The sequence below is a fragment of the Halomonas sp. SSL-5 genome, assembly GCF_030708455.1.
Classification (GTDB): Bacteria; Pseudomonadota; Gammaproteobacteria; order Pseudomonadales; family Halomonadaceae; genus Halomonas.
This window is the reverse complement of record NZ_JAUYWF010000001.1, coordinates 1-226939: the sequence shown is the minus strand read 5'-3', so window position 1 is coordinate 226939 and position 226939 is coordinate 1. Positions and strand designations below refer to the sequence as shown.

The following is a 226939-nucleotide window of genomic DNA, read 5'->3' as shown; positions in this document are numbered from 1 at the left end:
ACGCCGCGGACCACAACCGCTGGGTGCCGATCCGCCCGGGCACCGACAGCGCCCTGGCCATGGGCATGATCCAGTGGCTGCTCGACCACGAGGGCTACGCCAAGGCGTTTCTGGAACTTCCCGGCCAGCCCGCCGCCGAGGCCGCCGGCGAGGCGACCCACACCAACGCCAGCCACCTGGTGATCACGGACGATGCGCACCCGCGCCGTGGCCGCTTCCTGCGCACCAGCGACCTGGGCCTGGCCGAGGCCGGCAGCGACGCCGACGTACCCATGGTGGTGGCCGACGGCGAGCTGGCGAAGAGCACCGATGCCGTGGCTGCCGAGCTGTTCGTCGACCGCGAGGTCGAGCTCGCCGACGGTTCTGCCGTGCGCGTGAAGAGCAGCATGGTGCTGCTGCGCGAGTCCGCCAACGAGCACACCCTGGCCACCTATGCCGAGCACTGCGGCATCCCCGAGGCCACCATCGTCGACCTGGCCAGCCGCTTCGCCCACCACGGCCGCCGCGCGGTGACCAACTCCCATGGCGGCATGATGTCGGGCAACGGCTTCTACGCCGCCTTCGGCATGCAGATGCTCAACGTGCTGGCCGGCAACCACAACCGCAAGGGGGGCAGCGCCGTGGGCGGCGGCCAGTTCAACGGCGTGGGTGAGGGCCCCCGCTACGACCTGGCCAACTTCCCGGGCAAGCGCGGTCCCCAGGGCGTGTTCCTGTCCCGCTCGCGCTTCCCCTACGAGAAGTCCTCCGAGTACCAGCGCAAGGTAGCCGCCGGCGAGCCCCCCTACCCCGCCCGCGCCCCCTGGCGCTCGCTGGCCCCGCCGACGCTGACCGAGCACCTGCCCTCGGCGCTGGACGGCTACCCCTACCCGATCAAGGCGCTGATCGGCTGCATGGCCAACCCCATCTATGGCCAGGCGGGTCTCGAGACGCTGATCGCCGAGAAGATCAAGGACCCCAAGCGCCTGGGGCTGTTCGTCGCCATCGACGGCTTCCTCAACGAGACCAACCGCTACGCCGACTACATCGTGCCGGACTCGGTGATGTATGAGGTGTGGGGCTTCACCGGCGCCTGGAAGGGCAACCTGGGCAAGATGACCACCGCCTGCTGGCCGGTGGTGGAACCGCGCCAGCAGAAGACCGCGGAAGACGAGCCGGTCTCCATGGAGAGCTTCTTCATCGCCACCGCCAAGCGGCTGGGCCTGGCCGGCTTCGGCGAGGGCGCGATCCCCGACGCCGACGGCAACCTGCACCCGCTCAACCGTGCCGAGGACTTCTTCCTGCGCGCCGCCGCCAACGTGGCCATGCAGGGCGAGCCGCTGCCCGCGGCCGACGAGAGCGACATCGCCCACGCCGGCCTGGCCCCGCTGATGCCCAGGCTTGCGCGCACCCTCAAGCCCGAGGAGCGCGGCCCGGTGGCCTACCTCTACGCCCGCGGCGGGCGCTTCGAGGACTTCAAGGACCACTTCAAGGGCGAGAACCTCACCAGCGCCTGGAAGCGCACCCTGTGCGTCTACAACGAGCAGGTGGGCACCAGCATCAACACCCAGAGTGGCCAGCCCAACCGCGGCGTGCCCTGCCACGGCCTGCCGCCGCTGGCCGACGGCCGCGCCATGCGCGAGGTGTTCGACGAGGAGGAGTGGCCGCTGCTGGCGTTCTCGTTCAAGTCCAACCTGATGAACTCCTACGCCATCGGCCTCGAGCGGCTGCGCATGATCAAGCCCTACAACCCGGTGATGATGCACCGCCAGGATGCCGAGCGCTTCGGCATCAGCCACGGCGACACCATCCGCATCGAGAGCCCCGGCGGCAGCGTGGTGGCCCTGGCGCTGGTCGGCGAGGGCGTGATGCCCGGCGCACTGGGCATCGAGCACGGCTACGGCCACCGCGACCTGGGGGCCACTCCCCACGTGATCGACGGCGAGTCCCAGCCCGACCTCGAGTGGCTGCGCGCCGGCATCAACATCAATGACCTGGGCTTCAAGGACCCGACCCGCCGCGTGGACGGCACCTGGCTCGAGCCCATCAGCGGCGCCGCCGTGCGCCAGGGCCTGCCGATCCGCGTGATCCGCATGGAGGCCTGAACGGCGCCTCGTCACTGCACCAGAGAGAGCGTGAGAGGGCGCGTGCCGGGAAACCGGCACGCGCTTTTGCTTTAGACTATGCCGCTAGACTATGCCGCCGCCACTCCCCCACCCACCGAGAGCGAACCCGACCATGCAGCCACCGCAGCAACCGGTCTTGCGCGATATCGTCCTCATCGGCGGCGGCCACACCCACGTGGGGGTGCTGAAGCGTTTCGCCATGAAGCCCGAGCCGGGCGTCAGGCTCACCCTGATCTGCCGCGACACCCACACCCCCTACTCGGGCATGCTGCCGGGCTACGTCGCCGGGCACTACGGCTACGACGAGGTGCATATCGACCTGCGCCGGCTGGCCGAATACGCCGGGGCCCGCTTCTTCGCCGACGAGGCCGTGGGCATCGACCACGACGCGCGCAAGGTGCTCTGCCGCTCGCGCCCCCCGGTGCCCTACGACTGGCTGTCGATCAATATCGGCTCGACACCGCGCGTGGATGCGCTCGGCGGCGCCGCCGGGCACGCCGTCCCGGTCAAGCCGATCCACCAGTTCAACGACCGCTGGCAGACGCTGCTCCGGCGCATCGAGGCGCACCCGGGCCGGACCCGTGTGGCGGTGGTCGGCGGCGGCGCCGGCGGCGTCGAGCTGCTGCTGGCCATGCAGGTCCGGCTGGGCAGTGAGCTGGCCGCCCGCGGTCGCGACCCGGAGGATCTCACCTTCGCGCTCTTCACCCGCGGCGAGACCCTCCTGCCCACCCACAACGCCCGGGTGCGCGCCCACTTCGAGGCCACGCTGCGGCGCCGGGGCATCGAGGTGCATGCCGGCACCGAGGTCGTCGCCGTCGAGGCGGGCCGGCTCCAGGCCGCCGACGGCACCTGGCACGCCGCCGACGAGATCGTCTGGGTGACCAGCGCCGGCGGTGCCGGCTGGCTCAAGGAGACCCGGCTCGCGCTGGATGACGACGGCTTCATCCAGGTCGACGACACCCTGCGCTCGACCTCTGACCCGCGCATCTTCGCCGCCGGCGATATCGCCAGCCAGGTCAACCATCCCCGCGAGAAGGCCGGGGTCTTCGCCGTGCGCCAGGGCCGCCCGCTGGCCGACAACCTGCGCGCCGCCGTGACCGGCCGCCCCCTCTCGTCCTACCGCCCCCAGGCGAGATGGCTGGCCCTGATCAGCACCGGCGACCGCCACGCCGTGGCCTCCCGGGGGCGCCTGTGCCTGGCAGGCGACTGGGTATGGCGCTGGAAGGACCGCATCGACCGCCGGTTCATGGCCCGCTTCAACGACCTGCCCCCATGGAAGCGCCCTCGAGCTGGGTCCCGAAGGCCAGCCGGGTAGCACTGGATGAAGAGGAAAATGCCCAGGCGATCTCGGCCATCGCCATGCGCTGCGGCGGCTGCGGGGCCAAGGTGGGCGCCTCGGTGCTCTCCCGGGCTCTGTCGACCCTCGCGCCGGTCGCGCGCGAGGAGGTGCGGGTCGGCCTGCATGCCCCGGACGATGCCGCCGTGATGCGGGTGCCGGCCTGGCGACTGATCCACACCCGGGCGAACCGGGATCGGAAGCCCGGGCGTTTTTTCGGTATCATGCCAGGCCAATATCACCTGCAAGGATCCTCCCATGCTTCGTCTCCTGTCTCGCGCGTTGGCGACTGCCCTGCCGCTGCTGTTCGCCTCCTCGCTCGCCGCCGCCGACCCCTTCGTCTTCACCGCGATCCCCGACGAGGACGAGACACGCCTGCAGGAGCGCTTCCAGAAGGTCGCCGACTACCTCGCGGAGGAGCTCGAGGTCGAGGTGCGCTTCGTGCCGGTGAAGTCCTATGCCGCGGCGGTCACCGCCTTCCGCAATGACCAGGTGCAGCTGGCCTGGTTCGGCGGCCTCTCCGGCGTGCAGGCCCGCGAGCGCGTGCCCGGCTCCCGGGCCCTGGCCCAGGGGGTCGAAGACGCCGAGTTCCGGACCTACTTCATCGCCCACGAGAGCACCGGCCTGGAAGAGGGCGCGGGGCTGGTCGAGGCCATGCGTGACATGACCTTCACCTTCGGTTCCAAGGGCTCCACCTCGGGACGCCTGATGCCCGAGCACTACCTGCGCGAGGCCTTCGGTGAGGCACCGGAAGAGGTCTTCTCCCGCGTCGGCTTCAGCGGCAACCACAGCCGCACCGCCTCGCTGGTCGCCTCCGGGGCCTACCAGCTCGGGGCCCTCAACTACACCGTGTGGGAGAACGAGTTCGAGGCCGGCAATATCGACGCCGACAGCGTCAAGGTGGTATGGAAGACCCCGACCTACCCCGATTACCAGTGGACGATCCGCGGCGACGTCGACGGACGCTTCGGCGAGGGCTTCGCCGATCGCGTCCAGCAGGCGCTGCTCGAGATGGATGATCCCGCCCTGCTCGAGAGCTTCCCGCGCTCCGGCTTCATTCCGGTGGATAACGCCGACTACGAGGTCATCCGCCAGGTCGGCCAGCAGCTCGATATCCTCGAGTGATGACAGCCCTCGCCCTCACCGAGGTGGTGGCCGATTACGGCGGGGAGCGCGTGATCGGCCCGCTGGACCTGACGCTGGCACGCGGCGAGCGAGTGGCCCTGGTGGGCAAGAGCGGCGCCGGCAAGTCGACGCTGCTCGGCGTCATGCAGCAACGCTGGCGGCACCACGGCGCCGCCCTGATGCCCCAGCAGCTGGGCCTGGTGCCCTCGCTGAGCGTCTTCCACAACGTCTACATGGGCGGGCTCGCCAGGCGCCCCACCTGGTACAACCTGGTCAGCCTGGCGCGCCCCTTCCGCCGCGATCTCGACGCCATCCTGCCGCTGCTCGAGCGCTTCGATATCGCCGACAAGTGCTGGTCCGCGGTCGGCGAGCTGTCCGGTGGCCAGAGCCAGCGCGTCGCGGCGGCTCGCGCGATTCACCAGCGGGGCGACCTGCTGCTCGCCGACGAGCCGATCTCGGCCCTCGACGGGCCGCTGGCCGAGCGGGTGCTGGTCGCGCTGGGCGAGGCCTACCCCACGTCGGTGCTGGCCATGCACGACGTGGAGCTGGCCCTGCGCTTCACCGACCGTGTGGTGGGCATCGCCGACGGCAGGATCGCCCTGGACGAGGCCAGCCACAGGCTGAATGCCCGGGACCTGCTGGTGCTGTACTGACATGTGGCACTCGGCAACCGTGCGCACCAGCCTGGGCTTCGTGGCGCTGGCCATCGCCTGCCTGCTCGTGGCCGACTTCCAGATCAGCGCCCATGACCCCTGGGCGGAGCTGGGCCGCCTGTTCCTGGGGCTGGCACAGCCGAACTTCTCGGCCGTGGACTATCTCGGCGAGGCGATCGTGCGCACCCTGGCCTTCGCCTTCGTCGGCGTGGGCCTGGGGGCCGCGGCGGGCCTGCTGCTGGCACTGGTGTTTCACCATCGCGCGGTACGTACCACCTGCGCCTTCATCCGCGCCATCCACGAGCTGTTCTGGGCGCTGATCTTCCTGCAGTTCTTCGGCCTGCACCCGCTGACCGGCGTGCTCGCCATCGCCATTCCCTATGCCGGCATCTTCGCCAAGGTCTATGCCGAGATCCTCGACGAGAGCGACCCGCAGCCGGCGCAGGTGATCCCCCATGGCACCGGCGTGGTCTCGGCCCTCGCCTACACCCGCTTCAGCCAGGCCTGGCCACACCTGGCCACCTACACCGCCTACCGGCTCGAGTGCGGCCTGCGCTCCAGCGCCGTACTGGGCTTCGTGGGCATGCCCACCCTGGGCTTCTACCTGGAGTCCTCGTTCGCCCAGGGCCAGTACACCACGGTGGGTGCGCTGCTGCTGCTGTTCTATGCACTGATCGCCACCCTCAGGCTGTGGGCCCGCCCGCGCCTGCTGCCCTTCTACCTGCTGGCCGCCCCCTTCCTGCTCGGCGAGGGCCTGCCGATTCGCTGGCAGAGCGTCTCGCGCTTCTTCACCGAGGATATCGTCCCCGAGCCGCTGCGCCAGGGCGAGGGGCTGGCCGGGCTCATGCCCTGGCTGGGCGACCTGCTCGCCAACGAGGCGCTGCCGGGCATCTGGAACACCCTGCTGCTGACCCAGATCGCCCTGGTGGCGACCGGCCTGCTGACGCTCATGCTGTATCCGCTGGTATCGCAGCATTTCACCGGGCGTCACGCCGCCGGCCGGGTGCGTGGCGCGCTGGGCCACGGCGTGCTGGTGATCCTGCGCTCGACCCCCGAATACCTGCTCGCCTTCATCCTGCTGCAGCTCTGGGGCCCCTCGATGCTGCCGGCGGTGGTGGCGCTGGCCATCCACAATGGCGGCATCATCGGCCATCTGGTGGGACAGCGCAGCAACGCGATCACGCTGCGTGCCGATGCGCCCCGTGGCATCGAACGCTACGCCTTCGAGCTGACCCCGCGGCTCTACGGTCCCTTCCTGGCCCTGCTCTTCTACCGCTGGGAGATCATCATGCGCGAGACCGCCATCCTCGGCATCCTCGGCATCGCCACCCTGGGCTTCTATGTCGACAGCGCCATCCAGGAGATCCGCTTCGACCGAGCGATGGTGCTGATCGTGATCACCGCCCTGCTCAATATTGGCGTGGACATCCTGGCTCGCCACCTGCGCAATCGCCTGCGCCTGCGGCATACCGCCAGCTGCGAGCCCTGATATCCCCCGGCGATACACTCGGCGCGACAATGCCGCCGGCGCTGGCGGACGGCATTGTCGGTCGCATCGGCGGGTGGTGGTCGTTCAGGCCGGCTGCCGCTCCGGCGGAATGTTCTGGTTCATCCGGAACAGGTTGGTCGGGTCGTAGCGGGTCTTGAGCTCCACCAGCCGCTGGAAGGTAGCGCCATAGGCGAACTCGATACGGTCCGCCTCTTCTTCGGTAAGAAAGTTGATGTAGGCGCCGCCACTGGCGAACGGCTGCGTCCTGACGAAGAATTCCCGCGCCCAGCCGATGCACTGTTCATCCTCCGCAGGCGTTTCCCAGCGGGCATGAACGTTCAATACTTAGTTGGCATCGCGGCTCGAGTAGGCCATCGCCTCGGGTAACGGCCGGGTCGTCTGGCCACCGATGGTACCGACGAATATCTCGCAGTGGGGCGAGGGCAGCCTTTCGGCATAGTCGATGATGGCCTCGATGGCACCGCCCTCGAGGTGCGTGAAGTTATGCGACTTCCAGTAGTTGCGTGCACCGGGCGCCAGCAGCGGGTCGAAGGCCTGCTGCCAGGCAATGTAGGGCTGCACGCCGACATGTTCACCGAGTACCGTACCGAAACCACGCAGCGGCTCGATCAGCCGTGCGCCGGTGTCGGGGTCGCCGACATAACACAGGGCGAGGACGACGATCGGGGTGCCGTGCACCTCCACGGGCAGGAAGGGCAACGGCGGCGCCTGACGCGTCACCATCCAGATATTGAGTTCCTCGGGCATGGCCTGGGTGAAATCGGCGAATTGTCGTATCACTGCGCCGGCCTGCTCGAACGGGAAGACGATAAGCCCGCTGAGCACCTCCGGCCCGACCGGATGCAGCTGGAACTCGAAGCGGGTCACGATGCCGAAGTTGCCTCCGCCTCCACGCAGCCCCCAGAAGAGATCCGCGTTTTCGGCTTCGCTGGCGTGCACCTGCCGGCTGTCGGCCGTGACGACATCCGCGCCCAGCAGGTTATCGACGGTCATGCCGTACTTGCGGCTCAGCCAGCCGAAGCCGCCACCGAGCGTCAGCCCGGCCACGCCGGTGGTCGAGTTGATCCCCAGGGGTGTCGCCAGGCCGTGTTCCTGAGCGGCCGCATCGAAGTCGGCCAGGGTACACCCCGGCTCGACGCTGGCACGCCGGGCGACCGGATCGATGCGTACCTGCTTCATCAAGGAGAGATCGATCAACAGCCCATCGTCGCATACTGCGTTGCCGGCGATATTGTGGCCGCCGCCGCGAACGGACGCGATCAGGTCGTGCTCCCGGGTGAAATCGACCGCGCGCCTCACATCGTCGGCCGAGCGGCAGCGCGCAATGAGTGCGGGTCGGCGATCGATCATGGCGTTCCAGATCTGGCGTATCTCATCGTAGTTGGCGTCATCGGGCGTCAACACCTCACCCGCGAAGTGTGCTCTGAACTCGTCGATGGCGGTTGGGGGGAGTGTTTTCATGGCTGCCTCCGTGGCTCGTGCCCCCATGCACCAGGCCGAAGCATGGAAGCCGCCGGCCAGTGAGGCGGGCAAGAAGGTCGAGTGGGCCGGCGATATCCACCAGCCAAACCGTGGGTTCCAAGCACGCGAAAGCGAGCTTGGAACCATCAGTGTAGGGATGGATTGTCAACACACAGATATACCGAATTCGCCTAGGCTTAGGCGACAGCCAGGCGCTCCCCTATCGCCCCGCCGGAAGCCGACGGGGCGGTGTTACGGCGGGCTTGCGGCCTCCGGCCGTACCGAGCGACCTACTCCTGTGAGTCGGTCACCGCCCCGGTGCTGGCCGAGCTGACCAGCCGCGCGTACTTGGCCAGCACGCCGCGGGTATAGCGCGGCGCCGGCTGCTGCCAGGCGGCGCGGCGGCGCATCAGCTCCTCGTCGGAGAGGTCGACCTCGATGGTATCGGCCTCGGCGTCGATGGTGATGCGGTCGCCATCCTCCACCAGCGCCAGGGGGCCGCCGTCGAAGGCCTCCGGCGTCACATGGCCCACCACGAAGCCGTGGCTGCCGCCGGAGAAACGCCCGTCGGTGATCAGCGCCACCTCGCTGCCCAGCCCACGGCCCATGATCGCCGAGGTGGGGGTGAGCATCTCGCGCATGCCGGGCCCGCCCCGCGGGCCCTCGTAGCGAATCACCACCACGTCGCCGGCCACCACGGTGCCGTCGTTGATGCGTGCCTGGGCCTCCTCCTCGGAGCCGAACACCCTGGCGGTGCCGGAGAAGCGCGTGCCCTCCTTGCCGGTGATCTTGGCCACCGCGCCCTCGGGCGCCAGGTTACCGTGCAGGATGCGCAGGTGGCTCTCGGCCTTGATGGGCGCATCCAGGGCCGCGATGATCCGCTGGTCGTCGGGATAGGGGGCGACGCTCGCCAGGTTCTCGGCAAGCGTCTTCCCGGTCACGGTCAGACAGTCGCCGTGCAAGAGGCCGGCGTCGAGCAGGATCTTCATCAACGGCTGGATGCCGCCGATCGCCACCAGCTCGCTCATCATGTAGTGGCCGCTGGGGCGCAGGTCGGCCACCACCGGCACGCGCCGGCCGATGCGGGTGAAGTCCTCGAGGCTCAGCTCCACCCCGATGGTGCGGGCCATGCCGATCAGGTGCAGTACCGCATTGGTGGAGCCACCCAGGGCGATCACCACGCTGATGGCATTCTCGAAGGCCTCCCGGGTCATGATGTCCGAGGGCTTGAGGTCGCGCTCGAGCAGCTCGAGCACCGCGGCACCGGCCGCCTCGCAGTCCTCGCGCTTGTCGTTGGAGACGGCGTTCTGGGCGGAGCTTCCCGGCAGGCTCATGCCCAGCGCCTCGATGGCCGAGGCCATGGTGTTGGCGGTGTACATGCCGCCGCAGGAGCCCGGGCCGGGGATCGCCGTCTCCTCGATCTGCTTGAGCTCGATCAGGTCGATGTCGCCGCGGCTGTGGGCGCCCATGGCCTCGAACACCGAGACGATGTCGGTGTGGCCCTTGCCGGGCAGGATGGTGCCGCCGTAGACGAACACGCTGGGGCGGTCGAGGCGTGCCAGCCCCATCAGGCAGCCCGGCATGTTCTTGTCGCAGCCGCCGATGGCCACCAGGCCGTCGAAGCCCTCGCAGCCAGCCACCGTCTCGATGGAATCGGCGATCACCTCCCGCGACACCAGCGAGTACTTCATGCCCTCGGTGCCGTTGGCGATGCCGTCGGAGATGGTGATGGTGTTGAAGATCACCCCCTTGCCGCCGGCGGCATCGGCGCCGTCGCTGGCGTGGCGGGCCAGCTCGTCGATATGGCTGTTGCAGGGGGTGAGGTTGCTCCAGGTGGAGGCGATGCCCACCTGGGGCTTCCTGAAGTCTTCATCGGTGAAGCCCACCGCACGCAGCATGGCGCGGCTGGCCGCCTTGCCGGGACCATCCACCACCGTGGCGGAGTGGCGGCGGCGGGAATCCTTCGGGGTATCGCTCATGGCAGGGCTCCTGTGAAGATGGCGTGACCCTAGAGGGTGGCCCTCATTCCCGGGCCTGACAACCGCTCAGGCCCGGGATCGCTTCAACCCATGCGAACCTTCATGCTCAGCGTGGCATCACCGCATCGTGGAAGGCGCGCTCCTTCGCCACCGTCGCGCGGAAGCACTCGACCATGCGGGCGAAGGCAGCCTCGTCGAGCGCCTCCGCCTCTTCGTCCAGGCGGCGGCGCAGCCAGGCCACGAACTCCTGGAAGGCGGGGTTGTCGTGCAGGTCGATCCACTCCCCCATCAGCGGGTGCAGGTCGCCTGCACGGGTCACCCGCAGCGCCCACTCCAGGTAGACCCACTCGGTGACCACCAGCACCGCCAGGATCTCAGCATAGCCGCCGCCATCCCCGGCCTCGCGCAGCAGCGCCTGGAAGGCCCGGGTCTCGGGCAGCCAGGCCGGCGCCTCGCGCGTCGAGGCCGGCACCCCGAAGGCCTCGAAGGTGCGCTGGAAGGTGCTGTTCTCGTCGCTGGTCAGCATGCCCATGAACTGCCCCAGCACCACGCGGTCCGCCATGCCCGGCGCCCGGCCGATGGCATGGCCGATCAGCGCGGTGAAGGGATCCACGAAGCCGTAGTCCTGCACCATGTAGGCGGCGAAGTCGGCACCGGCGAGGCGCCCCTCGGCCAGGGCGTCGAACAGCGGATGGTTCACGGTGGCGGACCAGTCGGGTTCGCTGATCTCGCGCAGCCAGTCGGTGAGGCGCGGCGCATCCTGCTGTGCGGCCCAGGCGTTGAAGTCGGCGCGGGTGTTCATCGGGGGTCTCCTTCGCGGCTGAGTTGGAACCTCGCACCCGGACGCCACCAGGCGATCAGCAGGCTGACCAGGGTGGAGGCGACCAGCGCCCCCAGGAAGGGCGGCAGGGTCGGGATGCTGCCGGGGAAGGTGGCCGCCAGCATGCCGGCGGCGAGGCTGCCCTGACTGAGCCAGCCCGGCACGATGGCGCCCGCCATGCCCGCGAGCCCGCCGGTCACGGCGGCCAGCGGCGACATGCGTCGCCACAGCCCCAGCAGCACCGGCACCACGATGGCCGCACACAGGAGATCCGCGATCAGGAAGAGACGCAGCACCGAGAAGCCCTGCAGGGCCACCCAGACCACCGGCACCATCAGCGCCACCGTCACCAGGCGCGCGGCGCGCACCGAGAGCCCGCGCCGGCCGCTGCTGGCCACCGCCATGGAGGCGATGGCGTTCTGCAGGGTATCGACACTCGAGGCCACCAGGGTCACCGCCAGCACCAGCGCCGGCAGGCCCAGCCAGGCAGGCGCCGCGGAGAGCAGCGCGAAGAAGGGCATCGGCGGCTCGCCCAGCGGCAGCGCGTGCATCGCCGCCAGCATGCCGAGCCCGCCGATCGCCATCACCACCAGCAGGCTGCTGGCGCCGCCCAGCAGCGCCCCGCGGCTCAGGGCGCGATCATCCTCGGCGGCCCAGATGCGCTGCCAGTAGCCCTGGTGGAAGAGGTTGGCCGCGGTGACCGCGATCACCAGGGTCAGCGCCACGGAGAGCGCGCTGCCGGCGGGAATGGCAGGCATCGTCGCCTCGGCGGGCATCGGCGGCAGCCACCACCAGGCCACGCCGCCCACCAGCACCAGCAGGGCCAGCAGCAGCCAGGCCTGCCAGCGATCGGTGGCGAGGCTCGCCCGCAGCCCGCCCAGCGAGGTGTAGACCAGGGTGACCACCGCCACCCCCAGGATCACCAGGGAGGGCGGCACATCCGAGAGGATGGCGGCGATGCCGCCGATGGCGGTGAGCTCGGCGGCCAGGAAGAGCGCCATGTAGGCCACCGAGACGAAGGCCACCCAGCGGCGCACCCCGGCGCCATAGCAGGCCTCGGCGAACTCGCCGATGCTGCGGCCTTGCGGCAGGTGGCGGCGGATCGCGGGGCCGTAGAGCCCCAGCACGATGAAGGGCAGCGAGGAGCCGATGGCGTAGCCGGCCAGCGCCACCGGCCCCACGAAGGCGCCGATCTCCGGCGGCGCGAAGAGGATCCAGGCGCCCATACCGGAGGCCAGGAACGACAGGCCGATGGCCTGGGCGCCCTGGGAGTTGCGGGCGGTCACGTAGTCATCGAGGGGGCCATCGGCCCGGCGGGCCCGCAGGCCCAGGAAAGCAAAGCACAGCAGCGCCGCGCCGAGCACGGCAGACGTCAGGTAGGGCATGTCGCGCTTCCTCCGCCGGTATTAACCGGATCAGGTTCCAGGGTCGGCGCATGGCCCTCTCAGCCCCCGCAGATGCGGCGGGACTCCCCTGGCGACAAGTGAATGAATTGTGAGGTCACGCCTCGCACAGCGGCAAAACGTGATCGGAGGCATCATAGCGAGACAGAGTCCAGCCTGCCAGTGGACCGGCGAGACACGCTCAACTACTCGTCGGCGCAGAGGATCTTCACAGCGCTCAATACGCGCAACGGTGTACAAGCCACCCCTCTTGATTAGTATGAGTGGATACTATCGGCATAGAGCGGGGAGCCAGCTTTGCTGAATATTGATACTCGTCTTCGCCAAGCAGCATTTCAGCGCCTTGAAGCCATCGCACAACAATACTCGAATGATGTGCCCTGGGAGGCCATTGCCCAGCCGGTCCCCTTGGATGGGGAGTCTTTCTTCATCGCCAGCAGAGCAATCGGCATCTTCAAACCCAAGCAAATGCCAGATGGCATCCTGAGTATCAAAACCGTGGTCCCCAAGCAGGGCAGGATCAATATCTATTCCGATAGTGCCAGCGACGAGGGTGGCTTCTGGTATTCGCTTGAGGCAGGAGGAACAGCCAAGCCCGCGAATCGCCAGCTCTTAATCAGCTACGAGCGACAGGATCCGATCATCTACCTAGTGGGCGTCGCTCCAGGCCGCTACCTTCCTTTATGGCCCTGCTACATCGACAACATGGACCTGGCCAGGGAGTTATGCCACGTCAGCATGAACGACCGAATTGGCCAGATGCGCCATGTCGCAGAAAACCATGGCGCCTACAAGACGGATGAGATAGAGAAGCGCTACGTGATCCGTGAAGCCAAAACGCGGGTTCATCAGGCTGAATTCCGTGCGCGAGTGATGCTGGCATATTCCAATCGCTGCGCCATGACGGGGCTGCCCGTGCCACAACTACTGGAGGCGGCACATATTATTCCCGACATCGTTCAGGACAGCACCGCCGAAGTGAGCAATGGTATATCCCTCAGTCGGCTGCATCATAGGGCTTACGATGCTGACTTGATCGGCATTGACCCCGACTACCGCATCCACCTGAATGATGAGCTGCTCTCGACTCAGGATGGGCCTCTGCTTGAGAGCATGAAGCAACTCGACGGCCAGCGAATATTTACCCCCAAACACGCCAGGGATAAGCCGAGCCAGGAGGCACTGGAGCTGCGTTATCAGCGATTCATGTCTCGCTAAAGCCTATTTCTTCTCCCGCGGCACCCGCCCCATCAGATAGAACTCCTCGTTGGGCGGGGTACCGGTCAGGGTGACCAGGCGATTGGAAAGGCCGAAGAAGGCGGCGATGGCGCCGATGTCCCAGATGTCATCGCGGGTGAAGCCGGCGTCCGCCAGGCGGGCCTCCCATTCGTCGGTGAGCTCCCCCACGTCCAGGCCGCAGTGCATGGCGAAGTCGATCATGGTGCGGTGGCGCTCGCTGATCGGCGCGGTGCGGTGGTTGACGGCCACCTGGTCGGCCAATAGCGGATCCTTGCTGTAGATGCGTACCAGGGCGCCGTGGGCCACCACACAGTAGAGGCAGCGGTTGCGGGCGCTGGTGGCCACCACGATCATCTCCTTCTCTGCCTTGGTCAGCGTATCGGACTCCCGCTCCATCAGGGCGTCGTGATAGGCGAAGAAGGCGCGGAACTCGGCCGGGCGGTGGGCCAGCATGAGGAAGACGTTGGGCACGAAGCCTGCCTTCTCCTGCACCGCCAGCATGGCGTCGCGGATGTCCTCGGGCAGGTCCTGGATCGATTCGGGAACGGGAAAGCGGCTGATGGGCGCGGTCATGGTGACTCCTGGATTGTGCCTGGGTTGTGCTTGTTATAAGACCATTCCAGTTAACGTCAACGTCATCAGTCTGTCTATACACCCTGCGTCGCAGCAGATTCCATAAGATACGGCGGTCAGCCAGACCATCGGTGGGCTCCGCCGGGAGGCCTGCGGCCTCCCTTCGCCCGGCGGAGCCGGCCTCCCACAAGATGGGCCGTGCCTTCCGCAAAGCGACGAGCCGCCGGCAGAGCCAGCCTCCCACAAGGTGGGCCGGCGCCATTCGCCCAGGCGGCGAGCTGTCGGACCCTCCTGCAAAAAGCGCGGCCCCGCCTCTCTCGAGGCGGGGCCGTGTTGTCACCGAGCGGGTATGATCAGCCCAGCGAGATGGTGCTGTTGATGCCGCTGGAGACGTTCTCCGGCTCGAACCAGCGGGCGGTGACGGTCTTGGTCTGGGTCCAGAAGGCGATGGCCTGCTTGCCGTTGGGGCCCAGGTCACCGAGCTTGGAGCCACGCGAGCCGGTAAAGCTGAAGTAGGCGACCGGCACCGGGATCGGCACGTTGATGCCGATCTGGCCGACATCGATATCGGTCTCGAAGCGGCGCGCCACCCAGCCGGAATTGGTGAAGATGGATGTGCCGTTGCCATTGGGGTTGGCGTTGACGAAATCGATCGCCTCGTCGAGGGTCTCGACGCTCACCACACACAGCACCGGGCCGAAGATCTCCTCGCGGTAGATGGTCATCTCCGGGGTCACATCGGCGAACAGGGTCGGGCCGACGAAGTTGCCGTCCGGGTAGCCCTCCACCTGGTAGCCGCGACCGTCCACCAGCAGCTTGGCACCCTCCTTCTCGCCGGCGGTGATCAGGCGCTCGACGCGCTCCTTGGCCTGGGGCGAGACCAGCGGACCGAGGTCCGCGTCGGTCTGGGTGCCGGGGCCCACCTTCATGCCGCGGGTGCCCTCGACGATGTCCTCGAGCCACTCGCGGGCCTCGCCCACCAGCACCACCACGGAGTTGGCCATGCAGCGCTGGCCGGCGGCGCCATAGGCGGAGCCGAGCAGGTTGTTGATGGCCTGACTGCGGTTGGCGTCGGGCATCACCACACAGTGGTTCTTGGCGCCCATCATCGACTGCATGCGCTTGCCGGCGGCGGCGGCGCGGTTGTAGAGCAGCGAGCCCACGTGGGAGGAGCCGATGAAGGAGAGCGCCTTGATGTCGCTATGATCGGCGATCTGGTTGGCGACGTCGGGGCCGCCATGCACCACGTTGAGCACGCCGGCCGGGATGCCCGCCTCGTGGGCCAGTTCGACCAGGCGCATGGTGGAGCTGGGGTCCTGCTCGGAGGGCTTGAGCACGAAGGTGTTACCGGTGGCGATGGCCAGCGGAAACATGAAGCAGGGCAGCATGATGGGGAAGTTGAAGGCGGTGATGCCGGCACCCACGCCCAGGGGCTGGTGCATGGTGTAGACGTCCACCTCGTTGGCGGCGTTCTCGGCCAGCTCGCCCAGCTGCAGGGAGGTGATCGAGCAGGCATGCTCTACCACCTCGAGACCACGACCCACCTCGCCGGCGGCGTCGGGCAGGGTCTTGCCGTGCTCCTCGGTGATCAGCGCGGCCAGCTCGTCGGTGTGCTCGCGAATCAGCGCCTGGAGCTTGAGCATGATGCGCATTCGCTTGCCCAGCGGCACCTTGCGCCAGGTCTTGAAGGCCTCCTTGGCGCTGGCTACGGCGCGCTCGACCTCCTCGGCGGTGCAGAACGGTACCCGGGCGACGACTTCCTGGGTGGCCGGATTGACCACGTCGCGCCACTCCTGGCTCTGGGACCGGACGGTCTGACCGTCGATGACCATGGGGATTTCGCGGACTGACATGGGCGTGCTCCTCTGGATGCTGTCGCTGCCGGGGTGCTGGCTTGTCGTTGTGGAGCAAGGCACGCTCGCTGCCGTCACCCGACATTAGACTTTGTGTGTATAAAAACACGGATGATAATGAAGTCGAGTCTATCCAGAGGTCGCATGGCGTGACAACGGGCACTCGGGCACATTGCTTGTGCATTGATGCACAACCATCGTCACTCCGGAAAACCCAGCATGCTCGACTGGCACGACATCCAGATCTTCCTCGAAGTGGCGCGCAGCCAGCGGCTCACCGACGCCGCCCGGCGCCTGGGACTGGACCACTCCACCCTGTCACGGCGCACCCGGCGCTTCGAGCAGAAGCTCAACACCCAACTGTTCGAGCGCAGTACCCATGGCTACCACCTCACCGAGGCGGGCCAGCAGCTGCTCGCCCACGCCGAGGAGATGGCCCGCCACGCCTTCGAGGCCGGCGAGAGCCTAACCGACAAGAACCACCAGATCAGTGGGCAGATCCGCCTGGGGGTGACCGAGGGCTTCGGCACCTGGGTGATCGCGCCACTGTTGTCGGCCTTCTGCGCGCGCCATCCAGGGGTCACCCTGGACCTGCTCGCCCTGCCCCGGGTGGTCAACCTTAGCCGCCACGAAGCGGATCTCGCCATCACCGTGGAGCGCCCGGTGAGCCCGGGCCTGGTGATCTCGCGGCTCTGCGACTACCGGTTGCGGCTCTACGCCAGCGAGGGCTACCTGGCCCGCCACGGCACGCCCCGGCGCCTGCACGAACTGGGGGCTCACCGCCTGATCGGCTACGTCGACGACCTGATCTTCAGCGAGCAGCTCAGCTACCTGGAGCCGCTGCTCGACCCCGGGGTGGTCGGCCACCCCGGGCCCCACTTCGCCATGCGCAGCACCAGCGTGACCACCCAGCACGCCGCCTGCCTGCACGGCGCGGGACTCGCCGTGCTGCCCTGCTTCATGGCCAGCGCCTCGCAGGCACTGGTAAACGTGCTGGAAGACGACGTGGCGATCGACCGCCAGTTCTGGATCACCGCCCGCCAGGAGCAGCGCCAGCTGGCCCGGGTGCGCCTGCTGTGGGACTTCCTGCGTGAGGCGCTGGAGGCCAATCACGCCTTCCTGATGGGCGAGGAGAAGGCGCTGGTGATCCCCGCGATCGGCGCCGACTGACGGCGCGGGACGAAGCGCATCGGCCCGGCAGGAACTATAGTGACAGATGCCGGTGGGGCTTCCTTTCAGGGACTCGACTGGCGCGCCCGGCCGAGGCACCCCACGCGGCAATCCCGAATCCGACTCCCACCCCAAGGGTGGAAGGAAGGACGTCATGAATCCACAACACACTCCCAAGGGTGCCGCTTCAGCGCTTGTCGCTGTTCTGGCCTGTGTCCCCCTGCTCGCCGCCGGCGAGACGACCCAGATCCTGCAATCGACACTCGAGGGTCAGGAGGGGATGGAGGCCAACATCGTGCGTTTCGATGTGGGCAAGGACTGGGTCACTGACCGCCATATTCACCCGGGACACGTCTTCGTCTACGTGACCGAGGGCCGTATCGAGGTGGATGTCGAGGGAGAAGAGCCCATCAGCGTATCCGCCGGTGAAGCCTTCTACGAGCTGCCCGACCGCCCGATGATCGCCAGAACCCTGAGCAGCGATGGTGCCAGCTTCATCGTCTTCCAGGTGGGACCCGAGGGCGAACCCATCATGGTGAGCGAAACCGAATGAGCTGACACCCTGACACCCGATGACGACAGAGGGATCGACCGGGGCTTGTTCCGGTCGGTCCCTTTTTAAGGTTCATCGCAAACTGGCGTGAACCAGTTCGGCAGTGAGTATCGGAAGGCCGGGGTTGATTGTGGGAGGCCGGGGTTCCCGGCGGTTCGACGTCTCGACGAATGGAGGCCGCAGGCCTCCCGGCGGTAATGGCCAAACTCAGCAGGCAGCACCAGGGCGCCTTCGGCGCCATTCGCGCGGCAGAGTCGGAGCGCCGAACCGCGCCCTCCCACCAGCCAGCTTCACGCTGATCTGCGAAGAACCCTTTTAAAGCCGTTGGCTCCGTGCCGGGCGTAGCAGCCCTGGCGCCGAACTACCATAGAGATTTGCTATCGCCAGGGTCGGCAATCTCGCATTGTCCTAATGGATCCACAGGGAGTAGCTTGGAGATGAATACAGGGGAATGAGCCCGGCCACAGCAGGCTTGTGGCCGAGAGTTGACCAGTCTCATTGCCCCGCCGGAGTGGCATCGTCTATACAGAGGTGGCAGCTCCTCAACGCAGACAAGAGGGATGAGTGACATGGGTGATCAGCAGAACGCAGGCAAGTGTCCGGTCATGCACGGCGGCATGACGGCCAGCGGCCATTCGAACACCGACTGGTGGCCGGAGTCCCTGAACCTGGACATCCTGCACCAGCATGACCGCAAGACCGACCCGATGGGCGAGGACTTCGACTATCGCCAGGAGGTCCGCAAGCTCGACTTCGAGGCGCTCAAGAAGGACATGCATGCCCTGATGACCGAGAGCCAGGAGTGGTGGCCGGCCGATTGGGGTCACTACGGGGGTCTGATGATCCGCATGGCCTGGCACGCGGCGGGCACCTACCGCCTGGCCGATGGCCGAGGCGGCGGCGGCACCGGCAACCAGCGCTTCGCGCCGCTCAACAGCTGGCCGGACAACGGCAACCTCGACAAGGCACGCCGCCTGCTGTGGCCGATCAAGAAGAAGTACGGCAACCAGATCAGCTGGGCCGACCTGATCATCCTGGCCGGCAACGTTGCCTACGAATCCATGGGCTTCAAGACCTTCGGCTTCTCCTTCGGCCGCGAGGATATCTGGCACCCCGAGAAGGATATCTACTGGGGCGCCGAGAAGGAGTGGCTGGAGCCGTCAGACAGCCGCTACGAGAACGTCGACAAGCCTGACACCATGGAAAACCCGCTGGCCGCGGTGCAGATGGGCCTCATCTATGTGAACCCGGAGGGTGTCAACGGCCAACCGGACCCGATCAAGACCGGTGATCAGGTGCTGGAAACCTTCGCTCGCATGGCCATGAATGCGGAAGAAACCGCGGCGCTGACCGCCGGCGGCCACACCGTGGGCAAGACTCACGGTAACGGCGATGCCGATGCACTCGGACCGGAGCCGGAGGGTGAGGACGTCGAGGCCCAAGGCTTCGGCTGGCTGAATCCCAACCTGCAGGGGAAGGCCACCAACGCCGTCACGTCGGGACTCGAGGGTGCCTGGACCAAGAATCCCCTCGAGTTCGACATGGGCTACTTCGACATGCTGTTCGGCTACGAGTGGGAACTGACCAAGAGCCCCGCCGGTGCCAACCAGTGGGAGCCGGTCGACATCAAGGAGGAAGACAAGCCTGTAGACACCAGCGACCCGTCCGTGCGTCGTAATCCGATGATGACCGATGCGGACATGGCCATGAAGATGCACCCGGCATTCCGGCCGATCTGCGAAAAGTTCATGGCTGACCCGGACTACTTCAAGGACTGCTTCGCCCGCGCCTGGTTCAAGCTCACTCACCGCGACATGGGGCCGAAGTCTCGCTATATCGGCCCCGAAGTGCCGGACGAGGAGCTGATCTGGCAGGACCCGGTGCCGGCCGGCAACACCGATTACTCCGTCGAGGCGGTCAAGCAGCAGATCGCCGAGAGCGGACTCTCCATCGGTGAGATGGTGAGCACCGCCTGGGACAGCGCCCGCACCTTCCGCGGCTCCGACATGCGCGGTGGCGCCAACGGTGCGCGCATCCGCCTGGCCCCGCAGAAGGACTGGGAAGGCAACGAGCCGGAGCGCCTGACCAAGGTGCTCAAGGCCTACGAGAAGATCGCCGCCGACTCGGGTGCCAGCCTCGCCGACGTGATCGTGCTGGGTGGCAGCGTGGGCATCGAGCAGGCCGCCAGGGCCGCCGGTCACGACATCCTGGTGCCGTTCATGCCGGGCCGTGGCGACGCCAGCGAGGCGATGACCGACGCCGAGTCCTTCGAGCCGCTGGAGCCGCTTGCCGATGGCTTCCGCAACTGGCAGAAGAAGGAGTACGTGGTCAAGCCGGAGGAGATGCTGCTCGACCGCGCCCAGCTGATGGGCCTGACCGCCCCGGAGATGACCGTGCTGATCGGCGGCATGCGCATGCTGGGTACCAACCACGGCGGCAGCAAGCACGGCGTGTTCACCGATCGCGAGGGTCAGCTGACCAACGACTTCTTCGTCAACCTGACCGACATGAACAACGCCTGGAAGCCGGCGGGCAAGGGCGTCTACGAGATCCGTGACCGCAAGAGCGATCAGGTGAAGTGGACCGCCAGCCGCATCGACCTGGTGTTCGGCTCCAACTCCATCCTGCGCTCCTACGCCGAGGTGTACGCCCAGGACGACAACCAGGCGAAGTTCGTGAAGGACTTCGTCAAGGCCTGGACCAAGGTGATGAACGCCGACCGCTTCGACGTCGAGAAGCTGCAGAAGTAACGCCGCCTGCGCCGGGCCAACGCCCGGCCAGCAGTCCGACCGCAAGACCCATACAGAGACGCCCGGGAAACCCGGGCGTCTTTTTTGTTTACCGCGGTGGCTCAGGTGCCGCAGAAGGTACGCAATACCCGCTCGGTAGCCGGCGCCGGTTCGGCGTACGCCTCGCATCCGGACTGCTCGGTGAAGGGCTCGGCCAGCACCTCGCGTAACGCCTCGAAGGGGCCGAAGTCGTCATGCTCGGCGGCCGCGGCGATCACCCGCTCCACCTGGTGGTTGCGTGGGATGTAGAGCGGGTTGACCGCGTTCATCCGCACGGCGACCGCCTCGGGCGAGGCCGCCTCCCGGGCCAGGCGCTCGCGCCAGCGCGGCAGCCAGGCGCGCAGGGCCGCATCGTTCTCGAAGAGCGCGAGCAGCGCGGGGGCGTCCGCCTCCACCGCCTCGGCGAGGCGCCGGAAGGCCAGGGTGAAGTCGGCACGGCCGGCCGCCAGCGCTTCAAGGAAGGCCTCCGCCAGGGCGCGGTCGCCCTCCTCCCCCCGGGCCAGGCCGAGCTTCTCGCGGAAGACGGCCAGCCACTCGGCCTCGTAGCACGGCTCGTAGGCCTCGATCACCCGGGTGGCCCTGGCGATCGCCGCCTCCTGGTCGTCGTCGATCAGCGGGATCAGCGTCTCGGCGAGGCGTGCCAGGTTCCACTGGGCGATCCACGGCTGGTTGCGATAGGCGTAGCGCCCCTGCTCGTCGATGGAGCTGAACACCATGGTTGGCGAATAGGCCTCCATGAAGGCACAGGGGCCATAGTCGATGGTCTCGCCGGAGATCGTGCAGTTGTCGGTGTTCATCACGCCATGGATGAAGCCCAGGCCCATCCACTGCGCCACCAGCGCCGCCTGGCGCTCGGCCACCGCCTCCAGGAAGGCCAGGTAGCGTTCGCCCTCCTCCCGCTCGGCAAGGGCCGCTTCCCGCAGGTGGGGATAGTGCCGCTCGATGGCCATGTCAACGAGGGTGCGCACCGCCTCGATATCATCCCGGGCCGCGAAGTACTGGAAGGTGCCGACCCGCAGGTGGCTCGACGCCACCCGGGTCAGCACCGCCCCCGGCTCCGGTACCCGGCGGAACACCCGCTCGCCGGTGGTCACCGCGGCCAGCGCCCGGGTGCTGGGCACGCCGAGGCGGTGCATCGCCTCGCTGACCAGGTACTCGCGCAGCACCGGGCCGAGCGGCGCGCGGCCGTCGGCGCCCCGGGAGAAGGGCGTCATGCCGGCGCCCTTGAGCTGGATGTCGCGCAGCCGCCCCTCGCGGTCGACCACCTCGCCGAGCAGCACCGCCCGGCCATCGCCGAGGCGCGGGTTGAAGTGGCCGAACTGGTGGCCGGCATAGGCCTGGGCGACGGGCTCGGCGCCCGGCGGCACGACGTTGCCGGCGAACCACTGGGCGGCGCGCTGCTCGTCGAAGGCCTCCAGATCGAAGCCCAACTGCTCGGCCAGCGCCTGGTTGAAGGCCACCAGCCGCGGTTCGGGTACCGGCAGCGGGTCGAAGTGCAGATAGAAGCGCTCGGGCAGGCGGGCGTAGCGCAGGCTGAACTCGGGAAACATGGCGGCTCCGGTAGCGGCGATCACGGCCGATGGATGAATACCCGAGTATAACGCTCAGGCTTGTGCCTTTCGAGGCGTCTCCTCCAACCGCCAGGGCTATCGTAGTGATCTATGCTGCAACCGCGAAAGGCGCCGGGGAAGCCTTGAGCGGTGCCGCCATCTGCGATAGCCCTGCTTCAATCGGATGCCTCCACGGGCGCCAGCGCCTCGCGGATCAGCTCGGCCAGGCGCCGGGCCGGTTCGGTGGGGCGCCTGGCGGCGCGGTGCAGGGCCAGTTCCACCGCCGGCAGCGCCGGCAGGCCACTGGACTCGTCCAGGGCGCGCAGCTGAGGGCCGAGCATGCTGCGGGTGACCACCACGATGGCCAGCCCCGCCTGCACCAGGGGCGCCAGCCCGGCCATGGACTGGCTGGTGTAGGCCACTCGCCAGTCGCGGCCGGCGGCGGCCAGCGCGCCCTCCGCCACCTCGCGGAAGAGGTCGGCCCCGGGGGAGTAGAGGGCCAGCGGCAGGGGGTCGGAGAGCGGCGGCTGACGCTCCAGCCCCACCGCCCAGGCCAACGGCTCGCGGCGAATCACCTCGCCACCCGGCGAACGACGCTGGCGGGTCACCAGCGCCAGGTCCAGCTCGTCGGCGCGCACCCGCTCCACCAGATCGGTGCTGGTGCCGCAGGTGACCTGCAGCCCCACGTCCGGATAGAGCTGGTGGAACCAGGAGAACACCGCGGTGAGCAGCGGGGCATAGTCCTCGGGAATCCCCAGGTTGAGCTCCCCGGTGACGCGCCGTGCCCGCATGTCGGCCAGCGCCTCATCGTTGAGCGCCAACAGCCGTCGCGCGTGCCCCAGCAGCCGCTCGCCCTCGGCGGTGAAACGGATGCGCCGCCCCTGCCGCTCATGAAGCGACACGCCGAGCGCCGTCTCCAGGCGGGAGAGCTGCATGCTCACCGTGGACTGGGTATAGGCCAGGCGCCGCGCCGCGGCGGTGACGCTGCCGGTATCGTCTACCGCCACCAGGGTGCGCAGCAGGCTCAGGTCGAGGGTCGGGGCACGCATCGATCCATCAAGCTCCTTGATGAATGACTTCAATAATGATCGTTATCTTGATGAGTATGACACGGCTAGCATGGCGGCAGCATCCCACTGCCCACGACCACGCCACCAGGAGGCATGACCATGCAGCTTCAGCGCCTACATCTCACCCACTCACCCTGGCTCGGCGGTGGCGCCGCGGCGCTGGCGGTGGTGTTGTGGGCGCTGGTACCGCTGCTGGCCGCCCAGGCAGGCGAGCTGCCGCCGCTGCGCCTCTCGGCCCTGGCACTGCTCGCCGGCGCGCTGGGCACCCTGCCCATGGCGCGCCGTCGGCGCCATCGGGATGCCCCGCTTCGTGGCCTGGCTGGCGTGCTCGTCTATCTGGGCGTGCCGCTGCTGATCGCCGGGGCGGTGGGGGCCTGCTTCGCGGCCTTTACCCTGGCCCCCGCCGAGGAAGCGGCGCTGATCCTCTACACCTGGCCGGTGCTGTTCCTGCTGGCCAGTCAGTGGCTGGTGCTGGGGCGGCTGTCGGCGAGCAGCCTGATCGGTGCCAGCCTGGCATTCTCCGGCGCGGCCCTGCTGGTGGCGCCCCAGGCGCTGGCCGGCGGCGTTTCCGGCGCCTGGAGTGGCTACCTGCTGGCGGCACTCGGGGCACTGTGCTGGGCGCTCTACTCCCTGGCGAGCCGGGTCGCGGCCTGGCGCCTGGGAGAGCGCATGCCGCACCTGCTGCTGATCGCCAGCGTGCTGACCGGCGGCGCCAGCCTGGCCCTGGAGGGCACCATCGCGCTGCCCTCCCTGGAGGTACTGATGGTCGCCGTCGGCCTGGGGCTGGGCCCCTACGGGCTGGCGATGCTGGCCTGGGACCGTGCCATGCGCGACCCCCTCGCGCACCGCCTCGGCAACCTGGCCCACGGCGTGCCGGTGCTGGCCACGCTCTTCCTGGTGCTCGCCGGCGTGACCACGCCGGACTGGCGGCTGCCGATGGCGGCGGTGCTGGTCGTGGCGGGCAGCATGACAGCCGCCGGGGAGGCAGCGGTCACGGGACGCCATGACACGCGGTGGGATTTTCGCCGCAGCTGAGGACATTTACCCTCCGATTCGGGGGCGATTGGACATTCGACCTTTGGGTGGGTAGGGTATGCAGCCCCTGGATCAGACAATAACGACCACAACGGATCCCTGACGGGCCGCGGCCCCTGCGCCCTGGCCACCCTGGTCTTGCCTCATCGCAGACTGGATCGCCGTACCTTCGACTGACCGTCGACGACGCCATCGAAAGAGAAGGAATCCATGTCGCTACACTACGCCGACAGGGGCCGGTGCATGCCGCGCCGCCCGCCACCTGCCTCCCCCGCGCTGGGGTAAGCCTTTTCCACGGCCCTTTCGCCGTGCCTTGCCGATAGCCCCGCCGCCGCGCCGTTACCACGTGCGCTGGCCCTTGCCTGGGCGCTCGATACCTCGCCCGGCCATTCGGCAATCAGCCCCATCTCCACCACTGCGTCCGACGTGCGGCCTGGGCCGTCATGCGCGGGACGTGTCCGTTCCATCAACCGAGGGATTGCCCTTGAACAGCGAAACGCTCTACCAGTTCTCGACCCTGACCGTCATCCTGCTGCTGCTCGCCTTCTATGGCGGCACCTACCTGATGACCCTCGGCATCCGCAAGAAGAACGAGGATGCCGACGCCTACATGGTCTCCAACCACCGAATCGGCTTCGGCATCGGGGCCGCCAGCATGACCGCCACCTGGATCTGGGCGGCCTCCTTCTACGCCGCGGCCACCTCCGGCTACACCTATGGCGTCTCGGGCCCCATCCACTATGGCCTGTGGGGGGCGCTGATGATCCTCTTCATCTACCCCTTCGGCCGGCGCTTCCGCAAGCTCGCCCCCAACGCCCACACCCTGGGTGAGCTGATCCACGCCCGCCACGGCTCCTCCAGCCAGCTGATCCTGGCGCTCTCCAACGTGCTGGGCAGCGTGATCAGCCTGATGGTCAACTTCACCGCCGCCGGCGCCCTGGTCTCGGTACTCTCGCCGCTCTCCTTCCAGGCCGGGGTGATCATCGCCGGCGTCGGCGTGCTGCTCTACACCCTGTGGTCCGGCTTCCGTGCCTCGGTGCTGACCGACTTCGCCCAGCTGGTGGCGCTCATGGCCATTGCCATCGTGATCATTCCCGCGGTGTTCTTCGCCATGGGCGGCCCCAGCGAGCTGGTCGCCGGCCTCGACAACCTGACGCCGGAGCAGGCCAATTTCTTCTCCAGCGAGGCGATCCTGCAGCAGGGGGCGCCCTTCTTCGTCGCCGTGCTGGCCTACGCCATCGGCAACCAGACCATCTCCCAGCGCCTGTTCGCGGTGAACGAGGACCACATCAAGCCCACCTTCCTGACCGCTACCGTGGGCTACGGTGCCATCGTCATCGGCCTGGGCATGATCGGCCTGATGGCGCTGACCCTGGGCGTGCAGCCCCTCGACGGCAACATGAACAACCTGATCCCGCAGATGGTCTCCGGCTACCTGCCGCCGGTATTCATCGCGCTGTTCTTCATCCTGGTGATCGGCTCGCTCTCCTCCACCGCCGACTCCGACCTCTCGGCGCTGTCGGCGATCATGATGGCCGACGTCTACGGCAAGAACATCGCCAAGGGCAAGGCCGACCCCAAGCGCATGCTGCTGGTGGGCCGCCTGACCATGATCATCGCCACCATGGTGGGCATCGTGTTTGCCAGCTTCTCGCTGGATATCCTGGTGATGCTGGTGTTCGTGGGCGCGCTGTGGGGCGCCATCGTCTTCCCGGTGATCGCCAGCTGCTTCTGGAACCGGGTCACCAACCAGGCCTTCACCACCTCGGTGCTGGTGGCCATGGTGCTGTTCTGCGTCGCACGCTTCGAGCTGGTCGACCTGGCCGGCCCCGGCGGCCTGTTCTTCGAGCTGCTGGCCAGCATCGGCGGCGGCGTGATCATCGGCCTGATGGTGTTCGGCTTCCTCGGCCGCACCGCCGGCTTCGTCGCCGGCATCCTGGCGCTGGTGGCCATGCTGGTGTTCGCCACCGGCTTCCTGCGTGACTACACCGTGCTGCTCGCCTCGCTGACCGCCTACGGCACCAGCACCCTGGTGTGCGTGGTGATGAGCCTGACCAGCCGCCAGCCGAACTTCAACTTCGCCACCATCGGCGAGCGGGTGGGTGACTACGACGAGACCCCCGCCACCGTCGAAGAGCCGGCGTCTGACGACATGCCGGATGGCCTGGCCGCCCAGCGCTAAGCCCGAGCGGTGCCGCCCATCGGCACCGCCCCACCCTTTTTCCAGAGGAGACGTCGCCATGACGACACTGTTCGCCTTCTATGTGCTGGTCTGGCCCGCCCTGACCCTCGGGGTGCTGGCCCTCATCTGCCGCGCCGTGTGGCGCGACCACCGCAAGGCAAGGGAGGAGCACCGCGAGCTGGTCTGACGAGCACTCGCGGCAGCCCCATCGGCCCCGCTGGCACTGCCAGCGGGGCCGGTCTCGTTCTGGCCATGGGGTTCTGGCCATGAGGTTCTGGCCATGGGGTTCTGGTGATACCGGCCAGACGCGGTAGACTCGGGAGAGGACCCGCGACGCCGATCGCCCGGCAGGAGCAAGCCATGAACCACGACACCCTCGACTACTACCGCCCCCCGCAGGCCGACGCCCTGGGGCTTATCCTGGTGCGCGCCAACCACGCCGGCCTCACCGAGATCGACTTCGTCAGTGAGCAGCAGGAGCCGCCGCGCCCGGGCCCACTGACCGAGCAGGCATGCGAGCAACTGGCCGAGTACTTCGCCGGCACCCGCCGCGACTTCGACCTGCCGCTGGCCCCCGGGGGTACCGACTTCCAGCGTCGGGTGTGGGCCGCGCTGGAAGCCATTCCCTACGGCGAGACCCGCAACTACGCCGAGCTCGCCGAGCAGCTCGGCAGCAGGGGCGGCCAGCGCGCCGTGGGCGCGGCCAACGGCAGGAACCCCCTGGCCATCGTGGTGCCCTGCCACCGGGTGATCGGCAGCGACGGGCGCATGACCGGCTACGCCGGCGGCATCGGCCGCAAGCGCTGGCTGCTTGCCTTCGAGGCGGGCGAGGTACCCATGCTGCTGGCGTGATCCCGCAGGAGGCTAGCGGGCGGCGGCGCCGTCTGGCGCCGCCTCGCGATAGACGCCGAAACGCCTGACGCTTGCGACGAAGTCGCTGAAGCGCTCGCCCTGGATCAGCACGTGGTCACGCAGGGCCTGCTCGGCGCGTCCGGCCTCCCCCGCCTCGATCGCCGCGACGATCTCGCGATGCTCCGCCAGGGATGAGGGAAGTCGTTGGCGCACCTGCAGCTGCAGGCGCCGGTAGGGCTTGAGGCGCTGCTTGAGCTGGCGCGCCTCGCCGGCCAGGAAACCGTTGTGGCTGGCGCGGTAGATGCAGTCGTGGAACGCCTCGTTCTCGTAATAGTAGTCATCCGAGTCGCCGGCCCTGGCGGCGGCCTCGCAGCGCTCATGGGCCTGGCGCAGCGCCTCCAGCTCGGCCTCGCCGATGCGCCGGGCGGCCAGACGGCCGCACATTCCCTCCAGCTCGGCCATCACCTCGAACATCTCGATCAGCTCGTCGATACCCACCCGGGCCACGAAGGTGCCCTTCTTGGGCGACACCGTCACCAGACCGCTGGCCACCAGCTGCTGCACGGCCTCGCGCACCGGCGTGCGCGACACCCCGAACTCGCGGCACAGCGTATCGGGATCCAGCCGCTCCCCCGGGGTGCGCCGACCGTTGATGATGTCGTCCTCGAGGGCGTCCCTGAGGCGCTGAGCGTTCGAGCGTTTCATGGCACGACTTCCTCCATTCCCTTAGGGGATCCACCTTGGTCTAACTCCACAACATTGACACTGGCATGCCGAGAGGTCTATTGAAGTATACATCAGCGCCGCTGATAAACACTTCATACAAGAACAACCCTAGTGGGAGACGCCATGAAACGCTCAATCAGCCCCCTGGTGGCGGGCCTCGCCATCGCCACCCTCGCCGCCAGCGCCACCGCCTCCGCCCAGACCGTGCTGCGCGCCTCGCACCAGTTCCCCGGCGGCCAGGGCGACGTCCGCGACGAGATGGTGCAGATGATGGCCGACAAGGTCGCCGAGGCCGACGTCGGCCTGGAGATCGAGGTCTACCCCGGCCAGTCGCTGTTCAAGGCACGCGAGCAGTGGGCCGCCCTCTCCCGCGGCCGGCTGGACATCACCGCCCTGCCCCTGGACTACGCCAGCGGCCGCCACCCCGAGTTCTCCGCCACCCTGATGCCCGGCCTGGTGCGCAACCACGAGCACGCCCAGCGCCTCAACGACTCCGAGTTCATGGGCATGATCAAGGAAGTCATCAACGAGGGCGGCGCCCGGGTGCTGGCAGACGCCTGGCTGGCCGGCGGCTTCGCCTCGAGCCAGAACTGCATCACCGCGCCGGAGACCGTCGACGGCCAGACCTTCCGCGCCGCCGGCCCCGCCTTCGAACAGATGCTGGAGGGCGCCGGGGCCTCGATCGCCTCCATGCCCTCCTCGGAGATCTACACCGCGCTGCAGACCGGCGTGCTGGACGCCGCCAACACCTCGTCCATGTCCTTCGTCTCCTACCGCATCTACGAGCAGGTGGAGTGCCTCACCGAGCCCGGCGAGCACGCCCTGTGGTTCATGTACGAGCCGATCCTGATCTCCGAGCAGAGCTGGGAGAAGCTCAACGAGGAGCAGCAGCAGGCGCTGACCGCCGCCGCCGACGAGGCCGAGGCCTTCTTCGCCGCCGAGGCCGCCGGCCTGGATCAGCAGATGGTCGACGTGTTCGAGGAGAACGGCGTCGAGGTGGTCAGCATGAGCGAGGAGGACTACAACGCCTGGCTGGAGATCGCCAAGGAGACCTCCTACAGGAACTTCGCCGAGAACGTCCCCAACGGACAGGCCCTGATCGACGCCGCCCTGGCCGTCGAGTAAGCCGGTTCGCTTCAGCCATCGGCACCGGCCCCCACGGCCGGTGCCCCTGACTCAGGAAGGACGACATGGCCATGGCCACTTCCTCGCCAAGTTCCCGACGAATCCCGCTGGTAAGCGGCTACATCCGCCTGATGGACATCATCGCCCGAGCCTCGGCCTACCTCGCCGCCGTCATGTTCGTGGCGGGAGTGCTGGCCATCTGCCACATGGTCTTCGTGCGCTATGTGCTGGGCATGAGCACCAGCTGGCAGACCGAATTCACCATCTTCTCGGTCACCGGCGCCATGCTGATGGGCAGCGCCTACGTGCTGATGACCGGCGGCCACGTCGCCATCACCCTGCTCCCCGACCTGGTCGGCGGCATCGCCCGCAAGGTCATGTACTGGGTCTCCTCGCTGTTCGGCTTCGCCTTCTGTGCGGCCCTCACCTACGGCAGCTGGATCTACGTGGCCGAGGCCTTCCACGGCCAGTGGACCACCGGCACGGTGTGGAACCCCATCCTGTGGCCGGCGCTGCTGCCGGTCGCCGTGGGCGCCACCCTGCTGACGCTGCAGTACATCGCCGAAATGCTGCGCGGGGAGGCGTGACATGGACCCGATCACCCTGGGCATCATCGTCGCCCTCGCCCTCCTCGCATTGATGGCCATCGGCACCCCCATCGCCTTCGCCCTGGGCGGCGTATCGCTGATGGCGCTGCTCTACGACCGCGGCCTGCCCGAGCTCACCTACTTCGGCGAGACCTTCTTCGAGCGGCTGGCCGAGTTCGGCTTCGTCGCCATCCCGATGTTCATCCTGATGGGCGCCGCGGTGGCCTCCTCGCCCACCGGGCGCGACCTCTACCGCTCGCTGGACCTGTGGATGGGCCGCCTGCCCGCCGGGCTTGCGGTATCCAACATCGGCGCCTGCTCGATCTTCGCCGCCCTCTCCGGCTCCTCGCCCGCCACCTGCGCGGCCATCGGCAAGATGGGCATCCCCGAGATGCGCAGCCGCGGCTACCCGGACGGCGTCGCCGCCGGCTGTATCGCCGCCGGCGGCACCCTGGGCATCCTGATCCCGCCCTCGGTGACCATGATCATCTACGGCATCGCCAGCGAGACCTCCATCGGTCGCCTGTTCATCGCCGGGGTGGTGCCGGGCTTCATGCTGGCCGGCCTGTTCATGATCTGGACGGTGATCGCCTGCAAGCTGGCCGGCGGCTACAACAATCCCCTGGGCCAGGCCGCCGGGCAGATGAAGGAGACCATCAAGGCCAACGTCGATACCAACCTCAAGGCGCTGGTGCGGGTGCTGCCCTTCCTCGCCGTGGTGGTGGGCATCCTCTTCGCGCTCTACGGCGGGGTGGCCACGCCCTCCGAGGCGGCCGGCGTGGGCGCCTTCCTGTGCCTGGCCCTGGCCATCATCATCTACCGCATGTGGCAGCTCGGGCCGATCAAGCTGATCATGCGTGACTCGCTGCGCGAGAGCGTGATGATCATGCTGGTGATCGCCTGTGCCGAGGTGTTCGCCTATGCGCTCTCCTCGCTGTTCATCACCCAGACCGTGGCCGGCGCCATCGCCGACCTGGAGGTCAACCGCTGGGTACTGATGGCGGTAATCAACCTCTTCCTGCTGGTCGCCGGCTTCTTCCTGCCGCCGGTGGCGGTGATCGTGATGACCGCGCCGATCCTGCTGCCGATCATCCTCGCCGCCGACTTCGACCCCTACTGGTTCGCGGTGGTCCTCACCATCAACCTGGAGATCGGCCTGATCACCCCGCCGGTGGGCCTCAACCTGTTCATCATCAAGGGCATCGCGCCGGATATCTCGCTGCGCGACATCCTGATGGGCAGCCTGCCCTACGCCCTGTGCATGGTGCTGGCGATCATCCTGCTGTGCTTCTTCCCGGGTATCGCCCTGTGGCTGCCCGACCTGATGATGGGCTGATGGAGTCGACGCCATGAACATGACCTTCCTGCAGGAGCTGTTCAACAACATCACCCAGCGCGAGGCCCTGCTGCGGCGTCGGCGCGGGGGTGACGCGTCGCCGGACCACGAGGACCTGGTAGCCGCCTGCCACGCCCTGCTGGCGAGCGACGGTGAAGCCTCGAGCATCGCCCTGGCCAGCCGTGCGCTGGACATGTACGAATGCCTCGCCGAGGAGCAGCGCCTGGCCTTCTTCGTGCGCCTGGGCGAGGAGTTCGCCGCCGAGCCGGCGACGATCGATGCCGCCTACGCGGCCTACCGCGAGAGCCGCGACAATGCCGCCCTGGAGGCGCTGTTCGAGGCCTGCGAGCCGCGCCGCCAGGAGCTCTTCCGGCGTCTCAACCTGGCCCGCGACGGCACCTACTCGCTGGTACGCATGCGCCAGGACCTGCTCGGCCTGCTGCGCGAGCACCCCGAGCTCACCGCCATCGACGCCGACTTCGCCCACCTGTTCGGCTCCTGGTTCAACCGCGGCTTCCTGATGCTCAAGCGCATGGACTGGAACACCCCGGCCTCGATCCTCGAGAAGATCATCCGCTACGAGGCGGTGCACGAGATCCGCGACTGGGACGACCTGCGCCGCCGCCTGGACGCCCGCGACCGACGCTGCTTCGCCTTCTTCCACCCGGCGATCGGCGACGAGCCGCTGATCTTCGTGGAGGTGGCGCTGTGCAAGGGGCTGCCGGCGCGCATCCAGCCGATCCTGGCCGGCGAGGAGAGCGGCGTGGAGGAGCCCGAGGAGGCCGACACTGCCGCCTTCTTCGGCATCAGCAACTGCCAGACCGGGCTGCGCGGCATCTCCTTCGGCAACTTCCTGATCAAGCAGGTGGTGCAGGAGCTCAAGCAGGAGCTGCCCCAGCTCAAGCATTTCGTGACCCTCTCGCCGGTACCGGGCTTCGCCCAGTGGCTGGTCGAGCGGCGCGACGACGAGAGCCTGCCGACGACCACCCGCGAGGCACTGGCGTCGCTGGCGGCGCCCGACTGGCACGCCGATGCCGAGCGCGCCGAGGGGCTCAAGGCCCGGCTGCGCCCGCTGGCGGCGCGCTACCTCGCCGAGGAGAAGAACACCCGCGGCCTGCCGCTCAACCCGGTGGCCCGCTTCCACCTGGGCAACGGCGCCGAGCTGCACCGCATCAACTGGCTCGGCGACGTCTCGACCAAGGGGCTCGAGCAGGGCGCCGGCCTGATGGTCAACTACCTCTACGTGCTCAACGATATCGAGCGTAACCACGAGAACTACACGGCCCATGGAACCGTGGCCTGTTCGAGCGAGGTCAAGGACCTCGTGCGCAAGGCCAGGAAGCAGGCCAAGGGAGAGACAAGCAAATGAGCCACAACCTGTTCGAGACCTTCGCCCGCCGCATGCACGAACGCGGCGATGCCGACTTCATCACCACCCGCGAGGGGCGCCGCTACTCCCATGCCGACGCCCTGATCGCGAGTGCAAGCCTGGCCGGCGCCCTGGCCGAGCTGGGCGTGGCACCGGGCGACCGGGTGGCGGTGCAGGTCGACAAGAGCCCCGAGGCGATCCTGCTCTACCTGGCCACCCTGCGTGTCGGCGCCGTCTACCTGCCACTCAACACCGGTTATACCGGCGACGAGATCCGCTATTTCCTGGGCGATGCCGAGCCGGCGCTGTTCGTCTGTCGCCCCGCCGCGGTGGAGGAGGCACGGAACATCGCCGCCGAGACCGGTTGTCCCGCGGTACAGACCCTGGGCACCGCGGCCGACGGCAGCCTGATGGAAACGGCCGCCGCGGCCACCCCACGCGAGGCGGTGGAGCCCCGCGAGGAGAACGACCTGGCCGCCATCCTCTACACCTCGGGCACCACCGGACGCTCCAAGGGCGCCATGCTCACCCACCGCAACCTGGGCTCCAACGCCGCCACCCTGAGGGAGGCATGGCACTTCAGCGAGAACGACCGGCTGATCCACGCCCTGCCGATCTTCCACACCCACGGCCTCTTCGTGGCATGCAACGTCACCCTGATGGCCGGCGCCAGCATGCTCTTCCTGCCGAAGTTCGACGCCGAGGTCATCTTCGAGGAGATGCCCCGCGGCACGGTGCTGATGGGCGTTCCCACCTTTTATACCCGCCTGGTGGCCGACGACCGCCTCACCCCCGAGGTCACCGCCAGCATGCGCCTGTTCGTCTCCGGTTCGGCGCCGCTCACCGCCGAGACCCACCAGGCCTTCGAGGAGAAGACCGGTCACGCCATCCTCGAGCGCTACGGCATGACCGAGACCAACATGAACCTCTCCAACCCCTACGACGGGGCGCGCCGGGCCGGCACCGTGGGCAAGCCGCTGCCCGGGGTGGAGATCCGCATCACCGACCGCGAGAGCGGCGAGGAGGTGCCAGCCGGCGAGATCGGCATGCTCCAGGTGCGCGGCCCCAACGTCTTCATCGGCTACTGGCGCATGCCCGAGAAGACCCGCGAGGAGCTGCTCGAGGACGGCTTCTTCATCACCGGCGACCTGGCCCTGGTGGACGAGCACGGCTATGTGCAGATCGTCGGCCGCGACAAGGACCTGGTGATCTCCGGCGGCTTCAATGTCTACCCCAAGGAGGTGGAGCAGGTGATCGACGAGCTCGAGGGCGTGGTGGAGTCGGCGGTGATCGGCCTGCCCCACCCCGACCTCGGCGAGGGGGTCACCGCCGTGGTGGTGCCCGAGGCCGGCGCCGAGCTCACCGAGGGCGAGGTGCTCGCGCACCTGCAGGGCCGCCTGGCCAGGTACAAGCAGCCCAAGCGGGTCGTCTTCGTCGACGGCCTGCCCCGCAACACCATGGGCAAGGTGCAGAAGAACGAGCTACGCAAGCGCTTCGACGCCACCTACCGCTGAGCCTTCCCGTTCATTGCGGGTTGACGCGTAGGCCGCGCCGGCGACCTCGGGCCGGCGCGGACAGCGTCAGTCTCACCGCTCGCCCCGGCCGAGGGAGCTCCCCGAGGCGGGGCGTTCCACCTCGAAGAGGTCGCTGCAGCGGGCATAATCATTGCCGGCCATGCGCCCGATGGGCCTGAGCCCCTCGGCGCTGACGTGGCGCCCATCCCAGAGGGCGTCGTCGATGTGGATCGAGACCACCTCGGCGAGCACCAGGTTGCCGGCCAGCGGCTGATCGCCGAAGCGGATGATCTCGCGCAGCCGACAGCCGAAGGCCACCGGGGCGCCGGCCACCCGCGGCACCGAGACGCCCGGCATGGCGACCTTCTCCAGACCGGCGTGGACAAACTCGTCGTCGCCGTGCTCGAGCCCCGCGCTGGTGGCATTCATCTCCTGCACCAGCCCCTCGCCGCTGATATGCACCACGCACTCGCCCACCGCGTCGAGGTTGCGGATGGTGTCCTTGGGATTGGCATCACCGTCGAGCAGCGGCGAGAAGCCCAGCACTGGCGGGTTGACGCTGACCACGTTGAAGAACGAGAAGGGCGCCAGGTTGGCGTTGCCCGCAGCGTCCAGGGTCGAGACCCAGGCGATGGGGCGCGGGCAGATGCTGCCCGACAGCAGGCGGTAGATCTTGCCCGGGCTCAGGGCGTGTTCCTCCAGCAGGTAGTCGCTCATGGTGTGGTCTCGCGTCAGGGGTCGGGCCCGAGAGTGTCGCCCCCTCGGGGCTCGGTTGTCCAAGGGAGCGACGGCGCGGACTACTCTACTCGAAGCTGGTGCAGACGGGCGCCTGCTGGGCGGGGGCGTGGGCCACCTCGAGACTGACCGACTCGCTGACGTTCGTGAGGGCAACGCGCCACTGGTGGTCGACATTCACCGGGTCGCAGCTGCCCTCGCTGCCGCCGCCGAAGTTGGAATCGATCCAGTAGTGGACGTCGTAGAGCCGGCCCTCCTCCAGCGCGCTGGGGAAGGTGAAGGAGAAGGCCGGCCCCTCCTCCGCTGCCACGGCGCCCTGTTCGGTGGCCACGACCTCGCCGGCCGCCACGTCGTAGAGCGCCACCCGGATGGCCTGGCCGCCGTGCGGTCCGATGAAGGTGCCATCGCCGCTGAAGGTGAGGTCATGGCCCTCATTGGCCAGGGCGGGCGCCGCGGCGAGCAGCAGCGCAACGGCCAATGGGTGCGAGACTGCCTTGGCGAGGGGAGTGAAGAGAGACGTGAAGCCTGTCATGAGATGCCTCCTTTCGAGACGTCTGGGTTCGACCGGCGCCATACGCCGGCCCTCTTTCCAGCATAGTCCACGGCGCCACGGCCACGGCAGGCGTCGCCAGCCGCCAGGCGCTCATGAAGGGGTATCGTCCTGCCATGTCAGGAAGGTGCGATAGTCGTGGCGCACGCAGTCGGCATAGCTGACCGCCAGGGTGGTCACCATGTCCACGCAGCGCTCGAGCCGGCCCTCGACGCAGGCACCGACGGCACGCGCGAAACAGCCGGGATCGTCGGGGCTCAGGGCATGGGCGCCGCGCAGGTGTTCGCGGGCCAGGATGCGGCCCCACTGCTTGACCAGCTGGCGGTAGGGCTTGGCGCCGTCGAGCTTGTGGGTCGGGAAGTCCTCCTTGTAGGGCGAGCGCTCGCGCACCGAGAACACCGTGTCACCCAGGTGCAGCCAGCCCAGGTAGGGGTCGGGGTGCTCGGCGATGGCGGTGAAGGCGGCCGCATGGCGCAACCCCTCGTGGGGAAAGGCCCGGCGCCAGGCACGCTTCTCGACGCCGTCCATCAGCCGCCAGCCCTCTGGCGGGGTCTGCTGCTTGATGTCGAGGATGACGTCGTCGTGCTCGTGGTCCTGCCCGCCCTCGATCAGCACATAGAAGCGCTCGAGGCCCAGCGAGCCGGTGCCGGCATCGAGGCGCCGGGCCATGTCCTTGACGCGGAAGTGCCCCTCCTCGGCCTCACTTCTGGCAGCGACCAGGGTCTGGCGGTACTCCTGCTCGACAGCCTTGCGCAGCTGGCTGGCCAGGTGCGCCGGCAGGGTCGCCAGCTTCTCGGGGCGCTCGGCGAAGTGCCGCCCGTCGTCGCTCAGCACGGTCCACTTCTCGAGCATCTTCGCCCGGCTTTTCTTCCTGCCCACCTTCTTCATGAAGGGCCCGAGCGGCCCCCGGGCGGTGGCCAGGGTCACCGCGCCGGGCACCTCGCCCTCAACGTGGCCAGCCAGCTCGTCGTGGTAGCTGGTGACCAGCGCCTTGAGCGCCTTGCGAATGGCCTTGCCGGACAGGCCCGTATTCTCGCGGGCATCCAGCACCAGGCTGATGGCCAGACGCCACAGGTCGTACTGATAGTCGCCGATCATGGCGTCGTCGAAGTCGTCCATGCCGTAGCGCACGGCGTCGTCGTGGTGGCCGTAGGCGCCGAAGTTGTAGGCATGGGCGTCGCCCTGCAACCAGGTCTGGGTCTCCGGCAGGCCGCCGAACAGCGCGAAGCGCCAGTCGTGCCAGACGTCCCGCCAGTAGAGATGGTTGGTACCGCGGAAGAAGCGATAGGGCGACTCGGCGAGCTTGGCGTACTTCGCGGCCCGGTCCTGGTCGGTGAGCGGGGCATTGGTCGCACGGATCTCGTCGAGGACCTGGCGGGCGCGATGGTGGCGAGTCAGCGGTTGGTTCATGTCGGGATTCCCTTCGTCGGCGGGCGCAAGGGCCAGTCAAGCAGGCCCCCGGGAAAGTGACAAGAACACAGGGCAACCCGCGCCTCGCGAATATGGCACCATTGTGGAAACCGCTCCGGCACCCAGCGAAGGAACCGCGCCATGCCACTCGCTCTACAGGGCCCCGAACTCGAACCCGGCTTCATGGTGATCCACGGCAACCGCCTGGAGGCGCTGCGCGACCTGGCGGTGGAGTGGCTGCGCCAGCACCCGCTGGGGCCGCTGGAGGATGAGGTGATCCTGGTGCAGAGCAACGGCATCAGCCAGTGGCTGAAGCTGGCGCTGGCCGCCGACCCGCCCGTGGGCGCCGGCATCGCCGCGGCCATGGACGTCACCCTGCCGGCGCGCTACCTGTGGCAGGCCTATCGCGCGGTGCTGACCCAGCAGGACGGCCCCGACGCCGTGCCCCCGGCCTCCCCGCTCGACAAGCCGCGGCTGGTCTGGCGGCTGATGCGCCTGCTGCCCGAGCTCACGGACGACGCCACCTTCGCTCCCCTGGCACGCTTCCTGGCAGACGACGAGGACCTCCGCAAGCGCCACCAGCTCGCCGAGCGCCTCGCCGACCTCTTCGACCAGTACCAGGTCTATCGCGCCGACTGGCTCGCCGCCTGGGCCGAGGGCCGCGACGAACTGATCGACGCCCGCGGCCAGGCGCGCCCGCTCGCCGAGGACCAGCGCTGGCAGCCGGCCCTGTGGCGGCGGCTCCGCGACGACATCGGCGACGAAGGCCTCGCCACCAGCCGCGCCTGGGTGCACACCCGCTTCCTCGAGGCGTGCCGCGAGCTCACCCCCGAGACGAGACCCAATGGCTTGCCGCGCCGGGTGGTGGTGTTCGGCATCTCCTCGCTGCCCCGCCAGACCCTGGAGGCCCTGGCCGCGGTCTCGAGGGTCACCCAGGTGCTGCTCTGCGTGCACAACCCCTGCCGCCACTACTGGGCGGACATCATCGAGCACAAGGACCTGCTGCGGGCCGCCCGCCGGCGCCAGCGCCACCGCCCCGGCATGCCGCTGGAGCTCGACGACACCGAACTGCACCTCCACGCCCAGCCACTGCTCGCCGCCTGGGGCAAGCAGGGCCGCGACTACCTGCGCCTGCTCGACGAGTTCGACGACCAGGACGCCTACCGGGCGCTGTTCGACGCCGAGGCGCTGCGCATCGATCTGTTCGACTCCCCCGCCGAGGTCGAGGCGCCAGGGCTGCTCCAGCAGCTGCAGGACGACATCCTCGAGCTGCGCCCGCCCCAGGAGACCCGCGACACCTGGCCGGCCGTCGACCCGGGGCGCGATCGCAGCCTGCGCTTCCACGTCGCCCACAGCGCCCTGCGCGAGGTGGAGATCCTCCACGATCAGCTGCTCGCCGCCTTCGACGCCGACCCCACGCTGCGCCCGCGGGACGTGCTGGTGATGGTGCCGGACATCGACACCTACGCCGCCGCCGTGCAGGCGGTGTTCGGCCGCCTGGCGCCGGACGACCCGCGCCACATCCCCTTCACGCTCTCCGACCAGACCAGCCGCCACCGCCAGCCGCTGCTGGTGGCGCTGGAGGCGCTGCTGCACCTGCCGGAGGCGCGGCTCACGGTAAGCGACCTCCTGGACCTCCTGGAGGTACCGGCCCTGCGCGGGCGCTTCGGGCTGGACGCCGACGCCCTGCCGGTGCTGCGCCGCTGGATCGAGGGCGCCGGCATCCGCTGGGGACTTAACGCCGAGCAACGCGCCCGGCTCGACCTGCCCGGCGGGCTCACCGCCAACACCTGGGCCTTCGGCCTGCGTCGGCTGATGCTGGGCTACGCGGTGGGCCGCAGTACAGAAAACGAGAGCGCCGTCGGCCCCTGGCACGACATCGAACCCTATGGCGACATCGGCGGCCTGGAGGCGGCCCTGGCCGGCCCATTGATGGACCTGCTCGACGTGCTCGAGGCCCAGTGGCGCGGGCTCTCCGAGCCCGCCGACGTGGCGACCTGGTGCCGCCGCCTGCGCGCCCTCATGGCCGCCTGCTTCGCCGCCGAGGACGAGGCCGACCTCACCACCCTCAGCCGCCTGGACGAGTTGCTGGAGGAGTGGCAGGAGACCAGCGAGGACGCCAGGCTCACCGAGGCGCTGCCGCTCTCGGTGGTGCGCGAGCACTGGCTCGGTCAGCTCGACGAGGCCAATCTCTCCCAGCGCTTCCTGGCCGGCGCGGTGAACGTCGCCACCCTGATGCCGATGCGCGCCATCCCCTTCCGCCACGTCTGCCTGCTGGGCATGAACGACGGCGAGTACCCCCGGGTGCAGCGGCCGCTGGACATCGACCTGATGGGCCACGACTACCGCCCCGGCGACCGCTCGCGCCGCGAGGACGACCGCTACCTCTTCCTCGAGGCGCTGCTCTCGGCCCGCGACAGCCTGATGATCAGCTGGGTGGGCCGCAGCATCCACGACAACGAGCCCCGGCCGCCCTCGGTGCTGCTCGGCCAGCTCCGCGACCACCTGGCCGCCGGCTGGCGCTTGGCAGGCGCAGAAGAAGACGACGCCGGTCAGGCCCTGCTCGACGCCCTGACCACCGAGCACCCGCTGCAGCCGTTCAGCCGGAAGTACTTCCGTGCGGCTTCGGGCACGGTAGAAAGCCGCGCGGGGTCGGGCGCGGTAGAGAGCTTTGCAGAAGATCCGGCGCTGTTTACCTACGCCCGGGAGTGGCGGGCGGTGCACGCCGGCCAGCCGACGCCGGATGTGACGGACGGCGAGCTGCCGCCCATGACGCTCGACAGCGCCCTGCCCCTGGCGCGTCTCGCCGGCTTCCTCAAGGACCCGGTGAAGGCCTTCTTCACCACTCGGCTCGGCGTCTACCTCGAGCGCGAGGCGCTGGAGAGCCCCGACCACGAGCCCTTCGCCCTGGACGGCCTCGACCACTGGCAGCTTCAGCAGGCGCTGATCGAGGCCGGGCGCCGCGCCGTGGACGAGGGGGCATCGCCCATTCCCGCGGTCCACGACACCCTGGCGCGCCTGGAGCGCGAGGGGCGCCTGGCCATGGGCGGCTTCGCCGAGCTGATGCGCGCGCACCTCGTCGAGCCCCTGGACGACCTCTTCGAGGCCTACGCCGAGAAGCTCGAGGCCTGGCCCCACGCCTGGGAGACGCCGGCCTCCGTGTCGCTGGAACTCGCCACCGCAGACGGCCCGCTGCAGATCGAGGACTGGCTGGACGGCCTGCGCGAGAACGACGCCGGCGAGCGCTGCCGGCTGGTGCTGATGACCAGCAGCCTGGTCAACAAGGGCAAATATAACTGGAAGCACTGGCTAGCCCCCTGGGTCGCCCATCTCGCCGGCCAGCTCGCCCTCGGCCCCATGACCACGGTGCTGCTCTCCCGGGCCGGCGGTGGCACCCTGGCGCCGCTGGACGCGGCCGACGCCCGCAAGCACCTGGAGGCCATCGCTCACGCCTGGCGCGCCGGCATGACCGCCCCGCTGCCGCTGGCCCGGGACACCGCCTTCGCCTGGCACGAGAAGGGCGGCGACCAGAGCGCCCTGGCCCGGGTCTTCGGCAGCGAGGAGAAGGCGGAAGAGGCCGACCTCAAGGCCTGGAAGGCCGCCGCGCGCGTCTTCGAGGGCGACGACTACACCGCCGGCGAGCGCGACCGCGATCCCTACCTCGCCCGCCAGTGGCGCGACCTCGAGAGCCTGGTGCGCCAAGCGGCCGTCGGCCGGCGCTTCACCGAGCTGACCGAGGCGCTCTACGCCCCGCTGCACGATGCGGTGAAAACCAAGAAGAACGGTGGCAAGGGCCAGGGAGGCAAAGCATCATGAACTCGCCCGAATCCGCTCGAAACACCGCGGAAACCCTGCAGGCGGCCGAGACCCCGCGCCTCGATCCGGTGGCGCTGCCGCTCACCGGCAGCCGGCTTATCGAGGCCAGCGCCGGCACCGGCAAGACCTTCACCATCGCCCTGCTCTACCTGCGCCTGGTGCTCGGCCCCCGGAACGAGGAGGACGCGGCCAGCTTCCCGCGGCCGCTGACGCCGCCGGAGATCCTGGTGGTGACCTTCACCAACGCCGCCACCCAGGAGCTGCGCGACCGCATCCGCGCCCGCCTCGTCGAGGCGGCAGAGGCCTTCCAGTCGGCGGAATGGGGGACAGACCCTGATTCTGAGGCAATCAGCGATAGCCTCGAAGGGGCGCCTGGGGCAGACCGTAGCGGAGGTCCTATGCCAGGGACGGCATCGGTAGCGCCCAGGGATGGGTTCACAGCGCCTCCGCAAAGGTCTGCCCCAAGGAAAGCCCCGTCCATGACTGGGGACCTCTTCGACGAACCACCGGTGGATAACTCAGCGCCCGAAGACGAGACGCCCAGAGCCGACCCGCTGCTCGCCCTTCGCGACAGCTATCCCCGCGAAAGCTGGCCGACCTGCGCCCGCCGCCTGCGGCTGGCCGCCGAGTGGATGGACGAGGCCGCGGTCTCCACCATCCACTCCTGGTGCCACCGCATGCTGCGCGAGCACGCCTTCGACAGCGGCAGCCTGTTCGCCCTGGAGATGTCGCTGGACCAGTCCGAGATGGATCTGGAGATCGCCCGGGACTACTGGCGCAGCTTCTACTACGACCTCGCCCCCGAGGCGCTAGCGATCGTCGCCCGCTACTGGACCACGCCGGACGCCCTCAACGACACCGCCGCCCGGCTGCGCAGCCACGCCGCCGCCCTGCCCGTGGCGCCGCCGCCCTTTGATGCGCTCACGAACTACCGCGAGCAGCGCGCCGCGGCGCTGGCCGAACTCAAGGCGCCCTGGCCGGCCTGGCTCGACGAGTTGGAGGAGTTGCTCGAGGCCGCCGCCCAGCGCAAGGCGTTCAACGGCCAGAAGCTCAATGCCCGAAGCCGCGCCAATTGGCTCGCCGCCCTGCGCGACTGGGCCAATGACGCCGAGCTCGCGACCCCCGATCTCACCCCCGCCGCCTGGAAGCGCCTGACGCCCGAGGGCCTCGCCGAGATCTGGAAGGAAGATCCCGTACCCAACCTGCCGGCGCTGGAGGCCCTGGAAGCGTTGCCGGAGAAGCTCGCCGCGCTGCCCGATCCCTTCGCCGACCTGCTCGCCCATGCCGTGCACTGGATGGCCGCGCGCCGCGAGACCGTGCAGCGCCGCCGCGCCGAGCTCGGCCCCGACGATCTGCTGCACCGGCTCGACGCCGCCTTCGCGGGCGAGGCCGGCGAGACGCTGGCCGCACGCATCCGCGAGCAGTTCCCGGTGGCGCTGGTCGACGAGTTCCAGGACACCGACCCGGTGCAGTACCGGCTCTTCGACCGTGTCTACGAGCTAGAAAAGAATCGCGACGACAGCGCGGTAATGCTGATCGGCGACCCCAAGCAGGCGATCTACGCCTTCCGCGGAGCCGATATCCACACCTACCTCCAGGCCCGGCGCGACACCGCCGGCCGCCACGTCACGCTCGGCACCAACTTCCGCTCCGCCACGCCCATGGTCGAGGCGGTCAACCGGGTGTTCGAACATGCCGAGGCCAGCGACGCCGGCGCCTTCCTGTTCCGCCGCGGCGACGACAATCCCGTGCCCTTCGCGCCGGTCGACGCGAACGGCCGCAATGACTCGCTGACCCGACACGGCGCGCCCCAGCCGGCACTGACTCTCTGGCACCTGGCCGCCGACGAGACGCTATCCAAGGGCGCTTACCTCAAGGAGCTGGCCGGGCGCTGCGCCACCGAGATGGCCAGCCTACTGCGCGAGGGCCAGGCCGGGCAGACGGGCTTTACCAAAGATGGCGAGCTGCGCCCGCTGGCGCCGTCGGACCTCGCCGTGCTGGTCAACAACGCCGGCGAGGCTCGCGCCATCCGCGCCGCCCTGCTGGCCCGCGGCATCCGCAGCGTCTACCTCTCCGACAAGGAGGGCGTGTTCGAGACCGAGGCCGCCGCCGAGCTGGAGGGGTGGCTCGCCGCCTGCGCCGCGCCGGACGACGAGCGCTGCCTGCGCGCCGCGCTCGCCACGCCGAGCCTGGGGCTTAGCCTGGCCGAGCTCGACGCCCTGAACGGCGGCCCCCAGCAGGACGAGCTGGCCTGGGAGGCGCGGGTGATGCAGTTCCGCGACTACCATCGCCAGTGGCAGCGCCGCGGCGTGCTGCCCATGTTGCACCGGCTGCTGGCCGACTTCGCCGTGCCCGGCCGGCTGCTGGCGGTGCCCGAGGGGGAGCGGCGGCTCACCGACCTCCTGCACCTCGGCGAGCTCTTGCAGGAGGCCAGCACCGAGATCGACGGCGAGCACGCCCTGCTGCGCTTTCTCGCCGAGTCCCGCGCGCATCCCCACTCCCAGTCCGACACCCACCGCCTGCGCCTGGAGAGCGACGCCGACCTGGTGCAGGTGGTGACCATCCACAAGTCCAAGGGCCTGGAGTACCCGCTGGTGTTCCTGCCCTTCATCGCCGCCTTCCGACCGGTGAAGCAGGGTGACCTGCCGCTGCGCTGGCACGATGACGACGGCCACCTGCGCCTGACGCTCTCCGCCGACGAGGCGACCCTCGCCCGCGCCGACCGCGAGCGACTGGGGGAGGACCTGCGCAAGCTCTACGTCGCCCTGACCCGCGCCCGCCACGCCACCTGGCTCGGCCTGGCGCCGCTGGAGGCCATGGAGCGCAGCGCCGTCGGCCACCTGCTCTCCGGGGGCGAGGCGCTCTCGCCCGAGGCCCTGCGCCCGGCCCTCGAGGCGCTGGCCGACGCGGATGGTCACGAGAGAGGTCGGGTGACGGTGATCGACGCCCCCGAGGCCGAGGCCACGCCGGTCGAACTCGCCACCGACGACACGCCGCTCGGCCAGGCCCGCGCGCCCAGCCGGACGATCCGCGAGCACTGGTGGATCGCCAGCTACTCGGCGCTGCGCACCGGCGCCACCCCGGATGAGGAAGCCGAATCCGCCGTCCAGGCCGAGCCGGCGCCCGAGCCCGCTACCGCCATTGAAGCCACGGCGATGGAGGTGATCGACGAGCCCTTCGACGCGGCGGCCGCCACGGTGAGCGAGGGCTCGCTTCACCGCTTCCCCCGCGGCCCCTCGGCGGGCACCTTCCTGCACGGCCTGCTGGAGTGGGCCGGCGAGGAGGGCTTCGCCCGGGTGGCCGAGGACGCCGAGCTGCGCGGCGACACCGTGGCCCGGCGCGCCAACCGTCGCGGCTGGGAGGGGCAGATCGCCGCCCTCGAGCAGTGGCTGCCGGAGCTCTTGACCACGCCACTGCCGGTGCCGAAGCCGGGCGATGGCGAGGCCGCACCTCTGCGCCTCGATGCGCTTTCCGGCTACCGGGTCGAGCTGGAGTTCTGGTTCGCCGCCCACAAGGTGAACACCCGCCGGCTGGACGCCCTCGTAAGCGCTCACACACTCGGCGGCCGGCCGCGGCCGGCGCTCGAGCCCGACACCCTCAACGGCATGCTCAAGGGCTTCATCGACCTGGTGGTGGAGCACGAGGGGCGCTTCTACGTGCTCGACTGGAAGTCCAATCACCTGGGCGCGGACGACGCCGCCTACACCGAGGCGGCGATGGCGGAGGCCGTGCTCGAGAAGCGCTACGACGTGCAGTACTGCCTCTACCTGCTGGCCCTGCACCGGCTGCTCGAGGCCCGGCTGCCGGACTACGACATCGACCGCCACCTGGGCGGGGCGCTCTATGTCTTCCTGCGCGGCACCCGCGCGCCCTCCCGCGGCGTGCACGCCGAACGCCCGCCGAGCGAGCTGATCCTCGCGCTCGATGCCCTGTTTCGCGCCGCCGAGGAGGCCGTCGCATGATGCCGGACAACCCTATCCATACCCCCGATCTCGCCCCCGAGCAGGCGCTGGCCGATCACGCGACGCTGTTCGCCCTGCTCGACCGCTGGGTGGCGCGCGGCTGGCTGCGCTCGCTGGACCGCGCCTTCGCCGCCTTCCTGCATCGCGAGGCGAGCAGGGAAAATAAGGTGAGTGAGGCCTCACCCCTGTTGTTGCTGGCGGCCGCACTCGCCAGCCACCAGCTCGGCCGCGGCCACGTCTGCCTGGACCTGGCCCAGACGCTCGCCACCCCGGACCTCGCCCTCTCGCTGCCGCCGGAGGGCGACAGCTTGGAGGACCCGCCGCCGCTACCCAGCCGGGTGATGGCCGCGCTCGAGCTCGACGCCTGGCGCGCCGCGCTGGCCCAGCCGGAGCTGGTCGCCACCGGCCCCGGCAGCACCCCGCTGGTGCTCGCCGGCACCGGCGCCCGCCTCCGGCTCTACCTGCGCCGCTACTGGCAGCACGAGCAGGATATCCACACCCGGATTGCCGATCGGCTCGGCGATGCCAAAAGCGACGACGAGGTCCCGAACGCGGCCCGCCTGCGCCCGATCCTCGACGCGCTTTTTCCCAATCGGGGTGCTGCCCCGCACGCGATCGACTGGCAGAAGGCCGCCTGCGCCCTGGCCGGCCGCTCGCGCTTCGCGGTGATCACCGGCGGCCCTGGCACCGGCAAGACCACCACCGTGGTGCGCCTGCTCGCTCTGCTCCAGGCCCAGGCGCTCGGTGAAGGCGAGGGTCAAGGAGAGCAGGCCCTGCGCATCCGCCTGGCCGCCCCCACCGGCAAGGCCGCCGCCCGGCTCAACGAGTCCATCGCCGGCCAGGTGGCGAAGCTCGACCTCGACGACCTGGCCGACGATCCCGAGCGGCTGCGCGAGGTGATCCCCAAGGACGTCTCGACGCTGCACCGGCTGCTCGGCTCGCGCCCCGACACCCGCCGCTTCCGCCACGACCGCCACAACCCCCTGCCGCTGGACGTGCTGGTGGTGGACGAGGCCTCGATGGTGGACGTGGGCATGATGGCCGCGATGCTCGAGGCGCTGCCGCCCCGGGCGCGTCTGGTGCTGCTCGGCGACAAGGACCAGCTCGCCTCGGTGGAGGCCGGCTCGGTGCTCGGCGACCTGTGCGCCCGGGCCGAGGGCGGCCACTACACCCCGGCCACCGCCGAGTGGCTGGGTGAGGCCACCGGCCAGCCGCTGCGCGCGGAGATGCTGGACGCCGACGGCCAGCCGCTCGACCAGGCCATCGCCATGCTGCGCGTCAGCCACCGCTTCACCGCCGACAGCGGCATCGGTCGGCTGGCTGCGGCGATCAACCTGGAAGCCGAGCCCGCCGCCAAGCGCCGCGCCATCACCACGGCGCTTACCCACGGCTTCGCGGACCTCTCGCACCTGAAACTAGGCGCCGACGACGAGCGCGGCCTGGCCCGCCTGGCGGTGACCGGCTGCCCCGAGCGCTTTCCCGGAACCAATACCGCCGACCGGCCGCCGGTGGGCTATCGCCACTTCCTGAGCGTGATGGCCGAGCGGCGCCCGGCCGACGACGCGGATCAGGCGGCCTTCGATGACTGGGCAAGAGAGGTGCTGGCGGCCCACGGCGACTTCCAGCTGCTCTGCGCACTGCGCCGCGGCCCCTGGGGCGTGGAGGGTCTGAACGAGCGGGTGCGCCAGGCACTGGAGCGGGAAAAGCTGATCGACAGCCAGGACGGCCGCCAGCGCTGGTACCCCGGCCGCCCGGTGCTGGTCACCAAGAACGACTACGGCTTGGGGCTGATGAACGGCGATATCGGCATCACCCTGGACATGCCGCGCCCGGGCTCTTCACCCGGCGACGGCAACCGCCGCCTGCTGCGGGTGGCCTTCCCCGCCACTGATGGCACCGGTCGCATCAAGTGGGTGCTGCCCTCGCGCCTGCAGGCGGTGGAGACGGTATTTGCGATGACGGTGCACAAGTCCCAGGGCTCGGAGTTCACCCACGCCGCCCTGGTGCTGCCAGACGCGCCGAACCCCATCCTCACCCGGGAGCTGGTCTACACCGGTATCACCCGCGCCCGCCACTGGCTGACGCTGGTGGAAACCGGCCGTGGCCAGCTGATGGACGCGGCACAGAGGCGAGTGATGCGAGTAAGTGGGCTGGGAAGTTGATTAGCTCTCTTGTCCATCGATGACTGAGTGCCATTTTCGGCCAGAACCGGACGTTCAGCCAGATCAGATGTAACGGCCAGCTCACGTGCCGGTTTTAATCCGCGAAGCACCGGAAAAACGGTGTGTATAAGGCCAATAGTTATGCCCTGCCACAACTCCCTTTTTGGGCCGAACTTAAGTTTTCATGTGGATATTTTCCAGATGCGCCTGAATAAAATTAATTATTCAAAGACTAATCGATTTTCTATACTCAGGTCATTAAAGATACGAAACCTGATCTTTTTCGAAGAGACCACGACCAATCAACTCTTCTCCAGCCGAAGCCGCATCACTGGAGAATAAAAGAATTCTCAAATTCACTTCAGCTCTTGAGAAACACACATAAGCTAGCTTCTCAGTGAGTTCCCTTTGCCGTTCAGTTGGTTCTCCTGCGACGCCCGGCGTTAGCACCTTAGAAAAACTGTAAGCATTCCATGACGCTTCAACGTCGTCGATAGTGACTAGCACATCTTCATACTCTTCACCTTTGACACCATGCTGAGTGCTAAATGGGGAGCTTTCGTCCAGAAAATAGATATACTTCTCTAATTCTTCTGTCCCAAATTTGAAAAGCTCATCGGCTAGCCAATCGCCTTTTTCATGCTGATGCTCATCATTGCTCGCGTCAAACTCTTCCCGAGGACCACGATCCAACTGATAGGCTAGCCGCTCCGACACCGGACAAAGAGCATTTTCACGGCAGTATTCGAGAATTTCCCTCAAGGTGCTATTTCTCCACATACCTTCCAATTCTTCGGAGTACTGTGAAGCGCGATCAAGCATATCTCTTAATGATTTCTCTTTGTTTTCCCCGTCATCTGCATATGCCGGACTTGTCTTTCGTAGCGTTTCAATAGTCTTTTTTGAATTTCCAGATCTAAAGGCCTCTACAAGATGAAAAATCCCGTTGACAAAAGGCTTAAGCAGGTAGTGAGTACCATCCTCGTAATCCGACTGTGAGCGCGAAGATGAGTATAAACCGGTGAAAAGCTCATGGAGTTTGATAAAACCTAATCTGCGCGCAATCATTCTTCGAGCGAGGAACAGGTTTTTCACAGACGGGTTATTTTCCCATCCCCAAAGTTCAACGGCTTGTGAAAATTTAGCCGTAACATCATCGAGTTGCCCAGCTGTGTAGGTGTTTCTTGGCCCATCGGGAATCGGAGCCTGAACGATGGTTATCAGAACACTTCCTTTAACATCCGCGTTCACCTCACCGGGAACTTGCTGCAAATCCGCTCTAAAGTTATTCAGAAGATTAATCACAGAGGTAGAACAACGAAAATTCTCCTCCTTAGGTATCACTGCTGCACCTTCTGGTCCGGTAAACCCCCCGGCACGTTTATCGTAGATCTGCTGCATCGGATCACCGAAATATCCAATAATAGGCAACCCTTTATATGCACAGATAGCGTTCAAGGCATCCATCACCTGGGGAAAAGTATCCTGTGCTTCATCAACGAACATATAAGGATATTTAAAGCCAAGCCCCTTTCTCAAGACAGGCTTGTTAGATATCAAATAAGATGCAACATCGATCACATCGTCATGATTCAGCACACATTTGGAGTAGTCACTTACCGTGCTTTCTTCATATTTAACTAGCGGCTTTTCTTTAAGTGCATCCTTTTCACGCGCCAGCCTCTCTAGCTTCGCCCTCGCCTTTTTTGCTCTCTGGGAGTCTCCACCGTTGTCTTCTTTCTTCGCCTTTGCGACTTGAGTCGGTATAATTGCCTCACAAAGCGCCTCTCGTATAGCATCCTGAAATCGAACAATCTCGCCCCAGAGAAACCCATGAAGTGTTGAAACGAAAAACAACTCATCAAAACCAAGCCGAAAAGATATCACATCAACCGCACGATTCGTGTAGGTGATGCACACAACGCGCTGTCCGTGTCTTCGAAGTTCTTTCCCGTGCTTTTCTCTTATCCTCTTAAGCGCTTCGACGAGGGATGTGGTTTTACCGGAACCTGCGCCAGCAATAACGGAAAAAGATTTTTCAGAATCTATGCAAGCAGCAATATTCTTGTCTGCTTCAGTTGGTTTTAGCTTAGCATTCATTTCGCTTCTCCCTGATTCTGTGAGAGATGCCCATCAAGCCATTGCAGACCTTCCGCGATATAGCATGGCACTTTCCAATAGTATGTCGCACCATTTTTGAGGCCGCTTCCGTCCTTATGTTGCTGGGCTGAGGACTCAAAACCCAAAACATCCATTGCAAATTCAGTTTTCTTGAATGTAGAGCTTTTTATGCGCGCCCATACAGCTTTATGCAGTTCAGCCGGTTCTTCGGGAAGAGCAATGCCAACACTCAACTCATCCCTTTTAAATAAATCAAGGTTTTCATAGACGAAAGCCTCTTCAAGCGTCCTCCCATGAAAGGTATGCCGTTGACCTTCAATATCTACTGAAACAGGCTTCTGATAGGAGACAAACCGTTTCCCTCCAGCCTGGAGACAATCATCGTACGTTTTATTGGAGAGCTTCTGCACTCCATTTTCTTCAAAAAAGTAACTAAGAGTTGCATTAGCTGAGACTGCGTTTTCCTCAGTGGCAATGCAGTTTTTACGATTATTTTCGGGATCAACGGAATCGATATCCGTGATAACCAGATAGGGGACCTCCAAGAACTCCAACAATCCAGCAAAGCGCATTCCGTATGCCCCACCAACCTCCAAAACGGTTAGGTATTTCTTGTTGAGGTTTTCGGCTACGATATCGATCATCCTTGGGAGAAGTAGCTTTTCCACAGACCCTTCCACAAGAATTGCGGCATCAGAAAAAAACAAGTCGCAATGGGTGAGTCGCAGATACTTCTTGAGGAATGACAAAGCTTCCTCAGGAGAAATAGCTTTACTGTCTATATTTATAGAATCCGGTCGAAACTGTCTAAGGCTGTGCACCGTTGTACCATGAAAACCTTTCCCTTCCTGTGCTTCGTCAACGAGCTCTCGGCGAAAATATCGGATCTTAGAGAAATCGACAGTATCCAATATATGTGAAGAATGCGTCGTGATGGCGATCTGTGGTTTATCTTCTTCTTCTGGTGTGCCAGCAGTCAGAACATCCCACATCTGGCGAATGAAAGCTTGTTGGACTTGAGCATGCAGGTGAACCTCTGGCTCTTCAATAAAGATAATCTGGCACAGTGGACGATTCTCCTCCGTTGCCATCCATTGCCTGTAGAAATGATCAACCTGAATCGCCATAAATACAAGATTTTTGAACCCGAGTCCATTGTATGCTTCGGGGAGCTCATGATTGGTATTGGTGTCAACATAAAAAAGTTCGGTGTTTCCACGCAGCGCGGCCTCCGAGCTGAGCGTTGAAACAACTCTCATCGCGCGATCGTTGTCTGAAGGAAGCCCTAGCCCCCCGATCATATTCATCAACGGCTCAAAGTGTTGGCCATAATGTTTCGTCAGGTTTTCATTGTTTTCTTCAATAACAGCGACGGCCTTCTCAGCAAGTTCCGCCTGCTCAAGATTTCGCCTGTAATAGGTTGCAAAAGCTTCTGATAGCCTGTTGCTTCTTGTAGCGTTCTCGTCGTCGATATTTCGCTGAGCGTCAACGAAATCGACACGAAGTAGCGAATTTAGGATTTTCTTCCCAATCTTGGGATCAATTGGCGTCGCCAAGATCTCGTGCTGGTTTTTTTCAAGCGAAAAAATATGGAGACTAAAGTATTTTCTCAGATTATCTTCCAACTCAAGGAAGTGACTTAAAGACCGCTTTCTCTTTCCGTCTTCCCCTTGGGGGAAGGCGTTGTCGTACTGCTCCCAAAGCTCCGTAGCGTCATCTGCTGCTAATGCGCAGCGCATACCGATCTCAGAAAAATCTGCAGAAAGATTTGTTGCAAGGTCGAATACACGCCCGAAGGCAATGGACCCTGGGTCAACTTGGAACCAGAGATCAAGCTCTATGGACGGAAGGCTAACACCTTGACTAGGATCATATTTATCAATGCTTAAAATGCAGCTCATTGAAAAGTCATGAACCTTGAAATCACGATTCCCCAAAAAACTCCGTACGGCGGCCGTGGCAGAAGTTTTTCCACTATTATTTGGACCGACAAACACAGTTTCCTTATCTTCAAAATCAATTTCCACACTCCTAAGACGGCGGAAATTTCTTATCGAAATACTATTCAAATTTCTTATCGAAATACTATTCAACTGCATGTATAACCTCAGCTTTTTTTCATTTCACTACCATCCCAGGTAGTGTTGTAGAGGGTGCTTTTCTGGATCGATTAATGCCATGAATAATTTTGGGGACGGCGGTGAGACTGGCCATCGGCAGCTCCATTGCTAATAGCTAATCCATCAGCGTAGAGCGATGGAAATAGAATGTCAGCGCTTGAGGACAATTTTTCTTAGGTCAATTCGTCTAGGCCTGCCCTCTCCTGACAACGGCCCGCTCGGGACCAACCCGCCCTTCGCACGCTTGGCGCCTGCGCCCCTACCCGCCATGATGATGGCTTTATTGGGCTGCGGGAGACTCTCGAGATGGGCAAGACACCACACGCGCCGGCGCCGCTGACGGAGTTGGGCGGCCGGTCGATCCTCTTCGTGATGGCGGCTGAGCCCGAATACGGCCCGCATTTGAGGCAGCGCTTCACGCCCTTCATGACCGGCGTGGGGCCCGTCGAGGCGGCGGTGGAGCTCACCGCGGCGCTGGCGGGGCTCGAGGCTCGCGGGCGGCTGCCGGACCTGGTGGTGTCGCTGGGCTCGGCGGGCAGCCGGGCGCTGGAGCAGACCGAGATCTACCAGGCGACCTCGGTCGCCTACCGCGACATGGACGCCACCCCGCTCGGCTTCGCGACGGGCGTCACGCCCTTCCTCGACCTGCCGGCCACCCTGCCCCTGCCGCTGCGCATTCCCGGGATTCTCGAGGCGACGCTCTCGACCGGCGCCGATATCGTCTCGGGCGCGGCCTACGACGTCATCAAAGCCGACATGGTGGACATGGAGAGCTATGCCGGCCTGCGCGCCTGCACGCGCTTTGCGGTGCCGCTGGTCGTGCTGCGCGGCATCTCCGACGGCAAGGCGGAGCTGAACCATATCGACGACTGGACGGAGTACCTGCACGTCATCGACGAAAAGCTGGCCGGTGCCGTGGACCGTCTCGATTCGGCGATCAGGGCGGGGCTGCTGACGCGCTGAGACGACGGGCCCGGGGTGCCGTTCAGTGCCGACCGGGCGCCGAGCTTCTAGGCTGGGGAGGAGGTGTCGCACCGCACCTTTCTCACCACACGTTTTGCAGCGCCCATGGAGAGCCAAGATGCCCGCCACCCGCACGACCTCCCCCGCCCTGGAGCGAGTCCACCTGGTCTGGGACCTGCTCATCATCGTGCTGGTGATCGCCAACCTCGCCCTGCTGCTGTTCGACAGCCTCTACCTGCTGCCGCCGCTCAACGCCGCCTTCGAGGCCGTGGCCCCCGGGCTGCACGCCGCCTACGAGCGGCACATCCATGCGAATTTCCTCACCATCGACCTGGCGTTCGTGTCGATCTTCCTGCTCGACGTGCTTCTGGGCTGGGCGGTGGCCATCGCCGAGCGCCACTACCACCGCTGGTTCTTCTACCCCTTCGTGCACTGGTACGACGTGCTCGGCTGCATCCCGCTGGGCGGCTTCCGGCTGCTGCGCATCCTGCGCGTCATCTCGCTGCTGCACCGCCTGCAGCGCATGGGGCTGATCGACGTGCGCCGCTGGTACCTCTATGGCGTGGTCGCCAAGTACTACGACATCCTGCTGGAGGAGCTCACCGACCGCATCGCGCTGCGCATGCTCGACAACGTGCAGCGGGAGATCCGTCAGAGCGACGGGCTCTCCACCCCGCTGATGGAGCGGGTGGTGCGACCCCGCAAGCAGGCGCTGATCCACGAGATCGGCCAGCGGCTGGAGGCCATGGCGGGCGACGCCTATGCCCACAACCGCGACGACACCCTGCGCTACGTGCGCGGGCTGGTCGGCCGCACCCTGGCCGAGAGCCCGGAGCTCCAGCGGCTCGGGCGTCTGCCGCTGGGCGGCCAGCTGACCCGGGGGCTCGAGGCCTCGCTCTCGGACCTCGCCTGCCGCCTGGTCGACGAGGCCCTGAAAGGCCTGAAGTCGGCGGAATTCTCCGCCCTGGTGGAGCACCTGGCCGAGAGCGGCTTCGATGCCTGGCTGCGCAGCGACCCGCAGACCGAGCGGATCACCGAGCAGGTGCTGGGGGACATGCTGGAGCTGCTCAAGGAGCAGATCGCGGTGAAGGGCTGGCAGCACCGCTATCAGTAGGCCAATAGGTGCCCTCAGCTGCGGCGGGCGGCTCGCCGAGGTCGAACTTTTTTCTACTCCAATAAGCGCTTATATTCCTCAGGGCTGGCAGGGTAAATCGCCTCGACCACCATCACGATCATGCCATCGATCACCAATGAACCGGGAGAACGGCCCTTGTCATCACCCACCCCACGCTATCCGCTGCACCGGCTCACCGGCCAGTTCCGGGAGCCGGCCAGGGAGGTGAGCTATCGTCGCGAGATCGCGCCCCGGGTGCGCCTCGAGTCTGGCGTGGCGATCTGTGTGGCGGCGCTGGTCTTCGGGATGTTCGCCATCTCCGACTACCACTACCTCGACGCCGGCATCGAGCTCACCCTGCTTCTCGCCATGCGCCTGGTAGTGGTAGTCGCCTGCCTGGCGCTGGCGGTCGCGATCGGGCGCCTCGGCGACTTCAGCCGCCGGCTGTGGCTGCACGCCCTGCCCCTGTGGATACTGGCGACGGGCATCATCCTGATCGCGCTCCTGCGCCCCGAGAGCCTCGCCACCCAGGTCACCGCGCTGGTGGTGGCCACCATCGCCTTCTACCTGCTGATACCCAACCTGCTGCCGGTGGTGGCCTTCGCCAGCCTCTACCTCAACCTGGGGTTCCTGGCCGCGGCGGTGGTGATGACCGACATCCCGGCCGTGGTGGTGCTGCGCATCGGGCTGCTGCTGGTGATGACCAACGCCGTGGGCTTCTTCGCCCTGCTGCGCCTGGAACGACTGCAGCGGACGCAGTTCGCCCTCCTGGAGGAAGAGCGTGTCCAGAACCGGCAGATGGCCGAGGAAATCGCTCACCGCAAGTCGCTGGAGGCCCAGCTGCGCCAGGTCGCCGAGCAGGATGCGCTGACCGGCCTGGACTCGCGCCGCCACTTCATGGCCCGCGCCGAGGCGCTGCTGCGCCGCGCGCGGCACGAGAAAGCCCCCTTCAGCCTGTTCATGATCGACGTGGACCACTTCAAGGCCATCAACGACACCTGGGGGCACAGCCAGGGCGACCGGGTGCTGGCGGCGATCGCGAAGACCTGCAAGCACTCGCTACGACCCCAGGACGTGGTCGGCCGGTTCGGCGGCGAGGAGTTCATCGTCGCCCTGCCGGACACCCACCCCAAGGACGCGCTGATGGTGGCGGAACGCCTGCAGCAGAAGGTCAGCGAGCTTGAGGTGATGGAATCGATGCCCGACCATCGCCTCACCGTCACCGTCGGCATCGCCGGAGGCGTCGACGAGGACGCCGACCTCGACGCCCTGATTCAGCAAGCCGATCGCGCCCTCTACGCCGGCAAGCACGCCGGCAGGAACCGGGTGGTGATGAGCCAGGATGGGAGTGGTGAGTAATGCGGGTGACTGGATTGGGAGAAACCAAAATCATACAATTATAAATAAATAAACAATTTTTATGCTTTTTTTAATTCCTCCTTTCAAGGTGACGCTTGAGTGCTTTCATCTGCCTATCATGATTTGTCATTCCGTCAATCATGACATTGGCTTCCCTTATATTATCCAAGCCATCCCCACTTACATAGGAGCACTCTACGACATTAGAAACTGGGGTTCCATAAACATTGGCATGCTCATACCTGATAAACCCAGAATAGATCATTGGACTTACCTTGCCTTTCTCCAAAGCTGACTCTAATGCATAACCAACAGGAATGCTAAATGTATCTTTGTATTCTTCCGATGACAAAGGTTTTGACATGTAATGCCTAAATCCAACCTTGCTATATGTAGAAGGGGATGAAAGAACTTCTTTTAGAGAGTTTTCGCATGCGGAAAAGAACTTCCTTTCATCGGTTGGCCAATAAAAAAACGCAGAAAAACCCACCGCCAAAAGAAAAAAAGCACTGGACATGCTAGCAATTTTTTTCATTTAAACCTTCCCTCCATGAAAATCCTATAGCTTCAATTACAAAAAAATATAGCCACCTCTTTTCTCCAAAGTTCAGGCAACTTATACAACCCATTTTCAATATATCAATTACTTTACACTCTATCTATACAACAAGAAAATCCCCCTAACTTCTCATGCCTACTTTGGGGTAAAAAGAGGTCACTCGCTGACTCTCCGGTAAAACACCACCCTCCCCTCAATCGCCTCTACACCCTCCCGGGACTGCTCATAACTCCATGCCACATCCTTGTGTTCGCCAAAGGAGAAGTAAGAGGCATCGCCCTTGAAGGGGCAGTGGGTGACGGTGTCGGAGGGTCGCAGCAGGTCCATGCGCACATCCTCGCGGGGGAGGTACTGCCGTGGCGGGTAGCTACGTTCGCGCAGTTCGATGGCGCGGGTGGTGTCGGCCAGCAGGGTGCCATCGATGACGACCCGCACCCGGCGGGAATGCGGGTGCAGCGTGATGCGCGGCTCAAAGGCCTCAATCATGGCGGTTCCCTGTGTGTTCTTTTCGTTTTCTGTTTACGGAGCGTAACAGTCAGGGAAGCCTCCGCCGACGGCAGATCGCTTACAACTAACGTCGAACCAGACACTTCATGGCCGGGCGAGCGCCCGGACATCGGGGCCGCTCATGATGACGCGGCGGCCTGCTCTTCCTCCTCCTCGAGGGGGTCCTCCAGGGGTTCGCCCTCCTCGTCCAGGAGTTGGCTGTCGTAGGCCGCCTGGAGGCCGGTGTCCTCCTCTGCGGCTTCCTCCTCTTCGGCCTGGGCGATGGCGCCCGGGTAGAAGGGCGAGAGCACGGCCACCAGGATGCCCAGCGCGGCGAACATGGCGAAGGCGTCGGCGTAGCCGAAGCCCTGCACCAGGGCGCCGACCACCGGCGAGCCGGTGGCCTGGCCCAGGGAGACCGCCATGAAGGGCAGCACCGGGCCGACGGAGAGGCGGCCGGGCAGCAGGCGGATGCCGGTCATCAGGTAGAGGCCGGTCAGGCTCATATAGGCCAGGCCGAAGACCAAGGCGGAGAAGGCCGTCAGCAGCGGCTGGTCGGGGCTCGCGGCGAGCAGCGCCAGGCTCGCGGAGAGCATCATCAGCATCAGCGCCTGGGTGATCGGCGGGTTGTTGCGATCGGCCAGGTCGGCCACCACGGCGCCGCCGAGGCCGGCGACGCCCACCGCCAGCCACAGCCAGGCGGTGGCGGTGGCCGGCAGGCCGCCCAGGGTCACCACCAGATCGGGGGCGAAGATCCAGTAGGCGGCGGAGACGAAGCCCATCACGAAGGCGAACAACGTGAGCCGGATCAGGCGTGACCAGGGCAGTTCGTTGAGCGGCGGCGGGTCCGCCGCATCCGACGGCACGATGCGCGTGACCGAGGGCAGTAAGAGCCAGGCGGCGATCACCCCGAGCACGGCCAGCACGGCGAAGGAGAGGTAGGCGATTCGCCAGGCGCCGACCATGAACAGCACCGTGGGCACCGCCACGATCACGCCGATGCTGGTGCCCGCGTTCATCACCGAGCTGACCCGCCCGTGCAGCGAGCGCCGCACCACCGCCTGCATGGCGGCGGTGAGCGCGGGCATCATCAGGCCGGTGCAGATGCCACAAGCGAACACCCCCGACGCGAGCATCATCGGGCCCGTGGCCCGGCTGATCAGCATGAGCCCGGCGACGCCGAAACCGCCGGAGAGTATCGCCGCGTAACGGGCGCCGAGGACGCGGGTGACGAGCGGCGCCACCGCGGTGGCCAACAGGAAGCTAATCAGCGGCAGCGAGCCGATGATGCCGATAACGTAGGAGGAGAGGCCCAGCTCGTCTCGGATCGGAGGGACGAAGAGACCGAAGGCGAAACGGGCGAGACCGTAGCTGATCGCGATCAGCCCGGCCCCGAGTATCGCGAACCCCGTGCTGGATAGCCTCATCATGCATCCTCCGCAAGAGCGCGTCGAAGTGGTGGGTCGTTGCCGGTGCCCGGTCGCCGACGTCGGGCAGAAAAGAGCGAGTCGGCACTCCCCCAGCGTGACGCAGCATGGCGATATCGACAAGGATGGCGGACGCTCCGGCGGCCTTGTCCCGCCGGTGGGGAGCTGTCATCGTCGAGAAGACCTTTCACCCCCAACAGGAGATGCCCGTGTACATCGCCATGAACCGCTTCCGGGTCAATCCCGAACGCACGGAGGAGTTCGAGCAGATCTGGCTGGAGCGCGAGACCCGCCTGCAGGGGCTGCCCGGCTTCGAGACCTTCCACATGCTGCGCGGACCGGAGCGCGAGGATCATGTGCTCTATGCTTCCCATACCGTGTGGCGCTCACGGGAGGACTTCGAGGCCTGGACCCACTCCGAGGCCTTCCGCAAGGCCCACGCCAGCGCCGGCCAGAGCAAGCGCGAGGGGCTCTACCTGGGCCCGCCGAGCTTCGAGGGATTCGAGGTCATCCAGACCGTCGACAACGAGGAGAGTGACGCATGAGCAATCGAGAAGCCTATGAGCAGAAGCTGCGCGCCAAGCTGGACGAGTGGCAGGCGGAGATCGACAAGCTGAAGGCCCAGGCCCGCGGCGCCGACGCCGATGCCCGCATCGAGCGGGAGAAGGAGGCCGAGCGCCTGGAGGAGAGGCGTGAGGAGGTGCGCCGGAAGCTGGAGGAGCTGCGCGAGTCCGGCGACGATGCCTGGGATGACATCCGCGCCGGGGCGGAGCGCGCCTGGGAGTCGATGAGCGACGCCTTCGAGAAGGCCCGCTCGCGCTTCAAGTGACTGCCCCGCCACCAAGTGACGTCACGGTTCACCCACGCGACGCCATGACGCGCCCCAGCTCCTGCCGATAGGCGGCCTCATGCTCGGCCGGGTCGGCGGGGAAGCGGCCGAGCGCCACCGCCAGGTCGAAGAAACCCTGCCGGGGCAGGTCGCCGCGGCGGCTGACCACCAGGGCGGCGATCATCGGTCGATCTGCGGCGACGTCCTCGCGCATCAGCGTCTCCAGGGCCTGGGCGACGCGCTGGATGGTGCGAGGCGGCGAAAGCCCCAGTGCCTCGGCGGCCTGCCGGTAGGTGATCGGCAGCGCCGCGTCTGGCAGCCCCATCAGCAGGTCCCGCAGGCGCGTGGCAATTCCCGCCTCGACCTGGCTCTCCATGCAAGACTCCTCCTCGAAATGGCTGCCATTCTCCGGCAGGTGGACCGGATGCGCTGTACCGAGTCTCCGCCGTGGCATACTCCCGAGCAAGTCCACCAGCGGATTTCCGAACCAGGAGACAGCCCATGCTCACCGGCCTGAGTGCCTTTCCATTGACGCCCATGAACGAGGATGCCATCGACGAGGCGGCATTCGTCCACCTGGTCGAGAGGCTGGTGGCTGCGGGTGTCGACTCCATCGGGGCGCTCGGCTCCACGGGCAGCTATGCCTACCTCGGCCACGCCGAACGCGCACGCATCGCCAGGCTGGCCGTGCAGAGTGCCGGCAATGTGCCGGTGATCGTGGGCATCAGTGCCCTGCGTACCCGCGATGTGCTGGCCCTGGCCGAGGACGCCGAAGCGGCGGGCGCCAGCGCGGTGCTGCTGGCACCGATGTCCTATCAGCCGCTGACCGACGCGGAGGTCTTCGGCCTCTATGAGGCCGTCACCACCCGGCTCTCGGTGCCGCTGTGCGTCTACGACAACCCCGGCACCACCCACTTCACCTTCAGCGACGAGCTGCATGGGCGCATCGCGGCACTGCCCAATGTCGCCTCCATCAAGATTCCGGGTGTACCCGCCGAGCCCGCGGCCGCTCGCGAGCGGGTCGAGCGGCTGCGCGCCCTGGTGCCGCCCGAGGTGACGATCGGCGTCAGTGGCGACGCCTTTGCCGCCACCGGGCTGAATGCCGGCTGCGAGGCCTGGTACTCGGTGATCGGCGGCCTCTTCCCCGAGGCCGCCCTGGCCATCACCCGCGCCGCCCGGGCCGGCGATGCCGAGGAGGCCCAACGCTTGTCGACTCGGCTCGAGCCACTGTGGGCACTGTTCCGACGGCACGGCGGCAGCCTGCGGGTGGTCGCCACCGCGGCTGAGCTGCTGGGGCTCGTCGGGTCGCCAACCCTGCCGCTGCCCCTGAAGACGCTTGAGGGAGAGAGCCGGCAGGCGCTGGCCGCCGTGCTGGAGGAGCTCGAGCTGGCGTAACCGGGCAGAGCGTGATCGGCGGTGATGGTCGGCATCGGTCCTTGATATGTCGGCTGGAGGCGTGTCTGCATGACGTCGCTTCCTTCGCATCAGCCTGAGCTGTACCTTGGGGGTCTTCTCTTCACATCGACTCACATCGACAGGATGACTGCCCCCATGCCGACGAGACACTCCACGCTACCCGACCCTCGCGTCTGGCGGTTCGCCCTTGTGCTGATCATGGCGGTGCTGCTGACGGGTTGCGGCGTCAACAACATCCCCACCTATGACGAACAGGTGAAGTCCACCTGGGCCCAGGTGGAGAACCAGTACCAGCGGCGCGCGGACCTGGTGCCCAACCTGGTCGAGACGGTCAAGGGGTTTGCCCGCCAGGAGCAGGAGACCCTGACCGCCGTGGTGGAGGCAAGGGCCAAGGCCACCTCGATCCAGATCGACGCCGAGTCGCTGGACGACCCGCAGAAGATGCGCCAGTTCGAGCAGGCCCAGCAGCAGCTGACCGGCGCGCTGAGCCGGCTGATGGCGGTATCGGAGCGCTATCCCGAGCTTAAATCGAACCAGAACTTCCTGGCCCTGCAGTCGCAACTGGAGGGCACCGAGAACCGCATCGCCGTGGCGCGGCGCGATTACATCACCGCGGTCGAGCGATACAACACCGAGATCCGCACCTTCCCCGGTCGCCTGTGGCACACCATCCTCTACAGCGACATGGCGCTGCGCGAGAGTTTCGAAGCCACGACCGAGAACGCGGACCAGGCCCCCCAGGTGGAGTTTGAATGAGCGATCTTCTGCGCATTCCGCTGCTGGCGCTGCTGCTGACGACGGCCGTCGGGCTTCAGGCCCAGGACGTTCAAGCCCAGGAGCTCGACTTTCCCGACCTGACCGGCCGCGTGGTAGACCAGGCCGAACTGCTGGACCCCACCACCGAGTCTCGCCTGAGCGCGCAGCTCGCGGCCCACGAGGAGGCCACCACCGAGCAGCTGGTGGTGGCCACCCTGTCCGAGCTTCAGGGCGTCCCCATCGAGGAGTATGGCTATCAGCTGGGGCGCCACTGGGGCATCGGCCAGGCCGAGGAGGACAACGGCGCCCTGCTGATCGTCGCGCCCAACGAGCGCAAGGTGCGCATCGAGGTCGGCTATGGCCTCGAGGGGCGCCTGACCGACGCCCAGTCCTCGGCGATCATCAACCAGACCCTGACGCCGGCCTTCCGCGAGGGTGACTATGCCCGCGGCATCAGCGAGGGCGTGGCGGCGATGATCCGGGTGCTGGGCGGCGAGCCCATGGATACCACCGCCACCGCCACCGCCAACGCCCCGCCCGGCGAGCAGGGCCCCAAGGGACCGGCATCGATCCTCTTCTTCGTGATGTTCGTGATCGTCATGAGCCTGGTGCGCGGTGGTCGCGGCGGCCTGCTGGCCGGCATGCTGCTGGGCGGTGCACTGGGCGGCGGCTCCCGCGGTGGCGGCGGCTTCGGCGGCGGGGGTGGTTTCGGCGGCGGTGGCGGCGGCTTCGGTGGCGGCGGTGCATCCGGCGGCTGGTAAGCAGCGCCCTACCGAGCCGCCCCCTTCCGGTGGCGACACCGACATGACATTCAGGATTCGGAGATCACGACCCCCATGGCCTTATTGAGCGAAGACGAGCAGCGCCAGGTAGCCGAGGCGATCAATCGGGTCGAGCGCGATACCGATGCCGAGCTGGTCACCGTGCTGGCACCGCGGGCGGACAACTACGCCTATATCCCGCTGCTCTGGGCGGGCCTGCTGGCCCTGGTGGTGCCCGGTGCGATCAACTACTTTCCCGGCTGGTTCTCGGCCTGGGAACTGACGCTGGTGCAATGGGCGACCTTCATCGTGCTGGGCCTGGTGTTCCGCCGCCCCGCCATCACCACCCGGCTGATCCCGCGAGGGGTGCGCCACTGGCGAGCGGCCAACCTGGCCCGGCGGCAGTTCCTGGAACAGGAGCTTCACCATACCGAAGGGGGAACGGGGATGCTGATCTTCGTCTCCGAGGCCGAGCGCTATGTGGAGATCCTGGTCGACCGGGGCATCTCGGCGCGCATCGGCGACGAGACCTGGCAGTCCATCGTTGAGGCCTTCACCCAGCGGGTGAAGGAAGGCGAGACCCTGCAGGGCTTCCTCGAGTGCATCGACGCCTGCGGCGAGCATCTCAAGGAGCAGGTGCCGGCCACCCACGAGCGCAACGAGCTGCCCAACCACCTGATCGTGCTGGACTGACCGATGCGAGGAACCGGCATGACACCAGACCACATGAGATCGGGACATCGCGGCGCGGGACTGGCCTTCAAGGTGGCACTGGTCGGGGGCATCCTGGCCCTGCTGGCGGCGCTGTCCATGGCCGGGGCGGGGCCGGCCTATCGCACCGGGCTGCTCACCCTGGGGGATGCCTTCAGCCTGCTACGCTACGGTGCCTTCGTCGCCCTCGGCGCCGCCGGTCTGGGCCTGGTGGGGTTGATCATCGCCGCCTTCACCCGCCGCGCCCGGCCGGCGCTGCTCGGCGGCCTGGTGATCCTGGCGGGGCTGGGGCTGGTCGCGATGCCCTGGATGCAGCTGCAGCAGGCCCGGGCGGTGCCCCCCATCCACGACATCACCACCGACATGCAGGACCCGCCCGCCTTCGAGGCCCTGGTCGCGCCCCGGGAGGCCGCGCCCAATGCCGTGGACTACCCCGGCGAGGCGACCGCCCGCCAGCAGCGCGAGGCCTACCCGGACATCCAGCCGCTGGTACTCGCTGAGCCCCTCGACGTAGTGATGGCCGCCGCCGCGGCCGAGGCGCGCGAAGCCGGCTGGGAGATCGCCGTGGCGGGCGACGCCAGGCTGGAGGCCACCGCTACAACCCTCTGGTTCGGCTTCAAGGACGATGTGGTGATCCGCCTGACCGAGATGCCGGACGGCATTCGGGTCGACATGCGCTCTGCCTCGCGGCTCGGCGCCAGCGACGTGGGCACCAACGCCGCGCGTATCCGGGCCTTCATGGAGGCCCTGGCGCAGCGGCTGGAATAGGGCTCGGCGACTCCCCCCGACGGAGATCAGCGTGTGGCGCAGAGCCCCTTCCAGTCCTCGAGGTCGAGCTCGGGCTTCTCGGCGCGGAAGCGGGCGTAGAGCTCGATGCCGCGCGGATCCTCGAGGATATCCACGCGCACGCCCCTGGCCTTGAGCAGCGGCTCGGTGCCCGAGGCGTTGGTGACATCGCCCACCACCACCCGGGAGAAGCCGCGCATGGTCAGCAGCGTGGCGCAGATCTCGCAGGGGCTCAGCGAGGTGAACAGCGTGGTGCGGCTGAAGTCGATGCGCCCGGCATCGCGGATAGCCGAGGTCTCGCCGTGGTGGTAGGGGTGATTCTCCTGCACCAGGGTGTTATGGCCCTTGCCGACGATGCGCCGGGTGGCGTTGTCGATGATCAGCGCGCCGATGGGGCAGCCGCCCTCATCGAAGCTCTTCTGCGCCAGCAGCACGGCGATGCGCATGAAGTCGGCATCGGTGAGCCGGCGGGCGAAGTCATCATCCATCAGCACCGGCAGGCTGGCGGTGGGCATATGGGCGATGGCGGCCAGCGCCGCCTGGGTCACATCCGAGCGTGCATCGAGCAGCGTTTCCATGAGGGCTCCAGCGATTGGTGACGCTGCCAAGATGCGCGGCCCGGGTACCTTGCGTCAACCACGCCCCGGCCGGCTATGCTGGGCGCCCGACCATACATTAGAGAGAGATCACGATGTTGGAAGGCACCACCGTCATGGCGGGCCAGTTCTTCGGCCTGGTCGCCCTGCTGCTGTGCCTCCTGGCCTTCGCCAGCAAGCGCGACGAGCGCCTGCTGGTGTTGCTGATCTCGGCCAACGTGGCCTTCGCCCTGCAGTTCCTGTTCCTGGAGAGCTGGACCGCGGCGGCGCTGAGCCTGCTGGTGATCGTGCGCATCGCCCTGGCTCGCCGCTACCCGGGCAGCACCAGGGTGATGGCCGGGGTGCTGGTCGCCAGCGGCGTGGCGGCGCTGGCGACCTGGCAGGGCTGGGCGGATCTGCCCGCGCTGGTGGCCATGGTGCTGGGCACGGTGGGCATGTTCCTGCTGCGCGGCATCCCCATGCGCGTGATGCTGGGCCTGGCGGCGGTGGCCTGGCTGCTCAGCCACCTGCTGGCGGGCGCCGTGGGCGGCTCGCTGGCCGAGGCGCTGGTGGTGGTCACCAACGCCATCACCATCTGGCGCCTGTGGCGGGCCAGGCGGCGCTACCCCGAGGCGTTCGAGGGCAGCGACGCCTGAACCGGGGCGCCAGCCTCACACTGCCGGATCACTTCATCTCGAAGCCACGCTTGACCAGGAACTCGCGCATGTGGGGGCGCAGCTTGGTGTCGAACAGCGGGGTCAGGTTCTGCGACCAGGTGGTGTCCTTGGGGCCACCCTTCCGGGACTGGTAGTAGGCGTGCATGGCGTCGTCATAGGCCGCCACCAGCTCGCTGTCGTCGTGGTAGCTGTCCTCCTTGAGGATCGCCTCCACCGGCAGGCGCGGCTTCACGTCGGGGTCGTGGGCCGGATAGCCCAGGCACATGCCGAACACCGGGTAGACGTGATCCGGCAGGCCCAGCAGATCGCTGATCTGCTGGGGGTTGTTGCGAATGCCGCCGATGTAGCAGATGCCCAGCCCTTCCGATTCGGCGGCAACGGCCACGTTCTGGGCCATCAGCGCGGTATCCACGCTGGCCACCAGCAGCTGCTCGGTCATGCCGCGCACCACCCGCGCACCGGTGCGCTCGGCCGCCTCGGTGGGGCGCTTCATGTCGGCACAGAACACCAGGAAGGCGCCGCAGGTGGCGATATAGCGCTGACCGCCGGCCAGTTCGGCGATCGCCTCGCGGTTCTCGGGCTTCTTCACATGGATGATGCTGTAGGCCTGCACATGGCTGGAGGTGGCGGCGGCCTGGCCGGCGCTGACCAGCTCCTCCAGCAGCGCCCGGGAGACCGGCTGGTCGGTGAACTTGCGCACGGAGCGGTGGGACTTGAGCAGTTCGATGGTGGGATTCATGGGACCTCGCTCGGTTGGTGTCACATCGACTCGGGTGTAGCCCTTAACAGGCTCATTGTTCCATGTCGCGCCCTCCCCTTGCACCGCCTTTTGCCACGCGGCTCCTGGTTCATGGCACTTTTCAGCACCGCCGTCGCTGGGTAGTGTGGAGAGCCGCCCGGCCATGCCACCCCCTGCCCCACCCTCCGAGGCCTTACATGAAACGCATCCTGCTCGTCGACAACGGCTCCCTGCGCCCCCAGGCCACGCTCAACCTGCGCCGCCTGGCCAGGGCCCTGGCCCAGGCCACCGGGGAGCCGGTGGAGGCCGCCTCGCTGCTCCACTCCCACAAGATCCCCGCCGAGCAGCTGGAAGGCGAGAAGGCGGTGACGCTGGGCCCGCTGGCCGAGCGCCTGGCGGCACAGGGCGTGACCGAGCTGCTCATCGTGCCCTTCTTCTTCGGCCCCAGCCAGGCGCTGACCGGCTACTTGCCGGAGCGCCTGGCGGAGGTACAGGCGAAGCACCCGCGGCTCGCCATCAGGGTGGCGGCGCCGCTGGTGGACTCCCTCGCGGGGCTCGACCTGCGCCTGGCGCGGCTGCTGGCCGACAATGTCCGCGCGGCCATGGCGCGCGGGGACAGGAGCGAGAGGCACAGGCCGACGGTAGTGCTGGTCGACCATGGCAGCCCGATCCCCGAGGTCGCCGCGGTGCGCAACTATGTGACCGGGCAGCTCGGGGCGTTGCTGAGTGAAGAGGCCGGTTGCGTCACCTTCGCCTCCATGGAGCGGCGCGATGGCGACCAGTATCGCTTCAACGAGCCGCTGCTGGCCGACCTGCTGGCCTCGCGGGCGCTGGCCGGGCGCGAGGTGATCCTGGCCATGCTGTTCCTCTCCCCCGGCCGCCACGCCGGCGAGGGCGGCGACATCGCCGAGATCTGCGAGCAGGCCATGGCGGCGTCACCGGGGCTCACCGTCACCACCACGCGACTGGTGGGCGAGCACGAGGGCATCCTTGCAATTCTCGCCAGCCGCGTGGCCCAGGGGCTGGCAGGCGAGTCGCTGCTGCTGACGCTGCCGGCGCGAGGCTGACCGCTTGAGACCGAGCGCCGGACGATGCCGGATAAAAGCCTGTATCCTGAGGCCAGCCATCACAACGACAAAAAATCCGTCATCGGGGTGCCCAGGGGCCACCCCGACGAGAGTATCCATCGCAGACAGAACCCCGGAGGACCCATGGGCTGCGCGAGAGTTGCCGGACATTGCCAACGCTGCGAGGGGGAGCTGCCCTTCGATATCACCATGGCCTTTCAGCCTATCGTGGATCTGGACCGGCGCGAGATCCACGCCTACGAGGCGCTGGTACGCGGGCCCCGGGGCGAATCCGCCTACGAGGTGCTGTCCAAGGTGACCGATGACCTGCTGTATCGCTTCGACCAGGCCTGTCGCGTCAAGGCCATCGAGCAGGCCAGCCGGCTGGGGATGCAGGAGTCGCTCTCCATCAACTTCCTGCCCAATGCCGTGTATGAGCCCGAAGCGTGCATCCAGGCCACGCTGGAGGCCTCGCGGCGCGTGGGTTGGCCGCCGGAGAAGCTGGTCTTCGAAGTGGTCGAGTCGGAGCAGATCACCGACCGGGAGCATCTCCACGATATCGTCACCGCCTACCGGCGCATGGGCTTCCGGGTCGCCCTGGATGACTTCGGCACCGGGTACGCCAACCTCGACCTGCTCACCGAGCTTACCCCGGACAAGCTGAAGCTGGACCGGCAGCTGATCCAGGGCTGCCATCACGACCCGCGCCGCCAGGCGCTGATCGATGGCATGGTGGCGATGGCCCGCCGACTCGGCATCCTCCTGATCGCCGAGGGCGTAGAGGAAGCCGGCGAAGCCCGCTGGCTCCACCGGGCCGGCATTCCCCTGCAGCAGGGCTACTTCTTCGCCCGCCCGGCCGTCGATGCCCTGAGTGCCGACCTGGCGCCGGCCTTCGCCGCCGTCCTCGATGTTTCCCCCTCCAGGAGAGCCCACTCATGACGCTGCCACCGGAGCGTTTCGACAACATGGCGCGGGTGATCCACGCCGCGCCCATCGGCATCTGCGTGACCGACGCGGAAGGCCGCTTCGAGATGGTCAATCCGGCCTACTGCGAGTTCTACGGCTACCGCGAGGAGGAGCTACTCGGCCGCCACTTCACGCTGATGGTGCCCGAGGCGAACCGGACGATCCTCCACGAGCTCCACGAACGCTTCATCGCCGGCGAGGACGACGAGGAGTTGGCCCAGGAGTGGGAGGTACACGGCAAGGATGGCGAGTTGCGCAATATCCTGGCCCGGGCGGCGCGCATCATCGACGCCGATGGGGCAGTGAAGAAGGTAACCTTCGTGGTCGACATCACTGAGCGCAAGGGGATGGAGCAGCGCCTCGAGTTCCTGGCCCGCCACGACGAGCTTACCGGGCTGCTCAACCGCCGTGCCGGCCTGGCGCTGCTGGAGGAGGAGATCGCGCGCAGCCAGCGCTACGCCACCCCGCTCTGCGTGGCGACCTGCGACCTGGACCACTTCAAGCGCGTCAACGACCGTCACGGCCACGCCGCCGGTGACGCCGTGCTGCGCGAGGCGGCCTCGCGCATGCGCTCGACCCTGCGCCAGCACGACCATCTGGTGCGCATGGGCGGCGAGGAGTTCATGGTGGTCCTGCCCGGCATCGCCAGGTACGAGGGGTGGCGAGCCATGGAGCGGCTGCGGCTGCGGCTCGCCGCCACGCCCCTGGAAGAGCCCCCGCTGACACTGACCCTCTCGGCGGGAGTGACCGAGTTCACCGCCGGCGAGAGTGCCGATGCGGTGATGGAGCGCGCCGACCAGGCCCTCTATCGCGCCAAGCGCGAGGGGCGCAATCGGGTACTGGAGGACGAACTCCCGGCCATGGGCAAGGCGACCTGATCCCGGTAGCATGGCCTCCCGCCCACTCCATCACCCGCGAGGATGCAACGTGAAGCCCGAGGACCTCCTGACGCTGGTGAGGATGCGCATGCCCTTCGGCAAGTACCAGGGCCGGCTGCTCGCCGACCTGCCGGGCCCCTACCTGGCGTGGTTCGCCCGCGAGGGCTTTCCCGACAGCGAGCTGGGCCGCCTGCTCGCACTGATGCACGAGATCGACCACAACGGCCTGGGCGACCTGCTCGAGCCGTTGCGGCGTTCCTGACTTCCGGAATACCTGATGCTGAAAATTTCCAACAGCGTGGAGCTAGGCGACTGGGAGATCGAGCTGAACCCGATCCGCGCCCAGGGCGCCGGCGGCCAGAACGTCAACAAGGTGGCCAGCGCCATCCACCTGCGCTTCGATATCCAGCGCTCCAGCCTGCCGCCCTTCTACAAGGAGCGGCTGCTGAGCCTTGGCGACCAGCGCATCACCCAGGACGGCGTGGTGATCATCAAGGCCCAGCGCTTTCGCACCCAGGAACAGAACCGCGAGGATGCCCTGACGCGGCTGCGCGAACTGATCCGCGAGGCGGTGAAACAGCGCAAGGTACGCAAGCCCACCCGGCCGACCCGAGGTTCCCAGCGCCGTCGGGTCGATTCCAAGACCCGCAAGGGCAAGACCAAGGCCCTTCGCGGCAAGGTGACCCCATGAGGGATATGCGCAGCGAACGCCCGGCCTCGCCCTGCGTCCGGGTATGCCGCGTGCTCCCCGCGGACAGCCTCTGCGAGGGGTGCGGGCGCACCCTCGACGAGATCGCCACCTGGGCGCGCCTGGACGAGGACGGCCGCGAGGCCATATGGCAACGCCTGGAGGCCGAGGGCTGGCCGGTCACCGGCGACGCCCCCGCCTGAACCGCCGGCCCCCTCAGTGCCGCTTGACGCGTTGGATCCGCCAGGCCAGCACGCCGATGATTCCCAGTCCCAGCGGGGCCAGCACCGCCGCGGCCAACGCCGGCACGATGGTTACCCCCAGCGCCGCCAGGCTCTGCAGGCCGAGCTTGAAGAGGCTGAACAAGTAGTAGCTGATCACGATGATCGACAGCCCCTCTACCGCCTTCTGGATCTTCAGCTGGCTGCTGGTGCGCTCGTTGAGGCTCGCCAGCATCTCGGCGCTCTGCTCCTCGATCTCCACCTGGGCCCGGGTCCGCAGCAGGTCGTTGAGCCGGGCCACGCTCTCGGCGAGGTCCTGCTGGCGACGGTGGATCGAGGCGCAGAAATGCACCGTGGGCCGGAAGCGGCGCAGGATGAAAGTGCCCAGCCGCGGGCTCTCGCCGACCCGGCTCTCGCGCAGCTCCTCGATGCGGGTGAAGACGATTCGCGCATACGCCTCGGTGGCGCTGAAGCGCCGGCGCGAGCGCGCCCCGCTGCGTTCCAGCCGCGCCGAGAGCTCGGAGATCGCCCCCAGCAACGGCCGCGAGCTATCCGCCTGACGCTCGGCGTTGCGCTCGGAGAGCTCGCCGAGCTCGAGCTCATGCGCCAGCAGCTCGCGCTCCAGCTCCTTGGCCAGCGGCAGCGCCAGGCTGGCCATCATGCGGTAGGTCTCTATCTCCAGCAGGCGGCGTGTCATGCGGCCCAGCCGGAAGGCATCCAGCCCCTGGTTGATCAACAGCAGGCGGTTGACGCCATCGGCGCTCAGCCGGAAATCGCTCCACACGATGGCATCGCCATCCCCCACCCGCGAGCCGGAAGGGTCGCGAAAGCCGTAGTCGGCCGGCCTGCCGGCCCAGCGATGGGCGGACTCCACCAGGACCTGGGTGGCACTGATCAGTTGGGTACGATGTGGGCCCACCAGCGCGTCGAGCAGCGCCGGAGGCGCCGGCCAGGCCTCTTCTTCCGGCGTCCGCGGTACCAGCAGCGTGAGGGTCAGGAACTCTGTGTGACGCTCCCACTTCAGGGTCAGGCCCTCGACCTCGAGGATCTGCTGGACCGCCTCACGGTCCAGCGGCGTGCCGCTCAGCTCACCCAGCCGCGCCAGCACGGCCTCGCAGGCGCCGGCCTCGTCGAGCAGGGCATAGTGGTGAAGGGTGGCTGGCTCATCGAAGTAGATCGAGGGCCGGGCGTGCAGCTCGTTGTGCAGTCGCTCGCGCTGTGGGTGCATGGTCGTGTCTCGAAAGGGGAAGCCCTCGAGACTAAGACCGCGGGCGGCTGCCGCCAAGTGCCTGCGTCAACTCGCCCCGTCCGGACTCAGAGCCAGCGAATGCGTCGGAACAGCCAGATCAGCCCGACGGAAATCGCCAGCATCACACCGAGCAGCACGAAGTAGCCGTAGCGATAGCCGAGCTCGGGCATATGCGCGAAGTTCATCCCGTAGATGCCGGCCAGGAAGGTCAGCGGCACGAAGATGGCGGTGATCACCGTGAGCAGGCGCATGGTGATATTGAGCTGGTGCGAGGAGAGCGAGATATAGCCGTCGATCAGGTCGCCACAGATGTCGTAATACATCTGGGTCAGGCTGTGCAGGCGCTCGAAGCGCTCGTGGACGTCATTGATGGCATGCAGAGTCTCGTCGACGTCCCGCGGCAGGTGGGCGTAGTCGTAGGCGGTGAGCTCCTGGGTGATGCCCACGTGGTAGTTGAACACCCGGCGCATCTTGACCAGCCGCGAGCGATAGCCGATGAGCAGGCGCATCAGGGCGTCGTCGCCGCCCTCGATCAGGCCATCCTCGAGGTCGCTCAGCTGATTCTCGAACTGCAGCAGGCTGTCCAGGTAGAAGCCGGCCGAGAGATACATGGCCCTGAGTGCCACATGCTCCGGCGAGCGTCGCAGCAAGCGCTCGCCCTCGGCGCCGTAGAGGCGGTCGAGGCTCAGCGCCGTATCGGGATGCAGGCTGATCAGGAAGCGCTCGCCGACGAAGAAGGCGACCCGCTGGGGCACAAAGTTCAGCTCGGCATCGAAGGAGCCGATCCCCCGGTAGATGATCAGCGTATGGCCCTCGAACTCCTCGATCTTGGGCGGGTGGCGGTCGCGATGAGCATCGTCGATGGCCAGCGGGTGGCAGGCGAAGGCCTCCAGCAGCTCGCGTTCGCGAGCCTGTGGCTCAGCTTGCAGGTCCAGCCACAGGTAGCTGTCCTGACTCTCCTGCCAGCGCTCGACCAGTGAGGCATCGCCATGGATGGCGCTGCCGTCGTCCTCAACCAGTATCGCTCGAATCATTGCCCTGGCCCCATGCCGATCGCAGTTCGACTCAGATTGACAGGCTCAGGCCTCGTAGGCGGCCTTGAGGCGATAGAACTCGGTGACGATCTCGTCCATGGCTTCGGGGTCATAATCGCACAGGCCACTGACCACCAGCTTCTTGGAGCCGGTGCCCACCGGCTTGCCACCCGACTGGATGCGGAACTCGAGCAGGGTATCACCGCGCTTGCCGTTGACCTCCAGGGAGGAATCGAGCAGTTCCAGCTCGGGGGAGAGGCCCTCGAGACGCTCCAGGCAGAACCCCATGCTGTCGTAGATCACCAGCGGCCTGCGGGGGTTGAACATCACGCCCTTCTCTTCCATCAGGGGCTTGAGGTAGTGCGGAAAGTTCTTGCCCGAGAAGGAGACATAGCAACGCGTGAAGGCCTCCACCACCCCCTCGTCGCGAGTCGCCTCGCCACCGCGAGAGACCTCCAGGTAGCACTTGCCGGCATCGTCGCAGACGCGAATCAGCCCGTCGGCATGCTCCTGGAACCACAGCGGGGTGCCATCACCCACCATGCTGAGAAAGCGAAACTCCATGCGCTGGGAGAGACCGAAGCGCGCCAGCACCAGGGCGAACAGCAGGTCACCGGGCACGCAGAAACGCCGCGCATCGGGATTGTGGATAGGGTTGTAGTCGCCGGCGACTCCCTTGGCGAAACGGCTGGCCTGCTCCGCGGAGATGATGATGCGATCCCCTGCCAGCGTATGAAATTCATCGAGAAACATGCGTGACTTGCCTGCGTCGTTGGCGATCCGAAAACGGCCGGCGTCTGCCGGAGCGCTGATGATGCCACAAAACGTCCTTCGGGGGAGCCGGGGGGCCCCTGCCCGCCTTGCTACTCCTTTGGTGGTAAGGCTTTGCGCCTATATTGCGGTGCACTAGCGGTGGTAGAATAGGCGCGCTTTCGCACCCTTCCCATGAACCCTGTTTTCGGGACTCAACGCCATGCCATCCTTCGGATACCCAACCCTACGGCCCCGGCACACCGCCTGGTGGTCGGGATGCCTCGTGCTTGTCTGCCTGCTGTTCAGCCCCACGGCCTTCGCCGTGACGGGCGAGCTGAATCTTACCAACTCCGTGGTCGGCCTTTTCGCCGTGAGTATCTTCGTCCTCGCCTATGCGCTCGTCATGGGCGAGGAGAAGCTGCACATGCGCAAGTCCAAGCCGGTGCTGGTCGCCGCCGGCATCATCTGGGCGCTGATCGGCTGGGTCTATGTGCAGGCCGGTATGCCCAACGAGGCCGAGCACGCCTTCCGCGAGACCCTGCTCGAGTTTACCGAGCTGATGCTCTTCCTGCTGGTAGCGATGACCTACATCAACGCCCTGGAGGAGCGCCGCGCCTTCGATGTGTTGCGCAGCTGGATGGTGCGCAAGGGCTTCACCTACCGCCAGCTGTTCTGGATCACCGGCGGTCTGGCCTTCGTGATCTCGCCCATCGCCGACAACCTGACCACCGCGCTGCTGATGTGCGCGGTAGTGACCAAGGTCGCCGAGGGCGACAAGCGTTTCATCAACCTGGCCTGCGTCAACATCGTGGTGGCGGCCAACGCCGGCGGTGCCTTCAGTCCCTTCGGTGATATCACCACCCTGATGGTGTGGCAGGCCGGCATGATCCAGTTCCAGGAGTTCTTCGTGCTGCTGGGGCCGTCGCTGGTCAACTTCCTGATCCCGGCGGTGGCGATGACCTTCTTCATCAAGAACCGCAAGCCGGACAGCATGGAAGAAGAGGTGTGGCTCAAGCGTGGTGCACGACGCATCATCTTCCTCTTCCTGCTCACCGTGGCCACCGCCGTGGCCTGCCATACCTTCCTGCACCTGCCGCCGGTTCTGGGCATGATGACGGGTCTGGGCTACCTGCAGTTCTTCGGCTACTACCTGCGCCGCACCCTGCCGCGCTCGCTGGAGAAGAAGCGCACCCGCTACGCCCGTCGCGGCGACGACAAGAAGCTGGCCCAGCTGGGTAGCGTGGTGCCCTTCGACGTATTCAACCGTGTGGCACGGGCCGAGTGGGACACCCTGCTGTTCTTCTACGGGGTGGTAATGTGTGTGGGCGGCCTGGGCTACATGGGCTACCTGGCGATGCTCTCCGAGGCGCTCTACACCGGCTGGGGAGCCACCTATGCCAACATCGCCCTGGGCCTGATCTCGGCGGTGGTCGACAACATCCCGGTGATGTTCGCGGTGCTGACCATGGAGCCCGACATGTCCCACGGCCATTGGTTGCTGATCACCCTCACCGCCGGTGTCGGCGGCAGCCTGCTCTCCATCGGCTCCGCCGCCGGCGTCGCACTGATGGGCCAGGCCCGTGGCAACTATACCTTCATGGGCCACCTGCGCTGGGCCCCGGTGATCGCCCTGGGCTACGTCGCCAGTATCGTCACTCACCTGTGGCTCAATGCCGGGACGTTCCAGGTCTTCGGCTGAGTCGACTCGTCCGGCGGCAACGCCGCCGGGCAGTCCCCGTTGAAGCGGCAGCTTTACATTCCCTTCCCTTCATGTAGCTTATGAGCAGATGCCCGTCACGGCACACCGCTGCGTGTCGGCGCAAGGCCTGCACCCGTGACACCACCCAGGGAAGCCGATACGCCATGACGACACGCCGCCACCCCGCCTCGCTGCCATCGCGCGACATATCTCTGCTCGAGGTCGAGACATGGCGTGGCTGAGAGCCGCCCTGCTGCTCTGGCTGCTACCCCTGTTGGGTGGCCATGCCGCTGCCGAGGAGCGGGCCGTGCTGTTGGTGGCTCATGCCGACGTCACCACCCAACGCCTCACGCGAGACACCACTCGGGCCATCTTCGCCATGCGCCAGCGTACCTGGCCGGATGGCCAGGCCGCCCGGGTATTCGTGCTGCCCAACGACCACCCGGTGCATGAGCGCTTCGTCAAGGAGCGCCTGACCGTCTATCCCCATCAACTGCAGCTGGCATGGGACCGCATGGTCTTCTCCGGCACCGGCCAGGCGCCGGACCGCGTGAGACACCAGGCCGAGATGCTCGAGCGCATCGCCACCACCCCCGGCGCAATGGGCTATCTGGAAAGGGAGTACCTGGATGACCGTATCCAAGTCATTTCAATGGATTGAAGGGCACCGCCCCCTGATCCTGACGACCATGCTGGCGAGCCTGCTGTCGGGACCGGCACTCGCCAGCGAGAAGGTGCTGGATACGCTGCAGATGCACGGCTTCCTCAGCCAGGCGCTGGTGATCACCGATGACAACAACTTCTTCGGCCCCAGCAGCGAGGACGGTGGCAGCCTGAAGTACACCGAGATCGGGGCCAATGTGTCCCTTCGCCCCCACGAGAACGTGCTGGTGGCAGCCCAGGTGCTCAGCCGACGGGCTGGCGGAGATGGCGACGATGCGAAACCAGTTCTGGATTATGGGGTTATCGACTATCAGATGGTATCCAACCAGGACAGAACCTTCGGCATTCAATTGGGGCGCAGTAAAAACCCTTTCGGCTTTTACAACCAGACCCGTGATGTTGCCTTCACGCGACCCAGCATCCTGCTGCCCCAGTCGATCTATTTTGACAGAACGCGCTCGCTGGCACTCTCGGGAGACGGTATTGCCGCCTACATGGAAGAACGCATCCCTTCCGGCACCTTGAGGGCCCAGCTTGGCTTTGGTGTGCCACAAGCGGGAGATGATCTGAGCAGCACCCTGAGGCTCGACACGGTTCCCGGCTCACTGGATCCACGCGCCTCTGCCATCGGCCAGATCAAGTATGAACATCAGGGAGGCCGCTTCGTCGCAGCGGTCAGTGCAGCCGACGCCAATGCACGTTTCGAGTCAGGCTCGCCGCTCTTGAGCAATGGCGACTTCTATTTTCGCCCCTGGATAGTATCGTTGCAGTACAACGAAGAGAACTGGAGCCTTACGGCCGAGTACGCTTGGCGCAACTCCGGGTTGGAAAACTTCGATAATGACAACGTCAACTTCGATGTTACCGGTGAAAGCTGGTATGTGCAGTATGCCCGGCGCTTCAATGAAAGCTGGCAATGGCTGCTGCGCTACGACAGCCTGACCAGCAACCGTGACGATCGCGACGGCAAGGCCTTCGAGGCCAGCGGCGCCGGCCCCGCCCACAGCCAGTACGCCGATGACATCACACTGGGCCTGCAGTGGAACGCGAATCCCCGACTGATGCTGGCGGCCGAGTATCACCATGTCGACGGGACAGGGTGGCTGCCGATCCAGGACAACCCCGATCCCTCTGAGACCCAGCGACGCTGGAACATGCTCCTCTTTCAACTCTCCTTGCGTTTCTGATAGCCCTGAATTGAAAGGGAAATAATGACTCAATGAGCCCTTCCAGCCGATCCGCACCCCGCCAACGCCTCAGCCTGACCTGGCGCGTCATCGCCCTGAGCAGCCTGTTGGTACTGGGCCTGGTGCTGGCCTTCTCCTGGGTCGGCCACGCCAACTTGACCCGCCAGTTCGAGGAGAGCCGCAACGAGAGCGCACTCCGTCAGGCCGGCGAGATGCATCTGGCCCTTCAACGCTCAGAGGAGAGCGTTCGCCAGCTCGCTTCACTGGTGGCCTCGACCCAGGGCCTGGGCGCGGCCCTGCCGGACCACGAGGGTGAAGCGCTACTGGAGACCCTCGGGCCACAGTGGCCCACGCTACAGCTGGAGTCCGGGGTCGAGGAGATCCTGATCTTCAATGCCAGCGGTGAACAGGTTGCCGAATGGGGGGCACCCCAGTCAGGGAATGGACGCCCGGTACAGCGCTGGGTTCGCCAGGTCATCGAATCCGAGACACCGCTCACCGCCCTGCGCTGCTCCAGCGACTGCCGGCAGTATGCCGCCGTACCGGTGCTGGTCGAGGGTCGAAGCACCGGGGTGGTGATCCTGTCGCGCTCGCTGGCCGATGTCATGCGCCAGGCACATCAGATGGCCAAGGGTGACGTAGGGCTCCTGGTAACCGGAGAAATGCAGAGCAGCGAGCTTCTTGTAGAGCGGAGACTCTCCGACTGGTACGGGCAACTGATCGCCCTGACCGGGCAAAACGAGAGCCTGCCGGCACTGCACCAGGCATCCCGCGAGACCAGCCTCAGCGCCCTCACCGAGCGCCCCTACCGCTTTCGCCACGCGGCTCGCGATATCGAAGTGAGTGCGGTACGCATGGACGAGGACGGCGACCGGCGCAGCACCGGTTATGTGCTCTTCACCAACGATATCACCGACCAGATACATGCTATCCGCCAGGATACCCGCACCCTGGTGATGATCGGCATCGGCGGCTGGGTAGCCGCGGAGCTGCTTCTGCTGGCCATCCTGCTCAGTCCCATGGCCCGGTTGCGGCGCATCTCGGGGATACTGCCTAGCCTGGCCCAGGGGGAATTCGACAGGGCTCGGGCGGCCATCCCACATCCCAATAACCGACTATCGGATGAGATCGATATCCTGGAAGGATCGACCCTGCGCCTGGCCAACCAGCTGGAAACCCTGGAAGGCGAAGTCAGGTCGCGAGGGGAGCAGCTGGCCCAGCGAGTGGATGAGCTGGCACACGAGCGCGACTTCATCGGCAGCCTGCTGGATACGGCGCGCGTGTTCATCGTGACCCAGGATCCGGATGGCCGGATCACGCTGGTCAACGACTATGCGCTATCGGTGATGGGGGTGAGCGAGACCTTGCTGCTCAAACGCCTCTTCGACGACGTCTTCGGCGGCCAACGCCAGTCGCTGGCCGGCAGCGATGGCAGGGGGCAAGAGGAGCGCCAGCTGGCGACCGCCGACGGCAAGCGGCACACCATCGCCTGGTACCACGCCTCGCTTCCCGGGAACCCCGGGGAGCCCAATGGCCGCATCTCCGTCGGCCTGGACATCACCGAGCGCAAGGCCGCCGAGGCGCGCCTGACATGGCTCGCCGAGTGTGACCCCCTGACAGGGCTCTACAACCGCCGCTATCTCAAGGAGGCCCTCGATGGTGCCATGGAGCAGGGGCACTCCGGCGCCCTGCTGCTGCTGGACCTGGACCAGTTCAAGGACGTCAACGAGCTCAGCGGGCACCAGGCCGGGGACCAGCTGCTGCGCAAGGTGGCCGCTGTGCTGGGCGAGGAGCTGGGGCACCGCGGCACCCTGGCACGCCTGGGCGGCGACGAGTTCGCCCTGCTGCTGCATAGCGCCAGCGAGACCCTGGCGACCCGCATCGCCCAGCAGGTCAACCAGATCCTTGCATCGGTAGTCCTCGACGTCGGAGATCGCCGACACCGAGCAGGCGCCAGCATCGGTATCGCACTCTTTCCGATCCACGGTGACAACGCCATCGACCTGATGGCCAGCGCCGATATGGCGATGTACAAGGCCAAGGCCTCGAGCAGCCAGCGCTGGCACCTGCTCTCGACGCTGGAAGCAGCCCGTGGGGAGTTGCAGGAGCGCGTCTACTGGGAGGAGCGCATCCACCATGCGCTTGAGGAAGACAGCTTCGAGCTGATGGTGCAGCCCATCGTGCGTCTGGAGGACCGTGATATCCGCCACTATGAGGTGCTGCTCAGAATGCAGGACGAGGCCGGTCAGCTGATCTCTCCCGGCGCCTTCATCCCGGTGGCGGAGCGCAGCGGCCAGATCCTGGAGATCGACCGCTGGGTCATCCGCCAGTCCCTCGAAGTATTGGCTCAATTGAAAGACCGCAGTATCAGCCTGGCCATCAACCTGTCGGGACAGTCACTCCACGATGACGGCCTGAGGCAGTACCTGGCCGAGGAGCTAACTAGCAGCGGCGCCGACCCTCAGTACCTTATCCTGGAAGTCACCGAGACCGCCGCGGTCACCGACTTCTCGACCGCACGTGGAGTACTACAGTCACTGCGCGATCTGGGCTGCCGCACCGCCCTGGATGACTTCGGCGTCGGCTTCAGCAGCTTCCACTATCTGAGCCAGCTGCCGGTGGACTACATCAAGATCGACGGCAGCTTCATTCGCAACCTGCCAATCAATGCCGATAGCCGCGTTATCGTCAAGGCCATCGCCGATATTGCCAATGGTTTCGGCAAACAAGCCATCGCAGAATTCGTCGATCAGGAATCGCTTGTGCCCATACTCAGCTCCTATGGCATTGCATTCGGGCAAGGCTTTCATCTCGGAAAGCCGATACGCGTATCGGACGCCTTTGGATACCTTTCACGACCCAAGGAGAATGAAAATGCCAAACCCTCCGGCAACTAATCACCTGACAAGGAAGAGGTGGAATGCATACTTCCAGTGTTTCTGAGGGGAAGATGTTGGACCTGCAACCTCTACTGACTCGATTCATGAACGAATTCAAGTTCGTGATTGCTTCTGACGATAGCCAGAAGCGACGAGTCTATCGATTGCGGCACGATATCTATTGTGCAGAGCTGAACTACGAACCCCCGAAGGACCCGGTCAACAGGCTGGAATACGACGGTTACGACGAAAGGGCGATCCACTGCCTGATCGAGCACCGTCGCACCGGAGTAACCGCCGCCTGCACGAGGCTCGTGCTGCCACAGCCGGAGGCGGAGCCACCCTTCGACCGGCTGCCGATGGAGAGCTACGGAGGCAGGAGCCTGACTCACGCTGAGCTCCACCCGCAAAGGCTACCGCTTGCCGACTATTACGAGATTTCCCGCCTGGCGATCGCCAGAGCGTTTCGAACCAGACTTCATGGCAAGGAGGTTCCCGGGATCTGCGATACCCCACTCGAGTTCACCGACCATGAGCGAGAAACCTTCTCCTTGCTGGTCAGCGGGCTCTTCATTTCCGGCTATGCGTTAGGCAGGCTGCTGGACAAGAGCATCGCCTTCGCCATGATGGAGCCACGGCTACCCAGGCTGCTCTCGATGTCCGGCTTCCACTTCACCAAGGTCGGCGACACCATCGACTTTCATGGCCGTCGCAGCGCCTACTGCATCACGCGCGAGCAGGCCGAATCGGGGATGAATCGACAGCTGGTGCCCCTTTACGAGCACATAAGAGACCAGCTGGCGGAACAGCTCACCTCCCCGAGCTGGCACTCGCCAAGGGCCGCGATGAAACTCTAACTGATCAGGCTGATGGCGCTGAGCACGACGCCCCTGGCGCTCGAATGATCAGCGAGCGGTGGCCGACATTTTCGAAGCAAGGCCCAGGGTGGAGCCGCCCCTGCCACCCCAGCACCATGATCGCGAGCACATTGCGGTGCTCGCCCCTTTCCAGGTCGGTGCTGCCGCCCGGTGAGGGAATCATGCCGCTCTCGCGATCCAGCGCCGCGACCAGGGCATCGCGAATCCTACCGACGAGGGGATGCCCCTCGCGGCCGGCAAGCAGGAAGCTCAGCGCCACCTCTGCCTGGATATCCTCGGTGGCGTCGCGCATGATCCGCTCGGACTCTCCCTCGAACGCTTCAAGCACCCAGGCATACGCCTCGGCATCCACTTCCTGCTGGTAGTAATGGCTGGCGGCAATCACGAAGTGGGTCAGTCCGTAGAGCCAGTTGCGGTACTCCGCGGTCGACAGGGTCGCCAGACTGTCGGGGGGATAGCGCCTTCGAAAGGCGGCCTCCACCTCCCGACGCAGGTCCATCACCCCGAGCTGGTGAAGGAAGTGCACCTGATTGGCGACCTGGGCGGCATAGACGCCCAGCACCTCGGGGTCGGTCAGGAACGCCGCCCAGGGCAGGTCGCCGAGATAGCCCAGTGCCTGCTCATGGCCCGGAATCTCGTCCAGCATGCCGTGGTAGTGGGCCTGCACCAGACGAAACAGCAGGCCCTTGGCATAGGCGAGTTCGCCCCATGGGGCAAACATCTCGGCCCGGGCCCGCTGCTTCTCGGTGCGCCGGGGGTACCCCTCGACGACCTGCCTGGCGAGACGTTCGACCTGCCCCGGCACGGCCAGCTCGGCAATCTCGGCCTCGAGGCGACCCGCCAGGTGCATCATGTACTCGCGGTTGGCCGGCAGATAGCGCGCCTCGCCGGTCACCCGGTAGAGGCGCTGGGCGTAGTGGCGACGCTTGCCGGTGGAGAGCTCGGGGAGCACCGCCTCATAGGTTGCCCGGATTCGCTCCGCCGCCAGCCGGTGGTGTTCGGCCGGGCCGGCAGCGGGGGGCTGCACGGCACAAGCCGAGAGCTGCAGCGCCAGCACACACAGGGCGAGCCATGACAGCAGCCGTACATGGATGCCGGGGCGGCTCATGAACGCTTCCTGCGCCGTGACTGCTCGGGGCGGATCATGCGCACCCGCACCTTGGGACGGGGCGTCTCGGCGGGCGGTGGTGGCGGCGTCACCTCCTCATCGACCGGTGGAGAGGCCTCGGATGATGACGGGATCACCACCCACGCGAAGGTAGGCAGCGCCAGATGCCAGTGGATGGCGGCCAGGCGAAGTCCGAGGGTGGTCATCAACGAGAAGGCGATGGCCAGGGGGCCGGGGGCTCCCAGGGCATACAGGCCGACATAGGCGATGCCGCCGGCGATGGCCGCGGTCGCGTAGATCTCCTCGCGCAGTACCATGGGCACACGGCGCGCCAGCATATCGCGCACCATGCCGCCAGCCACCCCCGTCATCATGCCCATCAGCACCGCCACCAGGCCGGGCATCTGGAGCTGCAACGTCTTGTGGGCGCCGATCACCACGAACAGCGCCAGCCCGAAGGCGTCGGCCACGGGCAGGAAGCCCCGCGACAGGCGGTGAATATAGTGGAACCCCAGGATGGCCAGCCCCACCGTCACCAGGATGACCCACAGGTAGGTCGGGTCGGTGACCCAGAACACCGGCCCCACGCCGAGCACCATGTCGCGCAGGGTGCCGCCGCCGATGCCTGTGACCGCGGCCAACACCAGCATGCCGAAGGGATCCATGCGCGTGCGGCAGGCCAGCACCACCCCCGACAGCGCGAAGACGATCACCCCCGCCATGTCCAACCAGTAGATCAGAGCGTTCAACGTCGTTTTCCTCCCGCCAACCGGCTTCGAATGGCCGCACAGCATAGACCAATTTCCGGCTTATGGAAGCGAGGCCTCAGCCAGTTTCCGCCCCCCTTGCCGAACCATCGCCCTCGCCCGTGGGCTGCCGCGGCAGTTCGGCGTCATGCGTGCAGCATATCGCGGTTTTTCCTCGCTGACCCGGCAGAGAGCTCGGTATGCCCTGCCGTGCCACCCGACAGGCGTAGCCCACTATCCGATAACCAGATACCCTCGATGGACACCGCAATCGGCTGTGCGCACCCTCACCAGCCTCGAACCACGGAACGCCCCATGGACTGGAACCCCGCCGTCATCTGGCTGATTATCGCCCTGCTGCTGGGCCTTGCCGAGCTCACCACCGGCGGCCTGGTGCTGCTCGCGCTGGCTGCCGCGGCGGCCCTGACCGCCGCCCTCGCCGGCCTGGGGCTGTCACTTCCCTGGCAGCTGCTGGGTATGGGCGTCTTCTCCGGCGTGCTGGTACCGCTGGCGGTGTGGGTGATCCGCCCCCGGTTCTCGCCCCGCGGGGTGGCCTATGGCACCACCGGTACCGGGGTGGAGAAGGGCCACACCTATACGACCCTCAAGCGCGATTTCGACGGCGCCAGCGGCATCAAGATCAACGGCGACTTCTATCGCCTGCGCGTCGCCGACTCGGCGGAAGGAAGCGGCGAGACCGAGCTGCCGGCGGGCACTCCCGTCATCTTCGAGTCCTTCGATGGCACCACCGCCATCGTGCACCTTGCCCATCCGGCGCCGGATTCGCGCGCCACCCACGACACGGAGTAATTCCGCATGGACCTTCCCGTCAGCCCGGGGCTGATCATCGCCCTGATCATCGTCATTACCGGCATCCTGATCATCGCCAAGGGGCTGGTCGTCGTCCGCCAGTCCGAGGTGATGGTCATCGAGCGACTGGGGTCGTTCAACCGCCTGCTGGAGAGCGGCATCAACATCATCGTCCCCTTCATCGAGCAGCCGCGTGCCATCACCATGCTCCGTTACCGCAAGATGGGCGACGACTACCAGGCCATCACCAGCAACGAGACTCGCATTGACCGCCGCGAAACGGTGATGGACTTCCCGGGGCAGCCGGTGGTGACCACCGACAACGTCACGGTGAAGATCAACGGCGCCCTCTACTACCAGATCATCGACCCCAAGCGCGCCGTTTACGAAGTCGAGAACATGAGTCAGGCGGTGGAGGTGCTGGCCAAGACCACCCTGCGCTCGGTGGTCGGCAAGATGGAGCTCGACAAGCTGTTCGAGTCCCGCGCCGAGGTCAACAACGAGATCCAGGCCGCCATGGAAGAGGCCGCCTCCAAGTGGGGGGTGAAGATCGCCCGGGTCGAGGTGCAGGACATTGCCATGCCCGAGGAGGTGGAGTCCGCCATGCGCCTGCAGATGGCGGCCGAGCGCAAGCGCCGCGCCACCGTCACCGAGGCCGAGGGCGAGAAGTCCGCCGCCATCGCCATGGCCCAGGGCCAGCGCGAGTCGTCCATCCTCAACGCCCAGGGCGACAAGGAGTCGGCCATCCTGCGCGCCCAGGGCGAGCAGGAGTCGATCAAGCTGGTGCTGGGCGCCATCGGCGACAGCGAGGAGAACAAGCGTACCGTGGTCGGCTACCTGCTCGGCCAAAGCTATATCAAGGTGCTTCCGACCATGGCCAAGGACGGCGAACGCGTCTTCGTGCCCTACGAATCCTCCGCCCTGCTGGGCTCCATGGGCATGTTCCGCGAGATGGCCGGCTCACCGGAAGACGCCGTGGCCAACCACCTGAAGGCCAGCGGCAACCAGAGCGGCCTGCGCGGCGGCGTGGTGGGGGGTGCGGCCAGCGGCGGCTGAGGCGGTCAGTCGGCGCCGAAGCGCGCCAGCTGCATCTCGCGCAGGCGGCTCAGGGTGCGCCGGAAGGGGAAGGCAAGGTGGCCATGGGGATAGAGCTGTTCCATGGCCACCTCGGCCTCCAGATACAGCGGCGTGCGCCTGTCGTAGCACTCGTCGACCAGCGCGATGAAGCGTCTCACGCCGTCATCGCGCCGGGAAAGTGGCGGCAACTCCCGATCCCCCGCCTCGACCCGGCTGACCCCATCCTCGGTTCCCCGGGCGATGCCGCGTGCCAGGCGGGCATCGCTCAGGCAGGGCACCCCCTCCAGCAGGATATGCTCGAAACGGTCGACCAGCTCGATGAAATCCAGCGCCGCCAGGGGCTGCTCGCAGAGCGCCGCATAACCGCACCACACGACCGACTCGCTGCGCGCGCGCACCACGATGTCGCGATGGCCCAGCTCGAAGGGCGTCGCCGCCCTCTCCTGCCCCTCGCTCAGCTCCGCGAAGAGCCCCGACAGGACGCCCGCCTGGCCGGGCTCGACCACCCAGTAGCGCTGCTTGGGCCGTCCGGGATGCAGGCGATGATCCTCGCCGCCATCAAGCTCGACCTCGCGCATCTGCCGCTCGATGGACTCGATGGCCGGCAGGAAGCGTTCGCGGTTGAAGCCGTCGGCATACAGCTGGCGAGGCGCCTGGTTGGAGGTGCAGACCAGCACCACCCCCTGGTCGAAGAGCGCCGTCAACAGGCCGCCGAGCAGTATGGCATCGGCGATGTCGCTGACGAACAGCTCGTCGAGGCATAGCACCCGCACCTCGGCCGCCAGCTCCCGGGCCAGGGCCAGCAGGGGGTCCGGCGTGCCGCCGAGCTGGAACTGGCGACGATGCACCCAGCGCATGAAGTGGTGGAAGTGCTGACGGCGGGCGGGCACGCGAAGGCCGTGATGAAAGGCGTCCATCAGCCAGGTCTTGCCGCGCCCCACCGGCCCCCACAGATAGACCCCGGCGGCCTGGGCGGCCGGCCCCACGCCATGCACGGCGTCGAAGCACGCCTCCAGGGCCTCGGCCGCCGCCTGCTGTGACGCGTCCGGGACGAAGCCCTTTTCCGCCAGGGCCTGACGGTAGGCGGCCAGGGGGGAGAGCCGCGCCGCCTCCCGCCGAGGAGAAGCGACCCGCCCATGAGCCAGCTCTGCAGTATCCGGTGGCGTCACGCCCCCTCCAGCTGGAAGGGATAGACGCTGCCGATGCCGAGCACCTGGCTCAGCTCGTCCAGGGCCGTCAAAGACTCCCTGGCCAGCGCCGGGTCGGCGAGATCCTCGGGGCTGAGGCGGTCGCGGTAATGGCGCTTCACCCAGGCGGCAAGCTCCCCATAGAGGGCGTCGTCGAGCAGCACCCGGCCGGAGAGCGCGGCGCGCTCGGCGTCGGAGAGCACCACTCGCAGGCGCAGGCAGGCGGGGCCACCGCCGTTGCGCATGCTCTGCTTGACGTCCTTCACCACCACCTCGCCGATGGGGTTGGCCCCGGCCAGCAGGTGGTCCTGCAGGGTGCGCCAGACCGCCTCGTTCTCCTGGCATTCCCCGGGCACCACCAGGGTCATGCTGCCATCCGGATTGGAGAGCAGCTGGGAATTGAAGAGGTAGGAGGCGACGGCATCCGCCAGGCTCACCGCCTCGCTGGGGATGCGCAGCGGAACCAGCGGGTCGCTCATGCGCTCGCGCAGCGCCTCCAGGGTGGCCGCCTCGTCGAGGAAGGCCATCTCGTGGTAGAGCAGCACCGGGCCGTTGCCCACGCTGATGACGTCGTTGTGGAAGACGCCGGCGTCGATGGCGTCGGGGTGCTGCTGAGCGAACACCAGTTGCGACTCGGAGAGGCCGTGCTGACGGGCCACCGCCTGGCTGGCCTCGAGGGTCTGGCGCGCAGGGAAGCGCCGCGGCGCCGGGCTCTCCTCGGTGCCCCAGCCGAACGCCTCGCGGCCGTAGACATACAGGTGCACCCCCGGGGCGCCGTGGCCGCCGGCCAGCCGGGTATGGTTGGCTGCGCCCTCGTCGGAGAAGGACGGGGTGGCGGGCAACGCCGGGTGATGGGCGAAGCGCGCCGGGTCGCGGAAGATCGCCGCCAGCACCCGCCCGGTGGTAGCGGGTTCCAGGAAACGGTGGAAACTCGACTGCAGGTTGGCCGGGGTGAAGTGCACCCGGCCGTCGGGGGCATCGAGGCTCGGGGTCACGGTGGCGGCGTTGGCGGTCCACATGCTCGAGGCGGAACACACGGCGCGCAGGATCTGCGGCGCATCGCCGGCGGCCCGGGCCAGCACCCGCTCGTCGCTTCCGGAGAAGCCCAGGTCGCGCAGGGCACCGAGGTCCGGCCGCTGCTGGGGCGGCAGCACCCCCTGGGCGTAGCCGGCATCCATCAGCGCCTTCATCTTGGCCAGCCCCTGCAGGGCCGCCTCCCGGGGGTTGGCCTCCAGGCCGCCGTGGCGCATGGAGGCGACGTTGCCCATCGCCAGGCCGGCATAGTTGTGGGTCGGCCCCACCAGGCCGTCGAAGTTGACCTCGCGGACGTCGCCGCCGGCGTGCTGGCTCACAGGCTCACCCCCGGCGGCAGCTGGTCGGGCAGGTGGAGGTCCTCGCTCTCCATGGAGGCCACCGGGTAGGCGCAGTAGTCCGCCGCATACCAGGCACTCGGCCGGTGGTTGCCGCTCTCGCCTACCCCGCCGAAGGGAGCATCGCCGGAGGCGCCGGTGGTCTGGCGGTTCCAGTTGACGATGCCGGCGCGGATGCGCAGCAGGAAGTCGTCCCAGTCGCCCGGCTCCCCGCCGATCAGCCCGGCGGAAAGGCCATAGCGGGTGGCGTTGGCGAGCGCGATCGCCTCGTCCCAGGTGCGGTAGCGGTGCACCTTGAGCAGCGGGCCGAAGTGCTCCTCGTCGGGCACCTCCAGGCCGGTGACGTCGATCAACGCCGGGCTGAGCAGGCTGGTGCCCGCCTCGAGGCGCTCCATGCGCGCAAGCACCGTGCCGCCCGAGGCCTCCAGGGCCTCCTGGGCGGCCAGCAACCCATCGGCGGCGGCCACGCTGACCAGGCCACCGTAGAAGGGGGCAGGCTCGCTGAAGGGCGCGGCCACCCGCAGGCGCGAGATGGCATCCGTCAGGGCATCGATGAGGTGATCCCCCACCTGACCCTCGGGCACGATCAGGCGGCGCGCGCAAGTACAGCGCTGGCCGCCGGAGAGGAAAGCCGACTGCAGGATGGTCAGCACCGCGGCGTCCTGGTCGGGCACGTCCTTCACCACCAGCGGATTGTTGCCGCCCAGCTCCAGGGCCAGGATCTTGCCCGGCTGGCCGGCGAACTGGCGGTGCAGGATGCCCCCCACCTTGGCGCTGCCGGTGAACAGCAGGCCGTCGATGCCGGGATCGGCGGCCAGCGCCTGGCCCGTCTCGGCGCCGCCCTGCACCAGGTTGATCACCCCGGCCGGCAGGCCCGCCTCCTGCCAGCACTGCAGGGTCAGGTCGGCGCTGAGCGGCGACTGCTCGCTGGGCTTGAACACCACGGCATTGCCGGCCAGCAGCGCCGGCACCATATGGCCGTTGGGCAGGTGGCCGGGGAAGTTGTAGGGGCCGAACACCGCCATCACCCCGTGGGGACGATGGCGCAGCACGGCGCGCGACTCGCCCAGATCACGCTCGCGCTGGCCGGTGCGCTCCTGGTAGGCACGCAGCGAGATCGCCACCTTGCCGATCATGGCGCCCACCTCGGTGCGCGCCTCCCAGAGGGGCTTGCCGGTCTCGTGGGCGATGGCGGCGGCGAGGTCCTCGCGATGTCCCTCGAGCACCTCGCGGAAGCGCTCCACCAGTGCCTGGCGCTCGGCGAATGGTGTCTTCGCCCAGGCGGGGAACGCCTCGCGGGCCGCGGCCACCGCGGCGGCGACGTCCTCGGCACTGGCCCCGGCCCCCTGCCACAGCCGCTCGCCGGAGACGCCATCGTGCTTGGCGAAGCGCTCGCCAGCGCCGTCGCGCCAGTGCCCACCGATCAGCAGGCAGTGTGTCGGCTTCATCAGGCTTCCTCCTCGGTATCCAGAATGCGCAGGCTGGCGCCCGCCTCGACCTCCAGGCGCGCCGCCTCCGCGGGACTCAGGCGCAGGTGACCCTCGGCATCGGGGCCGCGACCCACCCAGGCGGCACGGAAGCTCGCCATGTCGGTGGTGGCGGCCAGCCAGTGCGGTCGCTCTTGCGACTCGGCCAGGCTGGGGTCGATGGTGATCCGACAGCGCCGCGACTGGCGAACGCCGCGCACATCGTCGATGTAGGCCTCCACGCTGGGGCCGCCGTCGAAGATGTCGATGTAGCCTTCCCAGCGCAGCCCCTCCTTCTTGAGCATGGCAAGGGCCGGGCGGGTCTGCTCGTGCACCTGGCCGATGCAGGCCCGCGCCTCGGCGGAAAGGAAGGGAGTATAGATGGGGTACTTGGGCATCAGTTCGCCGATGAAGCTCTTCTGGCCCAGCCCGGTCAGCTGGTCGGCCTCGGCGAAGTCCAGCGGGAAGAAGTGGCTGCCCAGGCACTGCCAGAAGGGGCTCTTGCCCTCGCCGTCGAAGACCCCGCGCATCTCCGCCAGCACCTTCTCCGGGAAGCGATCACGGAACTCGGCCATGAACAGCCAGCGCACCATGGAGAGCAGCGCGCCGTTGCGCTGGTGGCGACGGTCACCACCACGATAGGCCGGGCGCAGGAACAGCGAGGCCACCTCGGCATTGCCGGTATGATCCGAGCTCAGGAAAAGGGTGTCGATGGTGCGATGCAGGTCGAGCTGTACCGAGGAGTGGGCCAGGGTACCGAGCCGGTAGTGGTAGAAGGGGGTCTCGCGGCCCACCTCACCCTCGATGGCGCAGCAGCCGGCCAGTTGCCCGCTGGCCTCGTTTTCAAGCACGAAGAAGTAGTTGCGCCGCCCGGGTGGCGTGCGCTCCAGGAAGGCGTCCTCGGTGGCGGCGATCTTGGCGGCCAGGAAGTCGCGGTTGTCGGGCAGTGAGGTGAACCCCACGCCGGCCTCCCGGGCCAGGGCCTGCAGCTCCTCCAGGTCGCCCTCGGCGATGGGTCGGATACGCATCACAGCTCCCCCTCGTCGTAGCCCGGGTCGTGTGCCTCGGCACTGCCATCCTCCGCACCGGGCAAGGTCAGCGGCGCGGCGAGAACCGCGCGGCCCTCCTCCACGCCGAGCACCGCCGCATGCTCCTCCGACAGCATCAGCTGGCCGGTGGGCGACAGCGCATAGCGCGCCACCACGCAGCGGAAGTCGGCCAGGCGCTGGTTGGCGACCATCGCCGGCTCGGCATCGGGCAGGGCGTGGGACGGGCGGATGCGCACCGGGTGCCAGGCCGCGCGGCGGAAGCTCTGCAGCCGCTCGCGCTCGGCCTTGATCACCGGGCCGGCGTCGAAGATGTCGACGTGGCGCGAGCGCTGGAAGCCCTCGGCCAGCATCTCCGTCAGAGCGGGCTCATGGTCCGGGTGCTCACGCCCGATGGCGGCCCGCGCCTGGGGAGTGAGCAGCGGCAGGTAGAGCGGAAACTGCGGCATCACCTCGGCGATGAAGCTCTTCGAGCGCACCCCGGCCAGGTAGTTGATCTCCTCATAGTCGCGCGCGAAGAAATGGCGCCCGACGCTGTTCCAGAACGGCGACTCCCCGGCATCGTCCAGGAAGCCCGGGAAGGCCATCGCCAGCAGCGCGGCGAAACGCTCGGGGTACTGGGCGATCAGCATCAGCCGCGCCCGGCGCAGCAGGCTCTCGGCGCTGGTGCCCCGATAGCGCGGCGCCAGCGAGTAGGCGCACAGCAGGCTCGCCTCGGAGACCTCGTGGGAAAGCGCCAGAGTCTGCACCTCGCGGCGTACGTTGAGCTGCTGTGAGGCGTGGATCAGCGTCTCCTGGCGATAGGTGTAGTAGGCGTCCAGGGCACCGGCCTGGGCACGCACCGTGGCGGTGCCCGCCACCTCGCCGCGAGCCAGGTCCTCGAGCACGAAGGTGTAGTGCTCGTCGCCGGGACGCTCCACCGCCGCGGCGAAGGCCTGGCGCGAGCGGGCGATACGCTCCTCGAGGCGGTCGCGATGGGCCGGCAGGTTGGTGAGCCGCGGCACGGCCTCCCCCGCCAGCCGCTCCAGAGCGGGCAGGTCGGCCGGCGCGATGGGGCGCACGACAAGCATGGCGGCGTCCCCCCTGGCGTTCACGATGCGGCGACCAGGCGTGCCACAGCGCGCTCCAGACGCGCCATGCCCTCGGCGATATCGGCCTCGGGGATCACCAGCGAGGGCGCCAGGCGCAACACGTTGGGGCCGGCGATCAGCGCCATCAGCCCCTCATCGATGGCCAGCGGCAGGATGTCCTTGGCGCGGTCACGCCACGCCTCGCTCATCTCGGCACCGATCAGCAGACCCATGCCGCGGACCTCCTTGAACACCCCGTGGCGGGCATTGATCGCCTCCAGGTGCTCGCGGAAAAGGTCGTGACGGCGCTGGACGCCCTCCAACACCTCGGGGGTATCGATATACTCCACCGCCGCCAGGGCCACCGCCGAGGCCAGCGGGTTGCCGCCGTAGGTGGAGCCGTGGGTGCCCATGGAGAAGGCCGGCGCGACGCGGTCGGTGGTCAGCATGGCGCCCACCGGGAAACCGCCGCCCAGGGCCTTGGCGCTGGTCAGGATATCCGGGGTCACGCCGAGTTGCTGGTAGGCATAGAGCGAGCCGGTGCGGCCCACGCCGGTCTGCACCTCGTCGAAGATCAGCAGCGCATCATGGGCATCGCACAGGTCGCGCAGCCCCTGCAGGAACTCCCGCTGACCGGGCAGCACGCCTCCCTCGCCCTGCATCGGCTCCACCATCACCGCACAGGTGTCGTCATCGATCAGGTCGCGCACGCTGTCGAGATTGTTGTATTCGCCGTGAACGATGCCGCCGGGCACCGGGCCGAAGCCCTGGGCATACTTGGGCTGGCCGCCCACGCTGACGGTGAAGAAGGTACGGCCGTGGAAGGCCTGGCCGAAGGAGACGATGCGGTGCTTGTGCTCGCCGCCCTGGTCGAAGGCCCAGCGCCGCGCCAGCTTGAGCGCCGCCTCGTTGGCCTCGCCGCCGGAGGAGCACAGGAACACCTTGTCGGCGAAGGTGCGTTCCACCAGGGTCCGGGCCAGGGCCAGGGCCGGCTCGTTGGTGTAGACGTTGGAGAGATGCCAGACCCGATCTGCCTGCTCCTTCAGGGCCTCGACCAGCACCGGGTGGCAGTGCCCCAGGCCGTTGACGGCGATGCCGCCGGCGAAGTCGATATATTCGCGGCCCTGCTGGTCCCACAGGCGGCTGCCCTCGCCGCGCACCGGAATCACCTGCTGGGGGGCATAGTTCGGCACCATGTAGCGATCGAAGTCGGCGCGGGTCGGGGTCTGGCTCATGACGTCCTCCTGTGAAGTCGGGAAGGCGCATCCGGGATGCGCCGACCTTCGAGTATAGGGAGGCAAGCGCCGCGCCGCTTTCACCGATGGGACGACAACTTGTGAAAAAGCCCCCGGGGTCGGCAGGCTGCGCTAGGCTGGAGGCGTCCCCCCGCAAGGAGCCTGGCATGTTCAACACCACCGGCTGGAATCGCCGCCGCTACAGCCTCTACGCCCCGGTCTACGACGCCGTGGCCGAGCGTGCCTTCCGCCGCGCGCGGCGCAACGCCCTCTCCCAGGTGCTCTGGCAGCCCGGCATGCGCGTGCTGCTGGTGGGCGCCGGCACCGGGCTCGACCTGCCCTTCCTGCCTCGCGACGTCGAGCTGCACGCCACCGACCTGTCACCGGCCATGGTGCGGCGCCTGGAGCGCCGCGCCGAGGCGCTGGGCATGGACGTACAGGCCGAGGAGATGGATGCCGAGCGCCTGACCTATCCCGACGACCACTTCGATGTGGTGGTGATGCACCTGATCCTGGCGGTGATGCCCGACCCCGACAGGGGCCTGGCCGAGGCTCGGCGGGTGATGAAGCCCGACGGCCAGCTCTGCGTCATGGACAAGTTCCAGGCCGATGACCACCCGGCGGGCCTCGGCCGCCGGGCGCTCAACGTCCTGACCTCGGCCATCGCCACCGATATCACCCGCCAGGCCCGGCCGTTGCTCGAGGCCGGCGGCTTCGCCATCGAGCAGGACACCGCGGTGATGATGGGCTCGCTGTTCCGGGCGCTGCTGGCCCGCCCGGCCTGACACCGGGCACCACTCAGCCCAGACGCTCCTCGCGGGGTGTCACGCCGAAGTGGTTGCGGTAGGCGGTGGAGAAGTGGGCCGCCGAGGAGAAGCCGGTGAGCAGGGCGATATCGCCGGCCGGCTGCTCGCTCTCGCGCAGCAGCCGCCGGGCACGCTGCAGGCGCAGGCCCATGTAGTAGCGGCTGGGTACCGCCCGAAGGTGCTTCTTGAACAGCCGCTCCAGCTGCCGCCGGGAGACCCCCAGGTGCTCGGCCAGCTCATGGGTCGTCAGCGGCTCCTCGATATTGGCCTCCATCAGGGACACGGCCTCGACCAGGCTCTGGGGGGCACCGGCCAACGGCGAGGCCGGCTGGGGCTCGTCGGCCATGCGCACGCGCTCCAGCACGAAGTGGGCCGAGACCTTCTCGGCGAGCCCGCTGCCGTGATGGCTGGCGATCAGGGTCATCATCATGTCCATGGCGGCGGTGCCGCCGCCGCAGGTCAGGCGATCACGGTCGATCTCGAAGAGCTGGCGCGAGAGGCAGATACCCGGGTGGGCGTCGGCCACCGCCTCGAAGCGCGGCCAGGGCACCGTGGCGCGGTAGCCATCGAGCAGGCCCGCGCCGGCCAGCAGTTCGGCACCGCCACCGACTCCCCCCAGGCTTCGCCCCTGGACGGCAAGCCGGCGCAGCCAGGCCACCAGCGCCGGCGTGGGCGACTCGCCCCAGGGGGCACAGACCAGCAGCAGATCGAAGGCATCGTCGTCGGCGATGGCACGGTCGGGATTGAGCACCTGCAGGGAGCCGCTTTGGACCGGACGACCGTCCAGCCCGAGGGTAACCAGCGAATAGAGCGGGCCACCGGCCAGCCGGTTGGCCACCGCCAGCGGCTCGGTGGCACAGGCCTCGGCCAGCAGCGAGAACCCCGGCAGCAGCACCACGCCGACCCGTCGCCGGGGGGACGCGGGGAAGGTGGGGGGAAGGTCGGGCATGCGGGGCTCTCGCGACGATGGGAGTGCCCATTGTAGCCAAAGCCCCTGTCCGGGGCAGCCTCGACGGCCGCAACGGCGGGGCTATCGCCTCAGTCGGAGAGGCCGGTCAGCAGCATGAAGCCCACCACGGCGATTGCCAGCACGATCACCAGCGGCAGCACCCAGGGCAGGCCCCGGGATGGCGCACGCGCCTCGGGCTGGGTCTCGTCGGGCTCGGGATGCTCGTAGTCCTCTGGCTGGTTCACTTCCTTGAGATGCTCCAGTTCCTCTTCGGGGGTCTGGCTCTCGCGGGTATCCATGGCGCCCTCCGGGTCTGCGGGAAAATCGGCAGGGCACCGGGGGCGCCCTGCCCTCACAGGGTTACGACATCGAATTCCGCCACGGGATCCACGTCGGCATCGTAGTCGACGTCATCCCGCTCGAAGCCGAACAGCTTCAGGAACTCATGCTTGTACCCAGCATAGTCGGTTATCTCGAAAAGGTTCTCGGTGGTCACCTGGGGCCACAGGTCCTGGCAGGCCTGCTGGACGTCATCGCGCAGCTCCCAGTCATCCAGCCGCAGGCGGCCGGCCTCGTCGGTCTCGGCGCGGCCCTGCCCTTCACCGAGATAGAGGCGCTCGCCGAACAGGCGGTTGAGCTGGTCGATGGTGCCCTCGTGCAGCCCCTTCTCCTTCATCACCTTGTAGACCATGGCGATATAGAGCGGCATCACCGGGATGGCCGCACTGGCCTGGGTCACCACCGACTTGAGCACCGCCACGTTGGCGCCGCCGCCGCTGGCCGAGAGGCGCTTGTCGATCTCGCCGGCAGCGCGATCCAGATCCTCCTTGGCCTTGCCCAGGGCACCGTGCCAGTAGATCGGCCAGGTGATCTCGGTACCGATGTAACTGAAGGCCACGCTGCGCGCGCCCTCGGCCAGCACGCCGGCGCGATCCAGGGCATCGATCCACAGCTCCCAGTCCTCGCCGCCCATCACCGCGCGGGTATCCTCGATCTCCTGCTCGGTGGCGGGCTCCACCTCGGCCTCGATGATGGTGTCCTTGTTGGTGTCGATGGCGGTGGCGCGGTAGGTCTCGCCGATCGGCTTGAGGCTGGAGCGCTTGAGCTCGCCGGAGTCCGGCAGCTTGCGCACCGGCGAGGCCAGCGAGTAGACCACCAGGTCGACCTGGCCCATGTCCTGCTTGATCAGCTCGATGGCCTTCTCGCGGGCCTCGTGGGAGAAGGCGTCGCCGTTGATCGACTTGCTGTAGAGGCCTTCCTGCTTGGCGAATCGATCGAAGGCGGCACTGTTGTACCAGCCGGCGGTGCCCGGCTTCTTCTCGCTGCCGGGCTTCTCGAAGAACACGCCCAGGGTGTCGGCGCCATAGCCGAAGGCCGCGGTGATGCGCGCCGCCAGGCCGTAGCCGCTGGAGGCCCCGATCACCAGCACCTTCTTCGGCCCGTTCGACTTGTCGAGCGTGCGGGCGCGGGTCGCCTCGATCTGCTCGAGCACGTTCTTCTCGCAGCCGGCGGGATGGGTGGTGGTGCAGATGAAACCGCGTACCTTGGGCTTGATGATCACGTCAGACCTCGCTGTTGATGTCGTGAGCGGACGCCGCCGCCCTGTCATGGAGTGGTAATCGACCTATTCTAGCCGCCACGTCCGCCGCTGTCCGCCCTTGAGCCCGGCCGGCGCCTGGGGCAGGATGCCTGCCTACGGCGATAACCCTATCCACGACACCCGGGAGCGAACGATGGATGCCCAGACCCTGGTCGACGAACGCGGCGAGCTGTGGCTGGCGCTGGCACCGCTGTGGCTGGAGCGCGAACCGGGCGAGCGTGATTACGCGCAGATGCTCACGGTCATCGAACGCCACGCGCTCACGGTGGACGAGCTGGAGTGGGTGTTCCGCCTCGAGCTGGCGCCGGTGCTGGCACGCTACCAGATGTCGATGGTCGGCGAATGGCGGTCGTTCGACGACTACAAGCTGATGAAGCAGCTGGTGGCCCACAACCTGCGGCTCAAGGGCTGGCGACGCAAGAGCTGGGCGCTGTTCTCGGGGCTGACCACCATGATGACCCGGCATCGCTGGAACGAGCTGATCGCACGGCTGATGGTGGAGCGTGGCGAGACACCCCCATGATGACCCGACTCACGCAACATCAGGCTGGAACGAACTGATCGCCCGCCAACCTCAAGCCTCGTCCAGCGCCAGCTCCAGCGCGATGCGCAGCTCGTCCTCCCCGGTGCGAGGCGAGAAGCGGCGGATCACCCGGCCATCGCGGCCCACCAGGAACTTGGTGAAGTTCCACTTGATCAGGCCGGTGCCCAGCAGCCCCGGTGCCTCGCGCTTGAGCTCGACGAACAGAGGATGGACGCCGCTGCCGTTGACCTTCACCTTCTCCATCAGCGGAAAACTGACCTGGTAGTCGCGGGCGCTCAAGGCGCAGAACTCCTGGGCCGACTCCGGCGACTGGCGGCCGAACTGGTTGCAGGGGAAGCCGATCACCATGAAGCCACGCTGGCGATAGCGACGATAGAGGCGCTCCAGCTCGCGCAGCTGGGGCGTGAAGCCGCAGCGGCTGGCGACGTTGACGATAAGCAGCACCTGGCCACGCAGCGCGCCGAAGTTGAAGGGCTCGCCCTGGGCGGTGCGGCACTGTTGGTCGTGGATAGACATGCGCGGGCCTTGATGGTCGATGACCCTCACGATGCCACGCCACCCGCGGCGGCGCTACCCCGCGACGCCCTGCCTGGCCAGCCGGCGGCGCACCTCGGCGACGCGGCGCCCGAGGGCCTGGCGCCGGGTGCGACGCTCCTCCGCTCCCAGGGGGGCATAGCGCAACCGCTCGAGCTGGTGGGCGCAGTCGCGCAGGGCGGGCCCGGCGGCACCCGCTGAGTCGGCCAGGCGACGCAGGTGGGCGGCCGGCGACTCGCCGTCGCGGGGCGGCATCCCGCGCCGCCCAAGCCAGGCCTGTAGCCGGCGGATACGCAGCGCCTCGTCGCGCCCCTCCCGATGGCGGCGCCAGGCGAGGCGCAGCCCGCTCGCCAGCCCACCCAGCGCGGCGAGTGAAAGCGCCAGGCCCACCAGCCACGCCAGGGGCCCGCGCCCGGGAAGCAGGCCCAGCATTGCGCCCCACAAGGCGTGCAACCGCTCGACCATCCGGGCCAGCAGCGCGCTGCGCGATTCGTCGCGGTAGCCGATCACCCCGCGCTGCCAGCGATATTCCAGGCGCTCCCAGTCCAGGCGCAGGCGATTGACCCAGCCCAGCTCGCGCATGCGCAGCGGCGAGAAGGGGGAGTCGGCCAGGAAGGTCTCGCCGCCATCCTCCACCGCCTGGGCCCCCTGTTCGATGCGCTCCGGCGCGATGGCGGCGGTGGGGTCGAGGCGCTGCCAGGCGCCGTCCAGCCATACCTCCACCCAGGCGTGGGCGTCATAGTCGCGCACCGTATAGTGGCCGTCCGGATGACGCTCGCCGCCCAGGAAGCCGGCGACGATGCGCGCCGGCAGCCCCACCGACCGGGCCAGCACCGCCATGGCCGAGGCGTAGTGGGTGCAGTAGCCGGCGCGGCTCTCGAACAGGAACTCGTCGACCCGGTCGCGGGAGGTCAGCCGCGGCGGCGTCAGGGTGTAGCGGAACGGCGCCTCGCCGAAGCGCGCCATCAGTGCCGCCAGGAAGGCACGCGGCTCGCCCCCGGCCTCCTGCCACAGCCGCTCGGCCAGCGCGCGGCTGCGCGGGTTGGCATCGGCGGGAAGGCGCGTGTGCCAGCGCGCCCCCAGGGGCTCGGGCCAGCCCGGTGCCAGGCCGCTGCTCGAAAGGCGCAGCAGGCTGCGCGAGGCGAGCGGCGTGAGCCCCTCCACGGTGCCGTCGGCCAGCCAGCGCAGGCGCTCGCCGCTGGCCAGGGGAGCCCCCAGCGAGGGTCGCCAGGGCCGACTGTCGGGCTCCAGCAGCAGTTCCGCCGTGAAGCGTGGCGCGGCGCCGTCCGACCAGGGCGAGCGCCGGCCCTCGGCCAGCAGGTCGCGCAGGTCCCGCCCGAGGCCGGCGGCGAGGCGCTCCGGCGAGACCCGGCGCCAGCGCTCGCCATCGAATTCCGAGAGGGTATAGACCCGCCAGTAGCGCTCATCGGGGGCCGGCTCGGCGCCCTCGAAGCGCACCCGGAAGGCACGCCGGTCGCTGCGCGACAGCTCGGCGATGTCCCCCGGGGCGATCTCGTCGCTGAGCCCGGTGGCGGCACGCTCCGCCTGGGGCAGGTTCCACAGCGGCCCGATCCGCGGGAAGACCACAAACAGCATCACCATCAGCGGTGCCGAGAGCCCCAGCAGCCAGGCGCTCTCGCGCCACGCCTGGCGGGCGCCGGCGGCGCCGGCCAGCCACACCAGCGAGTGCATCAGCCAGGCCACCGCCACCAGGGCGCCGGCGGCCATGGGGATGCCCTGGTCATGGAGGAAGGCCACGGTGGTGGCGACCATGCCGATCAGCACCACCACCCGGGCGTCGCGGCGGGTGTGGGTCTCGAGCAGCTTGAGCAGGTAGACCCCCAGCAACAGGCCGATCATCGACTCCATGCGTCCCAGGGTACCGTAGTGCAACCACAGGCCGCCGGTCAGCGCCGCCACGCCGGCCAGGCGCAGCACCACCCCGGCGCGCGGCAGGCGGCGGCGCAGCTGAAGGTAGCGGTAGCCGGCCACCAGGGCGGCGAGGCCGCCCAGCCAGGCGGGCATGAAGGCCAGGTGCAGGGCCAGCACCAGGCACTGGCCGACGAACAGCCGACGCAGCATGGCCGCGCTCAGCGCCCGGCCATCGGCGAGTACCGCCGACCGCGGATCGCGCGAACTCATGATGCACCTCCCGACGTACCGGGAGGACGAAACCGCGCCAGCGCCGTCAGCGCCTGGCGGCGCTGGGCGGCGCCCTCGCCCTGGGCCAGGGTCACCCCCGGCAGGCGCAGCCCGTAACGATCGCCGGCCTGGTGATGGGCCAGCACCCGCCCACAGAGGATCGACAGGCGGGTCTCGGGGTCGCCGCGACAGGCATCGTAGTCCAGCCACAGCTGCTGACGGGGCGGCACGCTGAACGCCTTGGCCGCCAGCACGCCGGTGCGGCTCCACTGCTTCCAGGCCAGCTGGGCCGGGCTGTCCCCGGGCTCGGCACGCCGCAGACCGGCGAAGTCGGTGGCCTCCAGGCCCGCCCCGGCCTGGCGGTGCTCGGGGATCTCCTCGACCAGCGGCCGAGGATAGACCAGCAGCCTCTCGTCACTCGCCAGCCAGGCCACGGCGCGCACCAGGCCCAGCGGCCAGGCGCTCTCCAGGCGCAGCAGCGGCAATGGCGATTCGCCACGCGTGGGGGCCGGCAGGGCCAGGTCCGCCTGGCCATGGCCCTCCGGCAGGTCGAGGGTCGCCCTCGCCCCCTCGGCGTGCAGCGCGATGGCGTGGCGCGGACGCCCACCGTCCAGCACCAGCCCCAGGCGCGCCTCGCCCCCGGCGAAGGTCTCGGCGGGCAGGCGCAGGGTGGTACGTACGCCGAGCAGGTTGCGCCAGGTGCGCAGCAGGGCCACGGCCGCCACCGCAAACAGCCAGAAGGCCAGTCCGTAGGCGAGGCTGTTCTGGTAGTTGATGCCGAACAGCAGCAGCAGCAGGACCAGCACCCCCCAACCCAGGCCGAAGCGGGTGGGCAACAGGAAGAGCCGGCGCTGGGGCAGAGGCGTGCCGGGCGCGATCGCCGCCCGACGCCACCAGCGCTGGCGAGACGCCCGCGCCAGCACGGCTAGCCCATCACCGGCACACGGGACAGCAGGTGGCGGGCCAGGGCCTCGCCCTCCTCGCGCCGGCCGCTGCTCAGGCGATGCCCCACCACCGGCACCCACACCGCCTGGACGTCCTCGGGCAGCACGTGGTCGCGGCCCTCAAGCAGTGCCCAGCCACGCGCCGCCTGGAGCAGGGCCAGGGCACCACGGGTGGAGAGCCCCCAGGCCAGCTCCGGGTGCTCGCGGCTGGCGGTGACCAGCGCCTGCACATAGTCGAGCAGCGCCTCGGCGACGTGGATAGCGGCCAGCCGCGCCTGCCAGGCACGCAGCCGTTCGGCGTCGAGCAGTGCCGGCAACTCGGCCAGGCGCTCGCGACCGGCACGCCCGCGCAGGATCTCGCGCTCGGCGCGGGCGTCGGGGTAACCCAGCGAGAGGCGCATCAGGAAGCGGTCGAGCTGGGACTCCGGCAGCGCGAAGGTGCCGGCCTGCTCCTGGGGGTTCTGGGTGGCGATGACGAAGAAGGGATCCGGCAACGAGCGGGTCTCGCCCTCCACGGTCACCCGCCCCTCCTCCATGGCCTCGAGCAGGGCGCTCTGGGTCTTGGGGGTGGCGCGGTTGATCTCGTCGGCCAGCACCACGCCATGGAAGATCGGCCCGGGATGGAAGGTGAAGCGCGCCTCGCGCGGGTCGAACACCGAGACGCCGAGCACGTCGGCGGGCAGCAGGTCGCTGGTGAACTGCAGGCGCTGCATGTCCAGGCCGGTGACCCGGGACAACGACTGGGCCAGGGTGGTCTTGCCCAGCCCCGGCAGGTCCTCGATCAGCAGGTGGCCTCGGCACAGCAGGCAACAGAGCGCCAGTCGCACCTCCCGGGACTTGCCCAGCACCACACCCTCGAGGGCCGCCAACACGGCATCCAGTTCATTGAGGCTGACCGGTCGGTTCATGACGCCGCCTCCAGCAGCCCGGCATCACGCAGCACCTCCACCGCCTGGCGGGTATCCGGGGTCACCTCGGCGAGGGCCAGGGCCTCGGCGGGCGGCAGCCAGAACGCCTCGGCCACCTCCTCGGCCTGGAGTGTCAGCGGCCCGTCGTGCTCGACCAGGTAGAGGCTGCCGAAGATATGGTTGCCGCCCCGGGCATGCACGAAGCCCCCCGCCGGCACCAGCGTCGCACCGCGGATGCCCAGCTCCTCCTCGAGTTCGCGACGGGCCGCCAGATGCACCGCCTCGCCGGCCCCCACCACGCCGCCGGCGGCCAGGTCGAGGCCGCCGGGGAAGACCTCCTTGGTCAGGGTGCGGCGCTGCACGCAGAGCTCGCCGCGGGCATTGCGCACCACCACGTAGGTGGCGCGGTGCCAGAACCGGAAACGGCGCATCTCTGACCGCCAGGCGCTGCCGCAGGGGCGATTGCGGGCGTCCACCAGCTGGATGCGCTCGCGGGCAACATGCGGCGCCGGCAGGCACGCATCGCGCGGATCTTCGATCATGGGCGTCTCCCCGGGAAATGCCCCAAGCCTAACCAGTCGGCGGCGTGGCGTCACGTTGACCGCGGGCGCCGCGACTTCCATGCTCAGGCAAGGCCGCCACTGCGGAGACCCACCATGCCCGACCACGCCCCCCGTCACCGCCTGGCCACCCATGAGGTGGCCAACCAGCCGCCTCCGGCCGGCGATCGCGACCTGCTCGCCGAGGACCTTCCGCTGCGCGAGGCCCTGGCCCGGGAGGCCCCGGCGTGGGTCGCCAAGAGGCTCGCCGCGCTGGGCCGCGAGGCCGGCAGCGAGCGCGTCCAGGCGCTGGGCGAGGCGGCCAACCGCCACCCACCGGAGCTGCGCCTCTTCGACCGCCATGGCAGGCGCCTGGACGAGGTGGCCTACCACCCCGCCTATCACCAGCTGATGAGCCTGGCCATGGAGGGCGGCTGGCACTCCGTGGCCTGGCAGGCGGAGGGCAACGGCGGCCACCAGGCCCATGTCGCCGCCCTCTATCTGCTGACCCAGGCCGAACCGGGGTTCTGCTGCCCGGTGACCATGACCCACGCCGCCATGCCGGTGCTGCGCCACTCCCCCGGCGTGGAGACCCACTGGGCGCCCGGCCTGCTGGCCCACCTCTACGACCCGCGCGTGCTGCCGGCGACGCACAAGCGGGGCCTCACCTTCGGCATGGCCATGACCGAGAAGCAGGGCGGCAGCGACTTGCGTAGCAATACCACGCGAGCCGAACCCCTCGCTGCCACGCAAACCGACCCCCTCGCCACGACACGGGCGGCGCCGACCGACGACGGCTGGCGACTGACCGGCCACAAGTGGTTCTGCAGCGCGCCCATGTCCGACGCCTTCCTGACCCTGGCGCAGACCGAGGCGGGGCTGGGATGCTTCCTGGTCCCGCGCTTCACCCCCGACGGCGAGCGCAACGCCATCGAACTGCAGCGGCTCAAGGAGAAGTGCGGCAACCGGGCCAATGCCTCGGCGGAAATCGAGTACCGCAGCGCCTGGGCGGAACCCATCGGCCCAAGCGACCGAGGCATCGCGACCATTCTCGAGATGGTGCAGCAGACGCGCCTGGACGCCGCCAGCGCCCCGGTGGGCATGATGCGCCAGGCCCTCGGCGAGGCGTGGCGCCACGCCCGGGGCCGCCATGCCTTCGGCCGGCCGCTGGCCGAGCAGCCGCTGATGCGGGCGGTGATCGCCGACATGGCGCTGGAGGTAGAGGCCGGGGTGGCACTGACACTGCGCACCGCCCGGGCCTTCGACGCCGCGGCTCGGGGCGACGAGGCCGAGCGCGCCCTGGCCCGGCTGCTGCCGACGCTGGCCAAGTACTGGCACAACAAGCGCGGACCCGGCTTCATGGCCGAGGCCATGGAGTGCCTGGGCGGCATCGGCTACGTGGAGGAGTCGCCGCTGGCACGGCTCTACCGCGAGGCACCGGTCAACTCCATCTGGGAGGGCTCGGGCAACGTCATCTGCCTGGATGTGCTGCGGGTCATCGCGCGCCATCCCGACGCGCTGGAGGCACTATGGCAGGAGCTCGCCCCGGCCCGGGGGCAGGTGCGGGAGCTGGACGACGCCATGGATGGCCTGGAACGGCTGCTGGAGGCTCCCCCGGAGGAACTGGAGCCACGCGCACGCTGGCTCACCCAGCGCCTGGCCCAGTGCCTGCAGGGGGCGCTGCTGCTCCGCCATGCCCCGAATGCGGTCGGCGAGACGTTCTGCCGGGCGCGCCTGGGGAGAGAGGCGAGTCCCGCCTACGGCGTGCTGCCCAGTACCTCCCCTGTGACGGAGGTACTGGAACGCATCGCATCCTGAGTGGCTCCCAGTTCGAGGATCTCCTCGGCGGGCATCGGCCGGGCGAGCCCGAAGCCCTGGACATGGGTGCAGCCGAAGCGGTCGAGAAGCGCCAGGGCGCCCGGGTCCTCGACGCCCTCGGCCACCACCCGGATGCCGAGCCGGCGCCCGAGCAGTGCCACCGCCTCGACGATGGCCGCATCCTGGGACTCCTCGTGCAGGTGGCGGACGAAGCTGCGGTCGATCTTGAGCTCGCTGATCGGCAGCAGCTGCAGCCGCGACAGCGACGAGAAGCCGACGCCGAAGTCGTCCACCGAGACCTCCAGCCCACCGAGGCAGAGGCGTGCCGCCACCTCGCTGCCCAGCAGATCATCGTGCATCGCGGCGGTCTCGGTCACTTCCAGCACCAGCGGCGGATCGCCGGGCCGGCGGTGTCGGGTCAGCGCCAGCAGGTCGGGACACATCAGGTCATCGGGGGTCACGTTGACCGACAGCGACGGCATGACGCCCTGGCGATGCCAGATGTCCGCATCATTCAGGGCCATCTCCAGCACGTGGCGCGTCAGGCGCTTGCCCTGCTCTGGAGAGAGCAGCGGCAGGAAGGCCGCGGGGCCGATCAGCCCCAGCTCGGGATGCGCCCAACGCACCAGCGCCTCCACGCCGCTCAGGCGCCCGGAGGAGAGCTCGAACTGGGGTTGGTAATGGAGGGTCAGCTCCTGGCGCCGCAGCGCCATCTCAAGCTCTTCGCAGGAGAATACCGGGTCGCCGTCCACCTCGGCGGGCGACTCGCGCCCCACCCGCAGGCTGCCCAGGCAGCGGCGCAGATCGGCCAGGCGCATGGGCTTGTCCAGGCAGCCCAGCATGTGCAGGCCCAGGGTCTGCCCCACCCGCTCGGCGATGCGCGCTATCTTGCGCTCCACGCCGGAGAGCAGCAGCACCCACCCCCGGTAGTCGGTCGCCGCCAGGCGGCGCAGCAGGGCAATGGCATCCTCGCCGCCCACCTCCAGGCCCATGACCACCAGCTGAGGGGGGCGTCTGACCACCTCATCCAGCAGGCGCGCGGAGTGACGATAGTAGCGGCTCTCCAGGCCCAGCACCTCCAGTTGCAGGGAGAGCACCGCGGCCACCTCCATGTCCGCTTCCAACACCAGGGCAAGCGCCTGCGGCGCTTGTGACGACTCGTTCATCGGCAGGATCTGCACGGCGGGTTCATGACTGAGCCTACCACTCCTCGAGCCCCCTCAACCACGCCCCGGCCGCCCTTCGTCAACGTTCGCGCCTGCCGCTCAGGCGAGCAGCGGCCCGCTGATCACCCGCGCCGCCAGCGCCAGCAGCAGCACCCCGGTGGCGCGGTTGATCCAGTGGGCGCGGGCCTGCAGCCAGGGCAGCACTCGCGAATGGGAGAGCCCAAGGGCCACCAGCACATACCAGCCGGCGTCGATCAGCATGGCGGTGAGTACGATCAGCACCTGGGCCACCAGGCTCATGCCGGGGGTGACGAACTGGCTGAGCAGGGCGATGAAGAACAGGATCAGCTTGGGGTTGCCGAGGGCCACCAGCACGCCGTCGCGGGCCGCCTGGCGGCGGGTGGTGGGCGCCCCCACCGCCTCCAGCGGGCCGGCACGCCCGGCACGCAGGGCCCTGATGCCCAGCCAGGCCAGGTAGGCCGCGCCGCCCCAGGAGATCGCCTGGAACAACATGGGCTGGCGCACGATCAGCGCCCCCAGCCCCCACACGGTCAGCAAGGCGTAGAAGCCCACTCCCAGGGCGTGGGATAGCCCCGCCGCCACCCCCGGGGCACGGCCGCCTCCCAGGGTGTGGCGCAGCACCATGGCCAGGCTGGGTCCCGGCGACATGGCGCCCATGGCACACACCGCCGCCAGGGAGAGCCACAGGGAAAAGGGCATCGCAGGAACCTCAGCGGTGATACTGTTTCTCGCGCTCGGGCTGCCACAGGATGGCATCCACACGCAGCTGGACATGGCCGCCATCGGGCAGCGGCCAATCGATGGTATTACCGACCCGCAGGCCGATCAGGCCGGCGCCCACCGGCGCCATCACCGAGATGGCATCTTCGACGTCCCCCAGCGAGCGGGGATAGACCAGGGTGCGAATCATCTGGCGCCCACGGCTCAGGTCGGTGAACTGGATGCGGCTGTTCATGCTGACCGCATCCTCGGGAATCTCCTCGGGATCGACCACTTCGCCACGCTCGAGCTCCTGCTCGAGGGCATCGGCCACGAAGCGGTCCTTGTCGCTGGCCTCATCGATCAGGCGCTGCAGACGGTCGGCATCGAGCCGGTTGATGATGATGGGGGGACGGGACAGCATGGCACCTCCTGAACGCTGATAAACGCTATTTGTACGCTTATCGGAGTATCCAACGAAAACAGCCCTCCACCCGCTAGCGGGCGAAGGACTGTATAAACCTCACCATACGACATCCGGCCGACTTCGGACAGTCTTCGACGCGGAACTTTCACCCAGCCGGGTGGATCGGGCTGCAACCAGGCGGGGCGAACGCTAGACTGGGGCCACCTCAATCGCCGGAGCCTCCCATGTCGGTTCGATTCTTCGCCTGGTTGATGATCGCTCTCGGCGTCATGCTGCCCATCGTGGGCTGGCAGGCCGCCAGTCCGGTCGGTTTCATCGGCCCGGTGCTGGTGCTGCTCGGTATTCTGCTGATGGTCACGCGGCGTGGCCGCTGAGGCGGGGCCGGCAAGCCTCAGCGCCCTGCTGGAGCGGGTCAGGCATGCCGGACAGCGCGAGCAGAGCGTCAGCCTGCAAGCCCTGCTGGAGGCGGTGGGCCGGCGCAGCTTCGCCCCCTTCCTGCTGGTAGCCGGCCTGGTCACCCTGGCCCCGCTGGTCGGCGACATCCCGGGGGTACCGACGCTGATGGCCAGCCTGGTGCTGATCGCGAGCAGCCAGCTGCTGGTCGGGCGGCGCAGCATCTGGCTGCCCCACTGGCTGCTGCAGCGCCGGGTGTCACGGCCGCGCTTCCATCGCGTGCTGGCCTGGCTGGAGCGCCCGGCGGCCTGGACGGACCGCCTGCTGCATCAACGCCTGACGGCGCTCACCCGCCCGCCGGCTCACTTCGCCGTGGCAGTGATCTGCCTGGTGATCGCGCTGGCCATGCCGCCCATGGAGTTCATCCCGTTCAGCGCCAACGGCGCCGGCCTCGCGCTGACCCTGTTCGGCCTGGCGCTGCTCGCCGACGACGGCCTCTTCGCCCTCGCGGGCTACCTGCTGACCGGGGGCACCCTGGCCATCGTGGTGGTAAGCGTGATGGGGTAAGCGCCTCGCCTCGAGAAGGCCATAAACGCAGACAGCCGCCTGAGTCGATAACTCAGGCGGCTGTCTGGATCGGAATAGATGCTGGTACCGGCGGTCGGACTCGAATTTCAGGAAGCGTGATGCGTCAGGTCATGGAAGTGAATGCCGGTCGCCTTGATGACCGCGGTCATGGTGCGCAGGGTCGGGTTCCCCCTGGGTGACAATGCCCGGTACAGACTCTCGCGTGAGACCTTGGCACGCTCAGCCACGGCATCCATGCCGCCCTGGGCTTCCACCACATGACGCAGCGCCACCAGGAAGGCAGACTCGCCACCCTCCTCGTCCAGCTCATCGAAGGCGGTGCGCAGGTAATCGACCGCCATGCCCGGGTCATCACGCAGCATCTCGATTACAGCAGTGTCGTGGCTTTTCATGTTCGCGCTCTCCTCCGGTGGTCTTTCAGAAACGCCTTAGCCTGCTCGATGTCAGCCTGCTGGCGCTTCTTGGTTGGTGCCACCGATCAACAACATCACCAGGCGTCTGCCCACCTTGGCGTAATACACGCGGTAGCCAGGGCCGTAGTCGATTCGAAGCTCCAGCACTCCATTTCCAACGGCCTTGGTGTCGCCGGCATTGCCGGCGGCCAAACGGTTGAGACGAGTCAGCACGCGCATGGCTGCCTGACGATCCTTGCCCTTGGTGGCATCCAGCCAGGCTTGAAACGGATCGTGGCCGTCAGCGGTGAGGTAGTGCGTAAGCTCCATCATCGGGCGCATTGTAGCTTAAAAACTACAAAAGCATGCAAGGAGACAGCCTCAAGAAGGCGCTGACGACGCCCTCCCTCTGCACCCTGAGTAACGTGGAGGCGAAAGGTAATGGCGAAAACGCCGACGGCCGCCTGCTGGGAAGGCAGGCGGCCGTCGTCATGCTAGAGGGGCTGGTACCGGCGGTCGGACTCGAACCGACAAGGGCTTGCACCCGGCGGATTTTGAATCCGACACCACTTCATAAAAATCAGCATCTTGAAGCCGAAGCAATCGCCTTACCAACATACCTACCAACATCTACCAATGCGCTTGGCTGCCACTCTATGCGTCATGTTACCGCAGCCAGCTCGGCCCTTTCTCTGCCCTACCTGCCCGGTATCAGCCGCTCACTTCCCCACGGGAAAAACTGGGTTAGCGATTCAAGAAATGGGGCGCTCCGGTCGCTGGCGACGGCCGCTCAAGAATCAGCCCGCCCCTGCCTTGCTGGTGCGAGCAGCCGAGTGCGTACCCATGGTGCGTACCAGCGCCAGCACACCAACACCAACACCAACACCAACACCAACACCAAACTGCCATCCTCAGTACCTCGCAGCCGCTCATCATGCGGGGTTCGCAATCGTGCAGCCATTCATACAAGTAAGCGATCTCCTACAGCCGCCGTGAACATTAGCGCATCCTTCGAGATTAATGTCGCGCCTGCAAATGAATCTTAGTAGGGTGTGGTATTTCCATAGACCAATAGCAGGGATGCGTATGCGCGAAGCCCGAACCTTCACGCTGGAAGAGGTGCAACAGAAGCTCCAACAGCTCAACATCCCCTTCTCTACATCAAGCTCTGCCGCCGCTGAAGCTCGCTATGCCTTCAAGAGCCTGCGGCAGATTGAGCCGGCCGGAATCTACTTTCTGGCGGCAGGCATCCCCAACCCGCCACAGATCGAGAACTCCATAATCCTGTACCCCGAGACCGATTTCGGTGGAGACGGGAATGTGACCATCCAGGTGGAGGATCCTCAGCTGGTGTTCTATCGGCTGATGGAGGTCATGGTAGGTGAGCGCGAGAAGCCCCAAGGCATCCACCCCACCGCAGTCGTCAGTGAGAACTGCGAGATCGACGCCAGCGCCTACATCGGCCCCTTCTGCGTCCTCGAGGATTGCATCGTCAAGGCCGGTGCCAGGCTCCACTCTCATGTCACCATCATGCGCGGCACCACGATCGAAGAGGACGTGACCATCGAGTCTCACTCCACGATCGGCGCGACCGGCGTGGCATGGATCTGGGACCCCGCCACCCGACGTCGTGTCGTGCAGCCCCAGACCGGCTTCACAACGGTCGGTCGTGGCTCCTTCCTGGGCAGTGACATCACCGTGGTACGCGGCTCGGTCAACGAGACCACCATCATCGGGGAAGGGTGTGTGATCGCCCACGGCAGCAAGATCGGCCATGGCTCGCAGATCGGCCCCGAGTGCCACTTCGCCAACAATATCTCGATCGCCGGCAACGTCAGCCTGGGCCAGCAGTGCTTTCTTGGCTCTGGGGCCGTGGTTCGACCGCAGACGCGGCTCGCCGAGCGAACCGTCGTCGGTGCCGGCGCAGTCGTGGTGAAGCATTGCGAGGAGCCGGGACTGTTGCTGATGGGCGCCCCGGCGAAGCCCGCGAAATCCGCGTCTGGCAGGATGTCAGGCGTTCCAAAGCCACTTGATAACTAAGGGTATCGGCATGACCGACTTTTCCATCGTTTCAGAGAAGGCAAACATCGCCGAAGGGGTCACCATCGGCAGGTTCTGCATCATTGAAGATGATGTCCAGATCGCCGCAGGCGCTGTGATCGAGGATTATGCGATGGTGCTCCAGGGCGCCAAGATCGGGCGCAACACCAAGATTGGCACCTACACCAAGGTTGGCAAGAACGTGGTGATCGGGGCCGACTGCTCTTTCACATCCTACTGCGAGATCCGCGACAACTGCCTGCTGGGTGATCATGTGATCATGGGTAGCCGCGGCACGCTGTCGGCGAACACGATCGTCGAGGACGATGTGGTGATGAAGTACGCCTTCGTGGTCACCGACACGCCTGACTTGACTAAGAACGACGAGAAGTCAGTCGGCCGGCTGAAGAAAGGCTCACGCTTCGGTGCCAGCGTTGTCATCATGCCCGCGGTCACCATCGGCGAGAACGCCGAAATTGGCGCCTGCTCTCAGGTGCGCAAGGATGTGCCTGATAATCAGGTTTGGTTCGGCATGCCTGCCAAATACTACCGCGACTCATAATGCTACACATCTGAACCTCCTCAAGCGTGCAGGCCATACATCGCCCGCACCGCAACAAACCTCAACATCAAACCGCCACCTTCTGCACCTCGCAGCCCACCAACCATACGGGTTTGGGTGGGCTGCTGCTAACGGCCATGAAACGCCGAAAAAATGCCGACAGCCAGGCATTCGGCGCCCCGTGGCCGGTGGGGTGGGCCTTTCCCAGTACCTTGGGTTTTCGGCACCCCTCGACTCGACAGGCTATCGAGTTCCGGTTATCAGGAAGGCGCCAGCCCAGCAGTGGCGGAGCTTGAGCGCCAGCAGCCAACCGGAAACGGAAGCGAAGCGAAACGGCCATAAATAGCCCGCGGCTGGGTCTCGGCGGCCCCTCGAGTACGGGGTAGGGGGTGGAGTACCTTTTGTGTCGGCAATCTCTTACAGCAGGCGGCCACACGTTGGGCCATGCTCAGGATGGTGCCTTATCTCGCGGCCTCGGTCGCCTAGTGGGTGCGCCCAAGGGACACACGCAGCCCGGCAACGGACGGCCAGCCCCAGAATTGCATGTCGTGTAAACCCGGCACGTGGCCAGGGAAATGGTGGGTCGTGTGCTATCGTGAAATCTAAATCCATCACGGTAGGGGCGTCATGGAAATCATAAAGTGGGCTTTCATCATAGGCGGGCCGGCTTACGTCTTCTGGTCATGCTACCGTGAGAGCAAACGCGAAGCTCGGCGTCTGGCAAAGCATGAGCAGGAATAGGGGTCGAAACCCATATTGTTCTTGGTGTTGTCCCGTTATTGCCCCGCGCAGTTCGGTTAATTGGATAACATCTCTCTCATCATTGCGTTAACTATCCATCTGCCAGCGGCTGAACTTCGGTGGGCGAGAGCTCAGAGCAGGCCGGCAAAACAGTCTTTGCAGCCTACGGTGCCTGAGCATTTCTTAGCACCCGAGCCGGTGACCGATGCCAGGTTTGGACAGGTTGCCGGCGCCTTTCCGATGTCAGCATTTGTCAACATGCCCGGCGCCCTGACGCCGCCCCGATGTTGGGTTTTGTTGGGGTGACGGTGCCGCGCTCGCGCGCGTTATGGGTCGAAAAATCATCAGACGCTCACACGGCGAAGGCGCCCAGCTTGGGGCGCCCTTGATAAATCTTGATTGTTTTTCAACCGCCGGTCCTTTTAGGGGGTGCGGAAATCATCAGACCGGCATCGCGCCAGCTCGCGCTCGATGGCCAGCCGCACGAACTCGGCGCGGTTGCGGTGGCCATGGTGCCGCCCTTGGCTCATCAGCTTGTCGATGGCCGCCACCACCTCGGCCTCGACGCTCACGATCAGCCGCACGGGCTCGGCCAGCCGCCTAGGGTTCTTGCTCATCGCTCGCCCTCCTCCCCGGTATCGTGGGACAGGTCGATAGCGGGCAGCTCTAGGTCAAGCTCCGGCAGGCTGTCCAGGTCGATGGCCGGCAGCTCCAGATCGATGCCGCCCTTTTCTAGTCGGGAAGAATCATCAGTGTCGCCCGCCAGCAGCCGGCGATAGGCGTCCTGGGCGGCCTTGGACGGGCGGCCCTTGGGGTGGCGTCGTCTCATGGTGTGGCACCTCTCAGCATGGCGTTAGCGGCCCGCCTGCCGGCATTGGCTTGGCGGTGCGGTTGGGGCTCGGCAGCCGCGCCAGCCGCCCACTCTTCGACGTAGCGATGGGCCAGGCGCATGGCCTCGGCATCGGACCGGGCGGCCAGGTGGTGTAGCAGGTAGCGGCGGTCATCCGCCACCAGCTCGCAGTGGCGCGCGATATGCGCCAGCCATGGCGCTACGGGCTCAACGCGGCCCGCCGCTGGCGCTGGGGTTTGGGTGGGCGGCGGTGACGGGTAGGCCGGCCAGACCGCCTTGGCGGCCTCTAGCGCCTTAGCATTTCTTAGCAAGCGATGGGCCTGCCGGCGGGCAGCTTCAACATCGGATGCCACCTCGAAGGTGTCATCTATCACGGCCACCAGCTCGGCCCGTACCTGCCGGCTCAGGGGCGCCAGCGTCTCGCGTAGCTGGCGCTCCAGGTCCGGCCTAAGGTCGCGGCCCGCATCCGCCAGGGCGGCCAGCAGCGTCTCGCCCTCATGCGTCGGCCCGGCCTCTCCCTGCCCTACCTGCTCTTTCTGGTGTCCCACGGGGCCAACGTGTCCCAAGGGCTCAACCGTGCGGGTTGGCGGCGGGACACCTTCGGGCCGGGTGGTGTCCTTTGGTGTCCCAGCGAAGGCGCGGTAAACGTCGTCCAGGCTCATGCCGCGCCCTCCTCGGCCTCAGCCGGGCGGATCGCGTAGACGCGGCGGCGGCTGCCGTTGATCGACAGCCGTATGGAACGCTTCTCGCCTTCTCGCTCCACCAGCCAGCCAGCGACCTCTAGGGCTTCGGTGCCGCGCTTCACGTCGAAGCCGCCCAGCGCCTCGGACAGTCCTTCGCCGTTGAACAGATAAGTCCGCCCCTGGCCATCGTCGCGCCACCAGCCGGCCCGGTCGCGCACCATAGGGGTATGGGCCGGGTCGCCCTCGATGCTGCTGAAACGGGCATCGCCGTGTCGCTCGATGAAGCCGGCCACGTTGGCCAATATCTGCTCATGCTCGGACCTCACGCCGCCCTGCCCGTCGGTCCATGCGTGGAACGCCTCGATAGCCGCGGCCATGGCCTCGCCCGCTTGCCAGTCTGTCAGCCCGTATTCGGTGGCCAGCTCGCCGGCCAGCCCGATCAGCGCCAGCACCTTGGCGGCCCGGCCTTGCAGCGGTCGGGTCGAAGCGAAGCCGTCTACCTGGGCGAAGCGGTCCACCTCCCCGGCCAGGTCGCGCTCCTCGGCCACCAGCCGCTCGATGAACGCCGGCCCAAGGTGGCCATGGTGGCGCGTCACCTCGCTTTTCAGGTGATCCGCAAAGGCGCGGCCATCAGCCAGGTGGTGCAGACGGTCGAAGGCGCCATGCGCCCGTTTGGCGGGTATATCCAGCAGCCGGACCGCCTGCCCGGCGTGGGGGCGCTTGCCTGCCTCGCTCATGTGGGCAGCCAGGGTGCGCTCGCCGCTGCTCAATACCGCGATGCGCCAGCGGTGCGGGCGGCGGGCGGTGCCGTTGCGGCTGGCGCGGGCCTTGCCGGTGCCATTGCCCAAGGCGTAGACGGTGGCGCCGATCTCTTTGCCATCGGCCTCGCCTATCTCGTCCAGTATCAGCGCCGTGTCGCTCAGGGCTGCCGCGATACCCTCCAGCCCGTTGCCGGTGGCGCGCCAGGTGCGCTTAAAGTCGGGACCGCCCCAGACGCTCGCCGCCACCTCCAGCAGCGTGGTCTTTCCGTTGCTGCTATCGCCCACCAGATGGATGCCGGCGGTTTGCCGATGCGTCAGGTGCAGCAGCGGGCCGGCCAGGGCGGTGGACACGGCCAGCACCATCAGCGGGTTGCCGCTGCATAGCCGGCCAATCGCCTCGCGCCAGCTCATCAGGCTGCCGGCGGTGGCGTACTCGTCTTGGCCGGCCACCTCGCTCTGGAAGGTGATCCGGCGCGCCAGCTCGCCCTGGGCGATGGTGCGCCGGGGCATGACGAACGCCAGCGCCTCCTCGACGCGATGCCAGCCCACGCGGGTCGCGGCCACCACCACCTCACCAGGCGCCTGCCTTGCCGCCCATTGGTTTAGCTCCTTGGCCGCATCGGGCTCGATGCGAACGCCCATGTCCAGCAGCTCGCCGCGCATCTCCTCGCCGCTGCCCTTCAGCAGCCGCAGGGGCATCGCCCATTGCCGCCACGGCCCATACAGCGGCTTGAAGCGCAGCAGCAGCCCGTGGTTATCGTGGCGCTCGTCATGGGTAGCGGCCAGGCACTCGATGGGGCTGCATACACGCTTGTCGAAGGGCTCGGGTTCGCCGTCGCCCCTAGGCTGGCGCTGCCCGTGGAAGTAGAGCCCCGGCGGCCCAAACTGGCTGGGGGCCAGATAGCAGGCGAAGGTGGGACGCCTGGGCTCCTTCACCTTGACCGGCCCGGCCTCGCTGGGGTCCACCTCGCGGGCGATGGGACACGTTGGGACAGGTGGTGTCCCAGTGGTGTCCCGGCGGGAAGCCGCGTCATTGCTGGGCTGGGACACGTTGGACACCTTGGACACTTCCAGCGGGATATGGGCGGGCTCAGTGGCCGGCGGCTGCCCGAACATATCGACGGTATCGGGATCGCGGTATTCACTCACCATGGCTACCTCCCAGCCGGCACAGGCGCACGTCGGCAAAGTCGGTACAGCCCCGGCAGCCCTCGCAGAATTGCGGCATCAGCAGCTCCCCGCCAATGGCCAGCGCCGCGTGGCGGGCCTCAACCGCGCCCTTGTTGGCCTTGCCCTTGGCCGGCAGGTGGCGGTCATCGTCGCCGCAGACGGTCATGGCCACGTCATCCGGCAGGCGTTGCCGCAGGCGCCGTGCAACCGGCGCCAGGTTGTCGGCATTGCGCGCCACCACGACAGGAACGCCCATGGCCTCATACAAGGCGGCGGCGGTACTCCATCCCTCGGCCACCAGCACGCGCTGGGCGCCAGCTAGGTCGCCTATCAGGCTCGCAGCACCTTTGACGCGGCCCCCGCTCAAGGTGCGCTTGCTGCCGTCGGGAAAAATGCGCTCCAGGTTGACCAGCTCGCCCTCGACGTACAGCGGCATTAGCAGCATGTCGCCGCGCTGGCGCAGGTGATGCGGCGGTAGTCGCTTGCGGGCCAGCCAGGAGTGGGCAGGATCGCCAGGGCCGGCCACAGCCCACCAGCGCCGGGCTTTGTCGGCTGCCTTGGCCTCTTGCTGCTGGCGCTCACGGTCACGGCGCTCACGCTCTCGCATGGCGTCCAGCCGTGCCTGGGCGGCGGCCTCGGGATCGCTGGCGCCGTGCAGCGTCACCACCTCGTTAACGTCCAGGTGGAAGATGCCGTAGCTGGCCGCCAGGGGCGATTGGATGCGATACCAGCCATTCCGCTTGTTCGGCTTGTCCGGCGTGGCGAATCGCTCGAACCGGCCTGACGCTATGGGCGCCAGCATCACGCCATGCCGGGCCAATGCCTCAGCCAGTGCGGCCTCGATGGTGGTATGCTTGGGGGGCGCTTTAGGCGGCGCAGCGGTATGGGTCCGGCTCCTAGCGGGGAGCCGGTCCTTTTGCGTTTTGGGTGTCATGCCTCGCCCTCCTCGCTTGCCTTGGGCTTGCCGGTTATCCAGCGCCAGGCGCCGGCCAGCAGGTGCGAAAGCTCAAACATCGTCGCCGCCCTCCTCTGCCTTATCCCGCTGAAAATCGGCGCGCTCGCCAAGCCCGACGGCCAGGATGTCCACAGCCTCAAGCAAACGCCGGTAACGCATTAGGGGTAAGCCGTGGTCGCGTGGCACACCTACCAGCGCCAGCAGCGCCGTATGAGAACAAGCCGGGAGGAGGTTGCCGACGCGCTCAGCACTGGCCAGGTTGTCGGCACTCTCAAGGCTCAGCCGCTCCGGCACGGTGATCGCGCCCACCAGTGCATCATTGATTCGCACGGGCCTTTCTTCGCCCGGCTGAGGTATGGCCGCATCGCCAAGGGACTCTATGCGCTCAGCAACGGCCCGCAGATGGTGGGCAAGGTCGCTGGCGCCAGCGCCGTAAAGCGTCAGGTCGAGGGTAATCATGCCGACGCCTCCCGCTGGGCTTGCTCCCAGCTTTCAACGTCGCTCAGCGACCAACGGGTAAGGTTGCCGGCCAGCTTCACCGGCTGGACGAAACGGCCTTCACGAGACCAACGCCAGATTGTGGCTTCATGGGCGCCGTAGCGATCGGCCAGTTGCTTGACGGACAGCCAGGCGCGCCAGGCATTGCTGGCGCCTTGCTGCTCCGGTGCGGGGGTGTCGTGGCCGCCAGTGGTAGCGGCGTGGGTAGCGGATGCCATGTGGTACTGCCTCGCGTTTTGGGTTCACGGGCAGCATGGCGTGGCAGGTTGGCCGGCAGTCCTATAAAGGGCAGGTGCCGTCCGTCATGGGTGCGACATAGGGGTATGTCGCATCAAAATGGGTCGCTGGCACGCTCCTCGCGGGCGGCCAGTATCTCTTGCACCGTCTTAGCTATCGGCTCGTCATCCAGCTTCAGTCCGCGGCCTTCCAGTACCGTTTGAAGCATGGCGGCGACCTTGTAGGGCTCGTCTGGTATCTCGCCGCCCAGCACCTCTAACGCCAGCCCCTCTATCAATTTCAGATAAGTTTGCCTGCGCTTGTGGTGAAGGGGCTTGTTTTGTGGTGCGGCTGGCGCCTGAGGCTTGGGCATGACGCGCAGCGCCTCGGGGATATCATCGTCGGCAACGCCTGACGCTTTCAGCCAGCGGTAGACCTCGGGGCGCTCGAAGGTCAGCTTTAAATCATCATCCGATGCCATCTGCCAGCCAATATCCTCCTTTTGACGCCACTGCCATGCGCAGCCCAAACATAGCTGTCCCGCGTTATTTACTTCCTCGCCGCCTTCGGGATCAGGGGCCAATTCATAAATTGACCAAGGCTCGATCTCACCTGCTTGGGCAGCCTCAACAATGACGCGCGACCATTCATTCAATTCGTGTAAGTGGTGTTCGCGGATATATCCAGCCTTCGCGGCGGTAATGTCATAGCCGCCCAGCAACGCCGCGACCTCCTCGCAGCTCATGCGGCTGGCGACATGCCAAGGTGAAAGTGCCATGCGCTACTCCTTTGCGCTCACTCCAGGGAAAGATGGCCGGCGGGCGCGGTGGAGTCGCCGCGTATTCGGGTGTACGGCCCTAGCCGGCCAAATCGGTTATTCGGTGGATGCCTCTTTACGGATCGCCGTTACCTTCTTGCTGGCGCTGGTGGGAGTGGCCAGGAAGGCGGCCCATTGCTTCATCACACGGGCGCGCTTGGCCAGCAGGTCGCCCCGGCGGTAGGCGGCTTCGGCCTGGTTGCCGATGGCGTGGGCCAGGATCATCTCGGCAACATCGTGTGGGGTAGACGTGCGCTCGCTCAGCCAGTCGCGAAGCGTGGACCTCATGCCGTGGACAGTCGCCCGCTCCTTCTCGCCCATGGCATCCAGTAGGTCGGTCATCGCCCGGTCGGACAGTTTGCGCCCGCCGTCGCGAGTGAATACCAGCCCTTGATCGGCCTGGGGCAGCGAACGCAGCAGCTCAACGGCAGCCGGCGACAGCGGTACGCGATGCTCGCGGCGGCCCTTCATGCGCTCCGGCGGTATCGTCCAGACCGCTCCAGCCAGGTCGATTTCCTCCCAACGGGCGCCCAGCACCTCTCCAGACCGGCTGCCCGTCAGGATCGTGAACGCCAACGCCTTGGCCGGCATATCGTCGCGCTCGCTCAGCCGCGCCCAGAACGCCGGCATCTCATCAATGGGCATCGCCCGATGGTGGGTCTTCTTCTTGATCTTGGCTGGCGCCGGCAGCGCCGCATCAAGGTTGCCTTTCCAAGCCGCCGGGTTGGGGCCGGCGCGGTGGCCGTGGGCGGTCGCCCAAGACAACACGGACTCGATACGCTGGCGCACGCGGGCGGCGGTGGTGGGCTTGCTCTGCCAGATGGGTTCGAGGGCTTGCTTGACGTGGACCAGCTCAATATCGGCCACGCTCATCGCGCCCAATGTGGGTAAGGCGTATGCCTCCAGGCTTTGGCGCCATTGGCTGGCGTGTTTCGGATTGCTGGCTTCGGCTTGCTTCACCTTAATAACGGCCTCGGCGGCCTCCTTGAAGGTCAGGCGCGCCAATTCAGCCGCCAAGCGGGCTTGCTTGGCGGCCTTTCGCTCTGCCAGGGGGTCGATGCCTTGGGCCAGCATCTCGCGGACCTTGCGGGCCTTCTCGCGGGCTAGCGCCAGCGACGTATCGGGGTAGCCGCCTAGGCCATGATCCCGACGCACCTTGTAGGGCTTGCCGCTTTTGGCTAGGCGAGTCTCGCCGGTGGTGTAGCGCAGTATCCACGACCGGGCGCCGCTCTTATCGACACGCAGCAACAAGCCGGCCACGTCGCCAACGGCATGATAGCCGGGGGTGGTGAGGCGCTTCACCTCAAGGGCAGACAGGGGATGGGCTTTCTTGGGCATGGCCGCTTACCAACATCCTTACCAACATAGGGCATGTTATTGGAAGCTAGTCTATGCCACGCAAAGCTACAAGGAAGGAGGAGTAAGTAGCTGTTTTGACTGGTACCGGCGGTCGGACTCGAACCGACAAGAGGTTGCCCCCGGCGGATTTTGAATCCGCTGCGTCTACCAATTCCGCCACGCCGGCAACGCGCGAAGCATTATACGTGGGGCGCCCGGCAGGTCAATCTCGGGCCTGACTTCGCGCCGGCGAGTCGGTATCCTAGGCGGCTTGCCAGACATCACCGGATCCCGAAACCACATGCAGCGCGCCGACTTCCATTTCGAGCTCCCCGACGAGCTTATCGCCCGCTACCCCTCCGAGCAGCGTACCGACTGCCGGCTGCTGTGCGTGGACGGCCCGAGCGGGGAGCTGGCCCACCGCCGCTTCCCGGACCTGCTTGAGCTGCTCGAGCCCGGCGACCTGCTGGTGTTCAACGACACGCGGGTGATCCCGGCGCGGCTGCACGGCCACAAGGCCAGCGGCGGCCGAGTGGAGATGCTGCTCGAGCGCCCCCTGGATGCCCACCGCGGCCTGGCCCACCTGCGCGCGAGCAAGTCGCCCAGGCCCGGGACCGAGCTGGTCTTCGAGGGCGATGTGCGTGCCGTGGTGGAGGGCCGACGCGACGCCCTGTTCGAGCTGCGCTTCCTCGGCGACACCCCGCTGATCGAGCTGCTCGAGCGTCATGGCCACATGCCGCTGCCGCCCTATATCGACCGCGACGACGAGCGCAGCGACCGCGAGCGCTACCAGACGGTCTACGCGCGTCGCGACGGCGCCGTGGCCGCCCCCACCGCGGGGCTGCACTTCGACGAGCCGCTGCTCGCGGCGCTTGACGAGAAGGGGGTCGAGCGCGCCTTCGTCACCCTGCATGTGGGGGCCGGCACCTTTCAGCCGGTGCGCGTCGACGATATCCGCGAGCACAAGATGCACAGCGAGTGGCTGGAGGTGGACGAAGCCACCTGCGAAAAGGTGCGCGCCGCACGGGCCGCCGGCCGCCGGGTCATCGCCGTGGGCACCACCAGCGTGCGCTGCCTCGAGAGCGCCTGCATGAAGAGTGGCACCGGCGAGATCGCCCCCTACCGCGGCGACACCGATATCTTCATCTACCCCGGCTACGCATGGCGCTGCGTGGATGCTCTGATCACCAACTTCCACCTGCCGGAGTCCACCCTGCTGATGCTGGTGGCCTCCTTCGCCGGCTACGACACCACCCTGGCCGCCTACCGCGAGGCGGTGGCCGAGCGCTATGCCTTCTTCAGCTATGGCGATGCGATGTTCTTGTCACTCAAGCCCTGACCCGCAAGCGCTGCCGACCCGCCACAGCTCCTGATGCGAGATTCTCATGCGTAACGACTGCTTCATGACCTTCGAACGCCTGGCCAGCGACGGCCGGGCGCGCCGTGGCCGCCTCTCCTTCCCGCGCGGCACCGTGGAGACGCCCGCCTTCATGCCGGTGGGCACCTACGGCACCGTCAAGGGCATGACCCCGGCCTCCGTGGAGGAGATCGGCGCCGAGATCATCCTCGGCAACACCTTCCACCTCTGGCTGCGTCCCGGCATGGAGGTGATCGAGGCCCACGGCGACCTGCATGACTTCGCCCAGTGGCAGAAGCCGATCCTCACCGACTCCGGCGGCTTCCAGGTCTTCTCGCTGGGCGCCATGCGCAAGATCACCGAACAGGGCGTGCACTTCCGCTCGCCGGTGGACGGCGACAAGGTGTTCATGGGCCCGGAGGAGTCCATGGCGGTGCAGCGTTCGCTGGGCTCCGACGTGGTGATGATCTTCGACGAGTGCACCCCCTACCCGGCCACCGAGAAGGAGGCACGGCTCTCCATGGAGCGCTCGCTGCGCTGGGCCGAGCGCTCCCGGGAGGCCCACGGCGACTCGCCCTCGGCACTGTTCGGCATCGTCCAGGGCGGCATGTATCCCGCGCTGCGCGAGCGCTCTCTCGAGGGGCTTCAGGAGATCGGCTTCGACGGCCTGGCCATCGGCGGTCTCTCGGTGGGCGAGCCCAAGGAGGAGATGATCAAGGTACTCGACTACCTGCCCAGCTGGATGCCGGACGACAAGCCCCGCTACCTGATGGGCGTGGGCAAGCCCGAGGACCTGGTGGAGGGCGTGCGCCGCGGCATCGACATGTTCGACTGCGTGATGCCGACCCGCAACGCACGCAACGGCCATCTGTTCACGGCGGAGGGCACGGTGAAGATCCGCAACGCCAAGCACCGCCACGACACCGGCCCCCTGGAGGCGGAGTGCGACTGCTATACCTGCCAGCACTTCTCCCGGGCCTACCTGCACCACCTCGATCGCTGCGGCGAGATGCTCGGTTCGATGCTCAATACCATCCACAATCTGCGCCACTACCAGCGGCTGATGGCCGGTTTGCGCGGTGCCATTGAAGCGGGTACATTGACCCACTTCGTGGAAGGCTTCTATGCCCGGCGCGGCCTGCCGGTGCCTCCCGCCCCGAATTGACAGCCGCCGGTGCCGCTCCCCGAGGGCCAGGCACCGGTCGTCACTGCCCCGCAATGGCGCGGCAGACCCCCTTACCCATCCCAACCAGGAGACCCACATCCATGCTGGATTTCTTCATCGCGCCGGCCTACGCCCAGGACGCTCCCGCCGGTGGCGGCATCGCCCAGATCGTCATGCTGGTCGGTTTCGTTGCCATCTTCTACTTCCTGCTGTGGCGGCCCCAGGCCAAGCGTGCCAAGCAGCACAAGCAGCTCATCGCCGGCCTCTCCAAGGGTGACGAGGTCGTCGTCGGTGGCGGCATGCTGGGCCGTATCACCAAGGTGAGCGACGACAGCGAGTTCCTGGCCATGGAGATCGCCGAGGGCACCCAGGTCAACGTGCAGAAGAGCGCCGTGGCCGCCGTGCTGCCCAAGGGCACCATCAAGTCCATCTGACCCGTGTCCTACCCGGCCCCGACGGCTCATCCGGCGGGGCCGACCTTCGACCGCCGTCGGCATTGCCGGCGGCGGTCGTGGCGTGATCGCGTCAGCTTCCCCGCTTTACAGCAACCTATCGTCAGCAACCTAGGACAGGGCCCGCATGCTCAACCGTTATCCCCTGTGGAAGTATCTGCTGATACTCATCGTCCTGCTCGTCGGACTGGTCTACTCGCTGCCCAATCTCTTCCCGGAAGACCCGGCGATCCAGATCAGCAGCGAGCGCGGTGACGCCACCGTCGATGAACGCCAGCTCGAGAGTATCCAGGCATCCCTGAACGATGCCGGCATCGAGATCAAGGACGTCGAACGCAGCCAGACCAGCACCCTGCTGCGCCTGCGCAATCCCGACGCCCAGCTCGCCGCCCGCGACCGCGTCGCCGCCATGCTCGGCGAGGAGTATGTAGTCGCGCTCAACCTGGCCGAGTCGACCCCCGAGTGGCTGCAGTCGCTCTCCGCCTCACCCATGACCCTGGGTCTGGATCTGCGCGGCGGCGTGCACTTCCTGCTCGAGGTGGACATGGAGGCGGCCGTGAGCCAGCGCCTCGAGGTCAACGCCAGCGCCATGCGCGAGCTGCTGCGCGACGAGCGCATTCGCTATCGCGATACCCAGATCGACGACCGCACCCTGACGCTGACCTTCACCGATGCCGAGGATCGCGATACCGCGCGGAGCCTGATCAGCCGCGAGTTCCCCGACTTCCAGTACGAGAACCGGGGCGACGGCCGCGGCGCCGCCCTGGCGATGACGCTCACCGACCAGGCGGTCGACGAGATCCAGGACTACGCCATCAACCAGAACCTGACCACCCTGCGCAACCGGGTGAACGAGCTGGGAGTGGCGGAGCCGCTGGTACAACGCCAGGGACCGGATCGCATCGTGGTGGAACTGCCCGGCGTGCAGGACACCGCCGAGGCCAAGCGCATCGTCGGTGCCACCGCCAACCTGGAGTTCCGCCTCGAGGCGCGGCCCGACACGCCCGACAGCGAGACCGAGAGCTTCCCGTTCCGCAATCAGGCGTCACGCCGTGCCGACCTGATGCGCGACGTGATCATCACCGGCGACCAGGTCTCCAACGCCAACCGCAGCTTCGACGAGAACGGTCGCCCCCAGGTCAACATCGACCTGGACGGCACCGGCGGCACCCTGATGAACCGTGCCACCCGCACCAACATCGGGCGCAACATGGCGGTCGTCTACATCGAGCACAAGACCCGCGACAGCGTGGAGGTGGTCGACGGTGAGGAGACGCTGGTCCGCGATGCCTATACCGAACGCGGCATCATCAGCCTGGCCACCATCCAGAGTGCCCTGGGCAACAGCTTCCGCATCACCGGGCTCGACTCGCCCACCGAGGCGGCGGAGCTTTCCCTGCTGCTGCGCTCGGGCTCGCTGGCCGCACCGATCTACTTCGTGCAGGAGCGCACCATCGGCCCGAGCCTGGGCGCCGAGAACATCAAGCGTGGCGTGATGTCGGTGCAGATCGGCCTGCTGCTGGTGGTGCTGTTCATGCTGATTCGCTACAAGGTGTTCGGCATCTTCGCCAACCTGGCCCTGGCGCTCAACCTGACCCTGCTGGTGGCGGCGATGTCGATGCTCGGCGCCACCCTCACCCTGCCGGGCATCGCCGGCATCGTGCTGACGCTGGGCATGGCGGTGGACGCCAACGTGCTGATCTTCGAGCGAATACGCGAGGAGCTACGCACGGGGCTCTCGGTGCAGCAGGCGATACACGCCGGCTACGAGCGCGCCTTCACCTCCATCGTCGACGCCAACATCACCACCCTGCTGGTGGCGGTGATCCTGTTCTCGATCGGCACCGGACCGGTCAAGGGCTTCGCCGTGACCCTGTCGCTGGGCATCCTCACCTCGCTGTTCACCGCCCTGCTGGTGACCCGCGCGATGGTGAACCTCGCCTACGGCGGCAAGCCGGTCAAGAAGCTCTGGATCTGAGAGGTAATCATGAAAACCCTGGTCAATCGACAGCTCGACTTCATGGGCAAGCGGAAGATCGCCTTCGCGGTCTCCGGCCTGCTTATCCTGGCGTCGCTCGTCTCGCTGCTCTTCCAGCAGCTCAACCTGGGCCTGGACTTCACCGGCGGCACCCTGGTGGAGGTACGTTACGCCGTGGCACCCTCCCTGGATGCCGTGCGCCAGGCCCTGGAAGCCGCCGAGTTCCGCGATGTCTCGGTGCAGACCTTCGGCGCCGCCAACGAGGTGCTGATCCGCCTGCAGCAGGCCTTCGATGCCGACGTGGGCGACCGCGTGGTGGAGCTGCTGCGCCGCAGTGGCGAGGAGGTCGACCTGGTACGCGCCGAGTTCGTCGGCGCCCAGGTGGGCGACCAGCTTCGCGACCAGAGCGGACTGGGTCTGCTGGTGGCGCTGGGCATCGTGATGCTCTACGTGGCCTTCCGCTTCCAGTACAAGTTCGCCATCGGCGCCCTGCTGGCGCTGATGCACGACGTGATCATCGTGGTCGGCGTCTTCTCGCTGTTCCAGCTCGAGTTCGACCTCACCGTGCTGGCCGCGGTGCTGGCGGTGATCGGCTACTCGCTCAACGACACCATCGTGGTCTATGACCGCATCCGCGAGAATATCCGCAAGTCGCGCATCGACGACATGCTGGCGATCTTCAACGAGTCGCTCAATCAGACCCTGTCGCGCACCCTGGCGACATCGGGCACCACACTGCTGGTCCTGCTGGCATTGCTGGCGCTGGGCGGCGACATGATCGAGGGCTTCGCCATCGCCCTGATCATCGGCGTGGTGATCGGTACCTTCTCATCCATCTACGTGGCCGCGGCGCTGCTGCTGGCGGTCAGGCTGGACCGCGAGGACCTGATCCCGGCCCAGAAGGAAGACGCCGAGGCCGAGGAGCTGCCCTGAGCGGCAGACCTCCCGCCCCAAGCCAAGCGCCCCCGCCGAGTCCTCGACGGGGGCGCTTGCTTTCGGGAGCCCGCGGGCAGCGGCGGCTCAGTTGGCCTCGCGCCAGCCACCCAGCACCCGCTGGTCGGGGCCGAAGAACACCAGGCGATCATGGTCGATCAGGTAGCGATAGGCGGTCTCGAGCATCGTGGTGACCCGGGCGGCATCCTCGAGCTGCGGACAGCCGCGCCGCGTGGTGGCGAGTTCGGTGACCTCGATGCGCTGGCTGTCGCCGAGTCGCATCCGGCCACGCATCTCGTTGCAGCCGTCGCTGCCGACCAGGCGACCGTCGCGACCGATCTCGAACCAGGGGGTCTCGGGCATCGAGAGCCGCTCGCTGGTGCCCACCAGCAACAGGTTCCAGCGCTGCTCCACCAGCGGGCCCTCGAGGTCGCCGGAAGCGACCTCGGCGGGGGCCGGCGAGCGACTGCCGCAGGCGGCGAGCAGGGCGGCGGCAGCCAGCACCAGCAGCGGGCGGGTCTTGCGCATCGGTTGTGCCGTTACCATGTGCCGGTGTTCTCCATCGATGCCCAGGGTTCGCGAGGGGTCTGTGCCTCACCCTGCTGCAGCAGCTCCACCGAGATGCCGTCGGGGCTCTTGACAAACGCCATGTGGCCGTCGCGAGGCGGGCGATTGATCGTCACTCCGGCGTTCTGCAACTTTTCGCACAGGGCGTAGATATCCTCCACCCGATAGGCCAGGTGGCCGAAGTTGCGCCCGCCGCCGTACTCCTCCGGGTCCCAGTTATAGGTGAGCTCGAGCTCCGGGGCCTGGAGTTCGGTGGAGCGGGCCTCGTCATCGGGGGCGGCCAGGAAGACCAGGGTGAAGCGGCCCTTGTCGTTCTCCTTGCGGCGCACCTCCTTGAGGCCGAGCAGGTCGCAGTAGAAGTGCAGCGAGGCGTCCAGGTCGCTGACGCGCACCATGGTGTGCAGGTACTGCATATCGGACTCCTTGTCGTGTGGAGTGAGTCGTGTAGCGTGAGTGTTCAGTGTAAACCCGAAGGGGATTGGCGCGTAATGGGGGAGATCCGAGCATGAGCGACTACTGTGACCTGGCGCCGGGGCATCCGTTTCACGGCCCCTACCACGACCACGAGTACGGCTTCCCGGTGGTCGACGACGACGCCCTGTTCGAGCGCCTGGCCCTCGAGATCAACCAGGCGGGGCTCTCCTGGCTCACCGTGCTGAAGAAGCGCGCGGCCTTCCAGGGCGCCTTCGAGGGCTTCGCCATCGACCGGGTGGCCGCCTACGGCGAGACCGAGCGCGCCCGGCTGCTGGCCGACGCCGGCATCATTCGCAACCGCCTGAAGGTCGAGGCCGTGATCCACAATGCCGGCGTGGTCCGGGCCCTGCGCGACGCCCACGGCAGCTTCCGCGGCTGGCTCGACCACCACCATCCGCTGCCCCATGCCGACTGGGTCCGGCTCTTCAAGCGCACCTTCCGCTTCACCGGGCCGGAGATCACCGGGGAGTTCCTGATGAGCACCGGCTACCTGCCCGGCGCCCACCGCGAGGACTGCCCGGTGCAGGCGCGCATCCTCGCCGCCGGGCCGCGCTGGGCGGATACATAAAGGATGTTCAGAAGTACCGCTCAGGGCTGTTCCGTCGACAAGCCTGCGGGGAGGTTGACACTAGCTGTCAGGCACAAGGGAACCCACCCACCGACCATGGCATCATAGTCGGGCACTCTCAGCGAGGAACGCCTCCCGATGGATTCGATTACCCAGGCCGCCCTGGGCGCGGCAATCGGCGGCGCCGTGCTCGGCCGACGCCTGGGCCGCAAGGCGGTGCTGATCGGCGCCGTGCTCGGCACCCTTCCCGACCTCGACGTGGTCATCGACTACGGCGACGCCGTGGCCAACGTCACCGAGCATCGCGGCTTCTCCCATTCGCTGTTCGTGCTGGCGGGGCTTGCCACGGCCCTGGCGCTGCTCTCGGCGCGCTGCGCCCCGGCCCGGGATATCTCCCTGGCGCGCTGGGGGGCCTTCTTCGGCCTCTGCCTGCTGACCCACCCACTGCTCGACGCCCTGACCACCTACGGAACCCAGCTCCTCTGGCCGCTGGACCTGCCGCCCGTGGCCTGGCCCATCGTCTTCATCATCGACCCGCTCTACACCCTGCCCCTGCTGATCGGCATCGGCATGGCCCTGGCCACCGGCAACGGCCGGCGCGGGCCGGCCTGGGGCCTGGCGCTCGCCAGCGCCTACCTGGTGTTCGCCTTCGGCGCCAAGCAGCTGGTGGAGCACCGGCTCGAGCCGGTGCTGGCCGAACGGGGACTGCAAGAGGCCCCTCGGCTGGTTCAGCCCACTCCCTTCAACACCCTGCTGTGGCGCATCACGGTGGTGGACGGCGACGAGCACCACGAGCTGCTGGCGGGCCTGCTGGACGGCGACACCCTGCCTGCGGTGGAGACCTACCGGCGCGGCGCCGAGCTGGAGGCCGAGGCCCTGGCCAGCGAACGCGGCCAGCGGCTGGACTGGTTCGCCGGCCCCTTCCTGCGCTACGAGACCCGCGAGCTCGATGGGCGCGAGACCCTGGTGGCCACCGACCTGCGGCTGGGCTTCCCCGGCTTTCACCCCTTCGCCTTCACCCTGGCCGACCGCGAAGGCGATCGCTGGCAACCGGTGACGACCTCCGAGCAACTCGAGGCGCCCTCTCGGGGCGACCGGGATGCCCTCTCGCGCCTGGTCGGTCGCATGCTGGCCCCGGAGCCGGCGCTATGCACCAGTGCCTTCGTCGGCGCCGGCTGGGTGCTCGACACCCCCGAGCACTGCTGACCCTCGTGAATGCCGCCCACAAACGCAGCGGGGCGGCCAGATGGCCGCCCCGCTGCATTACGGTGCCGTGTTGACTACCGGCATGGCTCTCGCCGGCTTACAGGCGCTCCACCAGGCCGTCGATGGCCTGACGGGCCTCCTTGAGCGCCGCCTCGCGATGGCCCTCGCCCATGTTCAGCCCCTCGGCGAAGACGGTGTCCACCTCGGTGATCCCCATCATGCCCAGCATCAGCTTGAGGTGCGGGGTCTGGGTGTCCTTCTCGGTGCCGGCATACTGGCCACCGCGCGCCGCCAGGATCAGCGCACGCTTGCCCTCCACCAGGCCCTGGGGGCCGTTCTCGGTGTAACGGAAGGTCTCGCCGGCCCGCATCACGCGGTCGAACCAGGCCTTTAGCTGGCTGGGAATGCCCAGGTTGTACATGGGCACCGCCAGCACCACCACGTCGTGGGCACGCAGCTCGGCGATCAGGTCATCGGAGCGTGCTGCCAGCTCGCGCTGCTCGGCACTGCGCTCCTCCGCGGCGACCTGCCAGCTGCCCAGCTCGGCCAGGCCCAGATGCGGCAGCTCCTCGGCCACCAGGTCACGATGGGTCACCGCGAGGCCGTCGCGGCTCTCGGCCTGGGCGGTGAAGTGCTCGGCGAGGCCCTTGGACTGGCCATTCTCGGCGAGAATGGAGGCGGTAATCACGAGTGCGCGGGTAGTCATGGCGATCTCCTCTGGCGGGAATCAGGAATATGATCGCCATGATAAATGAATCCATTGCAACGAAAAGCGCAAAAAACCGCAGTACACGTTCGACAAAAACGAAAAAACGCTCGAGTCGCCGGGGCTCGGCGACACGGCGTCGAGGGATGGCCGGCACCCTCAGGGGGCGATGCCCTGGCCACAGCCCCGATACTGCTCCCCGTCCACGCTCAGGGTCACCCGCGCCGGGAAGGGCTCGCCGCTCATGTCATCGAAACAGGCCCGGGCCTCGATGCGCAGCTCGAAGGGCGTGTCGCCGCGGCCGCTGGCCAGGATCACCCGCCCCGCCTGGTTGTCCATGGTGGTGACCCGGTAGGGCAGCGTCTGCTCGCGGCTGCCGTAATCGAGGCTGAGGCGCACCTCGGGCCGGTCATGGGCGAGGCTCGCCATCCAGCCAGGCTCGTTGCCGCGGGCATGGAACATCACCCCGGGGCGCTGCTCGCGGGTCAGTGCCTGGCGCCGCATGCTTGCCTGGCACTCCAGCCGCCCGCGGGGGGTCTCCACGACCGCCTCGTCGCCCTTGTTCCAGAAGCTGATCCCGTCCTGTTCGAAGCGCGCGCCGCTGGCCACCACGGCAGGCGCCAGCCGCCAGGCACCGTGGGCCGACCACAGGCGCAACTCGCCTGCGGGGTCGGGGTCGGCGGTCACCAGCCCCTGGTCCGGCGAGCAGCGCCAGGCGGTGAAGGCCCCGGCGCCACCGGAGAACAGGACCGAGGGCAACAGTGGCGCGTGATCGCCCGAGGTGATCGGCGCGGGAGCGGTGGCACAGCCGGCCAGCAGCAGCGACAGGCCCAGGGCAGCGGGTACGAGAAGGCGAGACATGGCGGCTCCTTGCGAGGTGGCGGTTCCTTGACGGGTCGAGCATAACAGCACCCGCCGCCCCCGGCATCGCAGATGGCAGCACCGCTCAAGGCTGTTCGGCCACATTGCTCCCCTCGGACCTGTGGTGGTCAGCCGTAGCGCCGGCGCAGCCGTGCGGCGGCTTCCACCATGTTGGCCAGCGCCGGCGCCACCTCCTCCCAGCGGCGCGTCTTGAGGCCACAGTCGGGATTGACCCACAGCCGTTCGGCGGGGATGCGCTCGGCGGCCTTCTCGATCAGCGCCACCATGGCCTCCACCTCGGGAACGTTGGGCGAGTGGATATCGTAGACGCCCGGCCCGATCTCGTTGGGATAGGCGAAGTCGTGGAAGGCATCGAGCAGCTCCATGTCCGAGCGCGAGGTCTCGATGGTGATCACATCGGCATCGAGGGCGGCGATGGACTCGATGATGTCATTGAACTCGGCGTAGCACATATGGGTGTGGATCTGGGTCTCGTCTGCGACGCCCGAGGCGGCGAGACGGAAGCAGGCGACCGCCCAGTCGAGATAGCCGGCCCACTCGCTGCGCCGCAGCGGCAGCCCCTCGCGCAGGGCCGGCTCGTCGATCTGGATGGCGCGAATGCCGGCCGCCTCGAGGTCGGCCACCTCGTCTCGCAGGGCCAGGGCGATCTGCCGGCAGGTAGTCTCGCGGGGTTGGTCATCACGCACGAAGGCCCACTGCAGCAGGGTCACCGGCCCGGTGAGCATGCCCTTCATGGGGCGCTCGGTGAGCGACTGGGCGAACTCGCTCCAGCGCACCGTCATCGGGCCGGGGCGGCTGACGTCAGCGAAGATCACCGGCGGCTTGACGCAGCGCGAGCCGTAGCTCTGCACCCAGCCGAAGCGGGTGAAGGCATAGCCATCGAGCCGTTCCCCGAAGTACTCCACCATGTCGTTGCGCTCCGGCTCGCCGTGCACCGGCATGTCGATGCCCAGCGCTTCCTGGCGCGCCACCGCCTGGGCGATCTCCTCCTCCATGCGCGCCTCGTAGGCCTCCCGGGAGAGCTCACCGGCCTTGGCGGCACGCCGCGCGGCGCGGATGGCACCGGTCTGGGGGAAGGAGCCGATGGTGGTGGTGGGAAACAGCGGCAGGTCCAGCGCCCGGCGCTGGGCCAGGGCGCGCTGCGGGTAGGGACTCACGCGCTCATGATCCGCCGGCTCCACCCCGGCCAGGCGATCGGCCACCTCGGGGCGCCGCAGGCGTGGCGACTCGCGACGCGCCTGCAGCGCCCGGGTGGCCGCCGCCAGGCGCTCGTGGTCGGCCTCGGTGGCACGGCCATCGAGCAGGTGTGCCAGGGTCACCGTCTCGTCGAGCTTCTGGCGGGCGAAGGCCAGCCAGCTCGCGAGATCGGGGTCCAGCCCGGTCTCGCGCGCGAGATCCATGGGTACATGCAGCAGCGAACAGGAGGGCGCGATCCACAGCCGCTTGCCCAGGCGCATGCGGGCCGACGCCAGGCGTTCACGCAGCAGCGCCAGGTCGGCGCGCCAGACGTTGCGGCCATCGATGGCACCCACCGACAGCACCTTGTAGGCGGGTAGCCGATCGAGGACCCGCTCGAGCTGCTCGGGGTCGCGCACGGCATCGATATGCAGCCCGTCGGTGGGCAGGCCCACGGCCAGGTTCAGGTTGTCGCCCAGCCCGCCGAAGTAGCTGGCCAGCAGCAGCTTGAGCGGGGCGCGGGCGAGCACGCTGTAGGCGGCCTCATAGGCCTGCTGCCAGGCGCGCGGCAGCTCCTGGACCAGCGCCGGCTCATCGAGCTGGACCCACTCCACCCCCTGCGCGGCCAGGCGGGCCAGCAGGTCGGCATAGACCGGCAACAGGGCGTCGAGCAACGCCAGGCGGTCGAAGGCCTGCTCGCCCTTCTCCTTGCCCAGCCACAGCCAGGTCAGCGGGCCGAGCAGGGTCACCTTCACCGGGTGACCGAGCGCCTGGGCCTCGTCGACCTGGTCGAACAGCCGCGAGCTGGCCAGGCGGAAGGTCTGGTCGACGTGCAGCTCGGGCACCAGGTAGTGGTAGTTGGTATCGAAGTACTTGGTCATCTCGCAGGCCGCGGCGGGCTCGCCGCTGGGCGCCCGGCCGCGGGCCATGCGGAAGGCGGTGTCCAGGTCGACCTCGCCACGCGCCACCTCGCCCTCGGCGGCGAAGCGTGACGGCACGGCGCCCAGGGTCACCGAGAGATCGAGCACCTGGTCGTAGAAGGCGAAATCGCCCACCGTCACCAGGTCGAGGCCCGCCTCGCGCTGCTCCGCCCAGTGGCGGGCGCGCAGCTGCCGACCCGCGCCCTCCAGCCCCTCACGGTCGAGCTCTCCCTGCCAGTAGCCCTCCACGGCCTTCTTGAGTTCACGATCCGCGCCGATGCGGGGGTAGCCGGCAATATGAGCCTTGGTCATGTTTCCACCTGTCTGCATGAAGGATGTGATGGATTCTGACTGGCCATACAGGGTGAATCAAACTAAACTTCCTAATCTTTAAAATGAAAGCGACTCACTCATGCTCGAGCTGCGACACCTCCGTACCCTGATCGCCCTGCGCGACGCCGGCTCCCTGGTGGAAGCGGCCGAACGGGTACACCTGACCCAGTCGGCCCTCTCCCACCAGATCAAGGACCTGGAGGAGCGACTGGGCAGCCCGCTGTTCGTGCGCAAGACCCGCCCGGTGGAGTTCACCCGGGCCGGCCAGCGCCTGCTGACCCTGGCCGAGCAGGTGCTGCCTCAGGTACGCATGGCCGAGCGCGACCTGGCGCGGCTGGCGGGCGACGAGCAGGGGCGGCTGCACATGGCCATCGAATGCCACAGCTGCTTCCAGTGGCTGATGCCCACCGTGGACCACTTCCGTGACCACTGGCCGGAGGTGGAGATCGATATCCCCGGCGGCCACCACTTCGACCCGCTGCCGGCGCTGGCCCGGGAGCAACTCGACCTGGTGATCACCGCCGATCCCCAGTCGCTTCCCGGGGTGCACTACGAGCCGCTGTTCCGCTACGAGGGGCTGCTGGCGGTGGCTCGCCAGCACCACCTGGCCGGCAAGGGCTTCGTCACCCCCGAGGCGCTGGCCGAGGAGACCCTGATCACCTACCCGGTGGAGCACTCGCGACTGGACGTCTTCACCCAGTTCCTCGACCCGGCGGGGGTGCAGCCCAAGGAGGTGCGCACCGCCGAGCTGACCATCATGATGATGCAGCTGGTGGCCAGCGGGCGCGGGGTCTGCTCGCTGCCCAACTGGGCGCTGACCGAGTACCTGGAGCGCGACTACGTCAAGGCCGTGGCGCTGGGCGAGAAGGGCGTGTGGAGCACGCTGTTCGCGGCGATTCGCGAGGAGACCCGCAGCGCGCCGTGGATGGAGGACTTCCTGCGTACCGCCCGGGAGACCTCCTTCGCGGTACTCGACGGCATCAAGCCGGCCTGAGGCTAGCCGAGCTCGTTGCGCTGCGGCAGCAGCAGGGTGAAGCGCGCCCCGCCAAGCTCGGCGCTGTCGTCCACGCTTACGCTGCCGCCGTGCCAGCTCATCACCTTGTGCACGATGGAGAGCCCAAGACCATAGCCTCCGGCGCTGCGCGTGCGGCTGTCGTCCAGCCGCGCGAAGGGCTTGAAGATCGCCTGGCGCTCGGCCAGCGGCACGCCGGGACCGTCGTCCTCCACATCGATGCGGACCAGGGCATGCTCGCGCTGCACGCGGATCAGCACCCGGGAGCGGGCATGCCGACAGGCATTGGCCACCAGGTTCTGCACGGCACGCTGCAGGTAACGCGGCTCGGCCAGCAGCTCCACCTCGGGCCCCTCGGCGAGCTCGAGGGTCAGCCGGTCATGCAGCGGGCTCAACGCCTCGATCACCCGCTCCGCCATGGTCCGACACTCCACCAGCACGGCATCCATCTCGCGCCCGTTGATGGCATCGCTGCCCAGTCGGGCGTAGGTGAGGATCTCGTCGATCAGGCCGTCGAGCTCCTGGATGTCACCATCGACCCCCTGAAGCTGCCGGCGCACCGCCGGCTCATCGGTCATGTCCTCGACCATCTGCACGGCGAAACGGATTCGCGCCACCGGCGTACGCAGCTCGTGGGAGACGGCGCGGATCATGTCCTGCTGGGCGCGCAGCAGCGACTGCACCTGGGCGGCCATGCCGTTGAGCGCCATGCCCAGGCGGCCAACGAAGTCGGCACTCTCCACCTTGACCCGGGTATCGAGCCGTCCGGCGGCGATGCGCGAGGCCGCCAGCTCCAGGCGCACCATGCGCGCCTCCACCCCGCGCACGATGAGGTAGATGGTCACCCCCAGCACGGCCAGCATGATCAGCACCAGCAACAGCTGCAGCGAGCCGGGCATCGACTCGAAGGCCTGGACCGGGCCGATCACCAGCCAGCTGGCGTCGCCGCTGCGCTCCTGAAGGGCCAGGTAGATCGCCACCGACCAGCGTCCGGGCAGCAGCTGGATGACCACTTCACCGTCGGTAAGCCGGCGCAGCTGGTAGTCGTCCAGCCCCCCGGGCGGGGCCTCCTCGAGGCTGACCGGCAGGCGCCCGCCCGCCAGGTGCTCGAGCCTGGCATGACGCGCGGCAGGCGGCACCGCGGCCAGCCACTCGCCGAGCAGCTCGGTCAGGCCGCGCAGCTGGTGCTCGCTGAGGTTGGTGAGCTCGACCCGCAGCAGGCGCTCGCTGCCGGGCAGCAGCGAGAGCAGCCGCCAGCCCCGGTCGCCACGTGGCTCCACCAGCACCTTGCCGCGGGCCAGGCGCTGCCGGGAGAAGTAGCCCAGCGCCGCCTCCTCCAGCGGCACCACGCTGGCCCGCATGTCCAGGCGCTGCCCCTGGGCCCCGAGCCAGGCATCGTGGGCCGCGGGGGGCAGCGCCGAGAGCCGCTCGGCCAGCAGACGCATCGGGGCCTCGGCCAACTGCTCGCGGTGCGCCTCGCGGCGCACCTGGTCGACCAGGGCCACGCCCAGCAGGCCGAGCCCGAAGGTCAGCAGCAGGGCCAGCGCCAGCAGGAGGTAGACACGCAGGAAGGTGCTGTCGGCCAGGACCCGACGCATCGCTCAGGCGTCCTTGACGAACAGGTAGCCCTTGCTGCGCACCGTCTTGATGCGGTGCGGCTGGTTGGGGTCGTCGCCGATCTTGGGGCGGATGCGCGAGACGCGCACATCGATGGAGCGGTCCTGACCGTCGTACTTGATGCCGCGCAGCTGGGAGAAGATCTCCTCGCGGGTGAGCACGCGCCCGGCATGGCTGGCCAGCAGCCAGAGCAGGTCGAACTCGGCGCTGGTGAGCTCGATACGCTCGCCCGCCAGCCACGCCTCGCGGGTCGCGTTGTCGATCTCCAGCTCGCCGAAGGCGAGGCGCGTCTCGCCGCTGGCCTCAATCACCTCGGAACGGCGCAGCAGGGCGCGCATGCGCGCCAGCAGCACCCGCGGCTGCACCGGCTTGGCCACATAGTCGTCGGCACCCATCTCCAGGCCCAGCACCTGATCCATATCATCGGTGCGCGCGGTAAGCATCAGGATCGGACCGGCGTAGTCGCTGCGGGCCCGGCGGCAGATCGACAGGCCATCCTCGCCGGGCAGCATCAGGTCGAGGATCACCAGATCCGGCTGCAGGGCGAGGATGCGTTCGACGCCACGGCCACCATCGACCTCCAGGGTGACGCGGAAGCCGTTGGCCTCGAGGTAGTCGCGGGTCAGGCCAGCCAGGCGCTCGTCATCCTCGATGATCAACACGTGGTCCTGCTCGCTGGAGTGCAGACTATCGTCCATCCTCGTGTCAACTCCATGGGTAATTGGATGGCGGCTGCCGCGAAGGGGCCTGCCATGTTTCACTAAAGTGTACCTGAAAACACGACGTCCGCCTGCGCAACCGTCATGGGCAGGGAGTGGCAACGGGGATCGGTGGTGCGGGTTGGCCGCGAGGAATAGCCCCGGCGAGGTATTGCCAGTCTCGGCCAACGCGGCCCACACTGGTCAGGCCTCGCCGCTGCGAGGCCATGCTGCCGGAGACCCACCATGGACAAGAGTGTCATCAAGCGAATCTACGTCCCCACCCATGTCCGCACCCTGCCCAGCGGCGAACGGGTCACGGTGCCGGGCCACTACAAGGCCCCGCCGGAGCGCCGCTAGCGCCATGCGACAGTCCATCGTCGGCTACCACCGCGACGAGGAGGATCACTGGGTCGCCGAGCTGGCCTGCGGTCACAACCAGCATGTGCGCCATCAGCCGCCCTGGGTGGAGCGCCCCTGGGTCACCAGCGAAGCGGGGCGACGCTCCCGCCTGGGCCTCGCCCTCGAGTGCGTCAAGTGCGACCGCGGCGAGCCGCGCGACAATATGCTCGACGACTGATCCATGACGCATCGGGCCACCCGCAGGCGGCCCCATGGCACTCGCCTGCCCCCGGGGTGGCTATCCCCTGGGGCCGAACAGGAACCAGACGATCAGTCCCACCAGCGGGAAGATCAGCAATACGACGATCCAGATCAGCTTGGCCAGGCCACTGGCCGAACTCTTGGCTACCTTGACGATGGCCCAGATCACGATGATCAGCCAGATCAGGCTCAGCAGGCCGGTCACTTCGATACCCATCCAGTACCTCCTTGTCACGTTTCCTCGGGCGAATTGCCACTCCCCTATGGGTAGCACAAGCCTGGCGGCGGGTACAGTCACGGCGCCCCTTCCGCAGGGCTATCTCAGTTGGCTGACTCGGCCGTCACCATGGCCGGCTCGCCCCACCATCCCGGCAACCGCCGGCGCAGCTCGGGATGGGCGAAGCGGTCATCCAGCAACACCACCACGCCGCGATCCGCGGGGCCGCGGATCACCCGCCCGGCGGCCTGTACCACCTTGACCAGCCCCGGCACCCGGTAGGCGTACTCGTCGCCGCGGCCGAAGCGGACCTGGAGGCGCTCCCTGAGCACCTCGTTGAAGGGGTCCACCGGTGGCAGTCCCAGGGTGGCGACGAAGGCACCCACCAGGCGCTCGCCGGGCAGGTCGATGCCCTCGGCGAAGGCCCCGCCCAGCACGGCGAAGCCGATGCCGCGGCCACCCGCCGTGAAACGCGCCAGGAAGGCATCGCGCTCGGCCTCGGCCATGCCGCGGTGCTGGGCCCAGGCGGGAATCTCCGGGTGCGCTGCGACAAAGCGGGCAAACGCCGCCTCCAGGTAGGCGAAGCTGCTGAAGAAGGCCAGGTAGTGGCCCGGGCGACGCGCATACTGGGCCGCCACCTCCTCACCGATCGGCGCAAGCGAGGCCTGGCGATCCCGCAGCCGCGTCGACAGGTCGGCACGGATACGCACCTCGAGCTGCTCGGCGGCGAAGGGCGAGGGCAACTCCTGCCAGACGCAGTCGCCGGGCAGGCCCAACAGGTCTTGCTGGTAGTCGGGGGGCCCCAGGGTCGCCGAGAACAGCACCGCGGCGTGGGCGGCCTGGAAGCGCGGGGCCAGGAAGTCCGCCGGGATCAGGTTGCGCAGCGCGAGTCGGGCCCTGCCGCGGCCTTCCCGGGTCAGCTCGCACAGCGAGTGATCGCCGAAGCGCTCGGCCAGGCGCGTGAAGGCCAGCGTCTCGAACAGCAGTTCCTGCCACTCGACGGCGAGTTCGGGATGCTCGCCAAGCGCCTCGCTGAGCGCCGCGGCGAGGCCCTGCAGGGCGCCGAGCATGCCGCCGGGCAGCCCCTCCAGCTGCCGCCATGCGGGCCGCCCCGGCTCGCCGGCATCTGCCAGTCCCGCCTCACGCACCAGCGCCTGCCACTGCCGCTGCAGCCGACCCAGGGGCGCTTTCAGCACCGCCGGGGCGTCACGCCGCAGACGGCCCAGGTCGCGCTGGCGCAGCGCCACGCTGTACATGCCCCGTGCACGCCCCACCAGGTTATGGGCCTCGTCCACCAGCAGGCCGACCCGCCAGCCATTCTCCCGAGCCAGCCCGTGCAGCAGCGCGTGGTCGTCGAACCAGTGGTTGACGTCGCCGACCACCACGTCGCACCAGCGCGCCATCTCCTGGCCCAGGTAGTAGGGGCAGACGCCGTGCTCGGCGGCCACATCGCGCAGCCCCTCGCGATCCAGCCAGCCGCGCTCGACCGCGGCGAGCCGCGCCCCGGGCAGGCGGTCATAGAAGCCTCGGGCCAGCGGACAGGCCTCGCCATGACAGGCACGCCCGGGGTACTCGCAGGCCTTGTCGCGGGCGGTCAGCTCCAGCACCCGCAGCGGCAGTTCTTCAGGCCCGTCGGCGCCGAGCCGCACCAGGGCCTCCAGCGCCAGGCGCCGCCCGGGTGTCTTCATGGTCAGGAAGGCCAGCCGGTCGAGCCCCTGGCGGGGCATCGCCTTGAGCAGCGGGAAGAGGGTGCCCAGGGTCTTGCCGATGCCGGTGGGCGCCTGGGCCAGCAGCACGCGACCGGTGGCGGCGGCCTTGTAGCACGCCTCCGCCAGGGGGCGCTGGCCGGTGCGAAAGTCGGCGAAGGGGAAAGCGAGGTTCGCCAGGGCCGCGTCGCGGGTGGCGCGATGGCTCGCCTCTCGCTCGGCCCAGGCGCGGTAGCATCGGCAGCGCTCGGCGAGCTCCGCCATCAGCGCCTCCGCCGTGGCGTACTCGCTCACCCGCGTCTCGCGGCCGCTGCCCACCTCCAGATAGACCAGCACCAGCTCGACCTCCTCGAGGCCACGCTCGGCACACAGCAAGGCACCGTAGCTGCGCAGCTGGGCACGGTGCAGGGCACGCTGGTTGGCGGCCTGGCGCGCGAGGTCACCGCGATGGGTCTTGACCTCCTCCAGCCGGCCGGCCACCGGGTCATAGCCGTCGGCACGCCCGCCGATCCGCAGGCCTTCCACCTCGCCTGCGAGCGGCAGTTCGGCGAGGTAGTCCGCACCGCGGCGCCGCGCCACCTCACGGTGCCCTTCGAGTCCCTCCCGGGACGTCGGCGAGGGGGTGAAACGATGATCGAGGTCGCCCTGCCTGGCGGTGACGTCGCACAGGGTGCGCACCGCCACGCGCAGCGTCGGGCTCCCGCTCACGCCGACGCCAGCCATTCCAGGTGGCAGACCACGGCCGGGATGCCGTGGCGCCGGAAGAAGGCCAGCCAGCGGCGCTGGTTGTCCTGCAGGCGATCGCCGGGGCCCTTCACCTCGATCAGCCGGTAGCACGGCTCGCCCGCCGGGGCCTCGGGCAGGAACTGGACCAGGTCCGGCAGACCCGCACGATTGGCGCGCAGGTTGCCCAGCAGGCGCTCGAAGCAGGCGCGCAGGTGCTCGGCGGGAATACACTCCAGGGCCTGCTCGAGCAGCTCCTCGGTGAGTGCAGCCCAGTGGACGAAGGGGTTGGCGATGCCGGCCTTCATCCGCCAGTTGTCACGGATCGCCCGGCGGTACCGGCCATCCTCCAGGCGCGCCAGGCAGGCGTCGAAACGCTCGCGGCGGCGAGCAACGAAGTCCTCGCGATGGAGGTCCGCGGGGCCGGACTGGAAGGGGTGGAAGAAGGCCCCGGGCAGCGGCGCGAAGAGCGCCTCCCAGCAGAGCAGGCCGAACAGCCCGGTGATCAGGGCATTCTCGATATAGTGGACCGGCGCCGACGTGCGGTGCAGATGGTCACGCACCGCCACCTCGACCGGGTCAGGGCCGGGCAGGCGCAGCGTGAAGCGCTCGGGGGGCGGCTCGGCGGGGAGCGTGAGGGGAGGCAACCCCAGGCGGCGGCGCAGCCGCGGCAGCAGCCTGCCGAGCGCCTGGCTCTCCGCCTCGTCATGGGTAGCCGCGGCGAGGGGCTCGGCGAGCATCAGCGCCTTGCGGGTCTCGCCCCGCCGCTCGGCCAGGCGCAGGAAACGGATCCGCCCCTCGGCGCTGCCCGTATCTGCGGGCCATCCGGCCCGGGCATAGAGCGACAGCGCCCTGCCGGCCTGCCCCTCACGCTCCGCCTGGCGCCCCAGGGCGATACACAGCCGCGCGCGGCGGGCGGCCAGCCAGGGGTTGGGCGGCGCGGGAGGCAGCGCCTCGGCCAGCTCGGCAGGCGGCTCGCCCTCCTCCAGACGCTGGCGCAGACGATGCAGCGCCAGATAGGCATCCACCTCCTCGCGGCGCCGGAAGGCACGGGAGTCGGCGGCGAAGGGCACCGCCTCGAAGCGCTGGCGCCCCAGCTCGCTGAGCACGAACTCCGACCAGTCCTGGCGCAGGTTGCCGAAGAACATCAGCCGCAGGCGATCACAGGTCGCCATCACGCGGAGCCGTACCACCCGATCGGTGGTCTCGGGCCACCAGGTCTTGAGCGGCCGCGGCGCCGGTTCGCGCACCCGCAGCCCCTCGAGCAGGGTCGCCTTCCCCGCGGCGGCGGGCAGCCCCGCCGCGGCAATCTCCCCCGCCAGGGCACGACGCAGCTCGGGCAGCCGCAGCTGGACGAAGAGGGTCTCGAGGTCGATAAGAGGCGCCTCCTCCACCAGCCCTGCCGCGAACAGTGGCGCCAGCGCCGGGCCGGTATCACCGATCTCGGCATAGGCCAGGCGCGAGCAGCGGAAGTGCTCGCCCCTGCGCATCACCATGCGCACCAGCAATGCCCGGGAGGGGCGCGGCAAGTCGGCGAAGGCGGCGAGGAAGGCGTGCTCCGCCTCGCCCAGCAGGTCGCCGTGGCGCTCGGCCACCCAGGCCAGCACGAACTCGAAGTTCGTCAGGTAGTAGAAGGGCTCATCGAGAGGGGCGGCGACCGCCGAGGCACTGTTCATGCATCCATGCTACCAGCCTTCGGCGGGCTCGAGCACCATCCGTGCGTCGCGGATGCGGATATCGAAGCGATCGAGGAAGCTCATGCCCAGCAGGGCGATGTCGCCCTCGAGGCCCGGGCTGATGGAGCCGCGCACGTCGCGGGCCACGTAGCCGCCCAGGCTGACCTCGTCGAGGGTGGTGAGCGCGCCGCGCACCCGACCGTTGGCGGTGTTGAACCAGGCGCCGCCGGAGGGTTCGAGACCCAGCCGCTCGGCCATCTCTCGAGGCAGCGCCACATAGGTGGCGCCGGTATCCACCAGGAACTCCACCGGCTCGCCGTTGATGCGCCCGGTGGCCACGAAGTGGCCGCCGCGGTTGCGCTGAAGCACCAGCGGCTCGCCCTCCGCCATGGCGCTGACCAGATGGCTGTTGGGGTTGCGCTGGCGCTCCACGTAGCCGTGGAACCACCAGGTGCCGGCGGCGATGAACAGCAGCCAGAACAGCAGCATCATGCCGAGCCCGGTGCGGCGCACCGCCCTGCCCTCGTCGCTCATCGCGTCCTCCTCACCTCTCGGCTCAGCCCGGTCCGGCCGGCAGCACCAGGCGCAGCACCATGAACTCCTCCGGCTTCATCACGGCCACGCCGAGCAGCAGCACCACCCGGCGCCGGGCCAGGTCGTCGGGCGTCATGGTATCGCCGAGGCCGCAGCGCACGAAGTAGGCCTGGCGGGGCGACGCCCCCTGGAAGGCACCGGCGCGGTGGAGGCCGTCCAGGAAGGTCGCCACCGAGAGCCGCAGCGAGGCCCACAGGGCGGCATCGTTGGCGGATTCCGCGACCCAGAAGAGCCCCTGACGCAGGCTCTCGCGCAGGAACAGCGCCAGGCGCTGCACCGGCAGGTAGCGCCGCTGGTGGTCGGCAGGCGGCGCCAGGGTGCGCGCGCCCCAGGCCAGGCAGGCGCGTCCCGGGAAGTCGACGATGGCGTTCACCCCGCGGGGATTGAGCGCCTGGAGATGGACGCGGCTCACCGGCCGGACCAGGCCCGCGATGCCCCTCACCCGCGCCTCCAGGCCGGCGGGCGCCTTCCAGACGCCACGGCTGGCGTCGCTGCGTGCCCAGAGACCGGCCATGGCGCCGCTGGGCGGCAGCGCCAGGTGCGCAGCCGATGCCCCGGCGGGGGCCCGGGGGTCGGCCACCGCCACCCAGGGATAGTAGCAGGCCGCATGGGGCGAGGCCGGCAGCCCCAGTGAGGCCACGTCCGCGGCATCGGTGAGCGCCAGCCCGGCGGGCGGGTCGACCAGCACCATGCGCTCGCCCAGGCGCTCCGCCTGGTCGATCGCCGCCTGCACCACCGGGTTGCCGGCGGCCGCCCAGGCCTGCCCGGGCAGGCAGACCGCCGCGACGCTGCCGGGTGTCTCGAGGGTCGCCAGCGCCGCCAGGTAGTCGGCGTGGGTGGGGGCGCGGGAGGCGCTGCCCAGCGGCAGGACCCGCGCCTGCTGACCACCGTTGTCGAAGAAGAGGCGCAGCGAGGCACACAGCTCGGCGGTGGCCACCGACGGGGGCTCGTCGGCGAGCCATCCGGCGAGCGCCGGGTAACCCCGCAGGGTCTGCCCCGAGCGCTGCCTGTCGCCCTCCCAGCGCCCGATAAAGGCGGTATGGCCGGTGGCGACCGGCTCGATGGTGCGCAGCCGCAGCGGCGTCGGGCTCGCATGGCGGCCGGGTGGGTAGGCATCAGGCATCCGCGTCATCCTCGCCGCCCTCGGCGGCATCGTCCCCTCCAGTAAGCATCGCCCAACCGCGCGGACTTGGCGAGCTCAGACGTCGCGGTGATTGCGTGCCTCCCAGGCCGCGGCGGCGCGCTGGCCGCGGGCCTGATCGACGAACAGGCAGATGCCGATGGCGACGATGAACAGCGCCGCACAGAGCAGGATCGAGGCCTTGAGCCCCACCACGCTCTGCAGCAGGCCGAGGGCCACGATGCCGAACACCCCGGCCAGCTTGTTGGCCAGGCCCCAGAAGCCGAAGAACTCGGCGGCCTTGCGGGTAGGCGAGAAGAGCCCCACCAGGGCACGGCTGGCGGACTGGCTGGAGCCCAGCGAGAGTCCCGCCAGACAGCCCACCACCAGGAACAGGTGCTGGGCCTCCCAGTCGAGGCCGAAGCGCGCATTGAGCATGGCGGTGACCTCCGGGGTGGCCCAGATCGCCAGGATCGCCGCCACCCACAGCACCAGGGTGAAGAGGTAGGTGACCTTGGTGCCGATGCGGTCCTGGATGAAGCCGAAGCCCAGCGCCCCTGCCGCCGCGGTGACCTGCACGATGATGAACATCAGGTTGCGGATCGACTCGTCCCAGCCGATCACCTGGGCACCGTAGATGAAGGCGAAGGCGATGATGATGTAGACCCCGGCCATGGAGAACAGCAGCGAGACCAGGAAGATGCCCAGGTCCCGGAAGCGCTTGAGCTCATGCAGGGTGGTGGAGACCCGCTCCAGGGCGATCTCGCGATAGGGCTTGCCCGGCGGCTGGGGGGTGCCGCGCTCCTTCACCCACAGGAAGGTGGGAATGGCCGTGACCAGGAAGAAGGCCGCCGCGAAGGGCCCCACCCAGCGGATGCGCTCGAAGTTCTCCGTGGTGGCCTCCCCCAGCACCACCAGGGTGAAACCCGCGGCGAAGAGCCCGCCGACGTAACCCAGCGCCCAGCCGAAGCCGGAGATCTTGCCCAGGTCCTCCGGCGGCCCGAGGTCGGGCAGGAAGGCGGCGATGAAGGATTCGCCCATGGAGTAGGCGTAGTTGGAGACCACGATCAACAGGAGGCCCAGCACCACGTAGCCCGGCGCCACGAAGTAGAGCATGGCGGTGGTGGCCACGGTGGCCAGGTAGCTGGCGAACAGGAAGCGCTTCTTGGACGCCTGGTAGTCCATCACCGCCCCGCACAGGGGGCCGGTGACCACCACCAGCAGGTAGCTCACCGCCAGCGCCAGGCTCCACAGGAAGTTGGCCAGCCGGTATCCGTCGCCGCGGTCGCCGACGATCACCGTGGTGAACAGCTCGCCGAACACCACGGTGATGATCAGCAGCGTATAGGCCTGGTTGGCGAAGTCGAACATCGCCCAGCCGAGGATCTCCTTGCGCGAGGCGCGGCTCCTGGCGGGTAGAGGGCTGTCGGTCGAGCGCATCTCAACGTCCCTGTGGATAGCGGACCCTCACCATAGCAGCCCGCCCCGCCGCCGGGAATCTTCGCACCGCTACACCAGATCGCGGGGGATCGTCTCGTCCCAGGTCCGCGCATAGATGCGGGTATCCCCCTCCCAGGCGTCCAGGGTGGCACGGATGCGGAAGTTGTCGGCATCAGACGTCAGCAGGGTCCTGGTCAGGGTGTGAACCTCCCAGTCGCCGCGCCTGAAGCTGCGCTGCCACTCGGTCCAGCCGCTGACGCTGTCATAGTTACCGTAGGCGTACTGGTAACGCTCGGTGACCCGGGCGGCGATCTCCAGGCCGATATCGTCGATCCGGTAGCGCCCCTCGTCATGGATCACCTCCAGCATCGTCTCGTCGTTGGCCAGGTCGCGGATCACCCGCCAGGTCTCCTGGGTCGGCTGCAGCAGCGTCTTGGCCAGGGGCGGCGCCCCCTCGGGCTCGGCGAAAGGCGCCAGAGACGCATCCTCCTGTGGCCGCGGCTCGCGCAGCGGCAGCCATAGCCGGCTCTCGGCGGGCCACACGGTCAGGCGAACCGGACGTGGCGACGGCCAGGCCAGCGGCCAGTAGCTGGTGGAGAGCGCCAGGCGGATGGCGTGACCGGCGGCGAACTGCTGGGCGATATGCTTGAGCGGGATACGCACGCGATAGCAACGGCCCGGTTCCAGGGGCTCGGGGTACTCGTCGCTGTCGCGGTGGGTGAGGTTGAGCAGGCCGTAGGAGACCCGGGTGGCCTTGTCGTCATCGCCGATGTCCGAGAGGCGCAGCGCCACCATGGCCACCGGCTGGTCGGCGGCGAGCATCAGCTCGACCACCGGTGACCCGCAGATCTCCAGGGGGGCATCCAGGCGGGGGGTCTGGAAGATCAGCGCCCCGCCATCCTCGTCGCGCTGATCATGGGGCAGATCCGGCGGCGCATTGTAGGAGCACCACTTGCCGGCGTAGAGCCCCACCGAGAGCGGTGAGCGGATATCCAGGGTCGCCTCGCGATCGCCACCTGCCGCGCCCTCTTCGGGCAGCAGGTCGTGCCCCTGGGTCAGCCGCAGTGCCCAGGGGCGGATGTTCGGCGAGGGCCAATCGGGTTCGGCGACCCAGCGCCCGGGGCGTTCGTCGTAGCGGGCCGAGGGCGGGGCCGAATCCTGCATCCAAAGTCGCAGCATGGGCTCTTCCATGATCCCGGTCTCCTCGCCCTTGAGCCACTGATCCCACCAGCGCAGCGACTCCTGCAGGAAGCCGATGGCCGGGCCGGGCACCCCGAGATGCGGATACTTGTGGGCCCAGGGGCCGACCAGCCCCTTGCGCGGGACATCGATGCCTTCGAGCAGACGAAACACCGCATTGCAGTAGCCGTCTGCCCAACCACTGACGGCATAGACCGGGCACTGGATGGCCGCGTAGTCCTCGCAGACCGAGCCATGCTTCCAGTAGTCGTCGCGGCGCTGATGCTCGAGCCACTGGGCGAGCCACAGGCCGCTGCCGTCCAGGCGCTCGAGCCACATCTCCCGCCAGCGCTCCCCCACCAGCTCGGGGTCGGGGGGGCAGGCATTGCCGTCGAACATGGTCGAGGCCCAGGAGAGATTATCGGCAAGCAGGCAGCCGCCCATGTGGTGGATGTCGTCGGCGTAGCGGTCGTCGGTGAAGCAAATGGTGATCACCGCCTTGAGCTGGGACGGCTGCAAGGCGGCGATCTGCAGGCCGTTGAAGCCACCCCACGAGATACCCACCATGCCCACGTCCCCGGTGCACCAGGGCTGGGCGGCCAGCCACTCCAGGACCGCCAGGCCGTCCTCGAGCTCCTGGGGGGTATATTCGTCGGTGAGCACGCCATCGGACTCGCCGGTACCGCGGATGTCGACCCGCACCCCGGCGTAGCCATGGCCGGCCCAGTAGGGATGAACCTGGACGTCACGCTCGGCGGTGAGGTCGCGCTTGCGGTAGGGCAGGTACTCGAGAATGGCCGGTACGGGGTGACGCTCGGCGTCCACCGGCCGCCAGATGCGGACGCCCAGGCGGGTGCCGTCCGCCAGGGGAATCCAGGTCTCCTCCTCCATGACCCGGCGCGGGAAGTCGGTGACGATACGCATGGTCCTGCTCTCCTTGGTCCCTTGAATCAGCCCCTGGAATCAGCCCCTTGAAACCTGCTCCTGGCGGGATGCTCTCAGCCCTGGATGTTGTCGAACTCGAACACCAGGCGCGCCGCCAGCCGGTCATAATCGGCGAGCAGTTGCTCGGCTGACGCCGCACCCATCCACACATGCGCCAGCGCGAAACTGTAGGCATCCTGCTCGGGCAGCGCGGAGAGCCACTGCCCTTCCGCCACCTGGACGTCGATCATCGCGCCCGGGAAGTCGGCCTCGAGCGCGGCGACCTCTGCCGCCGTGGGCACCCGGGTCAACAGGGCATCGACAAAGAACACCCGGTAGAAGAACTTGGCCGCCATGGGAAACTCGCCCTCGCGATGGGGCATGTCGGGACGCCGTCCCAGCCCCAGGTCGATGGTGACCTGCTGGTTGCTGACGCCATCGACCTTCTCGAAGAGGTCGCAGTGGGATTGAGAAATACGCGTATTGATCTCCAGCAGCCAGATGCGCCCCTGCACCTCGTCCCAGTAGTACTCTACGTTGAAGGCGGCGTTGTCGTAGCCGATATGGGTCATGATGGTGTCGGTGAGCTCGACCATCTCGACCTGGATCGCCTCGGGCAGGCCCGAGGGATAGCGGTAGTGGAAGAAGCTCAGTACCTGCGGGTAGCGCAGCGAATCGACGATACCGTAGCTCACCACCTCGCCCTCGAAGACATACCCCTCCACGGTGCACTGCCAGCCGCCGATGATCTCCTCGGCCATGCAGAAGTGGCCGTCCACCGCGGCCACCTCCGGCGGCAGCTGCGCCTGCTCCAGCACGGTGTTGAAGGGGGCGGCGATCAGGCCGATGGCGTCACGCAGCTGCTCGATGGCATGGTAGAAATCTTCGGGGGTATCGATGCGAAAGCCCAGCCGCGAGCCCGAGGACTTGATCGGCTTGATGAAGAAGGGGAAGTAGAGCCCCGCCTCGCCAATCCGGGTCATCGCCTCGTCATCGAAGGGGTCGAAGGCGGTGAAGGCCGGAATATGGGCAGGGATCACCTCGCGCTGCACCAGGCGACTCCAGTACTTGTGTTCGCACTTGAGCAGGCTCGAAAGCGAGGTAGTGCGGGTGCCGAAGCGCTCACAGAGGATCGGCAGCATGGTCGAGACCGGGAAGTCCATGTAGCCGACGATGGCGTCGATGGAGCCCTCGAAGGCCTCGAGCTGTGCCGTGGCCTCCGCCAGCATGGCGGCGATGTCGAATTCCTCGGTGTCGTAGACCGCCTCCGGGGCGATCACCCCGTGGAAGCGCCACTGCCCCGCCCCCCGCAGCGTCTGGAGACGCTGGCGGTTGAAGTCGTTGAGCCCCACCACGAAGATGTTCTTTTCCTCGGTCATCGCCCTGTCCCTCCGTCGCGCGCCGGACCCGGTACCTTCGAGCAGCATAGTCCAGTGCGCGCGGGATGCAGGGTCAGCCGTGCCGGTCGGGCCCGATGGCGTCCTCTCCCTCGTGGCCGCGCTGCAGGCGATCGATGGCCTCGCCGCCCCGGCCGGCCAGGGTGGCCAGCCGATCGATCTGGTCATCCAGCCGCGGCAGGGCCTCGCGGCGATAGCGGGACAGGTCGTCGATGGCCCCCATCACCTCGCCGAAGGCCTGCTCCAGGGCCTGCATGTCGAGCATCGCCGACGAGGCCCGCTGCTGGATGTCCACGCCCTGCTGGCGAAGCGCCCGTGCGGTGCCGCCGATCATCTCCGAGGTGGTGGCATTGAGCGCCTCGACGCGATCCAGCACCAGCCGCTGGTTGGCGATGGCCAGGGCGACCGTGACCGCCACGGTCAGTGCCGAGACGGTGACGTTGATGGCGCGGTCGACGCCACGCATCAGCTCACGGTTGTTGCGGATGATCACCTCCAGCGCCAGCACGCCCTGCTGGCTCACCGCCAGCTGCTGCTGGAGGTCGACGATACGCTGGCGCAGCGGGAAGAGCAGCTCCTCCTCGAGGAAGCGCCGCTGGGGGTCTTCCTCCTCGCGTCGGGCGATGGCCGCCTGCAGCCGCTCGTCGATCAGCCGTCCCAGCGTGACCTGGCGCTGCAGCTGGAGATGGCTCTCGTGCAGCGACTGCTGGTCGTCGCCGAGGGTGAGATTGTCGCGATGCAGCATGTCGCGCCCCCCTTCCAGGTCGGCGATGATCGCGTCCAGCGCCTGTTGGGCCGTCTCGAACTTGCGAAAGTAACGCTGCAGGCGACTGCCGGCGCCCGGGAGCAGAGCCAGCACGCGATCCAGCGGACCCGGCGACAGGCGGTGCCGGGCCGGGTCCAGCTCCTGCATGCGGCCGCGCAGGTCGACCAGGGCCCTGGCCACGGGGCCGCCCTCGTCCCCGTGGTGGGCCAGCTGGCGCAGCGGCGTCTGCAGCATGGCGCTCTGGTGGGCAGCCTGCTGCTGCAGCTCGAGGCCCAGCTCGTCGACGGCGCGTCGCTGGCGCGCCATGGCCCCGGCATCGCCGCCGGCGACCAGCTCGTCGACGAAGGCATCGGCCTCGGCCGAAAGCGACGCGTGGTCTGCGCCGCCGTCAGCGCCGCTGCCGTCCAGCTGATGGGCGATCTCCTCCACCGGGGGCAGCGACAGGCGGGACTCGCGTTCGGGTTGCTGGGTCATGGGCACCTCTCGAAGAATCGGGTCGGGGCGTGGGAAGGGCCGGCCTCAGGACCGGCCACGCCCGTAGCGGTCGGCACGGGAGACGAAGCGACGCAGCTCCTCCAGCGCCTGCTCTGTGGTGACCGAGGCCTGGGGGCGCCCGGTCTCGATGCGCGCCAGGGAGACGGCCGTGTCGTCGAGGACAGTCAGCGCCGACTCGTTGCGGGCGGCCAGCTCGCGCAGCCCCTTCTCGGTCTCCTCGAGCAGTTCCAGCCGCCGCACCAGGGCGGCACGCTCCTGCGCCCCCAGCGCCCGGCCCTCGCGACTCAGGCGACGCCGCACGAAGTCACCGTCGACGTTCGCCACCCCGCCGGCCCGGGAGGCCATGGCGTCGAGGGTATCCACCGCGGCGCGGCAGACCTCGACCACCAGTCCCCGGGCGCGGGCGAAGGCCAGCTCGCCGCTGTCGAAGCGGCTCCCCAGCACCTCCAGCACATGGCGGTAGCGACTGTAGACCCGGTCGGCCTGCACCGCCAGGTCGGGGCGGCGTGCGTCGACCAGCCCCTGCTTGGCCCGGCACAGGGCCAGCACCAGGTCGTCGGCATCCGCCGGCGGCCGTGCCGGGTCGAGGACCGCCAGGTCGGCCTCGTGGGCATCGCGCTGCTGCTGCGCTCGGCGGCGGGCATCTTCGGACGCCCGCCCCGCCTCCCGGCGCTTGTCGCGCCGCCGAGCGAGCCAGCCACGCAGGCGACGCTCCAGCGGCAGCGCCACCGGCACCGCCACCAGCCCGGCGAGCCAGCCTATCAGGGTCGGCCCGAAGCCGCCCCACAACGAGGTGAGCCACAGCAGCATGCTGATGAAGGGCACCATCAGGGCGTAGCGCAGGATGACCTGCAGGCGGCCGGGCGGGTCGAACGGCACGGCCAGACGCGGATTGACCAGCCCCACCAGCAGCCACGGCAGGCAGGTCAGGAAGAGACCATAGGAAAATCCCTGCAGGAATCCCAGCATGGGGCAAACCATCCTTTATGCATCGGAGGGGGGCGCGGCAAGCGACTAGAGCAACAGGGTAAGGACCAGGGCCAAGCCCCCCACCAGCAGGGCGATGATCACGGCGGTATCGACCAGGCGATCGAGCCAGCGATCGAAGCGTGCGCCGCGGGCAGCGGGCACTCGCCGTCGGGTAGCCCCCCGACGGCGACGCTCACCCGCGATCGGTAAGAAAGACATGGCGGAAGTCCGATTTCACCACTGATACCCAGAGCGTACGACCTCCGCCGCCACGTCGCCATAGGGCGGCTCGATATAGTGGAACATCGGCTCGGTCCGGCCGGCATTGCATCGGGAGGGATGTGCCCCCATCAACCATTACCAGCAGGCTAACTGTTCATCCGCCCCAACCGGAGCCGCCATGTCACGTCTCGCCGATACCCCCCTTTCCGTTCTCGACCTTGCCCCGATCCGCGAGGGCGGCAATGCCGCCGACAGCTACCGCGAGAGCGTGGCCCTGGCCCGGCAGACCGAGCGCCTGGGCTTCACCCGCTACTGGCTCGCCGAGCACCACGGCATCGAGGGCATCGCCAGCGCCGCCACCGCGGTGCTGATCGGCCATGTGGCCGGGGCCACCGAGCGCATCCGCGTAGGCAGCGGCGGCATCATGCTGCCCAACCACCCACCGCTGGTGATCGCCGAACAGTTCGGCACCCTGGAGACGCTCTACCCCGGGCGCATCGACCTGGGCCTGGGCCGCGCCCCGGGCTCCGATGGCGCCACCATGGCGGCGATGCGCCGTGATCCCTATGCGGGAGTGGACGACTTCCCCCAGCGCCTGCAGGAGCTACAGGGCTTCCTCGGCGACGAGCAGCCCGGCCAGCGAGTGCGGGCGGTGCCCGGCCAGGGCACCCAGGTGCCGATCTGGCTGCTGGGCTCCAGCGGCTACAGCGCCCAGCTCGCCGCGCGCCTCGGCCTGCCCTTCGCCTTCGCCGCCCAGTTCGCCCCGGGCTACCTGTTCGAGGCGCTGCGCCTCTACCGCGACAACTTCCGCCCCTCGGAGGTGCTCGAGCGCCCCCACGCCATGGTCGGCCTGCCGGTGATCGCCGCCGAGACCGATGCCCATGCCGAGTACCTGGCCACCACCTCCCGGCAGAAGTTCCTGGGCATGATCCGCGGCCGTCGTACCTGCGCGAAACCGCCGGTGGAGCACCTCGAGATGACGCCCATGGAGGAGGCGCAGCTGCAGCAGTTCCTGGGGGCGGCCATCGTCGGCGGCCCGCAGACCGTGCGTGACGACCTGGAGGCCTTCCTCGAGCAGACCGGCGCCGACGAGCTGATGCTCAACACCGACGTCTATGCCCTGGAAGACCGCCTGAGAAGCTACGAGATCGTCGCCGAGGTGTGGAAGGGGTAGCCTGGAAGGAACGAACCCTGCCTCCCGGCTTTCCAAGGGGCAGTTCATGTTCGCGGCGCCAGGTGGCGCCGCCCCGCAGGAGAGTCATATGCCCGATTCCCAAGGCCCCCACCGTGACCCCCGCCAGAACCCCGCCTGGCGCGCCGCTCAGGCATGGCAGCAGCGCGCGCGCCAGAGTCAGGGCGGCGGCCTGCTCGACAGCCTCAAGATGCTGCTCGCCTGGTTGCTGTTCGGCACTCTGATGATCGTGGCCATGGTGTTCGGCCTGATCTTCCTGGTGCTGGGCTGGGCACTGATGCCGCTGCTGCGCCATCGCCTGAAGAAGCGCATGGAACAGATGCGCGCCGAGCAGGCGGAGGACGTGGATGGCGGCAGCTTCCACTATCAGGAGAGCCGCTATCGAGAGACGCACACCGCCGGCGGCAGCTACACCGAACAGCAGGTGCTGGAGGGTGACTATGAAATCAAGGGCGGGGAGACCCGGGAGGAAGAACACAAGGACGCCGACCGCCCCTGAACGGCAAGGCCCGCCAGCGCGGCGGGCCTTGCCTGTCGATCAAGCTGTTCACTCAATGGCTGCCCAGCGCCTCCAGGGTGCCGGCATTGGGACAGAAGTCGCAGGTCTCGGGCGCAGGCGTGCCAGCCAGCACCCGCGCACAACGCGCCTTGTGCGGACACAGGGTGCAGACCCGCTCGAGGTCGCGCTTCACGCCATTGCCGACCACCAGGGGCGTCATGGGATCGATGCCGTGGACCGCCATCATGCGCGGCAGCAGGTCGGTCGCCGAGCCCCCGTCGGACCAGAACAGCGGAGAGTCTATCCGCGAAAGCCCCAGGTCATTCAGGCGTGATTCGCGCCCGGCCTCGTCGAGGTCCCGCCAGGCCCGGTACTCGCGGTGTCGCCGCCAGGCACCGGCCATGGTGTGTGCCAGGCGTCCGGCCGTGGCGTGGATACCGTCGCGTAGTGTCGTCATGGGGAGGCCTCCTTCAGGTCAGATCCATGAGCTCACACTAGGCCAGTCCAGTCCACGCCGCCTTGACCTGCATCAGCCTGGCAGCGGACTGGGGACTCAGCCGACATCGGCCGGGCGCAATACCGCCACCGGGCAACGCACCTCGTGCAGCACCTCGTGGCTGACGCTGCCGGCCACCACCTGGGAGAGCCCGCTGCGCCCGTGGGTGGTCATGGCGAGCATGGTGTCCTGGCAGTCCGCCAGGTAGCTGACGATGGAATCCGCCGGGTCGCCGTGCAGCACCTCCCAGTCCAGGTCCATGGCATGTTCGGCGCGCAGGCGCCGCGCCAGGCCATGCACATAGCCGGACTCCATCACATCGGCATGGCCGCCATCCAGCGGCACCGCCGCGGCGGCCGCGGTGTCGATGACCTGCAGCAGCTGCAGGCGGGCGTCCAGCCGCTTGGAGAGTGCCACCGCATGGGGCAGGATCGCCTCGGAGAGCTTCGAGCCATCCACGCAGACCATCAGCACCTTTACCTGGCGATGCGCCTTCGCATCGAAGCGCGGCCCGCACAGGTAGACCGGCCGGTTCGCACGCCGCACGACGCCGGCGGTGACGCTGCCGATCAGCATCTCGGGTACCGGCCGCCGGCCGTGGGCCATCATGCACAGCCCCACGTCGTCGCGACCGGCCAGCCGGCCCAGGTAGTCCTTGGCACTCGCGTGGACGGCCACCTCGATGCTGGCGTCTGCCGCCTGCTGGTCCGCCAGGCGCGACTGCAGGGCCGCGCGCCGAGCCTCGACCCGCTCCTCGCCGGCCACCACGGAGGTCACGCAGAGCGGCACCGCCAACTGCCGGGACAACTGCTGGCCGAGCGTGAGGGCGCGCAGGGAGGCATCGCTCTCGTCCATCGCCACATGAATCTTGTCCATCGTCGGACTCCTCTGAAAAGCACTGTTCTTGAAGAATTATTCTTGAAGGATTGCCCTTGAAGAACTGCTCCTGGATCGCGGTAATCAGGACTGCTTGCGGGCTTGTGCTTGCCTGGCCTTGCGCCCGATGCCGGGCAGCGGCCGGTGCAGCAGGGCATAGGCCAACGCGCCGACCACCACCCCCCAGAAGGCCGAGCCCAGCCCCAGGAAGCTCATGCCCGAGGCCGTGGCGATGAAGGTGATCACCGAGGCCTCCAGGTGGTCCTTGTGGGCGGCGAAGGCGCTGACGTTGCTGGTGATGGCGCCGATCAGCGCCAGGCCCGCCAGCACCGCCACGAACTCGCCGGGCAGCGAGGTGAACAGCAGCACGATGGTGCCAGCGAAGGTGCCGCCGATCAGGTAGAAGACCCCGTTGGCGACCCCGGCCACGTAGCGCTTGGCGGGATCCTCATGGGCCTCCTTGCTGGTGCAGATCGCCGCCGTGATCGCCGCAATCACCGTGGTGATGCCGCCGAAGAAGGCGGTGACGAAGGAGGTCAGGCTGGTCACGGTGACGATCGGCCTGGCCGGCGTGTTGTAGCCGGAGCTTCGCATGATCGCCATGCCCGGCAGGAACTGGCCGGTCAGGCTGACCAGCACCAGCGGGATGGCCAGGCTCAGGGTGGCGTTCCAACTCCACTCGGGACGGATGAACTGCGGGTCGGCCAGGCTCAGCGTCACGCCCTCGAGGCTGGCATCCTCGAACACCACGGCCAGGACGACGCCGACCACCAGGAGCGCCACCAGGCTGTAGCGCGGGGTCAGCCGCTTGAACACCAGGTAGGTCAGGATCATGCCCAGGGTCAGCGCCGGCACCGCCTCCAGGGAGACGAAGACCCCGACCCCGAACTGGAACAGGATGCCCGCCATCATGGCGCTGGCGATGCCCGGTGGGATCATTTGGATGATGCGGTCGAAGGAGCCGGTGATGCCGATCACGAAGATCACCGCCGCCGCCGTGAGATAGGCCCCCACCGCCTCGTTCAGTGACAGCCCGGGGAACAGCGTGACCAGCAGCGCCGTGCCCGGTGCCGACCAGGCGGTGACCACGGGCACCTTCAGCCACAGGCTGAGGGCGATCCCCGAGACGGCGGCGCCGATGGAGATCGCCCACACCCAGGAGGTCATCATGGCCGTGGAGATCTCGGCACTCTGGGCCGCCTGGAAGAAGATCGCCAGGGGGCCGGAGTAGGAAACCAGCACCGCCACGAAGCCGGCGGTGATCGCGGGTATCGACCAATCCTTGTGAAGTCGCATGCAACGTCTCTCCGTCACACCTCAGGCGACGCCGAGGTGGGTGTCGAGGATGGTGGGATCGTCCTTCAGGCCTCGGGAGTCGCCGCTGTAGACCACCTCTCCCTTGACCAGCAGGATGTGCTTTTCGGCCACATCGAGCAGGTTGTCGATGTTCTTGTCGACGATGATGGTGGCGATGCCCGAGGCCTTGATCTCGTGGATGATCTTCCAGATCTCGTCACGGATCAGCGGTGCCAGCCCCTCGGTGGCCTCGTCGAGGATCATCAGGTCCGGGTTGAGGGTCAGGGCCCGGCCGATGGAGAGCATCTGCTGCTCGCCCCCGGAGAGGAAGGAGCCGTCATGGTTGATGCGCTGGCCGAGCCTCGGGAAGGTATCCAGCACCCGCTCCAGCGTCCAGGGCGACTCGCCCTGCTCGTTGGGGCGGGCGGCCATGATCAGGTGCTCTCGCACGCTGATGCCCGGGAAGATGCCGCGCCCTTCCGGCACATAGCCGATGCCCTGGCGGATCAGCTGCCAGGGGCGACGCTTCGCCGTCGACACCCCCTTAATGCGCACCTCGCCGCGACGCGGCGGCACGAAGCCGAGGATCGACTTCAGCGTGGTGGTCTTGCCCATGCCGTTGCGCCCCAGCAGGCTCAGCGTCTCGCCAGGCATCAGGGTGAGGTCGACGCCGTGCAGGATGTGGCTCTCGCCATAGTAGGTATGCAGCCCGCGGGCATCGATCAGCGGGGTGATCTGTTGCTGTGCCGTCATGCCGTAGCCTCCTCGTGGTGGCGCCCGAGATAGACGTCACGCACCTTCTCGCTGGCGCGGATCTGCTCGGTGGGGCCGCTCTCCAGCACGCAGCCGTCGACCATCACGGTGATGCGATCGGCCAAGCGGAAGACGCTGTCCATGTCGTGCTCGATCAGTACCAGGGTGTAGCGGTCGGTGAGGCTCTCGAGCAGTTCCGTGACCTGCACGGTCTCCTCACGGCCCATGCCGGCCATGGGCTCGTCGAGCAGCATCAGGGTGGGCGCCGTGGCCAGCACCATGGCGATCTGCAGCTGGCGCTGCTCGCCATAGCTCATGTCGGCGGCCGGCGTATAGGCACGATGGACCAGGTGGCAGGTCTCGAGCACCTCCAGCGCCCGCTCGCCAACCTCCCGGGCCCGCTGGCGGGAACGCCAGCTGCCGAACACGCCGCCCATGTGGATGCGTGCCGCCAGCTCGCAGTTCTGCAGGCAGTTGAGGCGCGGGAAGATATTGGTCTTCTGGTGGCTGCGGCCGATGCCCATGCGGGCGATCTGGCGCACGCTCTTGCCCTGGATGGGCTTGCCGTGGAACAGCACCTGACCCTCCGAGGGGGGAATCTCCCCCGACAGCAGGTTGATCAGGGTGCTCTTGCCGGCGCCATTGGGCCCGAGGATGGCGTGGATCTCGCCCGGCCGGACGTCGAAGTCGACGCCGTTGACCGCCACCAGCCCGCCGAAGCGTCGCGTCAAGCCCTGGGTAACAAGAATCGGTTCCTGGCTCATGGCTTAACCCTCCTTGCTCTGGGTAACGGGCCGCGCGGAGGCCTTGTCATCAGGCGTCTCTTCCTCCTCAGCGGATGTCGCCTTGCGCCGCCAGGGCGGATCGATGATCACGCCGGCGATGCCTCGCGGCAGCACCAGCACCGCGGCGATGATGGTCAGGCCCATCAGGATCGGCCAGTGCATGGTCAGGTGCTCGTAGATATAGAGCAGGATCTCGTAGGCGAAGGCGCCGAGGATAGGGCCGAAGATGGTGCCCATGCCGCCGAGGATCAGCATCATCAGCACCTCCCCGGAGGTGTGCCAACCGAGCTGGGCCGGGTTGGCGAAGCCGTACTGCATGGCCGCCAGCATGCCGGCGATGGCGGCGAGGACCCCGGCGATCACGAAGGCGACCAGCTTGTAGCCGTTGGTGGCATAGCCGAGCGCCTGCATGCGGTGCTCGTTGTCGTGGATGCCGTCGAGCACCTGGCCGAAGTAGGAGCGGGTCAGCCAGCGCAGGAACAGAAAGCCCGCGACCAGCATCCCCAGGCAGAAGTAGAAGAAGGTGTGGGGATCGCTCATATCCACCAGGGCCGTCTCGCCGACCGTGACATCGGGGCGGAACATGATGAAGACCCCATCCGTACCGCCGGCGAAGGGTGCGGTGCTGATCAGGTAGTAGAGCATCTGGCCGAAGGCCAGGGTGGTCATGATGAAGAAGATGCCCTTGGTGCGGATCACCAGCAGGCCCACCACCAGGGCGGCGACGGCCGATACCAGCATCACCAGCGGCAGCATCCACCACATGGAGGCCGGATCGAAATCGGGGCTGGCCAACGCCAGGGTATAGGCGCCGAGGCCGAAGAACAGCGCGTGGCCCAGGCTGACCAGGCCGACGATGCCCACCAGCAGATCCAGGCTCATGGCGAACAGCGCCAGGATCACCATCAGGGTCAGCTTCTCGAGCATGAAGTCGGACTGGCTGCCGAAGAGTGTCGGACCCCATAGTGGGAAGGTCGCGACGATGGCCAGCAGCACCAGCATGATGACGGCGACGCGCTTGGGATATCTATGCAACATGTCTCAGTCTCCTCAAGCGAACAGGCCGCGGGGCTTGACCAGCAGCACGGCAGCCATGATCAGGTAGATCACCATGCTGGCAATGCTGGGGATCAACACCGAGCCGAAGGTCTCGGCCATGCCGATCAGGATGGCACCCCAGAAGGCGCCCTTGATCGAGCCGATCCCGCCGATCACCACCACCACGAAACAGGTGATCAGGATGCTGTCGCCCATGCCCGGGGTAATGGAGGTCAAGGGGGCGGCGATCATGCCGGCGAAGGCGGTCAGTGCGACGCCAACGCTGAAGATCAGCGTGAACAGGGTGCGCACGTTGATGCCCAGACCCTCCACCATGTCACGGTTGACGGCCCCCGCGCGGATGATGATGCCCAGGCGCGTATGGCGGATCACCCAGTAGATGACGCCGGCCAGGGCCAGGCAGACGCCCATCACGAACAGCCGGTAGACCGAGTACTGCAGGTTGTCGGTGAGCTGCAGGCTGGCCTCGAAGGGTGCCGGGATAGCCACGCTGTGGACATCGCCACCCCAGATGATGCGCTGGGCCTCGTTGATCACCAGGATCAGGCCGAAGGTCAGCAGCACCTGGTAGAGGTGGTCGCGCTTGTAGAGCGTATCCAGGAACAACCGCTCGATGATCAGCCCCAGGGCGACGGCGATGGGGATGGCAACGGCGATGGCCAGCCAGAAGTTGCCGAGCCGCATGGTCAGGTCCCAGACCAGGTAGGCCCCGATCATGTACATGGCGCCATGGGCCAGGTTGATGATGCCCATGATGCCGAAGATCAGGGTCAGGCCACTGGCAATAAGGAACAGCAGCAGCCCGTACTGCAGCCCATTGAGGAGCTGCACGCCAAAGAATGCGAGATCCATGAGATCTTCTCCGCGATGAAAGGGGCGAGCCAGACTCGCCCCGAGAAGTCAGACGTTGACCGGATTACATCTGGCAGGCGTCATCCGGCACCTCGAGCTGTTCGGCGGCCATGCCGACGACCTCGTGCTTGCCATCGCGGATCTCGCGCAGGTAGACGTTCTGGATCGGGTGGTGGGAGTCGGAGAAGCTCATCAGGCCCCGCGGGCTCTCGAGTTCCACATTGGCCAGGGCCTCGATCAGGGCATCGCGGTCCTCGGTGTTGCCGCCGACCGCGTCGAGCGCCTGGACCAGCATGGCGCCGGTGTCATAGCCCTGCACCGAGTAGGTGTCCGGGGTCACCTCAAAGGCGTCCTCGTAGGCCGACACGAAGGCCTGGTTCTCCTCGCTGTCGAGGGTCTCGGCATAGTGCATGGTGGTCAGCACGCCCTCGCCGGCGCCGTCCATGGCCGCGATGTTGCCCTCGGTCAGGAAGCCCGAGCCCATCAGCGGAATGCTCTCCTTGAGGCCGGCGGCGGCATAGTCGCGCACGAAGCTGACCCCGCCGCCACCGGCGAAGAAGGTGTAGACGGCGTCCGGGGCGATGCTGGCGATCTGGGTGAGATAGCTCTGGAACTCGGTGCTCGGGAAGGGCACCAGGATCTCCTCGACGATCTCGCCACCCTCGGCCTCGAAGGCCTCCTTGAAGCCGGCCACGTCCTCCTTGCCGCCGGCGTAGTCCCAGGTGATGGTCACGACCTCGCGGTGCCCGCGCTCATAGGCCACCTTGCCCATCGGGAAGCTGTTCTGCCACATGCTGAACGAGGTGCGGAAGACGTTGGGCATGCACAGCTGGTTGGTGGCGGCCTCGAGGCCGGCATTGGGGATGATGGTGATAGCGCCGGTCTGCTTGGCCACCCGCAGCATGCCCATGGCCACCCCGGAGTGGACCGGGCCGATGACGAAGTCGACGCCATCGCCCTTGACCAGGCGGCTCATGTTCTGGGGCGCCTTGGAGGGGTTGGCCTCGGAATCGAGCTGCACATACTCGACCTCACGGCCGCCGAGCTGGCCACCGTTCTGCTCGATGGCAAGCTTGAGGCCGTTGGTGATGGCCTCGCCCAGCGCCGTGTAGGTGCCGGAGTAGGGCAGCATCAGGCCGACCTTGACCGGGTGGTTGTCCGCCATGGCGGCGGAGGCAGACATCAGGGTAGCGGTGCCCAGCAGGGTCGCGAGGGCGGTCTTCTTGAGCTTTTTCATGGTGACTCTCAGGGGTTGCTTGTTTTTGGACTGACTGTCGTGCGGGGACGTCCCTGTCCCGGTGCTCTCCATCGCGTTCAGACGTGATAGACGTCGATGACCTGGTGGATATAGTCGTTGTTGAGTTGCACTACCTTGCGCTTGATCAGCGGCTGTTCTCCCGACACGTCCAGGGTGTAGAAGGAGCTGCCGAAGAACTCCAGGGTCTTCTTGTAGCGATGCACCAGGGTGTGCCAGTTGAAGCGCAGCTCAAGCGTATCGCCCTCCTCCTTGAGCACCTCGATGTTGCTGACCAGGTGCGTGGTACGCGGCTCCGGCGTGCTCGCCCCAGAGCGCTCGGTCTTGATCCGGTAGACCCGGTCCTCGAGCCCCTCGCGGTTCGGGTAGTAGATCAGCGAGATCTCGCTGTGCGGGTCGCGGCTCAGCTGGTCGTCGTCGTCCCAGGCCGGCATCCAGAACTCGGCGTCCTTGCTGTAGCACTCCAGCCACTCGTCCCACTGGCGGTCGTCGAGCAGGCGCGCTTCGCGGTACAGGAAGGCCTGGATCTCTTGGTAACTAAGGCTCATAACGATGTCTCCCCTTCTTGGTGCGTGCCGGATTTAGGCACTCTCGGTCGAACGTTCGGTGGCAATGAACTGGCTGCGCTCTTTTTCGATGGCGCGCAGCATCTCGTCGACCCAGTGCTTGTGGTGCAGCACGTAGAGACCCTCGTCCTCGGGAGAGGCACCGCTGAGCAGCGGCTTCATGTCGATCGCCTGGGCGTTCTCGTCGGCGCCCTCGATCCACTGCTTGGCACCTCGCGAGAGGTCGTTCCACTCGGCCAGGGCGCCGTTGTAGCCCTCCTGACAGGCACGGAACTCTTCCAGATCGTCCGGCGTACCCATGCCGGAGACGTTGAAGAAGTCCTCGTACTGGCGGATGCGCACGCGGCGGTTCTCGGCCGACTCGCCCTTGGGCGCGAAGCAGTAGATGGTCACCTCGGTCTTGTCCACGTCGATGGGACGCAGCACGCGGATCTGGGTGGAGAACTGGTCCATCAGGTAGACGTTGGGGTAGAGGCAGAGGTTGCGGGTCTGGTTGACGATGGAGTCGGCACGCGCCTCGCCGAACGCCTTCTCGATCCACTCCTTCTGCTGGTAGACCGGGCGCACCTCGGGGTTGAGCAGGCGGGTCCACAGCAGCATGTGGCCGTTCTCGTAGGAGTAGAAGCCGCCCTGGCTCTTCGACCAGCCGTCGGCATCCACCGCCTTGGTGCCGCCGGAATCGTAGTTGCGGCGGTCCATGGTGGAGGCGTAGTTCCAGTGCACGGAGCTGACGTGGTAGCCATCGGCGCCGTTCTCGGCCTGCAGCTTCCAGTTACCGGTGTAGGTGTATGACGAGGTGCCACGCAGGATCTCCAGGCCTTCCGGGGCCTGATCGACGATGTTGTCGATGATCTTGGTGGTCTCGCCCAGATGCTCCTCGAGCGGCTTGACGTCATCGCTCAGGCTGCCGAACAGGAACCCCTTGTAGTTCTCGAAGCGCGGCAGGCGCTTGAGGTCGTGGGAGCCCTCCTGCTTGAAGCCGTCCGGGTAGGCGCCATTCTTCTCGTTCTTGGCCTTGAGCAGCTTGCCGTCGTTCTTGAAGGTCCAGCCGTGGAAGGGGCAGGTGAAGGTGCCCTTGTTGCCGCGCTTGCGACGACACAGGGTGGCGCCGCGGTGGGCGCAGGCGTTGATCAGGCCGTGCAGCTCACCCTGCTTGTCGCGGGTGATGACCACCGGCTGGCGGCCCATGGTCACGGTCATGTAGTCGCCGGGCTCACTGATCTGGCTCTCGTGGGCCAGGAACAGCCAGTTGCCTTCGAAGATGTGCTTCATCTCCATCTCGAAGAAGTCGCGGTCGGTGAACATGCTGCGGTGACAGCGGAAGATACCCTGGTCGGCATCGTCCTGGACGGCACCGCGGACGCGCTCTTCGAGTTGGTCAAGCTTGCTGGTCATGATCCGATACCTCTTGTTGTCTTGTCGTGGTTGCCTTCAGCGGGGCCCACCGCCTTGGCGGCGGGCCTGCTCCGTGAAGAACGTCGGAAGTGGGCAAGGAAATGGAGGACGTTCAGACCTTGGCGGTACCGGCCAGCTGGCTGGCCTGGTCCTGCTCGTCTTCCTTGGCGCGCGGACGGGCATGGCGATGTTGCAGCTCGGGCCTGTCGGTCTTGGACAGCTCGACGTCGAACACCACCTCGGAGAAGGCACCGTCCATCTCGCGCTTGGCGATCTCGCCATGATCCTCGATGCGGTTGGCCGGCACCACCAGCTCCTCGCGGGTGGCGAAGGCGAAGTCGTCGAAGGTGTAGGGGTCGCCCGCCAGGTTGATCTGGGTGGTCAGGTGCTGGTGGCCCGGGGCGGAGACGAAGTAGTGGATGTGCGCCGGACGCTCGCCGTGGCGACCCAGGGACTTGAGCACCACGTCGGTGGGGGCACCTTCCGGGACGCCGTAGCCGGAGGGGATGATGCTGCGCGCGGTGTAGCGGCCCTCGCCGTCGGTGTAGATGGTGCGACGCAGGTTGTACTCGCTCTGGGTCTGGTCGAAGAAGGAGTAACCGCCCTTGGAGTTGGCGTGCCATATCTCGACCTTGGCGCCGGCGATGGGGGTGCCGTCGACGTCACGCACCTGGCCGGTCAGCCACATGGCCTCGCCGTCCTGGTCCTGGCCGTCGTCCATGCGCGCGAAGCCCTCGGCTTCCGGGGCGCCGGCCACGTAGAGCGGGCCCTCGATGGTGCGCGGCGTGCCGCCGGTGCGCTGGGCCTCGGCGTCGGCCGCGTCCTGGCGCATGTCGAGGAAGTGGTCGAAACCCAGGCCCGGCGAGAGCAGGCCGAACTGGGTCTGGCTGCCCAGGGCGTTGAGCAGGTTGACGGCGGACCAGTACTCCTCCTCGCTGACGTCGAAGTCGTCGATCAGCTTGAACAGGTCGGAGAGCAGGCGATGCACGATCTGCTTGGAGCGCTCGTTGCCGCCCTCCTGATCGAAGCCGGCGACGGTCTTCAGGAAGTCCTGCACTTCGGGAGTATCGAAAATCTTCACGGTCATGGTGTCACACTCTCTGGTTATCGTTATGGCCTGCGCAGGCGTCAGGGGGAGTGCACGGGCCAAGGGTCGGTTCCTTTTTGTGCCCCTGATTCTGGTCAGCCCCCTTCCTCCTCTCCAATATCGTTTGGGTTGCCATCCATACTCTCCGGGTATTGGAAGGCGGCGACCGGAATGCGCATAAGGCGGACCGGAATGGCCGAGAAATGGACAATTAATCAAGGAGATATAGAACAACATGCCGCAAGGCCTGGTCCCAGGCGTCGACCAGGCTGCCCACTCGTAGCGGGCCATGAGGGCTTGGATGGACACTACCGGGGGCAAGGCCCCATGGATAGCAACGCCTTGCACCCTCCATGAACGATAGGTCAACTCTGGCGATGCCGCGACATCAGACAAAAGAATGAGCCATGTCCGGCAGGCGTCTTCCCTCTGGACGAAAAAGGGCCCGCGCTGACAGACAGCCACGGGCCAAGGAGGATTGCATCATGAAACGGAACCGGCCGCCGGTGCCGGCCGAGGGCCGTCAACCAGGGTTCTTCGCCGGGAAGCGCTTGCGCAGGGCGGCACGCTCCTGGGAGAAGTCGAAATCCCGGAACTCCACCAGCATCGAGAGGCCAACCCCCAGTACCAGCGCCCAGAAGGAGGCACCGATACCGAAGATCTGCAGCCCCGACACCGCGATCAGGAAGGAGAACATCGCCCCCACCTCATGCTTGCCGGAGAAGGTGATGTGCATGGCCGAGCTGATCACACGCAGCAGCGCCAGGCCGGCGATGATGGCGATGAAGTAGCTGGGCATCGCCTCGATCAGGCTGAACACGAAGCCATAGAAGGGCGCCGTCACCACGAAGATGATGCCGACGATCACCGCCGCCACCCAGCGCTTGTCGTGGGTGCCCGCCTCGGGCGAGGAGCAGATCCCGGTCATCGGCGCGGCGATGCAGGTGCTGTGCAGGTTGAAGAAGGCCGACACCATGGTGCCGATGCCGCCGACGGCGGTGATGGCGTTGGCCGGCGCTTCCTTGTAGCCCATGCCCTTGACCAGCCCCACCCCGGCGGGGGTCTCCATGCCGACCAGGATCAGCGCCAGCGGCAGACCGTAGGCCAGGAAGGCCTGCAGGGAGAACGCCGGCATGATGAACTCGGGCATCTTGAACGAGAACTCCACGCTGGAGAAGTCGGCGCCGGAGAGTGCCATATAGACGACACCCACCAACAGGGTGACCACCAGCGGCGGAATGCGCCTCAGGTAGCGCGCGGAGAAGAAGAAGGACAGGATCATGATCGTTGCCGGCAGCAGCGCATTCTGCAGCGGCATCACCATATTGGTGCCGAACTTCAGCAACACGCCCGCCACCATGCCCATGACGATGGGCATCGGAATCAGCCGCATGACCAGGCTCATCCAGCCGGCCAGTCCCACCACCAGCGAGATGGCGCCCGCGATCAGCGTGGCTCCGAGGGCCTCGTTGAGGCCCACGATGGGAATGATGGCAGCGAACAGCAGCGCACCGGGAATGGAGTTGGCCACCGGCAGGGGAAGACGGTAGAAGGCCGGCAGGAAGATACCGAACAGGCCATTGATGAACAGGTAACTGATCACCCACAGCAGGGTGAATTCCTGGGGAAGTCCGGCCGCGGTACCCGCACTGATATGGATGATGCCGGCGCTGAGGCCGAAGATACCGGCCACCAGACCCGCGCTCAGGTTATCGACATTGAGGTCGCGCAGGAAGTCACGTGGCGCCGTCGCGAGGCCGACGCCCTTCTCGAGGTGTTTCATGGGATGCTCCAGGGGGTTGTTGTGATTGCTGTCAGGGGTCTGGGGCAATGAAAGCCAGGGGATGAAGCGGCCCCTCAGGGCCGCTTTCACACACGGAGGTCGTTAGCCCTGGTCACCACCCGCCACCGGCAGCACGCTGCCGGTGATGTAGCTGGCGTCACTGGAGGCCATGAACAGGATCGGTGCGGCCATCTCGTCCAGGGTCCCGTAGCGGCCCATCAGGCAGCTCTGCTTGGTCTGGTCGATATGTGCCTGGAACCAGGCCTGTTCGGTCTCGTTGCGCGGCTCCGGCGTGCCCCGGGAGATCTTCCGCGGCGGCGCCTCGGTGCCGCCCGGCGCGGTGGCTACCACCCGGATGCCATGCTCGGCATATTCGAAGGCCAGCGAGGCGGTCATGGCGTTGACCCCACCCTTGGCCGCCGAATAGGGAATGCGGTGAATGCCGCGCGTGGCCGCCGAGGAGACATTGACGATGACGCCACCCCCCTGCTCCACCATGGTCGGCAGCACCGCACGACAGCACCACAGCGTCGGCATCAGCGAGCGGGTGATCTCGGCCGAGATCTCGGTAGCGCTGAACTCGGTGAACGGCTTGAAGTTGATCGCCCCGCCCACGTTGTTGATCAGGATGTCGATCCGTCCGAAATGCTCGAGCGAGCGGTCCATCACCTGCTCGGCGCCTTCCCAGGTCTCCAGGTCGGCCTGCACGGCGATGGCATCGACGCCCTGCTCGACCAGGCCGGCCACCACTTCCTGCACGAGGTCGGCGCGATCGACCAGGGCCAGGCGGGCGCCTTCGGCGGCAGCCCGCTCGGCAACCCGCCGCCCGATCCCCTGGGCGGCACCGGTGATCACCATGACCTTATCGGTGAAGCGACTCATGCCTTGCTCCCCGCCTCGTTGGGCGTGAACTTCTCGTAGTGGAAACTCTGCGGCACGATGCCCTGGGCGTCGAAGTGCTTGAGCACCGCATCGACCATGGGCGGCGGACCACACAGGTAGACGTCGACGTCGCCATCGTGCATCACCTCGGCATCCATGTGATGGGTCACATAGCCCTTGCGCGGATGCTCGCTGGCCTCGTCCACCACCACGGTCGAGTAGGTGAAGCCGGGCAGCTTCTCGGCGAAGGCCTCCAGGGCATCCACCTTGACCAGGTGATCATCCTTGTTGACGCCGTAGATCAGGTGAATCGGCGAATCGCAGCCCTTATCCACCAGTTGGGAGAGCATGGAGAGGAAGGGCGCCAGGCCGGTGCCACCGGCCAGCATCAGTACCGGGCGGGCGACGTCACGCAGGTAGAAGCTGCCCATCGGGCCGGTCAGCGCCAGGCGGTCCCCTGCCGCGGCACGCTCGCCGAGATAGCCGCTCATCACCCCGTTGGGGATATTGCGGATCAGGAAGGTGGCCCGCTGCTCGCCCGGCAGGGAGCTGAAGGAGTAGGAGCGATGCGCCTCGGTGCCCGGCACGTCAATATGCACGTACTGGCCGGGCAGGAAGGTGAGCTCGGCGCCTTCATCCAGGTCCACCACCAGCTCGATGCTGTCCTCGGAGAGTTGCTCGACCGCGGCTACCGTACCCTCGACCTTGCCCACCGCGGTCTTGCACAGGGTGGAGGCGACGGGCACCTGGATGACGCAATCGGAGGACGGCACCATCTGGCAGGTCAGCACCTGGCCCTCGGCGGCTTCCTCGTCGGAGAGCGCCTCCTCCAGATACTCGTCTCCCATGTCGAATTCACCCTGCTCGCAGTGCCCCTTGCAGGTCCCACAGACACCGTCGGAGCAGTCCATGGGCAGGTTGACCTTCTGGCGGTAGGCGGCGTCGAGAACCGTCTCGCCGTCCTTGCAGCCGATGAAACGGGTGACGCCGTCCTCGAAGTTGAGGGCAATGGTGTAGCTCATGGTCGTTTCCTCCGTCACCGGGTCAGATGTGATAGATATCGATGACCTGGTGGATATAGTCGTTGTTGAGTTGCACTACCTTGCGCTTGATCAGCGGCTGCTCTCCCGACACGTCCAGGGTGTAGAAGGAGCTGCCGAAGAACTCCAGGGTCTTCTTGTAGCGATGCACCAGGGTGTGCCAGTTGAAGCGCAGCTCCAGGGTGTCGCCCTCCTCCTTGAGCACCTCGATGTTGCTGACCAGGTGCGTGGTACGCGGCTCCGGCGTGCTCGCCCCAGAGCGCTCGGTCTTGATCCGGTAGACCCGGTCCTCGAGCCCCTCGCGGTTCGGGTAGTAGATCAGCGAGATCTCGCTGTGCGGATCACGGCTCAGCTGGTCGTCGTCGTCCCAGGCTGGCATCCAGAACTCGGCGTCCTTGCTGTAGCACTCCAGCCACTCGTCCCACTGGCGGTCGTCGAGCAGGCGTGCCTCGCGGTACAGGAAGGCCTGGAGTTCCTGGTAGTTAATGCTCATGGTCTCTCTCCCCTTATTCAGACGCGGTGGCGATGAACTGGCTGCGCTCTTTCTCGATGGCGTGCAGCATCTCGTCGACCCAGTGCTTGTGGTGCAGCACGTAGAGACCCTCGTCCTCGGGAGAGGCACCGCTAAGCAGCGGCTTCATGCCGATCGCCTGGGCGTTGTCGTCGGCGCCCTCGATCCACTGCTTGGCACCGCGCGAGAGGTCGTTCCACTCGGCCAGGGCGCCATTGTAGCCCTCCTGACAGGCACGGAACTCCTCCAGATCGTCCGGCGTACCCATGCCGGAGACGTTGAAGAAGTCCTCGTACTGGCGGATGCGCACGCGGCGGTTCTCGGCCGACTCACCCTTGGGCGCGAAGCAGTAGATGGTCACCTCGGTCTCATCGACGCTGATCGGTCGAATCACACGAATCTGCGTGGAGAACTGGTCCATCAGGTAGACGTTGGGGTAGAGGCAGAGGTTGCGGGTCTGGTTGACGATGGAGTCGGCGCGGGCTTCGCCGAACTCCTTCTCGATCCACTCCTTCTGCTGGTAGACCGGACGCACCTCGGGGTTGAGCAGGCGGGTCCACAGCAGCATGTGGCCGTTCTCGTAGGAGTAGAAGCCGCCCTGGCTCTTCGACCAGCCGTCGGCGTCCACCGCCTTGGTGCCGCCGGCGTCGTAGTTCCGGCGGTCCATGGTGGAGGCGTAGTTCCAGTGCACGGAGCTGACGTGGTAGCCATCGGCGCCGTTCTCGGCCTGCAGCTTCCAGTTACCGTTGTAGGTGTACGACGAGGTGCCGCGCAGGATCTCCAGGCCTTCCGGGGCCTGATCGACGATGTTGTCGATGATCTTGGTGGTCTCGCCCAGGTATTCCTCGAGCGGCTTGACGTCATCGCTCAGGCTGCCGAACAGGAAGCCCTTGTAGTTCTCGAAGCGCGGCAGACGCTTGAGGTCGTGAGAGCCCTCCTGCTTGAAGCCGTCCGGGTAGGCGCCATTCTTCTCGTTCTTGGCCTTGAGCAGCTTGCCGTCGTTCTTGAAGGTCCAGCCGTGGAAGGGGCAGGTGAAGGTGCCCTTGTTGCCGCGCTTGCGGCGACACAGGGTGGCGCCGCGGTGGGCGCAGGCGTTGATCAGGCCGTGCAGCTCACCCTGCTTGTCGCGGGTGATGACCACCGGCTGGCGGCCCATGGTCACGGTCATGTAGTCGCCGGGCTCACTGATCTGGCTCTCGTGGGCCAGGAACAGCCAATTGCCTTCGAAGATGTGCTTCATCTCCATCTCGAAGAAGGCCGGGTCGGTGAACATGCTGCGGTGACAGCGGAAGACGCCCTGATCGGCATCGTCCTGGACGGCGCCGCGGACGCGCTCTTCGAGTTGGTCAAGCTTGCTGGTCATGATCCAGATCCTCGGTATCTTGTCGTATTGGTCCGGCGGGCCCTGGGGGCCCACCGGAGTCAAGGGAGTGTGTGCCGATTAGACCTTGGCGGTACCGGCCAGCTGGCTGGCCTGGTCCTGCTCGTCTTCCTTGGCGCGCGGACGGGCATGGCGATGTTGCAGCTCGGGCCTGTCGGTCTTGGACAGCTCGACGTCGAACACCACCTCGGAGAAGGCACCGTCCATCTCGCGCTTGGCGATCTCGCCCTGATCCTCGATGCGGTTGGCCGGCACCACCAGTTCCTCGCGGGTGGCGAAGGCGAAGTCGTCGAAGGTGTAGGGGTCGCCCGCCAGGTTGATCTGGGTGGTCAGGTGCTGGTGGCCCGGGGCGGAGACGAAGTAGTGGATATGCGCCGGACGCTCGCCGTGGCGACCCAGGGACTTGAGCACCACGTCGGTGGGGGCACCTTCCGGGACGCCGTAGCCGGAGGGGATGATGCTGCGCGCGGTGTAGCGACCCTCGCCGTCGGTGTAGATGGTGCGACGCAGGTTGTACTCGCTCTGGGTCTGGTCGAAGAAGGAGTAACCGCCCTTGGAGTTGGCGTGCCAGATCTCGACCTTGGCGCCGGCGATGGGGGTGCCGTCGACGTCACGCACCTGGCCGGTCAGCCACATGGCCTCGCCGTCCTGGTCCTGGCCGTCGTCCATGCGCGCGAAGCCCTCGGCTTCCGGGGCGCCGGCCACGTAGAGCGGGCCCTCGATGGTGCGCGGCGTGCCGCCGGTGCGCTGGGCCTCGGCATCGGCCGCGTCCTGGCGCATGTCGAGGAAGTGGTCGAAGCCCAGGCCCGGCGAGAGCAGGCCGAACTGGGTCTGGCTGCCCAGGGCGTTGAGCAGGTTGACGGCGGACCAGTACTCCTCCTCGCTGACGTCGAAGTCGTCGATCAGCTTGAACAGGTCGGAGAGCAGGCGATGCACGATCTGCTTGGAGCGCTCGTTGCCGCCCTCCTGGTCGAAGCCGGCGACGGTCTTCAGGAAGTCCTGCACTTCGGGAGTATCGAAAATCTTCACGGTCATGGTCGGTTATCCTCGTTCGTTATCTGGTGCTGACCCGCTGGCGGGAACTGGCGTGTTTCAACCGCGACTCAGGAGTCGTCCTCGCGGATGGAAGACGGGTGACGGCACAGCGGCTTGACGCTGATTTCCATGTAGGGAAAGAGCGGCAGATTGCTGACCAGCTCCTGCAGTTCCGCGTTGTCCTCGACGTCGAAGATACTGACGTTCGAGTAGCTGCCGGCCACGCGCCACAGGTGACGCCACTTGCCGGAGCGCTGCAGCTCCTGTGAGTAGGCCTTCTCGGTTGCCTTGATCTCGGCGGCCTGCTCGGCCGGCATGGACGTCGGCAGCTTGACGGTCATTTCCACCTGAAACAGCATCTCGTTCTCCTCAAATCAGCGCTGGCACACCTCGGTGCTGGCGCGTCTCGGTGATGGCGCGACTCAGTGCTTGCGAGCGTAGTGCGCCAGCTTGTCTTCATCCAGAGTGATACCCAATCCCGGGCCCTTGGGAAGTGCCACCCCGAACTCACTGTAGTTCAGTGGCTCGACGACGATGTCGTCCTTGAGCAGCAGCGGGCCGAACATCTCGGTGCCCCAGGCCATCTCGGGCAGGGCCGCCCAGGCGTGCAGGGAGGCGGCGGTGCCGATGGTGCCCTCGAGCAGGGTGCCGCCGTAGAGGCCGATGCCCGCGGCCTGGGCCACATGGGCCAGCTCCAGCACGCCCTGCAGGCCGCCTGACTTGGCGATCTTGAGGGCGAAGGCGCCGCTGAAACCGCCGCGGACCAGGTCGAGGCCGTCGCGGGCGTCCTGCACCGCCTCGTCGGCCAGCATCGGCACGTTGAAGCGGTCGGCCAGGCGGATCAGACCGGCGTGCTCACGGGCCGGGATGGCCTGCTCGATCAGCTCGATGCCGGCATCCTGCAGGGCCTGGATGCCATACACGGCGGTGGATTCGTCCCAGGCCTGGTTGACGTCGACGCGCACGCTGGCGCGATCTCCCAGGGCCTCCTTGATGGCGGCCACGTGACGCACGTCCTGGTCCACCGGGTTGGCACCGATCTTCAGCTTGAAGTCGCAGTGGCGACGCTGTTCGAGGCGCAGCTGTGCCTCCTCGATATCCTTGGCGGTATCGCCGCTGGCCAGGGTCCAGAGCACCGGCAGGTGGGTCTGGCGAGCGCCGCCCAGCAGCTCGGCCACGCTGAGGCCCAGGCGCTTGCCCTGGGCGTCGAGCAGCGCGGTTTCCAGCGCCGACTTGGCGATCATGTTGCCACGTGCATGACGATTGAGCAGGGCGCGCAGGGCGTTGACATTACCGGAGGGCCGGCCGATCAGCAGCGGCGCCAGGTAGGTATCGATGTTGGTCTTGATGCTCTCGGGGCTCTCCGGGCCGTAGGCCAGGCCGCCGATGGTAGTGCCCTCGCCGAGGCCCTCGATGCCATCGCTGTGACGCATGCGCACGATGACCATGGTCTGGCAGGCCATGGTGGTCATGGAGAGCTTGTGGGGGCGGATGGTCGGCAGGTCGACCAGCAGCGTCTCGATGCTTTCGATCACGGATGACATGGGAGGCTCCGAAGTCAGGGGATCTGGTGATTGCGTGGCAGTTTGATTGCAGGTGGAAGACCGAACCAATATTGTTTGGGTGTCCAGCCATACCCAGGAGGTATCATGGAATTGCGCCATCTCAGGTACTTCTGTGTGGTCGCGGAAGAGCTGAACCTGACCTGTGCCGCCGAGCGCCTGCACATGTCACAACCGCCTTTATCCAGACAAATCAAGCAATTGGAGAACGAAGTGGGCGCCGAGCTGTTCGAGCGGGGCTCCCGCGGCCTGCGCCTGACCCCCACCGGCCAGTTCTTCCGGCAGCACGCCATCCAGATACTCGAGAAGGTGGACGCCACCCTGGAGTCCACGCGACGCATGGCCCGAAGCAAGCGCATCATGTTCGGCATCGGCTTCGTGCCCTCGGTGTTCTATGGGCAGTTGCCGCTGCTGGTCCGCGACTTACGACAAAAGGATAACGTCGAGCTGGGCCTGGCGGAGTTGACCACGGTGCAGCAGATCCAGGCCCTGAAGGCGGGCCGTATCGACATGGGCTTCGGTCGTCTCAGGATAGACGACCCCGACGTGGAGCAGGAGGTATTGTTCGACGAACCGGTGCTGGCCGCCCTGCCGGCGGGCCACCCGCTGGAGGGCACCACCCCGACCCTGGAGGAACTGGCCCGCTATCCGCTGATCCTGTTCCCCGCCAAGCCGCGCCCCAGCATGGCCGACATGGTGCTCGGGCTCTTCCGCCGGCAGGGGCTCAAGGTGGACGTGGTGCAGGAAGCCAACGAACTGCAGACGGCACTCGGCCTGGTGGCCTCGGACATCGGCATCAGCCTGGTGCCCGAGCAGGTCAAGCGCGTGCAGCGCGACGGCATCAGCTACGTCTACCTCGCCGACCGGAGCATCACCACCCCGGTCATCTGCAGCCGCCGGCGCGGCGAGCCCCCCTCATCGGTGATGCGGGAGGCCAACGCCATCCTCGAGGTGCTGGTGGAGAACCGCCGCCGCGGTCGCTATCCCTGAGCCCCCTCACGACGCTCATGACGTGAACTGTGCCACCAGCCAGTCGATGAACACCCGCAGCCGCGGCGTCAGGTGACGATGGTGGGGATAGAGGATGGTCATGGGCAGGGGCGGCAGGCGGTAGTCGGGCAGCAGTTCGACCAGTGTGCCCGCCTTGAGCTGGCGCGAGACGTGGTAGCGCGGCACCTGGATGAGGCCGAACCCCGCCTCGCAGGCCGCCACATAGGCCTCGCCATGGTTGACCGCCAGGTCGGCGGGCAGGTCCAGGGGCTGCTCGCGACCCTCGACGATAAAGGCCAAGGGATCCAGCCGCCCGGTGGTTGGCGACAGGTACGCCACACAACGATGGCCCGACAACTGGTCCAGCGAACGGGGCAGGCCGTGGCGCTTCACATACTCGGCGCTGGCGCAGGTCACCTGCTGCAGTGGTGGCAACGGGCGGGCTACCAGGGTGGAGTCCTTGAGTTCACCGATGCGCACCACGCAATCCACCCCCTCGCCCACCAAGTCGACGCGGCGGTCACCGCTGCCGAACTCCAGCACGATATCCGGGAAGCGGGCGTGAAAATCGGGCAATGCCGGCATCACCACCAGGCGGCCCAACGAGACCGGCAGGTCGACCTTCAGCCGCCCCTTCGGCTGGTGGGCGGCCTGGGAGAGCACGCTCTCGGCCTCGTCGATCTGGGCCAGGATCTCGCCGCAGTGCCGGTAATAGGAGTCACCGTCCAGCGTCGGACTCACCTGCCGCGTGGTGCGCTGCAGCAGGCGCACACCCAGATGGGCCTCGAGCTGCTTGATCACCGTGCTGGCCGAGGCGCGGGAGATGTCGAGCTGCTCCGCCGCCCGGGTGAAGCTGCCCAGCTCCACGACCCGGGTAAACAGCTGCATTGCCTGTAGTCGATCCATGGTCGGAGCCGCCCTGGCTACCTCCGCAATTGTTCAGATTTAGCGAATAGTATTGTCACATCTAGGCTATTTATCAATGATAGCGTGCCCAATAGGCTACTCTCCGACCCGCATGTGGCCAGCTGGCCGGCATGCCGACATCCACGACACTCCGGAGAGCGCTATGCTCAAGGACCTTTCCCTATCGGCCGTCACGGCCGGCTTCCTGGCGGTGCTGGTTTCCTATTCCGGCCCGCTGATCATCTTCTTCCAGGCCGCCCAGAGCGCCGAGATCTCATCGGCCATGATGACCTCCTGGGTCTGGGCAATCTCGATCGGCGCGGCGGTCTCGGGCATCGGGCTCAGCTGGTGGTTGAAGGTCCCGGTGGTGACCGCCTGGTCGGCGCCGGGCACCGTGCTGCTGGTCACGCTGTTTCCCGAGATCACCCTAGGCGAGGCCATCGGCGCCTACCTCACCGCGGCGGTGATCCTGCTGCTGATCGGCCTCAGCGGCGGCTTCGACCGGCTGCTGCAGGCCATCCCCCGCGGCATCGCCGGGGCCATGATGGCCGGCATCCTGTTCCAGTTCGGCGTCGGGGTCTTCCACTCGATCGAATCGGCGCCGGCCCTGGCGCTCGGCATGATCACCGCCTACCTGGTGCTCAAGCGGCTCTTTCCGCGCTACTGCCTGGTGCTGCTGCTCGTGGTCGGCGTCATCCTCGCGCTGGGCCTGGAAGGCGCCAGCCTCGAGGGCGTGAGCCTGTCGCTGGCCATGCCGGCGCTGATCACACCGGAATGGAGCTGGAGCGCCACCCTGAGCCTGGCCATCCCGCTGCTGATCGTCAGCCTTACCGGGCAGTTCCTGCCGGGCATGGCGATCATGCGCAACGCCGGCTACACCACGCCGGCGCGCCCTATCATCACCGTGACGGGCCTGACCTCGCTGGCCACCGCCTGCTTCGGCGGCATCACCACCGTGATCGCGGCGATCACCGCGGCACTGTGCACCAGCCCGGAGGCCCATGCCGATCCCGACAAACGTTACGTGGCCGGGGTGGCCAACGGCGTCTTCTACCTGATCGGCGGCACCTTCGCCGGCACCATCGTGGCGCTGTTCACCGCCCTGCCCGGCACCTTCATCGCGGTGCTCGCTGGGCTCGCCCTGGTGGGCGCCATCGGCAGCAACCTCGAGGCGGCCATCAACGCCACCGACCACCGTGAAGCCTCCCTGCTCACCTTCCTGGCAACTGCCTCCGGAATGTCCTTCCTGGGTCTGGGCTCGGCCTTCTGGGGCGTGGTGATCGGTGGTGCCGCCTACCTGGTGCTGCACCGACCCTGGCAACTTGCCCCCGGCCAGCCCCGAGACGACGAGACCCGGGCCATCCGGGCCCGGGTCTCGAAGTGATGCGGATAAGCGTTTACGTTACTCGAGGGACTCGTAGGGCAGCCCCACATAGTTCTCGGCGATGGTGGTCAGCCCCGCCTCGGAGCCGGTCACGTAATCCAGTTCGGCCTGCTGCATGCGGGTGGCGAAGTCCTCCTCCTCGGAGAACTTGTGCAGCATGGAGGTCATCCACCACGAGAAGCGCTCGGCCTTCCAGATCCGCTTGAGGCAGGTCTCGGAGTAGTTGGGGATCAGGTCGGTACGCCCCTCCTGGTAGACCTTGACCATCAGCCGATAGAGGGTGTTGACGTCGCTGGCCGCCAGGTTGAGTCCCTTGGCGCCGGTGGGCGGCACGATATGGGCGGCATCACCCACCAGGAAGAGGCGGCCGTACTGCATCGGCTCCACCACGAAGCTGCGCAGCGGCGCGATGCTCTTCTCGATGGAGGGGCCAGTCACCAGCTTCTCGGCCACCTCATCGGGGATGCGCCGCTTGAGCTCCTCCCAGAAACGCTCGTCGGACCAATCTTCGACCTTCTCGTCCAGGCCCACCTGGATGTAGTAGCGGCTGCGGGTCGATGAACGCATGCTGCACAGGGCGAAGCCACGCTCGTGGCGGGCATAGATCAGCTCCTCGGCGACCGGCGGGGTATCGGAGAGCAGGCCCAGCCAGCCGAAGGGATAGACCTTCTCGAACTCCTTGATGCGCCCCTCGGGAATCGACTGGCGCGACACGCCGTGGAAGCCATCACAGCCGGCCACATAGTCGCAATCGAGACGGTGCGTCTCGCCATCCTTCTCGAAGGTGATATAGGGGCTGTCGCTCTCGAGGTCGTGGGGTTGGACGTTGTCGGCCTCGTAGATCGTGGTGCCACCGGTCGCCTCACGGGCCTCCATCAGGTCGCGGGTCACCTCGGTCTGGCCGTAGACCATCACGGTCTTGCCACCGGTCAGCCCGGCGAGGTCGACCCGCACGCGCCGGTTGTCCAGGGCCAGTTCCACGCCGTCATGGACCTCACCCTCTGCATCCATGCGCTCGTCGACACCCGCCTCGCGCAGCAGGTCGACCATGCCCTGCTCCAGCACGCCGGCACGGATGCGGCTCAGCACGTACTCGCCGGACTTGCGCTCGAGGATGATGTTATCGATGCCCTGACGGCTCAGCAGCTGGCCGAGCAGCAGGCCCGAGGGACCGGCACCGATGATCGCGACCTGTGTCTTCATGGGGAGACTCCATTGTTATCTATAGGGGCAAGAGGAGAAGGTGAACATCTGTTCGCCATGTGGATTGTATTTTTCACTGAAATCCCTCCCGCAATAAGGCAATATTGGCAGTGTTACCTGGATAATCCCAATATCCTCGGCCGACTTTAGTCGAAAACGGCCCACCGGAGCTCCCATGTCCACCAATGCCGTTCCCGTCTTCAAGCTGTATGGCGAGACGCACCACTGGCCGACGCCGGACCTGCTCCACTGGGAGTCGATCCCCGAGCGCAGTCGGCTGCACGACTGGAAGATCCACCCGCATCGCCATACCGACCTGCTGCACCTGCTCCATCTCTCTGCCGGCCGCGTCAGACTGGAGCTGGAGGGCAGCCAACGCTGCCATGAGGCCCCGCTGATCATCGTGGTGCCTGCCATGAGCATCCATGGCTTCCGCTTCTCGCCGGATACCCAGGGCCATATCATCACGCTGGCGAGCCCTCTGGCCGAACGGCTTGAGGAGCGCCTGGGTACTCAGGCGGGGGCGATGTCCCTGGCCACTGCCTACCCTCTGGATGCCGCCCGACCTGCCCGGCGCATCGCGACCCTGGTGGACCAGTTGGGAGACGAGTATCGATCCCCCGCCCCCGGCCGCGAACGCATCCTGGAAGCGTTCACCGAGGCGTTGTTTATCGAGATCTCCCGCCTCGCCGACAAGCGAATCACCGCCGGCAACACGAAGCTCCCGCATCCTCAGGACCGCGGGCTGGCCCACCTGCAGAACTACCAGGCACTGATCGAGAAGCAGTTTCGTCAGCAGCCCAGCATCGAGAAATTCGCCGAGCAGTTGGGCATGACCAGCGCCCACCTCAATCTGCTCTGCCGGCGCCTGGCCAACCGCAGCGCCCTGCAGCTGCTGCATGAGCGCCTGCTGCTCGAGGCCAAGCGACAGCTCACCTATACCAACATGACCGTCGGCCAGGTGGCCGACAGCCTGGGATTCTCGGAACCCGCCTACTTCACGCGCTTCTTCAAGCGGCTGACCGGTCTCGCCCCCCGGGACTTCCGCCGACGTCAGCCGGAGGCTTAGTACTGATACACAAGCGCCCCCGGCCAGGGACGCTGAGCCGGGGGCGCGGTTAACCGCCGAGAAGCGGCTCAGAGCAGGAACAGCGTGGTCAGCACCGGGAAGGCGATCAGCAGTGCCAGTCGCAGGAAGTCCGAGACGATAAAGGGCGCCACCCCCTTGAAGATCTCGCCCAGCCCTACATGAGGCGCCATCGCCTTGATCACGAAGACGTTCATCCCCACCGGCGGCGTGATCAGGCCAAGCTCCACGGTCAGCACGGTGATGATGCCGAACCACACCGGATCGATGCCCAGCGACTGGATGATCGGGAACACCACCGGCACCGTGATCACCAGCATGGCGATGGCGTCCATGAACATCCCCAGCACGAAGTAGAGCAGCAGGATGCACAGCACCACCACCATGGGCGAGAGCTCCATGCCGTAGAGGACGTCGGTAATGGAGAAGGAGATCCGCGACACCGAGATGAAGTAGCCCAGGGTCTCGGCCCCCACCAGCATGAAGAACACCACGCTGGAGAGCGCCAGGGTCTCCTGCACGCTGCGCCACAGCTCGGCCCCGCGCATGCCCTTGGCCAGGGCGTACAACAGGGTGGCGAAGGCGCCGACGCTGGCCCCCTCGGTGGGGGTGAAGGCGCCGAAGTAGATCCCCAGGATCATCACCAGAAAGACCGCGAAGAAGGGAATCAGCCCCGACAATGACGCCAGCTTCTGTTTCCACGCCGTGGGCTCGCCGGCCACGGCCAGCGAGGGCTTGAGGCGCATCACCACGCTGACCGTCAGCGCATACATCACCAGGCCCAGCAGGCCAGGCACCAGGCCGGCCATGAACATGTCGCCCACCGACTGCTCGGTGAGGATGGCATAGATCAGCAGCGCGATGGAGGGCGGGATCATGATGCCGAGCGTCCCCCCGGCGGCCAGCGCCCCGGTGGCCAGGCCCCGGTTGTAGCCATAGCGCTCCATCTCCGGCAGGGCGACCCGGGTCATGGTACTGGCGGTGGCCAGCGACGAACCGGAGATCGCCGAGAAGATACCGCAGGAACCCACCGCGGCGATCGCCAGGCCGCCCTTCCAGCCACCGCAGATCACCCGAGTGGAGTGGAACAACTTGCCGGCCATGCCCGAATGGGCCGCCAGCACCCCCATCAGGATGAACATCGGCACGGCGCTGAAGCTGTAGTTGGAGAGTACCTCCACCGGCACGGTCTTGAGCTGGGCGATGGCCGCGCCCCAGCTGATCACCTGGGCGAAACCCACCACCCCGACGACCAGCATGGCCAGCGCTACCGGCACCCGCAGCACCATCAGCAGCAGCAGCGAGCCCAGGCCGATGGCACCGATCATCTCACTCCCCATGGGTGGCCTCCTGATCGGCAGCGAACACGGCGTTCAGCACGGCATGCAGCAGGCTGCGCAGCCCCAGCAGCAGGCTGAGCACGGCGGCGGCGTAATAGATGGGCCCCATGGGCATCCGCAGGTCCTGGGTCACCTCGCCGTGGCGTGCGGCCGCGGAGGCAGAGTCCAGCAGGCCGAGGAAGAGAATCAGGCCGAGTGCCGCAAAGCCCAGCAAGTAGACACCGTGCAGACGGCTCTTGATGGTCGGAGACAGGCCATGAGAGAAGGCCTCCACCACCACCTGGCTCTTCTCCACGTTGGCGGCCATGGCCGCCAGCAGTGAACAGAGCATCAGGTAGCTGACCAGCTCCACGCTGCCGGAGACACGCAGGGCGATGGCCCCCTCGGTGAGCCGGTAGAGATAGCGGGTGACGACATCGGCGATGGTCACGCCCAGCAGCGCCACCAGGGCGAGGCCGGCCACGATACGACAGACAAGGGCCAGCCAGTGGCTGGCCCTTTCCAGAGTGAACTGCACTCCCCTTACTCCTGGTCGGCGGCGCAGGACGCGCTGGCGGCGAGTGCCGCCTCGTAGACCTCACGGCCCGGCAGTCCGCGCTCCTCGAGCTGGGCCAGGTAGCTGTCGATGCCATCCTGGAGCGGCTTCTGCCAGTCCGGGTGTTCCAGGGGGTTCTCGATCTCGCGGATGGTGTGGCCGGCGTCCCTGGCCTCCTGCTTGCCTTCCACATCCAGGCGATCGAACACCTCACCGGCATTCCCGGCCCACCGCATGCCGGAGTTGGCGTCGATCACCGCCTGCTGCTCGGGGCTCAGGCCGTCATAGGCACGCTGGTTCATGGTGGCCACGAAGATCAGGGTGTAGAACGGCACCTCGGTGTGGTACTCGACCAGTTCGTTGATGCGGAAGCCCTTCAGGCCCTCCCAGGGGAAACTCAGGCCGTCGATCACGCCGCGCTGCATGGAGGTGTAGATGTCCGGCGCCGGCATGCCCACGGGGCTGGCGCCCATGTTCTCCAGCATTTCCCCCGCCACCGCCGTGGGCCGACGGATACGCAGCCCCTCGAGGTCGGACGGCACCTGCACATCGGTATCGATGGTATGGATGCCGCCCGGGCCGGTAGTGAAGAAGAACAGCGGCCGGGTGTCCTCGTACTCGCTCTCCAGGTGCCCCTCGTCATACAGGGTCTGCAGCACGCAGGCCCCCTGGGTCGCGGTGGTTGCCACCCCGGGAAGCTCGACGATCTGCGAGAGCGGGAAGCGCCCGGCGGTATAGCCCTGGGCGGTGGCGCCGATGTCGGCGATGCCGTTGGCCGCCGCCTCGTAGAGGGAGTCCGGCTTGGCCAGGGTGCCGGAGGGGAACATTTCCACCTTGAGTTCACCGCCGGACTCCTCCTCGAGGGTGGCCGCCCATGCCTCGAAGACATCCTGGTTGACCCCCGAGGCACCGGGCCAGAAATGCGCCATGCGCAGGGTGGTGGAGGCCTGGGCGGCAGAAGCGGCGGTCAGGCCGGCGATGGACGCGGTCAGCAGGCAACGTGTCAGGACGCGTTTCATGGGAGTCCTCCGGGGCATTGTTGTTTGGGCTTAGCTGTATGGACTTATCGAAAGTTCGCATCCCGAATTCACGTTCGGGATATAGGCAAGCTACCCTACCCTCCCTCTCCTGAAAAATGGACCTTGGTCTAGGATAGGGCGCCTGCCCGCGACTCGGCCATGCCAGGGTGATCGGAAACGCCTCAATCAGGACAAACCGCCATTACAGTTGGACGATTCGCACATCCCTTCGCGACATTTCATACCCTGGCGCCCGGCGCCCCCGGCGACGAACCGGGGATCGGCTCAGCTCGTCTGCACCATGAAGCGGGAGAAGAACTCGTCCAGCTCATCGAACCCGTCGAGGGGAAGTACCAGTGAGACATACTGGTCCGGCCGCACCACCACCAGTGCGCCGGCGCCGCGGTCGATGCCACGCAGGTCGAAGATGTCTTGATCCGTCCCCAGCACCGGTGCGTGGGCCTTCTGGTAGTCCTGCAGGCCCAGGGCCCCCTTGTGCGGCTTGAGGACGTCGTGCATGTCGACCCAGTCCACCTCGAGGTGCGACTGCTGGATGATGCCGTGGACGTCGAAGATGGCATCCGGGTCGGCCCCTTGCGGGGTGAAGCGGCGGATCGGCGAGGCGTCGCTGGCCAGATAGTCCATCAGGGCGTTGAAGCGTGAGCCCGGGCTCCTCGGGTCGACCATGTCGGCGAAGGCGTAGAGCCGCCAGCGGCCGTCGGCGCGATGGACGTGCCCCAGATGGACCTGCTTGGCATCGCCGAGCCGGATCACCTCGGCGGAGTGGAAGCGGCGCCCCGGCGGGAAGCCGGTGGCCAGATGCAGGTGGCTGTCGTCGCCGGTCAGCAGGTCCGGCGTGTAGTGGGTGGCGAACCCCGCGGTGAACTCGCTGTTGGTGACGAACTGGCGCTGCACCTCGGCCAGCCCCTTCATGGCGGCCTGGGGGTCGTCGGAGTCCTGGGCGGCACCGATCGCCCGGGACCAACGGGTATCCATCTCGATCAGGTTCTCGGCGATGACGTGACGCTCGGCGTTGTAGGTGTGCAGCAGGCTCGCCGGGCTACGTCCCTCCAGCACCGAGATCAGCTTCCAGCCCAGGTTGAAGGTGTCCTGCATCGACACGTTCATGCCCTGGCCGGCCTTGGCGGTGTGGGTGTGGCAGGCATCGCCGGCGATGAAGACCCGCGGCGTGCGGCTCTCCAGCTGGTCGTCGTCGACGTCATCGAACTTGTCGGTGACCCGATGGCCGACACGGTAGACGGAGAACCAGGCGGTCTCCTTCACCTCGAAGGTGTACGGCGCCAGGACCGCCTGGGCCTTCGCCAGCACATCCTCCTTGGTCAGCCAGGCGTCCGGGGCGATGTTACCCATGTCGACGTACAACCGAACCATGTAGCCGCCCTCGCGGGGGATCAGCAGAATGTTGCCCGCCTCCGCGGACTGGATGGTGCACTTGAAACGGATGTCCGGGAAGTCGGTCACCGCCAACACGTCCATCACGCCCCACGCCTTGTCCTCGCCGTGGCCCTGGGGCACCCGGCCGATGGAGTCGCGCACCACGCTGTGGGCGCCGTCGCAGCCGACCACGTACTTCGCACGAACGCTCTTCTCGCCCTCCGGGGTATTGAGCCGCACCGTGACGCGCTCGTCGGGATTCTCGGGGACCTTCACCTCGAGGGTCTCGTGGCTGTAATCGACCCCCAGGCGGCTGGAAGAGTCGTGCATGTACTCCAGCAGGAAGTCGAGCAGGCGGGCCTGGTTGACGATCACATGGGGGAACTCGGAGAGGCCGTCACGCACGTCCTGGACGCGGCCGAGCCGGGTGATTCGCGACTTGTCGCCGGGGGTCGGTCCCCAGAAGTGGGTCTCGTTGATCCAGTAGGCCTCGGTGGTCAGCTTCTCGGACAGGCCGAAGGCCTCGAACATCTCCACGGTGCGACAGGCGATGCCGTCAGCGCGCCCCACTTCCAGTGGCCCGTCGGCCCTCTCCACCACGCGGGTGACGATATCCGGGAAGGTCGACAATTGCGCGGCCAGCAGCAGCCCCGCCGGGCCGGTACCGACGATCAGCACATCCACCTCTTCCGGCAGCGGCCCCTGTGGTTCGCTGCGTCCTTCGGCCAGGGGCTGGATCCGCGGGTCGCCACTGCGGTAACCGTCGAGGAAGTACTGCATCATTTTGCTCCATCCCGTGTGCTACGGGTCATCGTTGTTAGGGATCGATCAGGGGTCGAGGCTTTCGGTGCGGTAAACTGCCACGCCGATATTAATCAGTATTGTGATTAAATTACCGACTGACTATTAGCCTTTCATCTAACCCTAACCGGAAATTCGCCCCTGCCAGGGCCTGAGACTGGATCCCTGAGAGCCGCAGGTGGAGGGCATTCTCGACCAAAGCAGGGATGGCCAGGCACCGGCCATCTATTTAGGCTCCTAAGCATAATCACACAATGATTCGCCCCTGTTCAGGAGCCACCCATGACGCGCCTCGCCGTGCCACCCGGCCTGATAGTCATGCTATCGGGCATCACCGCTGCCCTGCACGTGGGCAAGCTGCCCCCGGCCCTGACCATCCTCCAGGACAGCCTCGAGATCAGCCTGCTCCAGGCCGGCTTCCTGGTCTCGCTGGTCCAGCTCGCCGGCATGTCGCTGGGACTGATCGTGGGCCTGTCGACGGACCCCCTGGGACTGAGGCGCAGCATCACCCTGGGCCTTGGCCTGCTGGCCGGCGCCAGCCTGCTGGGAGGCTTCGCCGAGACACCCGCCTTCCTGCTCGTGTGCCGCGCCCTGGAGGGGCTGGGATTCCTGCTGGTGGTGCTCTCGGCTCCTGCCCTGCTTCGCCAGCTGGTACCGGTGGAGCGCCTCCACCGCGCCATGGCCCTGTGGAGCTGCTTCATGGGGCTAGGGGTCGGCACCGCCCTGCTGACCGGGCCCTGGGTGATCGCCTGGCTGGGCTGGCAGGGGTGGTGGTGGACACTGGCCGGGTGGACGCTGCTGATCCTGGTCGCGGTGCGCTGCAGGGTGCCGGCGGACCGGCACCGCGACAGGAGCCGCCCCCCGTCCGGCGCAGGCGACGAGGGCTGGCGCCAACGCCTGGGCCTGACGCTGGGCTCCCCGGGGCCCTGGCTGGTCGCCCTCTGCTTCGCCATGTACTCCAGCCAGTGGCTGGCGGTGATCGGCTTCCTGCCCACCATCTACCGGCAGGCAGGCATCGCCGAGGGGCTGGCCGGTTCGCTGACCGCCTTGGTGGCCGCCGCCAACATCATCGGCAACCTGGGCTCCGGCCAGCTGATGCAGCGTGGCATGGCCCCTACCACGCTACTCCGGCTCGGCTTCGTGTTCGCGGCCCTGGGCACTTTCCTGGCATTCGGCGAGGCGACCGCCGAAGCGCCGGGCCTGCGCGTCGCTGCCGTGCTGATGTTCTCCGCCGTCAGCGGCGTCATTCCGGGGGCCCTGTTCACCCTGGCAGTGCGCCTGGCGCCCAGCGAGCACACCGTCTCCACCACCATCGGCTGGATGCAGCAGTGGTCGGCCTTCGGCCAGTTCGCCGGCCCGCCCCTGGTGGCGTGGGTCGCCACCCAGGCCGGCGGCTGGCACTGGACCTGGACCCTCACCGGCACGGCCTCGCTGGTGGGCATTCTGTTGGCCTTCCGGCTCTCCCGGGTGCTGGCCGCCCCGCCGCTGACGTCGGCCGGTGCGACCGCCCGCTAGCAGCCCGCTGTCCCTGCCACCCGCCGACGATGCCCGAGGCTGTCGCTCCTGCTAAGGTAGGGCGGACGCCGCGGCCACGACGCTTCCTTCACCTCACGAGACGACAGACGACATGACCGGCTCCCCCCTCTACCGGGCCAACTCCCTGCCCGGCAATCTGCTCAGGCGCTGCCACCAGATCAGCGTGGCGATCTTCCTGCGCAAGTGCGAGGCCTACAACCTGACCCAGCTGCAGTACATCATCCTCTGTGCGCTGGAGGAGCATGGGTCCATCGACCAGATCACCCTGGGCGGCCATACCGCCCTGGACCGCAACACCGTGGCAGTGGTGGTACGCAAGCTGGAGGAGCGCGGCCTGGTGACCCGCAGCCGCAACCCCGAGGACCGCCGTTCGATGCTGGTGACCCTGACCGACGACGGGCGGCAGCTGCGCCACGCCGCCGATCCCGCCGTCGCCGAGGTTCAGGAGGAGATCCTCGCCCCCCTCGACGAGGCGGAGCGCGAGCAGCTCTGCCAGCTCCTGCAGCGCATCGCCGACGAGAACAACCACCTGAGTCGGGTGCCGGTACGCAACGCCGGTTAACCAGCCACCCCAGCCCCCAATCGGCAAGGCCCCGAGAGCAGTGCTCTCGGGGCCTTGTGGATTCGGTCTCTCCCACTGTCAGCCGTCAGCCTACAGCCGCCGCTGGCACGACGTTCTCCCGGGCCAGTAGCCGGCGAGCCGCCACCACGTCATCCTGAGGATCGTGGTTCCACAGCCAGTCGAAGCGGGTCTCGAGGTTCTCGATCAGCTTCGCCTCGTCGTCGCCGATGCCTTCGCCGGCGTACTCGTAGACGTTCCCCGCCTCGTGGGAGGTGCGCTGCACCCTGCAGGTGCGCCCATGACGAACCGCCTCGAAGGCCGCCAGCACAGATTCGACATTGTCGCGCCGGCAGGCCTCATCGCCCAGCAGGCTGGCGAGCACATAAGCGTCCTCCAGCGCCTGGCCGGCCCCGGCGCCCTGGTGGGGCACCAGCGCATGGGCGGCGTCGCCCACCAGCAGCACGCGTCCGCGTTGGTAGCGCGGCAGCTCGGGCAGCTCGTGCAGCGCCCAGCGGGTCGGCTCGGGGATGCACTCGAGGATGGCTCGGGACGCCGCCCCCCAGCCGGCAAAGACCTCCAGCATCTCCTGCTGGGAGACGGCCTGGACCCACTCCTCCCCCTCGGGCAGCTGCGGCTCGGCGGTGGAGCGGTCGGTGATGAAGGCCACCACGTTGATCAGCTCCGACTGCTTGACCGGGAAGGTCAGGATATGGCGGTCCTGGCCCAGATACATCTGGGGCACCAGGGCCAGGCGCCGGTCGGCGCCCTTGCCCTCCAGGGCCTCTTCCAACTGGGCGGTGGGGATCATGCCGCGATAGGCGTAGGTACCGCTCCAGAAGGGAGCGATCTCACCATGGGTCTCGGCGGGCAGCACATTGGCGCGTACCGCCGACTTGATGCCGTCGAAGCCGATCACGATATCGGCGGTGAAGGACGTCCCGTCGGCGAAGTGGGCGGTGGCGCCCTCCCCCTCCTGGGTGACCTCGACGCAGCGCTTGCCGAAATGCGCGATCCCCTCCGGCAGGTTGGCGACGATGGCGTCCAGGAAGTCCGCCCGATGCACCGAGGACTGCCCGCAGCCGGGCGCCAGGCTGGCGGTCAGGTAGCCGTCGTCGCTGCCACGGCGCCACTCGAACCAGACGTCCTCGAAGGGCGCCGGCGAGGCGTCGGCGATGCGACGGTAGGCGTCCTCGAGGCCGAGCCGCTGGATGGCGCGCACGGCGTTGGGGCCGAAGGAGACCCCGGCGCCGATCTCGGAGAACTGCGGTGCCGCCTCGAAGAGCTGCACATCGAGGTCGGGGAAGCGGGACAGGGCCACGGCGAAGGCCACGCCACCGATGCCGCCGCCGATGATGGCGATCGACAGGCGAGAATCAGTGGGGGACGCGGGAGTGTGAGTGGACATGCGGTGCTCTCCGTCAGGGATGCGGTTCTTGTCATGGCATCGGGTGATGACAGGCAGGCTAGAGTCCCTTCGGTATTCACACAACGCAGCCACTTTCATACTTTAAATAAATGAAAGTAATATCATCTTGAATACAGTCAATTAGGCGAGACGAGACATGTTGCGGCTGGCGGATATCGACGTGAACCTGCTGGTGGTCTTCGACCTGCTCTACCGGGAGGGCAGCACCCAGCGGGTGGCCGAGCGGCTCGGGGTGACCCAGCCCGCCGTCAGCCACGCCCTCAAGCGCCTGCGCAAGCTGCTCGGTGATGAGCTCTTCGAACGCACCTCCAGGGGGCTTTCGCCGACGCCGCGGGCGGACCAGCTTCACCCCGGCATCGCCGAGGCGCTGGCCCGGTTGCATGACACCCTCAACCTGGGCGATGACTTCGCGCCGGTCAGCAGCGAGCGAACCTTCCAGCTGGCCATGACCGATATCGGCGAGATGGTCTTCCTGCCGCGGCTGCTGGAACACCTCGCCAGAGAGGCCCCAGGCATCCGGCTCAGCACGGTGCGCAGCCATCAGGAGGACCTGAAACGGGAGATGGAGGAGGGGCGGATCGACCTGGCCGTCGGCCTGATCCCCCAGCTGGGCGCCGGCTTCTACCAGCAGGGGCTCTTCGTGCAGCGCTATGTCTGCCTGATGCGCAGGGACCACCCCCTGGCAGGGGGCGACTTCGACATGAGCGATTTCCGGGCCGCCACCCACGCGGTGGTGGTGGCGAAGGGCACCGGGCACGGCATCGTCGAGGAGCAGCTCGCCCGGGCCGGCATCGAGCGCCCGGTCCGTCTGCAGCTGCCCCACTTCGCCGCCGTGCCCTATATCATCAGCGAGAGCGACCTGGTGGTCACGGTGACCGACAAGTTCGCCGAGGCGACCCGGGAGCGCTTCGGGCTGGCGGTGCAGGAACACCCCCTGCCCTTCCCCGAGATCCCCATCAACCTCTTCTGGCACCGACGCTACCACCGCGACACCGGCAACCGCTGGCTGCGCGGCCTGCTCTTCGCGATGTTCTCCGAATAGAAGAAGGGGGCAGCTGCCCCGGCAGATGCCCCCCGTGACGGCCCAAGCCCAGGATCAGTCGGCGATCTTCAGCACCGGCTTGACGGTTGTGCCGTTCTTCGAGTCCTCGAAGGCCTCGTTGATCTGCTCCGGCGCATAGAACTTGACCAGCCGGTCGAAGGGGAAGCGCCCCGCCTTGTAGTAGGCCACCAGCTGCGGGATGAACACCCGCGGCACGGAATCACCCTCGATCACCCCGATCATCGACTTGCCCTCGGCCATCAAGTCATGGTGCACGTCCAGGGTCACCTCGGGGGTCACGCCGACGATCGCCGACACGCCCAGCGGGCGCAACGCGTTCAGCGACTGGCGCACCACCGCCGGCACCCCGGTGGTTTCCACCGCGTAATGGCTGCCGCCGCCGGTGATCTCGCGCACCCGCTCGACGGTGTCCTCGCGCTGGCCGTTGATCGTATGGGTCGCGCCCAGCTCCAGTGCCAGCTCGAGGCGGCTGCCGTGGACGTCCACCGCGATGATCTGGTGGCAGCCGGCGATGCGCGCCGCCATGATGGCGGAGAGGCCCACGGCGCCACAGCCATAGACCACCAGGCTCGACCCGAACTCGGGCTTGAGGCGGTTGAGCACGGTACCGGCCCCGGTCTGGATGCCACAGCCCAGCGGGCCGAGCAGCGCCAGCTCCACCTCGGGGTCCACCTTCACCGCATTGCGGGCGCTGACCACGGCGTGACTGGCGAACGATGACTGGCCGAAGAAGGTCGCCAGTGACTCGTCGCCACGGGCCAGGCGGTGGCCGCCGTCATCCATGGCGCCGCCGAAGTTGAGCTCGTTGAAGGTATCGCAGACGGTAGGATGGCCGGTCAGGCAATGGCCGCAGCCGCCGCAGTGGGCAAACGACAGCACCACGTGGTCGCCCACCTCGAGACCGCTCACCCCCTCGCCGAGGGCCTCCACCACCCCGGCGCCCTCGTGGCCCAGCACGATGGGAAAGGGTGCAATGCCCAGGTCCCGGGCCACGGCATCGGTGTGGCACACCCCGGTAGCCACGATGCGCACGCGGATCTCGCCCAGGGCGGGGTCGGCCAGCTCGACCGCCTGCCACTCGAAATCGCTGCCCTGCGCCAGGGTCACGGCCGCTTGAATCTGCATGGGTACTCTCCTTTATCGACTGCCCTTCATAGAAGTCCCCGCTCGGCCGAAGGTCGAGCGGGGTCGGTAGCGCTCCGGTGATGACCCCGACCGCCACCCGTTGGCGGCCGGGGTAGGCTCACAGAAATTTGGTCAACTGCAGGCGGATGGCGTCGCCCTCGCTCTCGAGGCCCTTCTTCAGCGCACCGCCTTCGGCATCGTACTCGTGGTAGACGGCGCCCTTGAGCATCACCCCGGCCATGGGCCAGAGGTAGCCCGCCTCGGCACCGATGGCGTGACGCTCGGCCTTGGCGCCGGTCGCCGCGCCGTCATCGGCCTCGAGCTGCCAGGCATCGTAGCCCACCAGACCGAGCTCCAGGCCGTTTTGCAGGCGATGGCCGAGGCCCCACTCCACCAGCCAGCTGTCCCCCGGCGTGATGCCGGTGTCGTCCTGCTCGGTCTTGATCTCGTAGCGCGACAGCGCCGAGACGTTCCAGGTCTTGTCGGCATCGAGGTGCCACATGCCCCCCAGGGTCAGCATGGTGGAGCCATAGCCCTTGCCCACCGAGGCCAGGTTGTCGGCATCGAAGTCGGCGGTATCGAACCAGTGGCCGGCGGCGAAGGTGGCGTCCCACTGCTCGCCGTGCCAGCCCAGGATCACCGGGCCCACGAACACATCGCCGAGGCCGTAGTCGTCGAAGCTCTGGCCGGCGACATCGAGGTCGAGCTCGACATCGAGCATCGGGATGATGGCCTCGACACCATAGTCGGCCCCGAGGAACGTCTTGCCGGTCATCCAGATGAAACGATGGGCCAGGGCGTTGACCGAGCCGGTGTTGCTGCCGGGCGCAGCATCACCCTTGGCATCACGGAAGCTGTCGATGTCGTAGCGCATTAGGTAGGCGCGGTAGTAGAGGCCCTCGGGCGGTGCGGCGGCGGCGCTCAGCCCCTCGATGCCCGGCACATAGTGGCCGTTGACGGCGAGTGCCGGGGTGGCGGCCAGGCCGGCACCCAGCAGGAGCGCCAGCCAGATGCCGTGATTCCTGAGTTCAGGATTGAAGGTCATTGTGAGTTGTCTCTGTTGTTGTCACTGATGTTGTCGCGCCCTGCCACCCATCCGGTAAGGGTGGCAGGGCGGCGGTCGTGCTTAGAAGGGGTAGCCACGGGGCGTGTGCTGCACGCTGATCCAGTGGTCGGTGGTGAACTCCTCGATCGCCCAGTCGCCATTGAAGCGCCCCAGGCCGGAGTTCTTCTCGCCGCCGAAGGGCACGTGGGCCTCGTCGTTGACCGGCATGTCGTTCACATGGGTCATGCCGGCCTTGATGGCCTGGGCGAAGCGAGCGCCTCGCGCCAGGTCACCGCTGAACACGGCGCTGGAGAGGCCATACTCGGTGCCGTTGGCCAGTTCCAGGGCATGCGCCTCATCGCGGGCCTTCTGGATGCCCACCAGCGGGCCGAAGATCTCCTCGCGGCTGATCTCCATGTCGGGAGTCACATCGCCGAACACATGGGGCGGCACCAGTTGGCCGTCGATCTCGCCATCGAGCAGCACGGTCGCGCCCTCCTGCTTGGCGGTGGCGATCTTCACCTCGAGCCCCTCACGCTGCTTGGCGTTGATGACCGGGCCCACTACGGTGGCCATGTCGTCGGGGTCACCCACCGCAAGCCCCTTGACCTTCGCCACGAAGCGCTCGGCGAACTCGTCGTAGCGCGAGGCATCGACGATGATGCGGTTCACCGCCATGCAGATCTGGCCCTGGTGCAGGAACTTGCCCATCGCCGCGGCATTGACGGCCTGGTCGAGGTCGGCGTCATCCAGCACCACGAAGGGGCTGTTGCCACCCAGCTCCAGCGCCACCTTCTTGATATGCTCGCCGCCGCTGCAGATGGCGCCGATACGCCGTCCCACCGGGGTCGAGCCGGTGAAGGAGATCATGCGAGGCACGCGATGCTCGACGAAGGCGTCGCCGATCTCGCTGCCGGCGCCCACCACCACGCTGAGCAGCCCACTAGGCAGGCCGGCCTCCTCGAAGACCTTCGCCAGCAGCAGGCCGCCGGTGACCGGGGTGTCGCTGGCCGGCTTGATCACCACGGCGTTGCCCAGCGCCAGCGCCGGAGCGACGGAGCGCTGGGAAAGGTGCAGCGGGAAGTTCCAGGGGCTGATCACCCCCACCACGCCCAGCGGCTTGCGATAGACGCGGTTCTCCTTGCCCGGCACGTTGGAAGCGAGCGTCATGCCGTGCACTCTCCCCGGCATGCTGGCGGCCTCCAGGGTGATGCCGCGGGCCGCGCCCCACTCGACATTAGCCTTGAGGCGGGTACTGCCCGACTCGCGGATCAGCCAGTCGATGATCTCCTCCTTGCGGGCATCGAAGATCTCAACCGCCCGCTGCAGCACGGCGCTGCGCTCGGCCGGCGGGATCGCCGCCCACTCGGCCTGGGCCTTCTCGGCCGCCAGGAAGGCGGCATCCAGGTCGTGGCTATCCGCCAGGCGGATATCGAGCAGCTCGCTGCCATCATAGGGGTTGGTCACGCGGGTGCGGCGCTCGCTCGACCCCTCGCGCCACTCGCCGGCGATGGGCTGCAGATGGAAGTCGGTATAACGCTTAGTCATCTCTATGTTCCTCCTGAAAATCAGCGATGAGGCAGGTCGCTCATCGCGACATTCTCGAATCGGATCGGGACATCATTCGTAGATGTCTAGGTCACTCGCCAACACGAAGTTGCCGTCGTAATAGCCGGCCATCTCGTCACGTAGCTGCTCGTCGCTCTGACCAATGAACAGTGGATGGGTCATCACCAGCAGCTCCGGCTCGATCTCCCGGCCGATTTCCGCCAGCTGCTGGGTACTGGTATGGGCGTGGTACATATAATCCTGCCAGTCCTGGGTCTGCTGGCTCACGCCAACCTCGCTCATCACCTCATGAATGAGGATATCGGCGCCCCGGAAGTGCTCGTAGAGAGACTCGTCGTAACGAGTATCACCGCTGATCACGACCGTCTTCTCCGGCGTTTCCACCCGGTAGCCGAACGCCATGCCCTCCTCCCAGCTGCCATGCGGCACCTTGAAGGCGGTGATGGTCACCTTGTCGTCCCGGTGCACCACCTGGGTATCGTCGATCTCGGACACCGAGACCTTGAAGCCATCCGGGTTGGCCGGCTGGGTGCCATACAGGCGATGGTCGAGGTCGTCGACATAGGCCTCCAGGATATTGGTCGTCATCGCCTCGGTACCCCGGGGGCCGACCACCTTCAGCGGTTCGCTGCGTCCCATGATCCAGGGCCGGAGCATCAGCTCGGGCAGGCCGAGCACGTGGTCGGAGTCGAGGTGCGTGATGAATACCTTGTTCATCTCGCCATAGACGGAGTCATTACTGAAGTAGATGTCTTCCGGCATGAAGTCCTTGCCGGACAGCGCATCGAAGTGTTTGACGAAGCCGGGACCGGCATCGAACAGGTACATCTCCTTGTCGACCACCACCAGGATGGCCTGACCTGCCCTATCGTGCTTAAGAATTGGTGTACCGGTGCCCAGCATCACCACGGTGGTGTTGCTGCTTTCCCGATCTGTGCTGGTCGGTTCTGTCGGCTCTGCCGCCTGCAAGGACTGGGCAGTCAACAGACCGATCAGAGCCAGTGATGCCAGGGGCTTAAGGGCAAGGGACATGGCGGTTACTCATCTGCATTCATGCAGCCTGTAGGCTGCGCATTGTTCTGTAGAGGCCGCACCGGAGCGGCGCGGCCCGCTGTCTGCCATCGTGCAGCCGTCAGGAGCGGATGCCGGACTTGCCGGGCGACAGGATGCCGTTGGGATCCAGGGCATTCTTCAGCGTCTTGTGCACCTCGCGCAGCGGTTCGCCGAAGGTGCCGGCGACCTGCTCCATGAACTCGGTGTTGGTGCGGTAGAGGCCATAGCCGCGCTTGGCGAACTCGTCGATCAGCTCGGCGAAGCAGTCGTGGGCGCGCTTCGTCTCTTCCGGGTCCTGGCGGTTGTAGAGCAGGTCGATGACGTGGTGCATGTCGCGCCAGCCGACGATGTACTCGGCGACATAGTCGAAGCCGTACTTGCCGAGGATCTGCTGGGCCAGCTCGGTCTGGTCCTTGGTCTCGCTGCCCTTGGCCTGGGAGACCGGGGCGAACCACATGGAGCCACCGCCCCCACGCCAGTTGTAGAGGCCGAACTCCTGAAGGTTCATGTCACCCTTCATCAGCGCCGAGCGATACTCGAAGCCGCCGCCGCGCTGCTCGGCCTCCTCGCCGTACATGATCTTGGCCTTGCCGCTGGCGCCGAAGGCCTGCTCGATGATGTTCCAGTTGACCTCGATCTGCTCCGGGGTGCCGTAGAGGGCCGCATAGACGTTCCACTCGCCGATACCTTCATCGGCCTTGATGCGCTCGATGGCCTCGCGGGGAATGGACTCCTTGCCGTCGTAGTAGTCCTTGCGCACCACGTGGGTGCCGGCATCCCAGAGGGTGTGCACGATCACCACGGCATTGGGGATGATCTGGGCGATACGCAGCGGCCGCAGCACATCGACGATCTCCTCGATGTCCTCGGGGTCCTGGTACTGGATGATGAAGGGACGATAGGCCGGCGGCTCCGGCATCAACCACAGCCCCATCTTGGTGACGATGCCGAAGTTGGACTGGGTGAAGAGGCCGTCGATATAGGGACCGTAGCCCCACTTGAAGACCTGCCAGGAGCTGGAGTTCTCGATGCCCCCCATGCCGGTACGAATCACCTCGCCATTGGCCAGCACCACCTCCATGCCGCACTGGAACATGAAGTGCTCGCCATAGGGGGTATAGCCCACGCCACGGTCCAGGGTATTGCCCACCGGTCCGGCAATGGCCGAGGGGGCCGGCGGATCCAACCACAGCTTGAGGTCGTTCTCCTTGATGTAGTCGTAGAGCTGCTGGTAGGTCACCCCGGGCTCGAGCAGCGCCGTGCACACCTCCGGGTCCACATCGAGAATCTGGTTCATGCGGTGCATGTCGAGCATCACCTGGCCGGTCTCGCCGGGGGCGGCGGAACCATAGCCCAGGTTCTTGCCGGTGGAGATGGTCCAGATCGGCACCTTGTACTGGTTGCAGGTGCGCACGATCTCCTGCACATGCTCGGTAGTAGTAGGCAGCAGGGCCGCGGAGGGGATGTAGTCCGCGTCATCGCCGGCCATCATGATCTTGCTGTAGGCCGCCAGCTGGTCGCTCTCGGTCAGGACGCTATCGGCCCCGAGGATCTCGCGGAAACGGGCGAGGGCCGCGTCGAAATCTGCCTCGGACACGCCCTTGGGAAGAATGCGCTGTGTAGTGCTCATGGAGTCGTCTCTCGATTGTTGTGTTCGGGGGCTTACAGCCGAACCAGGAAGCTAAGCTCGGTGGCGTCGGTGGCCTCGCTGGCCGGACGCCTGACATCCCGGGTCTGGCGTGCGCTACCCGCCGCCAACGCCAGGCGGGCATATTCCCGCCCCAGCGCGGCCTGCCAGCTGCCCGCCTCTGCCGCCAGCGGTGCCGCCAACGGCCCGCGATGACTCAGCAGCTGGTGGTGTCCCGCCTCGTGGCGGCCCAGCGCCAGCACGCGGCCGCGACCGGCCAGCAGACTGGTCAGCAGCACCAGACCCGCCTCGTCGGTAAAGCCAGCCGCCAGGGTGCCGGCGGGCTGGGCATTCAGCGCCAGCGGATCGAGACGCCCTTCATAGCTGGGGGCCCAGCCCTGCTGGCGCAGCCCCAGCCCCAGCTCGGTGGTGGAGCGATCGGCGCCATAGAGGCGGATCGGGCCGTGCACCGGGGCATCGGCGAACCCGCTGTCGGCGGCCCAGGCGGCCCCCAGGGAGAGCGGCATGGCGGCCCCCAGCAGCAGGCTATTCTTCATGAGTTGTCGACGCGTCAGGTTCATGGCACTACTCCTCGCCGGTCGCGGCGGGTGCGTCATCCAGCTCGCCGCTGACCAGCGCCTGGATCAGCCCGTCGAGCTCGGCATCGCTGATCTTGGCCGTACGAAAGGCCGGCATGGCGGCCCGGCCGTGGCGCACCGTATTGCGGATGTAGTTGCCACGCGCTTCCCAGGCTGCCTCGGGAAAGGCGATGGTGATCTCGGGTCCCACGGCCTTGTCCGGGGCATGGCAGTGAGCGCAGACCTGCCGGTAGACCTCGTCGGGCTCGCGGGTTTCCGAAGCGTTGGCCGCCACCGGGGGCAGCAGCAGGGCACCGAACAGGGCCAGCGCCCCGAGGGTGCGTGAGGGGAGGTGCCGGGAAGGCACCGTTGTTGTGTTTTGCATGGTCAATGTCACCCGTCTGGTCGTCATGGGCTGTCGTCGAAGGAATCCGGCTCGTTAGACCTTAGTATAATCAATAGCTTAGCAACGGACACCTGCCCCATTTACCTGTCAAGAAGCGTGCCGGAACTGAAAAAACCCAGTTATTCAGGGCACTAGGAGAGCCTTCAAGCATTTCAGTTCGCGATACGAACACGCGTTCGCTAAAATCGGTTAACCATTTCATCACTCCTGCGCAAATCATCATCCTGGGCGTCACCTTCACACTCAGCATGGGTGATATCCTGTCGCCGCGCCTTATCGACGAGCTTTCCATGCCTTCAAGCACCCCCCAGTACCCCAGCGCCCGTGACCTGATGGATGCCCTGCGCTTCCTCCCGGAAGAGGGTCAGATCTGGCTCGGCGAGCAACGCATGATTCTGATGTCGCTCCAGGCATCGGCCTTCTTTCGCAACGAGCTCGTCACCACCCTGGGAGCAGAGCGCGCCCGTGGCGTCTTCATCCGCCTGGGCTATTACTCCGGCCTGCAGGATGCCGAGCTCGGCGAGTCCCTGCGCGGCGAGCGGCTCGGGCTGCGCGACAGCTTCCTGGCGGGCCCGCAGCTGCACGCGCTGCAGGGCCACGTCAAGGCGGTGCCCGGCCAGCTGGATATCGACCTGGAGAACGACCGCTTCTACAGCGAGTTCGTCTGGAAGGGTTCCTTCGAGGTGGAGGTCTGGCGTGGCCGGGACACGCAGAGCATTCCGGTATGCTGGACGCTGCTGGGTTACGCCTCCGGCTATGCCACCCAGTTGCTGGGACGCGAGGTGCAGTATCGGGAAGTGGAGTGCCTGGGCTGTGGTGATGCCCGCTGTCGCATCATCGGCAAGTTTGCCGAGGAGTGGCCCGACCACCAGGCCTTCTCCGCCGTGCTGCGTGAAGCGCCCTTGATCGACGAGCTCTATGAGCTGCAGGCGCGAGTCGCGACCCTGGAAGGAGACCTCACCCGTCGTCAGCACGAGGATGACTGGGGCCCCATCGGCGCAGCACCCGCCTTCCGTGAGATGCTGGCCATGCTCGACAGCGCCGCCGCCGCGGAGGTGCCGGTGCTGCTGCTCGGCGAGACGGGCACCGGCAAGGAGATCCTCGCTCGCCGCCTCCACGAGCAGAGCCAGCGCGCCGCGGGTCCCTTCATCGCCGTCAACTGTGCGGCCATCCCGCCGGAGCTGATCGAGTCGGAGCTGTTCGGCGTCGAGAAGGGCGCCTATACGGGAGCGGTCCAATCACGCCTCGGGCGCTTCGAGCGCGCCCACGGCGGCACCCTGTTTCTCGATGAACTGGCCGAACTCTCCCCGCGAGCCCAGGCCGCCCTGCTGCGCGCCCTGCAGGAACACCAGATCGAGCGAGTCGGCGGCCAGGGGGTGAAGGAGGTAGATGTGCGGGTAGTGGCGGCGACCCACACCGACCTGCTACAGCGCGTCGAGGAGGGTCACTTTCGCCGCGACCTGTTCTTCCGGCTCAATGCCTTCACGCTCACGGTTCCCCCTCTGCGTGAGCGTGACGAGGATATTCCCGCCCTCGCCGAACACTTCCTCGCCCGCTGCGAACACCACTACCAGCGCCGCACCCTGGGCTTCTCCGACCAGGCGCGATCGGCCATCACCCAGTACGCCTGGCCCGGCAACGTGCGCGAGTTGAAGAACAGCATCGAGCGCGGGGTGATTCTCACCGACGACCAGAAGCACATCACCGAACGCGCGCTGTTCGGCGACTACCGGGTTCCCACGCTGCAGCGGGAGAAGGGCCAGGGGCTGGATGAGCGTGGCCGACTCTCGGCGTCGGCAGACGCCTCTGACACGGAAGTCACGCCCCGCCAGCAGATCCAGGCGCTGTTCGATGCCGGCCTGACCCTTGAGGATATCGAGAGGGAGATGCTGATGGCGGCCCAGGAAGAGAGCCAGGGTAACATTGCCGCCGCTGCCCGCCGACTGGGCATGACGCGCCCCGCCTACGCCTACCGCCTGAAGAAGTACGACCTGCGCTGATCCCGAGGGGTCAGGGCTTCGCCCAATCCGCCCGGCTGCTGTGCACGGCACTCTTGTGAGTGATCTTCCAGACGCCGTCGAGCTTGATCAGGGCCAGCACGTCCACCCAGGAGTCCGCCAGGTTCTCGGTGTTGTCGAAGCCGAGCAGCACGCTGGCCACCTCACCGGCCTGGGTCACCTGAATCACCCGGCCACGCACCTGCCGGTGGCTGGCCGCCCAGCGCGCGAAGCGGTCGCTGATCAGGTCCTTGCTGAAGCCGCCCTCGGCATCCAGGGCCAGGATCCAGGCATCCTCGTGGAAGGCTTCCTGGAGCTTGTCCAGGCGACCCTGGAAGCCGTCCACATAGCACTGCACCACGCGTACGATCTCGTCATGATCGGGCGTGCGCTCGTCAGCTGTCGTGCCCATGCTCTTCTCCTCTGGGTATCGCAATAACATGAACGCCGCCTGCCGTGAGACGGCAGGCGGCGTGCTGCCCATGCAGATGGATCAGGCGGGCTGGCCGAGGCCGAGGATCTCGCGGGCCTGCTGCCAGGTCGCCACCGGACGCTCGTACTTCTCGCACAGCGCCGCGGCGCGCTCCACCAGGGCCGCATTGGAAGGCGCCAGGGTGTCGCGGTCGAGGCGCACGTTGTCCTCGAGGCCGGTGCGGGTATGGCCGCCGGCGGCGATGGACCACTCGTTGAGCTTGAGCTGGTTGGAACCGACACCGGCGCCGCACCACTGGGCATCGGGCGCCAGTCGCTTCAGGGTCTCGATATAGAAATCGAAGGTCGGCTTGTCGGCCGGCATGGCATTCTTCACGCCCATCACGAACTGCACATAGAGCGGGGCCTTGAGCTTGCCCTGCTTCGACAGGTTGACCGCCTGGTGGATGTGCGACAGGTCGAAGGCCTCGATCTCGGGCTTGATGTCGTACTTGAGCATCTCCTCGGCCAGCCAGTCGACCAGCTGGGGCGAGTTCTCGTAGACGCGGTTGGGGAAGTTGTTGGAGCCCACCGAGAGGCTGGCCATGTCGGGCTTGAGCGGCAGCATGCCGCCGCGCTCCTCACCGGCCCCGGAACGACCGCCGGTGGAGAGTTGCACGATCATGCCGGGGCAGTGCTTGTTCAGGCCTTCCAGCAGGCGGCCGAACTTTTCCGGGTCGGAGCTGGGTGTCTGGTCGTCGTTACGCACGTGGCAGTGTGCGATGGTCGCCCCGGCCTCGAAGGCCGCCTGGGTGCTCTCGATCTGCTCCTCGACGGTGATCGGCACGGCCGGGTTGTTTTCCTTGCGCGGCAGGCTGCCGGTGATGGCGACACAGATGATGCAGGGATTGGACATGGTGACCTCTCTTCGTACCGCAACGGTACAGTGGCTCATTATCATCAGGGGGCGTCTCCCCCCGTGGCGTGTGCTCGGCGCCGAAGACGCCGAACGCCGCCCCGGTGGGCGGCGCGGATGACCGGAACCCTGGAGGTCCAGGGCACCGGGTCAGAAGTCGAAGAAGACCGTTTCACCCTCGCCCTGCAGGCGAATGTCGAGGCGATAGCGCACCTTGCCGTCGACCTCCTCGCGCCGGGCGATCAGCGTCTGGCGGCGGGTCGGTGACTCGATGCGCGAAAGCACCGGACACGCGGCGTTGGCCTCGGCCTCATCCTCGAAGTAGAGACGGGTCTGCAGGTGAATATTGATGCCGCGGGCGAAGATCGACAGGTTGATATGCGGCGCCTGGGCCTGACCGCTGGCGTGGACCACGGGGCCCGGCTTGACGGTCTCGAGGGTCCACTCGCTGCCGTGGTCGAAGGTGGTGGCGGTGCGCCCGAAGCTGTTGAACGGCTTCTCGAGGTCGAACTCGTGCTGATACTCGCCGCTGGCATCGGCCTGCCAGGCCTCGATGAAGGCATCGCGGACCAGGTCGCCATTGCCATCGATCACGGTGCCGACCACCTCGATATGCTCACCCTCGGCCTCGGGGCGAGCCATCTCGTTCCAGATCTCCTCGTCGCGGGTCGGGTTGCCGGCGGCGGCCAGGGCCAGGCCGATATGCACGTAGGGGCCGGCGGTCTGGGAGGCGGTCTCACGCAGCAGCAGTTCGCTGGTGGGTCGGGAATTCGGCTGGTTCATCTCGTCACCCCTGTTACTGATTTTCGAAGTAGGTCTGCAGTTCACCGCGTACCACCAGGTCGAAGCGATAGGCCAGGCAGTCCATGGGCTTGCTGCGGGCCATGTCGAGGCGACCGATCATGGTCTCCACGGCCTCGGGATCCTTGAGGGTGTGGACGATGGGACACAGCGGGATCAGCGGGTCCCCCTCGAAATACATCTGGGTGATCAGGCGAGTGGAGATCGACGGCCCCATCACCGACACGTGGATGTGGGAGGGGCGCCAGCTATTGGGATCGTTGGGCCAGGGATAGGGGCCCGGCTTGATGGTACGGAAACGGTACCAGCCCTGATCGTCGGTCAGGCAGCGGCCGACGCCACCGAAGTTGGGGTCCAGGGGGGCCAGGTAGTTGTCGTTCTTGTGGCGATAGCGGCCGCCGGCGTTGGCCTGCCACATCTCCACCAGGGTATGGGGCACCGGCTTGCCGAACTGGTCGACCACGCGGCCGAACATGATGATTCGCTCGCCCTGGGGAAGGCCCTGGCTCTGATCCTGGCGAAAGTTGAGCAACAGGTCGTTGTCGTGGGGCCCCATGCGCAGATGCCGGAAGTCGGGACCGGAAAGCTCCGAGACCGTGGGCTTCTGCATGCTGACCAGCGCTTGCTGCGGGGAGCGCGCCACGGAGGTCTTGTAACCGGGGGCATAGGCCGGCGGATGCCAGTTGCGGTCGCGCTCGACGAATCGCTTGTTGTCGTGTTGCATATCGGTCCTTTCTCCTGGGAGATTTCATTGACCCGGATCAGTCTGGCGGCATTCATGTCGCCTGCCAATTGACGCCTCGCCCCCTGCTCATAACCCAGGGGTTATGCGAGATCCGCGGCCATCCCCCGCAGTGTCTCGCAGAAGGTCTCTAGGGCCAGGGAAGGCGCCAGGCTGGCGTTGGTGCACATCCCCACCGATCCGCCCTGCTGCTCCAGGGAGAGCGCCAGTTCGGCCAGGCTGTCCATGCGCACCGCCTCGCGCGCGGCCTCCTCGGGCGCCACCCAGACGGCATCACTCACCTGAACGTAGTGCCGGCTGAGCGGTAGCGACAGCGTCTCTAGCTGGCGAGCCGGCGGCTCCAGGCCATGGCGCACGAAGAAACTGTCCACCTGCTGGCGCAGCGTGGTCTGCGGGGGCGGCAGCACCCAGGGGAAGCGCATCAGCTGCAGTGGCGCCAGTTGCGTCTCCCCGGCGAGCGGGTGACCGCCTCGCACGACCAGTATCAATCGCTCATAGAAGAGATGCTCGAAGGAGAGGTCGATGATCTCCCGCGCCTCGGTCATGCGCCCCACCACCAGGTCCAGCTCGCCGCGCCGCAGCCGCGAGAGCAGGAAGGCACTGGGACCGGTGACCACGTTGACGCCACACTCCCCCTCCATGCCCTCCTGCCAGCGCAGGATCGCCTCCGGCAGCAACCGGCTCTCCACCGTGGAGAGGGCCCCGACGCGCAGCCAGCAACCATCGGTTCGCCCCTCGCCGACGGCGCCGATGCCCTCTTCCAGGGCACGCAGCGCCGGACCGGCGTGACGCAGCAGGGTCAGGCCCGCCTGGGTCAGGGAGACGCCCCGGGGCGTGCGTTCGAAGAGGCTGGCACCGATGGTCTCCTCGAGCTCGCGGATGGTCTTGGAGATACCCGGCTGAGTGATCGACATCCGCTCGGCGGCGCGGGCGAAGCTGCGCTGGCGGGCGACCTCCAGGAAGGCCTGGAGGTGGCGGAGCTTGATTCGCGCGTTGAGCATTCAGGCCTCCCGCCGAGGGGCATCGATCATGCCGGCGGCTGAACGGGGCTACTCGCCCCAGCCCAGCTCCTTGGCCACGGCGAAGGCATGGTTGGCCGCCGGCACGCCGCCGTAGATGGCCACATGCATCAGCACCTGGCGCAGCTCGGCCTCGCTGAGGCCGATGCGCTTGGCCGTCTTGAGATGCAGGGAGAGCTCCTCGCGGCCCAGGGCGGCCAGGATGCCGGTGGTGATCATGCTGCGCTCGCGGCGAGTCAGGTCCTCGTTGCTCCACAGCTCGCCCCAGGCCAGGCGGGTGATCATCTGCTGGAAGGGAGCGTCCAGGGAGGTGGCGTTCTCGGTGGAGCGCGCCACGTGGGCCTCGCCCAGCACCTGCTTGCGGGTCTCGAGGCCGGTGGCGTAGTCCACACCATTGCCGCCCACGTCGCCCAGGTCCACGGCCATCACCGCCAGCAGCTTCGCGGCGAACAGGCCCGGCACCTCGACGGAGGGCACATGGCCCACGCCCTCGAGGATCTCCAGGGGCGCGCCGTCGAGCTCGGCTGACAGGGCCTCCAGGGTCGCCGGCGGCGTCGCCAGGTCCTCGCTGCCACCCAGCAGCTGTACCTTGACGCCCTTCCCGGCCAGCTTGCCATCGAAGGTATCGCGCCCCAGCATCTCGCACAGCAGGGCGTAGGCATCGTCGTCGCCGCGCCCCATCTGGGTGCACCAGCCCGCCTTCAGGGCCGGCTCGGCCTCGAAGCAGGCCGGGGCGAACCAGCGCGGAACGATTTCCTCCGACATCGCCGCCAGGCCCTCCTGGCGCACCCGCCCGGCGCGGGTGTTCCAAAGCTCGGCGTTGCCGATCACCGCCCCGGTGTTGGTCAGGGTGGCAGAGAGCAGGCGCTCGCCGTGCTCGCTGATCAGCGCCTGGCCGACCACGCCGCCGATGGAGGTACCGGCGAAGTGGAAGCGCTCGACACCGGCGTGAGCGACCAGGGCCAGGGCCTCGGCGGCCAGGTCGGCCGGGGTGATGGCACCGTCGCCCCAGGCCTGGCTGGCGCCGTGGCCGGGCAGGTCCCAGGTCAGCACGCGATAGCGCGGCAGCAGCGCCGGCAGCACGTCGTCCCACACCGCCTGGCTCATGCCCAGCGGGTGCGCCAGCACCACCAGGGGGTTGGCCTGGGCGCCGAGCAGGCGATAGGCGACGCTACGCCCGTTGATAGTCAGAAATGCCATCTAAAGCCTCCATGGGAGAAAGGGCTGCAGGAGGGCCACGTTCGCGATGCCGAGCCTCCCTCCTGCAAGAATCGGGTTACCTATACACGCTTGCCGTTGTTCCGGGGCTCATGGGCGGCCCTGTCTGGCCTACTTAGGCTCTGTCCGAAAACTGGCTGCGCTCGGCCATACGGCGTTAAAAAATCGACTCAAAGTACTCATTTACAACCCGTAAACTCCATTTTTTCGCCGATTTTTGCCTTGCCTGACCTTCGCTCGCCGACTTTTCAGACAAAGCCTAGCCTTGCCCACTTTTGCACAGCTGCACCACTCCTGGTAATAGACCAAGGGGAAAACGGCGGACCAGGGCCAGGTCGCGCCTGTGCTGGCGGTTGCCCCCTTCAAAGTTCGAATAACGAACTTTGTTTTGTGATGCGAACAAATTACTCCCGCCCTCGCCCAGCGTCAAATCAGCGCCGCGCGAAAACGCCGAGAGGAAGGCGCAGCCTTCCTCTCGGGTCGAACGGGATGCCTTTCGAAACAGGTCGTTAGTGGGCGAGCAGCCACGCCACGGCGCGCGCCACCTGGTCGCGGCTACTACCAATGTATAATGACGGTTCGGTGATCTCGGTCAGTGCCTCGCCCTCCAGCTTGCCGCTCACCTCGGGGTGGGCGGCGAGGACATCGGCATATGGTATCCCCTGTCGGCGAGCCGTCTCGGCGGCCTCGGCACTGACACGCTTGGCGGCCTCCTGGCCAAGCAGCGGGGCGAGGCGCTTGGCCACCGGCTCGGCCATGATCCCGCCGCCGGTAGCGGCCAGGTTGCGCCGCATCGCCTCGGGGTGCACCTCCAGCCCCTCGAGTAGCGCGGCGGCCTGCTCCAGGGCCCCCTCCAGCAGCAGGGCACTGTCAACCAGCGGACCCCACTCGGCATGCCACTCACCGAGCCCGCGTTCCAGCGGCTGGGCGGCAGCGTTGAGCAGCACCGAGGCGTGGCCGTGTACCTGGCGGGCGGCGCCGCGAATCAGTGCGCAACGTACCGGATTGCGCTTGTGGGGCATGGAGGAGGATTCACCCATGCCGGGGGCCGATGGCTCGGCCACCTCCCCGACTTCGGTCTGGGTCAGCAGGGATACGTCCAGGGCCAACTTCTCGATGGCGCCGGCGGCGGCATCCAGGGCCGTGCCCAGGGCATGGACCGGCTGGCGGTCGGTATGCCAGGGCAACACCGGCGTGCTCAGGCCCAGGCGCTCGGCCAGGGCATCCATGAAGTCGAGCCCCGCGTCATCCCAGCCCGAGTGCACCCCCACGGCACCGCCGAACTGCACAGGCAACTCGACGCAGGCCAGGCGCCGCCGCGCCTGCTCCAGGCCGATGGCCCAGTGGGCCACCTTGACACCGAAGGTGATGGGCAGAGCCTGCTGCATCAGCGTGCGCCCCACCATCGCCGTGCCGGCATGGGCCTCCATCAGCGTGATGGCGGCGATGCGGCAACGCACCAGCAGGAGATCCAGTGCCGCCAGGCGCGGCTTCAACAGCAGCATCAGCGCCGAGTCCACCACGTCCTGGCTGGTGGCACCCTGGTGGAAGTAGCCCTTGAGCTCATCGGGCAATGCCGCCCGTCCCTGCTTGACGAAAGGGATCGCCGCGTTGCCGCCGCTGGCGATGCCCGCGGCGATGGCCTCCACATCGAAGGCGTGCGCGGCGAGGATATCGCGCATCTGACGACTGGCCCCGGCGGGCACGGCACCGCGCGCCTCCTGAACCTCCGCCAGGCCCAGCTCGAAGGTCAGCATGGCCTGGACCATGCTCTCTGAATCGGTCTCGGCGAGTGCCGTCTGGCTCATGAAGGGGTGCTGCAGCAAGGAGGCAGGCATGGTGATCTCCCGGTTTCAGGGGGCTGAGAGCTGGGCCAACCGACGAAAGCCCAATACCGTACAAGTGTTCGTGATTCGAACTATACGCTAAATAGGCAGACGCTAACTTTCAATTACTGACGTGCCCGCCATCGGCATGAGCGGTGACCTACGCCACCGATCAGGGCGCTACCCGGTCGACCCGTACGTAGCGCAGCACCATATCGGTAACGTGGTCTTCCAGTTTCTGCTGGTTCTCTGGCGCCGCCTGCTGCCAGTCAAAAATACGCGCGAAGGTGTGCTGGTTTGAGACATTGAAGAATGACAGCGCGCTGATCAGCCAATGCAACTCCCTCGGGTCCAGGCCCTCGCGAAAACAGCCCGTTGCGACCCCCCGCAAATAGACGTCGCCAAGCACATCAATCACCCCTGCGTTGAGCGACTGAATCAGTTCTGACTGCGCCAGAAACCGGCCGTGGTGAATATTTTCGATCATTACCAGGCGAATAAAGTCAGGGTTCTTGGCGTGATGGCAGAACGTGAACCTCACCAGTCGACAGAGCGCATCGAGCGGTGCCAGGTGATCCAGATCAAGCTCGGCTTCCTGCAGGCGCACCTTCTGGTAGGCAGCCTCCAGGGTGTGCAGGTAGAGCGTCTCTTTATCGCTGAAGTAGTAATAAATCATGCGCTTGGAGGCGCGGGTCTTCTCGGCGATCTCATCGATCCGCGCCCCAGAAAGGCCCTTTTCGGAGAATTCGCGGGTGGCTACCGCGAGGATATCGGCGCGCACGGATTCGGGGTCATTCTTGCGCCGACGCCGCGTTTCTTTAGGGCTGGTCGTTGCCGAAGTCGCTGTCATGGAGCATGCCTTTTATTGTCGTGGTCGTCTTTTGTCTAGTATGCCACAGCTTGACTGAACGTACCATTTCGTACATTGTGCAAAAGGACAGGATGAATTGGCCTGGCAAGCCTTTGCTCAAGGCTTTTTCACACCCATGACAACGGCCCGAAAAGAGGACAACAACAATGTCTTTACCACTCGCTACCACCAACGTGTCCCTGAAACGCACGCTGACCGCTGCCATCGCCACTGCCACGCTCATCGGCGCGGCGCATGCCTCCGCACAGACACTGCGCTTTGCCCACGTGGACCCGGATGACTGGACGACCTCGAAAAAAGGCGCCGCCGGGCAGGTGTTCAAAAACATGGTGGAAGCCGAAACCGACCTTACCGTGGAGCTTTACCCCGCGGGCTCGCTGGGCGGTGAGACCGAGCTGATTGAAGGTACTCAGGATGGCACCATCACTATCTCAATGGTTTCCGGCGCCTACGCCAATTTCTGCGAGGCCGTCGCCGTTACCGATATTCCTTATACCTTCCCTTCTGCGCCGGTGGCCTGGGAAGTGATGGATGGAGAATTCGGCACGGCCCTGGCCGAGCACTGCCTGGAAGAGACCGGCCTGCGTACGCTGGCCTACGGCGAGACAGGCTTTCGACACTTCACCAACTCCGTGCGTCCGATCCACTCACCGGAAGATATGGAAGGCCTGAAATTCCGCGTGCAAACCATTCCACTCTATCAGGAAATGGTAGAGGGACTGGGCGCTGAGCCGCAGGGCATCGCCTGGGGTGAGGTGCCGACGGCGCTTGCCACCGGCGTGGTGGACGGCCAGGAGAACCCCATCTCGGTGATTTACGGCAACAATTTCTACGAGTTTCAGGATTACCTCACGCTGGACCGCCACGTCTACGGCGTGGATCACATCCTGATCAACGATGAGATCTTCCAGTCGCTTAGCGAAGAAGAACAGGCCGCCGTGAAGCGCGCCGCTGTGGTCGCCGGCACCACTGGCCGCGCCGTGCAGCAGTTCAACTCGGCAGAGGGTATCGCCAAGCTGGAAGCCGAGGGCATGGAAATCACCCAGCCCACTGCCGAGCAGATGGATGCCTTCCGCGAAGCGGCTCAGCCACCGGTTCAGGCATATCTGCGCGATGAGCTGGGCGATGATGCCGAGTGGATCGAGCGTCTTTCTTCCGCCGTGGAAGATGCGGCCGCACGCTTCTAACCCCCACTGACCAAAGCACTTTGCAGGTGGGCCCTGAAGGGCCCACCCGCGACCCTGCGTACCTGACTAACGATCGAAGGTGCTTTCATGCCTCATCTTCTTGCCCGGCTACATCGTGGCCTGATCCTGTTCAATGGCAGCCTGGCCGGGCTTGCCATGATCCTGATTTTTCTACTGGTCGCAGGCAATGCCTTTGCGCGCTATACCGCCGGTGCTTCCATTACCTGGGGAGAAGACACCGCCATCTACCTGATGATCTATGGCCTGATGTTCGGCATGTCCTGGGCCTACCTGCAGGACAGACACATCGGCTTTGACCTGATTCCTCGCCTGCTCCCGCCGCGCTGGGTGCGCTGGCAGGCCGTCGCCGTCGACCTGGCAGTACTGGTGATCGGTATCGGCCTGATGATGTCGGCGATTGAGTTCATCGCCTCCCGCGGAGGCCGCACCTCGTCGAGCACAGGGATGCCAATGTGGCTCTTTCAAGCCTCCATGCTGATGGGCGGTGGGCTGCTCAGCGTCTCTTCCCTGGTGATGGGCGCACGCCGTTTAACCAGGCACACCGATGAGGAGACAGCATCGTGATTTTTTTATTGCTCTTGGCCCTCATCCTGCTTGGCGTGCCGTTTGCCTTTGCCATACTCGGCACGCTTACGGTGCTGATGGGTACCGGCGACTTGCCTTACCACATCCGTATCGTCGCGCAGCAGTTCTTCGGCGGTATGGAATCTTTCCCGCTGCTAGCGATACCGCTGTTCATTCTGGCCGGCGAGCTGATGAACGAAGCGGGTATTACCCATCGTATTATCAACCTGGCCACTGCCATTGTCGGCCGCCTGAAAGCCGGGCTGGCGCACGTCAACATCTGGGCGTCGGTGATTTTTGCCGGCCTCTCGGGTTCGGCAATTGCCGACACCTCGGCGCTGGGGCGAGTCTTCGTCCCCGCGATGGTGAAAGAAGGCTACCCCCGCGATTTCTCCGCTGCGCTCACGGCGGCCTCGTCGGTGATCGGCCCGATCATTCCGCCGAGCATTCCAGTCATCATCTATGCGCTTACGGTGTCGGGTGTCTCGGTACCTGGGCTGTTTTTGGCTGGCATCGTACCCGGGCTATTGCTGGCGCTGGGCCTTTCCATCTACGTCTACTTTTTTGCCGGCGACCTAGGCGCCACTCGTTCAGAACAGCCGTCACGCCGCCATGCGTTTCTCCACGGACTGCTGCCCGCGCTCATGCCGGTGTTTGTGGTCGGGTCGATCCTCGCTGGTATCGTTACGCCCACCGAGGCGGCGGCCTTTGCCGTGGTGTACGCGCTGATTCTGGGTGTGGTGCTCTACCGCAATATAAAGCTGGTGGATCTGCCCGGCATCTTCGCCCGTGCCATGCGTGACAGCTCGGTGATCATGGTCATCATGGGCGCCGTGGCGGCTGCCAACTGGGTACTCACCTTCGAACGCGTGCCCAACATGCTCACCGAGTGGGCGCTGATGAGCATCGACACCCAATGGACCTTCCTGATCGCCGTCATACTGCTGCTGCTGGTGGTGGGACTGTTTCTGGAAGGCATCGCCGCCATTCTGGTACTGGTGCCGATTCTGCACCCCATTGCCATGGCACTGGGTATCGATCCTCTGCACTTCGGCATCGTGGTGATCTTCAACCTGATGATGGGCCTGATCACACCGCCCATGGGGCTCTGCCTGTTTGTGGCCGACTCGGTCTCGGGGGTAGGAATGGGCCCCATTATCCGGCGCATTCTGCCCATGCTGGCCGTTCAGTTCCTGATCCTGCTGCTGATTACCTTCGTGCCCGAGCTGGTCACCTTCCTGCCGCGCCTGGCGGGCTACTGATGTTCATCAATCAAAGGAGCGTGATGCCATGTACTCATCCATCGCCACGGTTTGCCTGAGCGGCTCGCTGGAAGAGAAGGTCGACGCCATTGCCCAGGCCGGCTTTGAGGGGCTTGAGCTGTTTGAAAACGATCTCACAGCGTTTCCCGGCACGCCACGAGAAGCGGGCGAGCTGATTCGCGCCCGCGGGCTCAAGCTGGTCACCCTTCAGCCGTTTCGCGACTTTGAAGGTTTGCAGGGGCGCGCGCGGGAGCGGGCGTTTGACCGCGCCGAGCACAAGTTTGACCTGATGGAAGAGCTCGGCACGGATCTGTTGATGGTATGCAGTACCGTTCATCCCGATTCGCTGCCGGGGTTGAGCCGCGCCGCCGACGACTTCCATGCGCTGGGCGAACGTGCCGCACGACGTAACCTGCGCGTGGCCTATGAAGCACTGGCCTGGGGCCGGCACATTCACGACTACCGCGACAGCTGGGAAGTCGTGCGCCGCGCCGCCCACCCCAATGTCGGCCTAGTGCTGGATACCTTCCATATCTTCTCCCGCCAGACCGAGCTTGGCACCGTCGGCCGTATTCCGGGGGATCGCATCTTCCTGGTGCAGACCGCCGATGCGCCCCGCCTCTCCATGGATCACCTGTCGTGGAGCCGCCACTACCGCTGCTTCCCCGGCCAGGGTGAGCTACAGATGGACAAGTTCATGGCCATGCTGGAGGAGACCCGCTACGACGGCCCGCTCTCCCACGAGATCTTCAACGATGTCTTCCGCATGGGTCACAGCGACCAGACGGCCCGGGACGGGCTGCGCTCGTATCATTTGCTGCGCAGCATGCAGGCCGACAGCGGCATTCCCGCGCCGCAGCCGATCGAATCGGTCGCCTTTCTGGAAATCGCCGTCGAGCCTGACGATCTAGCCTCGCTACGCGAGCTGCTTACCGCACTGGGCATGGCCTGCGTGGGCCGTCACCACTCGCTCAACGCCGAACGCTGGGCGACGGGTGACGTCAACCTGGTGCTCAATACCGAGGCGAGCTTCACTGGCCGCGCGCCCGGGCGCGACGCCACCGCCATCACCGCCATCGGCTTGCGCGTGGGCAACGCCTACGAAGCGTTCAAGCGGGCTGACAAATTGGGCTACGATATTGTCGAGCCTGAAGAGGTGGGTGCCAGCCACCGCATGAGCGCACTACGCAATGTGGATGGCAGCCTTTCCTATATCATTGACGACTCGCAGCTAAGCCGCACCTGGGATCGCGAGTTCCCTGTCGATGTGCAGCCGGTTCCTCAGGGCGCACTGGTGGATATCGACCATATCAGCGTGGCGCTCTCCTACCACGACTACCTCTCGCTGATGCTCCAGTACCGCGCCATTTTCCAGCTGGCGCCCACGCCTTCCTTCGATGTCACCGATCCCCGCGGGCTGATCCAGAGCCAGGTCCTGCAGAACCACAACGGCCGCTTTCGCCTGGCGCTTAACGCCAGCGCCTCGCCGGATACCGCCAGCAATCGCTTTGTGCGCCAGTACGGCGGCTCGGGTATCCACCACGTCGCCCTGCGCACCACTTCCATGCGCGATACCAGCGCGGCATTGCAGCAGGCAGGCACGCCAGTACTGCCGATTCCCGGTAATTACTACCGCGACCTGGCCGCGCGCTTTGAGCTGCCGGCGCAAACTCTTGAGTGGATGAAGGATCACCATATCCTCTTTGACCAAGACAGCGACGGTGACTTTCATCAGCTGTATACCCAGCCCGGCCGTCAGGCATTCTTCTTCGAACTGGTCCAGCGTGAGGGGTATCAGGGGCTCGGCGCGCCGAATGCCTTTGTGCGCGTCACCGCGCAGCAGCGCCTGGAAGCGGAAATTGGCGGCATTGTCCAAGACACAGCAGACCACACGTCGGGAGAACCCCAAGCATGATCAAACTCGGACTGGTAGGCGAGGGCATTGCCAAATCGCAATCCCCGGATTTGCATGAGCGCTTGGGTGCGTCACTGGGCGAGCCGGTACGCTACGACCTGATCGATAGCCGGGGCGTCGAGGATTTTGACTTTCCCGATGCCATACACACCTTGCGCGCTGAGGGCTACCGGGGCACCAACGTGACCTTCCCCTTCAAGGAAAAAGCCGCGCAATTGGCCGATATTCGCGGCGAGGGTGTGCGCCGGGTCGGTACCGCCAATACGCTACTTTTCGATGAAGACGGCCTGCGCGCTGAAAACACCGATTACACCGGCTTTATCAGCGCCTACCGCCACTCTTTCGGCAACCAGCCAGCGGGCGATGTGCTATTGATCGGCGCCGGGGGGGTGGGTCGTGCGGTGGCCTGCGCGCTGGCTGAACTCGCGGTCAGCTGTATTTACATTCTTGAGCATGACCGCGCCCGGGCAGAAAACCTCAGCCGCGACCTCAATGCCATGGGCATTCACGCGACGTGCATCACGTCAGCGCAGGTACCACAGGCGCTGCCCCATTGGCAGGGCGTGGTCAACTGCTCGCCGATTGGCCATATCAACCACCCCGGCTGCCCCATCGATACCGCCGGGCTGGGCGCCCAGCACTGGGTCTTTGATGCAGTGTACATCCCCGCCCACACCGAGCTATTAAACGCAGCCTATGAGGCAGGCGCCAGAACGCTTTCCGGCGTTGATCTGTTCGTGTTTCAGGGCGTGGATGCCTTTCGTTTCTTCACCGCCGGGCGCATCCCCGCCAGACAGATCGATCCGCACGTGATACCGCTGCGTACACATTACATAGAGCAGCTTGTCGCGACTTCTGTTCACTCCATGCCATGAAGTGACGGGGAAATATCGTACAATTATTCGCCATTCGAACCTAACCCTCTGCCTTCATGCGTCAAGGGGCTGCCATGCTCGCGATTCTGGGAATCACCACCCCCATATTCCTGCTGATTGGCGCAGGCTACGCAGCGAGATGGAGCGGCATTATCCAGCGCGAGCAGCTGCAGGGGGTGGGCATATTTGTACTCTACTGCGCGCTCCCGGCGCTCGTGATTCGCGCGTTAACCCAGCAGCCGCTGGAAGAGATACTTAGACTCGACTACCTCATCGCTTACGGCATGGGCTCCATCGTCGTTTTCAGCGCAGGGTTGTGGCTTTGCTACCGGCTACAGCGCCAACCACTCAACGTCAGCGCCATGCAGGCACTGGGCATGGCCGCAGCCAATAGCGGTTTTGTCGGTTACCCGGTGGCCGCCATGGTCATCGGCTCCCCCGCCGCGGTACTCCTGGCGCTCAATATGCTGATTGAAAATCTGCTGATTATTCCGACAGCGCTGATCCTTGCTGAAATGGGCAATCAGCAAGGCATCAGCCTGTGGCAAACCGTTCGTCAGACCGCACAAAACCTGGCCAGGAACCCGGTATTGATCGGTCTCTCGGTGGGCATACTGATTGCGCTTACCGGGCTCGTCATACCAGGCCCTATTGATAAAGCGATCCACATGCTTGCCGACGCGGCAGGGCCTGCGGCGCTGTTTGTGATTGGCGGATCGCTGTTCGGGCTGCGCGGCAAAGGCATGGCGCGCGACGTGGGCCAGATCGTGATCGGCAAGCTGATCCTTCATCCCCTGGCGGTTCTGGTGGCGTTTCTGCTGATTCCCGATATAGAGCCGGTTTACGTTACCGGTGCGCTGCTGTTCGCCGCCGCGCCGATGATCAGCATTTATCCCCTGTTCGGCCAACGCTACGGCCTGGCGGGTGTCAGCGCCACCGCCATGCTGGTGGCTACGGTGGCCTCCTTCTTTACGCTCAGCCTGATGATCGCGGGCATGACGTTCAAGGGATGGCTGAGCATGTAGCGCCTAGCTGCTACTCGGTTGATGCCAGGATAGTGTCCAGCGCCGCTTGATAGCCCTGGGTGCCAAGGCCCGCAATGACCCCATCGGCACGCAACGAGACATAGGAATGATGCCGAAAGCTTTCACGCTTATGAACATTGGAGATATGCACCTCGATCACCTTGCCTTCAAAGGCATTGAGCGCATCCAGGATAGCAACGGAAGTATGGGTATAGGCAGCCGGGTTGATGATGATGGCCAGGGTTCCATCTAGACGCGCCGCATGAATCGCGTCGATCAGTTCGCCTTCATGGTTGCTCTGAAAACAGTTGATTTCCCAGCCCGTCATTATCGCGGTTTTGCGCAAGGCGTTGTTCACATCCTCCAGCGTTTCATACCCGTACACGTCGGGCTGGCGAACCCCTAGAAGGTTCAGGTTAGGGCCATGAAGTACCGTTACTTTTGGCTGACTCATTGATTGATATCCTTTCTCAACGCTGGGTCGTCATCATGTGCAGGCTCACCAAATCATTATAACGTGTTATTAATTACTCGTAATGAGCTGGAAGTAGACAAAAATGCGCATTTGTTCGTTATTCGAACAGCGTGTTATATTTCGCGGACAAATCCCTCTAAATGATCTATCGACCCCATGGACGCAACGGCTCAGGAAGACAAACTAGACCCCGATGATCGTGACTTCGTCACCGCCCTGGCCAGCGGGCTGGAGGTGATCCTGGCCTTCGACGAGGCGCATCCGCGGATGACGCTCAGCGAGGTCGCCGCACGCACCGGCATGAACCGGGCCCGCGCCCGGCGCTTCCTGCTGACCCTCCACGCCCTGGGCTATGTCCGCAAGCAGCAGCGCGTCTTCGAGCTGGCCCCCAAGGTGCTGCAGCTCGGCTATGCCTTCCTGTCCAGCAACAACTACCGCAGCGTGATCCAGCAGGTTCTGGAAGATATCACCCGGCAGTGCGGCGAGTCCTCCTCGCTGGGCGTGCTCGACGGCGAGGAGGTGACCTACGTGGCCCGCTCCTCCTCACGCCACCGGCTGATGGCCATCACCCTGTCGGTGGGTACCCGCCTGCCGGCCGCCCATACCTCCATGGGCCGGGTACTGCTGGCCCAGCTGCCGGATGAAAAGCTGGACGCCTGGCTGGAGCATGCGGTGCTGCAGAGACATACCGACAAGACCATCATCGACAAGGACGAGCTGAAGGCCTGCATCCTCGAGGTTCGCCGCCAGGGCTATGCCATCGCCGACCAGGAACTCGATTCCGGGCTGCGCTCCATCGCGGTACCCGCCTTCGATGCCAACGGTCACCTGCTGGGCGCCATCAACATCAGCACCAATGCCGCCCGTATCGACCACGAGACCCTGGTCCAGGAGTACCTGCCGCTGCTGCAGCAGAAGGCACGCGACATTCGCACCACCATCAGCTGACATGATAAGGAAAGCCTCGTGCTGGAGATACTGACGATCACGCTGCCGATCTTCCTGCTGATCGGTGCCGGTTTCCTGGCGGCGTTTTCCGGGCTGGTGAGTCGCGACAACATGCAGGGCATCGCGACCTTCGTGATGTACTTCGCCCTGCCCTCACTGCTGATCCGCGCCCTGACCGCCACCCCTCTCGAGGAAGCCCTGAATGTCGGCTACCTGCTGGCCTATGGGTTGGGTTCGGTGCTGGTATTCGCCATAGGCCTTGCCCTGTCGCGCTGGCGTGGCCATTCACTGGACGCCGCCGCCATCCATGCCCTGGGCATGTCGGCGGCCAACAGCGGCTTCATCGGCTATCCGGTGGCGGTGATGGTCATCGGCGCACCGGCGGCGATCTTCATGGCGCTGAACATGGTGGTGGAGACCATGCTGATCATCCCCGTGGCGCTGACCCTGGCCGAGGCCAGTCGCCACAATGGCGGAGGGTTTTCCCGGGTCGTACAGAAGACACTCACCAGGCTCTCGCGCAACCCGGTACTGATCGGCCTGCTGATCGGCGTGACCCTGGCCCTGACCGGCTGGCAACTGCCTGGCCCAGTGAGCCAGTCCGTCGACATGCTCGCCGAGGCCGCCGGGCCGGCCGCACTGTTCACCATCGGCGGCATGCTGCATGGCCTCAAGGTACGCGGCATGGCGGCCGACATGGGGCAGGTCGTGATCGGCAAGCTGCTGCTTCACCCCCTGGCGGTACTGGTCTTCTTCCTGCTGCTGCCCGACGCGGATCCCCTGATGATCGCCGCCGGCCTGCTGTTCGCCTGTGCGCCGATGATCAGCGTCTACCCGCTGTTCGGCAAGCAGTTCGGCCAGGGCGACACCAGCGCCGCGGCACTGATGGTCGGTACGCTGGGCTCCTTCCTCACCATCAGCCTGATGATCTGGCTGCTGACCCTCTTCGGCCTACTGCCGGTCTAGGCGGCAGCCTGCATCACCGCCTCCAGGGCGGCTCGGTAGCCCTGGCTGCCCAGGCCGGCGATCACCCCGTCGGCGCGCAGCGAGACGTAGGAGTGGTGACGGAAGCTCTCGCGCTTGTGCACGTTGGAGAGGTGCACCTCGATGACCCGACCCTCGAAGGCATTGAGGGCATCGAGGATCGCCACCGAGGTGTGGGTGTAGGCCGCCGGGTTGATGATGATCGCCGCGCTGCCATCGAGGCGCGCCGCCTGGATCCAGTCGATCAACTCCCCCTCGTGATTGCTCTGCCGACAGGTGATTTCCCAGCCCCCCAGCGCCGCCTGCTCGTACAGGCTGTTGTTGATGTCCTCCAGGGTCTCGTGGCCGTAGATCTCCGGCTGGCGGGTGCCCAGCAGGTTGAGGTTGGGGCCATGCAGTACCAGCACCTTGCGCTGCCTCATCAGGCAATCTCCCTTGATCGTTTGTCCGTGGGGTAAAGAGATCAGCCAGCGAATGCCCCTGCCAGCCGGGCAATTGTCAGTGCCTCTCCCCTGGGTTGCAAGACAGAGCCCCTCCCCTCGGAAAAATCCAATCTGGTCAGATTGGCCTCGGGGGCAACTGTCCTTGCCGGTCTGGCCTGCAGAGAATACGGATCAACAAGGAAACACGACGCCTCGCTGACGCGAAAGCACGCGTGACAGGCTTCCTTGTCGATCCAGGCTCCATGCGCCCAGTCAACAGGCCATCAGGTCGGCGGCGGTATGGAGAGACCCATAACAAGACCCCCGAGGTGACACCATGGACAAGACCCGTCTTGAAGGAAAGAACTGCCTGATTACCGGTGCCGCGCGTGGCATGGGTGCCGCCGTTGCCGAGCACTATGCCGCACAGGGCGCCAATGTGTGCGTGGCCGACCTCAACCTCGAAGGCTGCGAGGAAGTCGTGGCACGCATCAAGGAAAAGGGTGGAAAGGCTATCGCGGTGAAGCTCAACGTGACCGAACGTGAGCAGATGAAGGCGGCCGTCCAGGCCACCGTCGAGGCCTTCGGCGGCCTCAATGTCATGGTCAACAACGCCGGCATCAACAAGCCGCTGATGTTCCTCGATATCACCGAGGAGAACTGGCAACAGATCATGGACGTCAATGCGCTGGGCTGCCTGCTCGGCATGCAGGAAGCCGCCAAGCAGATGATCGAGCAGGGCAAGGAGAACGGCCCCTACAAGATCATCAATGTCGGCTCCATCCTCTCCCGCCAGGCCTTCGATGACGTAGTGCCCTACTCCTGCAGCAAGCACGCCGTGCTGGCCATGATCAACGGTGGTGCCAAGGCGCTGGTCGACCACAACATCACCGTCAACGGCTATGGCCCCGGCGTCGTGCGCACCGAGCTGTGGGAGCAGCTCGACAAGGACCTGGTCAGCATCGGCAAGTTCGACAAGCAGGGCCAGTCCATGGACGAGCTCGCCGAGAAGATGATCCTGATGAAGCGCTACTCCTACCCGGAAGACGTGGTCGGCACGGCCTCCTTCCTGGCCAGCCCCGAGTCGGACTACATGACCGGCCAGCTGCTGATGATCGACGGCGGCATGATCATGCAGTAATGCCACCGGCGACCCGGCGGGTAGCTTAGTAATACCCCCTGTCGCGCATCACCCGGTCGGCCCTGTCCTGCGCCATGGACAGGGCCTTCTTGATGGAACGCCGCCCGTCCAGCACCTCGAAGATCTCGTGACCGGCGATACTGATCACCTCCGTGATGCCCGGCACCGGGGGGCGCGGCCAGGCCTGCAGGATGTCCTTCCTCGCCATGTCATCCACGATCTCGATCAGCGGAGACAGTGCCGAGACCTCCGGGTCCTGGCTGACGCTGAAGCGCGGGGTCACCAGGCTGCCGTTTAGGATGTAGAGCTTGGACATGTTGGCCGAGGTGAGGTGACGAAGTGCCGTCCAGACACTCTCGATCCGCTCCTCGGGGAGATTTGCCGGAATGGCCAGGGCATAGCCTCCGATCGGGGTGATCACGCGGCCATGATTGCCGATCGGGTGCGGCAGGTAGCCGGTGTTCCCCCAGGCCGGTGACGTCCGATCGAGCTCGATGAGCGGGGCCAGCAGCGTATAGCAGTAGGCCATGCAGGCTTCACCGCTCGCATAGGACTGGGCGCGCTCGTACCAGGCCATGTGGAGGATGTTGGGCGGCGAGTACTTGAGGATATCCAGCATGTACTCGCAGGCGCGGTAGGCGGCGTCCGACTGGAACATCGGTCGCAGCTCTTCCCCGGTTGCCTGCTGGAAATCATAGCTACCCTCGCGGCGGCGAAGGTTGATGATCGGCTGCCCGAACTTGGCCATCAGAAAGCTGAAGGTATGGCCCAGCGGCGTGCCTCGCGCGGCGTTCCAGGCGATGCCATAGCGCCCCCTGCCGGGGTCGTGCAAGCGCCTGGCTACCTTGATCAGCTCCTCGGTCGTGGTGGGGGGCGCGAGCTGCGCCTCCTCGAGGATATCCTTCCGGTAACAGAGCAGCTCCGGCGTGGTCTGCAGTGGAATACCGTACTGCTGCCCGGCGTAGCGCGTGCTCTGAATGGCGACCGGGTGGAAGTCGGACAGGTCGTAGGCATCGCAACGAATGAAGCGGTCGAGGGGCAGCAGAATCCCCTTCGACGCCAGCTCGCCGAACCAGGGGAGGTCGCAGGCGACGAGGTCGTAGCGAGAATTGGTGCGACCGGCATTGTCCAGGATCGCCTCGAGCAGGTCGTCGATCGACCGGGCCGAGTTGTGGATCTCGAGGCCGAAGATCGATTCCAGCTGCTGCTTCAGGTTGTGCATCGCCATGAAGGTGGGATCGGCGTGAATGAGCCCCCGCAGCCCGCCCTTCAGCTCGAGTCGTGCCGACAGCACCCCCGGCGGCGAGATCACGCGATCCGTCGCGGCCGCGTCGAGGAAGATGCGCCGGCCGGCCTCCGACGCCGGATCCACACCGAACAGGGGGCCCAGGAGGCCCTTGATCCGGTGCGCATAGGCCTCCCACTCATCGATCATCATGGGCGAGGGGTGCAGCGAGACGGTCTTGCCCGACTTCGTCCTGGGGCGTGACAGGATCAGCCCGCGCTGGATGATGCTCTCGATCCCGCGCTTAGCGGTGCCGTAGGAGAGCCCGGAGGCATCCGCCAGCGAGGTGGGCGTCGTCAGTCGGCCGGCGAGGTGGTTGCGCATGAGATGGAGCATCATGCGCATCTCCCGGTAACCGTGGCTCAGGGAGAGCGAGTGTTCGGTCTCCTCCTCGAACTTCTCGATGAAGTCGATGAAGCGCGAGAGCTCCGTATTGGAGAGCTTCGGCCTCGGCGTCTGGGACAGCCTGTCGTAGGGCCCCTCGGGACGGCTCTCGTCGGGGAGGTCGCTCATGGTCGCCTCGGGGCAGGATGGAGGGAGAGCCACAAGATAGCGCCGCCTCGCGCCTGGCGGCAAACGCGTCGCCAACGCGACTATCCCCAGCCGTCAACGATCAGCCGAATGCCCAGCAGGATCAGCAGGCCCAGGATGATCCGGAAGAAGAGCTCACCGTTCAGCCGTTTCTGTATGACCAGCCCCAGGCGCACGCCCAGCCAGGCCACCGGGATCAGCAGCAGCGCGATGGTAAGGTTTTCGACATTCAGCAGGCCGAGCATGCCGTAGGGCACCAGCTTGACCAGGTTGGTGGCGGCCAGGAAGACCACGGCGGTTCCCAGGAACTGCTCCTTGGAGAGCCGGCACTGCAGCAGGTAGAAGTTGAGCGGCGGGCCCCCGGCATGGGCGATGAAGCTGGTGAAGCCGGCGATGCCGCCGCTCAGCCCGCCGACCCAGACCGGCATGACGCGGCCGCGGAAGGGCTTGAACAGTCCCCACAGGCCGAACAGGATCGAGAACGCCCCCAGCACCACCTTGAGGAGGGCCTCATCGACGCGGCCATAGGTCAGGTAGCCGACCACCACGCCCAGCACCGCCGGGGGGAACATCAGCCACAGCACGGCCCCCACCCGGTGGCGCCACCAGGCCTTGAGGCTGAAGACATCCATGACGATCAGCAGCGGCAGCATGACGGCCACGGCGAAGGCCGGGCTGGCCTTCAGCGAGATCAGCGGTACCGCCACCACCCCGACGCCCCCGGCGAATCCCGACTTGGAGATGCCGGTAATCAGCACGGCGATGATGATCAATACAATGAACTGCCAGTCATACGCCATATGACGCCTCGTGATTTCCGGAAGAGAATAAAAAAGGGCCGTGCTAACACGGCCCAAATCGGAGGAACCTGCAGTGTCCCGTGCCTGCCTCGGCGTACCGAAGTGGCAGCCTCTCGGCCCTGTCAGAGGAACTGGCAGACCTCGTCGAACTCGAACCGATCCTGGCGCGGGAAGAGCGCCGAGGCATCGCCGTAGCCCAGATTGCAGAGGAAGTTGCTCTTCACCCGACCATCGGGGAAGAACTCCTCATCCACGGCCGCATTGTTGAAGCCGGACATCGGGCCGGCATTCAACCCCAGGGCGCGGGCGGCCAGGATGAAGTAGCCCCCCTGGATGGAGCTGTTGCGGAAGGCCGTGGCGTTGATGAAGTCCGTCTTGCCCTCGAACAGCGACTTGGCATCCTTGTTGTGGGAGAACATGCGCGGCAGGTGCTGGTAGAACTCGGTGTCATAGCCCAGCACGGCCACCACCGGCGCCTTCATGGTCTTCTCCTGATTGCCGGGAAGCAGTGCCGGCTTGAGCCTCTCCTTGGCTTCCTGGCTCTTCAGGAAGAGCACGCGAAGGGGCTGGCAGTTCATGGAGGTCGGGCCGAAATGCATCAGGCGATACAGCTCGCGCAGCTTCTCCTCGCTGACCTCCTGATCCGTCCAGACGTTATGGGTACGTGCCTCGGTGAACAGGGTCTCGACCGCGTGGTTATCGATGACAGTCATGTCGCTTTCCTCTTGCTGGATGGTGGTTTCTGGGTGGTTTCGTCTTGCGATGCGACTAGCGGCTCGCCTTGAGGCCGAAGTCGTATGTCAGATGGCGGAAGGGGACTTCCATCGACCGTCCATCCGGTGCTCTTCCCGGCGGCAGCAGTTCATACGCCCTGACCAGGGAATCCTTGACGCCGAAGACGGCATCGGAGTCGAGGTAGGGATCGTCCTCGGCGAAGACCTGGGTCACCAGGGTTTCAAAGCCCTCGGCCATCAGCATGAAGTGCACATGCGCCGGCCGGTAGGGATGTCGGCCGGTGATCTCCAGCATCTGGCCGACCGGGCCGTCGGTGGGGATCGGATAGGGTGAGGGGGTCACCGTCCAGAAGGCATAGCGTCCCTGGTCGTCGGTGGTGAATCGGGCCCGCAGCGAGGCACTCTCGAGCTCCTTCTGGACGTCGTAGAACCCTTCGCTGTCCGATTGCCAGACATCGACCACGACATTGGCCAGCGGCTCGCCGCGCCCGTCATGCACCCGCCCCTCCACGAAGAAGGGCTCTCCCTCGACGTTCCAGTCGATCGACTCGCCCTGGGCAGCCTGGGGCGGGTCGGCCACGTAGAAGGGACCCAGCACCGTGCTTTCCGACACCATGGGGTCGGACGTCTGGTGGTTGATGGCATCGACCAGCATCGTCACGCCCAGGGTATCGGAGAGCAGGATGAACTCCTGGCGCTTGTCGTCGCACATCTGGCCGGTGCGGGTCAGGAAGTCGATGGCCTGGGTCCACTCCTGCTCGGTGGGCTCCACCTCACGGATGAAGGCGTGCAGGTGGGTGACCAGGCTGTTCAGTATGCTCTTCAGGCGCTCGTCACTGCAGCCGGCGAACTGCTCGATCACGGCATCCGTGATGTTCTCGGCATTCAGGTTCCGCATGGGGTCATTTCCTCTCGATGGCCGGCAGCCCGGAGAGGCGCTCGGTATGGTGGATGGTGGCGATGTAGTCATCCTCACCGTGCCCCGTGCCGATCAGCGAGCTGTAGGCCTCGCGCATCTGGGCGGCCAGGGGCACGGCGACGCCGTCCCCATGGGCACAGCCGAGGATCAGGTCCAGGTCCTTGGCCATCTGGGCGGCCGAGAAGGTGGAGGTGAAGTCGCGGTCCTTCAGCGGCTGGGTCTTGTACTTGACCATCGGCGAGCCCACGGCGCTGTCGGCCATCAGGTCCAGCATCGCCTCCCAGCCGATGTTGCCCTTGCGGGCCATCGCCAGGGCCTCGCCCATCATCCCGGCGCTCACCGCGATCATCAGGTTGATCGCCAGCTTGGCGTAGCGCGCCTGCTCCTCGTCACCCAGCCAGTACTGGGCCTTGGTGAAGGTGGACATCACGGGCACGGCCTCATCCAGCGCCTCGCGCGGGCCGGAGACCATGGCCGACAGGGTGCCGGACTCGGCGGCGACCGGGTTGCCCGACACCGGACTGCGCAGGTAGGCGATGCCATGCTCCTCGGCGGCGGCGGCCACCCTGGCGGAGGCCTCGATGCTGACGGTGCTGGTCTCGACCAGCACGCTGCCCGACGCCAGCTTCGCCAGCAACTGGCCGCTCTCCAGCGTCAGGCCGAGCAGTGCCCGGTCATCGGGTATCGAGACGAAGACCAGGCGGCAGCCCTCGACGGCAGAGGCCAGGTCATCGTGTGCCGTGATGCCGACCTGTTCGGCCAGGGCCATCCGCTCGGCGCTGAGGTCGAATCCCTGGACGGGATAGCCGGCCGCGGCGATCCGCGTTGCCATGGGCAAGCCCAGCTTGCCAAGGCCAACCCAGGCTACCTTGGTGGTGGTTGTCATTGTGACGCCCCCTCTTGTTGGCGTGACTGAAGCTCGGCGTAGATGCGGTGACCGGAGGCTGCCAGGCGGCAGATCCCCTCCTCGACGTCCGCCAGCAGCTTGCCGTGTCGCTTGTGGAACGCTCCCGCCACCATGACGCTGTCGACATTGGCGAGACTCGCCTGCATGACCACGGTCGAGACCGGATCGCTGACCGGCTGCATGTTCAGCCGACCGCTGTCCAGCAGCACGATGTCGGCCTGCTTGCCCGGCGTCAGGCTGCCGATGCGCTCCCCGAGCCCGAGGGCGCGGGCACCGTCGACGGTGATCCACTGAAGCGCCTCGCGGGTGCGGATGGTCGAGGTGTCGGGGATGCTGCCCTGCTCGCGCCGCGAGGCGTCGTTGTCCAGCGAGCGCTGCATGCCCAGCGCCATCCGGGCCACCGTGAACATGTCCCCGGAGATCACCGATTCGAGATCCACCCCCAGGGAGACGACGCCGCCGTGCCGGCGAACGTGGCCGGTGATCGGGAAGCCGTGCCCCTGGGTCATCTCGTTCTCGGGGGCGATGGAGAAGGTCACGCCCTTCTCGCAGAACCGCGCCAGTTGCCCGTCGCTGAGGCTCTGCCCATGCACGATGTTGATGTCCGGCCCCAGCAGTCCCTTCTCCTCGATCACGTCCCAGCCACCGGCGGTGACCGCCTTGCCGCCGCCCTGGTGCATGGAGGCCACCAGGCCGAACTCCCTGGCCAGTTCGAAATCGTGCAGGGTGACATCGAGGGTGGAGTAGTGCGGCCCGAGGATGGCCAGGCCCAGGGTCACGCGCCCCTCGCGATCCCCCAGCGGGCCGGCGAGCAGTCGCTCGACCTCGCTTCGCGGATGGGGAATCTCGCTGAAGTGCGGCTGGCCCGGCTTGGGGTCCGGCTTGGGCGAGCCATGGAAGAACAGCGCCCGGATACCGGACGCCTCGAGCCCGCGAATCGCCGCATCGGTATGCTCGGGCGTGGGGTTGTTGTGGCACCAGTCGCCCAGGGTGGTGGTACCGCAGTTGAGCTGGTTGAGCGCCCCCATGCGCGTGGCGATATGGATGTCATCAGGGCTGAACAGGGTCGCCAGGCCGCGATGCACGTGGCCGAAGTACTCGAGCAGCGTCCAGTTGGCGGCGACGCCGCGCAGGGCCGTCTGCCAGGTATGCATATGGGCATTGACCAGCCCGGGGATCAGGATGCCGCCCCGGCAGTCGATGACCTCGGCCCCCTCGGCGGGAAGGTCCTGGCCAACCGCCAGGATACGATCGTTCTCCACCAGCACCTGGCCATCGGCCAGATCGCCGATCTCGGGGTCCATGGTCACCACGGTGGCATGGGTCAGCAGGGTCTTCATGCGTCGGTCACCTCCCTTGGGGTCGGTCGACGGCCGGCATGAGCATCGCTCAGGAGGCGATGGATGCCCTCGGCCTCGATCTCGCGGGGATTCCAGTAGGGATTGCTCGTGGCGATCTGGGTCGCCCGGTCGATATCGCTCTCCTGCAGGCCGATGTCGGCCAGGGCCAGGGGCGCCCCCACGGCGCGCGCCAGGTCATGGAGCCCGCCGGCCGCATCGTCGCTGCCCAGCGCACGGGCGATGCGGGACATCGCCTCCGGGGCGGCCCCGGCGTTGTAGGCCACGGCGTGGGGCAGCACGATGGTATGGGTCTCGGCATGGGGCAGGTCGAAGGAGCCGCCCAGGGTGTGGCAGAGCTTGTGGTGCAGCGACATCCCGACGGAGCCGAGGCAGGCGCCGCACAGCCAGGCACCATAGAGGGCATCCGAACGCGCCTCCTGGTTGGCCGGCTCCTTGGCGATCACTGGCAGGCTGCGCGCCAGGGCCGCAATACCCTCCTCCGCCATCAGCGAGACCACCGGGTTGCGGTCCTTGGCGTAGAGCGCCTCCACCGCATGGGCGATGGCATTGATGCCGCTGGTACCGGACATGCCGACCGGCAGACCCAACGTCAGGTCGACGTCGTAGATCACCACCTCGGGGAGTACCTCGAGGGTGCGCTGGGTCGTCTTGAGGCCGTCCCGGGTTTCGCCGAGGATCGGCGTCATCTCGGAGCCGGCATAGGTGGTGGGGATCGCCACCTGGGGCAGGCCGGTGCGCAGGGCGATGGCCTTGCCCAGGCCGATGGTGGAGCCGCCCCCGATGGCCACGGTACAGTCCGCCTCGAGTTCCTCCAGATGGCGCATCGCCGCGTCGGTGATCTCGACCGGGGTGTGCATCCTGGCCTCGGCGAAGAGGCCGGCCCCGAGCTCGCCCAGTTGGGCGAGCACCTCGCGGGCCTGGCCGGCCTGCTCGGGCGTTGACAGGACGAGGGCCCGGTGGCAGCCCAGCTCACGGACCTCGTCGGCGAGTCGGGACAGGGTTCCCTGGCCGAAGATGACGCGTGACGGCAGGCCGTTGTAGATGAAGGGCATCATGGTGGTGTCCTCGTGATTGCGTGGGAAGGTCCGGCGCGGTTCGCGTGAGCACATCAGGCCGAGGCCGCGGGGGCAGGCCCGCGGGCGTCCGTGACGTACTGCCCGGTGATGGCCTGAACCAGCTTGTCCTCGGATACCGCATCGCCGTCGAATTCCGCCGTCACCCGGCCGTCGTACATGGCGATGATGCGGTTGCTGACACCCAGCACCTCGGGCATTTCCGACGAGATCACCAACACGGCATAGCCCGACCGGGCCAGTTCCTTGATCAGCGCATGGATCTCGGCCTTGGAGCCCACGTCGATGCCGCGGGTCGGCTCGTCCAGGATCAGCAGCTTGGGATGGGTATGCAGCCACTTGCCGATGACGATCTTCTGCTGGTTGCCGCCACTGAGGTTGCCGACCTTCTGGCGCCAGCTGGGCGTCTTGATCTTCATCGCCTGCTGGTACTTGTCGTAGACGACCCTCTCTTCCCCGGTCTTCATGAAGCCCATGGAGGAGACACTGCCAAGCGCCGAGAGGGTCATGTTGTCGCGACAGTTCATCCCGAGGATCAGGCCCTGATCCTTGCGATCCTCGGGGACCAGGGCGATGCCCTTGACCACCGCATCGTGGCTGGAATGGATCGTCTCGGCCTTGCCTTCGAGCAGGATCTCGCCGGCCGATGGCTGACGCAGACCGAAGATCGTCTCGGCGACCTCGGAACGGCCCGCACCGACCAGGCCGTACATGCCGACGATCTCGCCCTTGCGGACGTTGAAGCTGATGTCCTCGAACACCCCATTCACGGTGAGGTGACGCAGTTCCAGCATTTTCTCGCCGAACTCGCTGGGCTTGCTGGCATGATCGAGTTCGAGGGTCCTGCCGATCATCAGCTTGGTGACCTCATCCTCGCTGGTCTCGGCCGTGTTCAGGGTCCCGTTGTACTCGCCGTCTCGCAGGACCGAGATGCGCTGAGAGAGGTGGAAGATCTCGTCCATGCGGTGCGAGATGTAGACGATGCCGACCCCCTGCTCCTGGAGGTTGCGGATGATGTCGTAGAGCACCGGCTTCTCGTGATCGGTCAGTGATGCCGTCGGCTCGTCGAAGACCACGATCCGGGGCGTGAAGACCAGGGCGCGGGCGATCTCGACCATCTGCTTCTTGGCGATGGAGAGGTTGCTGACCATGTCGCGGGAGCTGAAGGTGCACTTGAGGCGCTGGAGTATCTCGGTGCTGTCGGCATGCAGCTTCTTCCAGTCGACGCGATTACCCCGTTTCAGCGGCAGGCTGCCCAGGAAGATGTTCTCCGCCACCGACATCTCGGGGACCAGCGACTGCTCCTGGTGGATCAGCACGATGCCGCTCTTCTTGGCCTGCTTGGGGTTCTCGAAGGACTTCTCCTCGCCCGCCAGGATGATCTTCCCCCCGTTGGGCTGGTGCTTGCCGGCCAGCACCTTCATCAGGGTGGACTTGCCGGCGCCGTTCTCGCCCAGCAGGGCATGGACCTCGCCCGCCCTGACGTCGAAGCTGACCTTGTTCAGGGCCACCACACCGGGAAACTTCTTGGTGATGTCGATCAATGACAGGACGGGGCTCGAGGAACTCGCACCGTGAGCGGTGTTCCGGTTCATGGCTGCAGTGCTCATATGCTGACTCCCTTGCTGGCATGGACGTTGAGCCGCTGGTCGATGATCAGCACCGAGATCAGGATGACGCCGAGAATGACCAGCACGTAGAAGGCCGGTACCTGCATCAGGTTCATGCCGTTGCGCAGGATGCCGATGGCCAGCACGCCGCCCAGGGTGCCGGTGATGCTGCCGAATCCCCCTGTCAGCTTGGTGCCGCCGAGCACCACGGCCGTGATGGTCCAGAGCTCGTAGTCACGGCCCAGGTTCGGCGTGGCGGCCCCCATCTGGGTCGCCAGGAGCACCCCGGCGAGGGCGGCGAAGAACCCCACGATGATGAAGTTGATCATCATGTGGCGGCCGATGCGGATGCCCGCATCCAGGGCGGCCTCGGGATTGCCGCCCACGGCAAAGGTATTGCGACCATGGCCGGTCTTCTTCAGCACCAGGTGCATCACCAGGGTGCAGATGAGAAAGATGATGGCGAGCACGGGAAACGGCCCGATCGAGGCGGTGCCGAAGTCGGAGAAGGCGAAATTGGTGGCGTAGAAGGACTGCTCTTCGGTGTAGACGAAGATGAGGCCACGGACACCGATCATGGCCCCCAGCGTCACGATGAAGGCGTTGACGCCGGTCTTCCAGACGATCAGGCCATTGATGGCACCCAGTACCAGGCCCGATGCCAGGGCGGCGATGACCGCGATGGTGATGCCATAGTCCTGAAGGCCGACCGACAGGGATGCCGCCAGGCCCAGGACGGCGCCCACCGAGAGATCGATGTTGCCGTTGATCATCACGTAGGTCATGCCCAGGGCGATCAGCCCGATGGTCGAGGTCTGGACAAGGATATTGCTCAGGTTGCCGACGGAAAGGAAGTACTCCGACATGAAGCTGAAGAAGACGGTGATGGCGATGACAAATACCCAGATCGGCTGGATGAAGCCACTGCCCTTGAGAAAATCCTTCATGTTAATCATGTTGATCACCAGGTTCAGGAGTGAGTCGTGAACAGACGCTTGCGCTTGTTGGCAAGGTCCAGCCACACCGCCAGGATGATGATCACCCAGGTGACGAGCCATTGGGTGTAATAGGGATACCCCAGCAGCAGCAAGCCATTCTGGATGAAGCCCAGGATCAATACCCCGATGATCGTCTTCCAGACACTCCCAGCCCCACCCAGCAGGCTGGTTCCCCCGAGGATGATCCCGGCCAGCACCAGCAGTTCGTAGCCCTGCCCGACGTTGTTCTGTGACCCCATGACCCGCGAGCCCAGCACCAGGGCGGCACAGGCCACGCAGAAGGCCGAGATCAGATAGGTACTGAACACGCACCAGTTCTTGCGGATACCGGAATAGACGGCGGCGGCCGGATTACCACCGACGGCGAAGATGCGCCGCCCATAGCTGGTGTAGGACATGACGACCTGCACGATGATCGCCAGCACGGCGAAGAGGATGATCGGGACCGCAATACCCAGCACATAGCCGCGTCCGAAGAAGGCGAACCAGGTGTCGCTCTGGTTGGCGATATCGACGTTCTTGCCACCGCTGTAGATCAGCACCAGTCCCTGGATTGCCGACAGCATTGCCAGGGTGACGATCAGTGAATTCAGCCGCATGAAGCCGATGAGGAAGCCATTGACGGCCCCGATCAGTAACGTGAGGACGAACATCAGGATGATGGCACCGGCCGGCCCGATCTTGTCATGCAGGTCGACGACCAGCACCGTCGAGAAGGAGAGCATCGACCCGACGGAGAGATCCAGGTTACCGCCGATGATGACCACCGTGACACCCACGGCAATGATGCCGATGATCGAGGCCTGGCGGACCACCGTCATGATGTTTGACTGGGAAAGAAACTGTTCGGAGAACAGCGAGAAAGCAAACATGCAGATAAGGAAGAAGACCAGGATGCCCTGAGCAGAAAGAAAGTTCAGGAGACCTGCCTTATACTTCTTATTCAGCATGATGGCTTGTTTACCTTGTTCTACAGAAGCCATGATACTCACCTATATTGGCGCTATGACTGAAGGCCAGGGCGTTTCCGTTGCAGTCGATGACCCGTTGGCATACCCGGGGGAATGCCATCGAACCAAGTGACTTTCTGACCATTCGTCAAGGCCAACGGAGTGTAGTTTTCGGTATTCCGCGTGGGCCTTCATCGACCGTTGCGGAGCCATTGGCCAGGGATACGCGGGATGGCACGAGCTCTTTTCGTGCCCCGAGGCTTGCGATATTCAGAACACGGGCTTGTCGAACTCGGCCAGGTTGTCGGCGGTGATCTTGGGTGTCTCGAAGAAGTTCATCTTCGGCACCTCTTCACCCGCCAGGACATCGAGGGCCGTCTGGAGCGCCGCCTCGGCGTCATCAACCGGGGACTGGTAGATGGAGCCGTAGTACTCGCCACGCTCGATGGCCTCGTAACCCACGGCGAAATTGGTGGCACCGATGAACACGATCTCATCGGCACGGCCGGCACTCTTGGCGGCATTCAGTGCACCGACACCCATGTTGTCATCGCCGGCATAGACGCCGTCGATGTCGTCATACTTGGTGAGGAAGTTCTCCATGACCCGCTGAGCCTTCTCGCGGTTCCAGTCCGCGGGCTGGGTCTCCACGAGCTCGACTCCGGGGCACGCCTCGGCCAGCTTATCCTCGAACCCCTTCGAGCGCTCCATGGCGGTGGTATACCCAGGCTGGCCGGCGATCTGAACGATCTGCCCCTCGCCATCGAGGGCCTCGCACATCATCTCGGCGGAGGAGGCCCCCTGCTGGACGTTGTCGGGGCCCGAGAAGGCCGCAATATAGTCAAGGCCCGCCTCGGCGATCTTGGAGTTGGTCACCACGACGGGGATGCCAGCCTTGTGGGCCTGGCGGATGGCCGGGATCACCGCCTGGCCGTTGGTCGGCCAGATGATGATGGCATCGACGCGCTGCTGGATGAGGTTGCGCACTTGGCCGATCTGGCGGGCCACATCACCGCCGGCATCGAGCACGACGACGTCGACATTGCCATGCTCGGCAGCGGCTTCCTCAAAGGCGCTTTCATAGGTCGTCTGGTAGCTGTCGACACCGACATTGTTCTGGGTGATGCCGATCCGATAGGACTCCTCGGCCTGGGCAAGGCCCGCGGAGAGAATCATGACACTGGTCGCTAGCGCTGTTTTGTAGATCATGTTGTCACCTGCTTTGTTTTAGTTTGCTCTCGCCGACTCGCCGGAGGGGCTTGTCAGGGACAGGGGGGAGCTTAGGGCCGAGGCTTGATTCCCCGCAACGCGACCAACCTGGCGAAATGACCAATCTGGATACTTTCTCGGCCCGCTTCGCCCGAGGAAGGGGCAATGGCAGGGAGAAGGCGGCCTTGTTGCCTGTTAACCCGCTGTAATGACAGGGGGAAGCACCAACGCAACTGTTACTGAGGAATTCCGTGATCGCGGCACCGCGATGGGGCGGATACAAGGCGCCCCGCCTGCGAAACACAGGCGGGGCGCCGGGAGTTAACTCCCCGAAGGCCGGGGAGATGAAGGCAAGTGGGGCGTCAGGCCACCGGCGTTCACCGGCTGGCCGGCCTGCCGCGCAGCATATCGAGCGCGCCGCGCTCAGTGATCTGGCGGTTCGAGCAGCCGCTGCCAGGCCTCGATCACCACCTGGCGATGCTCCTGGAACGCCTCATTGCGGCCACGGGCCGGCTCGCGGGTCAGCGAGGCGCGGTGGGCGGCGCTGCGCAGCGCCAGGTAGGCGTCGCGCAGGCGCTGGCACTCCCGGGCCGGCAGGCGCTCGGTGCTCTCCAGGGTCTCGAGGATGCGCATGTTGTCGCTCCACTCGAGCAGCTCCGGGGTCTCGTGGCCCATGGCCAGCACGGCGTACTGACAGAGGAACTCGAGGTCCACCATGCCGCCGGGGTCGTGCTTGAGGTCGAACTCCCCCTCCCCGCTCTTGCCCGCCAGGTGATCGCGCATCTTGTCGCGCATCTTCACCACCTCCGTGCGCAGCGCCTGGCTGTCACGCCGGGTGCCGAGGATCTCGCGACGCACCTCATAAAAGCCCTCGGCCAGCCGCGGGTGCCCCGCCACCACTCGGGCACGCACCAGGGCCTGGTGCTCCCAGGTCCAGGCCTCGCGGCGCTGGTAGTCGGCGTAGGCGTTGAGCGAGGTGACCAGCAGCCCGGAATTGCCCGAGGGGCGCAGCCGCATGTCCACCTCATACAAGGTACCGGCCGGCGTCACCGCGGTGAGCAGGTGAATGAGGCGCTGGCCCAGGCGGGTGTAGAAGACGCCGTTGTCCAGCACTCGCTTGCCGTCGGTCTCGCCCTGGGTGGCACCGTCGTGGATGAATACCAGGTCCAGGTCGGAGCCGTAGCCCAGCTCGATGCCACCCAGCTTGCCGTAGCCGACGACGAGGAAGGCGGGCTCGGCGTCGGCGCGGCCACCGTCGGCCAGTTCGGGGAAGCCGTGCTTGCGGGTCAGGTGCTTCCAGGCCATGGCCAGCACCGCCTCGAGGATCACCTCGGCGATATAGGTGAGGTAGTCGCTGACCTTCATCAGGTGGCGGGTGCCGGCGATATCCGAGGCCGCCACGTGCAGCGTCTGGGCGTGTTTGAAGACCCGCAGGGCCTCGAGCTGGGCCTCCTCGTCCTCCTCGGGGATCCGCGCCAGGGCCTGGCGGAGCTCATCGGCGAGCCGCGTCTTGTCGGCGGGGGTATAAAGGGTCTCGGGGGTCAGCAGCTCATCGAGCAGGATCGGGTAGCGCGCCATGTGTTCGGCGATCCATGGGCTCGCCGCGCAGAGCGTCATCAGATGGCCCAGGGCATCGGGATTCTCGCGCAGCAGCGCCAGGTAGGCGGTGCGCCGCAGCACCGACTCGATCAGCGGCAGCACTCGCTCCAGGGCGGTATCCGGGGTGTCGCTCGCCGCGACGGCATCGAGCAGCAGCGGCAGCAGGGCCTCCAGGCGCTCGAAACCGATCCGCTGCATGCCCTGCACCTGCCGGGAGTGATAGAGCGTGGTGAGCCGACGGGCCGCGGCGGTGGGGTCGGTGAAGCCGGCTTCGTCCAGCAGTGCCGCGCCCTCCTCCTCGTCGAGCTCGCCGCGCCACAACGCCCGCCACTGCTCCAGGGGAATGCCGCCGGCGGTCGCCTCGGCGACCTCCTCCACCTCCTCCTCGGGCTCGGCGATCACCGCGTCGAAGTGGCGGCGCACCCGGGCACGGGCCTCGTCGAGGCAGGCCATCAGTGCCGGCCAGTCCTCCATGCCCAGCGCCAGGGCGACCCGCTCACGGTCGAGGTCGTCAGCGGGCAGGCTCTGGGTCTGGCGATCCTCCAGGGCCTGCAGGGCGTGCTCCAGGTCGCGCAGGAAGACGTAGTCGGGCAGCAGCTCCTCGACCACCTCGGCGGGCAGCAGCCCGAGCTCGGGCAGGCGCTCCAGGGCGTTCTTCAGCGAGGTCACCTGTAGCTCTGTGTCGCGCCCCCCACGGATCAGCTGGAAGGCCTGGACCACGAACTCCACCTCGCGGATACCGCCGGGACCGAGCTTGATGTTGCCCTCCATGCCCTTGCGGCGCACCTCGCGATTGATCATGCCCTTGAGTTCGCGCAGCGACTCGATGGCGCCGAAGTCGAGGTACTTGCGGTAGACGAAGGGGCGCAGCCCGGCCAGCAGCTCGGCACCGGCGTCCAGGTCACCGGCCACCGGCCGCGCCTTGAGCATGGCGTAGCGCTCCCACTCGCGACCCTGGTCCTGATAGTAGCCCGACAGTGAATTGAAGCTGCCGACCAGGGGGCCGCCGTCACCCAGCGGGCGCAGGCGCATGTCGACCCGGAAGGCGAAGCCATCGGCGGTGACCGCATCCAGGGCACCGATCAGCCGCTGCCCCAGCTTGGTGAAGTACTCCTGGTGCTCGAGGGACTTGCGGCCACCCGCGGTCTCGCCGTTCTCGGGAAAGGCGAAGATCAGGTCGATATCCGAGGAGAGGTTGAGCTCGCCGGCGCCGAGCTTGCCCATGCCCAGCACCACCAGGCGCTGCTCGCTGCCATCGCGACGCGGTGCGGGACGTCCCCAGCGCGGCTCGAGGAAGCGCTCCAGCCAGGCCAGTGCCGCTTCCAGGCAGGTCTCGGCCAGCCGCGACACCGCCGCCGCGGTGGCCCACATGTCGATGCCTTCGGGCCGCGTCAGGTCGCGCCACACGATGCCCGTCATGCGCGCGCGCCGGAAGCGGCGAATGGCGGCGTGCATGGCCGCCTCGTCCGCGGCCTCTTCGAGGCGTTCGTCGAGCCAGCCGCGCAGGACCTCGGCCTCCGGGGTGGCGTCCAGCTCACCATTGGCATCCAGGTGCAGGAGCCAGTCGGGATAGCGCACCAGCGTCTCGGCCACGAAGTCCGATACCGCCAGCACCCGGGCCAGCTGCTCGCGACGCGACTCGTCGAGGCCCAGCCAGTCTTCCAGGGGGGAGTCGCGGTCGGTCATCTTCGCCAGGTTATCGGCCTGGCCCAGCGCCTCGGCCAGCCGCACCCGCGTTCGCTCCAGTGGCGCCTTCAGGGGAGCGGGAATATCGATCAGCGGCAGGAAGTCATCGGGCAGGGGCATGGGCGTCTCGCATCCGAATTGGCGAATACTCCCAGCATAGCGAAGCGGGGCCCCTGCTGGCACCCACCATGGCGACGCATCAGCCGAAGAATTTCTGTCCCAGCAGCAGCAACCAGGTCAGACCGGCCAGCAGCAGCGATGCCATGACCGCGGCGGAGCCGAGGTCCTTGGCGCGCCCGGAGAGCTCGTGATGCTCGGGGCCGATACGGTCCACGACGCTCTCGATGGCGCTGTTGAGCAGCTCCACGATCAGCACGAGCACGCAGCTGCCGACCAGCAGGATCCACTCCACCGGCCCATCACCGACCCACCAGACCAGCGGCAGCAGCAGCAGGCAGAGGGTCAGCTCCTGGCGAAAGGCCGACTCGTGCCGCCAGGCGGCCTTCAGCCCCTTCAATGAGTAACGGGTGGAGTGCACCAGATGTCGCCAGCCGGTATGTCCGGGTTTCATCGTCGATTCCTTGGAGTGTTGACCAGGCCGCTCAATAGTTGTCGATCATCTGCTCGAGATCCAGCGCCAGGGGATCCAGCACCTCCGGCCAGCTCAGGTAGGGCGTGCTGCCTGTGCCATTGACCAGCACGCTGAACGCTCCCCAGCGGCCGCTGGCGGTGCGGAAGTAGCCACTCACGGCCCTCACCGCCACCGGCTGATTGAGGGTGCCGGTCTTGAGCATCACATGACGCTGGAAGGTGTCGGAGCCACGGCGAATGAAGCGCATCACGCCGTTGTCCGGGGACTGCAGGGTCGCCACGAAGCTGGGGAACAGGGAGGGACGGTGGTAGAGGCTATCCAGCAGCGCATTGGCACCGCGAGCCGAGGTGCGGTTCTCCGGTGTCAGTCCGCTGCCGCTGAGCAGGGTCACCGGCCCATGATCGGGGATGCCGGCCACGAAGGCCTCGATGGCGGCGCCCCCTGAACGCAGGTCGGCGCGTGGCGTCTCCACCAGGTTCAGGGCCAGCATGTCGGCCATGTAGTTGTTGGAGTAGTGCATAGCCCGCAGCAGCAGCTCCTGCAACGGCTTGCCATCCACGGCGGCCAGCGTTGTCGCGGACGTCGGCGGCGGCGCCTGGGTGGTATCGGCCCCGCCGGCGATCGCGATACCCGACTGGTCGAGCATCGCCAGCAGCGTCAGCGCCATCTGGTCGGCCGGATCGGAGCTGGCCCGATAGATATCCCGCGGGTGGGCATTGGTGGAGATCTGGCCGCCCAGCAGCATCACGTCGCGCCCATCGCGGGTGACGCGCTCGGCGCTGATCTGGGTGCCACTGTTGTCCGGGCGGGTCACCACGCGGTTGTCGATGGCCAGGATGGCCGCCTGGCTGTCGCAGCCGGTGACTCTCGCCGGCTCGCCGGGCGCATCCGCCGGTGCCACATTGACGCACCAGTTGCCGTAGTTGACCCCGGCCGAGGAGAGCAGCGCGCTATAGGCGTGGCGGGTGCGCTCGCGGGCCTCGCAGCGGTCGGTGGTGATGCACTCCACCGGCCCGAAGCGCCACTGGCTTACCAGCAGTCTGCCGCTCACCTCACGAACCCCCGACTGATACAGCCGCTGGACCAGACGCCACAGGTCCTCGCTGGTCAACGCCGGATCACCACCGCCATCGAGTATCAGGTCACCCTCCAGGATCCCCTCGGCGTTCGGACGCCCCTCGCTCACCAGCCGCGTGGTGAAACGGTGCTGCGGCCCCCAGCGATCCAGGGCCGCCGCGGCGAGGTAGCTCTTGCTCACCGAGGCGGGGGATAGCTGTCGCTCCGGCTCGATGGCCGCCAGCACGCTATCGTCATCCAGCAGCCGCGCCTCGGCACTGAGATGAAACCCCTTGTCGGTCAGGCGAGAGACGCTATCGAAGCCGGAAGCCTGGGCGGACATGGCGAGACACAGCGGCAGGATGAGGGCAGCAAGGCGAAAAAGGCGGCGCATGGCAGGGCTCGTTCAAGGAGGTTGTGTTGTGTCGTGGGCGTCAGTGGGCCGAGACGGAAGAGTACAGCTGAATCACCGCGACGCCGCCGATGATCATGGCGATACCCAGGAGTGCCGGCAGGTCCGGCTTCTCGCCATAGAGCAGGACACCCGCCACGGTCACCAGCACGATGCCGAGGCCCGCCCAGATGGCATAGGCGATGCCTACCGGAATGGTGCGTAACACCAGGGCCAGCAGATAGAAGGCCAGGCCATAACCCACCACTACGGTCACGCTCGGCCACAGCCTGGTGAAGCCCTCCGAGGCCTTCAGGGCGGTGGTACCCACCACCTCGGCGACAATGGCCAGGGCCAGATAGACGAATGCCATCAGTGTTCTCCTTGCTCTGCGGGAACCAGCGCGGGGTCGGGCGACAGCTCGGCCACCAGCCGCCACAGCGGCTGACCGCTGACGTGGTACTTCCTCTCGAAGGGTGTCAGGTAGGTCTCACCGGGAAGGTGGGGCTCCACGGCCGCCTCCCCCCCGGTGGCCTGCTGCAGCGCCAGGCAGAACTCCTCCAGGTAGAGCCTCCAGTTGGAGCGCAGCTCCAGGCGACCGCCCAGGGCCAGGATGAAGGGCAGTACCGGATGGCCATGCCAGCGCAGCTTGAGAAGCGCCGCCTTGGGATAGGGATTCGGATAGAGCAGGTAGTGACGCGCCGGCCGCCAATCCGCCCGGAAGGCGAGCCGCCAGAAATCCACCAGGTCGGCACGCACCAGCAACGCATTGTCGGGCAGTGGCCCGTGCTCGCGACTCAGCCGACTGTCGCTGCGATCCACGCCGATCAGCGCATGGTCGGGAAAGGCCTCGGCCAGCCGGCGAGTGGAAAGGCCCACCCCGCAACCGGCATCCAGGATCAGCGGCATCTCGCCGCGCGCCTCACGCCAGCGAGCGGCGGAGGCGAAGGCCTCGCGGGTGTGCTCGGCGACCGGCTTGCGCCACGGATGCTGCAAGGCCCGCGCCACGCGTGCCTCTAGGGCCGTATGCGGGCCCGCCTGATTGGTAACGATGCGGCGAGATGTGGCTTGCATGACGACCTGCTGCGACGTGAAACGAGCGCTGATTCTACCAGCCCCGCCTGGCCGCCGCATGGCACCCCAGACGCAAAAAGCCCCGAACTCACAGGGAGCTCGGGGCTTTTCTCAATAAGTGCCTGACGATGACCTACTCTCACATGGGGAGACCCCACACTACCATCGGCGCTGAGCGGTTTCACTGCTG

The 226939-nt window shown here is 66.8% G+C and carries 211 protein-coding genes, 1 tRNA gene and 1 riboswitch (1 of these 213 cut by a window edge); of the genes, 79 read left to right on the top strand and 133 right to left on the bottom strand.

The features are described from left to right. From RAN53_RS01060 to RAN53_RS01040, 5 genes are all read left to right on the top strand, one after another. On the top strand, window positions 1–2081 hold the 3' portion of the coding sequence (locus RAN53_RS01060) for a molybdopterin-dependent oxidoreductase (RefSeq protein ID WP_305794968.1). Its footprint begins 1021 nt before the window's first position; only the last 2081 of its 3102 coding nucleotides appear in the window; its start codon lies off the left edge, out of view; its stop codon occupies window positions 2079–2081. Between the two features lie 133 nt (window positions 2082–2214). Beyond that, window positions 2215–3417 (top strand): FAD-dependent oxidoreductase, encoded by a 1203-nt coding sequence (locus tag RAN53_RS01055; protein ID WP_305794967.1) that lies wholly within the window; start codon window positions 2215–2217, stop codon window positions 3415–3417. Window positions 3418–3696: 279 nt separating this feature from the next. Then, window positions 3697–4563 carry a putative selenate ABC transporter substrate-binding protein gene (locus tag RAN53_RS01050; RefSeq protein WP_305794966.1) on the top strand — a complete coding sequence of 289 codons (867 nt, stop codon included), beginning with the start codon at window positions 3697–3699 and terminating at the stop codon, window positions 4561–4563. Further along, the gene (locus RAN53_RS01045; RefSeq protein WP_305794965.1) at window positions 4563–5216 is read left to right on the top strand and encodes an ATP-binding cassette domain-containing protein; all 654 of its coding nucleotides are present in this window, start codon (window positions 4563–4565) and stop codon (window positions 5214–5216) included. The genes RAN53_RS01050 and RAN53_RS01045 overlap by 1 nt, the downstream gene beginning before the upstream one ends. Window position 5217: 1 nt before the next feature. Continuing rightward, window positions 5218–6705 carry a PhnE/PtxC family ABC transporter permease gene (locus RAN53_RS01040; RefSeq protein WP_305794964.1) on the top strand — a complete coding sequence of 496 codons (1488 nt, stop codon included), beginning with the start codon at window positions 5218–5220 and terminating at the stop codon, window positions 6703–6705. 84 nt (window positions 6706–6789) lie between these two features. Here the strand turns inward: RAN53_RS01040 and RAN53_RS01035 are convergent, their stop codons facing one another. The 5 genes from RAN53_RS01035 to RAN53_RS01015 form a co-directional block, all read right to left on the bottom strand. Further along, window positions 6790–7047 carry a BBE domain-containing protein gene (locus tag RAN53_RS01035; RefSeq protein WP_305794963.1) on the bottom strand — a complete coding sequence of 86 codons (258 nt, stop codon included), beginning with the start codon at window positions 7045–7047 and terminating at the stop codon, window positions 6790–6792. Window positions 7048–7050: 3 nt separating this feature from the next. Further along, window positions 7051–8187, bottom strand: a complete 1137-nt coding sequence (locus RAN53_RS01030; RefSeq protein WP_305794962.1) for an FAD-binding oxidoreductase — start codon at window positions 8185–8187, stop codon at window positions 7051–7053. A gap of 290 nt (window positions 8188–8477) precedes the next feature. After that, window positions 8478–10166, bottom strand: a complete 1689-nt coding sequence (ilvD, locus tag RAN53_RS01025; RefSeq protein WP_305794961.1) for a dihydroxy-acid dehydratase — start codon at window positions 10164–10166, stop codon at window positions 8478–8480. Window positions 10167–10272: 106 nt separating this feature from the next. Next, window positions 10273–10968 (bottom strand): TenA family protein, encoded by a 696-nt coding sequence (locus RAN53_RS01020; RefSeq protein ID WP_305794960.1) that lies wholly within the window; start codon window positions 10966–10968, stop codon window positions 10273–10275. Continuing rightward, window positions 10965–12371: a sodium:solute symporter gene (locus RAN53_RS01015; RefSeq protein WP_305794959.1), complete on the bottom strand. Its 1407-nt coding sequence runs from the start codon at window positions 12369–12371 to the stop codon at window positions 10965–10967. Before RAN53_RS01015 ends, RAN53_RS01020 begins: the two co-directional genes overlap by 4 nt. After that, window positions 12361–12471, bottom strand: a riboswitch (TPP riboswitch). (Overlaps the previous gene by 11 nt.) A gap of 215 nt (window positions 12472–12686) precedes the next feature. Between RAN53_RS01015 and RAN53_RS01010 the strand changes: the two genes are divergently transcribed. Beyond that, entirely contained in the window at window positions 12687–13607 is a 921-nt protein-coding gene (locus RAN53_RS01010) for an HNH endonuclease (RefSeq protein ID WP_305794958.1), read from the top strand. Window positions 13608–13610: 3 nt separating this feature from the next. On the opposite strand, the gene RAN53_RS01005 is transcribed toward RAN53_RS01010, so the two are convergent. Together RAN53_RS01005 and RAN53_RS01000 are read right to left on the bottom strand one after the other, a co-directional pair. Further along, window positions 13611–14201 carry a peroxidase-related enzyme gene (locus tag RAN53_RS01005; RefSeq protein ID WP_305794957.1) on the bottom strand — a complete coding sequence of 197 codons (591 nt, stop codon included), beginning with the start codon at window positions 14199–14201 and terminating at the stop codon, window positions 13611–13613. Between the two features lie 353 nt (window positions 14202–14554). After that, window positions 14555–16054 (bottom strand): CoA-acylating methylmalonate-semialdehyde dehydrogenase, encoded by a 1500-nt coding sequence (locus tag RAN53_RS01000; protein WP_305794956.1) that lies wholly within the window; start codon window positions 16052–16054, stop codon window positions 14555–14557. A gap of 219 nt (window positions 16055–16273) precedes the next feature. Between RAN53_RS01000 and RAN53_RS00995 the strand changes: the two genes are divergently transcribed. The 3 genes from RAN53_RS00995 to katG all read left to right on the top strand — a co-directional run bounded on the left by RAN53_RS00995 (window position 16274) and on the right by katG (window position 20527). Then, complete coding sequence (locus RAN53_RS00995; protein ID WP_305794955.1) at window positions 16274–17224, top strand: LysR family transcriptional regulator; 951 nt, start codon at window positions 16274–16276, stop codon at window positions 17222–17224. A 154-nt stretch (window positions 17225–17378) separates the two neighbouring features. After that, window positions 17379–17777 carry a cupin domain-containing protein gene (locus RAN53_RS00990; protein WP_305794954.1) on the top strand — a complete coding sequence of 133 codons (399 nt, stop codon included), beginning with the start codon at window positions 17379–17381 and terminating at the stop codon, window positions 17775–17777. A gap of 569 nt (window positions 17778–18346) precedes the next feature. Then, window positions 18347–20527, top strand: coding sequence for a catalase/peroxidase HPI (gene katG, locus RAN53_RS00985; RefSeq protein WP_305794953.1), 2181 nt, complete (start codon window positions 18347–18349; stop codon window positions 20525–20527). 101 nt (window positions 20528–20628) lie between these two features. On the opposite strand, the gene RAN53_RS00980 is transcribed toward katG, so the two are convergent. Together RAN53_RS00980 and RAN53_RS00975 are read right to left on the bottom strand one after the other, a co-directional pair. Beyond that, on the bottom strand, window positions 20629–22116 hold the full coding sequence (locus RAN53_RS00980; RefSeq protein ID WP_305794952.1) for a protein adenylyltransferase SelO: 1488 nt from the start codon (window positions 22114–22116) through the stop codon (window positions 20629–20631). Window positions 22117–22292: 176 nt separating this feature from the next. Beyond that, the gene (locus RAN53_RS00975; RefSeq protein WP_305794951.1) at window positions 22293–23165 is read right to left on the bottom strand and encodes a LysR substrate-binding domain-containing protein; all 873 of its coding nucleotides are present in this window, start codon (window positions 23163–23165) and stop codon (window positions 22293–22295) included. Between the two features lie 120 nt (window positions 23166–23285). On the opposite strand from RAN53_RS00975, the gene RAN53_RS00970 reads away from it, so the two are divergent. The 4 genes from RAN53_RS00970 to RAN53_RS00955 all read left to right on the top strand — a co-directional run bounded on the left by RAN53_RS00970 (window position 23286) and on the right by RAN53_RS00955 (window position 27255). Further along, window positions 23286–24221 (top strand): DMT family transporter, encoded by a 936-nt coding sequence (locus tag RAN53_RS00970; RefSeq protein WP_305794950.1) that lies wholly within the window; start codon window positions 23286–23288, stop codon window positions 24219–24221. Window positions 24222–24705: 484 nt separating this feature from the next. Continuing rightward, a complete protein-coding gene (locus RAN53_RS00965) occupies window positions 24706–26403 on the top strand; it encodes a sodium:solute symporter family protein (protein WP_305794949.1) in 1698 nt (565 codons plus the stop codon). A gap of 58 nt (window positions 26404–26461) precedes the next feature. Then, window positions 26462–26590: a putative transporter small subunit gene (locus tag RAN53_RS00960; RefSeq protein WP_305794948.1), complete on the top strand. Its 129-nt coding sequence runs from the start codon at window positions 26462–26464 to the stop codon at window positions 26588–26590. A gap of 173 nt (window positions 26591–26763) precedes the next feature. Next, on the top strand, window positions 26764–27255 hold the full coding sequence (locus tag RAN53_RS00955) for a methylated-DNA--[protein]-cysteine S-methyltransferase (RefSeq protein WP_305794947.1): 492 nt from the start codon (window positions 26764–26766) through the stop codon (window positions 27253–27255). Between the two features lie 12 nt (window positions 27256–27267). On the opposite strand, the gene RAN53_RS00950 is transcribed toward RAN53_RS00955, so the two are convergent. Next, entirely contained in the window at window positions 27268–27960 is a 693-nt protein-coding gene (locus RAN53_RS00950) for a GntR family transcriptional regulator (RefSeq protein WP_305794946.1), read from the bottom strand. Window positions 27961–28104: 144 nt separating this feature from the next. Between RAN53_RS00950 and dctP the strand changes: the two genes are divergently transcribed. The 5 genes from dctP (at window position 28105) to RAN53_RS00925 (ending at window position 33912) form a co-directional block, all read left to right on the top strand. Beyond that, a complete protein-coding gene (gene dctP / locus RAN53_RS00945) occupies window positions 28105–29106 on the top strand; it encodes a TRAP transporter substrate-binding protein DctP (protein WP_305794945.1) in 1002 nt (333 codons plus the stop codon). A 65-nt stretch (window positions 29107–29171) separates the two neighbouring features. Then, complete coding sequence (locus RAN53_RS00940) at window positions 29172–29693, top strand: TRAP transporter small permease subunit (protein WP_305794944.1); 522 nt, start codon at window positions 29172–29174, stop codon at window positions 29691–29693. Window position 29694: 1 nt separating this feature from the next. Beyond that, on the top strand, window positions 29695–31029 hold the full coding sequence (locus RAN53_RS00935) for a TRAP transporter large permease (protein ID WP_305794943.1): 1335 nt from the start codon (window positions 29695–29697) through the stop codon (window positions 31027–31029). A gap of 13 nt (window positions 31030–31042) precedes the next feature. Further along, window positions 31043–32398 carry a malonyl-CoA decarboxylase gene (locus RAN53_RS00930; RefSeq protein WP_305794942.1) on the top strand — a complete coding sequence of 452 codons (1356 nt, stop codon included), beginning with the start codon at window positions 31043–31045 and terminating at the stop codon, window positions 32396–32398. Continuing rightward, on the top strand, window positions 32395–33912 hold the full coding sequence (locus RAN53_RS00925; protein WP_305794941.1) for a malonate--CoA ligase: 1518 nt from the start codon (window positions 32395–32397) through the stop codon (window positions 33910–33912). The genes RAN53_RS00930 and RAN53_RS00925 overlap by 4 nt, the downstream gene beginning before the upstream one ends. A 72-nt stretch (window positions 33913–33984) precedes the next feature. On the opposite strand, the gene RAN53_RS00920 is transcribed toward RAN53_RS00925, so the two are convergent. From RAN53_RS00920 to RAN53_RS00910, 3 genes are all read right to left on the bottom strand, one after another. Continuing rightward, on the bottom strand, window positions 33985–34629 hold the full coding sequence (locus RAN53_RS00920; RefSeq protein ID WP_305794940.1) for a flavin reductase family protein: 645 nt from the start codon (window positions 34627–34629) through the stop codon (window positions 33985–33987). A gap of 85 nt (window positions 34630–34714) precedes the next feature. Further along, the gene (locus tag RAN53_RS00915) at window positions 34715–35179 is read right to left on the bottom strand and encodes a hypothetical protein (protein WP_305794939.1); all 465 of its coding nucleotides are present in this window, start codon (window positions 35177–35179) and stop codon (window positions 34715–34717) included. Between the two features lie 111 nt (window positions 35180–35290). Then, complete coding sequence (locus RAN53_RS00910; protein WP_305794938.1) at window positions 35291–36607, bottom strand: DUF2252 domain-containing protein; 1317 nt, start codon at window positions 36605–36607, stop codon at window positions 35291–35293. A 141-nt stretch (window positions 36608–36748) separates the two neighbouring features. Between RAN53_RS00910 and recC the strand changes: the two genes are divergently transcribed. The 3 genes from recC to recD are packed head-to-tail and all read left to right on the top strand — an operon-like array spanning window position 36749 to window position 46547. Continuing rightward, on the top strand, window positions 36749–40423 hold the full coding sequence (recC, locus tag RAN53_RS00905; RefSeq protein ID WP_305794937.1) for an exodeoxyribonuclease V subunit gamma: 3675 nt from the start codon (window positions 36749–36751) through the stop codon (window positions 40421–40423). Further along, window positions 40420–44385: an exodeoxyribonuclease V subunit beta gene (gene recB, locus RAN53_RS00900; RefSeq protein ID WP_305794936.1), complete on the top strand. Its 3966-nt coding sequence runs from the start codon at window positions 40420–40422 to the stop codon at window positions 44383–44385. Before recC ends, recB begins: the two co-directional genes overlap by 4 nt. After that, entirely contained in the window at window positions 44382–46547 is a 2166-nt protein-coding gene (gene recD / locus RAN53_RS00895) for an exodeoxyribonuclease V subunit alpha (RefSeq protein WP_305794935.1), read from the top strand. Before recB ends, recD begins: the two co-directional genes overlap by 4 nt. Before the next feature lie 258 nt (window positions 46548–46805). On the opposite strand, the gene RAN53_RS00890 is transcribed toward recD, so the two are convergent. Together RAN53_RS00890 and RAN53_RS00885 are read right to left on the bottom strand one after the other, a co-directional pair. Then, on the bottom strand, window positions 46806–48647 hold the full coding sequence (locus RAN53_RS00890) for a UvrD-helicase domain-containing protein (protein WP_305794934.1): 1842 nt from the start codon (window positions 48645–48647) through the stop codon (window positions 46806–46808). Next, the gene (locus RAN53_RS00885) at window positions 48644–50767 is read right to left on the bottom strand and encodes an ATP-dependent nuclease (protein ID WP_305794933.1); all 2124 of its coding nucleotides are present in this window, start codon (window positions 50765–50767) and stop codon (window positions 48644–48646) included. The genes RAN53_RS00890 and RAN53_RS00885 overlap by 4 nt, the downstream gene beginning before the upstream one ends. A 327-nt stretch (window positions 50768–51094) precedes the next feature. On the opposite strand from RAN53_RS00885, the gene RAN53_RS00880 reads away from it, so the two are divergent. From RAN53_RS00880 to RAN53_RS00870, 3 genes are all read left to right on the top strand, one after another. Further along, a complete protein-coding gene (locus RAN53_RS00880; protein WP_305794932.1) occupies window positions 51095–51751 on the top strand; it encodes a 5'-methylthioadenosine/S-adenosylhomocysteine nucleosidase in 657 nt (218 codons plus the stop codon). A gap of 118 nt (window positions 51752–51869) precedes the next feature. Continuing rightward, entirely contained in the window at window positions 51870–52865 is a 996-nt protein-coding gene (locus RAN53_RS00875) for an ion transporter (RefSeq protein ID WP_305794931.1), read from the top strand. 156 nt (window positions 52866–53021) lie between these two features. Continuing rightward, window positions 53022–54224, top strand: a complete 1203-nt coding sequence (locus RAN53_RS00870) for a GGDEF domain-containing protein (protein WP_305794930.1) — start codon at window positions 53022–53024, stop codon at window positions 54222–54224. Between the two features lie 70 nt (window positions 54225–54294). Here RAN53_RS00870 and RAN53_RS00865 read toward each other — a convergent pair whose 3' ends face one another. The 3 genes from RAN53_RS00865 to RAN53_RS00855 all read right to left on the bottom strand — a co-directional run bounded on the left by RAN53_RS00865 (window position 54295) and on the right by RAN53_RS00855 (window position 56699). After that, window positions 54295–54759 carry a hypothetical protein gene (locus tag RAN53_RS00865; RefSeq protein WP_305794929.1) on the bottom strand — a complete coding sequence of 155 codons (465 nt, stop codon included), beginning with the start codon at window positions 54757–54759 and terminating at the stop codon, window positions 54295–54297. Between the two features lie 180 nt (window positions 54760–54939). Then, window positions 54940–55269 carry a DUF427 domain-containing protein gene (locus RAN53_RS00860; protein ID WP_305794928.1) on the bottom strand — a complete coding sequence of 110 codons (330 nt, stop codon included), beginning with the start codon at window positions 55267–55269 and terminating at the stop codon, window positions 54940–54942. Window positions 55270–55409: 140 nt separating this feature from the next. Continuing rightward, window positions 55410–56699 (bottom strand): MFS transporter, encoded by a 1290-nt coding sequence (locus tag RAN53_RS00855; protein WP_305794927.1) that lies wholly within the window; start codon window positions 56697–56699, stop codon window positions 55410–55412. A gap of 206 nt (window positions 56700–56905) precedes the next feature. On the opposite strand from RAN53_RS00855, the gene RAN53_RS00850 reads away from it, so the two are divergent. Together RAN53_RS00850 and RAN53_RS00845 are read left to right on the top strand one after the other, a co-directional pair. Beyond that, on the top strand, window positions 56906–57241 hold the full coding sequence (locus tag RAN53_RS00850; RefSeq protein ID WP_305794926.1) for an antibiotic biosynthesis monooxygenase family protein: 336 nt from the start codon (window positions 56906–56908) through the stop codon (window positions 57239–57241). Continuing rightward, on the top strand, window positions 57238–57525 hold the full coding sequence (locus tag RAN53_RS00845; RefSeq protein ID WP_305794925.1) for a coiled coil domain-containing protein: 288 nt from the start codon (window positions 57238–57240) through the stop codon (window positions 57523–57525). Before RAN53_RS00850 ends, RAN53_RS00845 begins: the two co-directional genes overlap by 4 nt. A 28-nt stretch (window positions 57526–57553) precedes the next feature. Here RAN53_RS00845 and RAN53_RS00840 read toward each other — a convergent pair whose 3' ends face one another. Further along, window positions 57554–57901, bottom strand: a complete 348-nt coding sequence (locus RAN53_RS00840; protein WP_305794924.1) for a hypothetical protein — start codon at window positions 57899–57901, stop codon at window positions 57554–57556. 125 nt (window positions 57902–58026) lie between these two features. On the opposite strand from RAN53_RS00840, the gene RAN53_RS00835 reads away from it, so the two are divergent. From RAN53_RS00835 to RAN53_RS00815, 5 genes are all read left to right on the top strand, one after another. Next, window positions 58027–58920 (top strand): dihydrodipicolinate synthase family protein, encoded by an 894-nt coding sequence (locus RAN53_RS00835; RefSeq protein ID WP_305794923.1) that lies wholly within the window; start codon window positions 58027–58029, stop codon window positions 58918–58920. A gap of 156 nt (window positions 58921–59076) precedes the next feature. Continuing rightward, complete coding sequence (locus tag RAN53_RS00830; protein ID WP_232911308.1) at window positions 59077–59697, top strand: LemA family protein; 621 nt, start codon at window positions 59077–59079, stop codon at window positions 59695–59697. Continuing rightward, window positions 59694–60458 (top strand): TPM domain-containing protein, encoded by a 765-nt coding sequence (locus RAN53_RS00825; RefSeq protein WP_305794922.1) that lies wholly within the window; start codon window positions 59694–59696, stop codon window positions 60456–60458. The genes RAN53_RS00830 and RAN53_RS00825 overlap by 4 nt, the downstream gene beginning before the upstream one ends. A 75-nt stretch (window positions 60459–60533) precedes the next feature. Further along, entirely contained in the window at window positions 60534–61151 is a 618-nt protein-coding gene (locus RAN53_RS00820) for a TPM domain-containing protein (RefSeq protein WP_305794921.1), read from the top strand. 33 nt (window positions 61152–61184) lie between these two features. Next, complete coding sequence (locus RAN53_RS00815; protein WP_305794920.1) at window positions 61185–61937, top strand: DUF1499 domain-containing protein; 753 nt, start codon at window positions 61185–61187, stop codon at window positions 61935–61937. 26 nt (window positions 61938–61963) lie between these two features. On the opposite strand, the gene RAN53_RS00810 is transcribed toward RAN53_RS00815, so the two are convergent. Next, on the bottom strand, window positions 61964–62533 hold the full coding sequence (locus tag RAN53_RS00810) for a nucleoside deaminase (protein ID WP_305794919.1): 570 nt from the start codon (window positions 62531–62533) through the stop codon (window positions 61964–61966). A gap of 113 nt (window positions 62534–62646) precedes the next feature. On the opposite strand from RAN53_RS00810, the gene RAN53_RS00805 reads away from it, so the two are divergent. Continuing rightward, a complete protein-coding gene (locus RAN53_RS00805) occupies window positions 62647–63186 on the top strand; it encodes a YgjV family protein (protein WP_305794918.1) in 540 nt (179 codons plus the stop codon). Between the two features lie 28 nt (window positions 63187–63214). Here RAN53_RS00805 and nfsA read toward each other — a convergent pair whose 3' ends face one another. Then, window positions 63215–63946 (bottom strand): oxygen-insensitive NADPH nitroreductase, encoded by a 732-nt coding sequence (nfsA, locus tag RAN53_RS00800; RefSeq protein WP_305794917.1) that lies wholly within the window; start codon window positions 63944–63946, stop codon window positions 63215–63217. Window positions 63947–64143: 197 nt separating this feature from the next. Here nfsA and RAN53_RS00795 point away from each other — a divergent pair, with 197 nt between their 5' ends. The 6 genes from RAN53_RS00795 (at window position 64144) to RAN53_RS00770 (ending at window position 67748) form a co-directional block, all read left to right on the top strand. Then, window positions 64144–65013 (top strand): sirohydrochlorin chelatase, encoded by an 870-nt coding sequence (locus RAN53_RS00795; protein ID WP_305794916.1) that lies wholly within the window; start codon window positions 64144–64146, stop codon window positions 65011–65013. A 210-nt stretch (window positions 65014–65223) separates the two neighbouring features. Further along, window positions 65224–65952: an EAL domain-containing protein gene (locus RAN53_RS00790; protein WP_305794915.1), complete on the top strand. Its 729-nt coding sequence runs from the start codon at window positions 65224–65226 to the stop codon at window positions 65950–65952. Beyond that, window positions 65949–66857: a GGDEF domain-containing protein gene (locus RAN53_RS00785; protein WP_305794914.1), complete on the top strand. Its 909-nt coding sequence runs from the start codon at window positions 65949–65951 to the stop codon at window positions 66855–66857. Before RAN53_RS00790 ends, RAN53_RS00785 begins: the two co-directional genes overlap by 4 nt. 49 nt (window positions 66858–66906) lie before the next feature. Next, window positions 66907–67119, top strand: coding sequence for a DUF3820 family protein (locus RAN53_RS00780; protein ID WP_305794913.1), 213 nt, complete (start codon window positions 66907–66909; stop codon window positions 67117–67119). A 15-nt stretch (window positions 67120–67134) separates the two neighbouring features. Continuing rightward, a complete protein-coding gene (gene arfB, locus RAN53_RS00775; protein ID WP_305794912.1) occupies window positions 67135–67548 on the top strand; it encodes an alternative ribosome rescue aminoacyl-tRNA hydrolase ArfB in 414 nt (137 codons plus the stop codon). Further along, the gene (locus tag RAN53_RS00770; protein ID WP_305794911.1) at window positions 67545–67748 is read left to right on the top strand and encodes a DUF1289 domain-containing protein; all 204 of its coding nucleotides are present in this window, start codon (window positions 67545–67547) and stop codon (window positions 67746–67748) included. The genes arfB and RAN53_RS00770 overlap by 4 nt, the downstream gene beginning before the upstream one ends. A gap of 13 nt (window positions 67749–67761) precedes the next feature. Here RAN53_RS00770 and RAN53_RS00765 read toward each other — a convergent pair whose 3' ends face one another. From RAN53_RS00765 to RAN53_RS00755, 3 genes are all read right to left on the bottom strand, one after another. Continuing rightward, on the bottom strand, window positions 67762–68994 hold the full coding sequence (locus RAN53_RS00765; RefSeq protein WP_305794910.1) for a DUF3422 domain-containing protein: 1233 nt from the start codon (window positions 68992–68994) through the stop codon (window positions 67762–67764). An 86-nt stretch (window positions 68995–69080) separates the two neighbouring features. Beyond that, window positions 69081–70049 (bottom strand): magnesium transporter CorA family protein, encoded by a 969-nt coding sequence (locus RAN53_RS00760; protein ID WP_305794909.1) that lies wholly within the window; start codon window positions 70047–70049, stop codon window positions 69081–69083. Between the two features lie 45 nt (window positions 70050–70094). Next, window positions 70095–70802 carry a DUF3581 family protein gene (locus RAN53_RS00755; RefSeq protein WP_305794908.1) on the bottom strand — a complete coding sequence of 236 codons (708 nt, stop codon included), beginning with the start codon at window positions 70800–70802 and terminating at the stop codon, window positions 70095–70097. 283 nt (window positions 70803–71085) lie between these two features. Between RAN53_RS00755 and nhaD the strand changes: the two genes are divergently transcribed. The 5 genes from nhaD to RAN53_RS00730 all read left to right on the top strand — a co-directional run bounded on the left by nhaD (window position 71086) and on the right by RAN53_RS00730 (window position 78087). After that, window positions 71086–72501, top strand: coding sequence for a sodium:proton antiporter NhaD (gene nhaD, locus RAN53_RS00750; RefSeq protein ID WP_414842943.1), 1416 nt, complete (start codon window positions 71086–71088; stop codon window positions 72499–72501). A 229-nt stretch (window positions 72502–72730) separates the two neighbouring features. Continuing rightward, the gene (locus tag RAN53_RS00745) at window positions 72731–73162 is read left to right on the top strand and encodes a hypothetical protein (protein ID WP_305794906.1); all 432 of its coding nucleotides are present in this window, start codon (window positions 72731–72733) and stop codon (window positions 73160–73162) included. Then, the gene (locus tag RAN53_RS00740; RefSeq protein WP_305794905.1) at window positions 73131–74351 is read left to right on the top strand and encodes a hypothetical protein; all 1221 of its coding nucleotides are present in this window, start codon (window positions 73131–73133) and stop codon (window positions 74349–74351) included. The genes RAN53_RS00745 and RAN53_RS00740 overlap by 32 nt, the downstream gene beginning before the upstream one ends. A 32-nt stretch (window positions 74352–74383) precedes the next feature. Beyond that, window positions 74384–77248: an EAL domain-containing protein gene (locus tag RAN53_RS00735; protein ID WP_305794904.1), complete on the top strand. Its 2865-nt coding sequence runs from the start codon at window positions 74384–74386 to the stop codon at window positions 77246–77248. An 86-nt stretch (window positions 77249–77334) separates the two neighbouring features. After that, on the top strand, window positions 77335–78087 hold the full coding sequence (locus RAN53_RS00730; RefSeq protein ID WP_305794903.1) for a PEP-CTERM/exosortase system-associated acyltransferase: 753 nt from the start codon (window positions 77335–77337) through the stop codon (window positions 78085–78087). Between the two features lie 4 nt (window positions 78088–78091). Here the strand turns inward: RAN53_RS00730 and RAN53_RS00725 are convergent, their stop codons facing one another. Together RAN53_RS00725 and RAN53_RS00720 are read right to left on the bottom strand one after the other, a co-directional pair. Then, entirely contained in the window at window positions 78092–79216 is a 1125-nt protein-coding gene (locus RAN53_RS00725) for a DUF3541 domain-containing protein (RefSeq protein WP_305794902.1), read from the bottom strand. Next, window positions 79213–79965, bottom strand: coding sequence for a trimeric intracellular cation channel family protein (locus RAN53_RS00720; RefSeq protein WP_305794901.1), 753 nt, complete (start codon window positions 79963–79965; stop codon window positions 79213–79215). The genes RAN53_RS00725 and RAN53_RS00720 overlap by 4 nt, the downstream gene beginning before the upstream one ends. A gap of 312 nt (window positions 79966–80277) precedes the next feature. Here RAN53_RS00720 and RAN53_RS00715 point away from each other — a divergent pair, with 312 nt between their 5' ends. Together RAN53_RS00715 and RAN53_RS00710 are read left to right on the top strand one after the other, a co-directional pair. Beyond that, window positions 80278–80772 (top strand): NfeD family protein, encoded by a 495-nt coding sequence (locus RAN53_RS00715; RefSeq protein ID WP_305794900.1) that lies wholly within the window; start codon window positions 80278–80280, stop codon window positions 80770–80772. Between the two features lie 6 nt (window positions 80773–80778). Then, the gene (locus RAN53_RS00710; RefSeq protein ID WP_305794899.1) at window positions 80779–81828 is read left to right on the top strand and encodes an SPFH domain-containing protein; all 1050 of its coding nucleotides are present in this window, start codon (window positions 80779–80781) and stop codon (window positions 81826–81828) included. Between the two features lie 5 nt (window positions 81829–81833). On the opposite strand, the gene zapE is transcribed toward RAN53_RS00710, so the two are convergent. The 6 genes from zapE to RAN53_RS00680 are packed head-to-tail and all read right to left on the bottom strand — an operon-like array spanning window position 81834 to window position 89223. Beyond that, window positions 81834–83018, bottom strand: a complete 1185-nt coding sequence (gene zapE, locus RAN53_RS00705; protein WP_305794898.1) for a cell division protein ZapE — start codon at window positions 83016–83018, stop codon at window positions 81834–81836. Beyond that, window positions 83015–84388: an N-succinylarginine dihydrolase gene (gene astB / locus RAN53_RS00700; protein WP_305794897.1), complete on the bottom strand. Its 1374-nt coding sequence runs from the start codon at window positions 84386–84388 to the stop codon at window positions 83015–83017. Before astB ends, zapE begins: the two co-directional genes overlap by 4 nt. Next, a complete protein-coding gene (astD, locus tag RAN53_RS00695) occupies window positions 84385–85854 on the bottom strand; it encodes a succinylglutamate-semialdehyde dehydrogenase (RefSeq protein WP_305794896.1) in 1470 nt (489 codons plus the stop codon). Before astD ends, astB begins: the two co-directional genes overlap by 4 nt. Further along, window positions 85854–86900, bottom strand: coding sequence for an arginine N-succinyltransferase (gene astA / locus RAN53_RS00690; protein WP_305794895.1), 1047 nt, complete (start codon window positions 86898–86900; stop codon window positions 85854–85856). The genes astD and astA overlap by 1 nt, the downstream gene beginning before the upstream one ends. Beyond that, window positions 86900–87988, bottom strand: a complete 1089-nt coding sequence (locus RAN53_RS00685) for an arginine N-succinyltransferase (RefSeq protein ID WP_305794894.1) — start codon at window positions 87986–87988, stop codon at window positions 86900–86902. Before RAN53_RS00685 ends, astA begins: the two co-directional genes overlap by 1 nt. Before the next feature lie 20 nt (window positions 87989–88008). Beyond that, window positions 88009–89223, bottom strand: coding sequence for an aspartate aminotransferase family protein (locus tag RAN53_RS00680; protein WP_305794893.1), 1215 nt, complete (start codon window positions 89221–89223; stop codon window positions 88009–88011). 167 nt (window positions 89224–89390) lie between these two features. Here RAN53_RS00680 and RAN53_RS00675 point away from each other — a divergent pair, with 167 nt between their 5' ends. Continuing rightward, on the top strand, window positions 89391–90008 hold the full coding sequence (locus tag RAN53_RS00675) for a class I SAM-dependent methyltransferase (protein WP_305794892.1): 618 nt from the start codon (window positions 89391–89393) through the stop codon (window positions 90006–90008). Between the two features lie 13 nt (window positions 90009–90021). Here the strand turns inward: RAN53_RS00675 and RAN53_RS00670 are convergent, their stop codons facing one another. The 3 genes from RAN53_RS00670 to fabV all read right to left on the bottom strand — a co-directional run bounded on the left by RAN53_RS00670 (window position 90022) and on the right by fabV (window position 92539). Then, window positions 90022–90978 carry a GlxA family transcriptional regulator gene (locus RAN53_RS00670; RefSeq protein WP_305794891.1) on the bottom strand — a complete coding sequence of 319 codons (957 nt, stop codon included), beginning with the start codon at window positions 90976–90978 and terminating at the stop codon, window positions 90022–90024. An 89-nt stretch (window positions 90979–91067) separates the two neighbouring features. Next, window positions 91068–91277 carry a hypothetical protein gene (locus RAN53_RS00665; protein ID WP_305794890.1) on the bottom strand — a complete coding sequence of 70 codons (210 nt, stop codon included), beginning with the start codon at window positions 91275–91277 and terminating at the stop codon, window positions 91068–91070. A gap of 53 nt (window positions 91278–91330) precedes the next feature. Beyond that, window positions 91331–92539 carry an enoyl-ACP reductase FabV gene (fabV, locus tag RAN53_RS00660; protein WP_305794889.1) on the bottom strand — a complete coding sequence of 403 codons (1209 nt, stop codon included), beginning with the start codon at window positions 92537–92539 and terminating at the stop codon, window positions 91331–91333. A gap of 172 nt (window positions 92540–92711) precedes the next feature. On the opposite strand from fabV, the gene RAN53_RS00655 reads away from it, so the two are divergent. Next, entirely contained in the window at window positions 92712–93101 is a 390-nt protein-coding gene (locus RAN53_RS00655) for a hypothetical protein (protein ID WP_305794888.1), read from the top strand. Window positions 93102–93152: 51 nt separating this feature from the next. On the opposite strand, the gene RAN53_RS00650 is transcribed toward RAN53_RS00655, so the two are convergent. Genes RAN53_RS00650 through RAN53_RS00630 form a run of 5 tightly spaced genes read right to left on the bottom strand, consistent with a single transcriptional unit; the run spans window position 93153 to window position 98192 of the window. After that, window positions 93153–93638, bottom strand: a complete 486-nt coding sequence (locus RAN53_RS00650; RefSeq protein ID WP_305794887.1) for a glutathione peroxidase — start codon at window positions 93636–93638, stop codon at window positions 93153–93155. Between the two features lie 54 nt (window positions 93639–93692). Beyond that, window positions 93693–95798 carry a DUF3488 and transglutaminase-like domain-containing protein gene (locus RAN53_RS00645; RefSeq protein ID WP_305794886.1) on the bottom strand — a complete coding sequence of 702 codons (2106 nt, stop codon included), beginning with the start codon at window positions 95796–95798 and terminating at the stop codon, window positions 93693–93695. Continuing rightward, window positions 95795–96721, bottom strand: a complete 927-nt coding sequence (locus RAN53_RS00640) for a DUF58 domain-containing protein (RefSeq protein ID WP_305794885.1) — start codon at window positions 96719–96721, stop codon at window positions 95795–95797. Before RAN53_RS00640 ends, RAN53_RS00645 begins: the two co-directional genes overlap by 4 nt. Window positions 96722–96723: 2 nt before the next feature. Further along, window positions 96724–97650 (bottom strand): AAA family ATPase, encoded by a 927-nt coding sequence (locus RAN53_RS00635; protein ID WP_305794884.1) that lies wholly within the window; start codon window positions 97648–97650, stop codon window positions 96724–96726. Further along, the gene (locus RAN53_RS00630) at window positions 97647–98192 is read right to left on the bottom strand and encodes an NUDIX hydrolase (RefSeq protein WP_305794883.1); all 546 of its coding nucleotides are present in this window, start codon (window positions 98190–98192) and stop codon (window positions 97647–97649) included. Before RAN53_RS00630 ends, RAN53_RS00635 begins: the two co-directional genes overlap by 4 nt. Window positions 98193–98306: 114 nt before the next feature. Between RAN53_RS00630 and RAN53_RS00625 the strand changes: the two genes are divergently transcribed. Continuing rightward, a complete protein-coding gene (locus tag RAN53_RS00625; RefSeq protein WP_305794882.1) occupies window positions 98307–100007 on the top strand; it encodes an acyl-CoA dehydrogenase family protein in 1701 nt (566 codons plus the stop codon). Here RAN53_RS00625 and RAN53_RS00620 read toward each other — a convergent pair. The 3 genes from RAN53_RS00620 to rnk form a co-directional block, all read right to left on the bottom strand. After that, window positions 99947–101188: an EAL domain-containing protein gene (locus RAN53_RS00620; RefSeq protein ID WP_305794881.1), complete on the bottom strand. Its 1242-nt coding sequence runs from the start codon at window positions 101186–101188 to the stop codon at window positions 99947–99949. The two genes, RAN53_RS00625 and RAN53_RS00620, sit on opposite strands and share 61 nt — an antisense overlap. Window positions 101189–101272: 84 nt before the next feature. Next, entirely contained in the window at window positions 101273–101893 is a 621-nt protein-coding gene (locus RAN53_RS00615) for a LysE family translocator (RefSeq protein ID WP_305794880.1), read from the bottom strand. Window positions 101894–101903: 10 nt separating this feature from the next. Further along, complete coding sequence (gene rnk, locus RAN53_RS00610) at window positions 101904–102317, bottom strand: nucleoside diphosphate kinase regulator (protein WP_305794879.1); 414 nt, start codon at window positions 102315–102317, stop codon at window positions 101904–101906. A 227-nt stretch (window positions 102318–102544) separates the two neighbouring features. Between rnk and RAN53_RS00605 the strand changes: the two genes are divergently transcribed. Together RAN53_RS00605 and RAN53_RS00600 are read left to right on the top strand one after the other, a co-directional pair. Further along, the gene (locus RAN53_RS00605) at window positions 102545–102694 is read left to right on the top strand and encodes a hypothetical protein (protein ID WP_305794878.1); all 150 of its coding nucleotides are present in this window, start codon (window positions 102545–102547) and stop codon (window positions 102692–102694) included. After that, window positions 102684–103280, top strand: coding sequence for an exopolysaccharide biosynthesis protein (locus RAN53_RS00600; RefSeq protein ID WP_305794877.1), 597 nt, complete (start codon window positions 102684–102686; stop codon window positions 103278–103280). The genes RAN53_RS00605 and RAN53_RS00600 overlap by 11 nt, the downstream gene beginning before the upstream one ends. Before the next feature lie 107 nt (window positions 103281–103387). Here RAN53_RS00600 and RAN53_RS00595 read toward each other — a convergent pair whose 3' ends face one another. Together RAN53_RS00595 and RAN53_RS00590 are read right to left on the bottom strand one after the other, a co-directional pair. Then, window positions 103388–103693: an addiction module antidote protein gene (locus RAN53_RS00595; protein WP_305794876.1), complete on the bottom strand. Its 306-nt coding sequence runs from the start codon at window positions 103691–103693 to the stop codon at window positions 103388–103390. 51 nt (window positions 103694–103744) lie between these two features. Then, on the bottom strand, window positions 103745–104026 hold the full coding sequence (locus tag RAN53_RS00590) for a type II toxin-antitoxin system RelE/ParE family toxin (RefSeq protein ID WP_305794875.1): 282 nt from the start codon (window positions 104024–104026) through the stop codon (window positions 103745–103747). Window positions 104027–104779: 753 nt separating this feature from the next. On the opposite strand from RAN53_RS00590, the gene RAN53_RS00585 reads away from it, so the two are divergent. Together RAN53_RS00585 and RAN53_RS00580 are read left to right on the top strand one after the other, a co-directional pair. Continuing rightward, window positions 104780–105733 carry a hypothetical protein gene (locus tag RAN53_RS00585; protein WP_305794874.1) on the top strand — a complete coding sequence of 318 codons (954 nt, stop codon included), beginning with the start codon at window positions 104780–104782 and terminating at the stop codon, window positions 105731–105733. Between the two features lie 10 nt (window positions 105734–105743). Next, on the top strand, window positions 105744–106295 hold the full coding sequence (locus RAN53_RS00580; protein WP_305794873.1) for a hypothetical protein: 552 nt from the start codon (window positions 105744–105746) through the stop codon (window positions 106293–106295). A 1163-nt stretch (window positions 106296–107458) separates the two neighbouring features. Here RAN53_RS00580 and RAN53_RS00575 read toward each other — a convergent pair. The 10 genes from RAN53_RS00575 to RAN53_RS00530 form a co-directional block, all read right to left on the bottom strand. After that, window positions 107459–107653: a hypothetical protein gene (locus tag RAN53_RS00575; RefSeq protein WP_305794872.1), complete on the bottom strand. Its 195-nt coding sequence runs from the start codon at window positions 107651–107653 to the stop codon at window positions 107459–107461. Beyond that, entirely contained in the window at window positions 107650–107865 is a 216-nt protein-coding gene (locus RAN53_RS00570; RefSeq protein WP_305794871.1) for a hypothetical protein, read from the bottom strand. The genes RAN53_RS00575 and RAN53_RS00570 overlap by 4 nt, the downstream gene beginning before the upstream one ends. After that, complete coding sequence (locus RAN53_RS00565; RefSeq protein ID WP_305794870.1) at window positions 107862–108434, bottom strand: hypothetical protein; 573 nt, start codon at window positions 108432–108434, stop codon at window positions 107862–107864. Before RAN53_RS00565 ends, RAN53_RS00570 begins: the two co-directional genes overlap by 4 nt. A 110-nt stretch (window positions 108435–108544) precedes the next feature. Next, window positions 108545–110482, bottom strand: a complete 1938-nt coding sequence (locus tag RAN53_RS00560) for a DUF927 domain-containing protein (RefSeq protein WP_305794869.1) — start codon at window positions 110480–110482, stop codon at window positions 108545–108547. Continuing rightward, on the bottom strand, window positions 110472–111434 hold the full coding sequence (locus RAN53_RS00555) for a hypothetical protein (protein ID WP_305794868.1): 963 nt from the start codon (window positions 111432–111434) through the stop codon (window positions 110472–110474). Before RAN53_RS00555 ends, RAN53_RS00560 begins: the two co-directional genes overlap by 11 nt. 72 nt (window positions 111435–111506) lie before the next feature. Next, window positions 111507–111914, bottom strand: a complete 408-nt coding sequence (locus RAN53_RS00550) for a hypothetical protein (RefSeq protein ID WP_305794867.1) — start codon at window positions 111912–111914, stop codon at window positions 111507–111509. Then, window positions 111911–112171: a helix-turn-helix transcriptional regulator gene (locus RAN53_RS00545; RefSeq protein ID WP_305794866.1), complete on the bottom strand. Its 261-nt coding sequence runs from the start codon at window positions 112169–112171 to the stop codon at window positions 111911–111913. Before RAN53_RS00545 ends, RAN53_RS00550 begins: the two co-directional genes overlap by 4 nt. 113 nt (window positions 112172–112284) lie before the next feature. Beyond that, the gene (locus RAN53_RS00540) at window positions 112285–112947 is read right to left on the bottom strand and encodes a hypothetical protein (RefSeq protein ID WP_305794865.1); all 663 of its coding nucleotides are present in this window, start codon (window positions 112945–112947) and stop codon (window positions 112285–112287) included. 96 nt (window positions 112948–113043) lie between these two features. Beyond that, window positions 113044–114324, bottom strand: coding sequence for a tyrosine-type recombinase/integrase (locus tag RAN53_RS00535; RefSeq protein ID WP_305794864.1), 1281 nt, complete (start codon window positions 114322–114324; stop codon window positions 113044–113046). A 100-nt stretch (window positions 114325–114424) separates the two neighbouring features. Then, a tRNA-Leu gene (locus RAN53_RS00530) sits at window positions 114425–114511 on the bottom strand. A 114-nt stretch (window positions 114512–114625) separates the two neighbouring features. Between RAN53_RS00530 and queA the strand changes: the two genes are divergently transcribed. The 5 genes from queA to secF all read left to right on the top strand — a co-directional run bounded on the left by queA (window position 114626) and on the right by secF (window position 120209). Beyond that, the gene (queA, locus tag RAN53_RS00525) at window positions 114626–115663 is read left to right on the top strand and encodes a tRNA preQ1(34) S-adenosylmethionine ribosyltransferase-isomerase QueA (RefSeq protein WP_305794863.1); all 1038 of its coding nucleotides are present in this window, start codon (window positions 114626–114628) and stop codon (window positions 115661–115663) included. Between the two features lie 46 nt (window positions 115664–115709). Then, window positions 115710–116846: a tRNA guanosine(34) transglycosylase Tgt gene (gene tgt, locus RAN53_RS00520; RefSeq protein ID WP_414842942.1), complete on the top strand. Its 1137-nt coding sequence runs from the start codon at window positions 115710–115712 to the stop codon at window positions 116844–116846. A 101-nt stretch (window positions 116847–116947) separates the two neighbouring features. Next, window positions 116948–117280: a preprotein translocase subunit YajC gene (gene yajC / locus RAN53_RS00515; protein WP_305794862.1), complete on the top strand. Its 333-nt coding sequence runs from the start codon at window positions 116948–116950 to the stop codon at window positions 117278–117280. A gap of 145 nt (window positions 117281–117425) precedes the next feature. Then, window positions 117426–119276, top strand: a complete 1851-nt coding sequence (secD, locus tag RAN53_RS00510) for a protein translocase subunit SecD (RefSeq protein ID WP_305794861.1) — start codon at window positions 117426–117428, stop codon at window positions 119274–119276. A gap of 9 nt (window positions 119277–119285) precedes the next feature. Continuing rightward, the gene (gene secF / locus RAN53_RS00505; protein ID WP_305794860.1) at window positions 119286–120209 is read left to right on the top strand and encodes a protein translocase subunit SecF; all 924 of its coding nucleotides are present in this window, start codon (window positions 119286–119288) and stop codon (window positions 120207–120209) included. 87 nt (window positions 120210–120296) lie between these two features. On the opposite strand, the gene RAN53_RS00500 is transcribed toward secF, so the two are convergent. Both RAN53_RS00500 and gloA read right to left on the bottom strand, forming a co-directional pair. Further along, on the bottom strand, window positions 120297–120755 hold the full coding sequence (locus RAN53_RS00500; protein WP_305794859.1) for an META domain-containing protein: 459 nt from the start codon (window positions 120753–120755) through the stop codon (window positions 120297–120299). Further along, window positions 120749–121189 (bottom strand): lactoylglutathione lyase, encoded by a 441-nt coding sequence (gene gloA, locus RAN53_RS00495; RefSeq protein ID WP_305794858.1) that lies wholly within the window; start codon window positions 121187–121189, stop codon window positions 120749–120751. Before gloA ends, RAN53_RS00500 begins: the two co-directional genes overlap by 7 nt. Window positions 121190–121281: 92 nt before the next feature. Between gloA and RAN53_RS00490 the strand changes: the two genes are divergently transcribed. Both RAN53_RS00490 and RAN53_RS00485 read left to right on the top strand, forming a co-directional pair. Further along, window positions 121282–121818, top strand: coding sequence for a DNA-3-methyladenine glycosylase I (locus tag RAN53_RS00490; RefSeq protein ID WP_305794857.1), 537 nt, complete (start codon window positions 121282–121284; stop codon window positions 121816–121818). Between the two features lie 138 nt (window positions 121819–121956). After that, entirely contained in the window at window positions 121957–123024 is a 1068-nt protein-coding gene (locus RAN53_RS00485; protein ID WP_305794856.1) for a metal-dependent hydrolase, read from the top strand. Window positions 123025–123121: 97 nt separating this feature from the next. On the opposite strand, the gene RAN53_RS00480 is transcribed toward RAN53_RS00485, so the two are convergent. The 3 genes from RAN53_RS00480 to metE all read right to left on the bottom strand — a co-directional run bounded on the left by RAN53_RS00480 (window position 123122) and on the right by metE (window position 127020). Continuing rightward, window positions 123122–123730 carry an FMN-dependent NADH-azoreductase gene (locus RAN53_RS00480; RefSeq protein ID WP_305794855.1) on the bottom strand — a complete coding sequence of 203 codons (609 nt, stop codon included), beginning with the start codon at window positions 123728–123730 and terminating at the stop codon, window positions 123122–123124. Window positions 123731–123889: 159 nt separating this feature from the next. After that, window positions 123890–124591 carry a COG3650 family protein gene (locus RAN53_RS00475; RefSeq protein WP_305794854.1) on the bottom strand — a complete coding sequence of 234 codons (702 nt, stop codon included), beginning with the start codon at window positions 124589–124591 and terminating at the stop codon, window positions 123890–123892. A 128-nt stretch (window positions 124592–124719) separates the two neighbouring features. Then, the gene (gene metE, locus RAN53_RS00470) at window positions 124720–127020 is read right to left on the bottom strand and encodes a 5-methyltetrahydropteroyltriglutamate--homocysteine S-methyltransferase (protein WP_305794853.1); all 2301 of its coding nucleotides are present in this window, start codon (window positions 127018–127020) and stop codon (window positions 124720–124722) included. A gap of 100 nt (window positions 127021–127120) precedes the next feature. Between metE and RAN53_RS00465 the strand changes: the two genes are divergently transcribed. Beyond that, a complete protein-coding gene (locus tag RAN53_RS00465) occupies window positions 127121–128035 on the top strand; it encodes a LysR family transcriptional regulator (RefSeq protein ID WP_305794852.1) in 915 nt (304 codons plus the stop codon). A 2-nt stretch (window positions 128036–128037) separates the two neighbouring features. Here the strand turns inward: RAN53_RS00465 and RAN53_RS00460 are convergent, their stop codons facing one another. After that, window positions 128038–129651 (bottom strand): ATP-binding protein, encoded by a 1614-nt coding sequence (locus RAN53_RS00460; protein WP_305794851.1) that lies wholly within the window; start codon window positions 129649–129651, stop codon window positions 128038–128040. A 3-nt stretch (window positions 129652–129654) separates the two neighbouring features. Then, window positions 129655–130368, bottom strand: coding sequence for a winged helix-turn-helix domain-containing protein (locus RAN53_RS00455; protein WP_305794850.1), 714 nt, complete (start codon window positions 130366–130368; stop codon window positions 129655–129657). Between the two features lie 364 nt (window positions 130369–130732). On the opposite strand from RAN53_RS00455, the gene RAN53_RS00450 reads away from it, so the two are divergent. Next, the gene (locus RAN53_RS00450) at window positions 130733–130948 is read left to right on the top strand and encodes a DUF3565 domain-containing protein (RefSeq protein ID WP_305794849.1); all 216 of its coding nucleotides are present in this window, start codon (window positions 130733–130735) and stop codon (window positions 130946–130948) included. A 60-nt stretch (window positions 130949–131008) separates the two neighbouring features. On the opposite strand, the gene RAN53_RS00445 is transcribed toward RAN53_RS00450, so the two are convergent. The 11 genes from RAN53_RS00445 to RAN53_RS00395 form a co-directional block, all read right to left on the bottom strand. After that, complete coding sequence (locus tag RAN53_RS00445; protein WP_305794848.1) at window positions 131009–131188, bottom strand: PLDc N-terminal domain-containing protein; 180 nt, start codon at window positions 131186–131188, stop codon at window positions 131009–131011. Window positions 131189–131292: 104 nt separating this feature from the next. Beyond that, on the bottom strand, window positions 131293–133617 hold the full coding sequence (locus tag RAN53_RS00440; protein ID WP_305794847.1) for an ATP-dependent DNA helicase: 2325 nt from the start codon (window positions 133615–133617) through the stop codon (window positions 131293–131295). After that, on the bottom strand, window positions 133599–135293 hold the full coding sequence (locus RAN53_RS00435) for a VRR-NUC domain-containing protein (RefSeq protein WP_305794846.1): 1695 nt from the start codon (window positions 135291–135293) through the stop codon (window positions 133599–133601). The genes RAN53_RS00440 and RAN53_RS00435 overlap by 19 nt, the downstream gene beginning before the upstream one ends. Before the next feature lie 9 nt (window positions 135294–135302). Then, window positions 135303–135827, bottom strand: coding sequence for a TIGR02281 family clan AA aspartic protease (locus RAN53_RS00430; protein WP_305794845.1), 525 nt, complete (start codon window positions 135825–135827; stop codon window positions 135303–135305). Between the two features lie 22 nt (window positions 135828–135849). Then, a complete protein-coding gene (locus tag RAN53_RS00425) occupies window positions 135850–137010 on the bottom strand; it encodes a phage tail sheath family protein (protein ID WP_305794844.1) in 1161 nt (386 codons plus the stop codon). Between the two features lie 75 nt (window positions 137011–137085). Further along, window positions 137086–138447, bottom strand: coding sequence for an MFS transporter (locus RAN53_RS00420; protein WP_305794843.1), 1362 nt, complete (start codon window positions 138445–138447; stop codon window positions 137086–137088). A gap of 69 nt (window positions 138448–138516) precedes the next feature. Continuing rightward, window positions 138517–140550, bottom strand: coding sequence for a CocE/NonD family hydrolase (locus RAN53_RS00415; RefSeq protein ID WP_305794842.1), 2034 nt, complete (start codon window positions 140548–140550; stop codon window positions 138517–138519). Window positions 140551–140624: 74 nt separating this feature from the next. Beyond that, window positions 140625–141929, bottom strand: a complete 1305-nt coding sequence (locus tag RAN53_RS00410) for an ATP-grasp domain-containing protein (protein WP_305794841.1) — start codon at window positions 141927–141929, stop codon at window positions 140625–140627. Window positions 141930–142002: 73 nt separating this feature from the next. Continuing rightward, window positions 142003–143187 (bottom strand): toxic anion resistance protein, encoded by a 1185-nt coding sequence (locus RAN53_RS00405; RefSeq protein WP_305794840.1) that lies wholly within the window; start codon window positions 143185–143187, stop codon window positions 142003–142005. Between the two features lie 45 nt (window positions 143188–143232). Next, window positions 143233–144177: a cobyrinic acid a,c-diamide synthase gene (locus tag RAN53_RS00400; protein WP_305794839.1), complete on the bottom strand. Its 945-nt coding sequence runs from the start codon at window positions 144175–144177 to the stop codon at window positions 143233–143235. Window positions 144178–144222: 45 nt separating this feature from the next. Further along, a complete protein-coding gene (locus tag RAN53_RS00395) occupies window positions 144223–144396 on the bottom strand; it encodes a hypothetical protein (RefSeq protein ID WP_305794838.1) in 174 nt (57 codons plus the stop codon). Between the two features lie 181 nt (window positions 144397–144577). Between RAN53_RS00395 and RAN53_RS00390 the strand changes: the two genes are divergently transcribed. Both RAN53_RS00390 and RAN53_RS00385 read left to right on the top strand, forming a co-directional pair. Further along, entirely contained in the window at window positions 144578–145573 is a 996-nt protein-coding gene (locus RAN53_RS00390; protein ID WP_305794837.1) for an LLM class flavin-dependent oxidoreductase, read from the top strand. 88 nt (window positions 145574–145661) lie between these two features. Then, complete coding sequence (locus tag RAN53_RS00385; protein WP_305794836.1) at window positions 145662–146090, top strand: hypothetical protein; 429 nt, start codon at window positions 145662–145664, stop codon at window positions 146088–146090. A gap of 52 nt (window positions 146091–146142) precedes the next feature. On the opposite strand, the gene RAN53_RS00380 is transcribed toward RAN53_RS00385, so the two are convergent. The 19 genes from RAN53_RS00380 to RAN53_RS00290 form a co-directional block, all read right to left on the bottom strand. After that, complete coding sequence (locus RAN53_RS00380) at window positions 146143–146547, bottom strand: DUF6455 family protein (RefSeq protein ID WP_305794835.1); 405 nt, start codon at window positions 146545–146547, stop codon at window positions 146143–146145. Window positions 146548–146643: 96 nt separating this feature from the next. Continuing rightward, the gene (locus RAN53_RS00375; RefSeq protein WP_305794834.1) at window positions 146644–147462 is read right to left on the bottom strand and encodes a universal stress protein; all 819 of its coding nucleotides are present in this window, start codon (window positions 147460–147462) and stop codon (window positions 146644–146646) included. An 84-nt stretch (window positions 147463–147546) separates the two neighbouring features. Continuing rightward, entirely contained in the window at window positions 147547–148758 is a 1212-nt protein-coding gene (locus tag RAN53_RS00370) for a benzoate/H(+) symporter BenE family transporter (protein WP_305794833.1), read from the bottom strand. Between the two features lie 21 nt (window positions 148759–148779). After that, on the bottom strand, window positions 148780–149511 hold the full coding sequence (locus RAN53_RS00365) for an ABC transporter ATP-binding protein (protein WP_305794832.1): 732 nt from the start codon (window positions 149509–149511) through the stop codon (window positions 148780–148782). Further along, window positions 149508–150275: an ABC transporter ATP-binding protein gene (locus RAN53_RS00360; protein WP_305794831.1), complete on the bottom strand. Its 768-nt coding sequence runs from the start codon at window positions 150273–150275 to the stop codon at window positions 149508–149510. The genes RAN53_RS00365 and RAN53_RS00360 overlap by 4 nt, the downstream gene beginning before the upstream one ends. A 3-nt stretch (window positions 150276–150278) precedes the next feature. After that, window positions 150279–151334: a branched-chain amino acid ABC transporter permease gene (locus tag RAN53_RS00355; RefSeq protein WP_305794830.1), complete on the bottom strand. Its 1056-nt coding sequence runs from the start codon at window positions 151332–151334 to the stop codon at window positions 150279–150281. A 12-nt stretch (window positions 151335–151346) separates the two neighbouring features. Then, entirely contained in the window at window positions 151347–152207 is an 861-nt protein-coding gene (locus tag RAN53_RS00350; protein ID WP_305794829.1) for a branched-chain amino acid ABC transporter permease, read from the bottom strand. Between the two features lie 64 nt (window positions 152208–152271). Further along, window positions 152272–153444, bottom strand: a complete 1173-nt coding sequence (locus RAN53_RS00345) for an ABC transporter substrate-binding protein (RefSeq protein WP_305794828.1) — start codon at window positions 153442–153444, stop codon at window positions 152272–152274. Between the two features lie 77 nt (window positions 153445–153521). After that, on the bottom strand, window positions 153522–154010 hold the full coding sequence (gene benB, locus RAN53_RS00340; protein ID WP_305794827.1) for a benzoate 1,2-dioxygenase small subunit: 489 nt from the start codon (window positions 154008–154010) through the stop codon (window positions 153522–153524). A 33-nt stretch (window positions 154011–154043) separates the two neighbouring features. Then, window positions 154044–155423 (bottom strand): Rieske 2Fe-2S domain-containing protein, encoded by a 1380-nt coding sequence (locus tag RAN53_RS00335; RefSeq protein ID WP_305794826.1) that lies wholly within the window; start codon window positions 155421–155423, stop codon window positions 154044–154046. Window positions 155424–155535: 112 nt separating this feature from the next. Then, window positions 155536–156510, bottom strand: a complete 975-nt coding sequence (catA, locus tag RAN53_RS00330; RefSeq protein WP_305794825.1) for a catechol 1,2-dioxygenase — start codon at window positions 156508–156510, stop codon at window positions 155536–155538. A 523-nt stretch (window positions 156511–157033) separates the two neighbouring features. Next, on the bottom strand, window positions 157034–158293 hold the full coding sequence (locus tag RAN53_RS00325) for a benzoate/H(+) symporter BenE family transporter (protein ID WP_305794824.1): 1260 nt from the start codon (window positions 158291–158293) through the stop codon (window positions 157034–157036). Window positions 158294–158395: 102 nt separating this feature from the next. Then, window positions 158396–159175 (bottom strand): benzoate diol dehydrogenase BenD, encoded by a 780-nt coding sequence (benD, locus tag RAN53_RS00320; RefSeq protein WP_305794823.1) that lies wholly within the window; start codon window positions 159173–159175, stop codon window positions 158396–158398. Beyond that, the gene (benC, locus tag RAN53_RS00315) at window positions 159172–160197 is read right to left on the bottom strand and encodes a benzoate 1,2-dioxygenase electron transfer component BenC (protein ID WP_305794822.1); all 1026 of its coding nucleotides are present in this window, start codon (window positions 160195–160197) and stop codon (window positions 159172–159174) included. Before benC ends, benD begins: the two co-directional genes overlap by 4 nt. Window positions 160198–160219: 22 nt before the next feature. Beyond that, the gene (gene benB / locus RAN53_RS00310) at window positions 160220–160708 is read right to left on the bottom strand and encodes a benzoate 1,2-dioxygenase small subunit (protein WP_305794821.1); all 489 of its coding nucleotides are present in this window, start codon (window positions 160706–160708) and stop codon (window positions 160220–160222) included. Window positions 160709–160721: 13 nt separating this feature from the next. After that, window positions 160722–162089 carry a Rieske 2Fe-2S domain-containing protein gene (locus tag RAN53_RS00305; RefSeq protein WP_305794820.1) on the bottom strand — a complete coding sequence of 456 codons (1368 nt, stop codon included), beginning with the start codon at window positions 162087–162089 and terminating at the stop codon, window positions 160722–160724. A gap of 78 nt (window positions 162090–162167) precedes the next feature. After that, window positions 162168–163142 carry a catechol 1,2-dioxygenase gene (catA, locus tag RAN53_RS00300; RefSeq protein WP_305794819.1) on the bottom strand — a complete coding sequence of 325 codons (975 nt, stop codon included), beginning with the start codon at window positions 163140–163142 and terminating at the stop codon, window positions 162168–162170. A 68-nt stretch (window positions 163143–163210) separates the two neighbouring features. Continuing rightward, complete coding sequence (gene catC, locus RAN53_RS00295) at window positions 163211–163501, bottom strand: muconolactone Delta-isomerase (protein ID WP_305794818.1); 291 nt, start codon at window positions 163499–163501, stop codon at window positions 163211–163213. A 63-nt stretch (window positions 163502–163564) separates the two neighbouring features. Next, window positions 163565–164686 (bottom strand): muconate/chloromuconate family cycloisomerase, encoded by a 1122-nt coding sequence (locus RAN53_RS00290; RefSeq protein WP_305794817.1) that lies wholly within the window; start codon window positions 164684–164686, stop codon window positions 163565–163567. Window positions 164687–164791: 105 nt separating this feature from the next. On the opposite strand from RAN53_RS00290, the gene RAN53_RS00285 reads away from it, so the two are divergent. Then, window positions 164792–165694 carry a LysR family transcriptional regulator gene (locus RAN53_RS00285; RefSeq protein WP_305794816.1) on the top strand — a complete coding sequence of 301 codons (903 nt, stop codon included), beginning with the start codon at window positions 164792–164794 and terminating at the stop codon, window positions 165692–165694. A gap of 15 nt (window positions 165695–165709) precedes the next feature. Here the strand turns inward: RAN53_RS00285 and RAN53_RS00280 are convergent, their stop codons facing one another. Next, the gene (locus RAN53_RS00280) at window positions 165710–166600 is read right to left on the bottom strand and encodes a LysR family transcriptional regulator (protein ID WP_305794815.1); all 891 of its coding nucleotides are present in this window, start codon (window positions 166598–166600) and stop codon (window positions 165710–165712) included. Window positions 166601–166763: 163 nt separating this feature from the next. On the opposite strand from RAN53_RS00280, the gene RAN53_RS00275 reads away from it, so the two are divergent. Beyond that, complete coding sequence (locus tag RAN53_RS00275) at window positions 166764–167984, top strand: benzoate/H(+) symporter BenE family transporter (protein WP_305794814.1); 1221 nt, start codon at window positions 166764–166766, stop codon at window positions 167982–167984. A gap of 18 nt (window positions 167985–168002) precedes the next feature. On the opposite strand, the gene pobA is transcribed toward RAN53_RS00275, so the two are convergent. Continuing rightward, window positions 168003–169187, bottom strand: a complete 1185-nt coding sequence (pobA, locus tag RAN53_RS00270; protein WP_305794813.1) for a 4-hydroxybenzoate 3-monooxygenase — start codon at window positions 169185–169187, stop codon at window positions 168003–168005. Window positions 169188–169362: 175 nt separating this feature from the next. On the opposite strand from pobA, the gene RAN53_RS00265 reads away from it, so the two are divergent. Beyond that, window positions 169363–170256, top strand: a complete 894-nt coding sequence (locus RAN53_RS00265) for a helix-turn-helix domain-containing protein (protein ID WP_305794812.1) — start codon at window positions 169363–169365, stop codon at window positions 170254–170256. 68 nt (window positions 170257–170324) lie between these two features. On the opposite strand, the gene RAN53_RS00260 is transcribed toward RAN53_RS00265, so the two are convergent. The 4 genes from RAN53_RS00260 to RAN53_RS00245 form a co-directional block, all read right to left on the bottom strand. Next, on the bottom strand, window positions 170325–171614 hold the full coding sequence (locus tag RAN53_RS00260; RefSeq protein WP_305794811.1) for a TRAP transporter large permease: 1290 nt from the start codon (window positions 171612–171614) through the stop codon (window positions 170325–170327). Continuing rightward, window positions 171604–172131, bottom strand: coding sequence for a TRAP transporter small permease (locus RAN53_RS00255; protein WP_305794810.1), 528 nt, complete (start codon window positions 172129–172131; stop codon window positions 171604–171606). The genes RAN53_RS00260 and RAN53_RS00255 overlap by 11 nt, the downstream gene beginning before the upstream one ends. Before the next feature lie 5 nt (window positions 172132–172136). After that, a complete protein-coding gene (locus RAN53_RS00250) occupies window positions 172137–173168 on the bottom strand; it encodes a TRAP transporter substrate-binding protein (RefSeq protein ID WP_305794809.1) in 1032 nt (343 codons plus the stop codon). 285 nt (window positions 173169–173453) lie between these two features. Next, complete coding sequence (locus RAN53_RS00245; protein ID WP_305794808.1) at window positions 173454–175343, bottom strand: FAD-dependent monooxygenase; 1890 nt, start codon at window positions 175341–175343, stop codon at window positions 173454–173456. Window positions 175344–175646: 303 nt separating this feature from the next. Between RAN53_RS00245 and RAN53_RS00240 the strand changes: the two genes are divergently transcribed. Together RAN53_RS00240 and RAN53_RS00235 are read left to right on the top strand one after the other, a co-directional pair. Beyond that, the gene (locus RAN53_RS00240; RefSeq protein ID WP_305794807.1) at window positions 175647–176879 is read left to right on the top strand and encodes a CynX/NimT family MFS transporter; all 1233 of its coding nucleotides are present in this window, start codon (window positions 175647–175649) and stop codon (window positions 176877–176879) included. A gap of 112 nt (window positions 176880–176991) precedes the next feature. Further along, window positions 176992–177462: a MarR family winged helix-turn-helix transcriptional regulator gene (locus RAN53_RS00235; RefSeq protein ID WP_305794806.1), complete on the top strand. Its 471-nt coding sequence runs from the start codon at window positions 176992–176994 to the stop codon at window positions 177460–177462. 85 nt (window positions 177463–177547) lie between these two features. Here the strand turns inward: RAN53_RS00235 and salA are convergent, their stop codons facing one another. Next, window positions 177548–178867 carry a salicylate 1-monooxygenase gene (gene salA, locus RAN53_RS00230; RefSeq protein WP_305794805.1) on the bottom strand — a complete coding sequence of 440 codons (1320 nt, stop codon included), beginning with the start codon at window positions 178865–178867 and terminating at the stop codon, window positions 177548–177550. A gap of 157 nt (window positions 178868–179024) precedes the next feature. On the opposite strand from salA, the gene RAN53_RS00225 reads away from it, so the two are divergent. After that, window positions 179025–179930 carry a LysR family transcriptional regulator gene (locus RAN53_RS00225; protein ID WP_305794804.1) on the top strand — a complete coding sequence of 302 codons (906 nt, stop codon included), beginning with the start codon at window positions 179025–179027 and terminating at the stop codon, window positions 179928–179930. Window positions 179931–179984: 54 nt separating this feature from the next. Here the strand turns inward: RAN53_RS00225 and RAN53_RS00220 are convergent, their stop codons facing one another. The 8 genes from RAN53_RS00220 to RAN53_RS00185 all read right to left on the bottom strand — a co-directional run bounded on the left by RAN53_RS00220 (window position 179985) and on the right by RAN53_RS00185 (window position 187604). After that, entirely contained in the window at window positions 179985–181076 is a 1092-nt protein-coding gene (locus RAN53_RS00220; RefSeq protein WP_305794803.1) for an NAD(P)-dependent alcohol dehydrogenase, read from the bottom strand. Window positions 181077–181194: 118 nt separating this feature from the next. Beyond that, the gene (locus RAN53_RS00215) at window positions 181195–182121 is read right to left on the bottom strand and encodes a transporter (RefSeq protein WP_305794802.1); all 927 of its coding nucleotides are present in this window, start codon (window positions 182119–182121) and stop codon (window positions 181195–181197) included. An 81-nt stretch (window positions 182122–182202) separates the two neighbouring features. Further along, window positions 182203–183669, bottom strand: coding sequence for an aldehyde dehydrogenase family protein (locus RAN53_RS00210; protein ID WP_305794801.1), 1467 nt, complete (start codon window positions 183667–183669; stop codon window positions 182203–182205). Between the two features lie 72 nt (window positions 183670–183741). After that, window positions 183742–184722: an MBL fold metallo-hydrolase gene (locus RAN53_RS00205; protein WP_305794800.1), complete on the bottom strand. Its 981-nt coding sequence runs from the start codon at window positions 184720–184722 to the stop codon at window positions 183742–183744. A 100-nt stretch (window positions 184723–184822) separates the two neighbouring features. Then, a complete protein-coding gene (locus tag RAN53_RS00200; protein WP_305794799.1) occupies window positions 184823–186373 on the bottom strand; it encodes an FAD-binding oxidoreductase in 1551 nt (516 codons plus the stop codon). 32 nt (window positions 186374–186405) lie between these two features. Further along, window positions 186406–186951 (bottom strand): hypothetical protein, encoded by a 546-nt coding sequence (locus RAN53_RS00195; protein WP_305794798.1) that lies wholly within the window; start codon window positions 186949–186951, stop codon window positions 186406–186408. A gap of 4 nt (window positions 186952–186955) precedes the next feature. Next, on the bottom strand, window positions 186956–187333 hold the full coding sequence (locus RAN53_RS00190) for a c-type cytochrome (protein WP_305794797.1): 378 nt from the start codon (window positions 187331–187333) through the stop codon (window positions 186956–186958). A gap of 70 nt (window positions 187334–187403) precedes the next feature. Continuing rightward, window positions 187404–187604, bottom strand: a complete 201-nt coding sequence (locus RAN53_RS00185) for a hypothetical protein (RefSeq protein ID WP_305794796.1) — start codon at window positions 187602–187604, stop codon at window positions 187404–187406. Window positions 187605–187644: 40 nt separating this feature from the next. Between RAN53_RS00185 and RAN53_RS00180 the strand changes: the two genes are divergently transcribed. Beyond that, window positions 187645–189354, top strand: a complete 1710-nt coding sequence (locus RAN53_RS00180; protein WP_305794795.1) for a sigma-54-dependent Fis family transcriptional regulator — start codon at window positions 187645–187647, stop codon at window positions 189352–189354. Between the two features lie 10 nt (window positions 189355–189364). Here the strand turns inward: RAN53_RS00180 and RAN53_RS00175 are convergent, their stop codons facing one another. The 8 genes from RAN53_RS00175 to RAN53_RS00140 all read right to left on the bottom strand — a co-directional run bounded on the left by RAN53_RS00175 (window position 189365) and on the right by RAN53_RS00140 (window position 197134). Then, window positions 189365–189763: a nuclear transport factor 2 family protein gene (locus RAN53_RS00175; RefSeq protein WP_305794794.1), complete on the bottom strand. Its 399-nt coding sequence runs from the start codon at window positions 189761–189763 to the stop codon at window positions 189365–189367. 81 nt (window positions 189764–189844) lie between these two features. After that, complete coding sequence (locus RAN53_RS00170) at window positions 189845–190678, bottom strand: 3-keto-5-aminohexanoate cleavage protein (RefSeq protein WP_305794793.1); 834 nt, start codon at window positions 190676–190678, stop codon at window positions 189845–189847. Window positions 190679–190828: 150 nt separating this feature from the next. Next, complete coding sequence (gene pcaG, locus RAN53_RS00165) at window positions 190829–191461, bottom strand: protocatechuate 3,4-dioxygenase subunit alpha (protein WP_305794792.1); 633 nt, start codon at window positions 191459–191461, stop codon at window positions 190829–190831. Between the two features lie 13 nt (window positions 191462–191474). Further along, complete coding sequence (gene pcaH, locus RAN53_RS00160) at window positions 191475–192203, bottom strand: protocatechuate 3,4-dioxygenase subunit beta (RefSeq protein WP_232912499.1); 729 nt, start codon at window positions 192201–192203, stop codon at window positions 191475–191477. Window positions 192204–192304: 101 nt separating this feature from the next. After that, a complete protein-coding gene (gene pcaQ / locus RAN53_RS00155) occupies window positions 192305–193222 on the bottom strand; it encodes a pca operon transcription factor PcaQ (RefSeq protein WP_305794791.1) in 918 nt (305 codons plus the stop codon). A 48-nt stretch (window positions 193223–193270) separates the two neighbouring features. Then, window positions 193271–194440, bottom strand: coding sequence for an alpha/beta fold hydrolase (locus RAN53_RS00150; protein WP_305794790.1), 1170 nt, complete (start codon window positions 194438–194440; stop codon window positions 193271–193273). A 527-nt stretch (window positions 194441–194967) separates the two neighbouring features. Next, window positions 194968–196296 (bottom strand): adenylosuccinate lyase family protein, encoded by a 1329-nt coding sequence (locus RAN53_RS00145; protein ID WP_305794789.1) that lies wholly within the window; start codon window positions 196294–196296, stop codon window positions 194968–194970. Between the two features lie 160 nt (window positions 196297–196456). Beyond that, complete coding sequence (locus RAN53_RS00140; protein ID WP_305794788.1) at window positions 196457–197134, bottom strand: TetR/AcrR family transcriptional regulator; 678 nt, start codon at window positions 197132–197134, stop codon at window positions 196457–196459. A gap of 167 nt (window positions 197135–197301) precedes the next feature. Between RAN53_RS00140 and RAN53_RS00135 the strand changes: the two genes are divergently transcribed. The 6 genes from RAN53_RS00135 to RAN53_RS00110 all read left to right on the top strand — a co-directional run bounded on the left by RAN53_RS00135 (window position 197302) and on the right by RAN53_RS00110 (window position 204004). Then, window positions 197302–198342: a DctP family TRAP transporter solute-binding subunit gene (locus tag RAN53_RS00135; RefSeq protein WP_305794787.1), complete on the top strand. Its 1041-nt coding sequence runs from the start codon at window positions 197302–197304 to the stop codon at window positions 198340–198342. A gap of 87 nt (window positions 198343–198429) precedes the next feature. Further along, on the top strand, window positions 198430–198927 hold the full coding sequence (locus tag RAN53_RS00130; RefSeq protein ID WP_305794786.1) for a TRAP transporter small permease: 498 nt from the start codon (window positions 198430–198432) through the stop codon (window positions 198925–198927). Beyond that, window positions 198924–200189, top strand: a complete 1266-nt coding sequence (locus tag RAN53_RS00125; RefSeq protein ID WP_305794785.1) for a TRAP transporter large permease — start codon at window positions 198924–198926, stop codon at window positions 200187–200189. Before RAN53_RS00130 ends, RAN53_RS00125 begins: the two co-directional genes overlap by 4 nt. A gap of 28 nt (window positions 200190–200217) precedes the next feature. Continuing rightward, on the top strand, window positions 200218–202104 hold the full coding sequence (locus tag RAN53_RS00120; RefSeq protein ID WP_305794784.1) for a bifunctional sugar phosphate isomerase/epimerase/4-hydroxyphenylpyruvate dioxygenase family protein: 1887 nt from the start codon (window positions 200218–200220) through the stop codon (window positions 202102–202104). Further along, a complete protein-coding gene (locus RAN53_RS00115; protein ID WP_305794783.1) occupies window positions 202101–202979 on the top strand; it encodes a shikimate dehydrogenase family protein in 879 nt (292 codons plus the stop codon). Before RAN53_RS00120 ends, RAN53_RS00115 begins: the two co-directional genes overlap by 4 nt. Before the next feature lie 74 nt (window positions 202980–203053). Next, the gene (locus RAN53_RS00110) at window positions 203054–204004 is read left to right on the top strand and encodes an AEC family transporter (protein ID WP_305794782.1); all 951 of its coding nucleotides are present in this window, start codon (window positions 203054–203056) and stop codon (window positions 204002–204004) included. A gap of 10 nt (window positions 204005–204014) precedes the next feature. On the opposite strand, the gene aroQ (RAN53_RS00105) is transcribed toward RAN53_RS00110, so the two are convergent. Continuing rightward, window positions 204015–204458 (bottom strand): type II 3-dehydroquinate dehydratase, encoded by a 444-nt coding sequence (gene aroQ / locus RAN53_RS00105; RefSeq protein ID WP_305794781.1) that lies wholly within the window; start codon window positions 204456–204458, stop codon window positions 204015–204017. 177 nt (window positions 204459–204635) lie between these two features. On the opposite strand from aroQ (RAN53_RS00105), the gene RAN53_RS00100 reads away from it, so the two are divergent. Both RAN53_RS00100 and RAN53_RS00095 read left to right on the top strand, forming a co-directional pair. Next, window positions 204636–205427 (top strand): IclR family transcriptional regulator domain-containing protein, encoded by a 792-nt coding sequence (locus RAN53_RS00100; RefSeq protein ID WP_305794780.1) that lies wholly within the window; start codon window positions 204636–204638, stop codon window positions 205425–205427. Window positions 205428–205445: 18 nt separating this feature from the next. Continuing rightward, the gene (locus tag RAN53_RS00095; RefSeq protein WP_305794779.1) at window positions 205446–206393 is read left to right on the top strand and encodes an AEC family transporter; all 948 of its coding nucleotides are present in this window, start codon (window positions 205446–205448) and stop codon (window positions 206391–206393) included. Here RAN53_RS00095 and aroQ (RAN53_RS00090) read toward each other — a convergent pair. Next, window positions 206390–206833, bottom strand: a complete 444-nt coding sequence (gene aroQ / locus RAN53_RS00090; protein ID WP_305794778.1) for a type II 3-dehydroquinate dehydratase — start codon at window positions 206831–206833, stop codon at window positions 206390–206392. The two genes, RAN53_RS00095 and aroQ (RAN53_RS00090), sit on opposite strands and share 4 nt — an antisense overlap. 337 nt (window positions 206834–207170) lie before the next feature. Here aroQ (RAN53_RS00090) and RAN53_RS00085 point away from each other — a divergent pair, with 337 nt between their 5' ends. Then, a complete protein-coding gene (locus tag RAN53_RS00085; protein WP_305794777.1) occupies window positions 207171–207974 on the top strand; it encodes an SDR family NAD(P)-dependent oxidoreductase in 804 nt (267 codons plus the stop codon). Between the two features lie 25 nt (window positions 207975–207999). Here RAN53_RS00085 and RAN53_RS00080 read toward each other — a convergent pair whose 3' ends face one another. The 16 genes from RAN53_RS00080 to trmB all read right to left on the bottom strand — a co-directional run bounded on the left by RAN53_RS00080 (window position 208000) and on the right by trmB (window position 226749). After that, window positions 208000–209772: an ABC transporter substrate-binding protein gene (locus RAN53_RS00080; RefSeq protein WP_305794776.1), complete on the bottom strand. Its 1773-nt coding sequence runs from the start codon at window positions 209770–209772 to the stop codon at window positions 208000–208002. An 80-nt stretch (window positions 209773–209852) separates the two neighbouring features. Continuing rightward, window positions 209853–210590 (bottom strand): sulfite exporter TauE/SafE family protein, encoded by a 738-nt coding sequence (locus RAN53_RS00075; protein ID WP_305794775.1) that lies wholly within the window; start codon window positions 210588–210590, stop codon window positions 209853–209855. Window positions 210591–210712: 122 nt separating this feature from the next. Further along, window positions 210713–211303: a malonic semialdehyde reductase gene (locus RAN53_RS00070; protein WP_133637235.1), complete on the bottom strand. Its 591-nt coding sequence runs from the start codon at window positions 211301–211303 to the stop codon at window positions 210713–210715. Between the two features lie 55 nt (window positions 211304–211358). Then, window positions 211359–212222 (bottom strand): intradiol ring-cleavage dioxygenase, encoded by an 864-nt coding sequence (locus tag RAN53_RS00065; RefSeq protein ID WP_305794774.1) that lies wholly within the window; start codon window positions 212220–212222, stop codon window positions 211359–211361. Between the two features lie 4 nt (window positions 212223–212226). Beyond that, window positions 212227–213129: an NAD(P)-dependent oxidoreductase gene (locus RAN53_RS00060; protein ID WP_305794773.1), complete on the bottom strand. Its 903-nt coding sequence runs from the start codon at window positions 213127–213129 to the stop codon at window positions 212227–212229. Beyond that, window positions 213126–214490, bottom strand: a complete 1365-nt coding sequence (locus RAN53_RS00055) for an amidohydrolase family protein (RefSeq protein WP_305794772.1) — start codon at window positions 214488–214490, stop codon at window positions 213126–213128. Before RAN53_RS00055 ends, RAN53_RS00060 begins: the two co-directional genes overlap by 4 nt. Continuing rightward, complete coding sequence (locus RAN53_RS00050; protein ID WP_305795123.1) at window positions 214487–215563, bottom strand: maleylacetate reductase; 1077 nt, start codon at window positions 215561–215563, stop codon at window positions 214487–214489. Before RAN53_RS00050 ends, RAN53_RS00055 begins: the two co-directional genes overlap by 4 nt. 56 nt (window positions 215564–215619) lie before the next feature. Further along, window positions 215620–217194: a sugar ABC transporter ATP-binding protein gene (locus RAN53_RS00045; protein WP_305794771.1), complete on the bottom strand. Its 1575-nt coding sequence runs from the start codon at window positions 217192–217194 to the stop codon at window positions 215620–215622. Then, the gene (locus RAN53_RS00040; protein ID WP_305794770.1) at window positions 217191–218150 is read right to left on the bottom strand and encodes an ABC transporter permease; all 960 of its coding nucleotides are present in this window, start codon (window positions 218148–218150) and stop codon (window positions 217191–217193) included. Before RAN53_RS00040 ends, RAN53_RS00045 begins: the two co-directional genes overlap by 4 nt. Window positions 218151–218164: 14 nt before the next feature. Next, entirely contained in the window at window positions 218165–219175 is a 1011-nt protein-coding gene (locus RAN53_RS00035; RefSeq protein ID WP_305794769.1) for an ABC transporter permease, read from the bottom strand. Between the two features lie 237 nt (window positions 219176–219412). After that, entirely contained in the window at window positions 219413–220351 is a 939-nt protein-coding gene (locus RAN53_RS00030) for a sugar ABC transporter substrate-binding protein (RefSeq protein ID WP_305794768.1), read from the bottom strand. 423 nt (window positions 220352–220774) lie between these two features. Next, entirely contained in the window at window positions 220775–223756 is a 2982-nt protein-coding gene (glnE, locus tag RAN53_RS00025; protein WP_305794767.1) for a bifunctional [glutamate--ammonia ligase]-adenylyl-L-tyrosine phosphorylase/[glutamate--ammonia-ligase] adenylyltransferase, read from the bottom strand. A 79-nt stretch (window positions 223757–223835) separates the two neighbouring features. Continuing rightward, on the bottom strand, window positions 223836–224207 hold the full coding sequence (locus RAN53_RS00020) for a diacylglycerol kinase (RefSeq protein ID WP_305794766.1): 372 nt from the start codon (window positions 224205–224207) through the stop codon (window positions 223836–223838). Between the two features lie 31 nt (window positions 224208–224238). After that, window positions 224239–225678 carry a D-alanyl-D-alanine carboxypeptidase/D-alanyl-D-alanine-endopeptidase gene (gene dacB, locus RAN53_RS00015; RefSeq protein WP_305794765.1) on the bottom strand — a complete coding sequence of 480 codons (1440 nt, stop codon included), beginning with the start codon at window positions 225676–225678 and terminating at the stop codon, window positions 224239–224241. A 40-nt stretch (window positions 225679–225718) separates the two neighbouring features. Beyond that, window positions 225719–226051 carry a DMT family transporter gene (locus tag RAN53_RS00010; protein WP_414842944.1) on the bottom strand — a complete coding sequence of 111 codons (333 nt, stop codon included), beginning with the start codon at window positions 226049–226051 and terminating at the stop codon, window positions 225719–225721. Continuing rightward, entirely contained in the window at window positions 226048–226749 is a 702-nt protein-coding gene (gene trmB, locus RAN53_RS00005; protein WP_305794763.1) for a tRNA (guanine(46)-N(7))-methyltransferase TrmB, read from the bottom strand. The genes RAN53_RS00010 and trmB overlap by 4 nt, the downstream gene beginning before the upstream one ends. Window positions 226750–226939 lie beyond the last annotated feature (190 nt).

Coding starts and splice junctions, on each gene's coding strand:
- RAN53_RS00460 (WP_305794851.1), bottom strand. CDS start 129,651: ATGCGTCGGGTCCTGGCCGACAGCACCTTCCTGCGTGTCTACCTCCTG.
- ilvD (WP_305794961.1), bottom strand. CDS start 10,166: ATGAGCGATACCCCGAAGGATTCCCGCCGCCGCCACTCCGCCACGGTG.
- RAN53_RS00920 (WP_305794940.1), bottom strand. CDS start 34,629: ATGAGCGACTACCTGCTGGAGGAACACGCCCTGAGCCCGGGCAAGATC.
- RAN53_RS00240 (WP_305794807.1), top strand. CDS start 175,647: ATGACGCGCCTCGCCGTGCCACCCGGCCTGATAGTCATGCTATCGGGC.
- RAN53_RS00045 (WP_305794771.1), bottom strand. CDS start 217,194: ATGAGCACTGCAGCCATGAACCGGAACACCGCTCACGGTGCGAGTTCC.
- RAN53_RS00635 (WP_305794884.1), bottom strand. CDS start 97,650: ATGAACCGACCGGTCAGCCTCAATGAACTGGATGCCGTGTTGGCGGCC.
- RAN53_RS00200 (WP_305794799.1), bottom strand. CDS start 186,373: ATGAGCACTACACAGCGCATTCTTCCCAAGGGCGTGTCCGAGGCAGAT.
- RAN53_RS00220 (WP_305794803.1), bottom strand. CDS start 181,076: ATGCAGATTCAAGCGGCCGTGACCCTGGCGCAGGGCAGCGATTTCGAG.
- RAN53_RS00050 (WP_305795123.1), bottom strand. CDS start 215,563: ATGCCCTTCATCTACAACGGCCTGCCGTCACGCGTCATCTTCGGCCAG.
- RAN53_RS00385 (WP_305794836.1), top strand. CDS start 145,662: ATGCCCGATTCCCAAGGCCCCCACCGTGACCCCCGCCAGAACCCCGCC.
- RAN53_RS00675 (WP_305794892.1), top strand. CDS start 89,391: ATGTTCAACACCACCGGCTGGAATCGCCGCCGCTACAGCCTCTACGCC.
- RAN53_RS00710 (WP_305794899.1), top strand. CDS start 80,779: ATGGACCTTCCCGTCAGCCCGGGGCTGATCATCGCCCTGATCATCGTC.
- RAN53_RS00975 (WP_305794951.1), bottom strand. CDS start 23,165: ATGCGTGCCCCGACCCTCGACCTGAGCCTGCTGCGCACCCTGGTGGCG.
- RAN53_RS00390 (WP_305794837.1), top strand. CDS start 144,578: ATGTCACGTCTCGCCGATACCCCCCTTTCCGTTCTCGACCTTGCCCCG.
- RAN53_RS00065 (WP_305794774.1), bottom strand. CDS start 212,222: ATGCGGAACCTGAATGCCGAGAACATCACGGATGCCGTGATCGAGCAG.
- catA (WP_305794825.1), bottom strand. CDS start 156,510: ATGACCGTGAAGATTTTCGATACTCCCGAAGTGCAGGACTTCCTGAAG.
- RAN53_RS00730 (WP_305794903.1), top strand. CDS start 77,335: ATGAACGAATTCAAGTTCGTGATTGCTTCTGACGATAGCCAGAAGCGA.
- RAN53_RS00925 (WP_305794941.1), top strand. CDS start 32,395: ATGAGCCACAACCTGTTCGAGACCTTCGCCCGCCGCATGCACGAACGC.
- queA (WP_305794863.1), top strand. CDS start 114,626: ATGCAGCGCGCCGACTTCCATTTCGAGCTCCCCGACGAGCTTATCGCC.
- RAN53_RS00260 (WP_305794811.1), bottom strand. CDS start 171,614: ATGGGGAGTGAGATGATCGGTGCCATCGGCCTGGGCTCGCTGCTGCTG.
- RAN53_RS01040 (WP_305794964.1), top strand. CDS start 5,218: ATGTGGCACTCGGCAACCGTGCGCACCAGCCTGGGCTTCGTGGCGCTG.
- salA (WP_305794805.1), bottom strand. CDS start 178,867: ATGTCCACTCACACTCCCGCGTCCCCCACTGATTCTCGCCTGTCGATC.
- RAN53_RS00845 (WP_305794925.1), top strand. CDS start 57,238: ATGAGCAATCGAGAAGCCTATGAGCAGAAGCTGCGCGCCAAGCTGGAC.
- tgt (WP_414842942.1), top strand. CDS start 115,710: ATGCGTAACGACTGCTTCATGACCTTCGAACGCCTGGCCAGCGACGGC.
- RAN53_RS00225 (WP_305794804.1), top strand. CDS start 179,025: ATGTTGCGGCTGGCGGATATCGACGTGAACCTGCTGGTGGTCTTCGAC.
- RAN53_RS01005 (WP_305794957.1), bottom strand. CDS start 14,201: ATGACCGCGCCCATCAGCCGCTTTCCCGTTCCCGAATCGATCCAGGAC.
- RAN53_RS00570 (WP_305794871.1), bottom strand. CDS start 107,865: ATGAGACGACGCCACCCCAAGGGCCGCCCGTCCAAGGCCGCCCAGGAC.
- nfsA (WP_305794917.1), bottom strand. CDS start 63,946: ATGAATCCCACCATCGAACTGCTCAAGTCCCACCGCTCCGTGCGCAAG.
- recB (WP_305794936.1), top strand. CDS start 40,420: ATGAACTCGCCCGAATCCGCTCGAAACACCGCGGAAACCCTGCAGGCG.
- RAN53_RS00805 (WP_305794918.1), top strand. CDS start 62,647: ATGTTGGAAGGCACCACCGTCATGGCGGGCCAGTTCTTCGGCCTGGTC.
- RAN53_RS00445 (WP_305794848.1), bottom strand. CDS start 131,188: ATGGGTATCGAAGTGACCGGCCTGCTGAGCCTGATCTGGCTGATCATC.
- RAN53_RS00650 (WP_305794887.1), bottom strand. CDS start 93,638: ATGTCTATCCACGACCAACAGTGCCGCACCGCCCAGGGCGAGCCCTTC.
- RAN53_RS00435 (WP_305794846.1), bottom strand. CDS start 135,293: ATGAACAGTGCCTCGGCGGTCGCCGCCCCTCTCGATGAGCCCTTCTAC.
- RAN53_RS00595 (WP_305794876.1), bottom strand. CDS start 103,693: ATGAAAAGCCACGACACTGCTGTAATCGAGATGCTGCGTGATGACCCG.
- RAN53_RS00540 (WP_305794865.1), bottom strand. CDS start 112,947: ATGGCACTTTCACCTTGGCATGTCGCCAGCCGCATGAGCTGCGAGGAG.
- RAN53_RS00835 (WP_305794923.1), top strand. CDS start 58,027: ATGCTCACCGGCCTGAGTGCCTTTCCATTGACGCCCATGAACGAGGAT.
- secD (WP_305794861.1), top strand. CDS start 117,426: ATGCTCAACCGTTATCCCCTGTGGAAGTATCTGCTGATACTCATCGTC.
- RAN53_RS00370 (WP_305794833.1), bottom strand. CDS start 148,758: ATGCGACTTCACAAGGATTGGTCGATACCCGCGATCACCGCCGGCTTC.
- RAN53_RS00410 (WP_305794841.1), bottom strand. CDS start 141,929: ATGACCGAGGAAAAGAACATCTTCGTGGTGGGGCTCAACGACTTCAAC.
- RAN53_RS00655 (WP_305794888.1), top strand. CDS start 92,712: ATGGATGCCCAGACCCTGGTCGACGAACGCGGCGAGCTGTGGCTGGCG.
- RAN53_RS00205 (WP_305794800.1), bottom strand. CDS start 184,722: ATGTCCCTTGCCCTTAAGCCCCTGGCATCACTGGCTCTGATCGGTCTG.
- recD (WP_305794935.1), top strand. CDS start 44,382: ATGATGCCGGACAACCCTATCCATACCCCCGATCTCGCCCCCGAGCAG.
- RAN53_RS00585 (WP_305794874.1), top strand. CDS start 104,780: ATGCGCGAAGCCCGAACCTTCACGCTGGAAGAGGTGCAACAGAAGCTC.
- secF (WP_305794860.1), top strand. CDS start 119,286: ATGAAAACCCTGGTCAATCGACAGCTCGACTTCATGGGCAAGCGGAAG.
- RAN53_RS00145 (WP_305794789.1), bottom strand. CDS start 196,296: ATGCCTGCCTCCTTGCTGCAGCACCCCTTCATGAGCCAGACGGCACTC.
- metE (WP_305794853.1), bottom strand. CDS start 127,020: ATGACCAAGGCTCATATTGCCGGCTACCCCCGCATCGGCGCGGATCGT.
- RAN53_RS00580 (WP_305794873.1), top strand. CDS start 105,744: ATGACCGACTTTTCCATCGTTTCAGAGAAGGCAAACATCGCCGAAGGG.
- RAN53_RS00250 (WP_305794809.1), bottom strand. CDS start 173,168: ATGAAACGCGTCCTGACACGTTGCCTGCTGACCGCGTCCATCGCCGGC.
- RAN53_RS00185 (WP_305794796.1), bottom strand. CDS start 187,604: ATGCTGAGTGTGAAGGTGACGCCCAGGATGATGATTTGCGCAGGAGTG.
- RAN53_RS01055 (WP_305794967.1), top strand. CDS start 2,215: ATGCAGCCACCGCAGCAACCGGTCTTGCGCGATATCGTCCTCATCGGC.
- RAN53_RS00535 (WP_305794864.1), bottom strand. CDS start 114,324: ATGCCCAAGAAAGCCCATCCCCTGTCTGCCCTTGAGGTGAAGCGCCTC.
- RAN53_RS00290 (WP_305794817.1), bottom strand. CDS start 164,686: ATGTCATCCGTGATCGAAAGCATCGAGACGCTGCTGGTCGACCTGCCG.
- RAN53_RS00615 (WP_305794880.1), bottom strand. CDS start 101,893: ATGCCCTTTTCCCTGTGGCTCTCCCTGGCGGCGGTGTGTGCCATGGGC.
- RAN53_RS00150 (WP_305794790.1), bottom strand. CDS start 194,440: ATGGCATTTCTGACTATCAACGGGCGTAGCGTCGCCTATCGCCTGCTC.
- RAN53_RS00360 (WP_305794831.1), bottom strand. CDS start 150,275: ATGAGCCAGGAACCGATTCTTGTTACCCAGGGCTTGACGCGACGCTTC.
- pcaG (WP_305794792.1), bottom strand. CDS start 191,461: ATGAACCAGCCGAATTCCCGACCCACCAGCGAACTGCTGCTGCGTGAG.
- RAN53_RS00890 (WP_305794934.1), bottom strand. CDS start 48,647: ATGAATGCTAAGCTAAAACCAACTGAAGCAGACAAGAATATTGCTGCT.
- RAN53_RS00745 (WP_305794906.1), top strand. CDS start 72,731: ATGGCGTGGCTGAGAGCCGCCCTGCTGCTCTGGCTGCTACCCCTGTTG.
- benB (WP_305794827.1), bottom strand. CDS start 154,010: ATGAGCCTTAGTTACCAAGAGATCCAGGCCTTCCTGTACCGCGAAGCG.
- RAN53_RS00575 (WP_305794872.1), bottom strand. CDS start 107,653: ATGAGCAAGAACCCTAGGCGGCTGGCCGAGCCCGTGCGGCTGATCGTG.
- RAN53_RS00280 (WP_305794815.1), bottom strand. CDS start 166,600: ATGGATCGACTACAGGCAATGCAGCTGTTTACCCGGGTCGTGGAGCTG.
- RAN53_RS00335 (WP_305794826.1), bottom strand. CDS start 155,423: ATGACCAGCAAGCTTGACCAACTCGAAGAGCGCGTCCGCGGTGCCGTC.
- pcaQ (WP_305794791.1), bottom strand. CDS start 193,222: ATGCTCAACGCGCGAATCAAGCTCCGCCACCTCCAGGCCTTCCTGGAG.
- benB (WP_305794821.1), bottom strand. CDS start 160,708: ATGAGCATTAACTACCAGGAACTCCAGGCCTTCCTGTACCGCGAGGCA.
- RAN53_RS00080 (WP_305794776.1), bottom strand. CDS start 209,772: ATGAGCGACCTCCCCGACGAGAGCCGTCCCGAGGGGCCCTACGACAGG.
- RAN53_RS01050 (WP_305794966.1), top strand. CDS start 3,697: ATGCTTCGTCTCCTGTCTCGCGCGTTGGCGACTGCCCTGCCGCTGCTG.
- RAN53_RS00180 (WP_305794795.1), top strand. CDS start 187,645: ATGCCTTCAAGCACCCCCCAGTACCCCAGCGCCCGTGACCTGATGGAT.
- RAN53_RS01045 (WP_305794965.1), top strand. CDS start 4,563: ATGACAGCCCTCGCCCTCACCGAGGTGGTGGCCGATTACGGCGGGGAG.
- RAN53_RS00560 (WP_305794869.1), bottom strand. CDS start 110,482: ATGGTGAGTGAATACCGCGATCCCGATACCGTCGATATGTTCGGGCAG.
- RAN53_RS00365 (WP_305794832.1), bottom strand. CDS start 149,511: ATGACGGCACAGCAACAGATCACCCCGCTGATCGATGCCCGCGGGCTG.
- RAN53_RS00555 (WP_305794868.1), bottom strand. CDS start 111,434: ATGACACCCAAAACGCAAAAGGACCGGCTCCCCGCTAGGAGCCGGACC.
- RAN53_RS00740 (WP_305794905.1), top strand. CDS start 73,131: ATGACCGTATCCAAGTCATTTCAATGGATTGAAGGGCACCGCCCCCTG.
- RAN53_RS00670 (WP_305794891.1), bottom strand. CDS start 90,978: ATGCCCGACCTTCCCCCCACCTTCCCCGCGTCCCCCCGGCGACGGGTC.
- RAN53_RS00140 (WP_305794788.1), bottom strand. CDS start 197,134: ATGACAGCGACTTCGGCAACGACCAGCCCTAAAGAAACGCGGCGTCGG.
- RAN53_RS00820 (WP_305794921.1), top strand. CDS start 60,534: ATGGCCTTATTGAGCGAAGACGAGCAGCGCCAGGTAGCCGAGGCGATC.
- RAN53_RS00055 (WP_305794772.1), bottom strand. CDS start 214,490: ATGAAGACCCTGCTGACCCATGCCACCGTGGTGACCATGGACCCCGAG.
- RAN53_RS00035 (WP_305794769.1), bottom strand. CDS start 219,175: ATGGCTTCTGTAGAACAAGGTAAACAAGCCATCATGCTGAATAAGAAG.
- aroQ (WP_305794781.1), bottom strand. CDS start 204,458: ATGAGTCAGCCAAAAGTAACGGTACTTCATGGCCCTAACCTGAACCTT.
- RAN53_RS00875 (WP_305794931.1), top strand. CDS start 51,870: ATGCCCGCCACCCGCACGACCTCCCCCGCCCTGGAGCGAGTCCACCTG.
- RAN53_RS00970 (WP_305794950.1), top strand. CDS start 23,286: ATGCAGCTTCAGCGCCTACATCTCACCCACTCACCCTGGCTCGGCGGT.
- RAN53_RS00085 (WP_305794777.1), top strand. CDS start 207,171: ATGGACAAGACCCGTCTTGAAGGAAAGAACTGCCTGATTACCGGTGCC.
- RAN53_RS00245 (WP_305794808.1), bottom strand. CDS start 175,343: ATGCAGTACTTCCTCGACGGTTACCGCAGTGGCGACCCGCGGATCCAG.
- trmB (WP_305794763.1), bottom strand. CDS start 226,749: ATGCAAGCCACATCTCGCCGCATCGTTACCAATCAGGCGGGCCCGCAT.
- RAN53_RS00915 (WP_305794939.1), bottom strand. CDS start 35,179: ATGACAGGCTTCACGTCTCTCTTCACTCCCCTCGCCAAGGCAGTCTCG.
- yajC (WP_305794862.1), top strand. CDS start 116,948: ATGCTGGATTTCTTCATCGCGCCGGCCTACGCCCAGGACGCTCCCGCC.
- RAN53_RS00355 (WP_305794830.1), bottom strand. CDS start 151,334: ATGTTGCATAGATATCCCAAGCGCGTCGCCGTCATCATGCTGGTGCTG.
- RAN53_RS00175 (WP_305794794.1), bottom strand. CDS start 189,763: ATGGGCACGACAGCTGACGAGCGCACGCCCGATCATGACGAGATCGTA.
- RAN53_RS00130 (WP_305794786.1), top strand. CDS start 198,430: ATGCCTCATCTTCTTGCCCGGCTACATCGTGGCCTGATCCTGTTCAAT.
- RAN53_RS00100 (WP_305794780.1), top strand. CDS start 204,636: ATGGACGCAACGGCTCAGGAAGACAAACTAGACCCCGATGATCGTGAC.
- RAN53_RS00405 (WP_305794840.1), bottom strand. CDS start 143,187: ATGACCCAGCAACCCGAACGCGAGTCCCGCCTGTCGCTGCCCCCGGTG.
- RAN53_RS00880 (WP_305794932.1), top strand. CDS start 51,095: ATGGGCAAGACACCACACGCGCCGGCGCCGCTGACGGAGTTGGGCGGC.
- RAN53_RS01000 (WP_305794956.1), bottom strand. CDS start 16,054: ATGTCAGTCCGCGAAATCCCCATGGTCATCGACGGTCAGACCGTCCGG.
- RAN53_RS00885 (WP_305794933.1), bottom strand. CDS start 50,767: ATGCAGTTGAATAGTATTTCGATAAGAAATTTGAATAGTATTTCGATA.
- arfB (WP_305794912.1), top strand. CDS start 67,135: ATGCTGAAAATTTCCAACAGCGTGGAGCTAGGCGACTGGGAGATCGAG.
- RAN53_RS00020 (WP_305794766.1), bottom strand. CDS start 224,207: ATGAAACCCGGACATACCGGCTGGCGACATCTGGTGCACTCCACCCGT.
- RAN53_RS00830 (WP_232911308.1), top strand. CDS start 59,077: ATGCCGACGAGACACTCCACGCTACCCGACCCTCGCGTCTGGCGGTTC.
- RAN53_RS00815 (WP_305794920.1), top strand. CDS start 61,185: ATGAGATCGGGACATCGCGGCGCGGGACTGGCCTTCAAGGTGGCACTG.
- RAN53_RS00420 (WP_305794843.1), bottom strand. CDS start 138,447: ATGCGCTCGACCGACAGCCCTCTACCCGCCAGGAGCCGCGCCTCGCGC.
- RAN53_RS00305 (WP_305794820.1), bottom strand. CDS start 162,089: ATGACCAGCAAGCTTGACCAACTCGAAGAGCGCGTCCGCGGCGCCGTC.
- RAN53_RS00075 (WP_305794775.1), bottom strand. CDS start 210,590: ATGGCGTATGACTGGCAGTTCATTGTATTGATCATCATCGCCGTGCTG.
- RAN53_RS00980 (WP_305794952.1), bottom strand. CDS start 22,116: ATGTTTCCCGAGTTCAGCCTGCGCTACGCCCGCCTGCCCGAGCGCTTC.
- dctP (WP_305794945.1), top strand. CDS start 28,105: ATGAAACGCTCAATCAGCCCCCTGGTGGCGGGCCTCGCCATCGCCACC.
- catC (WP_305794818.1), bottom strand. CDS start 163,501: ATGCTGTTTCAGGTGGAAATGACCGTCAAGCTGCCGACGTCCATGCCG.
- RAN53_RS00935 (WP_305794943.1), top strand. CDS start 29,695: ATGGACCCGATCACCCTGGGCATCATCGTCGCCCTCGCCCTCCTCGCA.
- RAN53_RS00865 (WP_305794929.1), bottom strand. CDS start 54,759: ATGAAAAAAATTGCTAGCATGTCCAGTGCTTTTTTTCTTTTGGCGGTG.
- astA (WP_305794895.1), bottom strand. CDS start 86,900: ATGCGTATCCGACCCATCGCCGAGGGCGACCTGGAGGAGCTGCAGGCC.
- RAN53_RS00040 (WP_305794770.1), bottom strand. CDS start 218,150: ATGATTAACATGAAGGATTTTCTCAAGGGCAGTGGCTTCATCCAGCCG.
- RAN53_RS00395 (WP_305794838.1), bottom strand. CDS start 144,396: ATGTCTTTCTTACCGATCGCGGGTGAGCGTCGCCGTCGGGGGGCTACC.
- RAN53_RS00110 (WP_305794782.1), top strand. CDS start 203,054: ATGCTCGCGATTCTGGGAATCACCACCCCCATATTCCTGCTGATTGGC.
- RAN53_RS00665 (WP_305794890.1), bottom strand. CDS start 91,277: ATGGATACCCGCGAGAGCCAGACCCCCGAAGAGGAACTGGAGCATCTC.
- RAN53_RS00275 (WP_305794814.1), top strand. CDS start 166,764: ATGCTCAAGGACCTTTCCCTATCGGCCGTCACGGCCGGCTTCCTGGCG.
- RAN53_RS00430 (WP_305794845.1), bottom strand. CDS start 135,827: ATGAGCGACGAGGGCAGGGCGGTGCGCCGCACCGGGCTCGGCATGATG.
- RAN53_RS00810 (WP_305794919.1), bottom strand. CDS start 62,533: ATGGAAACGCTGCTCGATGCACGCTCGGATGTGACCCAGGCGGCGCTG.
- RAN53_RS00550 (WP_305794867.1), bottom strand. CDS start 111,914: ATGATTACCCTCGACCTGACGCTTTACGGCGCTGGCGCCAGCGACCTT.
- RAN53_RS00070 (WP_133637235.1), bottom strand. CDS start 211,303: ATGACTGTCATCGATAACCACGCGGTCGAGACCCTGTTCACCGAGGCA.
- astD (WP_305794896.1), bottom strand. CDS start 85,854: ATGAAGCCGACACACTGCCTGCTGATCGGTGGGCACTGGCGCGACGGC.
- RAN53_RS00400 (WP_305794839.1), bottom strand. CDS start 144,177: ATGCTGGGATTCCTGCAGGGATTTTCCTATGGTCTCTTCCTGACCTGC.
- RAN53_RS00715 (WP_305794900.1), top strand. CDS start 80,278: ATGGACTGGAACCCCGCCGTCATCTGGCTGATTATCGCCCTGCTGCTG.
- RAN53_RS00545 (WP_305794866.1), bottom strand. CDS start 112,171: ATGGCATCCGCTACCCACGCCGCTACCACTGGCGGCCACGACACCCCC.
- RAN53_RS00450 (WP_305794849.1), top strand. CDS start 130,733: ATGCGACAGTCCATCGTCGGCTACCACCGCGACGAGGAGGATCACTGG.
- RAN53_RS00425 (WP_305794844.1), bottom strand. CDS start 137,010: ATGCCTGATGCCTACCCACCCGGCCGCCATGCGAGCCCGACGCCGCTG.
- RAN53_RS00790 (WP_305794915.1), top strand. CDS start 65,224: ATGGCCTTTCAGCCTATCGTGGATCTGGACCGGCGCGAGATCCACGCC.
- RAN53_RS00960 (WP_305794948.1), top strand. CDS start 26,462: ATGACGACACTGTTCGCCTTCTATGTGCTGGTCTGGCCCGCCCTGACC.
- RAN53_RS00415 (WP_305794842.1), bottom strand. CDS start 140,550: ATGCGTATCGTCACCGACTTCCCGCGCCGGGTCATGGAGGAGGAGACC.
- RAN53_RS00605 (WP_305794878.1), top strand. CDS start 102,545: ATGTCGGTTCGATTCTTCGCCTGGTTGATGATCGCTCTCGGCGTCATG.
- RAN53_RS00990 (WP_305794954.1), top strand. CDS start 17,379: ATGAATCCACAACACACTCCCAAGGGTGCCGCTTCAGCGCTTGTCGCT.
- RAN53_RS00940 (WP_305794944.1), top strand. CDS start 29,172: ATGGCCATGGCCACTTCCTCGCCAAGTTCCCGACGAATCCCGCTGGTA.
- RAN53_RS00485 (WP_305794856.1), top strand. CDS start 121,957: ATGGATTCGATTACCCAGGCCGCCCTGGGCGCGGCAATCGGCGGCGCC.
- RAN53_RS01020 (WP_305794960.1), bottom strand. CDS start 10,968: ATGAACACCCGCGCCGACTTCAACGCCTGGGCCGCACAGCAGGATGCG.
- pobA (WP_305794813.1), bottom strand. CDS start 169,187: ATGAAGACACAGGTCGCGATCATCGGTGCCGGTCCCTCGGGCCTGCTG.
- RAN53_RS00375 (WP_305794834.1), bottom strand. CDS start 147,462: ATGGACAAGATTCATGTGGCGATGGACGAGAGCGATGCCTCCCTGCGC.
- RAN53_RS00910 (WP_305794938.1), bottom strand. CDS start 36,607: ATGAACCAACCGCTGACTCGCCACCATCGCGCCCGCCAGGTCCTCGAC.
- aroQ (WP_305794778.1), bottom strand. CDS start 206,833: ATGAGGCAGCGCAAGGTGCTGGTACTGCATGGCCCCAACCTCAACCTG.
- RAN53_RS01030 (WP_305794962.1), bottom strand. CDS start 8,187: ATGAAAACACTCCCCCCAACCGCCATCGACGAGTTCAGAGCACACTTC.
- RAN53_RS00825 (WP_305794922.1), top strand. CDS start 59,694: ATGAGCGATCTTCTGCGCATTCCGCTGCTGGCGCTGCTGCTGACGACG.
- RAN53_RS00770 (WP_305794911.1), top strand. CDS start 67,545: ATGAGGGATATGCGCAGCGAACGCCCGGCCTCGCCCTGCGTCCGGGTA.
- RAN53_RS00725 (WP_305794902.1), bottom strand. CDS start 79,216: ATGAGCCGCCCCGGCATCCATGTACGGCTGCTGTCATGGCTCGCCCTG.
- RAN53_RS00995 (WP_305794955.1), top strand. CDS start 16,274: ATGCTCGACTGGCACGACATCCAGATCTTCCTCGAAGTGGCGCGCAGC.
- recC (WP_305794937.1), top strand. CDS start 36,749: ATGCCACTCGCTCTACAGGGCCCCGAACTCGAACCCGGCTTCATGGTG.
- RAN53_RS00265 (WP_305794812.1), top strand. CDS start 169,363: ATGTCCACCAATGCCGTTCCCGTCTTCAAGCTGTATGGCGAGACGCAC.
- RAN53_RS00685 (WP_305794894.1), bottom strand. CDS start 87,988: ATGCTTGTCGTGCGCCCCATCGCGCCGGCCGACCTGCCCGCTCTGGAG.
- RAN53_RS00195 (WP_305794798.1), bottom strand. CDS start 186,951: ATGAACCTGACGCGTCGACAACTCATGAAGAATAGCCTGCTGCTGGGG.
- RAN53_RS00955 (WP_305794947.1), top strand. CDS start 26,764: ATGAACCACGACACCCTCGACTACTACCGCCCCCCGCAGGCCGACGCC.
- RAN53_RS00625 (WP_305794882.1), top strand. CDS start 98,307: ATGCCCGACCACGCCCCCCGTCACCGCCTGGCCACCCATGAGGTGGCC.
- RAN53_RS00475 (WP_305794854.1), bottom strand. CDS start 124,591: ATGTCTCGCCTTCTCGTACCCGCTGCCCTGGGCCTGTCGCTGCTGCTG.
- RAN53_RS00060 (WP_305794773.1), bottom strand. CDS start 213,129: ATGACAACCACCACCAAGGTAGCCTGGGTTGGCCTTGGCAAGCTGGGC.
- catA (WP_305794819.1), bottom strand. CDS start 163,142: ATGACCGTGAAGATTTTCGATACTCCCGAAGTGCAGGACTTCCTGAAG.
- RAN53_RS00170 (WP_305794793.1), bottom strand. CDS start 190,678: ATGTCCAATCCCTGCATCATCTGTGTCGCCATCACCGGCAGCCTGCCG.
- RAN53_RS00455 (WP_305794850.1), bottom strand. CDS start 130,368: ATGGACGATAGTCTGCACTCCAGCGAGCAGGACCACGTGTTGATCATC.
- glnE (WP_305794767.1), bottom strand. CDS start 223,756: ATGCCCCTGCCCGATGACTTCCTGCCGCTGATCGATATTCCCGCTCCC.
- RAN53_RS00215 (WP_305794802.1), bottom strand. CDS start 182,121: ATGACCTTCAATCCTGAACTCAGGAATCACGGCATCTGGCTGGCGCTC.
- RAN53_RS00760 (WP_305794909.1), bottom strand. CDS start 70,049: ATGATTCGAGCGATACTGGTTGAGGACGACGGCAGCGCCATCCATGGC.
- dacB (WP_305794765.1), bottom strand. CDS start 225,678: ATGCGCCGCCTTTTTCGCCTTGCTGCCCTCATCCTGCCGCTGTGTCTC.
- RAN53_RS00490 (WP_305794857.1), top strand. CDS start 121,282: ATGAGCGACTACTGTGACCTGGCGCCGGGGCATCCGTTTCACGGCCCC.
- gloA (WP_305794858.1), bottom strand. CDS start 121,189: ATGCAGTACCTGCACACCATGGTGCGCGTCAGCGACCTGGACGCCTCG.
- RAN53_RS00860 (WP_305794928.1), bottom strand. CDS start 55,269: ATGATTGAGGCCTTTGAGCCGCGCATCACGCTGCACCCGCATTCCCGC.
- benC (WP_305794822.1), bottom strand. CDS start 160,197: ATGAGCTACACCATTGCCCTCAACTTCGAGGACGGCGTCACCCGTTTC.
- RAN53_RS00755 (WP_305794908.1), bottom strand. CDS start 70,802: ATGTTTCTCGATGAATTTCATACGCTGGCAGGGGATCGCATCATCATC.
- RAN53_RS01015 (WP_305794959.1), bottom strand. CDS start 12,371: ATGCCCTACCTGACGTCTGCCGTGCTCGGCGCGGCGCTGCTGTGCTTT.
- RAN53_RS00440 (WP_305794847.1), bottom strand. CDS start 133,617: ATGGCTGGCGTCGGCGTGAGCGGGAGCCCGACGCTGCGCGTGGCGGTG.
- RAN53_RS00135 (WP_305794787.1), top strand. CDS start 197,302: ATGTCTTTACCACTCGCTACCACCAACGTGTCCCTGAAACGCACGCTG.
- katG (WP_305794953.1), top strand. CDS start 18,347: ATGGGTGATCAGCAGAACGCAGGCAAGTGTCCGGTCATGCACGGCGGC.
- RAN53_RS00590 (WP_305794875.1), bottom strand. CDS start 104,026: ATGATGGAGCTTACGCACTACCTCACCGCTGACGGCCACGATCCGTTT.
- RAN53_RS00235 (WP_305794806.1), top strand. CDS start 176,992: ATGACCGGCTCCCCCCTCTACCGGGCCAACTCCCTGCCCGGCAATCTG.
- pcaH (WP_232912499.1), bottom strand. CDS start 192,203: ATGCAACACGACAACAAGCGATTCGTCGAGCGCGACCGCAACTGGCAT.
- RAN53_RS00840 (WP_305794924.1), bottom strand. CDS start 57,901: ATGGAGAGCCAGGTCGAGGCGGGAATTGCCACGCGCCTGCGGGACCTG.
- RAN53_RS00465 (WP_305794852.1), top strand. CDS start 127,121: ATGCTCGAGCTGCGACACCTCCGTACCCTGATCGCCCTGCGCGACGCC.
- RAN53_RS00950 (WP_305794946.1), bottom strand. CDS start 27,960: ATGAAACGCTCGAACGCTCAGCGCCTCAGGGACGCCCTCGAGGACGAC.
- RAN53_RS00345 (WP_305794828.1), bottom strand. CDS start 153,444: ATGAAAAAGCTCAAGAAGACCGCCCTCGCGACCCTGCTGGGCACCGCT.
- RAN53_RS00795 (WP_305794916.1), top strand. CDS start 64,144: ATGAAACGCATCCTGCTCGTCGACAACGGCTCCCTGCGCCCCCAGGCC.
- RAN53_RS00630 (WP_305794883.1), bottom strand. CDS start 98,192: ATGATCGAAGATCCGCGCGATGCGTGCCTGCCGGCGCCGCATGTTGCC.
- RAN53_RS00930 (WP_305794942.1), top strand. CDS start 31,043: ATGAACATGACCTTCCTGCAGGAGCTGTTCAACAACATCACCCAGCGC.
- RAN53_RS00735 (WP_305794904.1), top strand. CDS start 74,384: ATGAGCCCTTCCAGCCGATCCGCACCCCGCCAACGCCTCAGCCTGACC.
- RAN53_RS00120 (WP_305794784.1), top strand. CDS start 200,218: ATGTACTCATCCATCGCCACGGTTTGCCTGAGCGGCTCGCTGGAAGAG.
- RAN53_RS00030 (WP_305794768.1), bottom strand. CDS start 220,351: ATGATCTACAAAACAGCGCTAGCGACCAGTGTCATGATTCTCTCCGCG.
- RAN53_RS00855 (WP_305794927.1), bottom strand. CDS start 56,699: ATGATGAGGCTATCCAGCACGGGGTTCGCGATACTCGGGGCCGGGCTG.
- RAN53_RS00380 (WP_305794835.1), bottom strand. CDS start 146,547: ATGACGACACTACGCGACGGTATCCACGCCACGGCCGGACGCCTGGCA.
- RAN53_RS00785 (WP_305794914.1), top strand. CDS start 65,949: ATGACGCTGCCACCGGAGCGTTTCGACAACATGGCGCGGGTGATCCAC.
- RAN53_RS00350 (WP_305794829.1), bottom strand. CDS start 152,207: ATGGATCTCGCATTCTTTGGCGTGCAGCTCCTCAATGGGCTGCAGTAC.
- RAN53_RS00480 (WP_305794855.1), bottom strand. CDS start 123,730: ATGACTACCCGCGCACTCGTGATTACCGCCTCCATTCTCGCCGAGAAT.
- RAN53_RS00500 (WP_305794859.1), bottom strand. CDS start 120,755: ATGGTAACGGCACAACCGATGCGCAAGACCCGCCCGCTGCTGGTGCTG.
- RAN53_RS00645 (WP_305794886.1), bottom strand. CDS start 95,798: ATGAGTTCGCGCGATCCGCGGTCGGCGGTACTCGCCGATGGCCGGGCG.
- RAN53_RS00285 (WP_305794816.1), top strand. CDS start 164,792: ATGGAATTGCGCCATCTCAGGTACTTCTGTGTGGTCGCGGAAGAGCTG.
- rnk (WP_305794879.1), bottom strand. CDS start 102,317: ATGCTGTCCCGTCCCCCCATCATCATCAACCGGCTCGATGCCGACCGT.
- RAN53_RS00210 (WP_305794801.1), bottom strand. CDS start 183,669: ATGACTAAGCGTTATACCGACTTCCATCTGCAGCCCATCGCCGGCGAG.
- benD (WP_305794823.1), bottom strand. CDS start 159,175: ATGAGTCGCTTCACCGATAAGGTCATGGTGATCACCGGTGCCGCCCAG.
- RAN53_RS00765 (WP_305794910.1), bottom strand. CDS start 68,994: ATGCACCCACAGCGCGAGCGACTGCACAACGAGCTGCACGCCCGGCCC.
- RAN53_RS00190 (WP_305794797.1), bottom strand. CDS start 187,333: ATGCAAAACACAACAACGGTGCCTTCCCGGCACCTCCCCTCACGCACC.
- RAN53_RS00325 (WP_305794824.1), bottom strand. CDS start 158,293: ATGAAACACCTCGAGAAGGGCGTCGGCCTCGCGACGGCGCCACGTGAC.
- RAN53_RS00115 (WP_305794783.1), top strand. CDS start 202,101: ATGATCAAACTCGGACTGGTAGGCGAGGGCATTGCCAAATCGCAATCC.
- RAN53_RS00680 (WP_305794893.1), bottom strand. CDS start 89,223: ATGAGCCAGACCCCGACCCGCGCCGACTTCGATCGCTACATGGTGCCG.